This window comes from Mycolicibacterium sp. SMGY-1XX (assembly GCF_059132455.1).
The window spans coordinates 6,932,673-7,162,424 of sequence record NZ_CP101139.1 but is presented as its reverse complement, the minus strand read 5'-3'; the positions used below and the strand labels follow the sequence as shown (position 1 = coordinate 7,162,424).

The following is a 229,752-nucleotide window of genomic DNA, read 5'->3' as shown; positions in this document are numbered from 1 at the left end:
TGAGTTTGACTGGCGGGACGATAACGGGCTGTGTTACGACAAGAACGGGGTCCAGATTCGTCATTGGCGGCGTTCGCACATCAAGGATGGGGCGTCGGCCTACCGCTTGGACTGGAACGGGCTGTCGTTCGTGTGGACGGGGGACGGGCGTCCTGACGAACTGACAATCGAGTACTCCCGAGGCGTCGACGTCTTCGTCAGCGAGTTGCAGCAAGACCTGCCGAACCTGCAATTCCAAAAGATGGGCATACCCGAGACGATCTTCTCCTACACGATGGACACGTCGCATTCGCCGCATTACGCGGTGGGTTACATGATGAAGCAGATAAACCCGCGGGCCGGTGTGGTCACCCACCTGAGTTATGACGAGGACACGACCGCGGAGACGGTGGCCGGAGTACGCGCGCACTGGGATGGACTGTTCCTTTTCGGCGCACCGGACGTTGCGGTGCTCAACGTGACCAAGGACGCGATCTGGCAGCGGATGGCCGCGCTGCCCGACGCCGGGGGCTCGGCGTCGGCAACCGGCGAGCTGATGGAGAAGGCAGCGGCAGCGGGGGTTGCCCCGCCCACGAAGGTCGCCTTCCCGAACCCGCGGCTGCCGCGCGAGGAGCAGCAAGAGCAGGCGACGCGAGACCTCGAGATCGACCCGACTAAGTACTACCCACCCGACGTGGCCCGCGACCTGCTGACGCAATGGCCGAAGGACTTCACGATCGACCTCGAGCAGATGCGCGGCCCACAGGCGACGCCCTGAGACAGTGCGCCAATCAGACGGGGCGGCAACAGTATTCCGGAGCACGAGATGACGACGGATCAGCGGGTCATTCCGCTGACCGTGCTGACCGGGTTCCTCGGCTCGGGGAAGACGACGTTGCTCAACCGCATTCTCAGCGGCGGTCATGGTCTGCGGGTGGCCGTGCTGGTCAACGACTTCGGCTCGATCAACATCGACGCTGAACTGGTCGTCGGCGTGGACAGCGACATCATTAGTCTGTCCAACGGCTGCATCTGTTGCACGATCCGCGAGGACTTGGCCGCTACCGTGCTGGCGACGATCGAGCGACCTGAACGGCCCGAATACATGCTGCTCGAAGCCAGCGGCGCGGCCGAGCCGTCCGGCATCTGGTCGACCTTCACCGCGGACCGCTTCTGCGATCGCATCCGGATGGACAGCATCATGTGCGTCGTGGACGCCGAACAAGTGTTTGCGGTTCCTGAGTTGATGGAGTTGAAGATCCGCCAGATGGCCTTCGCCGACATGATCATCCTGAGCAAGGTGGACCTGGTGGACCGGGCCGGGATCGATCGGATCATCGAATGGTTGACCAGCCGCTTCCACCGTTTCCGGCTGGTCGAGGCTTACCGAGGCGACGTGCCGACGGAGGTCTTGCTGTCGGTCGGGCGTTTCGATCCGGACAACACCGAGGCCAACCTTCGTCGCCACGGTTTCGACGTGCACGACCACACGGCGGCCTTCCGCACGTGGACTTACGAGACCCGTCAGCCACTCCTGTTGGAATCACTACGGGAAACCGCCCGCAACCTTCCGGCGACCGTCCTACGCGCCAAGGGCATCGTCTATTCGTCGGACGTGCCCACGCGGAGGGCGGTGCTTCAGGTGGTCGGCAAACGCGTCGACATCTCCATCGGTGACGAATGGGGTAGGCGGATACCGCGCACACAGATCGTGGTCATCGGCTCTGCTGGCGGCGTCGACGAAGATATGCTCCGCGCTCGATTTGAGAAGGCACTCGCGCCCCCATCGCAACTGTCGCCGTTCCCCCTGTAGCCCACGAGTTGCAGGAAACAACATGTGGTATTCGCCGATGTCGGGGACGCCTCGCTCCTAGTCTGTGAACGGTCGGGAAACGGTTAAATGGAGGCGTTCGTGATGGTGGATGGCCCGGTTTCGCGCACGATCCTCCCGATCCCTGATGTGCCGCATGTCGGGTTGGCCACGTATGACGCGAAGGACCCGGACACCAGCTATCCGCCGATCCGCGATGTGCGCCCGCCCCAGGACGCGCCCAACGTACTGGTGGTCCTGATCGATGACGCTGGCTACGGCGCCAGCAGCGCCTTCGGCGGGCCGTGCCAAACCCCCAACTTCGAGAAGCTCGCCTCGGGTGGCCTGAAGTACACCCGGTTGCACACCACCGCACTGTGTTCGCCCACGCGGGCGGCTCTGCTCAGCGGCCGTAACCATCACTCGGCCGGCATGGGCGGTGTAACCGAAATCGCTACAGCTGCACCGGGATACAACTCGATGTTGTCAAACACCAAGGCGCCGCTGGCGGTCACGCTGAAGCTCAACGGGTATTCCACGGCGCAGTTCGGCAAGTGTCACGAGGTACCGGTGTGGCAGACGAGCCCGGCGGGTCCGTTCACCGCCTGGCCCACTGGCGGGGGTGGGTTCGAGTATTTCTACGGTTTCATCGGTGGGGAGAACAATCAGTTTCACCCCGCCTTGTATGAGGGCACCACGCCGATCGAACCGTCGAAGTCTCCTGCCGAGGGGTATCACCTCACCGAGGACCTGACGGACAAGGCGATCGCGTGGGTGCGCCAGCAGCAGGCGTTGGTGGGGGACAAGCCGTTCTTCATGTACTTCGCGCCGGGTGCCACGCACGCGCCCCATCACGTGCCGAAGGAGTGGATCGACAAGTACAAGGGCAAGTTCGCGCACGGCTGGGATAAGCAGCGCGAAATCACCTTTGAACGGCAGAAGGAACTGGGTGTCATCGGCCCCGATGCGGTGCTGACGCCGCGGCATCCGGAAATCCCGGCCTGGGACGACATGGACGCCGCTCTGAAGCCGGTGCTGGAGCGTGAGATGGAGGTCTACGCCGCGTTCATGGAGCACACCGACCACCATGTCGGCCGGCTGCTCGATGCGTTGGGACCCGCGCTGGACGACACGCTGGTCTACGTGATCGTCGGCGACAACGGTGCCTCGGCGGAGGGCACGCTGCAGGGCGCGTTCAACGAGATGGCCGGTTTCAACGGCGTTCCCGAGCTGGAGACTCCGGAGTTCCTATCGTCCAAGCTCGATGAGTTCGGCGGCGAAAACTCTTACGGCCACTATGCGGTGGGCTGGGCGTGGGCGATGGATACGCCCTATCAGTGGACCAAGCAGGTCGCCTCGCATTGGGGTGGCACCCGCAATGGCGCGATCGTGCACTGGCCCAACTGGATTGACGACAAGGGCGGCACGCGCAACCAGTTCACCCATGTCATCGATGTGGCGCCTACCGTGTTGGAGGCTGCGGGCATCCCGCAGCCGGTGATGGTCAACGGCGTGCTGCAGAGCCCGTATGAGGGTACGAGTCTGCTGTACAGCTTCAACGACGCCGACGCCCCGGAGCGGCACGAGACGCAGTACTTCGAGATGTTCTGCAATCGTGGCATTTACCACAAGGGGTGGAGCGCGGTGACCAAGCACCGCACGCCCTGGGCGAGCAGTAAGGAGCCCGTGCCGGCGTTCGACGACGATGTCTGGGAGCTGTACGACGGCAACGTCGACTGGACACAGTCCAAGGATCTTGCAAAGGAGAACCCGGAGAAGTTGCACGAGCTGCAGCGGCTTTGGCTGATTGAGGCGGTCAAGTACAACGTGCTGCCGCTCGATGACCGACAGCTTGAGCGCTTCATCCCTGAGAAAGCCGGGCGGCCGACGCTGATCAAGGGCAACACCCAGATGTTGTACGCCGGCATGGGCCGGCTCTCAGAGAACAGTGTGCTCGACGTGAAAAACAAGTCGTTCGCCGTCACCGCCGAGGTGGGGGTGCCAGCCGACGGCGCCGAGGGCGTCATCATCGCCCAGGGCGGTCGGTTCGGCGGCTGGAGCCTCTACGCCACGGAAGGCAAGGCCAAGTTCCACTACAACGTGCTGGGCATCAAGTCCTTCGATGTGCAAGCGGCCGAGCCAATCCCTAGCGGCACGATCCAGGTGCGCATGGAGTTCACCTATGACGGCGGCGGCATGGGCAAGGGTGGCGACGTCACGCTCTACTACGACGGCACCGAGGCCGGCAAAGGGCGCGTCGACGAGACCCAAGCCATCATCTTCTCCGGGGACGAAACCACCGACATCGGCAACGAAACAGGCACCACCGTCAGCCCCGACTACACCGCCCACACCAGCAGGTTCACCGGCACCATTAATTGGGTCCGCATCGACCTCGGCGAGGACGCAAAAGACGCCGACCACTACATCGACCCCGACGAACGCTTCCGGGTCGCAATGGCACGCCAATAGCGACTCCTGGATGTCATGAGGCACACCATCCCTAACACCGTCACCGCGAGCCAGCCACAGAAGGAGAGCAGATGAGTGTTCTACAGGCGAGGCACGCCGCCGCGGAGGCCCTGTTTCACGCGATCCGCGAGGAGGTTGGGCGCGCAGACCAGTACGCCGACCGTGCAGCAGTTCTCGAAACACTCGCACACGCGTACTCCATGGTGGTCGAACCTGGTCATCCAGAACCGGGTAAGGAAGCGGTGAAAGCAGTCCTCGGCTGATATCGAAGGAGCATGCCGTAGGGGTTGTGGCTGGCCGCCTATCGGCCTAGCTAGCTCAGATCTTCGATTCGTCCCAAGCCTCATCCGACAAGTCGGCGATCGCCGTCAGGCAAAGGCCAGCGGGTCCCATACCCGCGTGCCGATCGCCTGGATGTCAGCGGCGACGTCGCGCTGCAGCCGGATCAACGCAGCGAATGCAGCCAGCGACGTACTCGGGTGCCGACTGCTTTCTCGATCCGATTTCGCAACGCCACAAGCAGCTGACGGCGCCGGGATCACGCACACTGAGCGAGTCGCTCTTGACTAGTGCAGAGAAGCTGTCCGTCGTACTCCGCCTCCACGGCGAAGTCGGCGACCTGAGTGGGGGGCCGTCCGGGTGTCGCCAGCATGGGCGCGGTTTCGGGATGCTTCATCAGACTGGCACCAGTATTCGTCACGCACCCGGCCATGGTCGGGGGGTTTTATCGGCTGAACCAGCCGTGCGGGCGCGCCCTGGCTCTATATCCCCCAGCGCCACCTCCGGGCGCCGCTTCAGCCCCGCTAGCAGGCTCTTGCGGTTGCGTTTGCTGCAGGGACGGGACACCCGCGCAGTCCTAGGATGGCGACCGACCCATCCGGGACTGCTGGAGGACCTCGAGAACATTGAGCCCCACCAGCCCTGGGGTGCTAGCAGCCCAGGGCTCAAGGTCGCGCCGTTGTTGCAGTGGACAGGAAAGTGAGAATACGAAGGGTGGACATCGAGTGAGAACACCGCTGACGCCGCAGGTCAGCCAGCCAGGTGTGGACACGAAACTTGAGAAGCCACACTACTACTGCGTCGCGTCGATTGGCGCAAGACCTCCCCGAAGTGCTTACCGGTCATTGGGCGGCCACGGCCACTAGCACGCACAGGGGAGGCCCGAGCGGCACGGCGTCCTCGGTTACCGAAGTCAAGTGCGCCGCATGAACGGTTATGTGGGCGCGCTGGATCGATATGTGCACCAGTGAACTGGGGCTGGATTACCGGGAAAGGGGATGGGGTTCAGTTCTTTTGGAAAGCGTCCATGCCCGTGGCGCCGAGCAGCGGGTCCGTTGACGGGTTGTAAGCGGAGTCGAGCCGGGCCAGCGCCTCCTCGTCCAGCACGACGTCGCCTGCGCCGACATTCTCCTCGAGGTGGCCCACCGAACGGGTGCCCGCGATCAGCAAGGTATTCGGCGTGTGGGCGAGCAACCAGGCCAGGCCGACCTGGGATGGCGTGGCGCCGATCTCATCCGCGATGGCAAGCGCCACTGGGTCGGCGGACACCTTGGGGAAGCCAGGAAAGGACGACCCGAGCGGGAAGTACGGTACCCACGCGATGCCCTCGTTGACACAGACGTTCAGCAGATCTTCCTGTGATCGGTTGAGCAGGCCATAGGAGTTCTGCACGCAGACGATGCCCGCCGGGAGCGCGCGCCGAAGAACATCGAGGGGGATGTTGCTGATGCCGATCGCGCCGATCTTGCCCTCGTCGCGGAGGGTGACCATCTCGGCGAGTTGGTCGTCGAGGTCTACGATTTGGTCACCCTCGGCCTGCAAGCCTGGGCCCAGGTCGAGGCGTCGCAGGTTGACCACCGGGATCTGGTCGAGACCCAGTTGGGCGAGGTCGGCTTCGACAGCGGCGCGCAACTCAGCGGGTTTCTGTGCGGCGGCCAGCGGGATCGCGCCGCCGTCGGCGACGCTGCGGGCGCCGACCTTGCTGACGATGACGACTTCGTCGGGGTAGGGCGCGAGCGCCATGCGTATGCGGCGATTGACCTCGCCGTCGGCATAGAAGGATGCGGTGTCAATGTGGTTCACACCGAGTTCGATCGCGCGACGAAGGAGGGCCACTGCCACTTCGGTGGACGTCGACTGCGGCTCTAGTTGCATGGCTCCGTAGCCAATTCGGGCCACCTCGAATCGGCCAATCCGGCCTAGCCCACCCGGGTGGGATGCTTCCATCATGGCGCTCCTTGATGCGATACTGGAATCATACGGAGGGACCTCCGTTTAGTTGACCGTAGCAGAAACGGAGGGCCCTCCGCTATGGCGTCACTGCGTGCGGATGCGCACCGTAACCGCGAGCGGATTCTCGCCGCAGCGACCGCGGCGTTCGCTGCCGCGGATGGCGCCCCCGTTTCTCTCGAGGCAGTCGCCCGCGACGCCGGTGTCGGGATAGGAACGCTGTATCGACACTTCCCGAACCGAGAGGCACTCGTCGCGGCCGTGTACCAGGCCGAGTTGGCCGAGGTCTCTGCGTCAGCCGGCCTGCTGCTGCAGCGCCATCCCCCCCTGGTCGCATTGCGCCGATGGATGGATCGCTACGCGGCGTTCGTCGCCGCAAAGCAGGGGATGGCCGAGTCGCTCGGTGCCATCTTCGCCTCCGGTACGGTCGACGTCGGCGATACGAGGACGAGCATCGTCGGGGCGGTCGAGGCCCTGCTGCGTGCGGGCGCCCAGGACGGCAGCCTGCGCGCCGACGTCATCGCCGATGACGTCGTGGCGAGCCTCATCGGAATCGCCATCGCGAGCGGTTCCGCCGCGCAGGCGAACCGAATGCGGCACCTTCTGATCGACGGTCTGGTGGCAGCGCGGTAGCGACGGTACCGATCGCATGAATGTCGTCGTGCACAAGCGGCCAAACGCCGCCCGCACCGCGCGCGAGAAGTTCACGGTTTCAATCGGTTTCGGTCTCTAGGTTCATCCGCTCACGCAAGTAGGCGATTCATACTATGCCGTGAGTGCGCGAAGCAGGAGCGTGACTACGATGTCGACCTCTTCTTGAAGCGCAGTGTCGGGTTCCCGCACCCATCTGAAGACGGCGCCCTGCACGACATCACTGAGTGCGCGCGCCATCACGGCGGCGTCCACGGTTTGACCGATCCGCCCGTGGTCTTGACCGTTCTTGAGGACTGGAGACAGGTCATCCAACAGTTGTGACTCATAGAGGACCGGCCCGAGCGCGGCGGTCCAGCCCCGCATCATCTGTCGACTCAGCTCCGGTTCAGATTCCATCGCCTGGCTGATCACCCGGAAATAGTCTCGAATGATCTCTGAAACGTCCTCGATGCGAGCGTTCGTCACTTCCTCGACGGCGATATCGGCCATCTGCCTGACCCACAGCATCGGGATGTCGCCCTTGTTGGGAAAGTAGTTGAACGCCGTCCTGCGGGAGGTGCCGGCCTCCGCAGCGATGTCAGCCATGGTCGTGTTCTCATACCCCTGAGTTACGAAAAGCTTTGCAGCGGCCTCGAACAGGGCTCTTCTCGTATTCACAACTCGCCGGTTCGGCGGAGGCGACGGCGGTCCAGGATGCACGTCCTTGACCACCTCCCTCGGTCGCCTTGCCCCAAATTGCACTCGGGTGCATACTAGTCACGGAGTCGGTTGCACTCAAGTGCAAGGTGTCGGATAAGGGAGAGCTGGGATGAAGCCAATGTCCGCATCTGACGTTCACTGGCCCTGATCCGAATTCGCTTGGGCGACACACACCCTCACCACGAGTGGCGCCGCCAGTTCGGCGGCCTGATCGTCTAGCTCGGCACTGCTAGACGCCCAGCATCAATGGGCCCGGCACCTCGAGCGCGAGGACTCAAACGTATAGGAATACCCCGCATACGCAGTGCTGAGCTGGCCGACGACGTGCCGCTTCGTCGGTACTGGCTGCTCGGCAGCCACGTGACAGGAAAGGTGAACACCGCGTGAAACTTGAAGAATCCGCTCGCGCACTCATAGGCCGCGGGGCTGACGCGACACTCGTCACCCTCAATCCCGATGGCAGCCCACAGGTTTCAGTGGTCTGGGTGGCGCTGCGCTCGACACCTGAAGGTGACGAACTGGTCGCCGCCCATCTCAACGAGTACCGCAAGACGCGCAACATCCGCCGCGATGGGCGGGTCGCCGTCACCATCCTCGGTCCGAAAATTGACGGACAGGCGACGCCGTACCTGTCGATCACCGGTTCGGCGCGCGTTGTCGAGGGCGGGGCCCCTGAACTGTCCGTCGAGTTGGCTGAGGCGATGCTCGGGACGAGCGAGCACTTCCCTCCGCCGAATGCGCCAGCCAGATTCGTTACGCACATCCGGGTCGAGAAGGTCGGCGGCAGTCTCGTCTAATAACCTGTTGCACGGCGGCCTTCGACTTCAAGAAAGAGATGCGGAAGGCCTGCTCCAAGGCCGCAGAACAACGGGGCCACATGGGCGGGTTGCGCCTTCGCTGACCACTGGACATGAACGTGAGAATTCTCGGTGTGGACATCGGGTGAGAACGCCGCCGACGATGCAGGTCAGGGAAACGACTGTGGACATGAAACTTGAGAAGCCACAACTGCGAGATGCAGTGAAGATTGACAAGCGTGTAGCCGTTGTTAAACAACACGGTCAGTGGGCCTGACTATCAGAGGTGCAAAACAGCACGTAAGCTCGGTTTAGGCGCCTTCTACCGGCAGACTTTGTCAAAGTAGCTGCGCAAAATGGGAGTCAACCGTCGCAGGCTGCGGTTCAGGTGCAACCGCATGAGGGTGAATCGATAGATTCGTGGTTGGATGCCACCGCACTGGTCATGGGCGGACCATAGGGACCCTCGCAGCGGCCTGGATCACCGGAGTCGTTCTGCCCGTCGACCGAGGACTCACGATCCGCTAGCTGGATTGCCCTGAGGTCGTCGCCGACCGCGTGCAACAGTATTCGACACGACCGGAGCCAAGCGGCCGTCCCGTTCCGAACTCGCCGGATGGGTGTCGTGTCCGGAACCCGCGCCCACATGGAGGCGGCTGATGCTGTCTGATCGACTTTGAGTTGCGGAGCGCTTAAAAAGCGACGACCTTGCGGCGGAGGCGGTCGCTCCGGCAGTCCGCTGCGCACAAAACGCCCCATCTGTTCTGTCGAAGTTCGCACGGTACCACGTGCCGCAACGGTAAAGAACCGACGGGAAACGAGCGTCCCGTCGGCTATGCGCCGCGCCCCCGTGTCGGCGTTGCGAACGGCGGCCTATCCGCGCACGATGGACATGAGCGCCCTCGCGAACGGGGCGGGGTCCACGTCACCTCGAACTGCCAATTGCTGGCTGTATGCGGCGCAGACCGCCACGAACGCCTCGGCGATCTCCTCGGACTGATCGTCGGATCTTCCTGGAAGCAGATCGACGACAGCGTCGCGCATCGCGGAAATCTGTTGCGCGACAATCGTTGCCAACGCCGGAGACAACGCTGCCTCGGCGTAGATCTGGGCGACCAGCCGCGCATGACCCTGGTGGCGGGCCAACGCCCGGATGTGCTCGAGAAAGCCGTTCACCGCCTCGGCGGTGAGCGCGGTTGGGAAGGCGCCAGATGCTTGTTCGCACACGGCGCGGATGAGGTCGTCCTTGCCGCTGAAGTACCGATAGATCGCACCGGTCGAGAGCCCGGACTCGGCGACGATGTCGGCCAGCGATGCGCCGGCGAAGCCGTCGGCGGCGAATCGAATGCGGGCGGCGTCCACGATCTGCTGACGCCGCGCGTCGAGATGGGACTGCGTCACCTTCGGCATGAAAAAGAACAACCCCTCGTTTTATTTGGTACCGTCGCCAGCGTACCCCGCCCGGCGACCCTCAGGAGTGTGCATGCGCTACCAAACCTTTGGACGACGAACCGGGCTGCGAGTCTCGGAGTACGCCTTGGGCACCGCCAACTTCGGCACGTCTGACGCCAGTATCGGGAAAGTAGCCGCGCGCAACGTCTTCGAGACCTTCGTGGCGGCCGGCGGCACCACGTTCGACACCTCCAACATCTACCAGGACGGTCAAGCCGAGACCGTGCTCGGCGAACTGCTCGGCAGCGGCCGCGACGACTTCGTGGTGATCACGAAGTACAGCGGGACCAGGCAGGAGCGTGCCCTACCCGTCACCACCGGAAACGGCCGCAAGTCAATGATTCGATCCCTCGAGGGGAGCTTGCGCCGCCTGAACACCGACTACGTGGACGTGTTCATGCCGCACTTCCCCGACGAGGTCACCCCGATCGAGGAAATCCTGTTGGGGTTCGAAGACCTGACTCGGTCCGGCAAGATCCTGCACGGGGCGCTGTCCAACTTCCCGGCGTGGCGGGTGGCCGAGGCCGCGGTCTGGACGGATTTGCGCGGCCTGAGCCCGCTGGTCGGCATCGAGACCCAGTACAGCCTCGCCGAACGCAGCGCCGAGCGGGAACTTCTGCCGATGGCATCGGCGCACGGTCTCGGCGTGCTCCTCTATTCCCCGCTTGCCGGGGGACTGCTCAGCGGAAAGTATCGGCGTGGGGAGACGGGGCGGTTGAGCGGTCGGGGTGACGCCGTCGAGGACACCGCCCAGCAGACCGTCGTGGTGGACACGGTGCTGGCGATCGCTGCCGAGACCGACAGCACCGCGGTCCAGGTGTCGTTGGCATGGCTGCGTCGCCGGGCCACTGTCGCGCACACGGCTCTCGTCCCCATCGTCGGACCACGCTCCGTGGAGCACCTGCAGGAGTACCTGCGGTCACTGGAGCTGGAACTCGACGACGAGCACTACCGGCGCCTAGACGAGGTCAGCTTGCCACGGTTGGGCACTCCGCACGACGACGTCGCGAACGCCCTGCGCAACGGACTCGACGGCAACCGGACGCTATTCGCCAGTCCACCAGTCACCGTCGTCTGATCGAGGCACGTTGCCGAAGCCGGCTCGCACGAGCCGGTCTGACGGCTTGACACGACGGCTCCGTGCCGCACATCAGCCGTGAGTATCACGACCGGAGTTCGGGCTCGGCAGACCTGTGTGGCGTGACGGTTGGACCCCGGCCCGCCGCGCGGTTGCAGGCGCGCGAGAGTCCTCGGTCTCACGTGGCGATGATGGCTCGGATCGCCATCCTCGCGACGGTGTGCGCGGCCTCGCGCTGTAAGGGTGCCTCGCCGTTGAACAGTCGAAACACCATGGCCCCGAACAACACATCGATGGAGAGGTCGGGATCGAGGCCAGGTCGGAGCTGTCCGTTCGCCATACCCTCGCGCACCAGTTCAATGGCGGCGCGTCGCCGCTCGGCGAAGAACCTCTCCTTCAGCACGTCAGCCCCCGACGCTCCCCGGTGGCCGCCGCCATCAACTGAGCGATCACGCGACCACGGGGCGTGGCGTAGAAGTCGGCGAGCCGAACGATCTGGCTCGTCAGGTCCGCGACCACGTCACCGGTCAGAGGCGTCGGCACCGCGTCGCTCACCTTCTGGCCGTAGGCGTCGGCTGCCACGTCGAGACCGCCGGTTCAGTGCTTGTAGATGGTGGCTTTGCTAACCCCGGAGCGCCTGGCGACCTCGGCCCGTTTGTTGTCGGGTGAACGCCGATGGCGTAGTTGGCCGTCGCAGCCGCCCGGTATCTACGGCCTGGCCGACGAGAAGCTCAGCGGCCGAAGCTGACCGACTCAGCCACCGCGCGCTGATCCTCCAAGGCAGCCAGACGGCCAGTCAGTGCCGCGTGTACGGCGTCGTAAGAATCTTCGCCGAGGGTCAGACGCAGCGGCGGGTCGGTCTGACGGGTGGTCTGAAAGACCACGGCGGCGATCTTGTCCGGGTCGCCGGTCAAGGCGTTCGCGCCGGCGTCCTGAAGCTGGCGTCTGACCTGATCCACCGGAGTTCCGCGATAAACGCCCAACTCCGAAGCGAATGTCAAGTTATCTTTGAAACCCGTTCGCGTACCGCCAGGTTCGACCAACGTCAAGTGAACGTCGAATTCGGACACTTCCTGATTGACGCTCTCGGTGAATCCCTCCAGACCCCACTTCGCGGCGTGGTAGGAGCTGTGCGTGGGAATGGCGACCTGACCGCCCATGCTGGAGATCTGAATGATCCTGCCGCCACCTTGCTCGCGCATCGGCGCCAGAAGCGCGCGCGTGATGAGCAGCGGCGCCATCAGCATGACGTCCAGTTGCCCACGGATCTGCTCCACGCTCATCTCCTCCGCAGCGCCGACCACGGCAAAACCAGCGTTGTTGACCGCCACGTCCACCGGATCAGTGGCAATCAGCCGGTGGATCACATAGTCGACGTCGTCGAGCCGGGTGAGATCGAGAACCCGCTCACTCAGGCGACCGCCGAACTCCTCGGCCAGGTCGCTTAGCGCGCCGGCGCGACGCACGGTCGCGGTGACCCGATCTCCCTGCCGTAACACGTGTTCGACGAGACGACGGCCTAGACCCCCCGACCCTCCGGTGACTAACCAGTGGCGGACGTCCTTATCAGCGATTCCCGGCATCGATACTCCTCAGATTTCGTTCAAGCGGGGGTATGGCGCGTCGCGCGTCTACACCTCGAAGGTCTCAGCGCCTGGCACGGCGTCGATGGTCCAGGTGCCGGATGTGCGGAACGTGAGTGCCGTCGCGAATGTGTCCTCCATGTACTGGAAGTACCGGATCTTGCCGTCGCTGACCTTGGCCAGCACGGCGCAGGGTGAGGTCACCGCCTTGCCAAGTGTTACCGATCGCAGGGTGAAGCGTCCGAAGAGCGCCACCTTGTCACCGTCGACCAGGGTGTCCAACGGCGTGAAGTCTTCGAGCCGCCACTGCGTGCTGACACCGCGAAAGTTGTCGACGAAGGCCGACTTCCCGTGGTTGGTGCCGGCCCACGGCATGATCTCGTGCAGGCCCGGGTCGGGGTCGAAGGTCAGCGACACGTATGTGGCGTCGTCGGCCACCAATCGCTCGGTAACCTCCGCGATTTTGTCAGGATCGAAGGCGCCGTCGAGGAATTCGGTCAACACCGTCAAAGGGTCGGGAGTCATTGGAGTGGAAGGTCCTTCCTTAGCACAGCGTTGCGGGGGCGTGGTCGGAGTTGTGTCATTGCGGTCGGGGCGCCGTGGTCGCGACGATGACGCTGTTGATGACGATCGCGGTCATCGTGCGTGTCACCGCCTCACCGGCCGCCGCTGCGCCGAAGTTGCCGCGTCCGAGTTCCTCCGCGCGGGCGATGACAGCGGAGTTCCAGGGAATCGCCGGATGAAACTGCGGCAGTGCGCCACTTCCCCAGAGCAGGGCGGCAAGCGCGGCGACACGCGGTGTGGGCGTGGCGTGTTCGACGAGTACCGCACGGACATTGTTCATGAGATCGGCGCGTCGCTTGGTTCCGCCGTCGATCAGGGTGGTGATCGCGAACAGGCCCAGTGCCTTGCGCTTCTCCTCGCGGACATCGCCGCGAGCGATCAGACGCTCCAATACGGGCCGCCGCAGCGTCGGACCGACCGCGGCAAGGACGGCTTGAACTGCGCGCGGTCGTTCGGACACGTACTCCCAGGCCGAGTGGAACAGTTCGTCTGACGGTCGGTCCCGTTCTGCCGCGGCCACGGTCACGGTGCCATTGCGTTCCGTCGTGGCCGCGATGTCATCGCCGAGTGCCATGTCGGCGAGCACCGCTGCGCCGAGTACGTAATACAGGGTGGTCTCCCCGGCGATGGTTCCTGACTCCGGCTGGAACAGCAGGAGGAGTAGGTCCTCGGCCAGAGTGGGCGGGTTCGACTCTGCGGGCGGTTGCGCGGTGTCGGTCACTTGTCTGGCACTCCTTTCGGCGCTCAACGGGTCAGAACTGACTGACGCCACCGTCGACGTAGACCTCTGAGCCCGTCATGAAGGAGCTTCCGTCGGAGGCCAAAAAGGTGATGACATTGCCGATCTCCTCTGGGCGCGCACGGCGCTTCATGGGCACGGTGGAGGTCAAATCGGCCAGCGCGGCGTCGGCCCCGGTGAAGAGGCCGGCCAGGCCCGGTGTCTCGGTGAGACCCGGAGCGACGACGTTGACGCGGATCTTGCGGTCGACGAGTTCTGCGGCCCAGCTGCGCGCCAGGGACCGGATCGCGGCCTTGGACGCGGCATACACGCTCGCCCCGGGAGCCGCCTTCACGTCGCCGTTGGAGCCGCACAGGATGATCGACGCGCCCTCGCGCAGCAGCGGAAGGGCGGCCTGCACCGCGAAGATCACCCCGCCGACGTTGGTGTCGAAGATCTTCCTGTGGTGTTCCCACGTGAGACCGCCCAACGTCGCAAACTCGCTGATTCCCGCATTAGCGAAGACGATGTCAAGCCGCCGTCCGGTGGCATCGATGGTGGCCGCGACACGGTCGAGATCGGCCTGCTGGGTCACGTCGGCGCGAATGGCCTGGGCCTGAGCTGGGCCGATGCTGAAAACGGCGTCGTCGAGGGCGTCTTGGCGGCGCCCGACCAGGAAGACGTAGGCCCCCTGCTTCGCGAGCGCCCGTGCTGCGGCCAGGCCAATCCCGGATGTAGCTCCGGTGACGAGTGCGGTCTTTCCGGTCAGGTCCGACATGAAGCCCTCCAGTTTTGTACCAATCGGTTGCAGCACGACCATACCAGTTTTGTACCGATAGGTACGAGGGCGGGGATCCGGCGATAGAATGGCCCGCATGGGTGCAGAGCAACGGCACGCGGGAGGCCGGCCGCGCTCGTTCGACGAGGGCCGGGCGCTCGATGGGGCCATCGACGTTTTCTGGCGTCTCGGATACGAAGGCGCGTCCTTGGCCGAACTCACCGAGGCGATGGGCATCAACAAGCCGAGTATGTATGCCGTGTTCGGCAGCAAAGAGGAACTGTTCGTCCATGCCCTAAAGCGTTACGGCCAGCGCTACCATGAACATCTGCGTCAGGTGCTCTCGAAACCCCGTGCCTACGACATCCTCGATTCGTACTTGCGTGACACCGCCAAGGCTGTGCGTGCCGGGAATGCGCTGGGATGTCTGTCAATTCAAGGCGGCATTTCCTGCGGGCCGAATAACGCGCGCATACCGCAGCTGCTCGCCGAGTATCGCCACGGGATCGAAGAAGCCATCGCCAAAGCCCTTGCGGCGGCTGACGATGCGCCAAACAGCGACACTGAGGCGCTGGCCAGATTCGCCGTGACCATCGGACAAGGGCTTGCGGTGGATGCTGCCGCCGGAGTGCCGCAGGCCAAGCTCGACGCCGCTGTCGACGTGGCTCTTGCCGGCCTGGCGATGTTACTGGTCTCAAATCTGCCAATCGACGACGCGGACGGCCGCTCACGCCGACGACCTGCGACCAAGTCATGAATACGCCAACAGCAGTGGCATCGGCCCCGACGCAGAATCTCCGCGGTCACCCGCGCCGGTGACTCGGTTCCGTTGTGCAACAGCGGGTCACGTCTACCGTTGCAGGCTTGGGTCATCTGCGAATAGAAGGTCTGCCTGGGATTGGCTCTAGGGCGCTACGCCGTCGCCACGGAGCTAGAGGGCGCGGTGGTTGGAGCTGGGGCTCCACGCCGATGGTGGGGGGCCGTCTTGTCGCGCACTGGACTGCTGTCAACGACTTGATCGACGACGGCCGACTCAACCACAACCTGCGCATGATCGAGAAGACACACGTGGTGCCATCGACATCGGGCACGCACGCATACACGCGAACCACTCGCACTGCTGCCGACGGGTTTCCGTTCACCGAGTCGTACCGCGTCGAGGGCTTGGGTCATGCTTGGCCCGGTCCGTCCGGCGAGGGCCGATTCAACGACCACGCCGGCCCTGACGCCAGCACTATCGCGTGGGACTTTGCCAAACGTCATTCGATCTAGTGCGCCGGTGCAATAAAGCTAGGCCCGCCGGAAACGGCGCGTCCGAGGAAGATTGTCGCCAGCGGACGGGTACTCGGGCGCTCAGCGATTACTTTGTGGGCCAGAGAGTCTTAGTTCGGCTGAAGGCAGGTCGAGATCATCCGCGCCAGCAGGCGCATCGGCGCTCCTGGCGACTGGTAGTCGCCCAGGATGTTTGGTGATTGACTGTGCCCCTAGGTCCGGGTGTTGCATGGACGGCGTGAGACACGACACCAGGACGCTGACCGAGTCGGACTACGCACGCGCCGAGCAGATGCTTGCCCCCTACCGGGCAAGGAAGGTGCCCGGTAGTGCGCTGCAACCTCAGTGGCTTCCCGGCGGCGCGGACTTCTGGTATCAGGTGGGCGGGCGCTACGTCATCGTCGCCCCCGACGAAGGCAGCAGGCGGCCCGCATTCGACCACGACCGCCTGGCTGCCGCGCTGTCAGTGCAGACCAAACAGGCGGCGGTCGGCGCCGATCTTCCGATCGCGGGTGTGGAGGTCTGCGACGACGGCACGGCGAGGTTCACAGCGTTCGGAACCGCCTGGGAGTGGTCCGACGACACGGGCCTCCAGGCCGACCGCCGAACGCCCCGCGCCCCCGGCGAGGTGCCCTCCCCGGATGGGCAGTGGATCGCATTCCGCCGAGACGGCAACATCTGGGTTCGACGGACTGCAGGACAGCAGCAAGGGGATTCGTCGCGCACAGAGGACGGCGAGCAGGAGTTCGCGCTCACCGACGATGCCGAACCGCAGTTCGACTACGGCGGGCTGCCCGACACCACCGGAGCTACAGCCCTGACCCGACTCCTCGGACTGCCCCCCCTGTCCTTCTTTCACTGGTCACCAGACTCAACGCGGATCTTGGTGCAACGCATCGATCAACGCCATCTGCCGGAACTGGTGCTGGTGGAGTCGACACCCGCCGACGGCGGCAGGCCTGTCGAACACCGCACGCGCTACACGATGCCGGGCGAGGACGCGGCGGCGACGATGACGTGGAACGTGCTGGACGTGCACCAGCGCACTGTTGTCCGCCAGCAGGACCCGCCCAGCCCGATCATGCACAACACAGCGCTGGTCTACGCGTGGTGGACCCGAGAATCGGGGGACTCGGTGCACTTCCTGCAGCACTCCCGCGACGCCCGCACACTGCAATTGCGCCGCCTCGACCCGGCTACGGGAAAGACCACCACCCTGATCACCGAGACGGGCGAGACGAGGGTCGACCCTGCCGTGCAGCTCGGTGATCCGCCGCTGGCGCACGTGTGCGAGTCCGGCGAGATCGTCTGGTGGTCGCAGCGCGACGGATGGGGGCACCTCTACCTGTACTCGGCCGATGGCCTGCACGCCACCCAGATAACGCAGGGGCAGTGGCTGGTTCGCTCCCTGCTGTGGGTCGACGAGGATCGTAGGCAGGTCTTCTTCGTCGCAGGCGGTCTTGTCGCCGACGACCCGTACACCCGCCAGATCTGCCGCATCAACTTCGACGGAACCGGGTTCACCCGGCTCACCGAGGACGACCTCGACCACGACGCCGTCAGCCCGCCTCGGGGCGGCTACATCGTCGACCGGGCGTCTTCGCCGAGCCTGCCGCCGCAATCCGCCGTCCTCGATACCGAAGGCAATATCGTGGTCCAGCTGGAGACGCCAAACACCGCGGCCCTCGAAGCGCTGGGCTGGAACCCACCTGAGCGCTTCCGCACCACCGCCGCCGACGGCAAGACACCGATCTACGGTCTGCTTTGGCGCCCACACGACTTCGACCCGCAGGAGCGCTACCCGATTGTCGAGCACATCTATCCCGGTCCGCAGGTCCACCGCGCGGGCCCGTCGTTCGACCCGCCGCATCAGGGAGAGCCGGAGGCATTCGCGGCGCTCGGCTTCGCCGTCGTCGCGATCGATGGCCGCGGAACCGCTGCGCGCAGCAAAGCCTTCCATGATCACTCCTACGGCGACCTCGGCAACGCCGGCGCCCTTGACGATCACGTCGCCGCCATTCGTGAACTGGGACATCGGCATCGGTGGCTCGACACCAGCCGGGTAGGCATCACCGGTCAGTCCGCAGGCGGCTTCGCCGCCGCCCGCGCCGTGCTGGTACATCCTGCGGCCTACCACGTGGCCGTCGCGACGTCCGGGAACCACGACAACAACATCAACCTGGCGATGTGGGCCGAGCACTACCACGGCGACCTCACTGAGGACGGGCGCAAGGCGATTTCGAACGCAACCGTCGCCGACAACCTGACGGGCAAGCTGCTGCTGATCCACGGCGAACTCGACGACAATGCCCACCCCTACATGACGATGCGGCTGGTCGATGCGCTCATCAAAGCGGATAAGGACTTCGACCTCATCATGATCCCCGGCGCCGAGCACGCATTGATTGGCCGTCAGCATTACTTCCTGCGCCGCACTTGGGACTACTTCGTCCGGCACTTGCACGGCAGCGAGCCGCCGACCTACCGCCTCGCGCCCTTGCCGTTGCCGGCCGTTGGCGCGTGACCCCGCACGATCTCCCTCGCCCGGCGCAGCACGTCCAGCTGCGCCGGGTTGTACAGCTCGAGCATCGCCTGGTCGATCGCTCTGTCGGCGAATCGTTTTCCACGCGGGGCGTCGTCACGCGATTCGATGAGTGAGGGGTGCGCGTCCCTCACCGCCATGATGTAGGGGGCAAGCCGCTCGGCGAGACGCTGCCGGGTCGCGTCATCAGCGCCGGCGTGCAGGGTGTCCAATTCCTTCGCGGCGGGATCGTCGGGGGTTTCGCGGATCATGTCCGCATAGGCTTGCCGACCGCTTGGCCCCAGCACCCGGCTCAGCACGACCACGAGCTTGCGATCAGCGTCCGTCATACTCGCAGCGGTCTCCGGCGCCACGAAATCCGGCGGCAGGTCGGTCGGAGCCGAGTGCTTGAGAAGATCGGCCAGGTCGTCACGTGCCCGCTGCAGCCGCACCATCGTCGCCGCCAGTTCAGCGTCGAGTGCACGCAGGGCGTCCGCCGGATGATGGTCGCGTTCGCCCATCGCAGCGATCTGCGGTAGGGAGAACCCGAGATCGGTCAGCCGCCTAATACGTACCAGCCGCACGAGGTGCTCGACGCCGTACTGCTTGTAACCGTTGCTGCGACGCTTCGGCTCGGGCAGCAGGCCGACCTGATGGTAATGCCGGACCGAGCGAAGGCTGGTGCCCGCCAGCTCGGCCAGTTCGCGAGTGCTCCATGCCACGACTCCATCCTGGCGCACTCACCAAACGTGGCTTGTCTCTGATGACTCGTTTGGCGTGAAAGCTGCTGCACACCGCGATTGGCGTTCTGGGGCCGATGTCGGCGGATCACACGCTCGCGGGCGTTCTTGGCGCAATCGGCGACCTACCTACCCCAGACGAGACTCGGAAGGCATTGCACTGCAGGAGTTCATGGGGTGTGAAGCTGGGTGGCGCCACTACTGCTAACCCCCGCTGTACATGGCCCCTGGCGGCTGGGCCAGCAGCGTTTTCACTGCCCTGGTTTCAGCGTCGGCCAGTACTTCATCCAACCCGGACTCCAGGCCGTCAAGGGCTTGGCGGATCACGTCGGCTGGGTTGTTCTTGGGCATGTCGACGCCGTCCAGCATGTCGGTGTCGGTGGCTGACAGGTGCAACCCGAGAACTTGGGTACCTTGGCCTGCCAACTCGAGTCGAGTGCTGTTGGTCAGCTGCCACTGGGCGGCCTTGGCGGCGGCGTAAGCGCCGTTGCCGGGGAACACTTGGAAGGATCCGATCGACAGGACGTTGAGGATGGCGCCACCGCCATTGCGCGCCAAAACTGGTGTGAAGGCGCGTGTCATCGACAGTGTGCCCCAGAAATGGGTGTCGAGTTCGAGGCGGATGGCATCGAGGTCACCCGTGACGAGGTTTTGCATGGTGGCGACGCCAGCGTTATTGATCACCACGTCGACGTCGGTGGCAGTGGCGGCGACGTCGACTACGGTCGCGTCGTTGGTGATGTCGAGGTAGGTCGGCACGATGCGTGCGTTGCCTGCGGCAATGGTTTCCGGTCGTCGCGTTGCGGCGTAGACCTTGGCGGCGCCGCGCTCGATCAACTGGCGGACAAACTCCGCCCCTAATCCTCGGTTGGCACCGGTCACCAGGACTGTCCTGTTTTGTAGTTCCACTCTTGCATCCTAAAAATGTGAGATCAGTGGCAGGTTCAAACCGAGGCTCTCATCGGCTCGCGTGAAGTAGTCGGCTGGCACGCAATGCGGGAGCTTCTGCGCTGTCAGCAGATCGTAGATACTGATGACGTCCCGGCAGCGCGGTCGTCGACAGCTGCGCAAGCCGAGTTAGCAAACGACAGGCTACCGACGAGCTTTCAGACAGTCAGACTACTTTGCGAAGTAAGTGCGCAAAAACGGTTCTTTCGACGTTTGCTACACCGTTCGCGTGGAATCGCTGGATGTGTGGCCCTTGGGTGTGATGCTTGTTACGTAGCTCTTCGCTTGACCAGTGCTCCACGAATACGAATTTGCCTGGCTCGCCGATGTCCTCGTACAAGTCGTAGTCCAGATTGCCCTCCTCCTCACGCGAGGGCGCGACGAGTGCACCTAGGTCTCGCCGCAGCTCGTCCTCTTTGCCTTCCTTGGCTTCAAGGCCGACGACAATGAACAATTCAGTCACCTGAGATTCCCTTCGAATAACTAGCTAGGAGCTGGGCTGATCTAAAGGTCGGTAGTTTTCGCGACGCAGGATTGCTTACCCCTTGAAGTTCTTCTCCGGGTTGAACCCGTCATAACTGTCGAACACACCCATGAAACCAGTCAGCGTTTCGTCGCGATTCCAGTCACGCTGGAGTTCGCAATACATCTGCACTCGGCTGATCAACTTGGCGCCCGCCTGTTCGATACGGCGGAGCGCCGCCTCATGCGCCGCGAGTGAGGTGCCGCCCACCGCATCGACGGGTACGTAGACCTCATAGCCTTGATCGATTGCGTCGAGGGCAGGAAAGGTCAGACATGCCTCCGTCCAAAGCGCGGTCATGATCAGCTTCCTGCGGCCGGTGGCTTCGACAGCCTGCTTGAATTCCGCGTCTTCCCAACTGTTTATCGAGGTGCGGTCATAGGTGGGATGGTCGCCGAGGACGTCCAGGAGCGGCTGGATCGGCGGCTTGTTCCGACCGGTCTGGATATTGACGGTGGAATGAACGATTGGCAGTCCGTAATTCACGGCCGCCTTGGCGCAGCCAACGATGTTGAACACCAGTTCGTCCTGCGGGATCGAACGGATGGAGCTGACTTGGATGGGCTGGTAGTCGATGAGGACGAAGGCCGAATTCTGCGGTGTGAGCAGGTGGTCGAATTTCGGATCGCGGATAGCTTGGCTTGTCACGAAGATTCCCTTCCAAGTGGGTTTGGTACCGATGTTTGGAGGACCGGCTGCGAGGCATGCCCTGCCTGACTTGAGGCAGTCATCAGGTTCGCAGCGCCGACGCGGCCTTCGCGTCGGTGAAAGTCCCTTAGATGGTCAGCGGCTGCCGCCGTCGCGGCGCATCATTGGATCTGCGCACCAGGACTGATCGGACCGCCTGGTCCGCTCGCCAAGGGCAGCCTCTGAAATTGCACTCCTTGCAACGCGATTTGCAGAAGGCTCACGCCTGGGTGCAGATCCATGCCCCAGAATCCGTCGAGGCGCGCCCCGGTGCACCCGGGGGCCGAGGTGACGCAGGTGCATCACCTCAAATAGGCAGGCGCGACTGTGCCGGGGTGGGTGTGGCGTCGGTGAACACGTCTGGGCCACACGAACTAAGAGTCACCGCTAAAGCAAGTAAGGGACTCTCACCGACGCGAAGGTGGCGTTCGTGCTGCGAACCTGATGGCCGACAGAGATTCGCGCACCAATCTTCTGGCCGCCGAGAGTATCGAGCACTGCCCTGGTGGAACTGTGCCACCGAGGTGTCCCGCAGATCGATGGTCGCGCGACCGCGCTCCGGAGGCTTCTCGATGTGGAGTATTCCGCTGCCGGCGGTCATCCACTGGGTGTCACCGTTGGTGATCGTGCCGCCGCCGTGGGAGTCGGTGTGCTCGAACGCGCCATCGATGATGTAGGTGACGGTCTCGAACCCTCGATGGGGATGCCACGGAGTGCCTTTGGGCTCACCTGCAGCCCAGTCGATCTCGCCCATCTGGTCCATGTGGATGAACGGGTCCAAGTCGTCCTGCGGCACACCGGCGAAGGCGCGCCGCACGGGGAACCCGTCGCCCTAGAATCCGGCCGGTGCGGTGGTGACTGACCGGACCGGACGTTGCGTGTCGGTGGACGGATCGGGGACAGGGACGCGAGGCAAGGTGAGGGTGTCGGCAGTGATGGCGGGCATGGTCTACTCCTGTCAGTTGACGAAAATGGGCGGGGTTCGGAGACGAAGGCGGCGGCTGTGCCGGGTTCCGCTCAGCGGCTGCGTAGGTGGTCGACGACGAAATCAGCGGCTTGCCCGGCCATCCCGTTGACGCCGTACGCGCTGTGGGCGGCAGAATCGAGGCCGCCCGATTCGCAGACCGGGTCCCGCGGCGCGCACAGGTCGATAGTCTTGGCGACGAAGGCGGGGCCAATCTCGATGGGGGGCGCGTCTTGTTGCAGCAGTCTCAAAATTCCCGGTGAGGGTTTACCAAACAGGACCACCGCGGCGATGCTGTCGGCGACGTCGGGAGACAGAGCGGTCAAGGCGTATCCGGGGGGAACGGTCTCGCTGGTGACGTACCCGCTGACGGCAGCACCCTGGGAATAGCCGCCAACGACGATCTCGGTGGTGGGGCACCTGTCCTTCAGGTCGCGCAGATGGTTACTGGCATCCACGATGCCGTCGACGGCGCGATCGAATTGCAAGGACGCCGGGTAGTTGACGGCATAGACGCCAATGATGCGCCCGGGTAGTCGTTGGCTCAAGGCTTCGATGAAGGGCTCACCGACCTTGCCCACGCCGGGGCTCTCGAACGTGCCGCGAGCAAAGACGACCTCGACATCGGCGCAGTCGGCGATCGACGCCGCTACGGGCGCCCCGTAAGCCTGTCCCGGGTTAGGGTTGCTGACCAGCGCCGCGACCGCCGCGCCGACGGCCATCGCGTAGAGCGGCAGACGCGTGTTTGACTGCGTGGCAACTGAATTGGAAGCCGATGGCCTCTCCATGACGCGTGTGCCCTTTCTGCTCATAGGGGTCGCCTTGTCGCAGCTACGCCGCCTGTCGGTGCGTTCGGGAGTACTGCGAGGGAAGCCAACAGGACGCGCAGCAGGGATCGGCTGTCGAGTCATCCGCATGCCCCCCGGAAAAGCGTGTCCAGAAGCGGGATCACGTCACGTTCGAACGGCGCTGTCAGTTCGGCGTCGGTCTCGTCCGGAACCGAACCGGCGTGCCCCATGGTGTCGGGGTCGAGGGTGACCATGACGGGATCTCCTAGTGCTCTTCGGTCAGTGTGAGCACCGGCGTTCCGGTGGCAGGTGCAAGGCGGTTGTGAAGGGCGACGATGGCTCGCATCGGCCGCAGATGCATCGACAGTGAGGCCACCCTGCCTCCGGAATTGATGCCGATCAGATCGATGCCGTCGATCTCCGCGGTACCGCATCTGATATTCGTCACGACCGCGAAAAGGCCATCTCCTGAGATGATTTGGGTGACCGTGTACTCGTCTGCGACATCGAGGATCTGAGAGACCGCGTTCGCGACCTGTTCGCGGCCGACGATGGGCTCCGCGTCGATTGGGCTCTCGAGGATCACGTAATCGGCGAGTTGGGCCGCGGCGCTTATGGCGTCGCGTGCTTGCAGAGCCGTCAAGAATGCCGTTAGTCCTGCTGGAATCTCATCCACAGTCGTTGACTTCCGTTTGTGTGCGGGGTCTCGCTGGATGCGTCTGTGCTGCGGATCAGTCGGTAAGACCGGCTTCTCCGTGCCATCAGGTTCGCATCGTTGATGTCAGCTTCGCGTCGGTGAAAATCCCTTACGTCGTTCCCGGCGGCCACCGTCGCGACGCCTGAGGGGGGTATACGACGCGGTATCGGGCGGAATGATCCACGACAGCTGACCGGACTAGGTGGCCGGTCGTCGAGGGGATCCTCTGTTAACGCAGTCCCTGGAACACGATCTCCAGAACGCCGTCGATATATTCCGGTTCGAGCGGCATCGCATGAAATAGCCGGTACTCGACGACCCCGTACAGCAGGTCACGCATGGTCTGCCAATTGGCGTCGGCGCGCATCTCACCGCGCTGCCGCGCCAGGGTTGTGCGGGCGCGGAAGTCGTCGATATTCGGTGCGATGATCTGATCGAAGAGGGCGCGTAGGAGATCGGGGTCGGACTGGCCGGCGGCGATCAGACATCTATATGCCGGTCCGAAGCCGGTGGTGTTGATCAACTCCAGGATCGCTGTGAGCTGGGTTCGGATGTCGGCGACGATGTCGCCGGTGTCGGGAAGCGTGACGGCAGTGCTGAGGATTTCGGTCGCGGCTTCGAGTATCACCGCACCCTTGGATGGCCACCAGCGGTAGATGGTCTGCTTGCTGACGCCTGCTTGCCTGGCGATCGCTTCGATCGAGATCGTGTCGTAGCCAACTTCGCCGATCATCGACATGGACGCGTCGAGGATGGCGCGACGCGATTGTTCGTTGCGGACCGCAGGCATAAGGAGATCGTAGCCACCGCAGGTGCGCTTCGAAGCGGATTGCATACGGTGCGGTCCGTATTGACGTCAGGCTTACCCTTGCCTATCGTTTTGGTGGTCGGCGCGGCGCTCCCGACCAGGGCTTGGATCACACCGTTCAGCACGGGCAGGCGCCACCTCGGGAAAGAAGCCAGCTGTGTCCGTCGAGCCGATCGATCCAGACGAAGCGTTTCCACCCGATCAACACGCCGCACCCTGGCTGCTTGAGGTGAAGCTGTCGGCACCGCCACCACTACGGGAGGAAGACGGATTCGCCCGAGCCCGGGCTGAGAAGAAAGGTCTGGGCCTGCTGGGTCGACACGCAGAATGCGAAACGATCGGCCAACTCCTAGCCGAGGCATCAGAGGGGCGCAGCGGGGTGCTCGTCGTGCGCGGGGAAGCGGGCATCGGAAAGTCTGCGCTGTTAAAGCACGCCCGCGACACCGCGATCTCCATGGCGATGCGGGTGGAGTCCTCAGTCGGCGTGGAGTCCGAGACGCAGTTCGCCTTCGCTGGCTTGCACCAGTTGTGCGCGCCGCTACTGGAGGGCGCAGAGACGCTTCCTGAGCCGCAGAAGACCGCCCTCGGTGTCGCGCTGGGCCTGCAGGCCGGCGCCACGCCAGACCAATTCCTGGTCGGGCTCGCCGTCCTCAATCTCCTCACAGAGGCGGGGCCGATGCTGTGCCTCGTCGACGACGCACAGTGGCTGGATCAGGCGTCCGCGCAGGTTCTTGCGTTCGTGGCGCGGCGAGTGGCGGCTGATCGGTTGGTGCTGATGTTCGCGGTGCGCGACCCCTGCGAAAGCGGCGGGGACCGATTGACTGGGTTACCCGAGGTACGCCTGGACGGGCTGGGGTACGCCGACGCCCGGGCGTTGCTGACCACCACCGCACCGCGCGCGCCGCTTGATCGGGGGGTCCGCGACCGCATCATCGCCGAGGCGCGCGGTAACCCGTTGGCGCTGCTAGAGCTGCCCAGCAGCCTGCAGTTGGCTGGAGGGTTCGAACTCCCCAACGTCATGAGCGTCCCGCGCCGCATCGAGGACAACTTCCAGCGGCGCTCGAGCAACCTCCCGGCGCGGACGCAACAGCTGATGCTGGTGGCTGCTTCCGAGCCGACCGGTGACGCCGCCCTGCTCTGGCGTGCGGCCGACTATCTGGGGATAGACCACGATGCAGCCGAGCCCGCGGAAACTGCAGGACTGCTCGAAATCGACACCCGCGTCCGATTTCGCCATCCGCTGGTGCGTTCGGCGGTCTACCGTGCCGCCACGGCAGCAGAGCACCGTCGAGCCCACCACGCCCTGGCTTGCGCCACCGACCCGCAAACCGACCCGGATCGCCGCGCCTGGCACCGCGGGCAATCGGTACGGGGCACCGACGAAGAAGCCGCCGCAGACCTGGAGCGTTCGGCAGACCGCGCGTTGGCCCGCGGCGGGTTCGCTGCCGCCGCGGCGTTTCTTCGGCGCGCGACCGAGCTGACACCGGAGCCCGCTCACCGGGCGAGACGCGCACTGGATGCCGCCAACGCCCAACACTGCGCCGGTGCGCCAGAGACCGCCCTCGCACTGCTGGACAACGTGCACGCCGCCCAACTCGATGCGCTGCAACGCGCCCGCCGGGAACTGCTCCGCGCCCAAATCACATTCCACCTGACCCAAGGCAATCAGGTGCCTGGGATGTTGCTTGGCGCCGCTCGAATGTTGGCGCCCCTGGATCCCTCACTTGCTCGCGAAACCTACCTGCAGGCCTTCGACGCGGCGACCATCACCGGAAGTTTGGGCCTCGAACCCCATCTGGCGGAAATCGCCGAAGCGGTCCGTGCCGCACCGACGCCGCTCGGGCCGGCGGATTTGCTGCTCGGCGGGTTGGTAGCCGTCCACACGGATGGATTCGAAGCCGGTGCGCCCGCCCTCAGGCGGGCACTGGAGGCGTTCCGTGAACACGTCTTCCCCGTCGAGACCGTTCAGGCCGGCGACGCCGGCAACTGGCTATGGCTGGCCACACGGACCGCAATAGCGCTCTTCGAGGACGAACTGGCCATCACGTTGGCCGATCGCTACGTGAGACAAGCTCGCGACGCCGGCGCCCTCGCCACGCTGCCGGCAGCGCTCATCGTGTCGGCGTTCGCGCGGGTCTACACCGGTGAGCTCGCTCTTGCCGCCGAGTTGACAGACGAAGCTGCTGCCATAACACAAGCGTCGGGCGCAATGCCTCTGAGCTACACCCGAACGTACCTGGATGGGTGGTGCGGGATTGATTCCGAAGCCACCGATCGGCAAGACACCCGTGACGGCGAGGCGACAGAACGCGCGCGCGGCATCGAAGCCACAACGTCCATCCTCGCCACGGCGGTGCTCCACAACGGCCGGGGCAATTATCCGGCGGCGCAGCAGGCCGCGATTCAAGCATGTGACACCTACGAACCGTCGACCAAGGGGCATGCGCTGTACGAGCTGGTCGAGGCGGCCTCCCGCGCGGGCGATCCAGAATCCGCCTCTCGCGCAATGGAAGAACTCGACACCAGAACCCGCGCCAGCGGCACCCAATGGGCGCTCGGGGTTGCGGCGCACTCCCGAGCGCTGACCAGCACCGGAGCGGAAGCCGACAAGCACTACCGCGAAGCGATCGAGCGGCTACGAAAATGCCGTATGGGCATCTACCTCGCCCGCACCCACCTCGTCTACGGCGAGTGGCTACGCCGCGAAGGCCGCCGCCACGACGCCCGCGAACAACTCCGCACCGCTCACGCACTCCTGACCAAAATGGGCGCAGAGCCCTTCGCCGCACGCGCCGCCCGCGAGCTACGCGCCACCGGCGAGCATCCCCGCAAACGGACCGCCCAACCCACCGACGCGCTCACCGCCCAAGAACTGACCATCGCACGACTCGTCGCGACCGGAGCGACCTCCCGTGAGGTCGGTGCGCAACTGTTCCTGAGCCCGCGCACGATCGAAACCCACCTGCGAAACATTTTCCGCAAACTCGGCATCACCTCGCGCCGACAACTCAGGGAGCTGCCGCCACCCTGACCTGAGGCGGAACGCAAACTGCCCTCGCAGAGCACCTTTCAGGAGTGAGCGACAACCTACGTGAACATCCACCAACGCGCGCCGCGACGGCCGAGCCTCGGTCGGGCTTCGGGATCGGCTGCCAATCCCGTTGCCCCGCCCCGGGGCGTTGTCCCGTCTGAGACGAAGAGGTATGCGGATTCGTACCGTCTGGGCCGCGACCCATTCCAGCAGACGGTGTGGTCTGACATGAACGTCTGAATCCGCGCCGTCTCGGGAAATGGAAGCCATTGCCACGTAAGGGACTTCTACCGACGCGAAGGCGGCCCGTGCGCTGCGAACCTGATGGTGGAAGGTGTCGGGTTCAGCCGGTCCAATCCGCGGCACACACATCGAGCGAGAACAGCAGGAGACATTCAGTGAGTAGCATCAGCATCATCGGCGTGGGCCGCATGGCCAGCGCTCTGGCCGGTCGCGCCCTCGGTGGCGGCAACACCGTCGAGATCATCGGTCGCGATGAGGCCAAGGCGCACGAGCTGGCCAGCAGGCTAGGCGGTGCCACCCTCGGGACGATCGGCGAGCCCCCGGCTGGAGACATCGTCGTGCTTGCCGTTCCGTACGCAAGCGCCGCGGCGGCGGTCGGCGAGTTCAGCGAGGCACTGGCGGGCAAGATCCTCGTCGACATCACGAACCCCTTTGCCCCGGATCTCTCAGGCCTCGTCACTCCCGGCGACAGCTCCGGCGCCCAGGAGACCGCCAAGGCCGCTCCCGCGAGCACGCGAATCATCAAGGGATTCAACACCTTATTCGCCGAGATTCTTGCAACCCCCCCAGATGCGGATCGACCGCTGAACGTGTTCCTAGCTGGCGACGACGCCCAGGCGAAGGCCGAGGTGTCGGCGTTCGCCGCGAGCCTGGGACTGCGCCCGCTGGATGCCGGTCCGCTGTCAATGGCGCGGGCCCTGGAGTACGCCGGCCTGCTGGAACTCAATCTCAAGACCCACGGGCTGGAGCAAACCGACTTCGTTCTGGGCATCACCGTCGTCGGGTGATCCGCGCGGAAGGCGCTCACATGCGGGTCGCCCACCTGACCTGCCCGACGGGACCGCACGCGGGTGAACCACCGCTGATCGCAAGATGTTTGTCTGAAGCCGCGACGTGGTCGTCGATGATGTCGTCGACGTCACGCACGGGCATACCTGCGACCCCGGGGGAGAGACGCCGTGGCCGTGTTCATGGTGGTCGCGGCCGAATCGGGTCGGCCGTCGACTCCGGCGCCCGGCAACCAAAAGAATGTCTAGCCCGACCGCTGGGCAGATGCCGCGGCACCGAGTAGTGCACTGCGTCTTGTGGGGGTGACCAATGCAGGTTCAGATTCGCCTTCGGTCGAGAGTTAGGAGCGCGCTGGTGCGGCCGACGATCCTGAAATTTGTTCTCTCCGTCATCCATTGGAGTTCGCCGATGGCCCGTACTTTGCGTTTTGCCGAGTACGACGATACTGAAGAGCTTCATGTAGTTAGAGCCGCCGCGGTGCCTCCCGGGGGCGGGCAGGTGAAGATTGCCGTCCGCTCGGCAGGGGAAACGGTAGCGCCAACACGCGGCGGCGACCAGCGACACCGACCTCGGACGCCGGCGCCGCGTCGTCGTCAGCCTGTCACTCGTTCCGGCCAGATGAGCCGCATGCAGCGCACCGTCATCCTCACGATGTCGGCGAGAGCAGTATTCGCGGCAACGACCATTGGCCAGGCTCCGCTGGCCGTAGCCAACGGAAAGTCGCTGCCCACCGTCGTGTGTATGGGCCCTGAAATCTACCTGGGTCAATGCGATTCGAGGGTGCCGCTTGTCAATTCGGTCAAGATCCTCGTACCGAAATGGAGGGTCCGCACCTACCCAGACACCGCTTGCGTGCGGTCGGCAATTCCGCCCAAGCAACCGGAACTAGCCGAACGCCAATTATTTTGGCCTCGACTTCGGTTATCGCAGCCTTAAAGGTCGGTCGCTCCTTGGTTACCCGGAAAGTGAAATGCCGGACGTCTGTCGCGCTCACGGCGGGACAAGGGGGAGGAACGGAACGCCGGTAGTCGGTCCCGGCCGAGTTCGATGGTGGAACGCGCCACCGCATGGGCACCGGCTGATTGCCGGAGTTTAGAACTGACGAAAGGACCGAGCGGCGATGCACTCGCTCCACGTGGTCAACTGGGCCGCGTTCCTCGTGGTGGCCGCACTGGTCTCGGCGACACCTGGGGCCAACCAGTTGTTAGGTTTGCGCAACGCGATCCGATTCGGGTTTGCCTGGGCGGGTGTAGGCATCGTCGCTCGACTCGCCGGGCTTGCCATGCTCATCGCCCTAGTCGTCATCGGGCTCGCGGAGGTGTTCGCAACGTCGCCGGTGACGTTGGTGGTCTTCAAGTGGGTCGGGGTTCTCTATCTCCTCTTCATCGGCGTAGCCGCGATCCGCGCTCAGCCACTACCGTCGGAACCCGCTGACCTTGAGACAGCGGCACGGTTACGTGCAGACCGCCGCCGGATACCCTTTGACGAATTCGTGACCGCAACAACGAACCCCAAGGCAGTGTTGCTCTTTGCTGCACTGTTTCCGCAATTCGTCGCCACGGACACAAACAGCCACGTCCAGATGGCCGCTCTAGGTGTGGCCTATCTGGTCGTGGAGGCCGTCGTGGGTGGTATCTATGCCGCCGTGGGCTCCGTATTGCGAGTCAAGGGACCCTCTAGCAGCACTCTGCGTTGGGTCGATCGCGGCGCGGGCTGCTGCCTCATCCTGTTGGCCGCGGCGCTTGCCGCTGAGTCCCTGTAAGCGCTGCGGCTGCCGGTTACGCCTCCTAGGTATGTGGCCGCGAGCCTCGGCGGGCAGCTAGTGCAACCTGTCCCCCCTTAGGCCATCGCTCCACAGTCGCGGGTATGTTTACTCCTCGCGCTCCGTTACAGCCGTGCAGCACCCCGATGAAACGGTGGCGCGTTAACGTCGGCTGTCATAGTGACGAAAAGCTACACACCCAGTGCGGCCCTGCGCCTTTGATTTGGGGCGGGGTGAGGTAGTAGTGCGTCGCTGCCGGCAGAGCGTTATCGGACGCATGGAGCGAGGCGTTTGCAACGTAGATTAACAAGCCTCCGCGACACGCCGAAGTCTTGTCAAAGTACCCAGGCGAGTCGTGTCGATCTTCACTGCGTCTCGACAACCTGCTCCAGTTTCAAATGAAATGTCCATTTGATGTCCAATTGGACATTTGAATGAGATTCCGCCTATCGAGCCAGCGGTAGCACTGGTGGCCGGCCGCTGGTCAGCGCCCGGGGATTGGACCACTCCCGCGGAAGCTGCGTGCCGGGCGTTTCGGACCCACGCCGATCTGAGTGGGCGGCCGACGACACTGTCCGCGTGATCCACCCCAGCAGGGTGCGCCTATGCGTCACCCAAGCTCGGCCGGTAGTCCGCCACTTCGGCCTCAGCAGCGAGCAACGCACTTAATTCGCCCTCCTGCTGAGCGACAAACACACCGATAACCTGCCGGCACACCTCCGGCACGCCGACCCCGCGCATATCAGCAATACGTTTCAACCCGAGCAGCATCGACGTCGACACGTGAAACTGCACGGCGAACTGACCGCAAGAACCATCCTCGGGCGGTGACCCCGGACCAACGACCACGGGATGATCTGACCCGAATTCGTCAACATCAGCGCCGCGAGCCCTCTCAACGGCCCCACCACTAGCGCCGCCAGCAACGCCCTGGTCCGGGTCGCGGAACTCCTCATGACTGAACAAACCCATTGCGCCCACGCTAGACCTTGCAGAATGCCGAAGCCGCCAAGTGAACGGGTGTGGCCTGCAGGAGACCGAGGCGGCGGCGAGGTGCTGAGGGGGCCGGAGGGTTTGGTCGTGGTCCTTAGTGCGTCTGGAAGGGGTTTTCGTCAGGGAGTCGGCGTTTGCGCTCAACTCGATGATTGAGACGCCCGGATGGGAACTGCGTGTCGACGGTCAACGTGTTCTCCTCAGGTCGGAACGTCAGCGCGCATCACGGCGTCACGGATTGAAGAACAGGTTCTTGAAACGTAGCCCGAGCCACGGGCGGGGGCCGCGCGCCAGCATCCCGCCGCGCATAAGCGCTCGGCCGAGCCGCATCCGCCCGTAGACGACCAGTAGGTACGTCACCGGGTCCGCGGAGATCACACAATCGACCGGTCCGCCGACGGCCCGCACCTCCGCCGCGCCGTCCGCGACCCGGATGACGTAGCGCGGGCCGTTACCGCGCAACCGGACCTCGTATGTCACCGGCGCACCGCGTGCCGCCTCGGGCCGCACCACCAACGGCGACATCTCGGGGCACACCGTTCCCACGATGAGCTTCGCGTGCTCGGCGGGGATCGGCCATGGCCGGCCCGTCCCAGTCGCGATGTCGTGCCCGTGCACGGTCAATTCCCCGAGTGCCAGGGCGGTCAGACAGTCCAGGGTGCGGATCCGACCGGGGCCGTACCACGGCGTCTCGCATTGCACCTGCGGGTCGGCCGCCGCCAAGAGTTCCAGGAACCTTCGCGTCCCAGCGGTGATCAACTCCGCGAGATATCCCGCGTCGGTGTGGTCGACCATGGCAATGGTGGCGGCATTGGTGGCTGCCAGCCGAGTCGGGAAGTCTGCATCGAGGTACTGCTCCGGGGTCAGCGCTTGCGGCTCCCCGGTGATCGCCGTGCTGAACCCGGTGAGCACGACGGACACATGGGCCGCGGTTTCGGCGACCGTCCAGTCGGTGCCGGCCGCGGGGCGCTCGATGTCGTCGGTCTCCTGCAGCAGCGCGGTGAACCGCGCGGCTGCCGTGCTGATCGCGGCTCGCGCGGCTTCCCGGTCCAGTGTCACGACCGTCGCCGGCGTGTCGTCAACTCGTTCATTGCCGAGGCCGTTGAAGCGGCTGGTGTGGACGGTCTTGGTGTGGATGGTCATGTGGTCTCCTCGGGTTGGAATGAGTCGACTATCCGATGACGCCGACGCGAGATCGTCGGTCAGAACGCGTGAATGCGCGAGCGGGTTGGTCGTAGGTCCGCATTGCGGCGCGGCAAATCTACGCGGTTCCGCCGATGTTTTGGGGCGCGTGGTCGCCGCATGCTGGCTAGCATGAGCGGGATTGACCCACGCGCGGACACGAAGCCGTTGAACTGGAGCGACCTGGGCGTGAGCGAGCTTCCCACCGGAACTGTGACGTTGCTGCTGGCCGACGTCGAGGGCTCGACGCGGCTATGGCAGACCCAACCGGAGGAGATGACGGCCGCGATCGCGCGGCTTGATCGCACGGTGTGCGAGGTCATCTCCGCCCATCACGGTGTCCGGCCGGTCGAACAAGGCGAAGGCGATAGCTTCGTGGTCGCGTTCGCGCGGGCTAGCGATGCGGTGGCGTGCGCCCTGGAGTTGCAGCGCGCACCGCTGGCCCCGATCCGGCTGCGCATCGGCGTGCATACCGGGGAGGTGCAGCTGCGGGACGAGGGCAACTACATCGGTCCGACCATCAACCGGACCGCGCGGCTGCGCGAGCTGGGCCACGGTGGACAGACGGTGCTGTCGGGCACCACCGAAGATCTGGTGCTGGACCGGCTGCCTGCCGACGCCTGGCTGACCGGCCTTGGTTCGCATCGGTTGCGGGATCTCCCGCGCCTGGAACGAGTGGTGCAGCTGTGCCATCCCGACCTGCGCAACGAATTCCCTCCGCTGCGGGCATCTGAAACCGTTCCCGCTCAACACCTTCCAGCGCAGTTCACCAGTTTCGTGGGCCGCGCCGCCGAATTGAACGACGTGCGGCAGCTCCTGGCCGAGAATCGGTTCGTGACGCTCACCGGCGCGGGCGGTGTCGGCAAGACGCGCCTGGCGGTGCAGCTGGCGGGCGAGGTCGCCGGTGGATTCGACGGCGGGGTGTGGTTGGTCGATCTGTCGCCGATCACCGATCCCGAGCTGGTGCCGGTCGCGGTGATCCGCGCGCTGGACCTGCCTGACCAGCAGGGCAGCTCCACGATGGACATACTGCTCCGATTTGTCGGCGACCGTCGGCTGCTGCTGGTGCTGGACAATTGTGAGCATCTGCTGGACGCGTGCGCGGCGCTGGTTGTCCGCCTACAGGGCGGCTGCCCTGAGGTGACGATCGTGGCGACGAGTCGCGAGCCGATCGGGGTGGCCGGCGAGGTGAGTTGGCGGGTGCCGTCGCTGTCACTGGCCGACGAGGCCATCGAGTTATTCGCCGATCGCGCGCGACGGGTCCGGCCCGATTTCCGCCTCACCGACGACAACGCCACTGTGACGGCGGAGATCTGTCGCCGCCTCGATGGCGTGCCGCTGGCGATCGAGCTGGCGGCGGCGCGGGTGCGCGTCATGTCGTTGAGCGAGATCCGCGACAGCCTCAATGACCGCTTCCGGCTGCTAACCGGCGGTGCACGCACCGCGGTGCGGCGCCAGCAGACGCTGCGGGCCTCGGTGGATTGGTCGCACGCACTTCTGACCGAGCCCGAACGCATCTTGTTTGCCCGGCTCGCGGTGTTCATGGGCGGGTTCGACCTCGACGCCGCAGAGGTGGTCGCGGGCGATGGTGACGTGAAACGCTTCCAAGTCCTAGACCTGCTCACATTGCTGGTCGACAAGTCCCTGGTCGTGGCCGAAAGCGCAAGTGGCCGAACGCGATACCGGCTGCTGGAGACGGTGCGCCAGTACGCTCTGGAAAAGCTCGGCGAATCCGGTTTTGCCGACGCCATACGGGCCCGTCACCGCGACCATTACACGGCCCTGGCGGCGATGCTCGACACCCCGGCACCTACCGGCCACGAGCAGCTGCTCGAGCAGACCGCCACCGAGCTCGACAACCTGCGCGCCGCGTTCACGTGGAGCCGAGAGAATTCCGACATCGAGCTCGCGTCGCAGCTCGCGTCAACGCTGCAGCCACTGTGGCTCGGACGGGGCTGCATCCGGGAAGGGCTGTCCTGGTTCGACGCCGCGCTCACGAACCGACACGCGGACCCTTCAAAGGTGGCGGCGCCGGCGGTGCACGCACGGGCGCTTGCCGACAAGGCCACGCTCAACGCGCACATGGGCGCCACCGACAGCATGGAGCACGCCCTCCGCGCTCTGGCGATCGCGCGGGAACTCGAGGACCCCGCCCTGTTGCTCCGGACCCTGACGGCCTGCGGTTGCGTCGCGGTCTACGACCCCGACGTGGCCGAGCCGTACTTCGCCGAGGCGATCGGCCTGGCCCGCTCGTTAGGCGACGGATGGCGGCTCAGCCAGATTCTGGGTTGGCAGGCGTTCGGGCTGACCATGGAGGGTCATCCGATCGCGATACGTGCCGCTGCGCAAGAAGGACGCGACCTCGCCGCCACCATCGGTGACCGGTTTTCCTCACATGCGAGCCGCTGGTGTCTCGGTGTGGCACAGGGGATGACCGGTGATCTGGCGGGAGCCGTCGCCCAGTTGGGCGAGGTGATTGCCGAGGCCGACGCGGTCCACGACGTGTACTGGGTGTGCTGCGGCCTGTCCTTGCAGGCCGTCATGCTGGCGTGGCACGGGGACCCGAGTGCGGCGCGGGAGTCCGCCGACGCGGCCGTCGAGATCGCGACGGAGCTTGGTGGGATCTTCCCCGGCCTCGCCTACGTGGGGTTGACGGCCGCGAACCTCGCCGAGGGCGACGTTGCCGCTGCCGACAACGCGATCGCGGCGGGTTTGCCCCATCTGAGTCTGCAGCCCAAGCTGGCGGCGATCTGGATTGCTTACGCGGCTCAGGCGGCGCTGGCGCGCGGGGATCTGACCAGGGCCCGGCATCTCGCCGACGACGCCGTCGCGCGGACAAGCGGCTTTCACCTGGCGCTCGCGCTGGCCACGCGCGCAGGCGTGGCGATCACCGAGGGTGAGCCCGAGCAGGCCGGCCGAGACGCGCACGCCGCGCTCGTGACCGCCGCCAGCACTGGGACATTCGGCGCCACTCCGGAAGCTCTCGAATGCCTCGCGGTACTTGCCTTCGGTGTAGGCAGTCACCTTGAAGCGGCGCGGCTGTTCGGCGCCGCAGATGCTATCCGCCGACGTGGTGGGCTGATCCGATTCAAGATATTCGACGCCTTCTTCGAATTCCCGGTGGCGGCAATACGGGAAGCGTTGGGCGAGAATTACTTCGAATCCGCGTGGGCCGAGGGCGCCGCCCTGTCCACAGAAGAGGCGATCGCCTACGCCCAGCGCCGTCGCGGTCAACGCAAACGCCCCGCGAGCGGCTGGGCTTCGCTTACGCCCACCGAGCGCGATGTCGTACGGCTGGTCAGCGAAGGCCTTGCCAACAACGACATCGCCACCCGGCTTTTCGTGTCACCGCGTACCGTGCAAACCCACCTCACGCACGTGTACACCAAACTCGGACTCACCTCACGCGTGCAACTCGCGCAGGAAGCAGCCCGGCGCGGCTGACCCGGCCCGCATGTCGGACAGTCCGCGCATTTGTAGGAAATGAAGGGCTCCATGAGACAAGCCGGTTGGAATCGACGTGAGACAACGCAGAACGCGCACGTCAATGCATGGCGATATGTCACCAACCGCGAGAACCTACAAGCTGCTTGTGGCTTCTCAAGTTTGAGGTCCACTTGTCAACTCAAATGTCCAGTCGATATCCAATTGGACGTGTAAGTGGGATTTTCGAACGTTCCGGGTTGGTTTGGTAAGCGGCGCCCGATCGTGGGCGTGAAACAGGTTTTCTGAACGAGGTTCAATCCACTCGCCGCCAGCAAAGGAAGTAGAGCTCTGGAACATCTCTACTATGACCTCGGCCAGTGAAAAAGGGGGCCGTGGCGGTCGTGACGCAGCACCAGCGCGCTGAGATCTTGAGAGACCCGGCCGCAGCCCCATCGGAACTGGGGCGGCGTGCCAGGCCAGTACCTCACCGTAAATCTTGTTCTACGTGGTTCCTCTGAATACGTTTTTGCCGTTCAGTTTTTGTTGGACTGGGCAGCCGCTCGTGAATCACCGTGGAGCCAGCCGATTCAGTCGTCGTCTCCTACTGCGAGTTTGACTGAGCCCCGTGTCTCCTGGCCTTTGAGGCGTTTGATGATCCATGGCAGGTAAGGGACGAAGAAGGCGACGACTGCGAGTGCCAGGATGATCGCGGAGGTGGGGTGGGTGACGAACACGCTCCAGTCGCCGTTGGAGGCGGTGAGCGCGCGGCGGAACTGGTTTTCCAGGTTGGGTCCCAGAATGGCGCCGAGAATGACTGGTGCGATGGGGAAGTCGTAGAGCCGCATGAACAGTCCGACGATGCCGACGGCGTAGGCGATGAGGATGTCGACCGCGCTGCCGGATACGGAGTACACACCGAGTGTGGCGAAGACGAGGATTCCGGCGTAGAGCGCGGGGCGCGGAATCTGTAGGACTTTGACCCAGAGCCGGATCAGCGGGAGATTGAGCAGCAGCAGCATGACGTTGCCGATGTAGAGCGAGGCGATCAGTGCCCAGACGAGCCCGGACTGTTCTTCGAAGAGTTGCGGGCCGGGCTGGAGGTTGAAGATCTGGAAGGCGGCGATGAGCACGGCCGCGGTCGCGGAGGTGGGGAGGCCGAGGGTCAGCAGGGGTACCAGCACGCCGGAGAACGAGGCATTGTTGGCAGCTTCGGGTCCGGCGACGCCTTCGATGGCGCCTTTGCCGAACTGTGCCTTACCTTTTGAGCGCTTCTTTTCGTAGGTGTAGGACAGGAAGGTGGGGATTTCGGCGCCGCCGGCGGGCAGCACGCCGAAGGGGAATCCGACGGCGGTCCCGCGCAACCACGGTCGCCAGGACCTACTCCAGTCTGTGCGGCTCATCCAGAAGATGTCGCCCTTCTGCGGTGGGTCCAGGGGTGCGAGCACGCCGGGTTTGGTGCGGCCGCGGACCAGCACGTAAAGGGTTTCGCCGATGGCGAAGAGTCCGATGATGAGGATGACTTCACTGATGCCGTCGTAGAGCAGTGGTTGGCCGAAGGTGAGTCGCGCCTGCCCCGATAGTGAGTCCAGCCCGATCATGCCGAGGGTGACGCCGACCAGCAGCGCCAGCAGGCCGCGCACCAGGGAGCGTCCGACCAGCGCGGTGACCGAGACCAAGGCCAGAACCATCAGGGCGGTGTAGTCGGCCGCGGTGAAGGTGACGGCGAGCTTGCCGATGGGCTTGGCCACGAAGGTGAGCAGCACGGTGGCGATGGTGCCGGCGACGAATGAGCCGATGGCGGCGGTGGCCAGCGCCGCGCGTGCTCGTCCGGCCTTGGCCATCAGGTGGCCTTCCATGGCCGTTGCGACAGAGGCGGATTCGCCGGGAGTGTTCAGCAGGATCGATGTGGTCGACCCGCCGTACATGGCCCCGTAGTAGATGCCGGCGAACATGATGAACGCACCGGCGGGATCGTCGAACTGAAAGGTCACCGGCAGCAGTAGAGCGATGGTGACCGCGGGTCCGATACCCGGTAGCACGCCGACGAGGGTGCCGAGGGTGACACCGAGCGCGGCCAGCAGCAGGTTGGTCGGGGTGAAAACGGTGGCGAAGCCACCGAGAAGATCGGCGAAGACCGTCATAGCGGGAGGAGTCCTGGTGGTAGGTAGATGTTCAGTCCGTAGCTGAACAGGAAGTAGATTGCGACGGTGAGCGCTACGGCGATCACGGCGTCGCGAATGTGGCTGCGGCTGCCCAGGAGTGCGGCACACACTCCGAACAGCACCGCGGTCGAGATCAGATAGCCGATCGGGTCGATCGCGTAGGCGTAGGCGACGAGCACCCCGATGAGAACGATGACGCGCAACAAGTGGTCGAACCGTTCGGCGGCCGGCTGGTGGCGCCGGCCCGCCAGTGCGGCCAACGCGCCGGCCAGGTAGGCGACGCCGAGCAGGGTCCACGCGACCGCGATGATCACCGGCAGAAAGCGTGGCCCCTGTGGCGCCATTGATCCTGGTACTTCCCATGCCTGCCAAAGCAGTAGAGCGCCGATCGCGACGATGACCACCCCGAGTACAGCCGGAGCGCGGGGTGAGCTGGCCACGATAGTGGTGTCGCTCTCCATATCAATGCCCTCATCGGAACCATCGAGGGGAGCACCCTCGACGTCGTGATCGGACATGCCGTCCTTGGAAACGCTCACAGTCCGAGCTCTTCGAGAATCGAGCCGGTTTCGTCTTGCGCATCGGAGACAAACTTGGCTGCATCCTCACCGGTGCGGAAGTCGTCGGTCCAGCCACGCTCGTCGACCAGCGTCTTCCACTGTTCGGCATCGTGAATCCTGGTGACGAAGGCGGTGATGCCCTCGACCTGTTCGTCGGACAAGCCGGGGGGCGCGAAGATGGCGCGCCAGTTGACGAAGTCGACGTCGAGGCCGGCGCTCTTGAGGGTCGGTGCGGGCTTGCCGGCAACGGTGACCTCGTCGTCGGAGCTGATGGCGAGCAGGCGCATTTCGCCGCCCTCGATCTGTCCTTCGAACTCCGAGACGCCCGATACGCCGACCTTGACATCGCCGGAGAGGATTCCTGCCGTGGCTTCGCCGCCCCCGGAGTAGCCGACATAGTTCATATCGCTAGGTGCGAGGCCGGCCGCTTTGAGCATGAGGCCGACGAGGATCTGGTCAGAGCCACCGGCGGATCCTCCGCCGAAGACCACTGACTTCGGGTCGGTCTTGTAGGCGTTGATGACATCGGTAATGGTCTGGAAGGGCGAATCAGCGCGCACGACAAGTGCTTCGGCTTCAGAGGTCAGTGTGGCGATGGTGGTGGCGTCGGTGATCGACAGCGGTGACCCCGCCTGCTTGAGCGCGCCGATCATCACCAGCCCACCGATCATCAGGGTGTTCGGGTTTCCCTTGTCGTTGCTGGTGAGCTCGGCCAGGCCGGTGGCGCCGCCACCGCCTTCCCGATTGATGACCTCGATGCTCTGATCGGTGAGCTTGGCCTCCTGCACGACCTGCTGCATGCCGCGCGCGGTCTGGTCCCATCCGCCGCCAGGCTTGGCCGGTACCAGGAGTTCGATGGAGCGGCTGGGGTAGTTCGCCGCGTCGCCTCCGCCTCCGCCGTTCCCGCCGCCGCCGGGCGCGCACGCCGTGGTCAGCGCGATAGCCAGGGTGGTGCCGAGTAGGACGCCGTTCGACGTCAGCCGTCCGACAACCTTTGATCGAAGGTTCTTCATAGCGTGCTCCTCATCACTGCGGGTGTGTGGCGTACGCTACACGACGAACCATCTAATGGTCTAGAGAAACCGTAGAGTGGTCGATATTTGTTGCGGCGAAGGTGCCCATGACCGACGGCAGTCCGCGATCGAGGGCTTTGATCGGTGCTCGACCTCGATGCTTGAACAGTTGGCCAAGCTCGGCACAGCGTTGGTGATAGAGGCCATTGGGAAATTCGGCGCCGTGGACTCTGCGATCGGCGCCCGGTGGTCGGTGCGCACGATAAGCGGGAACGCCTTAACCGTGTGGACGCGTGGCGGGTGAAAACCTGGGCGTCCGCAAGGCCATCCAACTTGCGGGGACGCAAGCATCGCCAATGGAAGGAGATCCATGCCGGGCGCTGATCGGGGAGATGCTCGCAACCAACCGAAGGCGCGTTGTACTGCCGGCGTTGTGCTGGACGGCGCGGCCCTCGACATCGAGGCTCTGAGGGATCTCGACATGCGGGTTTTCGCTCGCGCTTTCGCGCTGGCAAGGCCCGTCAAGCATGGCCCGTTTCGACCGTTGGAGCCGACGGCCGTGGGTGACGTGTGTTTTCCCGGTGGTGCCGCCATCGCGGATCTCGATGGTGTCGCCAATGTGGCTCGGCGCACGATCGAACAGCTCTCACAGAGCGACTCGCTGCGTCGGAGAACGTTCAGCGCATCGCCAACGCGAAACCCATCCGACAGGCGACCCGGGTTCTCAGTCCAGGCCGGGCAGCCCGATCTCGGAGATGGTTTCGGCGGCCTTGCGGGTGAAGTCGATGTACCTCGGAACGCGGTCGTCGGTGAATCGCCCGGTGGGTCCGCCGAGTGTCAGTGCGGCTACCACTGTTCCGCGGGTGTCGAAGATGGGAAACGACAGCCCGGTGGAGCCGAGTTCGCGCTCCCCGTGCACCATCTGATAGCCCCGCACGCGACCTTCTTCGATCGCAGTACGCAGGGTCTCGGCGAATCCGGGACCGTGGGGGGAATCCGCGGCCACGTCGTCGACGAGGTCGGGTGCGGACATCAGCAGGATTTTCCCGGCTGCACCGGCCCAGAGCGGGTACGGCACCCCGACGGGGATCACGGAGCGCACTGTGGCGGTGCTCTCGCACTGGGCGACTACTACGCGGGACAGGCCCTGCCGAATGTAGAGGTTGACGGTCTCGCCTGTGTCTGCGGAAAGTTGCCGCATCACTGCGACCACTTCGTCGGGCGGGGTCCAGGTCTTGCCGGCGAGGCGAACCCACCGCAGCATCGCCGGACCCAGGCAGTAGGTGCCATCGGGTCGCGCGCTGAGCACGCTGCGGGCACACATGGTGGCAACCAGCCGGACAACAGTCGTCTTCGGAAGCGACGTGCCCTCGACCAGCTCCTTCAACGTCCTGACCGGGTGTGCGGTGTCGAAGAGTTCGAGCAGATCGATGACGCGCGTGACGCTACGGACGCCGGCGTCGGCGGACGCCGGCTTCTCGGTGGGATCCAACGCCTCTGCGCTCATGGCACCTCATCTCGCACGCTCGGGGGTGTCACCCACCCTACGGTTTTGTGGAACCAGTCGCTGACAGCAGGGGTCCAGTTGTAAACCATCAGATGGAACAAATAAACCATAGAACGGTTTTCCGTGTTACCGTAGAGGCGAAGCTGTCAATGCGCCGACGGAGGTCCGACCTATGCAACTACTCGACGGAATTCGGGTTCTGGACCTCACCAACGTCCTGGCCGGCCCGTACGCCAGTTACCAACTGGCCCTGATGGGTGCCGACGTCATCAAGGTCGAGGTCCCTAAAACAGGAGATCTTGCGCGCCAGTTGGGAGCCGAGCCGTCGCTGTCGGCGCAGCGGATGGGTGCGTCCTTCGTGGCGCAGAACGCCGGAAAGCGCTCCCTCACCGTCGATCTCAAGAGTGACGCAGGGCGTCGGGTATTCGAACGGCTTGTTGCCAAGGCCGATGTGCTGGTCGAGAACTTCCGGCCCGGCGTGATGGCCCGACTGGGGTACGGGTGGGAAGACCTTCGGACGACGAACCCGAAGTTGGTGTACTGCGCCATCTCTGGGTTCGGCCAAACCGGCCCGATGCGAACCCGACCGGCTTACGACCAGATCATCCAGGGTCTTTCGGGGATGAGTGCAGCGACTGGGACACCAGAGACCGCACCACTGCGCGTCGGCTTCCCGGTATGCGACACACTCGGCGGCATGACGGCCGCGATGGCCATCAACGGCGCGCTGGTCGCTCGCAGCCGCACGGGCGAAGGCGCCTACCTCGACGTCTCGATGCTCGAGAGTTCGCTGACCGCGCTGGGCTGGGTGGTCTCCGACTATTTGATCGCCGGGCGCACCCCGACGCCGAACGGTAATGAGAATCCAACTGGCGCTCCATCGGCCACCTTCGCCACCGGTGCAGGCGCACTGAACATCGCCGCTAACAAACAGGAGCAGTTCGAGACGCTGTGCAAGCTGATCGGCCGTGAAGACCTCATCGACGACCCTCGATTCGCTCAACGCGACGACCGCAAGGTGCGCAGAACCGAACTGCGTGCCGAACTGGAATCAGCGTTGGTGGCCAAATCGGCGCGTGACTGGGAACCGCTGTTCAATGAAGCCGGTGTGCCTGCCGGGCTGGTCCTCGACGTCACCGATTCCCTTGCACTTGATCAGATCGTCGAGCGATCGCTGGTGCACGAGGTTGTTCTTCCCGATCGGACGGTGAAGGTGTTGGGTAGTGGGTTTCACGTCAACGGCCAACCGTTGCAACCGAAATCACCACCACCAACGCTGGGCGCACACACCGGCGAACTGCTGGCCGAACTCGGATACTCCGACCAGGAGATCGCAGAACTGAACGCACAGGAGGCGGTATGACAACCAACCACACCGCGCGGACGCTCTCCGATACCACCATTGATGACGTCACCGCCTGGTGGCGAACCGACATCAGCGACATCTCGCCGGGCGTGATCCGCTACCACGGCTATGCCATCGAGGACATCATCCCGACCACCTCGTATGCCGCCATGGTATGGCTGATGATCCGCGGCGAACTGCCATCGCCATGGCAGGAACGCCTCCTCAACGCGGCGCTGGTCTCAGCAGTGGACCACGGCCCGCAGGCACCGTCGATCGCGGCGGCCCGTATGGCCGCCACATGCGGCGTCGGACTCAACAACGTCATCGCCACTGGCGTGGGCATGCTCGGTGACGTTCACGGCGGTGCGGGGGAGCAGTGCATGGAAGTGTTGGCCGGCCTCTGCGCCGAGGCCGAGGACGCGGCCCAGCTACGGCCCGCTGCGGACCGAACCGTCGCCGCATACCGCGCAAGTCGTCGATATGTCCCCGGGTTCGGCCACCGCTTCCATCCCCGTGATCCCCGCCGTGACCCACTCCTGAGCCTGGTGGCCGAGGCCGGGCGCGACGGTGCGGTGTCCGGCCGATACTTGCACGCGGCACTTGCTTTGGAAGCGGCACTGGCGGAAGGTCGGACCAAGCCCGTGCCGATGAACATCGACGGCGCCACCGCCGTCGTCTACGCCGAACTGGGGTTCCCGCCACCTCTGGGCCGAGGGCTATTTGTGCTCTCACGTTCGGTCGGCATCCTTGCCCACGGCTGGGAGCAGACCCAACAAGGCGGCCGCAACAAGGGACCGATCCCACGCACTCTGCTTCCGGACTACACCGGCCACCCAAACCGACCGCACACGGGCACAGACCGGTCTGCTAGCTGAGACGTTCACATGCCGCTGATCGCACCCGTCGAACGCCCCGCGGGTCTGTCGGAAAACGGTGGCTCTGTTCCTGGCAGCGGTCAGGTGCCAGTCGGAATGATCCGGCCGTGGAGGGTGATTGCGAACGCGTCGAGGGCGGGCTGGCCGTCTTCCCTGCCTTCCTCGTGTACTTCATGAGGCGCCACGTCCCTGAACCGCCGGAAGTCCGCAGCAATATCGACGCGCGCAAAGCCAGGCGCGCCGCCGGCCATAAAGCCCAGCCCGGTGACTCCGCCGGCGGCATCATCGGCTATGTGAGCTGGGGGTTCATCGCCGACGCAATCGGGCGCCGCAAAGCGTTCATGGTCAGCTTCGCCGTCTCCGCCACCGCTGTCGCCTTCCTTTTCCCGTTCTCTCACGAATGGTGGGTTTTCCTGGCAGGCATGCCCTTTGCCCACACCCGACCCGCTGGTCTCGGTCAACTGGCGCCGTGAGATCGGCGGGCCGGGTCGGGTATGTCTCGCTCGGGCGGCCTGTCAGGTGGGGAAATCGGCGCTGCGAGAGAGTGTTTCGTTCGCCCGGATGTCGGCCAGATTCTTCTCCAGCGTATCGATCACGGCGTCGTATCCGCTGTTGCCCAGGACCAGCCGGCGTGGAGGCGGATCTTGAGCCATCGCTGCGATCACCGCCCGGGCACCGCGGTGCGGATCGCCGGGTTGCACACCGTCCATCTCGACGAAGGCGGCGCGGACCTCTTCGAGCATGTCGTGGTATTGCGGAATCGTCTCCGTGACAGGCTCGTTGGCGAAACCGGCATAGGCATTGGTGCGGAACGCACCTGGTTCGACCGTCAAGACGGAGATGCCCTGAGCAGCCACCTCGTCGCGCAGGGCATCGGTGATGGCTTCGATGGCATACTTCGTCGCGCTGTAGTAGCCGAATCCGGGCGCCGCCAGAAGCCCGGCCACCGAGGACACGTTGACGATCCACCCGTTGCCGCGGGCGCGCATCCCCGGCAGCACCGCACGTGTCACCGACAGCACGGCGAAGAAGTTCAGCTCGAACATCGCCCGCAACGAGGACTCGTCCATCCCTTCGATCGATCCGTACCAACCGCGGCCGGCGTTGTTGACCAGCACGTCGATGCCGCCGAAGTGCTCCTCTGCGGCGTGCACCGCACGCTGTACCTGCGCCGCATCGGTGAGTTCCAGTGGGACCACGAGTACGCGGTCGCCGTACTGCTCGGCCCACGTCGCCAGCTCCTGCGGGCGCCGGGTCGTGAGTACCACGCGGTCGCCGGCCTCGAGTGCGGTCTCGGCGAACGCCATTCCGAAGTTGCCGGGGGTGCCTCCGGTGATGAACCAACGCCGCGTCATGGCTCGATCACCACCCGGCTGATCGCAGTGCCGTCGAGGGTGAAGCGGTAGTGCAGGTCGGCGACCCCGCCCGGGAAGTTGCCCTCCAGGTGCTGCCCGACGTCGACGCCCGCTTTGGTGGTGGTCGCGCCGGTGAATGCGGTGGTGTAGGTGTACTCGGCGGCCGCGGTGGCCACCCAGGCCCCGATCTCGTCGTGTCCCTTGTAGTCATGGCCTTCGTCGGTTATCACGGCATCGGTGGTGAGTGTGGCCAGCGCTTGGTCCACCTCACGGGCATCGAGGGCAGTCATGAACGTCTTTATGGTGTCCGGGAGTGCATCCCAGTCTGTGGTGTTGGTCATGACCCCACGATGAAACTTGCCCCAAGGGGAAGGTCAACCCCAGGTTCGACCCGCGACGTGATGTTGACCTTGCCCCAGGGGGAGGCTTGAGGATGGCCGTGTCCCATCACATAGGCGATGCAAACGCAGAGGAGGACGCCATGGGCGCACAGGTCTCGATCGGAGACTTCGCAGTGATGACCAGTCTGAGTAGGAAGGCGCTACGCCACTACCACGACATCGGCATTCTCGAACCCGCCCACATCGATCCCTACACCGGCTACCGCTTCTACGACACCAGCCAGGTCGATCACGCCCACATCATCCGCCGGTTCCGATCGCTGGGCATGTCCATTCCCGACATCAAGGCGTTACTGAGCACCGACGACGCCGGGGCCCGCACCGACATCATCACCACTCATCTCGAACAGATGGAGGCTCAGCTGCAGCGGACCCGTGACACCGTGGGTGCGCTGCGCGAACTGCTCTCCCCCGTGCGCACTCCCACGGACGTCACATCGCGCCACGAACCGGCGCTCGCCGTGTGGTCCGTCAGCGCCACCATCGACACCTCCGGGATCGACGACTGGTTTACGGCGTCACTGCGGACCCTGCACCGGGCCGTCGCCATGGCAGCAGGCGCGCCGACCGCGGTGGTGCCGGGCGGCCTCTACGACCGCGCGCTGTTCCTCGAACAGCGCGGCAGCGCAACCATGTTTGTCGAAGCACCACCATCCGCAGATCCCCCCGAGGGTGTCCACGCCGAGGTCTTACCCAGGGCCGAATTCGCGGTGCTCACCCACCCGGGCGGTCACGATGGCATCGACCGCAGTTACGCGGCCCTGGGCATCTACGTCAACGAGCATCTGATCAGCAGCCAGGGGCCCATCCGCGAGCACTATCTCGGCGGCACTCCCACAGATCCGGCCCGGTTCACCGCAACCGAGATCTGCTGGCCGATCTTCAGCACCACCGCGCCGCCGCGATGAACGACACACACGAGCGGTTCGGCACATACGGAGCATGGCTCAATCCCGCACTGGGTGATGCTCCCCGTATCGCCTACGCCTCTGAGCTCGAAGAGTTGGGTTATCAGACGATCTGGGTGGGAATCGGCGCAGACCCCGTCGGTGACATGGACCTGCTCGAGCAGATGGTCGCCGCGACCAAGAACGCGATCATCGCGACGGCGATCATCAACATGTGGCAAGACGACCCCCGCAGCATCGCCCGTCACCATCACCGGATCGTCGACCGCCACGGACCCCGCCTGCTGTTGGGCATCGGTCTCGGTCATCCCGAGACGCGAGCCACCTACGAACGGCCTTTCGAACGGATGGTCAACTACGTCGATTCGCTCCTGGATAATGCGGTGCCGGCCGGCGCGATCCTGATCGGCGCCCTGGGAACCAACACACTGTCCCTGGCCGGTGAGAAGACACTGGGGGCACACCCCTATCTCACCGTCCCCCCGCACACACAATATGCGCGAGAGACCCTGGGCAACAACGCCTTCCTGGCTCCCGAGCACAAGGTCGTGCTGAACCAGGACGTTGACCAGGCGCGAAGAATCGGCCGATCCGCGGTGCAGCATCCCTACCTGGGCCTGCGTAACTACACCAACAACCTGCTGCGGCACGGGTTCACCGAAGCCGATATCGCCGGAGCAGGCAGCGACGCACTCATCGACGCCCTGGTCGCGCACGGTTCCCCGGAGACCATCTACACCAAGATCGACGATCACCTCTCGGCCGGCGCCAACCATGTCGGCATCCAGGTTCTCGCCGAGGATCCCACCGCCTCACCGGTACAGGCCTTCCGCGCCCTGGCCGAACACCGACCCGCTTACTGAGACGCACTCGAAACGACTCCCTGCGACGGGCATGGGCGGACGGGTGGAAGACTTGTTTATTTCAGAATCTGGCGCATACGAGGCGAGGAGTGGGTGCGTCGGCTCAATCCCCCTTATAGATCGGGGTATTCGGCGTGGAGGTCGCCGTGGAACAGTCTCCCGTAGAAGGCGTTCATCTTCGCGGCGGCGGGTGCGTGCCGGGTCAAGATCGCGGCGACCGTCGGCGGCACGTCACCCGGTATACGCCCGGTAGCGCACTGGCGTAGGTACTCGTTGTGGGCGACTGGGTTGCTACTGGGCACTCCGCAGACATCGGTCACCAACCAGTTGACCAGTCGCATGGCGGCGTAGCCGGCGTCATGCGTGACGTGTTGCGCAGTGAAGTCGCGCTCCGCGGATGACAAGTCGAAGTGCGGCGATGTCGCCAGCCCGAAGTCGCTGAGATAGATCCGCTCCATGTCGGTGCGGAGGTTGCCGAAGTGTCCATCCATGTGCAACAACTCCCGGTCCCGCAGGAACGTCACGATCTCGAAGAGCTGCCGCTCGACGGCGACAGCTTTGTCAGCCGGGTTTTGTCGCAGAGAGTCGGTGATCGGGTGGGGGAGGTACTCGCAGAACAGTACGAGGCTCCACGTGGCTTCGGCCAGCGCTTCGAGGCGGGCCCGCACGGCGGGGGAACCGTCCTGGGCGGCGACGGCGGCGTCGATGTCAGCGTGTTCGGCGGCGACCGGCGACCGGCCAGGGAGTACCCGCCAGTGGTAGAGGATCGGGAACGATTGTGTCTCGCCGGCCAGTACGGCGTCGGTGACGATGATGTTGGCGGCCAGCTCGCGCCAGGCGTTGAAACCTGGTCCGCCGAGGCCGTATTGGCAGAACATCGGCAGGTTGAACAGGTTCGCTGTGGATCCTGGGTTGGCGCGCTCCCGGTCGGTCAGTGGGATCCGCTTGGTGAACACCGGCACGCTCTCGACGTCGACAAGCGCAGACCCACCACCTACACCCACGCTGATGATTCGACCGGTGCCCACCAACTCAGCGAGCTCACCATCGCCGCGGGCCGCCAGGAATGCCGAGAGTCTTTGGTAGCGCGCAGCTCTGGTAGCTGTCATCGCACGATTGTGTCACCGACCCGCTTCTGTGGCTTGCAGTGCCTCGGTGAGGTCGTTGAGGGATTCGAGGTGCATGTCGGCAAGTGCCGCCTCTGGCCTTCGGGCGTGGATGTGGCCCCACGGACCGCGCCGTAGGAAAGCTGTTCGCATGCCCCTGCTTCGCGCGGGCAGGACGTCATTGTCGAGACGGTCGCCGACGTAGAGTACTGCGGTGGCCGGCACTCCCGACTCATCGACCAGTCGCTCGAAGAACTGCGAATCAGGTTTAGCCACACCCCATTCAGCAGAGGACGCGATGAAATCCGCGCGGACCCCGGCGCCCTGAAGCAACGCCTGAGTGCTCTCGGGTTGATTCCCTGCAACACCCACCGAAAGGCCCGCCCCGCGCACCATCGACAGGCAGGGGAGCGCGTCGGGATAGAGGTCGATCCGATCAAACGGCACCGGGCTCTTCGGTCGATTGATCCCGAGCGTTGCCCACAGGTCGTCATGGCCAGCGCCGCGTTCGATCAACGCACCGAGAACCCCCATCAGCGTGAAAGCCGGAACACCCGTCTGTGCGGCGTACCCCGTCCAGAGCTGAGTCTCGTCGACTAGCGTCTCACCGACATCGAACACCACGCACCGGATTCCCACCGGCAAGGTCCCCACCATGACAACCAGGCTAGTAGCGACGAACTAGAAGTTTTCGAGCTCGAGACCGTTTGACCCGCCAACGGCGTAGACCGGTGTCCACTCCGGGCGGCGTCACTGTGCCGGGACAACCGAGGTGGGAGTCGACCTCGCAAGGCTTCACACCGGACATTCGAAGACGAGACACAGTGAGGTCAAGGGGATGTCATCAACTCCGCGCACGCCCGGCTGGCCGATGATGAACAAGGAACCACGTTGCAGACAGTGGCGGATGCGTCGATGGACGCCGTGACCACAGCTTGCTCGTTGGTGGCTCTACCAGAGATCTCCGGGCCGCCAGTCGCAGATCAGAGCGGCGCCGGTGTCCAGTGAGTGGTTTCCTTCGGTGGGGTTGAGAAGGTAAATCCGATCAGCGGCGTCGTAAGTGTCGATTACGCCTTCTGGACTCGTTGCTTGGGTGTGTCCGGTCCATGGTTGCCAACCGCGAGCAGCGTAGAAGCCGGCTGCAGTCTCGACGGCATTGAGGGCACCGAGTTGATGGCGTGTGTGGATGATCGTCTCGGCGTGATCCATCACGACACGACCAAGTCCGCGGCCCTGTTGGTCGGCGCGGACCGCGACCCCCTCGACGTAGCCGGTGTCGAAAGCGACACCGCTGTGGTGCAGAGTTCGGGCCACGACGGCGGCGAACGCGACGAGGGTCTCACCGTCGATGAGGGACACGTGCATGCCCTGCACGGCATGCAGCCAATCGTGAGGCCGAAAGCTGGGCCCGAACGCGCTGCGCACCAATGTCTCCGCGGCATCGAGTTGCGCCTCGCTGAGTTCACCCGGTTCGGCGATCAACACCTCGACCATGCCTACCAGCGTGGCACAGCGGGGTCGCCGTCACGTCCTGCCACGCTGAGGACTCCCTGCGGTATCGACCAAGGCATCGACCACTTCGGACAGCGGACGCGTCGTGGCGATCTCGTGGGTGGCTGCCTGTCGTAGCAGAGGTTCGACCTCGGCGAGGTCGTTGGCGCTGTGCTCACGGTCGGCTAGTGTCTTGCCGAACGGGTTGTTGCTGCGTCAAGCAACACGGCCAAACACAACAGCTGCAGGCGCACTGAGGAGCATGATCGCGTCGAACCGCCCCGACCGAATGCAACGGCTTTTGGGCGGAGTTCCAGTCTAAAATCAAAAGATTCGAGGTCGATCAGTTCTTGTCTCGGGTTCTCCGGTTCGCTGACTGTGTGAGTGTCTGACTGCGACCGCTTTCGAACCCTTCTCGAACATCAGAAGTCGTGGCCAGGTGGATCCCAATCAGCTGGAGATCGCTTAATCGCTGTGGCGTCACCTGTGAGGTGGCGTCGGTGACGAGAACTGCTCGGTAGTCGCGTTCAGAGGCGTCGAACAGGGTGGCGCGTGGGCAATTGGGGAGGTTACACCCGGCGAGAACGATCGTGGTGACGCCCATCTGGCGTAGGTGATCGTCGAGTCTCGTGCGGTAAAACGCCGACCAGCGCGGCTTGAACATGACGACTTCATTGACCCCAAGGTGCTGGGCGCTCCCGGCGAGTAGTAATTCGAAGTCCAGGACGCCCTCTGTGTTCGGGAGGAGCGGTTCGGGGATGTTGGCCCCGTGGGTGTTTGGGGCAGCGACCTGGCTACCCGCCTCAATCGCTGCGCGTCGGGGCAAGTCGACATCACTTCCCCCTGGCAGGTATAGCCGCACGATATGGACGATCGGCCGGCCAGCTGCACGGAAGATGGCAGCTAGCTGAGCCATGGTGTCGATGCGGTCAGCTGTCCCTTCGACCGGGGATGCTCCGTCGACGAAATCGTTCTGTACGTCGATGAGCACCAACGCCGAACGATCGAATTCAGGTGCGGTGTAGTCCTGCTTGGTGAGCACAGACCGATCCTCCCAGAACGACAGCGACGACTCCCCTTCAACGGTAAGCCCGTCTTGTATCTAGACGTTTGAGGCCGATCAAGTCATGTCCTCGCATCCGCTCGAATTCAACCCCCGTCAAGGTCCGCCTAGGGCTGGCACCATCAGGTTGATGAGAACGCTAGATGACGCCGAGATCAACCAGCTGCTGTCGGCTGATCTGGTCTCCAGACTGGCCACCATCGACGAAGCGGGTTACCCCCACATCACCCCGGTCTGGTTCCTCTGGGTAGACAACGCTTTCTACGTCACCAGCTATTTGGATCGCCCGCACCTCAGTCGCATCCGGTCTAACCCCCGAGTGGGTTTGGTCATCGACACGGAATACGAGCAACATGGTGATGGCGAACGGCCGAACCGTCAGGTACGGGTGGTCGGTGATGCTGCGGTCTCGGCAGACCCCACAGGCACCTGGACGCGACGGATACGCCGTAAGTACATCGACGAGACGCTGAGCCCTGTTGCAGTCGAACGAGGCTTGCATTGTGGCCGCGCTCTCATCACCATCGCACCGAGGCAGATCCGCGCTGTCGCGAGCGTCTGACACCTACGGCTCGCGCAGTTGCCATTCTCATTTCTAAAGATTCGAGGCTGATCGGACCCCGCCTCGAATCTCCCACCACCCGGTGGTGGGTCGACTAGATGGTGCCGACGAAGGCCTCCAGCTGCTCGACCGCGGCTGGGGCGCTTCTATATCAAGCGGGCTTAGGTGGCCTCGGCCTGAGAGTCAACGTATGAGATCTGCTGCGCTACCTGAACTCGTTGTCCCGCAACAGGATCCGAGGCACCCCACCGATCTGGGTGTTGATCAACTGCCACATTCCGGCCAACAGATCCCCGGTGACTCGTGACGGGATCATCACCGCAGCCAGGAAACGTGAATAGGCGGCCCCCATCACCAGCACCGGAAACGACCGCAACACCCCAGCATGATCAGGGACGAGGTGACCGGGGAACCACAGATCGCCGTGCACCTGCTCGCCGGGCAGATGCACCAGGCGGTCGCTGGGATCGACCGGGGCGTACTCCGGCCGGATCCTGGCGACATTCTCAGCGAACCAGAAATGCCCACCAGACCACGCGACCCGCTCGGCGATCACCGTCGCCGGCATCAGCGGAAACTCCGTGAGCAGGGCCCGCACCGCCAACTCGACCTGCGCCCAGGTGGTTGTAGCCATCGTGGGGGCCAATCGATCGGGATGGCCATATGTGCCTCTTGTGCCGTGCGAACGTCGAGACGGCATACTCCGGTCACCCCCTCGCCTCGACGGTGATCTCTTGCTCGGGGCGCACGGTCACGATGTCTGCGGCAAGGCGATGACTTCGGTGGCCGGGCCCGTTCTCTGCCGAAGTCGAGCCAACGCGACGGCGTACAGGGCCGCGACCATCGCGATTCCCGCTGCCGCGTAGCCGAGATTCTCGATTCCCCAGTGATCGATCACCACGCCGCCTACCACCGCGCCGAGTCCTGCCCCGGCGTTGGCCGCCGACACGTTCACCGTGGCCGCAAGGGCTTGATCATTGCTGGCCTGTTTCATCACGCGGATCTGGCTGACCGGGAAGAGTCCTGTGTAGGCCATACCCCAGATGCCGAGGCAGATCACCACACCTACCTCCACGGAAGACAGAGGTGTCACAGCAGCCATACCTGCGGCCAGCAGCGTGGTGAAGACAACGGTTGATCCGATCGGCAGTCGGTCGGCGACCCAACCGCCGAGCCAGTTGCCCAGCAGTCCCACCGCGCCGAACGCCATGAGCCACCACCCCACCTGCGCCGTATCCACCCCGATGACCACGTTGACCGTCTCGGAAAGAAAGGTGTAGGCCGTGAACATTGCGGTGAATATGAGGACAGACAGCGTGACGTGGTGGAGGAACGTCCGTTCCTTGAGCAGCGTATAACCAACGGAATCTGCTTGTCGGCGTGGGCTCGGCGGTGTCGGCGGCATACCGGCTTTGATGCACACCGCCATGATCGTCGCCGCTACGGCCAGTGAGGCAAACGAGCCGCGCCAGCCGATCGATGCCGTTGCGATCGTGCCCAGAGGCACGCCGAAGACCATTGCTGCAGAGATGCCCAGATACACGCCGGCCACGGAACGCGCCTCCCGGCCGGGCCCGGCGATCGTGGCCGCTGTGTCGCTGGCGGTTCCCCAGAAAACTGGAAGTACAACAGCTGGGAGGAAGCGCGCCGCGGCGAACACCCAGATGTTCGGGGCCAGGGCTGCAACGGTATTCGCGGCCGCGAACACAAGCAGTATCGCCGCGAACAGGTTTCGTCGGTCAAGGTGAGCCAGGCGAGGGGTCAGGACCGGCCCGGCGATCACCACGGTGAAGGCGAACAACGAGACCAGCAGGCCTGCCTGCTCGACCGAGACGCCGAAATCGGCGGCCAGCTGGGGAAGGAAACCGATGATGATGAATTCGGTTGTGACAACGACAAGTCCGGCCATCGCCAGGATCGTGATCGGGATAGCTCTCCGGCGGGAGTCCATGCAGTCTCCATTCGTAGTCGCACGCCCCAAGTGTCTGGACTGGCCTGTCACCGACGTTAGGGTCGGCGCTCTGCATCGAGGAGGCAGGAGTATTCATGGGTGCGCCACACCTCCCCCAGCCGGCGGTCAAGGCGGTTACGGTGCAAAGAGAGGAGGTGCTGACATGAGCGGGAACAATGAGCTGGGTGCACTCCTCGGATTCGCCGGGAGTCGCTGAATCAGTTCGCGCAATGGCTCGTTCCCTGGGCATTCTCGCGGTCGCGTGGTGGCTGCTGCCGGAGTCCTGTCATTTCCGGGCCACGACCGACACTGCGACGCATCTGATGAAGGATCTGTTCGCCAGGCAGTTCGTCCTTCTCACCGGATTGTTCACGTGCGTAACATTTCTCAACATCCTGACCACCTACGGCCTCAACACCTGGTTGACCGCGCTGATGCACGAGTTGAACTATCCGCTGAGCTCGGCGCTGCAGTTCTCGATGACCTTCAACATCGGCGCCGTATTCGGGTCGTTCCTGTTCGCCTACTTGGGTGACCGTTTCGGCACCCGCCTGATCGCGCTGGTCGCCACTGTCGTCACGGCAGCGGCAATCGCGTTCACCGCAACGGGCCCCACTCAGACAGCGGCATTGCTCGTCGCGATCGCAGTCATGGGAATGGGGGTCACTCGTCGTTGATCCAGATCAACTCATCGATGGCCAACGCCTACCCGGTGGAGATCCGCGCGACGGCGCTGGGGTGGACCACCGGCACCGGTCGGCTCGGCGCCATCGTCTCACCCTGGCTGGGCGGCACGGTACTTGCGTCCGGGGTAGATCCCCGCACACTGTTCTGGACGTTCTGCGTGTCATCGTGCTTGGCCGCCGTGTTGTTGGTCGTGCTGTTCATGATGGGACGTGCCCGTGAGGTGGGGCCGACAGTGGACGGCCGGAGCCTGGTTTCGCTGCCCGATTCCGGCAATGAGCGGGCGACGGTCAGTAGACGAGTGCGGTCCCGCTGGCGATGTGTCACATGACGAAACCGACTGAGCGACCCCGATTAACTGCGAACAGTACCTGTTGGACCTCATTCGTCACATTCGTGCAGTGGCCACGAAAGTGAGAATTCCGGTTGTGGCCACCGTAACTGGGAGCACGAGTCCGCGGCGACTGCATCGGCTCCTGCTGGCTCAGTATCTCCGCAATGCGCCGCATCGAAAAGCCTCTTTTGGTTGGGCGGTGCGTCGTATTGGCCACTGCGGTCAGGCCGTTTCGAACACGGGTCGGTTGTCAGACGACGATCATCGCGGCCAGCGTAACGGTCAACAACGCAATGTAAGCGATGGCGTGAACGCGGTCAGGCACACGGTGAACGAGCCTTCGAGCGAGTGCGATTGTGGGTAGCGAGGCTGCGAGGAGGCTGCCCCCGGCAATGAGATCGACAAACCCCACTGCTCCCACAGAGTTCAGGGGGTGACCGGGGGGCAGGGAATACAGGACAGTGCCGGCCACTGCGATCGGGATGCTGAGCGGGTTTGCCATTGCTGTCGCCGCAGCCATGGGCAGCTGTCGGCGTCGTAGGAGGGGAACCGTCATAACGCTGCCGCCTACTCCAAGGAAGGCCGCCACTGCTCCGATGGCGAGGCCCCCGACTGTCGAAGCGCGCTTGCTGAGGGGTTTGGGATCGCCGGAGCGCATGAGGAAGCCGCTGCGGGCCACACTGTCGATGATGGTCACCGATAGGTAAGGATGAATAGTGCATGGACGACCGAATCCGGTGCGTGGGTCGCGGCCAAAGCGCCGATCGCAGCCCCGCCCGCTACGAACACGGCGAGAGGCAGTAGGTAATCGCGGCTGATTAGTCCGCTGGCGCGACTGGTGAAGGTGGCGATGGAGGCGTTGGCAACCATGACGGCGGTCGAGGTCGCGACTGCAATGTGCATCGCGTTGGGGTGTCCGGCGTTGAGTCCGTAGAGCACGGGCACGCGACGAAACCGCCGAGTACGCGCCAAAGTCCGGTACCTGTTGGTTTCCGACGAGTGGTGATCCTGGGCCGTCGAACCGTAACGTGGGCACGATGATCGATAAGCCCTGCCCCGGCGGCGGCAAGAGTTGGACCGTCGACATCGAAGGCAAGCCGATCTGCCCCCGCTGCCGTCGGGCCCTGAGCACCGTCGCGGGCAAGGGCCGGTCGCTGAAGGACGCGCCGAAGGTGCCGCCGCACGAGCGTCCCGGCCGAGGGACCCGCCGGACCGGATATCCGTCGCCTAGGCCGAGGATCGACTAGGGCTCGACCTAACCTTTCACCCCAACCAGAGTCAGCAACAGAGAAGAAAGAAGAAAGTTGCGGAAACTCACCACCGACGCCCCAACGCTGTTCGCCAGACTCGGCACCGCCCCAACCACCTCCGCCTCTGTCGCGGACCGCACACCTCAAGCACATCGGCAGCCGCACGGTCATGCGCGGCATCACGTAACTGATCAACACCACGTAATCGGTTGGGCTGCTCGGCATTCGACCAGACATTCCGCGAGGCGGCCTCAAGAAGATCAGGCTCTCTTCGCTCTTTCCACGCCTAAGCACCTGGCAGACCATCACGCAGACCACCCGATCCACCGGTCCTGGCCGGCGCACTCGGCGGCAATCCGCAGACCGCGATCCGCCACGCCCGCCGCGGATCCGGTCAGTAGGCGCTTACGTATCCGATCGCTTTCCCGGCTCAACTCGCCGTCCCGGTCGGCATTCCGACCGACCATTGGTGGCACCTGGGCTAAGGGGCGAGGTTGTCGATGAGCAGCCCGAGGGTGAAGTCGAAGCGTTCGTGTCCGGTTCCGGAGGTGAGTTCGTGCGCATACCGTCGGGTGATCGGGAAGTCGGCCTCGGGCAGCGCGTCGAAGCGGCGCACTAGTTCTTCCTGGCTCAGGACCCAGGTGGCGTTCCGGTCCTTCTGCCGCCGGCGCATCATGGAGCTCTCCAGCGCATAACTGGCGACGTAGAGCGAGAGGGCATCGACGGCCCAGGCCGCAGTCTGAGGCTCGACGCCCCCGGCAATGACGATGGCAAGCATTCCCTCGCTCACCCGCAGGGTGTCGATGTTGGTCGGAACCATGGCGAGCGCAGCCCGGGAGATGCCCGGGTATTTCAAGTATTGGTCGCGGATCTGGACGCATACGTCACGGATCTGCTTGCGCCACTGGGCTGGATCGGGCGGAGGCAGCACCAGCTTCGAGCACAGGTGCCCGATCAGCAGGTCGTCGAGGTCGGCCTTGGTGACGATGTGGGCGTACAGCGACGACGGGCCGGTGTCGAGCGCGTTAGTCACGCTGCGGATCGTTAACGCGTCGTACCCCTGCGTGGCCACGACCTGCAACGCGGCGGCGGTTATGCGCTCGATGGTGATGGGCGGCTTGCGCGCCACGGACGACGAATCGTCAGCCTCGCGTCGGGCGGTACTGCGGTGCTTGGAGTTTGAAGCCACACGGGTCACCTTAACTTGACACGAACAAAGTTCGACGCGTAGAACTTCATTCGAGACGAACTAAGTTCGTTCATTCGCTCGTGAGGAGCACACCGCCATCACCACCAAGACCGCCCTAATCACCGGGACCAGCCGTCCCGTCGGCCTCGGCTTCGCCGTGGCCACCCAACTCGCCGAACTCGGCTACCACGTCATCCTGACCGCCCGCGACGTCACCCGCGCGGAACCGCTGGCCGAGCAGCTCCGCCAGGACGGGTACGCGGCGACTGCCCTGCGCCTGGATCTGACCGATCAGGCCAGCATGAGCGAGGCAACCGACTACCTCACCCAGACCTTCGGCCAGCTCGACGCCCTGATCAACAACGCGAGCGACATGCCTGACTTTCGGACCCTGTCCGCGCTCGACGCCGACCTCGACGCAGTGCGCTCAGCGATGGAAGTTGACGTACTAGGCCCCTGGGCCCTGGTCCAGTCGATGACGCCACTGCTCATCCATGCGCCCGCCGCGCGGATCGTGAATGTCTCCAGCGTGTCCGCACTCCAGCTCGCCACCGGCCTCGATCTCGGGGCGAGCCTGCGCGCGCCGGCCTATTCGATGGCCAAGCACATGCTCAATGCCCTTACCACTGCGCTCGCCCGTGCTTTCACCGCTACCGCGATCCTCGTCAATGCTGTCGACCCCGGTGAAACCGCCACCCACCCAGAACGCGAGGACGACGACACCGACCGACCTGCCGCCGAAAGCGCCCGCGGGGTCGTCTGGGCCGCCACCCTCGGGGCCGATGGTCCCACCGGAGGGCTGTTCCGCGACGGCCAGCCACTCATCTGACACACCCCTCTCACTCGCACCACTGTCTGCCGCGTTCAAAGACGTGCATGGCCGGCGTGCCGTCACACGCCGGCCAACTCGTCGGGAAAGGACACCGTTATGGCCACCCCGATGGCGAACACCGGCAGCCAGCCTCGACAGCGCCACGTCCGACGCTGGTGGATCCTGGCCGTCATTTGTCTGGCTCAGCTCACGGACGTCCTCGATGTCACGATCGTGAACATCGCGTTGCCCGACGCTCAGAAAGACCTCGGCTTCTCACTCGGCGACCGGCAGTGGATCGTCACGGCGTATTCGCTCGCCTTCGGCAGCCTGCTACTGCTGTTCGGTCGCGTCTCCGATCTGCTCGGAGGCCGGGCGATATTGCTGATCGGCCTGCTCGCATTCGGCGGCGCCTCCGCACTCGGGGGTGCCGCAAAAAACTTCGAGGTCCTCGTCACCGCGCGGGCCCTGCAAGGCGTCGCCGCCGCGATGCTCGCCCCCGCCGCGCTCTCCCTATTGTCAACGACCTTCACCCACGCCAAAGAACGCGCCGCCGCGTTCGCGGTGTTCGGCGCGATCTCGGGATCCGGAGCGGCCATCGGGATGCTGCTCGGCGGCGTACTCACCGAGTACCTCACCTGGCGCTGGACGTTGTTCGTCAACGTCGGCATCAGCCTGCTCGCCTTCATTGGCGCCGTTACCCTCATCCCGCGCCAGGCCAAGACTCGCGACCGGCCCACACTGGACCTGCCCGGCACCCTCTTCGTCTCCGCCGGCCTGGTCGGCATCGTCTATGGCTTCTCCAACGTCGAATCCCACCCCTGGAGCGCCCCGCAGACCTGGGCATTCCTCACCGGGGGCACACTGCTGGTCGCGTTGTTCGTCTGGTGGCAGACCCGCACCGCCCACCCACTGCTGCCGCTGCGCGTGCTCCTTGACCGAAACCGCGGCGGCTCCATCCTCGCGATCTTCATCGCCGGCATCGGCTTGTTCGGCGCGTTCCTGTTCTTGAATTACTACATGCAAGACATCCTGCGGTACTCACCAGTCGCCACGGGTGTCGCGTTCCTGCCGATGGTCGCCACCCTGGCCGTGACCGGAGGGGTGTGCACCACACAGCTCTACCCCCGCGTCGGCGTGCGACCCCTGGTGTTCGCGGGCATGCTCGCCGCGGCCGGCGCGATGGCCTGGCTGAGCGGTATCGGTACGGAAAGTACCTATGCCGCAAACCTTCTGGGCCCGCTCATGCTTTTCGGGATCGGCATCGGCGCAATCGTCGCACCGGCGATGAATGCCGGAACTTCGGGCGTCGCGCCGCACGATGCGGGTATCGCCTCCGCCAGTGTCAACGTCGCCCAGCAGCTCGGCGGATCGATCGGTATCGCGCTGTTGAACTCACTAGCCGCCTCCGCGCTCACCCGCTACTTGGCCGGTAGGGACGCCACCAGTCCAGCCATCCAGATCGACGGTGCGATCCACAGCTACGCCGTCGCCTTCTGGTGCTCCAGTGCAATCTTCGTAGCGGGCGCATTCGCCTGCGCCCTCATCCTGCGGAGCGGCAAACCCGAGCCCGACGGCAAAATGGCCGAATCCTGCCCGTGACAAAGTGATACGTCGCCGGCCTCGTGCGACTGGCGTCCCCCCGCGGCAGCTGCCTAAGCCGGGGCCGCGTCGGGCCATTGTCCACGCGGTTCACCAGGCGTTGTTGCAAGGTTGCGAGTCCGGCGTCTATCGGTGGCGACTCGATCTGGCGACGGGCGCGGCGGCCTGACCACTCGAAGCGGCCTGACTGCTCGGGGAACACCATCAGGGTGGACACTATGGCGTGGCTCTTTCTGCAACAGTGTTCAAAGTCGAACTCGGCGTCTCTGATGTCGATCACGGTTACTACGCCGATCACGCGCTGACCGTGGCCCGTCATCCCAGTGAGACCGATGAGCGGATGGTGGTGCGGTTGTTGGCGTTTGGGCTGCGCGCACACCGGCTCAGCGACGTCGACGGTGAGTTGGCGTTCGGGGCCGGCCTGTCCACCCCGGGGATCCCGGACCTGCGGCTCGCCGACTATACGGGCCGGATCCTGGAGTGGATCAACGTCGGCCAGCCTGATGAACGCGTCTTGGGCAAGGCGGCCAGCCAGGCCGATCAGGTGCTGCTATTCCCGTTCGCGGCCGGCGCGGCTACCTGGTGGCGCACCGTCGGCCCCAAAGTGTCGACATGGAAGAACCTGTCGGTGGTGCAGATACCGCATGCACCGGTGCAGCAGCTGGCCCAGACCGTTGACCGACGGTTTGCGGCGCAGGTGATGGTGATTGAAGGTCAGGTGACGATGACCGTGGGCGGTGTCGACGTCACATTTACGCCCGAGCCAATGGAGTGAACGACCGAGCTGACGTACATAGGGTCCGTCTGGCCGCCATTTGGGGGTTTTGAGCCAAACCACGAGACGGTTCCAGCCTTGCCAGCGGGTCCGCCTCTATCCGCGGGGGCATCAGGTGGCACGCCGACTTCGTATCGCTCTGACGCACAGCAGAACCGGGTCAGTGTTACAACGCTTGGTTCGGATTTGCTGCACGAATTGGTGACATCGTGACCTGACCTGCCCGTCGGGTTCCAGCCTTGGTGGCTGACTGGCCGCGACTGGGTGTTGTTGGTGACGGGTAGTTCGCACTCGATCGGGTGATCGGAAGTACGCAGGCACGGAGCCCCGGCACTCGTCGCGGCGGGCTCGATCGCCGCTGATCCGGTGATTTCGCATGGGCCCCCGCGTCGATCGTCGCCATCGTTAGACAGCGGTCGCCTTCGAGGCGCCGAATCGCACACTGCGGGTCGCTACCGCTCATACCCCTCGACCGGTACGTCTTTGGTCGCGAATCGACGTAACGGGGGCAGTGCGATTCGGTGAGCCGGCGCCGACGACCAGTTCCGGCGGGCGCGCACCCACCGTGCGCTGCGGTTGAACATGAGCCGATTACATTGAGGAAGGCAGTGCCGGTAAAGGGTCGCTGGCGACTCTGGTTCCATCGCGGATAGATTGCACGCGGTAGTTCCTGCTCTGGCATCAAACATCATGCGCCACAGATAGTTTTGATGGAGCCGGGATGCCAAGCGGCAGGCGCGTCACATGACGAGAAGTGATACGCGTTATCAGATCCTGACGGTTTAGGCGGTGAACGGCCAAACCTTTGTGCCGAGTGGACATAACCTTGAGAAGCCACAGTCGGCGGGGGTGTGGCTTCTCAAGTTTGATGTCCAATTCTCATTCTGAATGTCCACTCGATGGGCCATTTAAGTGAGAATCGCATCCCTCTCCGGTCGCCGGGTCCTAGATCCGGAAGGTCAGACCAGTGGACTCAGATGCATTGCACTGCAGAGAATTAGAGCGATAAACCATAGTTCGGTACGCGCACGACAGCGACGAGACCAAGCGGAGAGCGCACAGGGGTGCTAGATCCGGCGCGGTCGGGGCCCAATGCCTCGCGAGCCGTTGCGGTGAGGTAGTGCACACCGCGCGTCGGCGGCTTCGTTAGGCGGTTCGAGAGGGTGCTGTGCGGCCTGGCACCTCGCAGCGATCAGCATCTCGCGCTGGAACCAGAACGGGGGCGCCTGCCTGACGTGGCTTCTGCGAATGGTCGTCAGTCTTGTTCGGGCTCACAAAGTCGGGAGGTCACAGGCACTGCAGTTACGCGGTTGCGGATTGGCGTGTCTGCAATTCGTCTTCGAGCGCGTCGATCGCCGATGCGGTCAGGCTGTTCTCGATGTGAAGGCGCGCCAGGTCGTGGGCGGCGGCGATGTCGCGGTCGACGACGAGTTCGAGCATCTGATGGTGCTGGTTGAAGTCGATGGTGCGCGGTTCTTCTCCGGCGGGCAGCATCAGACCGAGTCGGCGGTAGCGGTCGGATTTCGCCCATAGGTCGTCGAGGGTTTTGATCATGACGTCGTTGTGTGAGGCCGCGTACAGCGTGCGATGAAAGGCGCTGTGGGCGCAGAGGCCCTCTTCGCCCCATTCTCGGGTGACCGGAACCAGCTGCGACAGTGCGGCTTTCATGAGGACTACGTCGTCGTCGGTGCGGCGTTCGGCGGCGAGAGCCACCGCGGCGGGCTCCAAGGCCAGTCGTACTTCGAACAGTTGACGCGCTTCATTGGCGCCGATCGCCGAGACGCGGGCGTCTTTGTGGTTGTCGATTTCGATGAGGCCTTCGCCGCTGAGTCGGCGGATCGCTTCGCGGAGTGGGGTGATGCTCATGCGCCACTGCTCGGCGAGTTCGTATTGCGCCAGGCGGGATCCGGCGGGCAGGCCGCCGTTGAGGATGAGGCGGCGCAGTTCGGCGTAGGCCACGTCGGCCTTGCTGGAGAACACATTGGTGGTTCCGGGCGCCGTCATATGTGCCTCATCTCTCTGACCTCGATGTATGACCGCGATCACGAGCTGGGCTTGTGCTGGCGGTCACAGGGAGTCTAGCATCGCTCATCAGTTACAACTCACATCTTATAAATTACAAGGGAGGTGCACCGATGAAGATCATGTCAATCCACGAGGGCGTCGTCCCGATCAGCTCATCGATCCGCAACGCCTGGATCGACTTCAGCTCGATGGACTGCTCCATCGTGGCCATCGTCAGCGACGTGGTGCGCAACGGCGAGCCGGTGGTCGGCTACGGCTTCAACTCCAACGGCCGCTACTCCGCCGGCGAGATCCTGCGCCGCCGGATGATCCCCCGGCTGCTCGACGCCGACGCGGACAGCCTGGTCGACGAGACCGGCAACATCGACCCGACCAAGGCGTGGCCGTTCATGATGAACAACGAGAAGCCCGGCGGCCACGGCGAGCGTTCGGTCGCGGTGGGTGTGCTGGACATGGCGCTGTTCGACCTGGCCGCCAAGATCGCCGAGAAGCCGCTGTACCGCTACCTGTCGGACCGCTTCGGTGACGGCCAGCCCGACGACTCGGTATTCGTCTACGCCGCCGGCGGCTACTACGCACCCGGCAAGACGCTCTCCGACCTGCAGGACGAGATGCGCCGGTTCCTCGACATGGGCTACTCGGTGGTCAAGATGAAGATCGGCGGCGCCGACCTGACCGAAGACCTCAAGCGCATCGAAGCCGTCATCGACGTCCTCGACGGCGACGGATCCCGCCTCGCCGTCGATGTCAACGGCCGCTTCGACCTGCAGACCGCCCTCGAGTACGCCAAGGCCATCGAGCCCTACGGCCTGTTCTGGTACGAGGAGATCGGCGACCCGCTGGACTACCGCCTCAATGCCATTGTCTCCGAGCAGTACCGAGGCCCCATCGCCACCGGCGAAAACCTGTTCTCCGTCCAGGACGCCCGCAACCTGATCCGCTACGGCGGCATGCGCCCGGACCGCGACTACATCCAGGTCGACCCCGCCTTGAGCTACGGCCTGACCGAGTACATGCGTGTCCAGGACATGCTCAAGGAACACGGCTGGTCCTCGCGCCGCTGCATCCCCCACGGCGGGCATCAGTTCTCGCTGCATATCGCCGCAGCCCTGAAACTGGGCGGCAACGAGTCCTACCCCGGCGAATTCCAGCCCACCGGTGGCTTCGCCGACGGCGCCGTCGTCAGCGACAGCCGGGTCGGGCTCACCGAGGTGCCCGGCATCGGCTTCGAAGCCAAGAGCGCCTTCTACAAGGTGCTGCGCGAACTCCACTGATCGCGTAAATCGGTGCCCCCGGTGTCGTGGCCGGGCGGCGCGTTAGTTCATCGCTACCCGGCCACCGGCCGCCACCCAGCCCACCCGCATCACGGCCGCAAACACCAAACTGCATCGAAGGAGTCTTGCCATGTCCGCCACCACTGCAGCGCCACCCAAAAAGCGCTCCCGATTCGGATCGCTGATCCGCCAACTGTGGTTCCAAGTCATTCTCGGCGCCGTCCTGGGCATCGCCGTCGGCCTGCTGGCCCCCGAGGTCGGCAAGGCGCTCACCCCGCTCAACGACTGGTTCATCGGCCTGGTCAAGATGATCGTCGTTCCCGTGGTCTTCTGCGTGGTCACTTTGGGCATCGCCACCATGGACAGCCTGCGCCGCGCCGGCCGCATCGGCGTCAAGGCCCTGGGCTACTTCTTTGTCCTGTCGCTGGTGTCGATGCTGATCGGCCTCGCGGTCGCCAACATCTTCCAGCCCGGCAAGGGCATGAACATCGACGTCAACAGCCTCGATGCCAGCACCATTCCCGGTGTCGATTCCGGTGAGAAGGTCGGATTCGTCGAGTTCGTGTCAAACGTGATCCCCGAATCGCTGTTCGGCGCCATCACCGGCCACGCCATCCTGTCGGCACTGGTGGTGTCCCTGCTGATCGGGTGCGCACTCAACGTCACCCGCGAATCCAGCGCGCCAATCACCAAGGCAATCCAGGCACTCTCGCACGTGGTGTTCAAGATCGTCGGCTGGGTGATGTGGCTGGCCCCGATCGGCACCTTCGGTGCGCTGGCCTCCGTTGTCGCCAAATACGGCGCTTCCAGTCTGCAGCAACTCGGCTTCCTCATCCTGCTGTTCACCGGCACCTGCATCGTCTACGTGGTCGTACTGCTGGGCCTGATCTCCCGGGCCTGCGGCCTGGGTCTGATCCCGCTGATGCGCTACCTCAAGACCGAACTGCTGATCGCGCTGAGCACCTGCTCCAGCGAAGCGATCCTGCCGCAACTGGTGCGCAAACTTGAACACCTCGGTGTCGGTAAACCGGTTGTCGGGCTGGTCATTCCGGCTGGCTTCTCGTTCAACCTGGATGGCTCGGCGGTGTATCTGACGATGGCGTCGCTGTTCCTGGCGCAAGCCGTCGGTATCGATCTGTCGTGGCAGGAACAGCTCATCATGGTCGGGGTGATGATGCTGACCAGCAAGGGCACGGCTGGCATCGCGGGTGGTGCCTTCATCGTGTTGGCCTCCACCATTACCGCGGTCGGTCACGTTCCACTGGCCGCGCTCGCGCTGATCGTCGGCATCGACCGGCTGCTGAACGAGGGCCGGGTGTTCATCAATGTTCTCGGCAATGCCATCGGTACCATCGTGATCGCGAAGTGGGAGAACGACTTCGACGCCGACCGGGCACGCGACGTGCTCGCCGGGAAAATCGAGTTCAACATCGAGGACGAAGAACTCGATGTACTGGCCGCGGGGACTGAGCACCAAGCCACTGCCGGAGACGACGTAGCCGAGTCGGCGTCACCCTCCCGCGCTAACGCGCACGTGTCGCACTGATCGCCGCAACAGTCTTTCTCGATCCGTGAGGACAGGGCCGCCGCGGCCGCACAGGCGGCGGCCCTGCCGCAACTGTCCGAACGAATCTCTCGTCTGACCAAACCAGAAGGAAAAGCCTGATGGCCCGCATCCTGGTCACCACTGACTACCTGCGTCCCGGGGACGAGGTGGACGCCGTGCTGCGACGTCACGGACATCAGGTCACCTACCGCCCGGCGGCCGGCAAGCGAGCTGCCGACGAAGCGCTCACCCTGTTCGACGGTATTGACGCCGCCATCATGGCCAGTGAGCCCGTCACCGCCGAGATGCTCTACACGGCAGGTGAACTGAAAGTCATCGCCCGCAGCGGCGTGGGTTACGACTCGATCGACGTCGCGGCCGCCGCGGCGCGCGGTATCCGGGTATGCAACACCCCCGGCGTCAACCACCATGCCGTCGCCGAAATGACCCTCGCGTTGATGCTCACCGCCGCGCGCCGCTTGCGTGCCGTGATTGATGGAGTCCGCGCGGGAGGCTGGCCGCGAGAAGCCGGGCACGAACTGCGCGGCGCCACGCTCGCCGTCCTTGGTTACGGGCCCAGCGGACGCGCCGTCGCGTACCTCGGAGCTGCGTTCGGTATGACCGTGCTGGTCCACACCGCACATCCCGACCCGGACGACACATCCGTTCAATTCGTGGACCGTGACACCGCGATCACCGCGGCCGACTACCTGAGCCTGCACGCCCGCGCCGACCCCACCAACCACCACCTCATCAACAGCGCCACCCTGCGCGCCATGAAACCCACCGCCGTACTCATCAACACCGCCCGCGGTGCCCTCGTCGACGAGACTGCACTTGTCACAGCGCTGACAACAGGCCAGATCGCCGGCGCAGCACTCGATGTCGTCGACGTCGAACCACTGCCTGCCGACAGCCCTCTGCGTCATCTAGACAACGTGGTTGTCAGCTCGCACCTGGCCGGCCAAACCGTCGAGGCGCGCAACCGCGCCGGACTGGCCGCCGCGCACGAGGTTCTTGCCGTACTCGACGGCCGCGAACCAAAACACCCCGTCGACCGAGCCTAGAAACACCGCTCCACCGAAAGGCATCCCCAACATGACCACGCATCGCAGCAAGACCCACCGGATCGCCGTCATTCCCGGCGACGGGATCGGCACCGAAGTCGTGCCCGAAGGCCTGCGCGTACTCGACGCCGCGGCGGCCGCGTACGACGTGAAACTGGACTTCACCCACTTCGAGCACTCCAGCGCCGACTACTATTCCAAGCACGGCAAGATGTTGCCCGACAACTGGTTCGACGAACTACGCGACTTCGACGCGCTGTTCTTCGGCGCCGTCGGCTGGCCAGAGGTGGTGCCCGACCACATCTCACTGTGGGGCAGCCTGCTGCAATTCCGCCGCGCCTTCGATCAGTACGTCAACTTGCGGCCGGTCCGATTGATGCCGGGTGTCCCGAGCCCACTGGTCGGCCGTCAACCCGGTGACGTCGACTTTTACGTGGTGCGGGAGAACACCGAAGGCGAGTACTCCAGCGTCGGTGGCAAGATCTTCGAAGGCACCGACCGCGAGACGGTGCTGCAAGAAACGATCATGACCCGCACCGGGGTCGACCGAATCCTCAAGTTCGCATTCGATCTCGCCCAGACCCGATCCAAGAAACACCTCACCTCGGCGACCAAGAGCAACGGAATCTCCATCTCCATGCCGTACTGGGACGAACGCGTCGCGGCGATGGCCCCCAACTATCCCGATGTCGAGGTCGACAAGTACCACATTGACATTCTGACGGCGAACTTCGTCATGCACCCCGACTGGTTCGACGTCGTGGTCGCCTCAAACCTGTTCGGAGACATCCTGTCTGACCTCGGCCCGGCCTGCACCGGCACCATCGGCATCGCCCCCAGCGCCAACATCAACCCGGAGCGGAAATACCCGAGCCTGTTCGAACCCGTACACGGCTCAGCCCCCGACATCGCCGGCCGCGGCATCGCCAATCCGATCGGACAGATCTGGTGCGCCTCCATGATGTTGGAACACCTCGGCGAACCCCAGGCCGCCGGCGCCGTACTCGCCGCAATCGAAACCGTGCTGGCCCGCGGTGGAGACACCTTGACCCCTGACATGGGTGGGAGCGCCACCACCGAAACCCTCGGCAAGGCCGTCGCCGACGCCATCACCGCATCATGAGTGGCGCCACCCAGCGACCGCCGCACATGATCACCATTGATCTTGACGAGCTGCGGACATGGTTTGGGATCGGTGTCGCCGGCAACTTCGCAGGCCACCTGGAGCAGGCCGGCGAAGCAGCGGACTTCCTGAACGTCACCTCCAAGGGAGCCGCACCCAAGGGGATTTTCCCCTGGTACGCACCCAACAACGACACCTTCCTGGGTGAATTCCCGCTGTCGCACAACACCATCGAGCTACCACCCCCAGGCCCCACCGACGGGCCACTGAACCTGCAAATCGAACCGGAGGTCGGCCTGGCGTGCCGGGTCACGTGGCAAGGAGACACCGTAACGAGCCTGCAGCCCTTTGCCCTCGGCGCGTTCAACGACTGCTCGATCCGACGGCCCAATGCGCCGAAGATCAGCCACAAGAAAAACTGGGGGAAGGCGTCCAAAGGCGTTGCCGCGCAATTCTTCGAGATCTCTGACTTGACACCAAACGGCCCCACCGCCACCCTCCGCCTGGCATGCGCGCTACTCACCGCCGACGGCCAGGAACACGCGTACGGCGTCGACAGTCCGCTGCAGGGCTACTCTTACTACGGCGCAACGCTGCTCGACTGGATCATCGAACGGCTCGCCAATCAGAAGGGGTCCGAGGACACCCCACTTGAAGATGTCGGCGCAGCGATGGCGGCCAGCGGTCACCCCCACAACGTTCTCATCGGGATCGGGGCAACGAAGTACACCCCGTTCGGTGCAACCACCTTCCTGCAGCCCGGCGACCAATCCATCGTCCGGATCTACGACACCGACTCCGAGGCGTTCTCCGAGGTGCGACAGAAGGTGTCGCACTGATCCCGCCGGTAGCTGCTCCGCACGACCTGAGCTACACGGGCTGAATGACCGGGCTTTCAACCATTATCCGTTCTTGTCCCGCGTGCGGTCGAGTAATGACGATGCGTATGTCGAGAAGTTGTCCTTGGTAACCGGGCAGCAGCGTGGGCGCCGATGAAGAACTGACGTCGCTCTTGGCTCGATGGCTAGCGGCCTGGCTCGGGGCATTGTTTGTCGGGAGGGTCCGCCAGCGAGGTGCAGCTTTGATGCACGGTGCTGCTCGTTCCGTAGCCAGGGGGGCTTATCGGGTCGTACATCCAGAATTCACTGCGGACTCGCGCGCTGTGGGCCCAGCTGCCACCGGCGAACTTCACAACGTAGTGCCCGTCCGGGTCGGGGGTAGCCGGCGCGAATATCGCTGTGACGACACAGTAGAGGCCGTCGTCCTCCACCCAGCGGCCCCTGACGCCGTTATAGATCCTCGGCGGGTACTGCCTAGTCCGTGCTGTGGCGGTGGCTGTGGCGCTGCCGCCCTGAGACTGACTGCGCAACTGCACCGTTGCGCCATCGCGCATCCCAGCGTTGGTGAATCGTCCGGCGCAGTGACCGCCGGAGAAGGTGTCGAAGGAATCGGCCAATGCCCATACCGCGGTGACGGTGTCGTCTACTGCTGCGCGGGCCGGTGGCGGCGCTGACGGCTCCACAGGTATTGGCGACCCGCCCGTCATGTGGTGCGAACACGACGGTCCGACCAGTACGCCCACCACCGCTATGGACGCGCCGATTCCCGCGCGTACCCGACCTGGGGTCCGCTGGCCGCTCACGGCGTAAACACTAACGGCGTCTCGTCAAGGCCACCAGGTTGATCGGGGATAGCCGTTCTCCCAAACCGTTCGGTCTGTCAGATCACCACCAGGCGGCGTCCAATGTCGTGTCCGATCCAGGTGAGAACCTCGGCACTGTGGTGCGGGTCGTCAACGGAGGAGCGGGCGGTGAATTCGCTGAGCGTTCTCACCTCGGTGAAGCCGGCGGCACGCCATTCGGTCTGGGGCAAGGTGCATCTGCCGGCGACGGCGATGACGGGTGTGCGGTGAGCGCGCCGGGCGACGGCGCTGAGGAGCTTCCCGCTCTGGGTCTGTTCGTCGATGGTGCCTTCGCCGGTGAGGACAATGTCGCTGTCAGTGACCCGGGAGTCGAAGTGCAACAGGTCGAGGAAATGGTCCGCTCCGGAGGTCATCGACGCACCGAGCAAGGTGGCGGCGAAACCGGCGCCTCCGGCGGCCCCGCCACCCGGGGTCAGGGCGAGGGTGAAGCCGTGCGGAACCGTTTGCCTCGCAATGACTCTGGCGACGTTGGTGAGGCCCTGTTCCAGGTAGGCGATGTCGTCGGGGCCGGCACCTTTCTGCGGGCCGTAGATGGCCGCGGCGCCGTCGGGTCCGAGCAACGGGTTGGTGACATCGCCGGCGACGACAATGCGCACCCCGTCGAGGTTGACCGCCCGGGAAGTGTCGACGTATCCGATCGCCGACAAGGTGCGCCCGCGGGCCCGAAGGGGCCGGCCTGCGTGGTCACAGAATTCGACCCCAGGGCTTCCAGCATGCCGGCGCCGCCGTCAGTGCTCGCTGACCCGCCCAGGGCCAGCACCACGGTCTGCGGTTTGAACCGCAGGGCGTGCTTGATCGCCTGCCCCAAGCCCAGGGTGGAGGAGTCCAGGGCAGCGGTGGTGCGGCGCCGCAGCGTCGACAATTGCTTCAACGCCTTCCGATCGGACTTCCTGCCCCCGCTTCTGCTCGTTTGGTTGGTGGCCGCAGTCCTGCACATCGCGTTGGGGTCGATCTCGGTTTCCGCCATCACCGCAGCCGGGATCCTCGCCCCGATCGCGGGCACCCTGGAAGTGCCCGTGGTCCTCGTCGCCCTCGCGGCAGGATCGGGCGCACTGTTCCTGCCGCACGTCAGCAGCAACTTCTTCTGGATGTTTCAATCCCTGCTCGGCTTCTCCACCCGTGGAACCCTCAAAACCCACAGCGGCGCAATGACACTCGCGTCAGTCAACTCCCTGCCCATCATCCTGGGGCTCAGCACCGTGATGTGAAGCGCGGCCACCGCCAGCTTGCGTCGTCACGCAATGTCGCCCCACGAAGGCACCCTTCGTGGGCGACACTCGCTGCGCTACCAACGGCGCCATCGGACTGGTGTCAGCGGTAGTCGGCGCCCCCGGCCCGCGGCCAGGTCGCGCCCGCCCCGGTGATTCCGCACGGAGCCCGTGTCCGAGGGCATCGGCTTGCTCAAGAACGGAGACGTGGAGGTGGCAGCATGGCGCGGAGACCATCTGAAGTAATTCTGTGCAGCGAAAGTGGTCCTCGAAAACGGAAAGGCCTGCCCTAGGGTTTCCTACGACGATGCTTGCTGGCGACGCCGTCACCACGTGTCCGTGCGGTTGCGCGGCCTTCAAGTTTGCAGCGCGTACCACTAGTCAGTTGCTCTGTTGCGTGACCTATTTCGATCCCTAACTACGGCTGTCGGCGGACAAGTCAACGCGCGTGTCACGTGTCGAAACACTATGTCGGTTTTGCCCGGCCAGCAGCGCGTTGCCCGTGAGTTCCTGTGCGGCCGTCGGCCGTTCCTCTCAGCGATGGGATGAGTACAGGAGTTGCTCAATGGCGGTGACGGCTGCGGTGGTGCCGTCCTCGCCGGCGAGGCAGTCCGCGAGACGTCGGCTGTTCTGCGGCAGGTCGGTGGAATTGAGTGTGGTGCGGATGGCTGCGGCGAGGCGCTGCGCGGTCAGCCGGCGCTGGGGCAGGGGTGTGGCGGCCGCGCCGAGCATGTGCAGACGCTGCGCCCAGAAGGGTTGATCGCCTGCGGGCCCGGGCAGGGCGATGCTGGGGATGCCGGCACGCAGGGCCGCGGCGGTGGTTCCGGCGCCGCAGTGATGTGCGACGGCGGCCATCTGCGGGAACAACCACTCGTGCGGTGTGTCACCGATGGTGAGAATGTTCTCGCCGGCGACGTCGAGTCCGGCCCACCCGGACTGGACGATGCCGCGCACGCCGGCCTGCGGCAGCGCTGTGGCGATGATGTCGGCGAGCTGCTCAGCGCGCGCCGCGGTGACCACGGTGCTGCCCAGCCCGATGAACACCGGCGCGGGGCCCGCGGCCAGGAACTCACTGAGGATTTGTGGGGGCTGCCATGGGAAAGGAGTTGGTGGCCACCAGTACCCGGTGACCTGCAAACCAGGCCGCCAGTCCGCGGGGCGAGACACGATGGTGGGTGAGTAGCCGTGCAGGACTGGCCAGTCGGCGTCCGTGCGGCGACGCCGAAGCGCACGTGCAGAGGCTTTCGGGAGTCCGAGTTCACGTCGAAAGTGCGCGACAACCTCGCCGTAGACATGATCGATGGCCCACACCGCGGCCCCGGCGGCCATCCGGTTGCCGACTCCGCCGAGTGACCAGGCACCCAGCACGCTCGGGGGATGGTCCGCGGTCGGCGACAGCGGTTGCATCCGGACCCCGACCGAGGGGATGGCGCGGGCTTCGGCCAGGGGGTGTCCGGCAAGTTCGGCCAGCGGTGGTAGCAGCAGGATGTCGGCGGGTGCTTCGCCGAGGGCACCAAGGATGAGCTGGCCAGTCTCGCGCTGGCCGCGCGGGGTGAACATCGCGGCGAACGCCTCTTTGATGGTGGCACCGGCGTGGTCGGTGCCTGGCGTGAAATCGGCAGACAGTTCCCGGAACTCGCACCCGGCTTCGGTGATCAGGTCGGCGAACGGTGTGTAGGCGGCGATGACGACCCGGTGCCCGGCCTGTTGGAGTGCGGCGCCGAGCCCGGCCAGCGGGGCGACGTCACCGTGGCTGCCGACTGCCGCAATCGCGACGGTGCTCATCGCGACCTGCCCACGATGCGATCGAAGATCTCGATCAAGTCGCCGGCGTAGCTGCCTACGTCGTAGCCGGGGTCGCCGAGCACCTTATCGACGACACCGTTGACAGCTCCGCGCAGTGCGATCGCGGTGGACTGCAGCGGGAAGTCCCCGAACTCGCCGTCGTGTTGGCCGGCGGCCAGGATCGAGGTGGGGTCGAGTATCGCGAGCTGTTCGGCGATGTCGGGCCTGAGCCCGAGCTCTTCGAAACGGCGCCCATCGGTGGGTACGTAGGTGGTGCCGAGTGAGGCCAGCGCTTTCAGGGCGGTGCGGTGTGTGCCGAAATAGCTGGTGCTGCAACGGATGTAAGCGTGTAGCTTGCCGGTGGCGCTGCGCTCGGCGTCGATTGCGGGGGCGAGCTGGGTGAGCATCGTGCGGTACATGTGCTCGACGATGGCGTCGACGAGATTGTCTTTGGTGCCGAAGTGATAAAGGACTGCGCTCATCGCGATTCCCACCCGGTCGGCGATTTTGCGGATCGACGCGTGGGCGAACCCGACCTCGGCGATCACGTCGATCGCAGCGGCCACGATTTGGGCCTTGCGTGCCGATCGGGTGAAGGACTCTTGCGAAGCCTGAGTTGACGGCATGCCCTGACCGTAAGCGGATCCGGCGATGTTTAGAAGGGGTGATCTAAGATCAGATCAACTGATCAGTTGACGTGGGCGTGGGGCGTCCTGTGGTGTGAGCAGCACCGTTGCCATTCCAGTCAGTCGGCCCCGGTCTTAAACCGACCTATCACGGTGGTCCGCCGACGACATCGCAGCGATCGCACACAGGTCCTGAGAACTGTTGCAGCCGAATCAAATTTGAAGAGATTCGACCATCGAGTTCACGTCGCGCGACCAATCGAGAGCCGTGGGCCTGGAAGGGGATGACAGGGGTCCCGTGAAGACAACCAGCGTCTCCCAACTGGTGGACACGAAAGTGAGAATTCGAGGTGTGGACATCTGATGAGAACGCTGCCGTCCGCGCAGCCGAGGGGATTGGTAGTGGACATGAAGTATGAGAAGCCACAGGGGGAAGGGGGCGTCGCTGCTGATTCGAGGCGGCCCGTCAAGACCTACGCGCAACTCGCTACCGCAGGGCCGCGTAGATTCTTTGAGGCTCAATCCGAGCACCTGACGCAGCACTCAACGAAAGCCATCATGCCCGAGGATCAGAACACAGACAGCCCACCGAATCACCTCTCCATCGATCCGCGCAGCGCTTTCTACAGCGAAGAGGCTCTCCGCCGCGGCGTGGGTATCCGCTTCAACGGCACCGAGAAAACCAACGTTCACGAATACAACGTGGCCGAAGGTTGGGTGCGTGTTGAAGTCCCTACCGCAAAGGATCGCCGCGGAAATCCCATGGTCATCAAGCTCAGTGGCACGGTCGAACCATATTTCCGCCAGGCAGAGTAGCGGACGCCCCTGGATTTCTGGCGCGGCAGTCAAGCGGCCCCGGCGGTCAGCCTGTGCTCGAGATCAATCAGCTCCACCGCCGGAGCGCCACGACCGTCTCCAGCGCGTTGAGTTGGTAGCGCAACGCCCCCAGCAGAACCTGCCCGACGTGGGAGACTCCCGCAGAAGAAGCGAGGGGCCGTAAGGCCATGTCGAGTAGGGCCCGCAGTACCGCGAGGTCTTCGGGCGAGGACTCCTGTACTGCTCGGTCGGGTGGAAGGGCACGATCTAGCCTGTCGTGCTGCGTGGCGCAGGTACCGGGTTGCCGGCAGCCTCGACAGCGCGATCAGGTTCGCACCGGCCTACGCCAGGGCAGGACCAACGGCGTGGAAAAATGCCTCCCCGAGAGTGATCACAGCGCGGTGCTCTTGCAGGTGCACGTTCCCAGCTGATGCATCTCGGAGGCTGAGAGCTGTCCACGCTATCCGCACTGAGCCCATCGATTCCGACGCGGTGCACAGGTGTTCGTTTCTGCGCGGACATGTCCCGATACCGAAAAGGGAGAATCGCAATCGTGGCACCACCAAGGAGGGCCAACACCGCTCGCCCCGACAGGCTTTCGGAATCATCGGACGTGTGCGATGCCCAGGCGGCCCAGGATGTGAATCAGTAGAGGTTATGCCGTGACACCTAGTGCGAACCAGTACGCGCCGGTGGCCCACCTCGGGTTGGACGGCCGGGTGGCCTGGGGTGGTCCGGACGCGATCGGCCTCAAGTCGTAGTCTGGGGTCCAGCAGCCGCGTCGAGATCTGGCAGTGGGCGGGCGCACACCTCGGCGGCGTCACTGTCCGACATTCCGAACAGTCGGAGTACGTCTGCGGTGACAGAGTCAGCGGCCCGGGCGTCATCGCGTCCAGGATCCTTCCGCAGCAGGGCACCTAGACCCAGAATGGCGCCACCGGCGATGGCAAGTGCCAGCTGCGGATCCTCGACGGTGAACCGACCGGCGTGGATGGCCGCTTCGATGTCGCGCAGCGCGCGGGGCGCCAGCCCACGGTCCGCGGACAACAAATCCACCCCATTGGCCAGCAGGATCTGGCTTTCCTGGGGGCGGCGCCGAAATAGACGCCCGGTCAGTCGGAACCGGCACGCAAATGTCTCTGCGGGATCTTCGACGCCAGCGGTGAGTACATCCAGCAGCGCGCCGTGCGCATCGAGCGCGTCGGCAACCGCAGCGGCGAACAGTTGTTCCTTGCTGTCGAAGTGGTTGTAGAACGAGCCCATGCCGACGTCGGCGGCCTGGGTGATGTCCAGGACTGCCACATTCAGCTTGCCGTCGGCGATGAAACCTTGCGCCGCGTTGATCAACGCGGCCCGGGTGCGCTGCTTGCGTCGCTGCACCCGGTTGACCACCGCGCCGGCCGGCTCACTCATGACCACCTCACCTTCGAATGTGAGGTCAATGTAGCAGTTCTGTCATTGATGACGATTTCGTCAGGATGCTTGACTGAGCATAACGTCGTATGTGACGATTTCCTCAACTTCGGGCGCGGGAGGTGGCGCACAAATGATGAGTACTCACAGCGAGCTGCACAGCGAGCAGGGTTCGCTGCAGGGCGAACATCCGGGACGCGCACAGAACCCCATCATCAAAGTGCGCGATATCGCGTGGCTGGAATTCGAGAAGCCTGATCTGGTGCGCGCCGAGGCCTTTGCGCGGGCCTTCGGATTCCAAGTGGCGCTGCGCACTCCCGGCGAACTGCAGTTACGCGGGACGGACCCGGGAGCCCCGTGCGTGATCTTGCATCGCGGCGAGAAGTCCCGTTTTACCGGCGTCGCGTTCCGTGCCGCAGACGAAGCCGATGTGCGGCGGTTGGCCGAGAAGACCGGCGCACGGGTGCAGCGGCTGCCGGAGACGCTCGGCGGATCGGCCGTCCATCTCACCGACCCCAGCGGGTTTCGGGTCCGAGTCGTCGCAGGCACCCACAGTCATCCCCCATTGCCCGGACAGCAACCCATGCTCATCAACGCCGGCGGCTACGTCGTTCGAACGAACACCACCCAGCGGCCCCGCCGGGTCCCGGCCCGGGTACAGCGCCTGGGCCATGTGGTGTTGCAGTCCACCACGTACCTGGCGGCACTGAACTGGTACCTGGACAACCTCGGCATGATCGTCAGTGACTTCCTCTTTTTCCCGGGTCAACGGGAGCGCGGCCCGACCATGAGCTTCATTCGCTGCGACCGTGGGTCGGAGCCCGCCGATCACCACACACTGGCCGTGGCACTGGGGCCGGCCAACCGCTATGTCCACTCCGCCTACCAGGTCAGCGATCTGGATGCGCTCGCCGCCGGCGGTGAGTACCTCCGCGAACGCGGCTACTTCCGCTCATGGGGCATCGGAAGACATATCCAGGGCAGCCAGCTCTTCGACTACTGGCGCGACCCCGACGGTTTTCTCGTAGAGCACTTCGCCGACGGCGACATGTTCGACCACACCCTCGAACCGGGATGGGCGCCCTTCACCGCCAGCGGTCTGTCTCAATGGGGACCGCCGGTCACCAGCGACTTCCTCGGGACGAGTCCCCGGGCGGCACGCCATGAGGCCCTGTCCATATTGACCGCACTGCCACGCACCAACGAATTCGACCTCCACCGCCTCCTCGGCCTACTGAAAGTGGCACGCTCATGAGCATTTCCATCCTCCGCACCACCGACAGCTGGTGGGTCAAGACCAACGACCGTGCCGTCAAGATCCGCACCACAGCCCTCACCACCGCAGCGCTGCTGGCCGACCGCACGGCCATCACGACCGCCGCGAACGGCGCCGACACCGGTACCACCGTCGACGTCGGCTCCCTTGACCTGATCTCGCCGGTGACCCGGCCGTGCCGAGTTGTTGCGCAGATGACCAACTTCGAATCCCACGTCAAGGATTCCGGCATGGACCCCAAGACTGTGCCGCTGACCTTCTTCCGGAAGGCCTCGGCATCGATCAGCGGTCCGTTCGACGACATCATCAAGCCCGAACACGTCCGGTTCCTCGACTACGAAGTCGAGATCGGCCTTGTCATCGGGCGCGACATGCCAGTCGGCACCACCGTGACCGAGTCGAACCTCAGCGACTACGTCGCGGGGCTTGTTGTCACCAACGACGTGTCGGCCCGTGACATCCAACTGCCGCAAACCCAGTTCTACGAAGCCAAGTCCTACCCCACGTTCACCCCGGTCGGTCCTGAACTCGTGTTGCTCGATGCCCAGGAACTCACGCGGTTCGGCGATCTGCGGCTGCAGCTCAGTGTCAGCGGCGAGGTGCGACAGGACGCACTGGTTGAGGGCGACATGCTTTACCGCCCCCTACAGGCGTTGCAGTCGCTGAGCCGGTTCCAGGATCTCGCGGCCGGCGACCTGGTGCTCACCGGAACGCCGGCCGGCACCGCATTGAGTGCCCCGCCCAAGCCCATCGAGGTGATCGGTGCCGTGCTCCCGCCGGCGGTGAAATGGAAGGCGTTCTTCAAACGACAGGCCGGAAACAAGAAGTACCTGCAGCACGACGATGTGGTTGAGGCGACGATCGGCACCGACGATGGTGCACTCGACCTCGGTACTCAGCGCATGAAGGTCATCTACGCATGACCGGAGATCTGTTGTGGCCCCGCTACACCGGCCCCGGGGATCTTGCCGCTGTGGAAAGTGTGCCGTTGAGCCAACGCGGCCTGCCGGGTACGACCTTTGAAATCCTGGAACGCGCGGCCACTTTGTGGCCGGATTCTGCCGCGGTCACCATCCTCCCGGACGCGACCCGCTGGAAGGACGGGGTGTCGCGGACGTTTGCTCAGCTGGCTGCCGACGTTCGCCGCACCGCCAACCTGTTGCACGCCAACGGAGTTGACCGTGACAGTGTCGTCGCACTACTCTCCCCGAACTGCCACGAATTGATCAGTGCGACGCTGGGCGCGCAACTCGCCGGGATCGCCGCGCCCATCAACAGCGGCCTGAGCGTTGAGCATGTCAGCGAGCTGGTCAAGCGCACCGGCGCTCGAACCCTGATCACTGCAGCTCCCCAACTCGATGGCACCAGTTGGGCCTTGGCCGAGGAGCTGGCCACAGGCGGGCTGATCGATACCGTGCTGTTACTTGCGCCCACCGGGACAGCCGTCCGTGAACCTGCGCCGGCATTGAGGGGCGCCACTGTCGGGTACTTGACCACTCTGGCAGCCGGTCACGACGGGGAAGCGTTTCACGGTGTCGACCCTCAACCGGGTGACCTTGCGGCCGTGTTCCACACCGGCGGCACCACCGGCACGCCCAAGCTGGCCGCACACACCCACGCAAACGAAGTCGCCGATGCCTGGATGGTCGCCGCCGCCGACACCCTCAGCGATCAGCACTTCGTGACTTTGGCGGCGCTGCCCCTGTTTCACGTCAATGCCCTGATGGTGACCCTGCTCGCACCGCTGCTGCGCGGCCAGCAGGTGGTGTGGGCGGGACCATTGGGATACCGGGACCCCGCCCTGTATGCAGATTTGTGGAAGATCGTCCAGCACTACCAGATCACCGCCATGAGCGCAGTCCCCACCGTGTACGCCGCCCTGTCCCACTGCCCGGTTGACGCCGACATCTCGAGCATGAAGATGGCGATCGTCGGCGCGTCGGCACTGCCGCCGGCCGTGCGCAAGGATTTCGAATCTCACACCGGGATAACACTTGTCGAAGGTTACGGGCTCACCGAGGCCACCTGCGCCAGCGCGCGTAACTTCCCAGATCATCCGCGTTCAGGCTCGGTGGGCCAACGTCTGCCCTACCAACGAATCGCCGCCGCCAACTGCAACGGTCAGGGGCACCTGGAGGAGTTGCCGGCTGGTGAAACCGGGACCCTGGTCATCGATGGGCCGACGGTGTTCGCAGGTTACGTCGTGGGCCGTGACGAACGAGGTCTGCAGGTCGACGGGCTGGGCAGTCTGGTCTCGGGGCGCCTGAACACCGGTGACCTGGGCTGGGTCGACGACGACGGATTCGTCTACCTCACCGGGCGCGCCAAGGACCTCATCATCCGGGGCGGTCACAACATCGACCCCGCACAGATCGAGGACGCCCTGCTCTCGCACTCCGCAGTGGCATCTGCGGCAGCAGTCGGCGCGCCCGACGCGCATGCCGGCGAAGTCCCGGTCGCTTACGTCACGCTGCACCCCGGGTGCGATACCAGCGGTGATGCGCTGCAACAGTGGGCGTCTGCGCACGTCGGCGAGCGCGCCGCCGCACCCAGGACGGTCACCGTCCTGGATGCGCTCCCGGTCACCGCGATCGGCAAGCCCTATAAACCACCGCTGCGCATGGATGCCGCCCGCCGCGCCATCACCGCTGCTCTCGCCGGGCACCGCGGCGTCAGCGTCGATGCTGATATCGACAACGGTGAGCCCGTCCTCACCGTCACCCTCAACGCTCCGTCACAACGTTTGGACGTCGACCGCGAGCTCTCTCGATACGCGGTGACCTACCGGATCACCACCGCAGAGTAACCGGGCACCCGATGACACACTCGCCTACGTCAGCATCGAAGCCACAGCAAAACAATGCTATTCGTTCTGCACCGGTCGTCATCGTCGGTGCGGGACCCACCGGCGCCTGTGCCGCTACACTCCTGGCTCAGTACGGCATCGACAACCTGGTCCTCGACCGCTGGGATGGGGTGTACCCACAACCGCGTGCGGTGCACCTGGATGACGAGGTTTTTCGCGTGCTCGCCCGGATGGGCGTCGCCGAGCAGTTTGCAGCCATCTCCCGTCCGGCGCTGGGACTGCAGTTCCGCGACCGCAGCCACCGCGTCCTGGCTGAGTTCCGTCGCGACATCGCCCCGAGCGTTCACGGCTTCCCGCAGGCGAGCATGTTTGACCAGCCAGAACTGGAAACCCTACTGCGCGACAATCTCTCACGCTATCCGGAGATTGAACTGCGCGGCAATACCGAAGTGACCGGCCTCGAGCAACTCGGTGACGGCCGTCTCCGACTCACGTGCCGCGACCGTATCGACGGCACGAAGATATACATCGACACCGACTACGTCCTCGGCTGCGATGGCGCCAACAGCCTTGTGCGATCAGCGATCGGGTCGACTATGACGGATCTGCACTTCCAACAGCGCTGGGTGGTGGTCGACGTCCATACCACCGCAGACCTGGGTCAGTGGGACGGCGTACATCAGGTTTGCGATCCCGCGCGAGCAGCGACGTACATGCGAATCGGGGACACCCGCTACCGCTGGGAGTTTCAACTCCTCAGTGACGAGACGGCAAGTGATTTCTCCGACGCGGCCACTCTCAAGCCCTTGATCGCTCCCTGGACTGGAACAGTGCGTGACGACCAACTGGAACTCATCCGCGTCGCCGAGTACACCTTCCGCGCCCAGATTGCCGACCGGTGGCGGCAGGGGAATGTGTTTCTGCTCGGTGACGCCGCCCACCTCTCGCCGCCGTTCATCGGTCAGGGGATGGGCGCCGGGTTGCGCGACGCGATGAACCTGGCCTGGAAACTGGCTGGCGTGCTGTCCGGCGATCTACCCGGTGGCGCTCTCGACACCTACGAGCAGGAACGAAAACCGCACGTGCGGGCGATGATTCGGCTGGCGAAGATGGTCGGGCAGTTCATGACCGCAGGCGGTGAAATCGGAAATCTTCTGCGCCGCTTCGTGCTACCGCGCCTGAGCGTGATCCCCGGCGTGCGTGACAGGGTCGTCGACTCCACAACGCCCACTCTGCGCAAATCGGCGTTCGTGCAAGCTGCCGGCCGGCCACGGCGCCTCGCGGGCACGTTGTGCCCGAACACTATAGAGCCGTCCGGTCGTCGGCTTGACGATGTCCTCGGGATTGGCTTTGCCGTCGTCACTACCGCCCACCTGGACCCTGCCCACCGCGCAACGATCGAGCTGCGTGGTGCGTCCGTGTACGTCGCCGAGCCCGGCACCGTACTTGCTCGGTGGCTCAACCGAGGTCGATGCGCGGCCGCGGTGATCAGACCCGACCGCACCGTCATGCAGACCGCTCGCCGGCCAGAGGATCTCATCCCGGGCTTGCCCACATATCTGACCGCTCGTACCCATTCAACATGAGTTGAGAAAACGATGGCGTTGTTGCTTCGGGCGGCCGACGAGGCCGTGACCGCCGGTCACGGCATCTGGGCAGACCCCCGACACGCTGCTGGCCTACGAATACCGCATGGCCGTGAAGCTCTACCAGAACACCAAAGGCCATCATCGTCGACAAGAAACGGCCGCACGACCCCCTGGGACTGGCGGGAACGGTACTGCGTGGACATGACCACCCGAATTCTCTACGGGCCCGAGGACTACGTCGAGATCGAGCCCAACTACCGGTTGTGGCTCTGGCATGCCGACGTCCACGCCGCGGTCAGCCAGCTGAACCCCACGCCGTCGCCGCGCCTGGCCGGTGCCGACTAACCTCCGTCGCGGGTGAACACGACTTAGGGACGGGCCCAGGCCCACGCTGTCCCTCATCGGAGGTCACTACGTCCCGAGCAGACATGAGGCAGAAGACAGAGCGGAGCGCTTGCATCTCATAGCGGGGACGGGCGTACGCCCTCCCGCCTGGTCCCAGGTTGAGCCGACCGCCCGTGGGGGTCTCCCTGGTCTGCTCGGGCGCGTCTGGCACCGGGTAGTTGGCAGGCTTGGGGAGTGGCTGTACAACCTCGAGAATCGGCAATGACGTCTGCGCATGTGCTCCGCAGCCGCGCGGTTGCCTTGGAGGTGAAGGCCTTCGAGACGAGTTGACGTTGCCGGTGGTGTTCTTGGCCGTCGAGGCTCAACAGGCCCTTCGCGGCGATGTCCCACACTTCGCCGGACGTGATGTCCGAGCTTGACAGCCAGGGATTCCTGCGGCTCACCGAGACGGCACCCTCGACCACGATGCGGTCAGTCCCGACGGCGGCGGCTACTTCGTCGAACGGCGACCGCGTGCGGTGACACGAACTCCGTCGCCAGGTCGGTCGGCGCCGTCTGGTCCAGGATCTGACGCAGTTCGGTGCGTGCCTGCTGCAGCCGTTCGATGATCGCCGCCAGCTCATCGTCAAGGGCCACAGTTCGGCCGCCGGGTGGTCGTCGGCATCACCCATCGCGGCGATCTGGGGAAGCGAGAAGCCCACGTCGACGAGACGGTGCGATCATTTGGCTACGGCAACAACGCAGTGGGCATGTCGATATGACATCGCTAATGCGGCAGGCAGTTTCGGCATCGCGAAAGGGCTGATCCAACCAAGTTGATTCAGTGAACGACCGGAATGACGATGTGCGATGGATGGGCCTCATCGTGGTGGACGATCTGATGCGCTACAAGTAATTTCGTGGGATCGTCGTTATTGGTGTTGCGGTCCCATCGCGGGAAGTTCGACGATGTGACCTGTACGCGGATCCGGTGGCCGGCTCTGACGACGATACTGGTCGACCACAGATCGACAGCATGCGATGTGATCTTGCCGGGCTGGGTGCGGGCTCGAGTGACGCCGTCGACAACGTTGTAGGACCGTCCATCCTCATCGACGTCACAGAGCCGAACCACCCAGTCGGTGGTTGTTACATCAGTCGTGGCGTGGATGACAGCCTCCACCCGGCCGGTGATCTCGAGGTCCTTTTCGAGCACTGCAGTAGTGAAGACCAGCACGTCTCCGCGATCTTCGACTGCGGCTTGATCCTTCGGCCCCGGGGGGAACTCATTGCTCATAACTAGGCCGCCACCGCAGGTCAACACCGGATCGGAGGGGTCGTAGACAAAGGCGGTCTGTGAGCCATTCCTTGCCGGCGGGTCAAAGGACAATGACCCTGCCGGATGGAGGTAAAGCGGTGTGGGAACCGCCCGTTCGAGTGGCCAGTCTTTCTCATCGCGCCATTCGTTGAGGCCCATGACGAAGATGCGGACGGGGAGATCCTCGGTTGCCGTGTCAGCCGTCTCGCGAAGATACTGATCGAAGAAGTCCAGCTGCAGATCGGTCAAACTCGCGACACCGGGTGCCGGCGGCACCACGGATGCCGACCGAAAGTTGCGCTCACCGATGTGGCCAGCCTGAAGAGCCGGCATGTGCATGTGGTTCCAGGGCCCCATAACCAGTCTCGTCGCCACCCCACGCTCGCGCATCGCCATGTAGTTGTCCAGGGTTCCCTGGTGGAAGATGTCGTACCAGCCGCCGACGTTCAAGCTCGGCACAGTCACCTGGTCATGGTGGCCCTTGACACGTAGTTCGTCGGCGGTGTCCGGATTGTCGAGCGCACGTCGAATCCCGATGTCTGGCAGTCCTGTTCGAATGACGGCGGGCAGGTACCCGGCAGGCAATTCCCAATACGTTCTGGACGCCAAGTCGTCAAAGTCGCGGGTGGTGGTGCGGATTGCCGCCTCGAGATCTTCCGGCGCGGTTACCTTCGGTAGCTGCCCTAGAGACTGACCCAAAGCCCAGTACCCGTTGTTTCCGAGTTCTATGGCACCGCCTCGGAAGAAGATGCCGTCGTCGGGGTCGCTCCAAGTCACCTGTGGTGCGATGGCCGCCAGGGCCGGCGGCTGTTCCATCGCGGCGGCCCATTGGGTTTGTCCGGAGTAACTCTTGCCGAACATCCCGACCTTGCCGTTGCTTCCGGGCAACACGGCGGCCCACTGGACGGTGTCGTAGCCGTCGGTGTGTTCGTAAGCGAAGGGGAGCCATTCGCCGTCCGAGGCGAATCTGCCCCGAGTGTCCTGCTGCACCACGATGAACCCTCGCTTGACTGCAGTCGTCACGTCGAGTGCCAACACTGTTGCGGCCAGGCCGAGCTTGTCATACGGAATCCGTTGCAGTAGAACAGGATATGTGCCAGCGTCGGCGGGACGGTAGATATCGGCCCGTAGGACGGTGCCGTCGCGCATCGGTACTTCTACATCCAACTCGATAATGATTGACTTCATGGTTGACTTCCTGGTCTTGAGATTTGGTCGAGAACGATGGAGCGCCACCGGAGCCGCGACAAGTGCGATGGCACCGATGGACCAGCCCCACACTGCAAAGCACGACTGATGCGAAGACCGAACCCCGCGTCCGGATCAGCGCCCTCGCCCATCCGCTCAGCAAACGCCGCTACCGCCAAGTCGCGCCGCTTGGACAAACGTCCCTTTTCGGCTGCTACAAGTGCGGCCGACAGCTCGATGCGGGTCAGATCCGTGCCGTAGCAGGGTGCGACCGATTGCTGACGCCATGATTCCATCAGCGGTCCCGCGTCAAATCCGGTGCCCTCCGGCAGCGCGATGCCGGCGGAGCGCTGACCGTCGTTGTCGGTGGCTCACGGCGGCGCAACTCGGCCAGCAGTACCAGGCGGAACACCGTTCTTGGCCAGCGAGTCGGCGCCAATGGTGTTCCACGTCATGACAACCGGACGCCTGAGCGTTTCTCTCACCCCAGAGGCTTTCTACTTGAGCGGCTTCGATAGTGGAAGCCGGCGTGTGATCCGCCGACGCAGGCAGGGTGTTTTTGAGCACGGTCATCGTGCCGCGTTCAGACGGCGGCTGTGCCGGAGAGCAAAGTCTGTTCACCATGTTGTTCGGCGGTGTCGGCGAGCCAGTCGAGAATGGCCGCAGAGTGCTCCCCGAGCACAGGTGGGGCGGCATGGGTGGTGCGTAGCTGCGCGTGGCCGCTTGCCGACTCGAAGCGCAGGGACGGGCCCGGGAGTTCGATATCGCCCACCTTGCTGTGGTGCACGTTGATCAGGAGACCTTGACTGCGGGTCTGCTCCCAGTCGTACACCTCGTCGATGGTTCGGATGGCTCCGGCCGGCACGCCGACAGTGGCAAGTTCGGCCAGGATGTCGGTCCGGTCCCGGGCGATGAAGTTGTCTTCGATAGCAGAGATGAGCTCGGCTCGATGGGCTACCCGTGAACTGTTCACCGCGAAGCGGGAGTCGCCGCTGTCAAGAGCGGCGACGGGAGCGAATCGTTTCCAGATCGCCTCGCTGCCCACGGCTATCTGGACGTAGCCGTCGCGACACCGAAAGCTGCCGTATGGGGCGATCTGAGGGTGATGATTACCGGTCGGTGCGGCCACCTCGCCACCAACGGTCCACTTGGTTCCCTGAAAGGTGTGCGCGCTGATTGCGGCGGCCAGAAGTGAGGTCCGAACGACGCCGCCGTGACCGGTTTTCTCCCGCCCGGCTAGTGCCGCCGAGACGCCGGCAGCGCCGTGAACGCCGGCCAACACGTCGGCCATCGGAACCCCGATGCGAGTCGGGCCGGATTCGGTGCTGCCGGTCACCGACATCAGACCCGCCTCGCCTTGGGCGATCTGGTCGTAACCGGGACGCGAGCCTTCTGGCCCGTCATGGCCAAAGCCACTGATTGACAGGACAATCAGTCTCGGGTTGAGGGCAGCCATGATCTCTGCAGAAAAGCCCAGCCGGTCCATCGTGCCGGGTCTGAAGTTTTCGATCAGCACGTCGGCGCGGCGGATGAGTCGGCGCAGCACGTCTTTGCCCGGGTCTGATTTGAGGTCGAGCTCGATCGACTCTTTGTTGCGGTTGGCGGACATGAAATACGTGGAATAGGCGGCATCGTCACTGGGGCCGACGAACGGAGGTCCCCAGTTTCGGGAATCGTCACCGTGTCTGGGCTTTTCGACCTTGATCACCCGGGCGCCCAGATCGCCCAGCATCATCGCAGCGATGGGGCCGGCCAAGGCTTGCGCGAGATCGAGCACCAGTACGTCGCGCAGAGGGCCTTCGGACATGGTGGGTCCTCCTTCGGAGTTGACTGTAGAAATTGAGCTTCAGGGTCAAAGACGGGCAGCGAACGACGGCGGGCGGCAATCAGCACTTGTTGACGGGGTTCTGTTCCTCAGGCAGACGACCACTGATCGACGGAAACAGTGCGCTGCAGTCATAGTCGCCGCCACCGCGTTCCACCAGTGACGACAACAGGGTGTGCACCGTGTGCGCGGTATTGAGATCAGTGTCGGTGGTCATGCCGGCTTGCAGCGCCAGCGACAGATCCTTCAACAACAATGCACCGGTGAATCCTGGCGCGTATTCATGCGAACTCGGTGCTGTCGCAACGATACCCGGCACCGGGTACCACTCACGCAAGGGAAAGTTGTCTGCTGTGGAGCGCGTCGCGATGTCGTAGAACACTGTGGCGTCCAAACCCAGCCGCTCGGCGAGAAGTACACCCTCGCTGGTACCTGCCAGACATACGGCAGCGATCATGTTGTTGACGATCTTGGCGGCCTGGCCCATCCCGGGCCCGCCGGTGTGGAAAGTCCGGGACGACAACGGCTCGATGAAACCCGAGGCGAGGGCGTAGTCCTCGTCGCGTCCGCCGACCATGAACACCAGCGTGCCTGCCGCTGCTTTGAGCACGCCGCCCGACACCGGCGCATCGACAAAACGGCGGTCGCTAGCGACGGCGAGATCGTGCAACTCTTTCGCCGACTCGACGCCAATGGTCGACGAGTCGATGAAGAGGGTGTCTACCGCCGACCGGGCGAACAACCCATCAGGTCCCGACAACAATCCGCGCACGTGGTCTCCGGTGGGGAGCATGGTGAACACGGCATTGGCATCGGCGACGGCCTCCGCGGCCGAGGTGACCATGGCAACCCCTTCGGCGGCGGCGCTTGCGGCCAAGGCGGGATTGATCTCGACTCCGCGGACTTCGTGGCCAGCATTGACCAACAGCGAGGCCATCGGCAACCCCATGCGTCCCAGACCGACCCACGTGATGACAGACAAGTCGTCTCCTGATGTGCGATCGCCGATACCGAAGAGTGAGCGGACCGGTGTTTGTTAGTCGCCAATGACTTTGCGGTGCACGCGATGCATGGTCAATGGCCATAACGGCCTCACGGGTGTGCAAAAGTGCGCCGGCTGTCGCTGGTGCGTTTCTGCACATAGCCGACGCGGAGGTGTGTGTTGCGGAGCACATCCCGTGTTCCGAATACTGCGTTTACCGGCACGCTGCGTCACTTTCGCGGTGCGGAGTAACCCACGTCATGGAGGATCAACGGTGAAACATTCAGACGAGCTGGCGCCCGCCGGCTCAGATCAAGGCAATACTCGGCTCAAGCGAGTGGTCGCAGCGGCCATGGCGGGCACCATTGTCGAATGGTACGAGTTCTTCATCTACGGAACTGCGGCCACTCTGGTGTTCAGCAAGATCTTTTTCGCCCCAGGCACCAGCGAACTCACGGCCATTCTGGCCGCTTTCGTCACCTACGCAGTAGGATTCGTCGCGCGTCCGGTTGGCGGTGTCGTCTTCGGATACTTCGGAGATCGCTACGGACGCAAGCACCTTCTGCAGATCAGCCTCGCCATCGTCGGCACGTCGACATTTCTGATGGGCTGCCTCCCGGAGTACGCGTCCATCGGCATTTGGGCCCCCCTGCTTCTTGTCATCCTGCGGTTCCTGCAAGGTTTCGCTCTGGGCGGGGAGTGGGGTGGGGCAGTACTGCTGGTCGCTGAGCACAGCCCCAACAACCGCCGTGGCTTCTGGACCAGTTGGCCTCAAGCCGGCGTGCCGGGTGGCAACTTGCTCGCCACCATTGTGCTTCTCGTCCTGACGTCTACCTTGTCAGACGCTGACTTCCTCGCCTGGGGCTGGCGCATCGCGTTCTGGCTGTCCGCTGTGATCGTGTTCGTCGGCTTCTACATCCGCACCAAAGTGTCCGACGCCCCCGTCTTCGAGGCTGCCCGGCAGGAGATCGCTCACACCGAGGCCGCTGAGCACCACGGTGTCTTCGAGGTCGTAAAGCGTTACCCGCGTGCAATCTTGACTGCAATGGGTGTCCGGTTCGGCGAAAACGTCATGTACTACCTGGTGGCCACCTTCTCCGTCACCTACCTCGCGGTGGTTGCCGACGTAGGCACTGAGCGCATTCTGTGGTACATGCTCATCTCGCACACCGTGCACTTCGCCCTGGTTCCTCTGGCCGGGCGGCTATCTGATCGAGTGGGTCGCAGGCCGGTGTACCTGGCAGGCGCAGTGCTGGGCGCACTGTGGGGTTTCGTCGCCTACCCTCTGATGGCCAGCGGGAATGCGGTGCTGATCGTGCTTGCGATTTCGGCTGGGCTAGGCATCCACGCCCTGATGTACGCACCGCAGCCGTCGATGATGGCCGAGATGTTCCCCACCCGGATGCGCTATCTGGGCCTGTCCCTCGGGTCACAGGTGACGTCCATCTTCGCGGGTTCCCTGGCTCCCATCATCGCCGTGAGTCTGCTGAAAGAATTCGACAGCGGCGTGCCCATCGCGATCTACCTCGCCGCGACCTGCGTTGTCACCGCCGGCGCGGTGCTCTATGCCAAAGAGACAAAAGGCGTTTCCCTGCAGGCTCTCGATCGCGAGGACCTAGCTGGCGATCGCGCCGGCGTGTAGGCCCGCGCTTGCCCTCACGCGGCGACCAGTAGCGTCGCACTCTGACGAAGATTGCTGATCGACCGCAGGGAGCGGGCGCACCAAGTGCACCCGCTCCCTTTTGGCGTGAGGATTCCAATGAACGCCCTGTGCTCGAGAAGCCGGCGAAACATATCACACTGCCCAAATACATTGCAGGAAGCAATCATCACCCGAGTGCAGACCGGCAAACAGCTCAGCGAACTGTGGTCTCGGATACCCGGCGGGTGGCCTGTCGTGTCCTTCCGACGGCCTGCACGTGCCCGCGATGACGCGATGTGGAGCAACCGGTGGGGCGGTGTCGGTGCAGCCAGGCCCGGGCGGAGACGGCAGCGGAGATCGGCGTACCGGGAGATGCCGTCCAAGCCTAATCCACACGGCGGCGATGCCGGAGTTCCCGTGCAACAGGTTAGGACAGACCGGAGCAGCCTGGCTGGCCGCCACGACGAGGTGCCGCCCACCGGCTCGCTCCGTACCGCAGAGCCTCATTGCCGTGGGGGTCGCGCTGAGCGTAGTGCCTGACCCGGTCACCACGGTTGTGTTGAGCTGGAGACGGGCTGTGTGGCAGGGAAAGTCGTCCGGCCACACAGCCCGCGGGTAGTTGAGCGTCAGGAGATGTCTATGAGGAGCTTGCCGGCCAGCGAGCGGGAGGACAGATCTTCTTGTGCTCGCGCTACTTCGGCTAATGGATAACGGCCCGCGATGACGGTGGTGAGGACACCCAACCGCGCCCACTCGAACACCTCGTGGGCGCGTCTGGCCAATTCAGCAGGGTCTGCGGTGAAATGGGCAATCGACGGACGAGTCACCGATAGGGATTTCGCAGCCAGTGTGGGGAACTCGATGGCCGGGGGCGGGCCACTGGCGGCGCCGATCACCACCAGTGTGCCGCGCACTGCCAAGCACGTGAGCCCTGCTGCCACCGTATCGCGGCCAACGCCGTCGTAGATGACATCGACTCCGCGTCCTTGGGTGATCTCGTTGACCACTTCGGCGAAACCGTCATATTCGACAGCGTGATCGGCGCCGGCGTCGACGGCGAGGCGACGCTTCTTCGACGTCGAGGCCGTGGCGATCACTGTGGCGCCGAGATGGTGAGCGACCTGAACCAGTAGGCGCCCGACTCCTCCCGCTGCCGAGTGCACCAACACCGTGGTGTCCTTACAGACCCTGTAGGCGCTGGTGACCAGATAGTGGGCGGTGAGACCTTGCATAAGCAGAGCGACGGCATCATCAGTAGCGATGTCCGCGGGAATCTCGACGACGCTGCTGGCGTCGACTATGACTGCTTCTGCGAAACGTCCTGGCCCGCTGAGCCATCCGACCCGACGTCCAATCAGATCCTGGTCGACGCCCAGGCCTGCGGCCGTGACAGTACCGACTCCTTCGACACCTGCTACGAACGGGGCGGCCACCGCGCCGTTGCGTTGGTAGATGTCGAGATAGTTCACGCCCGCGGTTTCGACTGCGACCGCAATTTGGTCCGCACCCGGATGGGCTGCTTGGGTCTCGGTCAGCTGGATATTCTCCGGCCCACCGTTGGCGTTCACGACAGCCGCTTTCATCAAGACCCTTCCGATGTGCCAGTAAGAGGTCGATACCTCTTTGCTTTGAAGTTTCCGTAGTGGCGAAAAGCGTGGGTGTTACGGCGTTTTCAGGCGGATATTGACCTGCTTGGTCTGCGTGAAGCCAGCCAGCATGCCCTCCAGTGACGCCTCTCGGCCGATACCGCTCTGCTTGTAGCCTCCATAGGATTGTCCGACCATCTGTCCGCCACCCTGGTTGACCTGAACCCAACCCGTCTCCAACGCGTTTGCTGTGCGGACGGCCCGCGATAGGTCGTTGGTCCACACGTAGGCCGCCAGACCGTAATGGGAATCGTTGGCCATCTTGATGACTTCATCTTCGTCGCGCCACGGGATCGCGACCAGGACGGGGCCGAAGATCTCCTCGCGTGAGAGGCGCCAGTTGTTATCCGCGCCGCCGAACACCGTCGGCCCCATGAAGAATCCGTCGCTGCGGCCCAGCCGTTCGGGGGAACCGTCCAGGGCCACCGTGATACCCGGTGTCGCCAAACCGTCTTGGAGGAAGCCGTTGACGGAGGCGAACTGCTTGTCGTTGATGATCGCGCCGATATCGGTCGCTTCATCAAGGGGGTTGCCCACGACCTGCGTTTCCAAGGTAGTGACCAACCGCGACAGGACATCGTCGTAGACGTCAGCGTGCAGGAACAACCGCGATCCGGCGGTGCAGCTCTGTCCCTGCCGGTGGACACGGGACGACAGCAGTAAGTTGGGGATCAGGTCGTCATCGTCGGCGGCGTCCGGAAACACGATGGAGGGATTCTTTCCGCCGAGTTCCAGCGAGACGTGCGCAAGCCGAGCGCCGGCCTCCCGGGCCACGTGCCTGCCGACCTCTGTCGAGCCGGTGAAGGACACTTTGTCCACACCGGGATGCTGAACCAGGCGCTCGCCGGCCACAGAACCGCGACCGGTGATGATGTTCAGCACGCCCGCCGGAAGATGCTCCGCGCAGATCTCCGCCAGCAGCAGCAGGCTGAGGGGTGCAGCCTCGGCGGCCTTGACCACCACCGTGTTGCCGACCGCCAAAGCGGCAGGAATTTTGAAACCGGCAATCATCAAAGGTGAATTCCACGGCAGAATCGCTCCGACAACGCCGAGCGGCTCGATCTTGCTGTATTGCAGCTGATCGTCGCCGGCTGGCAGAACGACACCCTTGGCTTCACCCGCGATGCCGGAGAAGTAGCGGAAAAGGTTGGCCAGAGTTGCTGCTTCCGGCCGAGCTTGGGTGCGAATCGCGTTGCCCGTGTCGAGGGCGGTCAGCCGGGCCAAATCCTCGTTGCGCGCCTCGATCGCGTCTGCAATGCGGCCCAACGCCCGCGCCCGCGCGGTGAAGTGCTGCGCACGCCAGGCAGGGAACGCGGCGCGCGCCGCGGCGACCGCAATATCCACGTCGGCGCCGCCCGCTTCGGGTACTCGGCCGATGACACGCCCACGCTCGATGGGCGTGGTCACCTCGGTCCATGCCCCGTCAAGCGCGGCGGTCCACTCTCCGTCGACAAACATGAAATAGTCGCGTGCCTCAGGTAGCGCAATCGAACCCGATGAGGGCAATGTGGACGTCATCACGAAACTCCTCGCAGTTTTTGGAAAAGCCCTGCTCTACATCAGCACGGTCGTGGCATCACCCGGCCCGGGTCGGTAGTTGCAACCGGCGCACTGTGGTGATGCCGAACTCCACGATGCGGCGCGTGGAACTGCGCCGTCAACCACCAGGTTCGCGCCTGGCATGTGCAGATTTGCACTTGATCGGCGACCAGAGGACTAAAGTGCGCGTCCATGGGTGGCAATCAGTCTTCTGACGGCGCCGCAGCCCGCGAAGCCAGCCAGATCAAGCGAACGATCGATCTCCGACAGATCAGGGCAGACGACTTCCGGTACCTCAGTGCCATCGCTCGGACGGGCACCCGGCGGTCGGCGGCGTTGGATCTGGGAGTCGACCACACCACGGTGTCGCGTCGAATCCATGCCCTCGAAAAAGCGCTGGACGTGCGACTGATTGAACGCGGCGCAGTGGGATGGGAGTTGACCGACATCGGTAAGGCGGTTGCCGACCGCGCCAGGGCGATCGAGGAGTCACTGCAAGAGGCCGTGGACGCAGCGATCGGCAATCAGAGCAGCACGCTTCGAGGCAGGGTCCGCGTAACCGCACCTGACGGATTCGGGACGGTCATCGTCGCTCCGGCGTTGGCGCGACTTCGCATCGAGCATCCGGATCTGTCTGTTGAACTACTTACGGCGACAAGACAAATGAATCTGCAGCAGTCGGGATTCGATGTTGCCATTGCCGTCGGCGCGACCGTCAACAGCCGCCTGGTCTCCGAGACCGTCAGCGCCTATACCATGGGCATTTACGCCACCGGGGAGTATCTCCAGCGTTTTGGGACGCCAGAAGCCGTTGAGGACGTCCGCCGGCACCCCATCATCTTCTTCGTGGACTCTTTACTCCAAGTGGGGGACTTGGATCTTGACCGTCACTTACCCGGTGCGACCGCAAGTTTCATGTCCACCAACATCTTTGCGCACGTCGAAGCGACCCGGGCGGGCGGCGGGATCGGGCTCCTCCCCGCCTTTCTCGCCAAGCCGCATCCTGAACTCATCAGACTGCTGCCCGCCGAGGTCGACATTCGCCTGAGCTTCTCGCTCGCGGTTCGGCGGGAGAATCTCACCAACCCCACCGTGCGAGCAGTACGTGACGCCATTCACGCCGAGGCAGCCAGACGCCGCGCGGATTTACTGCCGCCGACATGACCAGTCCGACGGTGTGTAGCTCTGGCTCACCCAGCAACTCAGCGCGTTGAGCAAAGGGAGAAGTCCCCCAGCGTAGTGTCGCCGGGGGACGATTCTCGTGGTCTCGAACTCATTTAGCAGACTGTCGCTGTCAGGTGAGCCTTCGAGTCGGTATTAGGGTGCGATCCCGGTGTCGGGTGCGAGCAGCTCCTCGCCGATTGACAGGGACCAAGGCCGAATTAGCCTCTCCTGCACTATGTCCCGAAGATGGAAGGGGTCGTTGTCGGCGAGGTCCTCGACGCGCGCGACATTCTCGACATCGAAGATGAGTAGACCGCCGGGAGGACCGGGCTCACCCAGGGGACCTGCCAGGACAAGCTGGCCGCCGTCGGCGAGGTCGCGCAGATAGGCACGGTGCTCTGGCCGGTGCTCAGACACCAGGTCTGCGTCGTCGATGTATCGGTAGGTGAGGGCGAAAAACGGCATTCGTGGGATCTCTTTCGGGACGTCGGTTCTGGGCGGCACCACCCGTCCTCCGGCGAGAAGGACGGGTAGGCAGCAGCAAGGTCACACGGTGGTGGTCTTGTCCACCTGGGCGCCGAGAGTGACTGCCAGCGCGGTGCAGTCAAGCTCGCCGGCTCCAGCGGCGGAGGCGTCAGCGAACAGGTTGGCAGCCGCGGTCGCGGTATCCAATCGAACATCGAAGTGCTCGGCCGTAGCGGTGGCCAAACGCAGATCCTTATGAATCAGGTCGATCATGAAACCCGGCTCATAACCGTGGGAGCTCCGAGACGTCTCGACGACACCCGGGAGCGGGAACCAGTTGCGGAACACCCAGCTGTCGCCTGAGGAACGGGTGACAATGTTGAAGAAGACCTGCGGGTCGAGACCGAGTCGTTGCGCCAGCACGGAAACCTCACATGCAGTCGCCATGCCGACTGCCATCATTGCGTTGTTGACGACCTTCATTGCCTGGCCATCGCCGCTGGGACCAACGTGCACGATGTACTCGCCGACCGACTTCAGCAGCGGCTCTGCGGCCGCTACGTGGTCGATGTCACCGCCCAGCATCAGGGTCAGACTCCCGTCCTCAGCGCCCTCTACACCGCCGGACACGGGGGCGTCGACGAAGCCGACCCCGAGGTCCTTGGCCGCCTGGGCTAGTGTGCGAGCCGAGTCGATTCCGATCGTTGAGCAATCGACAACAACAGTGCCTTTGGGCATGTTGGCGAAAGCGCCATCGGGCCCGGTCACCACCTGTTCGACAACCCTTGCGGACTGCAGCATCGTGAAGACCGCGTCGACGTCGCGCACGGCATCGGCGATGGAGTCCGCGATTTCGACGCCGTTGGCCTGGGCGGCTTCGCATGCAGTCGCTGAGATGTCGTAGCCCCGCACAGTGTGTCCTGCCAGAACCATGTTGCGTGACATCGGAACACCCATGTGGCCGAGGCCGATCCAGGCAATCTTGCTCATTGGAACTCCTTCTACAGCCCGGTGCGGCGGGCACATCCGGACTCATCGTGATGTGGACAACACTCAGTGTTGTGACGGTTCCTCGGAGGGTCAACGGCCACAATCGCACCGCCCTGATGCAGAAATGCATCACTGATGACCATTAGTGGGACAGTCTCTGCGCGTTCAACAGGCATCGGGTGCTGATTTCCGCGCAGCCCCTATAGGCCACGTCACCGCCCGCCGTTTCCAAAACCGCCCCAATGTGGGCGCGGTCGGAGGGCACCGTGAATCGGTCGGCGACCCACCGTAGTGGGCGGGTCGAGCTCCCAGTTCAGCCGGCGGAGTCATCCGACGACGAGCTGATCCGATGCGTCGGCACGGTGATGGGCAACCGGCAACCGACGACAGATCTGCGCAATGCTGTAATCGTGGCGAAGCGACCTGACAGGCGGACTGGCCAAGGCCGTTCTCTTAGGCCGGTGCCAGCGGCATCGGCCTCGGCCCGTGGGAGTTATCGCTTTCCGATCCAACTAACCCACCGAAAGATCGCAGCGTCCACCACGGTCAAAGTGCTGGCCAGTGCGCGTCAAGCGCTCGTTCGGTTCCAGGGGAGGGGGTGTTGTCGGCGCTATTCTGTCGGGCCGGTGTGATGCAGTGGCGAAAGCGATTGCGGCGCAACGTGTGCTGAGTAGCCGCGCGGTCAACGCGCATCGGTTCTTCAGCCGGGGCCCGCGTGGTTGCCGGACCACCGACGACGTCACGCTGATGCGGGGCCCTAGCGTCGCTGTCGGGTCGGGGTTACCGGTGGTCGCATCCGTTGGCGGTGGTCGGCATAAGAGAGCGGCATGTCATGGTGGCGCCGTCGGATCGTGGTTGGCCCTAGCGGTGAGTCGGGCGTGCCGGGGGGCCGACTTGTTCCCCCCCTTCGCGGGGACGCCGGGGCGACACTGGCCGCCGATAGGGCATGCACAAAGAGAGGCGAAAGAACATGACCACAGGGCACGATGTCGATGTCCACCACGGTCGGGCCTGGGTCGACCCGGATAGGACGGTTCGTATCGGCTATACGGTTGCCACTCCACCTGAACCCACCAAGACCGTCGTGCTTCTCCACGGCGCGCCCCAAACGCGATACGAGTGGCGCAAGGTCATGATTCCGCTGGCCGCCGCCGGCTATCGGGTGATCATGCCCGACTATCGCGGCGCAGGCGCGTCTGACAAACCTCGTGACGGGTACGACAAGTGGACCATGGCCGGTGATATTCACAGTCTTGTACGCGAGACCCTGAACGTGGCGGAGCCCATCTCGCTTGTCGGCCATGATCTCGGGTCGACACTGGCTCTGGGTTTCGCGCTGCGGTACCGCGACGATGTCGTGAGCGCCACCTTCATGGAGGCTCCGCTGCCGGGCACTGCCTACTACGAATGGCGAGTGGCTCAGAAGTCAGCGTGGCAGTTCTCCTTTCATGCCAACCCGGACATTGCGGTCTACCTCACGCACGGACGTGAACGTTGGTACATCAACCGATTCTTCGACGAACTGACCTACCAACCGGATGCGATCTCCAATGATGACCTTGACGTGTACACCCGCGCGTTCGAAGCCCCGGGAGCCATGCGCGCAATGTGTGAGATCTACCGGGAACTCGACCGCGACGCCGACGACAATCGCACCGCGCTGCAACGACGCGGCAAGCTCACCATCCCGGTGTTGGCTTCGGGAGGTGCTTCCGGGCCTCTCGCCATCAACTTCCGGGCAATGTGTGAAGAGGTCGCTGATTCGGTGACAGATCAGCTTGTCCCGGACTGCGGCCACTGGGTGGCCGAGGAGCAGCCCGAGTACTTCACCAGGATGTTCTGTGAATTCGACGCGGCCGCTCGGGGCGTGACTGAATAGCGAAAGCGGCGGGGCCACCGGGTGTCGTTTCGCGACCTGATCGCGCGCGGCAGTCAGCTTATTCCTGAAGTGGGGGGGTGTATCACTACCCCCTCAAGCCCACGGGAGGGCACCTACCGTGGTCGCGGTGGGGCTGGTCGTACCGGCAGTACGAGGGCCCGAGAACCACAATGGAAACGCAGTGAAGTGGAGGTAAAACATGAATCCGCAGACGATCACTATTGCTGGTAAGACAGTGTCGCGCTTGGGTTTCGGTTCAATGAGATTCACGGGCCGCGGGATCTGGGGTGAGCCCCAGGACCGGGCCGAATGTATCGCCGTGGCCCGTCGGGCGGTCGACCTCGGCGTGCAGTTCATCGACACCGCCGACTCCTACGGCCCGCATGTCGCCGAACAGATTTTGTATGAGGCGCTGCACCCGTACCCCGATGACGTGATAATCGCGACGAAGGCGGGCTTGACCCGAAACGGACCTGATGTCATCGACACTGACAGTGGGCCGAAACGCCTCGGGCCGGCGGCGTGGCCGCCGGTCGGACGACCCGAATACCTGCGGCAGCAGGTATTGATGAGCATGCGCCGCTTGGGGGTCGATCAGATCGATCTGTTGCAGCTGCACCGGGTGGACCCCAAAGTGCCGCTGGCAGACCAGATTGGTGAGCTCAAGGCGCTCCAGGATGAAGGCAAGATCCGCGAGATCGGCATGTCGCAATGCACGGTGGAGCAGCTCGACGAGGCGCGGCAGATCGCCGATATCGTCAGTGTCCAAAGTCGATTCAACGTCATCGACCGGAGCGCCAAGGACATTCTGGAGGTGTGCGAACGCGATGGGCTCGCGTTCATTCCCTGGGCGCCGGTGGCGCAGGGCGGGCTCGCCGCGGCCCACCAAGCGCTCACCGACATCGCGCGGGCACACCAGTGCACTGTGGGCCAGGTGGCGATCGCCTGGTTGTTGCACGTCTCACCGGCGATGCTTCCCATCCCTGGCACATCGCGCCGCACGCATCTGGAAGAGAATGTGGCTGCCGCTGAAGTGCAGTTGACACCGGAACAGATCGACGAGCTCAGCGCGGCTACGCCGGCGCGGTCACCGTCGTAAGCGATTCCAGCAAAGCGACGGCGTCTGGAGACGGCCCGTTCTCGCGCGGACAGTAAACGAACAGCCGCTGGTCGGGCGCGTCCGCTACCTCGAGCGCCTCGAAGTGTAGGTGTAGCTCGCCGACTTGCGGGTGATGGAACACTTTGTCCTCGCTGGCGCGCGGACGTACGTCGTGGGTCGCCCACAGTTCCGCGAACAATGAACTGCGAGCGGAGATCTCATCGACCACCTCGGCGACGCGGTCGTCATTCGGGAATCGGGTCAGGCCTGAACGGAGGTTGCCGACGACCTGGGTGGCCACCTGGTGCCAATCCGTGTAGAAATCTCTGGCGGCAGGGTCGAGGAACACCATGCGGGCAAGGTTGTCAGTGTCGCCAAAGCCGCTGTACATCGCACGACCAGCCGCGTTGATCGCAAGGATGTTGAGGCCCAGATCGACGACGATTGCCGGTACGCGCAAGCCGGAATCGAGGAGAAGTCGGACTCCCGCGGAGACCGTGGTGGCATGAGCCGGCATCGCGAGGGGGAGGGGATGGACAAGCGAGATGAGGTAGGCAGTCGCGTGCGCATCGAGCCGCAGCGCGCGTGCGAGCGCACGAAGCACTTGCAGCGACGGTCGGTGCTCCCGACCCTGTTCAAGCCGTCGGTAGTAGTCGGTGCTCAACCCGGCAAGCAGAGCCAGCTCTTCTCGACGAAGGCCACGAACCCGCCGACCGTCGCCAGGCACGAGGCCGGCGTCCCGCGGCGTCACCGCTTGACGCCTCGCTCGTAAGAACGAGCCGAGCTCCGCCGATTGATCTGCCATAGCTCTATCCATAACGGACATCCCTGCAGCTGGCAAGGCCGCACCCTGCTCAGTGGCTCTTCGTCCGACCGTGGCGGGTTGCGCAGATCCTCGCCGGCCGGTCGAGCGCTCTGCATTCGTGCCGCCTCCGCCACGCTCAGGCGAGCCAACGCCCATTGACACGGACAACGATGCGGTTACACGGGCCGCTCAACATTGCTGCGGGACAATCCACTTACCTGGCGCAGTGATTCAACGTAGACCACGACGGGTGCCCGGCTCGGGTCGTCGACGTCTCGAGGGCTAGCGGTGGCACTCAGCTGGGCAGCTTGATGACCGATGTGTACATCTCCACGATCGGCCGGTACAGGTCCACCCCGTCTAGCACGCTGCCCAAGACGACGGAGTCGCTGGTGGCCACCAGCGTCTGCGCGAAAGTCAGCGGCGGGATGAGCAGCGTTGCGCCCAGCCGCTCCATACCCTCGACGATGAACTTCGCGAGTGCTTCGACGACTTCGGATCTCTTGGCCGCGACCCGGTCCCGTGCTTCCGGATTGCGCAGCAGATAGAGCGTGAACTCCAGCCCCAAGGCGGCATGTTCGGCGCCGCGGTCGCGGCTCAGCTGGCACCAGCGCTGGGCAATCTCGTCGAGTTCGCGCTCACCGACGACGGTCGATGCCGACATCACCTCGGCGAAGTTGTCGAAGTACCGGCGCCAGTAGCGATCGCTGACCGCCAGGAAGAGATCCTCCTTGGCTGCGAAGTGCTTGTAGATCGCACCCTTCGTATATCCGGCAGCCTTCGCGATGTCATCGAGAGTGGCTGAGGTGAAACCCTTTTCGGCGAAGACCTCTTCGGCGGCGTCCAGCAGTACCGAGCGTGTGTGCTCGAGTCTGCGCTCTCGCGTCCAGCGCTCCGCCATGACGATATTCTGCCACAGAATCTGAGTAACCTATTGGACTCTGAGATACCGACGAGTATATTCGCATCAGTTGGATGGCCTCGCGCCGCCGACCACCGCCACGATCGCCAAGGGGAAACCGATCATGAGTGAACTATCCAAGAGGTCTGCGATCACCGAATCCGTCGGCGCGACCGCCGACCTGGGGAGGCCGCGGCCGTCGTCCTCGGCCGCCTTCAAGTTCTGGGCGACGGTCGGCACCGTGTTCTTGGCGTACACGGTCTATGTGTTCATCCGGTGGGTCACCGGCCCCTTCTTCGAGCCAGTGGAGGGAGGTCCGAGCGAACCACCGATGTACATGCAAATACCGCTGATGGCCAACGCCATCGTGCTCTGGATCGGCCTGCCGTTCGCCTTGTGGTTCTTCCTCATCCGGCCCTGGATGCGGGAGAAACGCATCACCCTCGACGGCATGCTGCTGGTGTCGATGGGCCTGATGATGTTCCAGGATCCGATGCTCAACTACTACAGCACCTGGTGCACCTACAACGCTTGGCTCTGGAACCAGGGCTCGTGGGCACCACACATTCCGGGCTGGGTGGCACACGAGGAACCGGGCCATACCGTGCCCGAGCCGCTGCTGACCAACATCCCCGGCTACATGTACGGCGTACTGCTGATCACCATCGTGGGGTGTTGGCTCATGCGAAAGATCAAGAACCGTTGGCCCGCAATCAGCAATCTGAGGCTGATCCTGGTCACCTATGCGATCGCCTTTGTCTTCGACTTCGTCATGGAGGCCTTGGTCATGCTGCCGATCGGCTTCTATTCCTACCCCGGCGCCATCCAGTCGTTGTCGTTCAACGCGGGCACGTACTACCAATGGCCGATTTACGAGGGCTTGATGTGGGGCGGCGTCCAGGCGGCGCTGTGCTGCCTGCGTTTCTTCACCGATGACCGGGGCCGGACGGTGGTCGAACGCGGGCTCGACAGCCTTCGTGGCGGGGTGGTCAAACAACAGTTCATCCGCTTCCTGGCCATTTTCGGAGGGGTCAGCGCCTGCTTCTTTCTCTTCTACAACGTCCCCGCGACGTGGCTCGGCATGCAGGGCGATCCGTGGCCGGAGGATGTGCAGAAGCGCTCGTACTTCAACCCGGGGATCTGCGGCGAGGGCACCGATCGACCGTGCCCCAATCCTGATCTGCCGCTACCGACCAAGCATTCGGGATACATCAATCACGACGGGGAGCTCGTGCTGCCGGAAGGGGTGCAGATGCCGCCCGTCGTACCGATTCAGCGCCCGAACAGCGATGACGGCCAGTAAGTTTCGGTCGACCGCCGAGACGGGTTCGCAGTCCCCGTTCTACCGCGCCGCCGGTATGGAGGTCGACATCTTCCGGGCGGCGGCGCGCCGGGGTTCCCCGGTGCTGCTCAAAGGACCCACCGGGTGCGGAAAAACTCGTTTCGTCGAGGCGATGGCCCACGAACTCGGCCGTGAGCTCATCACCGTCGCCGGCCACGAGGACATGACCTCGGCGGATCTGGTCGGTCGCTTCCTGCTCAAGGGCGGCGAAACCGTCTGGGTGGACGGGCCGTTGACCAGAGCGGTGCGCGACGGCGCCATCTGTTACCTCGACGAGATCGTGGAGGCGCGCCAAGACACGACGGTGGTGATCCATCCGCTCGCCGACCACCGTCGCGAGCTAGCCATCGACCGGCTCGGCACCACCTTGTCCGCGGCGCCCGGCTTTCAGCTCGTGATCTCCTACAACCCCGGTTACCAAAGCATCCTGAAAAGCCTGAAAGACTCGACCCGCCAGCGTTTCGTCGCGATCAGCCTCGATTTCCCGGCTGCCGAGATCGAAACCGAGGTGGTGGCCCGCGAAGCAGGAATCGATGCGTCTACCGCCGCGTCGCTGGTCGTCCTCGGAAACGCCATCCGGAACCTGGACAGCTCGGCGCTGAGCGAGGTGGCGTCGACCCGCATGCTGATTCTTGCGGGCGGCCTCGTCGCCGAAGGACTCGGTTTGCGCGACGCCGTCCAGTCCGCCGTGGTCGAGGTGCTCTCCGACGATCCCGACGTGATCCGGGCCCTGGGCGAACTCGTCGAAGCGGTCCTGCCGCGGCGGTGAAGACCAAACACAGTGCACTGCAACACTTCGGGCTCCTCGCCGCATTTCTCGCAGGGCGGCCCATCAACATCGCCGTGGTCCCCGGTGGTGAGTTCGCGTACACCGACGGGCAGGTCATTTTCGTATCTACAAGCGCTGACGTGGATCGGCAGAGGCGCGAAGTGCTGCTCCAGAGCGCTCTTCTCGGTGCCGGCAGCCTCGACGACCGGTACGTCAGGCGACTGCGCGTGCGCCCGGCGCTCGCACGCCGCTACCTGGCGCTCGAAGGCCACCGTGTTCTCGCCGAACTCGGCAGGAGTGTTCCGCTGGCGGCAGCCGTCGGGCCGGGATACCCGCCGTGGTCGGCCAGTTCCGAAGAATCGCTCGAAATCGCTTCTAGCAGAGCAAAACTCGACGTCGCGCCGGACTGGTACGGCACAATCAAGGCGTCGAAACTGATCCGCGCCCGGATCGAAGCGGGGTCGCAAGCGGCAGAAGCCGACGTCCGGATGACTGTCGAGCACGCCCACCTGTCCGAGACGGAGGAAGGCGACGACGAGGCACCGCCCGAGAAGAGCTGGATCCTGAAGCTGTTCGAGGTTCCGCTCGGCGCGCAGGCGCCCGCGAACTTTCTGCACACACTGTTTGGCACCTCTCGCTCTTCCGGGAGCGAGGGCGCCGGCGGCGAGTTGGGGGTGGGTTCGATCAAGCGGACGTCGCGCGCCGGAGTGAACGCTCGGCCCTTGCCCACCCCGATACGCTTCACCGGCGACGAAACCCCGGGTGCCGCAATGGGAGTAGGTGGCGCCCGGTATCCGGAATGGGACGTCTTCGGTAACCGCTATCGGGAGGATTGGTGCCGCGTCATCGACTTCCCGGTCACGGCGACGAAAGGGTCAGGCATGGCCGGTCCCGCGCGTGACGCCGTGCTGCGGCGCAGGCTGGCCCGAGTCGGCTTGGGTCCGAAAGTGCTGCGTGCCCGCGCCGACGGTGACGACGTAGACGTCGAGGCCCTGATCGACCTGTTCGTCGACCTGCGCTCTGGACATTCACCCCCAGAACATGTCTACACCGCGCGTCGCAAACTCGACCGCAACCTCGGTGTGCTCATACTCGTCGATGTCTCGGGGTCGGCAATCGACGCCGACGGCGACGGGCGGGCCGTCCACGAACATCAACGCTGTGCAGCAGCCACGCTCACCGTGACGCTCGAAGACCTCGGCGATCGCGTCGCGGTGTACGGCTTCCGCTCACACGGGCGAAGCGCGGTGCATCTGCCCGTGATCAAGAGTTTCGGGCAGCGGTTCGGCGCAGGCGGTCCGGCCCGCCTCAACCAGCTGCAGCCGTCGGGTTATACCCGACTAGGCGCCGGTATCCGCGGCGCCGGTGAAATATTGAAGACGCAGGCGGGCACACCGCATCGGTTGCTGCTCGTGCTGTCGGACGGCTTCCCTTACGACGACGGTTACGAAGGACGTTATGCCGAAGCCGATTCCCGCAAGGCGCTCGAGGAGTTGCGCGCCGACGGCGTAGGGTGCCTGTGCCTGTCGATCGGCGCCGCAACCGAGGCGGACGTACTGGAGCGGGTGTTCGGCTCGGCGAGTTATGCCAGCGCCGCGACCTTGGCTGAACTGAGTCCCCGGATGGACGAATTGTTCTTGTCGTCACTGCGAGAGCTCGCGGCGCCCCGACCAAGGTCGTAGTGAGCCCGCACCCCCAGCCATGGCCGACGAACGGTATGAAAGTGGCGGCGGTGAACCAGGGTTCAGCGTGCTGGAGTGCGACGCCCACGCCGGCCAGGTGGCGACGTCGCCTCGGCTGCCGACTGCTACGACAGCACGCTGATGTGAACCGCCAGTGGACATGAGTTTGAGAAGCCACAGAGATGGGGCCGCCGCAGCAGCGGGTCAGGCCGAGATCATCTGTACGCCACGGCCGAATACCTGCTGGCCGTTGCGCCACAGGGCCGTCCCGAGGTGCGCGCCGCCAGGTTGCAAGCGCCGCAGTGACGCCGTGAGAGGACGGCCGACCTCGATGGTGGTGGCGGGTGCGCCCAAAACCGCAGCCGGTTTCGATGACACCAGGTCCACTGCGTCGGACAGCCCCACCACGCCGCGCTGGGCCAGCACCTGGGGCGCGGCCTGCAGTGACGACGGCAGGTAGTCCGAGCACAGCACGTCGCACACTCCCGCGGCAATGGCGTCGGCGGCCAGCACGTTGCCGGTGGACGTCGAGCGGCTCCGCATCGCGTTCGGCGCGCCCAGGACCACAGTCATCCCAAGCTCCTTGGCCCGCGCGGCGGCGGCAAGGGTCAGCGGGAACTCCGCCACTGACGCACCGGCGGCGTGTCCCTCTTCGATGTGTTCGGGAGTGCGATCGTCGTGGCTGGCGAGCACGATCTGATGTGCGCGGGCCAGCGCGCTGACCTCCTGACGCCGGTCGGCGATGGCGGCCAGTCGGCCGGCATCGACGGTGAAGACCGCTTCGACCTCGGCTTCACTGACGCCCCAGTCCTTGGCGTAGAACGCGCGCGTCTCGGCCAGCGAGGAGAACCGGCTGCGCTGCACCGAGGTCTCGATCATCGACATCAGCGCCACCCGCGACGACGCTGCCAGTACCGCCTGCAGTGCGTCGATCGCTCGGTCGTCGGTGAGCTCCACCCGCGCGTGAATACGCCAGTCGCAGCTCAGATGTGGGCCCAGGTCCTCCAGTACGGCCGCGAGCGCGGCCGCATCGGCAATCGCGATGCCCTTGCGTGGCGAGTCCTCACAGCGCGCGGCCACGCACACCGTCGCGATCCCGGCCGCCGCGCACTCGGCGTCCAGGACGGTGAGCACCGCCGCGGGATCCAGGGACACCGTGGCGCGCGGGTGTCGCCGCTCGTTGAGGTTGTCCAGGTGTAGGTCCACGGCGGCGGGCACGAGAACCAGATTGGTGGCGGTGGCTGCACCCGCGGCGATCTCGGTGACGTGACCGTTGTCGATCACCACCACCGCGTCGTCCACCACGGGTCGTCCACCGCCTGGGACCACGGTGACCCCTTCGAGCACGGTTTCTGTCATGTCAACCTTCCTTCCCGCAACTCACCGACGGTGGTCGCGATCGATGTGAGTGCACTCTCGGGTGCAGCCGTGACGACAACGGTGGCTCCGGCGTCGCGCAGACGTGGTAGCCAATCCACCAAAACCTCTGGTGCTACGTGGTTCTCAGGCTCGTCGAGAACCACGAACTGGCGTTCGGCCACCAGTGCCGCGGCCAGCGCCACAGTGTGGCGATCGCGCAACCGCAGCCGTCCCACGGCCACCGGGGCGACTGCGCCGGCGCCGAGGCGGTCCAGTGCCCCGGCCGCCGCCGCACGGGTGCAACCGGTCACGCGCGCCACCGTGACCGCGGCAGGCAGTTGCGGCGGCGCGGCCAACGCGCCGTCGAACGTCGCGATGTGATGCATCCGCACCCATGCGGCCGTTCGGGGGTCGGCGGTGGACAGATCCACAGTGTCGCCGGCGAGCCGGTAGGTGACCGCACCGGCGTCGGGGCGATAGACCCCGGTGAGGCAACGAAGCAGCGTCGAGCGGCCGGAACCGCGCTGACCGATGACGACAGTCAGTGTGCCTGCCGCACAGTCGAAATGAACTGAGTCCAGGACAGCGGCACCGTCGAACTTCTTGGTGAGGCCGCGCGCGGTGATCCCGGTGGTCATCGCAGCGGTCATATTAGCCTCGACGAGACCAGCAGCTGGGTATAAGGGTGTTGTGGATCCTCGAGCACCTGTTCGGTCAGCCCGTGTTCGACGATCCGGCCGTGATGCAACACCAGCACCCGCGAGGCCAGCACTCGGACCGCGCCCAGGTCGTGGGACACCACGATGGTGGCCGAGCCGAGGGCCCGGGCCACCCGCTGTACCACCTCCAGCAGGTCGGCCTGCACGGACGGGTCCAGCCCGGTGGTCGGCTCGTCGAGCAGCAGTAGCTGCGGCGGCGCCACCAACGCCCGCGCCAACTGCACCCGCTGCTGCATACCACCGGAGAAGGTACGCAGCGCGTCGGTGTGGCGTTCGGGCCGCAGGCCCAGCTCGACCAGCAGGGCAGTCGCCTTGGCGTGCACGTCGGCGAACACCCGGCCGTGACCAGCCAGAAGGCGTTCGGCCACATTGGATTCCGCGGCCAGACCCGGATACAACCCGGCGGCCAGTGCGTTCTGGTGCACCATCACCACCGCAGAACGCCGGATCTCGGTTCGGTTGACGGCTGTGGTGTAGAGATCGCCGTAACCCGTCAACGTCATCGTGCCGGAATCCGGTGTCAGGTCCAGGTTCAGGCAGCGCAGCAATGTCGTCTTGCCTGAACCGGATTCGCCGACGATACCCAGCACTTCCTGGGGTCCGACGTCCAGGTTCGCGTCGTGCACGGCAGTCACCGATCCGCATGCCGAGCACCGGTTGGTGCCGGCCAGTTCCCCGGTGAGTTCGACACAACGGGGGCAGCCCGGACCGAAGCGGTGCGAGATTCCGCGAACCGACAGAACCGGCTCGGGCGGAAGCAGCGTGGTCTGCTGTGGCCACGTGGTGGCGGCGCCGGCGGTCACGGCCGGCCTGCTGCGCGCCGGACCTGACAGGCATCGATGTCGGTGCACTGCCATGCCCCGTCGCTGGGCACCCGGTAGGAGGTCGTGCTGGCACACCGCGCGCACGCTTCTCCGGCCTGCTCGGCGTGCAAGGGGATGTCGTCGAACGCCAACGCCTGGACGCTGGTGTAGGGCGGCAGGGCAGTCAGTCTGGCACGGCGCCCGGCGCCCAACAGGATCGGGTGGGGACGCCGGTCCAGGCGCAGGACGTCGTGGCGGGGGATCGGGCTCGGGCTCATCAGCCTGCCGCCGTCGACCAGCACCGGGTGGTCGGCGCCCGTCCGGGGCCCGCCGAGGCGGGCCTGGCCGTCATAGAGGTCCAGCCATGCGGGGGTGTAGTCCTGTTGGGCATGGTGCTCGACGGCAGCCGCCTCGTCGGGCACCACCCGCCGTAGCGGTTCAGGGTGAGGCACCTGCAGCACGAGCACCTGGTCTGGCCGGAGCTCCAATTCGGGTATCCGGTGTCGACTTTGGATGATGGTCGCCTCCGTGGTGTGCGTCGTGGCGCGGCACTGTGCCGACGCGCTGATTAGATTGCGCATGCCGGTGGCGTTCACCGACTGGTCGTCACCCTGGTCGATGACCTTGACGACGTCGGTGGGCCCGACCAGTGACAGCGTCAGCTGCAGGCCGCCGCTGCCCCAGCCGCGAGCCACCGGCATCTCGCGTGACGCGAACGGCACTTGCCAGCCTGGGATCGCCAGCGCTTTCAGGATCGCCCGGCGCACATTGCGTTTGGAGTTCTCATCGAGGTAGGCATACGCCTCCGGGTGGGCATGGGCAGCGGCCAGTGCTGCCACGGTCTGCGGAGCAGTGTCGGTCACGTCGCCTCGTTCGTTGCCACGGCGGACAGGTATGCGGTGAAGCTGGCGTAGTGGGGCAGCCGCAGGTGTTCGACGAACCCGTTGGTGGCCGGGCCGTCGATGGCGCCGATGACGGTCTGGTCGTCCAGCAGCAGTGGTTGGTGCAGATCCCCATCGGCTTGCATGGCGCCGTCGAGCAGCGCCATGGAGATGGCCCGCCGCTCGACGGTGCCCAATGACGCTCCGAATCCCATCGCCAGCCCTGGGATACCGTCGACGTCAGCGTCCAGCACCACCTCCACCTCGGTGATGGGCACCTCGGCCGCCGCACACGGTACCCCGGTGCGGGGGTGAGGAATTCGGATCGCCACCACCGAGACGGTGAGCTCCACCAGAACGGCTTCCTGCCGGCGCCCGAGCATCAGCGCGGCCAGGGCCACCATGGCACCGGTTTCTCCCCGGGCCAGCAATGCCAGCCGGTCGGCGCGGCACAGCGGCGGCACCAGCACGCTGTCGGCTGGGTCCTGCCCGGGTCCCTCCTCGGGGCCTGTGGGTTGGCGTACACCGCTGATGAGGTCCCGCACCCGCGGCGTCGCCGAGCGTGTCGGTGCGTCGTCGTCGGTGACCGTCGGGCGCTCCGCCTGCTCGGTGGTGTCTACGGCGGGCCCATCGTTCCAGTCGAGCCTGCGCGGAATCAGATCGGGCGCCAGACCCAGCCACTGACCGCCCGGGACGGCCGGATATGCCGACGACAACCGCCGGACCACGGCGGTGTCGCCGGGCTGGACAGTCACCGAGGGGATGTGCGGCTGCGTGGCCGCCCACACGCGCAGCATCGACACGGCGTGCGCGGGATCACCGCCGGCCTGGTTGAGCGCGCGACGGGCTGCGGCGGTCTCCCAGATGCCGGCCTCGGCGCACACCTGTTGTTCGAGTACCGCGGTGTTGGTGGCGCCCTGCGCCGACGACTGCTCCCGCGCGATCTCCCGGGCGGCGGCAAGCGCGCCGTTCTCCTGCATACTCGCGTACATCAGTTGTCTCCCAACCTGATCGACACGCTACGCGGCAGGCCGATCAAGTACTGCGGCGTCACGATCAGCACATCCACCCCGCAGGGCGGCGACGTGTTCGCGGTGGTGAAGGCGTGCGTCGAGAGAGCGTCCAGCGGCACGTGGGCGGTGGTGCTGCCGTCGATACCCGGTCCTGACAGCACCATCGGCACTGCCGGGCCCGCGGTTGCCACGATCACCGTGGCGCCCTGCTCGGGGGTCAGCCGTTCACCGCGGCGAGCGCGGGTGAGGGTGTCGGCTACCGGGCCGTGCACCAGAACCCAATCTGCGCACTCGATGTCAGACTCCGCAGCGCCAGTCTGTTCAGCAGCCCTGGTGGCCACCCGCCGCGCTTCGGAGTTCCCTGCCACGGCCAGGGCGAGGCCCGGATCCAGCAGCGCGAGCAGAACGGCTGCGGCGCCGTCGAGTTCACGGCAGGCGCTGAACTGCGGGACCGGAGGGAGTTCGATCGCGGCGCCCGGTGTGCAGAAGGCTCGCATACACGCCATGAAGGTGCTGCGCCCGTCATGGACCACATGCCACGTCACGCCTGCTCCAACCGGGTTGCCGCCACCAGAGTCGCGCGTGCCCGCGCCCGATCAGCCTTCTGGTCGAAGGCGCCGGCGCACAGGGCTTCCACCCGCGCCGACATCGGCCCCCCGCGTTCGCATTCGGCATCACAGATGGCCGCAGCCACCGCACCAACCATGTCGTAGCCGCCGCGGATACCGTCGCCGCGGGTGCCCGCCATGTCTACGGTGCAGCGAGTCAACGCGACATGGCCGAGAACAGTGGTGGTGGACACCGAACCGGGCAGCGGAACCCGCACCGGCGTGGTGACCGATTCGGGGCCCGTGGTCACCGACACCACCGCGCCGGCAGCCAGGATGTCGTCGGCAAGCAGTTCGAGGGCCATTGGGTCGGCGACGGCCAGGGCCTCCATACGTGCATCCGGGGTCATCCGAGGTCCACCGTGAACTGGACGCGGTCCCCGCGATAACGATGCTTCACCACAGCCACTGGGCGGCCATCCTGGTCGATGTTGAGACCGCCCATCTCCAACAACGCACCGCCGATGCGCAGCCGCAGGTACTCGGCTTCGGCGGGTTCGGCCAGCGTGGCGGCGAAGGTGCGGTTGGCGCGGTGCATCCGGACGCCGTAGGTGTCCAGCAGGAAGTCGAACAGCGATGCTTCTCCTGCCCACTGCTGTGCGATCTGCGGGAACCGTTCGATTCCGAGTGCGGTCACCGACAGCGAATACGGTTCGTCGTCGACGAGGCGCAGGGTGGTTGTCACCAGTACAGGGCCGGTGGTCTGCAGCTCGGTCTGCGTGGGGTGTTCGGCGACGGTCTCGCTGGACAGCACCACGATGGCCACCCGGTGGCCCAGCTCGCTCATGCTGCGGGTGAAGCTGGCGTCGCGGCCGGCCGAGACGTCATAACGAACCGGCGGCGAAGCGACGAAAGATCCTTTGCCGTGCACGGTTTCGATCAGCCCGAGCTGGTTCAGTTCCTCCAGTGCGCGCCGTACTGTCAACCGGTTGACATCGAACTCCTGCGACAGCACCGCCTCGCTGGGCAGCCGATCACCGGGGCGGAACTCTTCGGCCAACCTCGCTGCCAGCAGGTCACTGAGCTGACGATAGACAGGGCGATCTGCGTGCCGGTTGATCATTTCCAGACTATTGCTCATCGCTACTCCTATCCACCCAGGACGCGCCGACGGATCACGGCGGAAACCCGTTCGAACACAACAACAACCACGAGGATTGAGCCGATGATGGTGGCCGCCTCGTCGTACCGCAGCAGAGTCATCGAAGTGGCCAGTTCGATCCCGATACCACCTGCGCCCACCAGGCCGAGCACCACCGATGACCGGGCTGACGATTCGAGTGCGAACATCGATGTGGTGACGAAGGAGGGCAGGCAGCCCGGTAGTACACCGCCGATGAGCACGCCGAAGCGTGGAGCCGCCAATGCGCGCAGGCTCTCCAGCTGTCCGGGATCCAGATCCTCGATGCTCTCGGCGAAGAACCGGCCGCAGAAGCCCATCACGTCGACCGTGATTGCCAGGACGCCGGCCTCTGGTCCCAGGCCGACTGCGATCACGAAGATCAATCCCCAGACCAGGTCGGGAATGGTGCGACTGACGGTGATGATGCCGCGGCTGACTGCGTACAGCGACCAGTGCGGGGTGGTGTTGCGCGCGGCGAGCACGGCCAGCGGCAAGCTGAGCACAACACCCACAATCGTTCCGAGCAGGGCCATTTCGACCGTGACGAGCAGTGCGGCCAGGATGGGACGGATCCGGCTGACGTCCGGCGGGATGGCGTCGTCGACGAACTCACCGAGCCGGAACACCCCGGTGGCCAGGGAATCCGGACGGATCGCGGCGCCCTGGGACCAGCCGTGCACCAGCAGGCCGCCGACCACCAGGATGATGACCAGCGACAGCAGGCTGGGCCGGCGGAACCGGCCCGGCGGTTCCTGGTGTTTGGGGAGGGTAGCGGGGCTCACGAGATGGGCTCGGCGAAGATCGGATTGAGTTGTGCCGCATCGCAATCGCGGGCGGGTCGATCGAACTCGAGCGTGCCGTTGCGCAGGCCGATGATCCGGTCGGTGTGGCTCAGCGCCAGCTCGACCTGGTGCAGGGCCATGACGACGGTGACCTTGCGCTCCTGCGCTATCGAATCCATCAGGTCCAGCACCGCGGTGGCCGACCGGGGGTCCAGACTTGCGACGGGTTCGTCGGCCAGAATGATCCGCGGCCGCTGCATCAGCATCCGGGCGATGGCCACCCGCTGCTGCTGTCCACCGCTGAGCATGTCGACCCTCCGGTCGGCGAAGGCGGCCAGGCCCACGCGGTCCAGGCTCTGCATCGCCTCGTCGCGGACCTCGCGGGGGCTGGTCGACGGCCATGCGCACCATGACCCGTGCTGGCCCATCCCACCCTGGATCACGTTGTGGAATGCGGTCAGTCGCGGCTGTAGATGGAAGCGCTGGAACACGAAGCCGACGTCGCGGCGCACGGCGGCCAGCGTACGGCGCGGCGCCCCGGTGACCTCGGTGCCGCCGATCGTGATGCGACCTGCCACGGGCTCGATGAGCCGCAGCAGGCAGCGCAACAACGTCGACTTGCCGGCGCCGCTGGTCCCGATCAGTGCGACCTTCTCGCCGGGACTGATGTGCAGGTCGAGCCCGTTCAGCGCGTCTGTGGCACTGCGCCGGTGCCGCACCCGCAGTCCCGTCACGTCGATGGCGGCGGCGCCGCAGGCCTGCGCCTCCGCCGGCCCGGAGTGGGAGGTAGCGAATGCCATGTCAGTCGCCGAGGAACTCGGTGAAGTCGTTGACGCCCACCGACTGGTACATCGAACGCACCCGGTCGTAGTCCTGGTCGGTCACCTGAACCAGCGTGGCGCCGTCGTACTTGGCGTTGTCCTTGCCTTCCAGCATGGCCGCCAGCAGGGCGTCGAAGTTGTTGTTGAAGGCGTCCTGGATGGCGGTCACGGTCTCGGGATCCAGTCCCGCACGGCCCATCAGGAGATCCGGTGGTAGGACGGGTCCTTCGGCGATGACGCGGTAGGCGCCGGGGTCGGCGTCCTCCGCCATGGACGCCTCGTAGTCGTGGCAGCCGATTCCGGCAGCGTCCACGTCGCCGCGCTTGAGCGACTGGTGCACCAGGTCGCCGACGGTGAGGATCTCCACGTCGTTCATGGGGTCGAGTCCGCCGTCGGCCAGCATCTGCGACGGGCCGAGGTGGCCACTGGTGGAGCCGACGTCGGACATGGCGATCTTCTTGTCGCGCAGGTCCTGGATGTCAGTGATCCCGCTGGCGGTGGTGGTGTAGAGGCAGGACCGGTAGCGGTCGCGTTCGATCGCGATGATCGGCTCGGCGCCGGTCTGTTCGTGGATCACGACATACTCGGCGGGACCGGTGAACACGACGTCTACCCGGTTGGCCTGCAACGCTGCCGCAGCGGCGGTGCGATCGTTGACAGCGAAGAACTCGACATTCAGGCCGGAGGTCTCCTCCAGTTTTGCCTGGAACGCGCCGAACTCCCGCTGCAGCTCCTCGAGACCCTGCAGATCGGTGACCGCCAGCCGTACGGTGCCGGGCTGCGCGGAGTCGGTGGACTGGCCGCTGCTGCAGCCCACGGTCACCGCTGCCGCAGACAACACGGCGACGATTCCTGTGACAATTCGTCCGGACATCGATGGTTCCCTTTCCCAAGGCTCCTGTGGTGTCTACATGTCTAGATGAGTGCTTCGAACTGCGGGTTAACGGAATGCATCCAGCGTCGCAATGTCTGGTGGTCAGGATTCGGGGCCTTTCGCCGATGCTCGGCGTCGTGGTGTTCGGCGCTGAAATCGCGCCGGGTCTGTCGCCGCCGTAATGGAGTGGTTGGGTCCACTTCTGAGCTACGTCCGCGAGAGGACCGACTTGGTCATCACGCTCACGAGGCGTTCAACATCCGCAGAAGCGCTCGGCGCTATCGGATTGGCCGCATTCGCGACACCTCGGGCCGCGACCGGCAGGATGTCGAGGAGCGATTGAACTTGCACCTAGCGACCCGAATTGTCCGCATCACAAGGGCGCCGCTGCTACCGGAAGAGAAAGGGGTCTAGGCCCAACAGCGACGTCAGGCCCCAGGACCCTGACCGGCGTCACGACAGGGGTTGTGGAACAGGATGATTGGGACCGCCAGACCCTGATTCGTGTCCAAGGTCATCGCCCAGATAGGCGCCGGCATGCTGCTCACCGATGTGGAGCGCGCATGCGAAAAGTGCATCGGTTCTGCTGGCACACTGTGCGACCTGAGCCGGGACCCTGCAGAGCGCAACAACGCCAACCAGGCGGACCATTCGGGACGAGCATCGGCGTGCGAGTCCGCCGTAGAAGTACACATTGTTCAGCCCGAGTTCTGTAACGCCTCACTGACCGACCAGACGAGCTCGAACAGATCGGTTTACCTGTTTCGCGGCGAGAGCAGTGCGGACGCGGCCTGCTTCCCCGTCTACCAAGCAGAAGGCGTGGTCCGCCTCGCCAGCGACCGCGGCGGCGCAGCTAAGCTATCGACGCCCACCGGCGTCGATACCGCTGACCTCCGACAGGTTCACTATCAATCGTGTTGGTGCCACTGCCAGTTGGTCGACGAGGGTTTATTGCATCACAACAGCAGCGTCACCGATCACTGGGCTCGCCTACTTTGGCCCTTCTGGCTAACTTCGTCTCCTCCGGCTGTAATCGGAAGTCAGTCAAGTCCAGCGCAGGAGCCTGCGACATCCACCGAGTGCCCGATGTCATCCGTTTCGCGTCCGGCGGTGGGCTCCGAGGAAGACTTGGGTAACGGCGACGTCGCGGAACAGGCCGCTCAAACCCTCTCGGTGCCGACGACTTTCACACTGGCCATGCCGGATTCGTTCACAGAACTTCGAGTGGGCGCGAACGGGTAGGCGGCGGGAACGCTCGATCGAGCTCGTGGAGGTCCCTGCGGGTCAGCTCAATGTCTCGCGCAGCGGCGTTCTGCCGAACGTGGGATAGGGTTCGGGCGCGTGGGATAGCGGCGACCCCGTCGTGTTGAAGCACCCACGCAAGGGCGATCTGTGCCGGAGTGGCGTCATACCGTTGCGCAATCGGCCGCAGCGCCGGGTTGTCGAGCAGCCGCCCCTGCTCGATTGGCGAATAGGCCATGGCCGGTATCCCATGTTGGGACAGCCACGGTAGCAACGCGTACTCCGGCCCGCGGCGAGTCAAGTTATAGAGGACCTGGTTCGTCTGGACCTCGTCACCGCCTGGGAGGGCGGACAATTCGATCATGTCGTCGATATCGAAGTTACTTACACCCGAATGGCGAATCATCCCGTGTCGCTTCAATTCGGCGAAGCCTGCAATTGTCTCGGCCAACGGGATGCGACCCCGCCAGTGCAGAAGGTAGAGATCAATGTAGTCAACACCCAGCCTGCCTAGGCTTGCCTCGCACGCACGGAGCGTACCCTCTCGGGTTGCGTGGTCCGGGAGCACTTTGTCGACAAGGAACACCTCGTCGCGCCGTCCTGCGATCGCCTCGCCGACAAGGACTTCCGCCGCGCCGTTGCCGTACATCTCGGCCGTGTCCATCACGGTCAATCCCAAGTCGATACCGAGCTGGATCGAGGCGATTTCATCCGCCCGCCGGCCAGGGGCTTCGGCAAGGTGCCACGTGCCCTGGCCGAGTGCGGCGATTTTCTCACCGGAGGGCAACTGTATAGACCGAGCTGGGTTCATTCTCCGGCCGCCTTTCGTAGTTCCCGGTTGAACGGGCAGATCACCCCTGTCCACCGGATCGAACTGATTCTGCAGGCGGCACCGCGCAGAGCACTTCGGCCCGAGAGTGCACAACTGTGCGACGCATTAGGTTATTGCGGGCCCAAGGGGCCGGCCCGGCAGCGGTCTGATCGTGCCTCCTGGCTCCCGACACAACTCGAACCCGATGCCCTCGCCGACTGGCTGGTGCGGGCGGCTCCGAGACCGGCTACCCGGCCCGTGGATGCCGGCCTCCGGCAAACCTCGCGCGGGTTCTCAATGACCTGCGAGGCTGAATCGGCCCAACGGTATTGCATCTGCTGGTCCGGTTCGGGATCGTCGACAGAGTGCCAGCATTTGACATCAGTGCGGGTCGAACCAGTTTGATCCTGTGGACCGGAGGTAGCGCGTGACCCATCCGTCGGGAATTCCCGTGTTCCAACGTTTCTTCCGCTCCGCCGCCAGCATCAAGATCGACAAAAACGACGTAAAGCGCTTTCGGGCGTTCATCGACGAGGAGATCGATGACATCGCCATCTCCGGACGCAACTCGGCCAGGTGGAATGGACGAGACATCATTGTGGCACAGGACCTTCCGATTACCAGGGGCATACAGGAACGAATGCGGGAATTCGACGAGCTCGAAGAGGCACAAGAGATTAGAGAGTTGCTGCGGCAGGCGGTGCGGCAACCGCCGGCAGACGTGACCTTCGCCGACGAGATCGAGGAGCTGCTACCAGAGTTGTTCGGCGGGTTGAGTATTGCGCTGGCCAAGTCGATCCGCCTAGTGGACCCGACTGTCTCCAACCCCTCGCCCGAACACTGGGACCGGGCGTTCAATCTGTTCCGTCTGGTGTTCTGAGTCCCGGCAGCGCGGGTGCGCTCTACGTGCCGAAGGCCGACGACACCACGGCGAACCGGATCACCGTCAGTCGAGCCGAGCGACAGCGCACCCTAGCCACCGCACTCCAGGTAATCGCTCAGGGTCATCACCAGGCCGGAGTTCTTGTTTTCGTAGTAATCCAGGAGTGTGCCCAGCCATTCGCGCACAAAGCTCTCGACCTCGCCATCACCGTGGGCGGCGTCGATGAGGCGATAGAAACTGAGTTCGTCGAACGCCGCTGCGCCGTGCGGGCTGACTGAGCGCAGGCGGATGCTCATGGCCCGACGGGCGTCCACGAAGGACTGCGGAGCGTGTTGTCGGTGCGACCGACTTGGCATGACCACCACGTAGTGGGGGCACCGCAGCCAGGATGGTCAGCAGCTGGGTTTGATCCTTCGTCGGTGACGCAGCGGGAACGCCCACCCCACCGGCTATCATCGACATCGACCTGGCCGTCCCAGTCGGACCGGCGATGCCGTTCGATCTCGGGATGCACTGGCTGCGATGATGGATACCGAATGAATCCCCATTCGCTCCCGTCTCACGACCTCACAACGGAGGAGTATTTCACGACGTCGATGCGGATTATCCTGCCTTACCGCAACGTTCCCGCTCTACCGGTGCCAATCTGAGGTCGCCGCCACAGCTCCCATGCGAGACGCCAGACTCCGATCGCGGTGAGAACGGCCAGCGATGACACGGCCGGAACAGTTATCGCCACCGGAAATACCAGGAGAGACGCGGCGGCAGCGAGGAGCCGATCGACGGTGAGCTGATGGTGGTCACGCCATCTGTAGGCCACCTCCCCGGCGTAGAACAGTGCCACCCCACCGGTGAGGGCGAGGGCGGCCAGCGGCGCCAACGGCTCGCTGATGTGTTCCACCGAAACCCTCGCCCCGAGGGCGAAAAAGACAAGGCCGGCAACGAGCGGCAGGTGCAGGTAGCTGTAGGCGTCGCGCGCCAACCGTGCCCGATCGGCAGCGGGTGTTAGCCGCAGACGCTCTTCGGCGCCGGTGGTGAGGCCGAAGTAGGTCCACCATAGGGTGCCCGTGATCAGCACCCCGAGAACCACAGCGGCGACGACGCCTGGATGGTGCAGGCTTTCGGACGCGCCCGCTCCCAGCGAGATGATCGTCTCGCCCAGCGCGATGATGATGACCAAACCGTGGCGGTGGATGAAATACGAAGGCACGACCTGAAGTCCGTTGATGCCCGCTATCAAGGGACTGCCGAAGTCGGCCGCCGCCGCGGCGACCCAGAGCAACTCACGGTAGGGGGAGGCGACAAATGCACCGGCAACGATCAGGCCCGGCCCGACGAGCAGGCCGGGCACCAGTCGGCGGATCGTCGACGCCACTTCAGCCTCGCCTCGGGATGCCGAGGCGATGAACATGCCGGCGTTGATGAGGCGTACGGCGAACAATGCGAGCGCGAAAACGACGGCCCCGGTGGTGAATGCGGTCGGCAGTGCAATCACCGCGATGAGCATCGCCGCCATCGCGAGGATCATCAGAGTCGTTGGGATCACGTGCGCGATTTCGAACATGTTGGTCAGCCAGGCGTAGCACACCCAGGCCCACCAGAGGGCGAGTAGGGCGAGTACACCGTGGCCGAAGCCCTGCCAGGAGATGTCGTGGAGCATCAGATGGGTGACCTGTGACATCGCGAACACGAACGTGAGGTCGAAGAACAGCTCCAGAAAGCCCACCGGCCGCTCATCCGGTTCCTGCGACTCCGAGCCGCCGGCGACGGGTTTGCGGCCGCGCGATCCTCCGGCGCTGTCGTCGACACTCATGGTTGCCCGGTCATGATCATCGCCGACTGCCGTCTGCACACGATGTCGTTCTGCGACAACGCCTTGCCGGCGGCTACTAACGGTTCGTCGCGGTGGGTGATGGTCCAGTTGGCGGTCTGGGTCCCGGCGGGGACGAAATCACGAAACTCGGTAACCCACATTGGTGACAAGACAACCTCCGGGTCGCATCACGAGTTTGTGCTGGTCCCCTCGGCGCGTCGCAGGGGGTCCGGTTGGCGAAATCACTTCTGGGTGGGAAAACGCCTGGCCCATCCGTCGTCGCGGGCACCGAAGTGTTGACTAGCTTGAACCGCGACGGGCCCTACGTCATCGTCCTCGGAGGTCCACTCCGTGGAGAGAACTTTGAACTGCCGGCACGACGCTGCGGCTCCGCTCAGTGGGCACAGCGTTTACCGAGAACCGACGAGACACACCCTGCCCCGGAAAGTGACGTCAACATCAACCAGCTCCTCTCTTCGGGTCGTTGCCGGTTCGCGAGCAGGAACACGGCAGCACGCCCACCGAAAGGCTCTCGGGGAAAGGGCTAATCATGGCTCCAGCGGCCGATTTCATCTACGGCGGCAATTCGCGCCAACAAGCAGTTCGGGGCTCTTCGGCCTGGGGAGCTAGGTACAGGCGTCGGGTTTGGGACCCACAGGACCGTGTCGGAAGCGGCAGTAGGGTGCAACGTTTGTCTCGTGATGTGACCACCATGGCGCACAGATCAGAATTGATTGGGGTGCAGTGCGATCACTGGAGTAGTGGCACATGGTGACCGGCACTGAAGTCAGCAGCGATAGGGAGGCTCTGAGCTGATGCATCTAACGTCGACCGTACGACCCGCGGTTTGGATACTGCGGCTGCTCGTTGGCACGGTCATTTTCCTCACCGCATGCAGTGGCTCGACCGACTCCGGCTCGACGGACTCCGGGTCGACCACCCCCTCCGCGGCACACCCCGTATCGACGGCGCCGTTGGCTGCGGCCGGCCCTGATCTACCGGCACTGGTCCGGCGGGTCGAACCCTCGGTCGTCACAGTGCTCACCGAGAAGGGCGTGGGCAGCGGCATTGTCTATAGGGCCGACGGCACGATCGTCACCAACGCCCACGTAGTCGACGGCGTGCGGGAGGTCACCGTAGCCCTCGCCGACGGGCGGCGGATCGCGGGAACTGTCCGTGGCGTCGACGAGGTTTCCGACCTCGCCGTCATCCAAGTCGACCGCACAGGCCTGCCTGCAGCGACGTTTCAGGAGCCGCTGCCCCACGTCGGTGAGCTCGCCGTAGTCATAGGCAGCCCGCTGGGATTCGCGGCCACCGTCACATCCGGCATCATCTCAGGACTACACCGCCAGATCCCCGGGTCGGCTTCGACCGGCGCACCGCTGGTAGATCTCATTCAGACCGACGCCGCCATCTCGCCGGGTAATTCTGGGGGCGCGGTACTCGATGCGCAAGGAGAAGTTGTAGGTATGAGCGTGGCCTACATTCCACCGACGGAGGGCGCGGTAGCCCTGGGTTTCGCCATTCCCGCCGCGACTGTCGTCGACGTCACGGACCAGCTGCTGACCACCGGGACCGCCCGCCACTCCTTCATCGGTATCCAGCCCGCTACCCTGACGCCGGAAATTGCGCGGACACTGGGAATCGGCCGCACCAGTGGTGTGGTCGCCATGCAGGTTTTGACACCAAGTCCCGCTGCGGAGGCCGGCATTCGACCTGGCGACATCATCATCGCTTTGAACGGTGAGGAAACCGCGACGGCAGAGGAGCTCATAGCGGAGCTTCGTAGCACCAGACCGGGCGACCGGGTCCAGTTGTCCGTGCTCCGCGGAGCCAAGACCGAAGACATCGCGGTCCTGGTTGCAGAGCGCGCCCCTAGTTAGAGCCGCCTTTCGAAGATCACGGTTTACGCAGCAACACATTGAGATTCAGCTCCGGCTTCGCAAAGCAGCGCGTTCCGTCGAGGTGGTCCCTGGCGGGACCAACCACTTCGACGCTGACACCGAACGGCTGCTGCCAGAGTTGTACGGCGGGTTGAGTATCGCGCTGGCACGCTCATGTCGATTGGTGGATCCGACTGTGTCCACCCCTTCGATGGAGCATTGGAATCGAGTGCTCACCATGTTTCGACTGGTGTTTTGATGTCCGGCGGTCCCGCACCTGTCGTGACTGACCCGGGAGAGTGAGACGACGCACCCAAAATCGTCCCGGCAGCGCGAAGCGTCGGGCCGCACCGTTGGGGCATTCTTCGGCTACCACAGACGAACGTAGAGGGACAACAACATGACTCAGTCACTGCAGCGTTCCGCTGCCCAGGCGGAGAGATGGCGACCGTTGCGCGAATTCGAGAATCTCTACGCGGAGATGGATCGGCTTGCACAGTCGGTGTTCGGCGGAGTCAAGGGTGAGGGCGCCTGGTTACCCGAGGCGGATATCATCGAGGCCGATAGCGCCTACATCGTCGAGGTCGAGCTTCCGGGAGTATGGCACAAAGACGTCGATGTCTCGCTGAACGGCAATGAGTTGGTGGTGACCGGCGAGGTGAAGGAGCGCAAACGCGAGGGTTTGTTCCGCCGCCGTACACGAAAGGTCGGTGAGTTCGAGTTCCGCGCCACGTTGCCAGGCCCCCTTCGGGACGACGAGGTCGAGGCGTCGTTGGCGTACGGCGTGCTCAGAGTTTACGTGCCGAAAGCGGAAAGCTCCAAGACACGCAAGATCCCGGTGAGTGAGTCGAGCGATGCCCCAACCAGAACGCCGGGCTGACTGTCACCCTCACTGAGGAATCGCCACTCCCGAGTCGCGGCGTGGAGGTTGAACCGGGTGTCAACATTGCGAAGGTCGTAGCCAGTGAGTCAGCTGTGCACGCCAACCGGTAGCGCAACGTGCTGCGATGAATGAATATTGCGGCTGAGGATTCGTCATAGTTTCCACCACATTCCAGGTGGCGATGATGATGGCTCTAATTCGTTGTGGTGGCGCGGCAGCGTCGACACTATTCCAGTACTCCAGGTAACGGGATTCCGGCTCTGTCAACGTAATTCACAACTCCGTCCTAGACAGGGGTCGAGGACTTCTTGGTGTGGATGCGGCTGCTTGCCGAGAATGTGCCCCGCACAACGTGGATGGCTGTTCGCTGCGACGCATCACAACTCGGAAGCCTTGGAGCCTTCGTCGACGGCGCAGCGCTACCGGCCCATTTGGCGGGACCGATCGGCAAGGACCTCAATGAGACGGGTGGTGTCGAGGTAGCCGGTGTCGACGATGCGGTCTTCCATTCTGATCGCCGCGGGGTCGCGGCCGGCATCGAGGGCGGCCTGAGCGACGACGGCGCGCGCGTCGTCGAGTTTGGGTCCCGGCTCTATCAGCGGTGGTCGTAGGCCAGGATGTGGCTATACCCGAGTTCCTCGACTCGCTGTCCGTAGGCGCGTACCGCCCCGGGGTCTCCGCCCAGTTCGGTGTGTGGGTAGGTCACTCCAACGCGCATCACAAACTCAATGCTGTGGCGAGTGCCCGCAGATTGGGCAGCGGGTCATCGGTTGGTGCCTCGACGGCGACCTGCACAACCACGTGGTCGGCGCCCGCGTCCAGATGTGCGGTGACCGACGCGGCAGCCTCCTCGGCGGATCCCACACCGACCAGCGCGCGAGCCAGCCGTTCCGACCCACCGATCACCAGGTCCGTCTCGTCGAATCCCTGTCGCAGCCAAGAGTTCCGGTAATTGTCCAGCTGTGAGTAGAGCTCCAAGTGCTTGTGGGCGCGCCGCAGTTGGTCGTCGGTGCTCCCGCCGATGGCGATCGCTTGCTCGGTGACGATCCAGGGTGCTTCGCCGAGGATCGCGCGGGTGGTGCGCGTCTGTTCCGGCAGCACCAGATAGGGATGTGCGCCGTCGGCGAGCTCGCCGGAGAGTTCGATCATCTTGGGTCCCAGCGCAGCCAGCAGACGCGTTGGCCGAGCGCCGGCCTCGAGCTCTGCCGGCACCGTGTTCATGGCGTCGAGGTAGTTGCGCATCATGGCCAGCGGCTTGCGGTAAGCACCGCCGAGGGAGCCTTCGACGAAGGGGGCGTGGCTGACGCCCAGGCCGAGGACGAACCGTCCCGGGTACAGAGCGGTGAGCATCCGGGCGCCACTTTCTGCCATCATGGGCAACCGCACGTGGATGTTGGCGATGCCGGTACCGACCACCAGGCGCTCGGTGGCACCCAGGAAGGCCGCGGACTCCACGAGGGCGTCCTTGCCGCCGCCCTCGGGCATGAACACCGACCCGTAGCCGAGCGCCTCGATCTCGCGGACCATGTTCTGCGCATCGCGAATCGGCCAGGGCTCGCTGTTCCAGAACACCCCGACCTTGGACGAAAATTCAACGTTGCCAGGCTTATCAGTCATTGTCGGTACCTCTGTTCGTGGTTTACGTGCACGCTCACAGGAAGATCGCGCGCGTCAGTCGGACGGCGTACTCCGAATCAGGATTGGTCGTGCCGTCGCCAACGCGTTCGGCGATGGCCGCGATGGAGATGTCGCGGCGCTTGGGCAGCCGATCCTTCTCGGCCCTGGCGAGCGCATCTCCCATTTCGCTGCTGGTGAGGTCTGTGCAGTAGCACGGGGCGCCCGGTTGTTGGCGCCACGACTCCGACAGTGTGCCGGCGTCGAAGCCGTCGAACCCGGTCTGATCGACCAACATCATTCCCAGCTTGCGTGCCTCAGCGTCGTCGGCGGCGACCGGAATGGCGATGCGGCCGGAGGTTCCCGCGGGCGCGCCCTTCTCGGCCAGTGACGCTGACCCAATGGCGTTCCATGCTTTGACGATTGGCCGTCCGATCTGCTCGGTCAACCACACGCTCTCGACCTGGCCGTCCTCGAGGGCCTCGATCCGCCCGTCGCGAAGGGGGTAGTAGTTCGAGGTGTCGATGACGACGGCGTCCGGCGGCGCCGCGGCCAGCGTAGATGCGAACGCCGACATCCGATTCAGGGGTATCGACAAGATGACGACCTCGACGTCGCGCACTGCGTCGGCCGCTTCGACCGCGCGGGCGCCGGTGGACAGCGCTTCGGGGTCGATCGTCTCCGGGCCGCGGGAGTTGGCGATCTTGACCTCATGACCCGCCGCGCTCAGCTGGCGGCTCAACGTCCTGCCGATGTTGCCGGCGCCAACAATGCCGATTTTCATACTTGCTCCTTTGTCTTGGGTGTTTGTCAGTCGACAGCCGGGTGTGCGAGGCCTTCGAGCGTGCGGCGAAGGTCCTGGAGGCCGGCGTCGTCGAGCTGGCACGCTGTCTTGATTTTGTCGGTGACGCCGCGTACCGCTGACTCGAGCTCACGGCCCGCAGCGGTCAAGTCGACCAGGACCCGCCGCTCGTCGGTGCGATCGCGCTCACGCGACACCAACCCGGCGGCTTCCAGGCGCTTGACCAGCGGCGTGATCATGCCCGCGTCCATGTCCAAGCGAGCGCCGAGGGAGCCGACAGTTCGGGGTGCGCCGTCGAGTAGGGCCAAGATGACCAGGTACTGAGGGAAAGTCAGCCCCAGCGGCTCCAGGAACGGCTTGTGCAGGCGAACCATCCGGTTCGCCGCACCGTAGAGCGCAAACGACAGTTGCTCACCCAGGGCGTTTCTTGAGCCTGATGGCGAAGACGCATCGGGATCTTTGGCGCGCAAATTCATGATGCGTCAAACAATAGCACTAGATATGAACTGGCAGGATCGAATGCCGCGGCGGGGCTGTGGGTCAACCTGGCAACGCGTGTGCGGTTGGGGATTGCCCTTGCAGCAGGGCCGCTAGACGGGAGTGGGCAGGGCGACTGTGCCGCCGGCCACGTCGATCGCGACCTTGCCGTGAAGTGCATACGACCGTCTGTTCTCCAAGAGCTCATGAGCCTCACCCATTCGCGCGAGCGGCAGGGTCGCGCCGATGACCGGTTTCACCAGACCGCGCTCGATCAGATTGGTGAGCGCGTCCAGCTTTCCTCGGTTCTGCCGGGTGAAGACGAAGTGATAGGCGGCGTTCTTGCCCCAAGCCTCGATGAGGTTCTGCGGCTGCGCGATGTCGACGATGCTGACAACGCGCCCGGAGTCCGCGAGCGTCAGCGGGCTGCGGGCGAGCGCGTCGCCACCGATGGTGTCGAAGACGACGTCGACTCCCTTGCCCCCCGTCAGCTCGGCCACGGCATCGACGTAGTCCGTCGACGCGTGATCGACCACCGCGTCCGCTCCGAGAGACCGCACGAACCCATGGTCGCCTGCCTTCGCGGTCGTGATCGCCTGTGCGCCCATCGCTTTCGCGACCTGGATAGCGATCGTGCCGACACCGCCCGCGCCGCCATGGATGAGGATCGTCTCACCCACGGTGAGCTGAGCTCGCGTTACCAGGGATTCCCAGACCGTTCCGCCGACGAGGGTCAGGCTCGCCGCCTCGAGGTGGCTGAGATTCTGCGGCTTCCGGCCGACGAGATCGACGTCAGCGACGTGCTGCTCGGCGTACGAGCCGGGGCCGCCGAAGATCCGGGGTGTGTAGTAGACCTCGTCACCTGCGCGGAACTCGGTCACGTGGGATCCGACTTCCTCGATCACGCCGGAGATGTCGTGTCCGATGATCGCAGGGAGAGGGACGTAGTCTGCGTAGTCTCCGCGACGGATCTGAAAGTCGAGCGGGTTGACGGCGGTCGCATGGACGCGCACCCGCACCTGGCGGGGTTGGACCTTCGGGACGGGGACGGCGCGCAATTCAAAAGCGTCGGCACCGCCGAAACGGGCAAGGACGACAGCCTTCATGGTGTCAGTAATGGCGGGATTCCTCATCTGGAGTGTCCGGCGCGACCGCGCCCGAACGGGTGTCATCTCACTGTTCGATAGTGGCTCTGTAAGAGCGCCGCCTTCATGGTTTCGGTACGAACCCAGTGCGAGTCCGAACAGCGGCCGAACCCGCCTCGTCTCATCGACAATGACGACTAATGACCGTCACCGTCAGGGTGTTTCACCGTCGGCTGAGGCGCCTTGACCGGAGGAGTGAAAGGATCATCCGGCGCGTTGGGGTTGGGCGCCTTCTCGGTGGGAGAAAGCGGCGGAGACGTCGTCGTAGTGGTGGTAGTAGTAGTGGTCGACTCTTGGGGGGTGTCACTGTCACTGCTACACGACGCGGTGAAGCCGATCATCACAATGACGGCGCCACCGCCAATCGCTACGGAGATGCGACGCCCCAAACGATTTGATGCCATATGCGGTCCTCTGTTCTCTAGGTGAAAACCCCTCGGGGGTTCGCTTCGGGTCTGAACGTTTGGTTGCCGATCGGTGTCTCGTGCATGACGTGCTTGCGCTCCGCGAGGTCGTGGTGGTGCCGCGTTCGCGGAGTGCCCATCCGCTGTGACCATTACCCGGTGTGGGGTACGTGTTCGGTGGGGATGACGCCGAATCGGCCGGCCTGGTAGTCCTCATAGGCTCGGACGATCTCTTCGCGGGTGTTCATCACGAAGGGCCCGGACTGAACCACGGGTTCTCGGATCGGCCGGCCACCGAGTAGCAGGACCTCCAGGTTCGGCTCGGCGGCGGGTTGGCTCTGCTGTGCGGCCAGGGTCAGCGCGTTGCCGGCGCCGAACACGGTCAGTTGGCCCTTGTGGATGGGTTGTGCCGCAGTACCGACGGTTCCGATGCCGGCGAGCACGTAGGCCAGCGCGTTGAAGTCGGCCGGCCACGGCATTTCCAACCGCGCACCGGCGCTTATGGTCGCGTGCACGACGGTGATCGGCGTGTAGGTCGACCCCGGCCCGTTGTAACCGGCGATGTCGCCTGCGATGACTCGCAACAGTGCGCCGCCATCTGCGGAGGACAGCAGCCGGGCTTGCTTGGCGCGGATGTCCTGGTAACGCGGTGTGACGAACTTGCTGGCGCGCGGCAGGTTCACCCACAGCTGGACACCGTGGAACATCCCGCCGGAGACGACCAGGTGCTCCGGCGGCTTCTCGATGTGCAGGATTCCGCTGCCGGCGGTCATCCACTGGGTGTCGCCATTGGTGATCGTTCCGCCGCCGCCGTGGGAGTCAGTGTGCTCGAACGTGCCGTCGATGATGTAGGTGACGGTCTCGAAGCCCCGGTGTGGATGCCATGGGGTTCCCATGGGTTCGCCTGGTGCCCAATCGATCTCGCCTATCTGGTCCATGTGGATGAATGGGTCCAGGTCGGTGTGCGACACCCCGGCGAATGCGCGTCGCACGGGGAACCCGTCTCCCTCGAATCCGACCGGTGCGGTGGTGACCGATCGCACCGGCCGCAGCGTGCCGGTGGCGGGACCAGGGACGGGGACGCGGGGCAAGGTGAGCGTGTCCGCAGTGATGGCTGGCATAGCTTGTTCTCCTATCGGTGTGCGAAAGGCGTGGGAATCGAAAACGCAGGCGGCGGGCGTGGTGGGTTTCCGTCAGGGGCCTCGCAGGCGGTCGACGACGAATTCGGCGGCCTGGGCGGCCATGCCGTTGACGGCATACGCGCTGTGGGCGCCGCGGTCAAGGCCGCCCGAATCGCAGACCGGATCCCCTGGGGCGCAGAGGTCGATGGTCCTGTCCTTGAAGGAGGGGCCGATCTCGATGGGGGGCGCGTCATGCTGCAGCAGTCTCAGGATTTCCGGTGCGGGTTTACCGAAAAGGACAACCGCCGTGATGTTCTCGGCGACGTTCAGAGGTAGAGGGGTCAGGGCGTATCCGGCGGGAACGGACTCGCTGATGACGTAACCGCTGACAGCCGCGCCCTGAGAGTAGCCGCCGACGATGATCTCGGTGGAGGGGCAGTTGGCCGTGACATCGCTCAGGCGGTTGCCGGCATCCAGGATGCCTTCGACGGCGCGATTGAACTGTAAGGATGCCGGATAGTTCACGGCATGGACGCCGACGGTGCGGTCGAGTAGCCGTTGGCGCAGTGCTTCGATGAAAGGCTCACCGACCTCGCCCACGCCCGGGCCCTCGAAAGTACCGCGAGCAAACACGACCTCGACATCGGCACAGCCGGCGATCGAGAAAGCCGTCTGCTCCCCGTTGGCCTGTCCCGGGGCGGTGCCCATGAACAGTGCGGCTACCACCGCGCCGATGGCCATCGCGTAGAGCGGTAGACGCGTCAGGCGATTATTCAATTGCACTGCAGGCGATTTCGACGGTGTCCTTCTCTTCATGCTGACTGTGTCCCCGATTGCTGGTGAACTCGGGCGTATCCGCGGTCGGCGGCCAGGGCAGCCAGCAGGACGCGCAGCTGGGATCGGCCGCGGTGGATTCGTGACATGACGGTTCCCAGCGGCGTGCACATGATCGCGCTGATCTCCCTGTAAGCAAGGCCCTCGACGTCGGCGTAGTACACCGCCAGCCGAAACTCGACGGGCAAGGCATCCAGTGCATTCCTGACGTCGTCGTCGGGCAACAACTCCAATACCTCCACCTCCGTGGAGCGAAGTGCTTTCGGCGAACGCTCGGCGCCGGCCACCAGCTGCCAGTCGTAGATCGTGTCGACGGGCAGCTCGGTGGGCCGGCGCATCCGCTTGCGGTGACCACTGATGTGGGCGTTGGCTTGGATGCGAAGGAGCCACCCCTTGAGATTCGTTCCTTGCTGAAAGGTCCTGAAACCCGCGAACGCCAGCACCAGGGTCTCCTGCACCAGGTCTTCGGCGTCAGCGCGCTGCAGGGTCATTCGCATGGCCCCACCAAAGAGCGTGCCCAAGAGCGGGATCACGTCACGCGCGAACCGCGCCGCCAGTTGGGCGTCGGTCTCGTCCGGGGCGGGGGCAAGGTGGCCTTCGATGTCCGGAGGTACGGCCGGTTCGAAGTCGGTCATGACGATCTCCTACTGCTCTTCGGTCAGTGTGAGCATCGGCATTCCGATGGCAGGTGCGAGGCGATTCTGAAGTGCGACAATGGCTCGCAACGGTCGTAGGTGGATTGACAGCGAGGCGACCCTGCCCTCGGCGTTGATGCCGATCAGATCGACACCGTCGATCTCCGTGGTGCCGGTCTTGATATTGGTCACGACCGCGAAATATCCGTCACCCGAGATGATCTCGGTGACAGTGAACTCATCGATGGCATCGAGGATCTGAGACACCACCTTCGCGACCTGTTCGCGACCGACGAAAGGCTCGACGTCGAACGGGTTCTCGAATATCACGTACTCAGCGAGTTGAGCCGTTGCGCTTGTGGCATCGCGTGTTTGCAGAGCCGCCAAGAATGCCGATAGTCCTGCTGGAATCTCATCCATGGTGATTGGCTTCCGTTGTCTCCAGCGTCTCGCTGCATGTATGTGTGCTGGGGATCGAGTCGGCAGCGCCGACCTTTTCCGTGCCATCAGGTAAGCAGCGCCGGCGCCCCCTTCGCGTCGGTGACAATCCCTTAGATAGTCGCCGGACCGTCGCGGAGGTCCCATCGGTGTGCTCATGAAGCGGCGTCGGCGGAACGGATCACGTTGTCCGCTCGCCGAGCGGACTATCCGTCAGCGCATTCCCGCGAACACGATCTCCAGAACGCCGTCGATATATGCGGGTTCGAGTGGCATCGCATGAATCAGCCGGTACTCGACGACCCCGTACAGCAGGTCGCGCAGGGTCTGCCAGTCGGCATCGGCGCGTATCTCGCCGCGCTGCTGTGCCAGGGTGGCGCGGGCGCGGAAGTCCTCGATGTTGGGTGCGATGATCTGGTCGAAGAGGGCGCGCAGGAGGTTGGGGTCGGATTGGCCGGCGGCGATCAGACACCGATATGCGGGTCCGAAGCCGGTCGTCGTGATCAACTCCAGGATTGCGGTCAGTTGGCTCCGGATGTCGGCGACGACGTCGCCGGTGTCGTTGAGCGCAACAACCGTGCTCAGGCTCTCGGTTGCAGCCTCGAGTATCACCGCACCTTTGGATGGCCACCAACGGTAGATCGTCTGCTTGCTCACGCCTGCCTGCCTGGCGATGGCTTCGATCGAGATGTTGTCGTAGCCGAGCTCGCCGATCATCGAGATGGTCGCGTCGAGGATGGCACGACGAGATTGCTCGTTGCGGTTCGCAGGCATACCGCAAACCGTAAGCGAAAGGAGGCGACTTTTGATGCGATACGGTTCGGTCCGTATTGACGGCAAGCAGACCGTCTCGTATCGTTTCGGTAACCGGCGCGGCGCTGCCGGCCAAAGGCCTAAATCCCACTGATCAGCACGGATAGGCGCCACTGCAAGAAGGAAGCCAGCCGTGTCCGTCGAACTGATCGATTCACGCGCAGAGACACCGCCCGAGCGGCAGATCTTCATCGGGCTCGGCGCGTCGCCGGGCCTGACCCGGACGCTCCTCGAGATTCGCCCCTCTACACAGAGTGCACTGCGGTGACGATGGTGGAGCAACCGCCGGTGCGCGGGGAGGACCGACTGGGCCGAGCCCGGACCGAGCGGAGAGGCGGAGGCCTGCTGGGTCGACGCGCAGAACGTGACGCGATCGGCCAGCTCCTGGCCGCGGCGCCGGCGGGTCGCAGCGGGGTCCTCGTGGTGCGCGGGGAAGCGGGCATCGGAAAATCTGCGCTGCTGCAGGACGCCCGCGACACCGCGGTCGCCTCGGGGATGCGGGTGGCACTGTCGGTCGGCGTCGAGTCAGAGACGCAGTTCGCGTTTGCCGGCTTGCATCAGCTGTGCGCGCCGCTATTCGACCGCATAGCGACACTGCCGGAACCGCAGCAGACCGCCCTCGGCATCGCGTTGGGCCGCCAGGCCGGCGCTGCGCCCGACCGGTTCCTGGTTGGGCTCGCCGTTCTCAACCTCCTTGAAGAGGCGGGGCCGATGCTGTGCCTGTTCGACGATGCACAGTGGCTGGACCTGGCGTCAGTCCAGGTTCTTGCGTTTGTTGCGCGGCGGGTGGTGGCCGAACGGCTGGTGCTGGTGTTCGCGGTGCGCGACCCCTGCGAAAGCGACGCAGACCCGTTGGCCGGGTTGCCCGAACTGCGCCTGGACGGGCTGGGGGAGCCCGATGCTCGGGCGTTGCTGACCACGGCGGTTTGCGCACCGCTCGATGGAAGGGTCCGCGACCGCATCGTCGCCGAGGCGCGCGGTAACCCATTGGCGCTGCTGGAGCTGCCCAGCAGCCTGCAGTTGGCTGGTGGCTTCGGACTCCCCGACGCCATGAGCGTCCCGCGCCGAATCGAGGCCAACTTCCAGCGGCGCTCGAACAGCCTCCCGGCGCAGACGCAGCAGCTGTTGTTGGTGGCTGCTTCCGAGCCCACCGGCAACGCGGCGCTGTTGTGGCGCGCGGCTGATCACCTGGGGATCGACCGCGAGGCAGCCGCGCCTGCGGAAACCGCAGGGCTACTGGAGATCGACACCCGAGTCCGGTTTCGTCATCCGCTGGTGCGCTCCGCGGTTTACCGAGCTGCCACGGCACCGGAGCACCGTCGGGCCCACTCCGCACTGGCAGCCGCCACCGACCCGCAGGCCGACCCGGACCGCCGCGCGTGGCACCTCGCGCAGTCGGTGCTGGGCACCGACGAAAGAGCCGCCGCGGACCTGGAGCGCTCGGCCGACCGCGCGCTGGCCCGGGGTGGGTTCTGCGCCGCGGCTGCCTTTCTTCAGCGGGCGACCGATTTGACGCCGGATCCTGCTCACCGGGCGAGACGCGCACTGGATGCTGCCAACGCCAAACACTGTGCCGGTGCGCCCGAATCCGCCTTGAAATTGCTCGAGAGTGTGGACGCCGGGCACCTGGACGCGCTGCAACGCGCCCGTCTGGAACTGCTTCGCGCCCAAATCACATTTCACCTCACCCAAGGCAGCGAGGTGCCGGGGATGCTGCTGAGCGCCGCACGGATGTTGGCCCCCCTGGATCCCTCGCTCGCTCGGGAGACCTACCTGCAGGCCTTCGACGCGGCGACCATCACCGGGAGCCCGGGTGTCGAACCCGGCCTACGTGAGGTTGCCGAAGCCGCCAGGGCCGCGTTGGCGCCGCCTGGGGCGCCAGGACCGGCGGATCTGCTGCTCAGCGGGCTGGTGGCCGTACACACCAGTGGATTCGAATCCGGTGCGCCCATCCTCAGGCAGGCGGTGGAGGCGTTCCGCGAACATATGTTCCCGGTCGCGACCGTCCGGGCCGGCGATGCCGGCAACTGGCTGTGGCTCGCTACGCGAACCGCATCAGCACTGTTCGAGGACGAGCTGCTCATCGTATTGGCCGACCGCTACGTGCAACTCGCACGCGAAGCCGGTGCCCTCGCCACACTGCCCGGGGCGCTGGTCACTGCGACGTGTACACGGATCTACGCTGGAGAGCTGTCCCGCGCCGCCGAGTTTGCGGACGAGGCTGCCGCGATAGCGTCCGTGTCCGGCGCGATGCCGCTGAGCTACGCGAACACCTTGCTGGATGCCTGGCGTGGCACTGATTCGGAGACCACCGAGGCATGCGCCACCAGTGTCGCCGACGCGACGCAACGCTCGGGGGGTGCCGACGCCACGATAGCAATGCTGGCGAGGGCGGTGCTCCACAATGGCCGCGGTGACTACCCGGGAGCGCAGAAGGCCGCTGCCTACGCCAGTGATTCGTACGAACTGGCGGTGAGGTGGCAGGCGCTGCACGAGCTCGTCGAGGCGGCCGTCCGCGCCGGCGATCCTGAATCCGCCTCTCTCGCAATGGAAGAGCTCAGCACCAGAGCCCGCGCCTGTGGCACCGAATGGGCGCTTGGTGTTGCTGCACGCTCCCAAGCGTTGACCTGCACCGGATCTGAAGCAGAAGAGCGCTACCGCGAAGCGATAGAGCGACTGCAGAATTGCCGAATGGGTGCCTTCCTCGCCCGTACCCACCTCGTCTTCGGCGAGTGGCTACGACGCGAAGGTCGCCGCAGCGACGCACGCGAACAACTGCGCACCGCGCACGCGCTCCTGTCCGATATGGGTGCAGAGCCCTTCGCCGCACGCGCCGCCCGCGAGCTACGTGCCACCGGCGAGCATCCACGCAAACGGAACGCCCAACCCAACGGCGCGCTCACCGCCCAAGAACTGACCATCGCGCGACTCGTCGCGACCGGAGCGACCTCCCGTGAGGTCGGCGCGCAACTCTTCCTGAGCCCGCGCACGATCGAGACCCACCTACGAAACATCTTCCGCAAACTCGGCATAACTTCGCGCCGACAACTCAAACAGCTGCCACCGCTCTGACGTGAGCGGGTCGAAAACTGCTCTTGCAGAGCGGTTCCGAGAAAGGTGAGTGACCATCTACAAGAACGTCCAAGTGATGCTCGGTACCGTGGGCGGCGACCTGACCATGCACAGACGCGAGCACAGACACCCGAGCAGCCTCGCTGGGGTTTCGGGACCGGCTGCCAATCCCGTTGCCCAGCCCCGGCGAGGAGTGTTGTGAAGATCGGTACAGCGAATGCACTACGGGTGGCGTCCTTGGACGACCTGGCACCCGACCGACCGCATCCCGTCTCGGTTGGTGGTGTGGACATCGTCCTCATCCGCCGAGGCGAGAGCGTGTCTGCGCTCACCGGACGGTGCCCACATCGCGGTGCACTGCTGGGTGACGGGCGTGTCGACGGTGACCTGATTGTGTGCGGGGTGCACGGTTGGCGTTACGACTCCGAGACGGGCGTGTCGCCCGTGAACCCGGCGGTGGCACTCACCAAGTTTCCCGCCTGGGTGTCCGACGGCGCCGTGTACCTGGACGAGTCGTCGGTGGCGGAATTCAAGCGCGCCAATCCGGTGGCATACGAGGATGACGGCTACCAGGGCCGCTGGATCAAGCCGGCCGACTCCGCCGACGAGCCGTTCGTCACACACATCCACGAGCTGGCCGAGCACGGTCTGGACAGGGTTGGGCACCACGGACCGATGGCGGCCATGGGCGTGCCCAGGGATGAGTTGCCGAAGTGGGACTCGATCCAGCTGGTGACCGGGCAACTGGCGCGGTTGCCGCTGCTGGAGGACGAGCCGGTCGTTACCGAGACCGTGATCGGGCCGGCAGCCAAACGTCCGCTGGTGCTGGATATTCCGCTTTTCGTCAGCGATATGAGCTTTGGAGCGCTCTCGGAGGAGGCCAAGGTCGCCTTGTCCGCGGGGGCGCAGCTGGCCGGTACCGGAATCTGTTCCGGTGAAGGCGGCATGCTACCCGAAGAGCAACAGCACAACTCGCGATACTTCTATGAGCTCGCCTCCGCCCGTTTCGGGTGGGATGTCGAGCATCTGCAGAAGGTGCAGGCGTTTCACTTCAAGGGCGGTCAGGGCGCCAAGACCGGAACCGGGGGCCATCTACCCGGAAGCAAGGTGACCGGCAAGATCGCCGAGGTGCGGGGCCTGCCGGAGGGCGCCGCTGCGATCTCTCCCGCCCGGTTTCCCGATTGGACCTCGCTCGATCAGCTCCGCGATTTCGCCGCGCAGGTGCGAGAGGTGTCCGGGGGGATTCCCGTCGGGTACAAGATGAGTGCGCAGCAGATCGAACGTGATATCGACGCGGCTCTGGCGATCGGTGTCGATTACATCATCCTCGATGGGCGCGGCGGTGGAACAGGCGCGGCACCAACTCTGTTCCGCGACAACATCTCCGTGCCGACGATTCCGGCACTGGCCAGGGCGCGGCGGCACCTGACAGCGTGTGCAGCCCACGACATCACGCTGGCCGTCACCGGCGGAATTCGTACTGCGGCGGATATGGTCAAGGCACTGGCACTGGGCGCAGATGCCATCGGATTATCCAATTCGGCGCTTCAGGCCATCGGATGCGTCGGCATGCGCGCGTGCAATAGCAACGCCTGTCCGGTGGGGATCGCCACTCAGCAGCCTCATCTGCGCGACCGGTTGCCCGTGCAACTGGCCGCGCAGCGCCTGCATCGCTTTCTGCAATCCACCGTCGAGCTGATGGTGATTCTCGCCAGGGCATGTGGTCACCGACGCCTCGCCGACTTCGAACTCGACGACCTCGTCACGTTCGATCGCGACTTCGCCTATCTCAGCGGAGTCCCCTACGCGGGAGTGGTGCCGCTGTGAGTTCCGACGGCTACAGCCCGAACGTCCAGTGGCACAGAGCGATCAATTCCGACTCGCTCGACGAGGGCGAGGTGACGGTGTGCACCGTTGGCCTGAAGTCCGTCGCGCTGACCAAACTGCGCGGCGAGTTCGGCGCCATTGACAACCGGTGCCCTCATCAAGGCGGGCCGCTGGGGCAGGGCACCGTGGAGAACGGAAAGATCCGGTGCCCCTGGCACGGCTTCGATTTCGACCCGTTCACCGGTGAAGCTGCGGGAGGGCCCGATTTCGATGTCCCGACTTACCCTGTCGAGGTTCGCACGGACGGGGTCTACATAGGCACGCCCGCGCCTGCAGCACACGTGCGTACGGTCAGCGACGTGCTGGTCGAGACGATGACCAACTGGGGAGTCGACACGGTATTCGGGATGGTCGGGCACTCGAATCTGGGCATGGCGGAGGCGATGCACCGCGCGGAGGCCGAGGGCAAGCTCCGCTACTTCGGCATTCGTCACGAGGGGGCGGCCGCCTTCGCGGCATCGGCCTACGGCAAGCTGACCGGCAGACCCGCCGCCTGTTTCGGCATCGCGGGGCCCGGTTCGACGAACCTGCTGACCGGTCTGTACGACGCGAAGGCCGACCGCGCACCGGTACTGGCACTCTCGGGCAACGTGGACTCGTCCGTTGCCGGCAAAGGCGCCTTCCAGGACATCGACCTACTCGCCGCGTTAGGGGACGTTTCCACCTATTCGGCCATGGTCCGTTCGGGATCCGACCACGCCGAACTGATGACGATGGCACTCAAGCACGCCGTACTCGGGCGCGGAGTCGGACACCTCGTGCTGCCCGACGAGGTGCAGGTGCTCGCGGCACCGCAACAGCCCGCCTCCGGCCCCACTGGGCGGATGCCCGACCTGCGGGTGGGCCCGCCCGCACAGGCGCTCGCCGAGGCACTCGCTGTCATCGAGACTGCCGCCCGGCCAGTCATCGTGGTGGGTGCGGGTGCGAAACAAGATATGGCACAGGTTATCTCACTCGCCGAACGGCTGAACGCCCCGGTTCTGACCACCTTCAAGGCCAAGGGGCAGATCTCGGACCGGCATCCACTGGCCTGCGGTGTCCTCGGCCGTTCCGGAACACCGGTGGCGTCCTGGATGATGAACAAGGCCGACCTGTTGCTGGTGTTCGGCGCATCGTTCTCCAATCACAGCGGTATCTCCCCCTACAAGCCGACGGTTCAGGTCGACACCGATCCTCTGATGCTCGGCCGGTTCCGGCCCGTAACAGTGCCGGTACTCGGGGATGTGGGTGTCACCGCCCACGCGTTGGCGGAGTATCTGCGCGTTCACCCGGCGATCGTCGACCAACGCCCGGAGATCGCCGAACGCTGGGCAGTGTGGCGCACAGAGAAGGCCCGACGTGCGGCTGTAGCACCGGGCAGCGGGCGGGTGTCCGCCGCGACGGTCTTCCACGAGCTGAATGGGCTGGCACCCGAAAACGCCGTCATGACAGTCGACGTGGGCAACCACGCCTACTCCTTCGGGCGGTATTTCGAACCTACGTCACAGGCGGTTCTCATGTCGGGCTATCTCGGTTCGATCGGCTTCGGCTTCCCGGCTGCCTTGGGAGCGTGGGCGGCTGCCCCGGACCGTCCGGTCGTCGCCGTCACCGGCGACGGTGGGTTTGGCCAGTACCTCGCCGAGTTCACCACAGCTGTCAAGTACGGCATGAACATCACCCACATTTTGCTCAACAACGGCGAACTCGCCAAGATCAGCGAAGAACAGCGCAGCGCCGAGTATGCGGTCTGGCAGACGTCGCTGCTGAATCCCAACTTTGCGGCGCTGGCCCGTGACTGCGGCGCCTACGGCAAGCGTGTCACCGATCCGGTCGACCTTGGGTCCGTCATCGCAGAGGCACTCGGTCACCCCGGACCGGCCATGGTGGAGATCATGACCGACCCCGGATCGCACTAGCCGTCGAGAGCGTCTCGCATCGCGTGTTGCCGATCGAATCGAGGATGTCGACGACCAGCCGGCGGACGACTCGCACATGGCAGGGGCCGCCGCCTGCAGGTGTGTCAGTCCTTCAATATGCTTGACGACAACATACTTCGATGTCGAAACGATGCCCGCATCACCAGGAGCGAATGTCGTCAGAAGTGACTCGGGTGATCGGTCAACGCGACGTCGGCGGTGGTGGATAGCGCCCGGATGGCGAACTCGTGTCCGCGCTGCAACCGGTTCCGCCCGTTGGGTCCGTCGAGATTGAAGACGACGCCATCCCCGGTGTACTCGGTCGCGCCCACGTCCGAATCCTTGACAATTAGGTGGCACCGGTGGCTCGGTACTGGCCTGAATTCGACGCTCGGGGAAAACAGCACGTCGAGGTTCGACACCTGTTGTCCCACACCTCGGGAGTCTCGGGCTGGAATCCGCCGGTGCGACTCGAGGATCTCTACGACGTGCGCGAGGCTGCCGCCAGGTTGGCCAACCAAGCGCCCTGGTGGACCCCGGGTCTGTGTCGGGCTATCACCTGCTCACCTATGGTCACCTGATCGGCGAACTCGTCTACAGGGTGACCGGTTCGTCGCTGCGCGACTTCGTCCGCGACAACCTGACCGGTCCGGTTGGCGCCGACTTCCAGTTGGGTGTGCGCGAGGAGGGCCTCGGCCGGGTTGCTGACGTCATCGCACCCCCTGGGCGCGTCGATCTGACTGCCCTGAATCCTGACAGCGTTGCCTACAAGACGTTGTCTACGCCCGCCTTGGTCGCAGATGTCGCCAACACACCGCGTTGGCGCGCAGCCGAATTGGGGGCGGCCAACGGACACGGCAACGCGCGCTCGGTGACTGAGGTCTTGGCCCCCTGTCTCGTGGAGGTGTGGCGCTGTCCGGGAGAAGTCTGTTGAAGTCCAGCACGGTTGACCTCGTCTTCGACGAACAATCCAGCGGCACCGATCTGGTCAACGGGCTTCATCTTCGCTGGGGGATCGGGTACGCCCTGCCCGACTCCCACACGCTTGCGTGGATCCCCAACGGCCGCATCGCATTCTAGGGAGGCTGGGGCGGTTCCATGGCGATCATCGACCTCGACCGCCGCCTGACCATCAGCTCCGTCATGAACAACATTGGCCGCAACATCCGCGGCTCACCGCGGGCAGCGGCGTACACGACGGCCATCTACCGGGCCCTCGGAATCGACCACTGACCCTGGAGAAGCGCGCGACGGGAAAATGGAGCGCAGCGCCAGATGATCGTGCGGCCTTTGCTCATACAGCTCTGTTCTCCCTGAAATCGTTGTGGGACAGAGTGGGTGGCAAATACCCGGGCCGGGCACCGCGGACCTCGCCGCCAAAGCCTTGATCAAGGCGACGTGAATGCCGATCGAGGTCGACGACGTTTGAGCTCTTTGATTTGGAGGCCAGGACTTCATCACAGGAGCGGCGCTCTTCGTCACTTGGGCCTCAGGCTGTGGCGTCGATTGCGCTGACAGTGATTTCGAAGGGGCCCTGCTGTTTGTCGAGAATGTAGATCGCCACCTGGCTGATGCTCGAAGGGTCCAGGGTCTGTGGCGCGTCGGGCGCGGGATCGAGGCGCATACCAACCGGCTCGAAGCCCTCGATGGGCAGTTCGTAGGTCCGCTGGACGGCGGCCTCGGTGGGGAAACGCTGGATGTAGGACCAGGGCTGTCCTGCTGCGCCCACCTTCAACAGGTAGGTCTTACCGTCGCCCAGGGCGTGCACGCGGAGCGATTTCGCGCCGGCTGCTCGTCGCCCGATACCGGGGTTCTGCGGACTGCGGGCCGAAGCGAACCCGCCCTTGTTCTCCAGCGAGATGGTGCCGGAGAACACGAGGCCACCATCGCCGAACGTGATCTTCGAGGTGGACATACCGCCCATGACGGGGTCGTTGACCGTGGTCCAGGTGGTCACCTCTTGGGCATCGTCGAGGTTGACGAGAACGACGTTTGAACTGGCGGCGCCTGACTCTGCGGTGGGGGATGGCTCGGGGCTTCCGCATGACGCCGCGAGAAGCGCCGAGCATGCGAGTGAGATGCCGACAAGGCCCCGCCGGAACCGATGGCCTCTGAACGTGTGGGGCCGGCACCTGCCCATCAGGTCAAGGTATTGGCTTCGGCACGTCACCGTACCGTCGCCGACATCAACAGCGATTCGGGTCGGCATCCATCTCACGGCTTCGCATGGGCATGCCATCGATCACGGCATAAATTGTTCGCAGGTCTGGTACCCCGTTGATGCGCAGTTTCTCGCCGCCGTCTTTTCCGATCAGCAGCACGGTGAACGCATTGCCATCAATCGCATATTGGTTCACCAGCCGTCGGGACTCATCGGCGTCGATGAGCTGACCATCGAGAGTGCTGGTGCCGTCGGCCACCACCGAGCCGAGCACCATGTCACGACCATCGAAGTCGCACCGGGTGGCCTCGATGCGGCTCAGCGTTTCGCCGAGCCTCGGATCGCTGTCCGAAGGCGCGAACAGAACTAATGGACGACGCTCCCAGCGGTAGGCGCTGAGCTCGGAGGCCATGGCCGTAGCTGATCCGAGGACAGAGCTCGTCACCAAAACAACGAGCATCAGCGCGAATCGCTGAACACTGTGCTTGTTCACCATGGTTGTTCTCGACTTTACCGACCCATGATCGGTTGTCGAGAGCATCACATCAGAATCCGAAATAGACCGCGGCCATGTCATCGTCGCCGTGGCCGGCCTCGCTGGCAGCGTCGAAAGCTGCGCGGACGCCGTCGACCAGTACTGTCGAAAGTCCGGATGCAGCAAGTGCGTCCATTATCAGTCCCGTGTCCTTGCGGACCCCGTCGACGCTGAACTGCGGGGCGTAGGACGACTCCAAGATGGCCTTGCCCTTCGCCTGCAGGAACGGCGAGTCCGCCGCAGCTCCGTCCAACGCGTCGAGCATCAGCTGCTGGTCCACGCCAAGGCTCTCGGCGAGAGCAAAAGACTGGCCGACGGCCGCGGCCAGAGCGCTGATCCACGCGTTGCAGACCAGCTTCAGCCTCGACCCGAGACCGGGCTGATCGCCCACCCATATCGTCTTGGCCCCAATCGCGTCGAATGCCGGCATCACCCGGTCATGCAAGGCGGGGTCGCCCGAGGCCAGTATCACGAGCTTGCCCTGCTCCGCGGGCGCCTTGGTGCCGAGCACCGGGCTGTCCAGGAAGGCGACGCCTTGCTCGGCAGCAAGCGACGCAGTCCGTGAAGCACCTTCGACACCGACCGTCGCGCACTGGACGAATACCGCGTTGTCCTCCATTGTCGGCAACACCGACGCCATCACCTCCAGCGTCGCTGTCGTGTCGAAGAGCATCGACACCACGACGTCGGCGCCGGTGACGGCCTCAACCGGATCGAGCGCGACAACGGCACCATCGTCTGACAACGGCGCCGACCGCTCTGCCGTACGGTTCCACACCGTGACCGCGATCCCCTCGCGCAGGAGTGATCGCGCCATACCCGCGCCCATGGCGCCCGTACCCAGAACGGTTACTCGCATCACCTTATTGTGCCGCGACGACGCAGCAGACGCGCTCGGCCCGTGACTTTGCGCTGTTCCTGATGCACGGTTGGCACAGCCAATTGCATTGTGAGGCAGGCGGTGTGACGACACACCCGATGCTTGTCGGCACCTCGCGGCTACGGAGCGAACCCTTCCGGTAGTTCGATGTCGTCGACGGCGAGGTTCTCCTCGAGGTGTGCCACCGACGACGTGCCGGGGATCAGCAGCACGTTGGGAGCCACCGACAGCGTCCACGCCAGAGCGATCTGTGCAGGAGTGCGGCCGACGTCGGCTGCGGCTCGCTTCACAGCGGGGTTACCCAGCACCGGGTTGTCTGCGGTGAAGCCCGAACCCAGTGGAAAGAAGGGGACGAATGAGATGTCGTGTTCGGCGGCGAGGTCGAGCACCGGTTGCGACGACCTGTCGACAAGGTTGTACGCGTTCTGCACAGTGACGATGTCGGTGCGGTCGAGTGCGATCCGCAGGTGGTCCACGGAGACGCCGGACAGACCGATGCCTCCGATGAGGCCTTCGTCGCGGGCGGCGATCATGGCGGTCAGCTGCCGGTCGAACAGTTCGCGGTCGACGGGTCCGACCGCGTTGGGATCCCCGGAATGGATGCGCAGGTTGACCGCGGCGAGGCGGTCGGTCTGCAGGGTGTGCAGGTTCTCCTCGATATCGGCTCGCAGCTCATCGGGTTCTTGCGCGGCGATCCAGTTGCCGTCGCCATCGCGCCGGGCGCCCACTTTGGACACCAGCGCGAGGCCCTCGGGGTAGGGGTACAGCGCCTCGCGGATCAGCTCGTTGGAGACGTTGGGGCCGTAGAACTGCGCGGTGTCGATGTGGTCGACGCCCAGTTCCACCGCCCGCTTGAGCACCGCGATCGCCTGGTCGTGATCGCGCGGCGGCCCGAACACACCGGGGCCGGGAAGCTGCATTGCACCGAAGCCAACGCGCTTGACGGTGTAGGAGCCGATGTGAAAGGTCGTCATGTTAGGTATCTACGCGGTCGGTGCGCGATTTCTTCCACGTCCGCGAAAAAGGTGGCGCTCTGACCGGCCTCGGCGGTCACCTCACGTATGCAGATTCCACTGGCCGCAATCCTGGGCCAGGACGTCGTTGACGTCGACTTCGTAGCCCCCGACCAGCGGGCCCGGATTCGACTTGGTGGCCACGATGCGTTGGTAAAGAACGGCGTTGGGGTGAACCCGATTGCCCGACCAGGCCTTGGTCTGCCAAGCCCACACGCGTCCGGGGGTGCGGGAGTTCCCGATGACGCCGGAGACTGCCGCCCAGTGGCACACATCGATGCCCCCGTACACTCCGGTGCGCTGCACGCCCAGCACGGAGTTGATCCCGTAGAACCATTGCAGTGCAACGCTGTTCCATGTATCGAGGCTGATGTCCTCGTCGACGGAGAAGAAGATCGGGGCGTTGCGGGCGCCACCGGCCGCGGTGTGCAGCTGCCAGGCTGCCCGGGCGTCGGCGACACCGCCGGCGTACCCGCGGGTGAAGTCCGACGGTGCGCTGCCGCCCGGCTTTCCGTACTGGTAGTTGCTGATGATCACCAGCCCGGCTCTGGCCAGTGATTCGGCGTAGGGCCGGGTGATCGGCTTGGCGCCGAAGTTGGTGCCGGGACGCGACAGTGAAACATAGTTGACCACTCCGGCGTACCCGGCGGCTTTGATGTGTTCGGCCGGAATCTGGTGCGCGGCGTAATCGATCAGCATCGGAGCGGCGGCTGCCGCCGTGGGACTGCCGAGGCCAGCGGACGCCGCGCTCAGCCCCGCCAGCGTCGACGCAGCGGCGGCGTATCGCAGCGCGTCGCGCCTCGATACCGGGCGTGGCGGACGAAGGCCACGATTCTCCGGTGAGTCCTGCACGGGCCGATGTTAACGATGAGGCGGGTGTTGATCGGGAAGCCGCGCCGAGCGGGACTCCGCTGTTGCCCCTAGTGGGCTGAAATTGACGACTCACAGGTGGGCCCGGAGGGTGTCATGACACCCTCCGGGCCAGTACTGACAACTGCATCAAACGCGGTCGCCGAGTGTGGAGTTGAGCTGCGCGTAGCGTTGTGGCGACCGGGCTTTGATGATGTATGCGCCGACAACGCCGATAGCCAATGAGGCGAACAGCATTGCGGTGAAGGTGATCTGCAGCCAGCCGCCGCCGCCGAGCAGCACGTCCATCCCTGTGACCGCGTACCAGAGGAACGGCAGCAGACCGGCGATACCGAGCAGTGGTGCAATGAAAGTGTTCCAGGGCCGCTTGTCGACATCGGAGCGGCGGAAGAAGACGAAGATCGCGATGCTGGCGATGGTCTGTAACAGGATGATCGCCGCTGCGCCGACGCCTGTCCACCAGGTGAACAATGTGGTGTAGGGATCCAAGCCGAGGACTGCGAAGATCGCGACTACGACCGCGACCATGCCGATCTGGACGTAACACGCCAACGCGGGAGACTGCCGGGTGGCATGTGTAGTGCCGAGCTTGGACCAGATGACCCCTTGGCGGCCCAGCGAATACAGGTACCGGGCCACGTTGTTGTGGAAGGTGAGGATGGCAGCGAACAAGCTGGTGATGACCAACAGCTGGAAGGCTTCGGTGCCGACGCGCCCAAGCACGCTGTCGCTGACTGCGAAAACCAGGTTGCCGCCCTCGGTTCCGGCCAGGTCGACAACGTTGCTCACCCCGACGGCGTTGACGATCAGGAACGCGGTAACCGCGTAGAACACGCCCATGAAGATCACGGAAGCATAGGTGGCGCGGGGCACGGTGCGCTTGGGGTCCTTGGCTTCCTCGCCGTAGATCGCGGTACCTTCGAACCCGATGAAGGACGCGTGGGCGAACATCAGCGCGACCCCTATGGCGCCGGCGAACACCGCCGACGGTGCAAATGGTTCGAACGAGTAGTCGCTGATCGGTGTCGGTGAGTTGAAGAGGATACCGATGTTGAGGATCAGGATGATCGCGGTCTCCAAGGTCAGTAGTACGGCGAGTACGCGCGCACCGGCGTGGATCTGGCGGACACCCAGGAACAGCGACGCCCCCATGGCAATGAACGAGAACACCCACCACGGAACCGGTACGCCGCTGTGTTTCGAAACGAATTCTGCTGCGTAGTAACCGAAGCCGCCGATAACGCCAAGCTGGATGGCGTTGTAAGCGAAGATCGCCAGCGAGGCTGACCCGAGTCCGAGTGGTCGGCCGAGGCCTCGGGTGATAAAGGCGTAGAACGCGCCCGCGTTGGTGATGTGTTTGCTCATTGCGACGTAACCGACGGCGAAGATTGTCAGCACCACGGCCACCAGCACGAAGGCGCCAGCGATGCCGACACCGTTGCCGGCGCCGATGATGACCGGGAACAGCGCCACCACCACGGTCAACGGCGCTGCGGCGGCGACGACGAAGAATACGATGCCGAGCACGCCGATCTGGTTGCGTGCCAAGCCTGCTGGGCCGTCTGGCGCGTCTTTCACGGTGGCCAGCGGTTGAGGGTCATCCTGATGCAGCATCGCAGGTCCTTTGCGGTGAGGTTAGCGGGTGGTCTTGCTTCGAGCGGCAAACTTGACGACCTTGCGCAGCGCTGGGCTGGTCGCGACGGTGTAGCCGAGCTTCTTGCCGGCTTTGGTGTCCATCACGGTCTCCATGGCCCGGTCGATGACGCCGGCCTTGGGGGCTGGGCCGACGCGTCGGGCGCTGGGGGCGGGGGTGCCGTTGAGATCGGCGATGACGACCTGGGCCGCGTTGTGGCCGTTGGCGCCCATCACCCCGCCGCCGGGGTGGGTTCCCGAGCCGCACAGGTAGTAGTTGCCGACGGTGGTGCGGTAGTCGGCCAGCTCCGGCGTGGGGCGGTTGTTGAACAGCTGGTCGAAGAACATCGCGCCGTGGAAGATGTTGCCGCCGGTCAGGCCATAGTCACGTTCGAGGTCCTTCGGCGTGATGATGACCCGCTCGAGGATGTGTCCGCGTAGGTTGGGGGCATAGCGGAACAGCACCTCGAGCACGCGGTCGACCCATTCGTCGCGGAACGAGTCCCAGTCGGTGCCGGTCAATTCAAACGGAAGTTGTTGCACGCCAAGGGTCATGGTGTGTTTTCCCTTGGGCGCCAGCGTATCGTCGTGGGTGGATTGGATGACGGCTTCGATCACGAAATCGTCGGGTATCTCTCCGCGGCGTTCGGCCTCCCAGGCCCGCTCGAAGTTCTCGATGGAGGCGCCGAGGATCGCTTGGGCCTGGTGCTGCGGACCGAATTCGCCTGCAGGGAAACCAATGTAATCGGGCAACTCGTCGATCAGAAGGTGGATACGGGCCATCGAGCCGCGGGTGTCGTATTCCTGGAGTTTTGCGGTGAGCTTGGCATCGATGGCGCCGGCCGGCAGCAGTTGCAGCATGGAGCGCTGGGGATCGGCGTTGGAGACGACTGTGCGTGCCGAGATGGTTTCACCGTTGGTGAGCTTGACACCGGTGGCCTGACCCTTGGTGACCACGACCTGCTTCACCGGCGACTTCAGCCGGATCTCGGCGCCGTGCGCCTCGGCGCTGCGGGCCATCGCCTGGGTGATGCCACCCATGCCGCCCTTGACGAAGCCCCACTGGCCGAGCGTGCCCTTGAACTCGCCAACAGAGTGGTGTCCGTAGACGTAGCCGGTACCCGGGGTGGACGGTCCACCCCAGACTGAGATCATTCCGAAGAAGGTGAAAAGCCCCTTGATGTGTTCGTTTTCGAAGTATCGGTCCAACAAGTCCTTTGTCGAAAGCAGAACCATTTCATTGAACAGATCTTCGGCGCCGGCAGCTTCGAACGCGGCCAGCACCTGGGAGCGACTGGGGGCAGGCGACATCAGGAACGGCGTCAGGATGGACGCGAACTTCTTGACCCGCAGGCCGAAGTCCAGGAAAGCGCCGGCATCGCGCTTGGAGAACTTCTCGATCTCCTTAAGGGTCTTGTCCATGTCTTTCCACATGAACAGGTGGCTGCCATCGGGGAAGATGCTGACCTCATTGGCCTCGGTCTGGTACATCTCGAGGCCGTAGCGCTCGAGTTCGAGATCGGCAATGATCTCGGGCCGCAGCAGACTTGCGATGAACGCGCATGAGGACCAGGTGGCGCCGGAAATCAGTTCCTCACTGGTACACGCGCCGCCAACGACGTCGCGGGCCTCGAGGACAAGAACCTTCTTGCCTGCCCGGGCGAGGTATCCGGCGGTGATCAGCCCGTTGTGTCCGGCGCCGATGATGATCGCATCGTAGGTGGTGGTGTCGCTCATTGAAGTTCTCCAGAGATGGCGTGGGTGAAGTAGGTGCGTACGGTGGCCGGGTCGACGAGTTTGTCGAAGCCGTCGATGACCGGTTTCAACGTGGGGTGGGTGTCTCGCAGCTGCTCCCACGCCGCCCAGTCGCTGACCTCCATGACCTCCAGGATGTCCGCTGGCGCCCCATCAGGCGCTTCGTCGACGCGGAACGCTTCAAACCGCAGCACGATGTCGCTGTGGGCCAGGCATGTAGGCCGGTCCACCTCGGTGGAGAACCGCTCGAAGTCCGCCGGGTCCACCCCGGGCAGCATCGAGAACAGATTGACCGCTATTACGGAACGGCTGGGGACAGTCATCGCGGGGACTCCATCTTTGTGCTGAGAGGCGGTTCTGATCAGGATGCGAGGTTGATCATGATGTGCTTGATCTCGGTGTATTCCTCGACGGAATAGATCGACATGTCGTTGCCATGACCGGACTGCTTGAAGCCGCCGTGGGGCATTTCGGACACGATCGGCAGGTGATCGTTGATCCACACTGTGCCGAACTGGAGCTTGCGGGCCGCCCGCATCGCACGACCTACGTCCCTGGTGAACACCGAGGCTGCCAGGCCGTATTCGACGTCGTTGGCCCAGGCGAAGGCCTGCTCCTCGCTGGTGAAGCGAGTGGTCGTGACCACCGGACCGAAGACTTCTTTCTGCACGATCTCGGAGTCCTGCACGGCATCGATCACCAGAGTCGGCCTGTACCAGAAGCCAGGGCCGCTGCCCAGCCCGCCGACGGCCAGTGCCGCGGGCCCGGAGCTGATCGCCCGGTCCACGAAGCCCGCGATGCGGTCGCGCTGTCGTTCGGAGATGACGGGGCCCATCTCAGTGGATTCGAGCTCGGGCTGACCCATGGCCACCTTGGAAACCGCTCGGGTGAGCTCGGCGACGAATTCGTCGTAGATCCCGTCGGCGATGTATACCCTTGAGGCCGCCATACAGTCCTGCCCCGAGTTGCCGTAGCCGCCCTCGCAGATCTTGGTGATAGCCAGATCGGCATCGCAGTCGTCGAACACCAAAACCGGTGCTTTGCCGCCTAATTCGAGGTGAAGACGCTTGAGATTGTCGGCGCCGGCGCGGGCGACGACCTTGCCGGTGGCGGTGTCACCGGTCAGCGAGCTCATTCTCACCCGAGGATGGGAGGTCAGCGCCGCGCCCACGGTGTCGCCGTGGCCGGTGACGACGTTGAAGACGCCGGGCGGGAACAGGTCGGCAGCGAGTTCGGCCAGCCGTAGCGTGCTCAGCGGGGTTTGCTCACTGGGCTTGAGTACCAACGTATTTCCGGTCATCAGGGCAGGGCAGATCTTCCAGATTGCCATGACCAGAGGGAAGTTCCACGGTGCGACACTGCCCACAACCCCCAGCGGATCGCGGCGGATGATGCTCGTGTGGGTGGGGGAGTACTCACCGGCGGCCCGGCCTTCCAGCACGCGGGCTGCGCCCGCGAAAAAGCGCATGTTGTCGACGCCGAATGGAATCTCATCACGGGCTACCGCAATGGGTTTACCGACGTTCTGGGACTCCAGCTGTGCGAATTCTTCAGCGTGCGAATCCAGCCGGTCGGCCAGCTTCAGTAACAGCTCAGCCCGCTGGCCCGGGGTGGTGGCTGCCCAGCCGTCGAAGGCCTGTTCTGCGGCGGCCACTGCACGATCCACGTCAGACGAATCGCCGACGGGGACCGTGGCGATCTGTTCGCCGTTGGCAGGATTGATCACCGCTTCGGTCGCGCCGCTGGCGGCGGAAACATGCTCGCCTGCGACGAACATGAGCTGGCCGTCTGCCATGTGAGGTTTCTCCAAACTGGGGCCCACGACCGGAGAGCGGCTCGTGCCCTATTGTTGAACAGTTGACATGGAGAACTTAAGCACAGGTGACCGGTGTCCGCAAGACAAACAAAGTGAAAATGGGCGACGGCCACGGCCGTTACCGCACTCGTGAGAACAGTTGATGCCCGCGATTCCGCGCCCAAGCGCGGCGCAGGCACCAGGAAACCCGCGGAGGGCGTCGAACCAAAGGTGGATAGCGGGCGGGCCGCGAACCCGGGTTGGCGTGTCAGCCGGCCGTACGCTTGGCCAATATCTTGCGTACCTCATCGCGGTTTTCCGTGATGATATCGGCGATTGTGCTGCGAGCCAGCTCTGGATCGCGGGAGGCGAACGCCGTGACGATCCGCTGATGCTCCTCTTCCAGGGCTGAATCACTCTCGTACTCATGGTGATCCAACGACAAGACAAGAAGGAAGTACCGGAGATCGCCGAGAAGCTCGCCATAGAACTTGTCCAAGCGCGGGCTGTTCATCAACCCGACAATTGCGCGGTGGATATCGAGATCCTTCTCGACGATGGTGCGCGGATCCTCCGTCGACATCGCAGCCTTCAGCGCATCCATCGCGGCAGTCAAGGGGGTGAGGTCGGTGTCGGGCCCTATTGACGCCGCGGCCGCAGTCTCCAGATGAAGTCTCGCGCGGTAAATATCGAGAACCTCTTCGTCGGAAGGGTCCCAGACCGCGAGGCCACGGTTGAAAACGTAGCGAACCAGGCCCGTCCCCTGCAGGAGTCGCACGGCTTCGCGAACCGTGTTACGCGAAATTCCCAGGTCATCGGCGATCACACTTTCCCTGATGCGCTCGCCGGGCTTGAGCTCACCTTCGAGAATCATGTCCATCAGGCCGTCGGCAATCTGTTGTGCGCTGCTGCGTCCGACGATTTGGATGCGATCTGCCACAGACATAGCGTCAGCGTACAACTGTTCAACAACGCAGATGGCTCAGCGCTCGCGGAGTCAGCGGTGTCCTTGGCCTGGACACGCCTGCCCTAATGTTCTACAGTTGACACGGCCGCGCCGAGTGTCGGTGCAGATCGATCGAACACAGCTCGACACACACGTCGATCGCGATTGACGTATCCCCCCGATCGCAAAGGAACAGATCTCGGATGCCGAACGCCGTCGACAGCTGTCCAACACTGATGCGTTATTCCACACAGTCCGGACTGACGCAGGAAGCGACGCCGTGATCGCCGGTTCGGATGAACTCGCGCAGATCGCCCGGGAGAGCGCGCTGGAGTCCAGCGCCGAGAAGTTCCCCGAAGAGCAGGTCGCAGCCGAACTCCGCCGTCTGTACAAGCTGACGGGCCAGCTGAACCGCATTCCCACCGAGAAGGATGACACGTTCCGCCTCGCCACCGCACGCGGGCAATTTCTGGTCAAGATCGCTCCGGCTACGGAGGCCGCCCATATCGTCGATCTCCAGTCTGCCGTCATGCAGCACCTCGAGGATTCCGCGCCAGCCATCCCGGCCCAGCGGCTTGTTCGCGGCATTTACAGCCAACGCGAGTCCACGGTCGTCGATCCGAACGGCCAGGACCGCATCCTACGAGTATTGAGCTACCTCGAAGGCGATCTTCTTGCCACGGCGAAACCCACTCCTACCCAGTTCGCAAGCGTCGGTGCGATGTTGGCCCGGCTGGATTCCGCACTGACCGACTTTCGCCACCCGGAAGACAGCCGGCTACTGATCTGGGATCTGAAGAACTTCGTGCACATGCGTCCGCTGCTGGAAATGGTCACCGACCACGACGATGTGGCCATGGCGACGTGGATCTTCGACCAGTTCGAGGCCGTCGTCGCGCCCAGGCTGCGAACCTTGGAAACGCAGGTCATTCACGGCGATTTCAGTCCCTTCAATGTCGTAGTCGACCCGGCATCCAGTCAATTTGTCACGGGGATAATCGATTTCGGTGACGTGGTGCGCAGCCCCTTGATCTTCGAGCTCAGCGTCGCGGTGGCCAACCAGATCGGGGTAGACCAGAAACGGCCCTGGGACAGCGCTCTCGACATCGTGCGCGGATACCGCTCTGTGCGGCAACTGGCAGACCATGACGTTGCCTTGTTGGCGATTGCCGGTCCAGCGCGGCTTCTTCTGCGCGCGTTGATCTTCAGTTGGCGCGCAGCCGTTCATCCCGACAGTCGTGACTACGGACTGTCGCATTCGGCACTCGACTGGACCAGGCTCCGTTGCGCGCTCTCGGTAGCCACACCCACCGTCGAGACACTGCTGACATCTACAGGTGCAGCAGCTGCTCCGACAGGAAAGGAATGACGATGACCAAGGCCTTCACCCCCAAAGCGTCCGAGCCGATGGTGAACGGGTTCGACAGGTCACGCATCGACGAGCTGCCACCGCACACCCGCGAACAGGTTGATGCCCGCGACCGTCTTCTCGGACCCGGCTACCGACTCTTCTACGAAGATCCGGTCGAAATCGTGCGCGGCGCGGGTACGTTGCTCTATGACGCCGACGGCAATGACTACCTCGACGTCTACAACAACGTGGCAAGCGTCGGCCACTGCCACCCTTACGTCGTCGATGCCGTGCACCGGCAGCTGTCCACGCTGAACACCAACACGCGGTACATCCAGCAGTCCATTCTCAGTTTCAGCAAGCAGTTCCTGGACACCATGCCTGCCGAACTGGCTCACGTCATGTACACCTGCACCGGATCCGAGGCCAACGATCTCGCCATGCGCGTGGCCCGGTACTACACCGGAAACCAGGGCATCATCGTCACCTCCGGCGCCTACCACGGGCTCACCGCCGACGTGTCGGCCTTCTCGCCATCGCTGGGCGTCGGCGTCCCGCTGGGGCCCCACGTGCGCACCATCAGCGCACCCGACCGACTCCGCGCCGGCGGAGACGGCAACCTGATCGCCGCCATGCACCGTGAAATCACCGAAGCCATCGCCGATCTGGAACGCCATGGTTTCGGCGTTGCGGCATTCATAGCCGACATGATCTTCTCATCCGACGGCATCTACGCAGACCCCGCGGGCTTCTTGCAGCCCGTTGTCGACGAGATCCACAATGCCGGCGGCCTGTTCATTGCCGACGAAGTACAACCCGGTTTCGGGCGTACCGGTCAGCACTGGTGGGGATTCCAGCGGCATGGTTTGGTACCTGACATCATGACCACCGGCAAGCCGATGGGCAACGGGATCCCTATCGCCGCCGCCGCCTTCCGCCCCGAGCTTCTCGTGGAGTTCGGCCGCAATATCCGCTATTTCAACACTTTCGGCGGCAACTCGGTGTCCATCGCAGCTGCCCAGGCGGTGTTGGACGTGATCAACGACGAAGGCCTCATTAGCAACGCGGAGAAAGTCGGCGCCTATATCCAGACCGAGATCGCCAGGCTGGCAAACGACTACGAACAGATCGCCGAGGTGCGCGGAGCCGGGCTGTTCATCGGTGTGGACATCGTGGCCGACCGTGAGTCCAACACCCCAGACGGAGAAGCGACCTTGCGCGTGGTCAATCACATGCGCCGGCGCCGTATTCTGATCTCTGCATCGGGCCCACGCGGCAGTGTCCTCAAAGTGCGTCCGCCGCTGCCGTTCTCGATCAGTGATGCTGACCGCATGCTGGAGAATCTCGCGTTCGTTCTCGCCGAGGAGCTTCATTGAGCGAAGAACGCCGGGCGCAGCGCTGCTCGCTTGGATGGCGTCGCTGATGACAGCGCTACAAGACCACGCCGAGATCGTCGAATTGTTGGCTACCAGTGGCGTCGAAATAGACACCGCCAGCAGGCGTCTCGCCGAGTACAGTTACGACGCATCGAACTACCGCGTCGCGCCACTGGCGGTTGCGTTTCCCCGCGACCCCAGTGAGGTCAGCCGTCTTGTCGCGGTGTGCCATCGTGCCGGTGTTCCCATCATCGCGCGAGGTGGTGGCACGTCGATGGCCGGTAACGCCATCGGCAGGGGAGTCGTAGTCGATTTCTCGCGGCACATGAACCGAATCGTCTCCGTCGACGACACGAGCCGAACCACGGTCGTCGAGCCGGGAGTCATCCTTGCTGATCTCACCGAAGCTGTTCAGCGCAGGACGGCGAACCAACTGACCTTCGCTCCGGATCCATCTAGCAAGAATCGCGCCACCGTAGGCGGCTCGATCGGCAATGACGCCTGCGGCAATCACTCAGTTCGCCACGGCCGCACCAGCGACCACGTAGTGTCCCTGGACCTGGTGCTCGCTGATGGAACACGACTCACCGCGACCCGAACTGGACTGCAGGCCACCGACCCCGATGATGCAGGCGCCGTTGAGCGGGCCAGTGAGTTGTCTGCCGACCTGAGATCGCTTGCCGCTGGGTACATGCCGCAGTTCCGCCTCGAGTTGGCGCGCATCCCACGGCAGGTGTCGGGCTATCAACTGGCGAACTTGCTGCCGGAGAACGGTTTCGATGTCGCCCGCGCACTCGTAGGCAGCGAAGGAAGCTGCGCGATCGTGGTGGGTGCCACCATGCGGCTGGTGGATATGCCGCCGTCGGCGTTGCTGCTGATCGTGGCTTATGACGACATCGTGGATGCCGCGCGCGACGTCACGACGATCCTGCAGTATTCGCCGGCTGCGATCGAGGGTATCGACGAGCAGATCGTGGCGACGATGAAAGCGCGGCGCGGACAGAATGCGGTCTCCGCGCTGCCCACCGGACGCGCCTGGCTCTACATCGACCTCGACGGGGACGATGAAGCGACGGTCTGGGCCCAGGCAGAGAACCTCCGAGCTGACCTGCGCGCGAATGCGCGAGCTCTCGATTGCCGCGAAGTCCGCGACCCCACGGAGCGGCAGAAGCTGTGGCGCGTTCGCGAGGACGGGGCCGGCCTGTCATCGCGCCTGGAGTTGCCCGACGGATCCAGCGTCACCTCGTGGCCGGGATGGGAGGACTCTGCGGTCGCTCCGGAGAACCTGGCCGATTACCTTGCCGACTTCCGGCTCCTGCTCGCCCAGCACCACCTGATCGGTGTGATGTACGGACACTTCGGGGCCGGCTGCATGCATATCCGCATCACGTTTGACCCCCGCACATCCGAGGGGCGGGAGGTGATGTCCACCTTCCTCACCGCGGCTGCACGCCTGGTGGTCAAGCACGGCGGAACCCTGTCGGGTGAACACGGTGACGGCAGGGCACGGTCGGGCCTTCTGCCGGAGATGTATTCCCCGGCCATCATGGAGGCCTTCGCCAGGTTCAAGCATCTCTTCGACCCCACGAACATCCTGAATCCCGGGATGATTGTCGATCCGGAGCCGGTCACCGAGCACCTGGCGTTGGCGCAAATTCCTGACCTGCCATGGCAGACATCGTTCGCCCTGCACGACGTGAATGGTTCTGGCGCAGGAGCATTCGCCGAAGCGGTCCAGCGCTGCATCGGCGTGGGACGGTGTCGTTCCCATGGCAGTGGCGTCATGTGCCCGAGCTACCGCGCTACCGGCGACGAAAAAGACTCCACCCGTGGACGCGCCAGGGTGCTGCAGGACATGGTTCGCGGCGCGCGCAGTGTCGAGCAGGGATGGGCGTCTGAGGACGTACGCGAGGCACTGGACCTGTGTTTGTCCTGTAAAGCCTGTTCGTCGGACTGCCCGACCGGCGTGGACATGGCGACGTACAAGGCGGAGTTCTTCGACCATTATTACCGGGGGCGGTTACGCCCTCTGGCGCACTACTCGTTGGGTTGGCTGCCTCGCTGGCTGGCTCTGACATCACGGGCGGCGCCGTTCGTCAACGGTGTTCTGGCCAGTCCGCTGCGCTCGATCGGACTGCGCCTCGGCGGGCTGACCTCCGAACGGCCTCTTCCGCGCTTCACATCCAAGCGTCAGCTCCAAGACGAGCTCAAGTCCTACCGCACGGAGAACGGCGATGTGGTGCTGGTGGTGGATTCCTTCACCAAGGGATTCCGGCCCGAGGTTGCCGGAGCGGCGCTTCGGGTCGTCGAGGACGCCGGACATTGTGCCGAGGTTCGCACGGATGTCTGTTGCGGTTTGACCTGGATCTCGACCGGACAGCTGCGGCAGGCGCGAAAACTCCTCCTGCACACTGCCACTGCTCTCGATGACGGGACAGACCGTCCGATCGTTGTCACCGAGCCGAGCTGTGCAGCGGCGCTGCGTAAAGACCTACCCGAGCTGGTCGACACGCCTGCCGCGCGCCGGGTCGCGCGGCGCGTGCGCAGCTTCGCCGAACAAGTCACCACGCAAAGTCACCGAGGCTGGATACCGAGTGTGGCGTTGCCGTCCACGGTCACCGTCCAAACTCACTGCCACGAGTACGCCGTATTCGGTGCCACAACGCAACACCGGGCGCTGGAAGCCGTAGGCATCACGCGCATCCGTGAGGCAACCGGATGCTGCGGCGTCGCCGGTAACTTCGGTTTCGAGCGCCAACACTTCGACGTCAGCATGGCCGTTGCCGAACAGGCGCTTGCGCCGGCACTGAGGGCTGACCCGAACGCCGCGGTGCTGACCGACGGATTCAGCTGCCACATGCAAGTCCGGCAACTCACCAACAATTTCTCGCCGAGCGCCTCGTCCCACCTTGCGCAGATCCTTGACCCCCGTCGCCGACAGGAGCCCCACCCATGACCGCACCGACGACAATGAACACCGTCTCTTCCATCCCCACCGGACTGCTGATTGGGGGCCACTGGCGAGAAGCCGCCGGCGGAAATGTCTTCGACGTGGAGAACCCGGCCACCGGCGAAGTGCTCGCAGCTGTGTCCGACGCCGGCCCGGCCGATGGTGACGACGCGCTGTCAGCCGCAGTCGCTGCGCAAGCATCCTGGGCGCGTACTGCACCGCGGTACCGCAGCGAAATCTTGCGCCGAGCCTACGATCTGGTGATGGCCCGGCAGGACTGGCTTGCGCAAGTGATGACGTCGGAAATGGGCAAACCGTTTGTTGAGGCCAAAGGCGAAGTGGCCTACGCCGCCGAGTTCCTGCGATGGTTCTCCGAGGAAGCAGTCCGCATCTCCGGTGACCACACCACCACCGGGGACGGGGCGAACCGAATCATCGTCACCCGGGAGCCTGTCGGACCTTGCGTCCTCATCACGCCATGGAACTTCCCACTGGCCATGGGAACACGCAAGATCGCACCTGCAGTCGCCGCCGGATGCACCATGGTGCTCAAACCGGCGCCCCAGACTCCCTTGACCTCACTGGCTTTGGCCGCAATCCTCCAGGAAAGCGGGCTTCCGGCGGGCGTTCTCAACGTCGTCAACACCACCGATGCGGCAACCGTCGTGCAACGCTGGATGGCCAGTGGCAAAGCCCGCAAGGTGAGTTTCACCGGCTCCACCGAGGTGGGCAAGCTGCTGCTGCGGCAAGCGGCCGACACGGTGATGCGATCGTCGATGGAACTCGGAGGAAACGCGCCCTTCATTGTCTGCGCCGACGCTGACATCGATACCGCCGTCGATGGTGCGATGGCCGCCAAAATGCGCAACATGGGTGAAGCCTGCACGGCGGCAAACCGCATGTACGTGCACCGCGACATCGCCGCGGCATTCTCCGAGCGCCTCGCAGCACGGATGGCGGCACTGAAGGTGGGCAATGGACTCGACGAGGGTGTCGAGGTGGGACCGTTGATCGACTCGGCCGGCCGCGCCAAAGTGCAACGACTCGTTGATGATGCGCTCGGGCGTGGCGCCACGGCGCTGACCGGCGGTCAGCTGCCGCAGGGCCCGGGTTACTTCTACCCGCCCACCGTCCTTGCGGACGTGTCCGCCGACTCCGACCTGATGACGACAGAGGTGTTTGGCCCGGTGGCTCCGGTCATTCCGTTCGACGATGAAGATGAAGTGGTCAACCACGCCAACGACACCGACTGGGGTTTGGTCGGATACGTGTTCACCCAGGACATCGATCGTGCATTCGACCTGAGTGAGCGCCTCGAAGTCGGCATGGTGGGTGTGAACACCGGAGTCGTTTCCAATCCTGCTGCGCCCTTCGGCGGGGTGAAGCAGTCTGGTCTGGGGCGTGAAGGCGGCAAGATCGGTATCGACGAGTTCCTCGAGTACAAGTATCTTTCGGTGCCGCGGCGCAAGGGCAGCTGAGCATTTGCAGCCTGGAGAGTCTTGTGGCGGCGCTGTCGAATTGAATGCTTGTCTGTTGTGTAGCTTTCTGACCGAGCTCACGACTGCGGCGTCGCCTCGAGCAGCTCCGCGACGCGCTTGGCGCCTGTATGTCCCGGGGCCACGCCCTGCACCAAGGCGGTGATCGACTCGGCGTTCTCCGTCCGCAGTGGAAGGATGCGTTGGTACTCCTCGGAGTCGTACCACCGCGCTGCGGACTCCATGTCGGGGAAGCGGAGCACGACCAGGGTGCCGTCACCCCAGTTGCCTTCTCGTACGTCGGCATCGCCGCCGTGGATGATGAACTCGCCACCGAAAGGGGCCATCGTGGAATCGATTTCGCGCATATAGCGGATGATGTCGTCACCGAAGTTGACGGCGCGCAGGCAGGCCACGGCGTAGGCGGGTACGGATTCGGTCATGTGGCCAGCGTCCGTCGATCGCGCCGTTCCCGCAATTACCCATGGGGTAAGCGCCCCGGCGCACGGCAAACCACGACACCGCGGCATTCCTCAACGCGGCGCACCAAGCGGGGCGTGGGCGCTGACGGTCGAGGGCCGGTCGAACGATGACAGATCCCCTCCGCGCATCTCGCGCTCCACGAAGTGGTGTGCTCGGACGCCGAGGTGCGGCACCTCTGGATCGGGATCAGCAACCAGCGCGGCATGAGATAAGGACCTACAACTACAGCAGTGATCGGAGCGCCGGTGCGGATGCCGATTCTCCGGCATCGGCGGAAAGGCGCAGCGTGATTCTTTTGATGGCCAAGTTCGGCGTCGCCGCTGAAGATCTGCAGTCGTGGCTGACAGCGACGAAGGACCCCGAGCATGATTTGGGTGAGTGCGTTCCTCGGTTTCGACGACACCGACCACGACGCCGGAGTGGCGTTGTGGCGTGAACTGACCGGATACTCGTTGTCGCCGAACGGCGGCTTCTTGAGCGCGGGACGAGTGGACTCCGGACCGAGCGGTCTGCGGCTGGACGTGCATGTCCCGGACGTCCGTGCCGCCACCGAACAAATCCGAGAGTTGGGCGCCACCGTCGCCGAGGGCGGTGAGCCGGTCGTGGGCCGCTCTCCCGGCGGCCTGGCGTTCCGGCTCATCGGTGATTCAACCCTGAACCCCACCTTGCCGAGTCAATGGCCGGGCGGGCACACCAGCCTGGTCGATCAGGTCTCGATCGACATCCCGCAGGAGCATTGGGTGGCCGAGTCGGCGTTCTGGACCGCTCTGACCGGGTGGGAATCGGTGACACTGCCCGGTTTGTCCGAGTACGCCTTCCTGACCCGCCCGTCCGGTGCCCCACTGCGGATCATCTTGCAGCGCCTCGGCGAGCCCACGGGTACGGTGCGCGCCCACCTCGACTGGGCCGTGTCGGATTCGGATCGCGCGGTGGAAACCGAGCGGCATGTCGCCGCCGGGGCGCGGGTGGTCCAGGTGAACCCGATCTGGACCGTACTCGATGGTGTTGTCCCGTATTGCGTCACCGATCGCGATCCGGCGACGGGACTGCACCACACGAAGTGAGCTGAGCAGTCTCGTCCACGGTGACAATGGGGCATTGGCCTGACGGCCGGCGGCTACCCCAGGGCCTCAGAACTGACTGCCGCCACGACGTAGATCTCCGACCCGGCGATGGGGATCAACAAACCGAGCCCGTACCACGTCGTCGGCAGCAAAGAGGAACTCTTCATCCGTGCGCTGGAGCGGTACGTGCGCTCGTACCACGAGCATTTGGATGCAGTGCTGGCGTATCCCATCGTCTACGAGGTGCTCGAGTCGTATCTGCGCTCGACCGTGAAGGCCGTCCGTGCAGGGAACGAGCCGGGGTGTCTGTCCATCCATGGCGGGCTTGCCTGCGGGCCGAGCAACGCGCGCATACCGCAAACTGCTTGCCGATTATCGCCATGGCATCGGAGACGCTGTGGCGAACGCACTGGCCAAGACAGTGGATGCATCCCGGTCGGTGGAAGGCATCGACACCGCGGCCTTGGCGGGCTACGCCGTGACGATTGGGCAGGGGCTTGCCGTGGATGCCGCGGGGGGAGTGCCGCAAGCGAGGCTGGACGCCGTGGTCGACGTGGCGCTGGCGGGGCCCGGGAGCTTCCTTGCCCCTCGAAGTATTGCGGAGCGGGCCGACCGCGAGCCCGAAGCGAGGTAGCAGCCGCTGCCGCAGAGGCGCGCTGGCCTGATGGCTGACTCGCGCTACCTTTCGGCTAGGCCACGGGTCACATCGGCGCCCTGGATAGTCGCGAGTCGGCGGCAAAGTCGGTGGGGTGCGGACGCTGCCGGCGTCTGCTTCGGCCACTACCGCACCAGACGGGTCAGGGCCAGACATGGAGTGGACATCGTCGGTGTCAGTTCGTAGCCTTGCCCGGGACATCAACAGCCGGGCCAGGGTCGGTCCTCAAACGAAGGATCGTGACAATCCGCGTGACCGGGGTGCGCCACTTCCTTGAGCGAACGTTGTGCGTTTTGGCGACCGCAGTGTTGGTGGTCGCCGTGGCGATGGGCGACGTCAAGGCGGATCCCGCGGCCGACGCACTGTCCAAGCTCAACGAGTTGTCCCAGCAGGCGTTGGAGAGCCGGGAGGCCGTCACAGCCGCTCAGGGCGATGCCGACGCCAAACTGGCTGAGCAGGAGGCGGCCGCGGACCGCCACCGCGCCGACCTGGCTGCCCTGGACGTCGCCAACTCACAGCTGGAGCCCTATCAGGCCGCTGTCGACCGGGTGGCGGCGATGAACTACACGAGTGGGCGCGACGGTCAGTTCGCCGCCGTGCTGACCGCAGCCTCGCCGCAACAGTTGATCGATCAGCTATCGCTGCAGCGGGCGGTAGCCGCTGAGGCCGCCGCGCAGTTGGAGGGCTTTCGATCAGCACATGCGCGCGCGGCCGCTGCCGCCCGGGCGTCGGAGAAATCGGCCGCCGACGCCCGCGCCGCTGCCGAGCGGGCCGCCGGGGTGCGCGCCGAACTGCAAGCCAAGCTGAATGAACTACTGCGTCAGATCGCCGCCGCGGAGGCGCAGTACGCGGCGTTGACACCGCAGCAGCAAGCGCTGATCGACAATGCACCTCCGCCGCCAATCGCCGCCAGACCCGGCGTGCCGCCCGGCGACGTCGCCCCACCGCTCGCGGAGAACCCGGAGGCCTTGCCTGTCGGCGTCGCGTCAGAGGCGGGATTGCAGCCCAACACCGTCCTCGCCGCCCGAGCCGTCAGCGCACGGTTTCCCCAGATCTCCGCCATCGATGGGGTCCGGCCGGACTCGAAACCGTGGCATCCCAGCGGCCTGGCGATCGACATCATGATTCCCAACCCCGAAAGCCCCGAGGGCATCGCGCTCGGAAACGAGATCCTTGCTTTCGCGATGAGCAATGCCGCCCGGTTCGGGCTGCAGGATGTGATCTGGCGGGGCACCTATTACACGCCGGCCGGTCCGCAAGCATCGGGTTACGGCCACTTCGATCACGTGCACATCACCACGACGCCGCGCCGCTGAGCAGCTCAGCGCGGTTCGCAGTCAGGGATGGAAATTCCACTGGCCGCAATCCTGGGCCAGCACATCATTGACGTCGACTTCGATCCCACCGACCACCGGCCCCGGATTCGACGCAGTGGCAACGATGCGCTGGTAGAGGACTGCGGCGGGGTATATCTGATCACCGGACCAGGACCGGGTCTGCCAGGCCCACACGTGGCCGGGCGAACGCGATCTGCCGATGACACCGTCGGCCGCCGCCCACTGGCACGCCTTGATGCCCCCGTAGATCCCGGTGCGCTGCACTCCGAGCACCGAATTGATTCCGCGGAACCATTGCAACGCAACGTTGTTCCATGTCTCGCGGTCGATGTCGTCGTCGACGCTGAAGAAGATCGGTGCACTCCGGCCGCCACCGGCGGCGGTGTGCAGTTGCCAAGCGGTGTTGGCGTCGACGACGCCGCCGGGGTACCCGCGGGTGAAGTCCGACGGCGCCGTCCCGCCCGGTTTGCCGTATTGGTAGTTGCTGACAATCACCAAACCGGCGGCGGTCAGCGACTGCGCGTAGGGCAGGGTGATCGGCTTGGCGCCGAAGGACGAGCCCGGTCGCGAGGTGGAGACGTAGTTGATCACCCCGGCGTGCCCGGCTGCTCGGATGTCCTGTGCCGGGATCTGGCGCATCGCGTAATCGATCAGCGTGGGAGCGGCGGCCGCCGCTGGCGGCGTGCGGGCACCCGTTGCCGCACCGAGCCCGGCCAGCGCCGACACTGCGGTGGCGCAGCGCAGGGCGTCACGTCGGGAGATCGACACGAAGCGATGTTAACAATGTGGCAGATGTGATCGAAGTGACTCACCAGCCACCATCGGTTCGATGCCGTACCGTTACCCGCCGGAGTCCCGACCAGTCACGGGCGATCGCCGGCAGCGACGTGGTTGGTCAGCGTGCCGATGCCCTCGATCTCGATGTCGATCTGGTCGCCGGGGTGCAGCGGTTCGGTGCCGCCCGGCGACCCGGTGAGAATGAGGTCACCTGGGTGCAATGTGGCGAAACCGCTGAGGTATTCGATGAGGAACGGGATGTCGTAGGTCATCTGCGCGGTGGTCCCGTCCTGGCGCAGGACACCGTTGACCGTGCAGCGCAACCGAAGTGTCGACGTGGGGGACAAGTCGGTCTCGATCCAGGGGCCGACGGGGCAGAACGTGTCGAACCCTTTCGCGCGGGTCGGATGAGGATCGCTGCGTTGCAGATCGCGGGCGCTGACATCGTTGGCGCAGGTGTACCCGAGGATGTGCTCGGCGGCATCGGCCGCGCTGACGAATCGCGCGGTCTTGCCGATGATCACGGCGAGTTCGGCTTCGTGTTCCACGTGGGTGCTCACGCTGCGGGGCGGAAGCACGACGCTGGCGCCAGGCCCGATGATCGTCGACGGGCCCTTCATGAACACCGACGGAGAACCGTCGTGCCGGTAGCCCATCTCCGAGCGGTGGTCGGCGTAGTTGCGGCCCAGGCAGTAGATCTTCGACGGCGTGACCGGCGGCAGGAACTCGACGGCCTTGGTGTCGAGTTCGACTCCGGTGGCGACGGCCCCGTCGTAGGGCGCGCGGTCGAGGAGCGTTACGGTGTTGTCCTGCAACGTCGCCCACCATGGTGCGCCCGCGTGGTGCACCCGGACGTATCTCATCAGGTCTCCTGAGTGGCGGCGCCGAGGACCTTGCGAATGACGTAGGGAAGCGTCCCGCCGTGGCGCAGGTACTCGATTTCGTTGTCGGTGTCGATGCGTAGTTGCAGCGGTATGGTGCGGCGGCCGTCGATGTCGAGTGTCACCGCCGTCGTCCCCACCTGCAGCCGGTCCAGGCCGTGGATTCGCAGCGTCTCCGAACCGTCCAGCTCAGGAGCCTGCTGACCGGGAGTGAACTGCAGCGGGAAGATGCCCATCCCGATGAGGTTGCTGCGGTGGATCCGTTCGAAGCCGCCAGCGATCACCGCTCGAACCCCGAGCAGCGCAGGGGCTTTCGCTGCCCAGTCGCGGCTGGAGCCGGCGCCGTAGTTGTTGCCCGCCACGATGACGACCGGTGTTCCGGCCGTCAGATAGGTCTTGGCCGCGTCGTACACGGGCAGGATCTCGGTACGGTCTTCGGTGTACGCCCACGCTCCGCTACCCCCGGTGCCGGCGGGCAGCAGCCGGTTGTGCACTGCTGCGTTGGTGTAGGCGCCGCGCACCATCACCTCGTAGTTGCTTCTCCGCGTGGAGTATTGGTTGAAGTCGCCCGGTGCGGTGCCCGCCGCACGCAGGTAGTCGGCCGCAGCACTGACACGGGGAATGGCTCCGGCGGGGGAGATGTGGTCGGTGGTGACGTCATCGCCGAGCTGAAGCAGCGCCCGGGTCTCCAGCACCGGGGGGATGGGCGCGGGGTCCGGGGTGATCGCGTCCAGGTAACTCGGCCGGCGAATGTAGGTGCTGGCGGGGTCCCAGTGATAGCGCAACTGGTCCTGCCCGGTGAGCTCCCGCCACGCCTCGGTGCCATGGCGGATGGCTGCAGTGTTGCGCGCGAACGCTTCTGGGTCCAGCGATCGAGTGATCAGCTCGGCGATCTCGGTGTCGCCGGGCCAGATGTCGCGCAGATACACCGGCTGGCCCCCGCCGTCGAATCCCAGCGGGTCGCGGGCGAAATCGTGCAGCACCGTGCCGGCTAGTGCATAGGCCACCACCAGCGGTGGGGAGGCCAGGTATCCGTGCTGCAGCCGGGGATGGACCCGGCCGGGGAAGTTGCGGTTGCCCGAGAGTACCGCCACGGGGGTGACGCCCACGTCCAGCAGTTCCTCCATGCGGGGCAACAACGGACCGGAGTTGCCGATGCACGTCATGCAGCCGTAGCCGACGGTGTTGAACCCCAGCTTCTCCAGCGCGTCCAGGAGCCCTGCTTCGGTCAGGTATTCGGTGACCACCCGCGAACCCGGGGACAGGGTGCCCTTCACCCAGGGTTTGGCGCGAAGACCGCGCGATATCGCGTTGCGCGCCATCACTCCCGCGGCAAGCATCAGCGCGGGGTTGGCGGTGTTGGTGCAACTGGTGATCGCCGCGACGGCCACCGGACCCGGCGGCACCGGCTCTCCGAAAACGGGATCGGCGATGTCAGAGATCTCCGCGGAAGTGTCGACGGCCGACCGGAAGGAGTCGGGCACGGCGGCGAGGGTGACGCGCTCATGCGGCATCCGGGGACCGGCCAGGGTGGTTTCCACGGTGTCCAGGTCGAGAGCCAGGTGCTCGTCGTACTCCGGTTCGGGTGAATCAGGCTCGCAGAACAGGTGATTGGCGCTCAGGTAGCGGCGTACCAGTTCGCAGTGCTCGGCGGTGCGGCCCGTCGCGGCCAGGAAGGTCAGCGTCTCCTCGTCGGAGGGAAACAGGGCGACGGTGGCGCCGTACTCGGGTGCCATGTTCGACACGGCGGCGCGTTCGGCCCATGTCAGGGCCTGCACCCCCGGTCCGTAGAACTCGACGAACTTGTCGATGACTCCGTGTGCGCGCAGCATCTGGGTGAGCGTCAGCGCCAGATCGGTGCCGGTGACCCCCGCGGAGAGTCGGCCCGTCAAGCGCACCCCGACCACGTTGGGGTAGCCGATGGTGACCGGTTCTCCCAGCATGGCGGCCTGGCCCTGCAGGCCGCCCACACCCCAGCCGACGATCCCGATCGAGTTGATCATCGGGGTGTGACTGTCGGTGGCCACCATGGTGTCCGGGTGCAGGGTCGGGATCTCGGTGCTGTCGTCGATCCAGACGGCAGTGGCCAGCGATTCCATGTTGACCTGGTGGATGATGCCGGTGCCCGGGGGAATCACACCGAAGTGGTCGAGGGTGTTCTGCGCCCACTTGATGAAGCGGTACCGCTCTTCGTTGCGGCGGAAGTCGATGGCGAGGTTCAGCTCCACGGCGTCGTTGCTGCCGTGGTGTTCGGCGATCACCGAGTGGTCCACGGTCAGGTCCACCGGAATCGCGGGCTGCAGCGCTGCGGGGTCGCCGCCCAGTTCGGCCACCGCGTCCCGCATCCCGGCGAAGTCGGCCAGGGCAGGCAGACACGTGGTGTCGTGCAACATGATTCGGTTCGGTTGCAGGGGAACTTCGCACGCCCGGGTGCGGTCGCGGAGCCGTTCGAGCATCGCGGGGAGCGAGGCGGGTGACCGTCGCGCCACATTCTCCAGCAGCACCCGGATGGCATAGGGCGTGCTGGTCAACTCGGCAGGATCGAGGACCCGGTTCAAGGGGACGTAGCGATACCGCTGGCCACCGAGAACCAATTCCGCGATACCGGGGTGTAGTGCGGCGACCGAGCTCATGCAGCCCAGTTTGTACTAATAGGCGTAAAAGTACAACCACTCACGTGTGTGGCCGAGGTGTGAGTGTGGACTTAAGACACGCAGATGGCGGCGGACCGTGGCGGACGTCCACACTCGCGCTCAGTGCTGGTGGGGAATCCCGGTCTTGAGTTCGCGAACCACGTCGAGGTGGGTGTACATGAACTCGGCGGCCTTGTCCTGATCGCCGGCTTCGAGCAGGTCCAGCAGCTGTAGGTGTTCCCGCGCCTGGTTGACCAGGCGGCTGCGGTCAGCCTGGTGGTTGTACTCGATCATTCGGCGCATCCGATTGACGCGCTTGACCGCATCGGCCAGGTAGGCGTTGCCCGAGCATTCCGCCACCATCTCGTGAAAGCTCGCGTTGTAGCGGAAGAGTTCACTGCGGGACAGCAGCACGATATTGCCGTGCAGCAGCGACTCCTGTTGTCGGCGATGCAGGGCGAACGCCTCGGGATCCACCCTGAAACTCGGTTCTCGGATCCCGGCCGGTTCGATGATCAGCCGGAACCGGTAGCTCTGGTCGTGGGCCTCGGTGGTCGACAGGGTTCGCACGAACTCCCAGCCGCGCCCGGCACGGCGCCGGATCAGATCTTCTGACTCCATGCGGGCCAGCACCAGATTGGCCTGGCGGGTGGTCAGCCCGTAGCGCTGACACAGTTCCGTGGTGGTGAAGTCCTCGGTGAACCGGCCGCCGAGATGGTCATCGATGATGCGGAAGTAGAGCTGCTCATCGCTGTCGGCGTCACCCGACAGATTGACGTTGGCCAGATCGGCCGCCGACATGGCCAGATGGAAACCTCGGCGAGGCGTGCGTTCGACCAGCCCGATGTCGGTCAGAAAGGTCAGCGCGCGGCGCGCGGGGGTACGGGAAATGTCCAGCGCGTCGGCCACCCACTGCTCGGTGAGGTGGGCGCCCTGCTCCAGCTCCTGGCGGCGGATCAGGTCGATCACCCGCATCGCCAGCGCGGTGGGGGACACGCGGGTCGACAGCAGACCGCCGGATGAATGTGCCGGTTGGGCCACGCCACCTCCCTGTTCGACGGCCGGAGTGATCTGTTTGCGCTGATCGTACAAGCGCGCGGAGCCCAGCCGCGGCACGTCGGATCCGGGCCCCACGTCGCATCTTGACGGATGCTGTGACGTGAGCCATATTGTACTGATTCGCAAAACAGTACAGACGCTGCTCCATGTCATGTTTTGGTCAACAGGTTGACAGGGCGACCAATTTTGGCGCAGACTTCACTCACACCCGGATTCGTGAGCCAGTTCACAGCGATGTGAGCCAGAGCAGGGAGGCAGTTTCAATCGTGTCCATCAACCTCAGAGCGCGTCGCCAGCGTTCGCGGACCGGCCGGATCACCGCGCTGGTCGCGGCCGCCGCAACCGCGTGCCTGGTGACGTCGTGCGGCGTCGCAGCGGACTACTCCGACGTCCAACCGGAGCTGCCGGACTACTACCCCGCCGGCTACTCCGAACTGGTCGAGGCCTCCAAACAGGAGGGCGGCTCTCTGACCATCTACTCCAACACCGACCAGCAGAGCTGGGCGCCGATCATCGACGCGTTCCAGGAGAAGTTCCCGTGGGTGGGCAGTATCAACGCCACCAACCTCGACTCCGATGAGGTGTTCCAGCGGGTGCTTTCCGAGCAGGCCACCGGACAGGATTCCGCCGACATCGTGGTGAGCAACGCCGCCGACGCCTGGGCCGACTTCGCAGACCGCCCAGGCACATTGGTGCCCTATGTGTCACCGGAGCTGAGCTCGCTGCCGGACTTCGCGCAGCCGATGCCCAACGTGTACTCGCTGTCGGTGGACCCGATCTCGCTGGTCTACAACTCCGCGCTGATCTCCGAAGAAGATGCGCCGACGAGCATCGCGGACCTCGCCAGCAAGATCGAGGCCGACCCCGACGAGTTCAACGGCATGATCGCGGTGCGAAACCCGTCCGGCGCCTTCGGTTTCACCGTCACCCGTGCGTTCGTCGAGAACGATCCCGAGGCGGCGTGGGCGGACTTCGCGAAGATCCTGCCCTACGCCAAGAACGAGACCTCGACCGGCGGCATGGTCGAAAAGGTCACCTCCGGCGAGTACTCCGTCGGATTCTTCATGGGCTCACCGGCGTTGACCGCCGAGAAGCGCACCGCCGGCCTGATCAAGGTGGTGTTTCCCACCGACGGCACCCCGCTGCTGCGGCGCGGCATCGGTATCGCCGCGGGCGCCCCGCACGAGGCGACGTCCAAGCTGTTCCTCGACTTCGTGCTCTCGGAGGAAGGGCAAACCGCCGTGTCCCGGGGCGGACTCACGTCCTACCGCGAGGGCGTTGAGCGTGCCGAGGACGGCGTGGCGACGTATTACGACGTGCTCGAGTCCGCAGGCGCGGACCGGATGATCTTCGTTCCCTACACCAAGGCCAGTGACGAGGAGATCGACGATTTCTCCGCTCGCTGGGACTCCCTGCAAGCCGGCTGAGCCGAGATAGCGACTTACCATGACACTCACCACATCTCGGGACACCGGGTTCGTCCGTCCCACCCCAGGAGAGCTCGGTAGCCCACGCTACCGGCGGTTCCGGAACATCGGCCGCGACAATTTCATCCAGTATGCGGTGCTGATCATCCTCGCGGTGTTCGTGCTGGCGCCGGTGATCCCGACGGTCTACCAGTCGGTGGTGGACCGCCCGCTCTACGAGGTCGGCGGCCTGCTTACCCTCGAGAACTACGTGCGGCTGTTCACCGAAGCCGACTTCGGCACGGTAATTTTGGACACCATCCTGTTCGCCGGCCTGACGGTGATCCTGGCGCAGCTTTTCGCCGTGCCGATGGCCATCGTGGTAACCAGGACCAAGCTACCGTTGGGCCGTCTGGTCGGCGGTTCGATGCGCTGGCCGTTCTATATCTCGTCGTTGCTGCTCGGTTTCGGCTGGATCATGCTCTACGGCCCGGCCGGCTTCGCAAGCGTGCAGATGCGCGAGCTGCTCGGCTTCGTCCCGTGGAACCTGTACTCGATTCCCGGTATGGCGCTCACCGAGGCAGTTGCTTTGGCGCCCATCGCCTTCACGTTCTGCGTCGGGGCGCTCAACCAGTCCGACAACTCGCTGGAGTCCGCCGCCCGGGTCTGCGGTGCCGGACCGCTGCGCATCCTGTGGTCGGTGGTGGTGCCGATGCTGCGCCCGCCGATCGTCTACAGCTCCGTGCTGATCGTCAGCATGTCCATCGAAACCCTCTCGGTCCCACTGCTCTACGGTCAGCCCGCCGACATCACCGTGTTCTCCACCTTCCTCTACACCAACGGTCTGCAGTCCATCGATCCGGACTACGGCGTACTCGGCGCGGCCTCGGTGTTGATCCTGCTCGTCACGGTGCTGCTGGTGGCGGTGCAGTCCAAGCTGCTGAAGAACTCGCAGCGGTTCGTCTCGGTGCGCGGTAAAGCCACCCGGCCACGGACGTTCGACCTGGGCTGGATCAAGTGGGTCGCGTTCGTGTTTATCTCGGTCTACCTGTTCTTCGGGGCCCTGCTGCCCATCGCGGTGCTGATCTTCCGGTCGTTCACGCTGGTGCTCACCCCGCTGAAGTCGCCGTTCTCCACGCTGACGTTCGACAACTACAAGCCGATCTTCAGCTACACCTCCTACTACATGTCGATCGTCAACAGTGTGGTCATCGCCCTGGTGGGCGCGGTGGTCATCAGCCTCCTGGGCACCCTGGCGGTACTGGTTGCCCGGCGCTCGAAGATGAAGGCGGGCAAGCTCGTCGAATACTTTGCCCTGGCTCCGCAGGCCATGCCCGGCCTGATCGTCGGTATCGGCTTCTTCTGGGCCCTGGCGTACTCACCCGGCTGGCTCTCGGGCCTGCTGAGCGGCACCATCTGGATCCTCGTCATCGCCTTCGGTTTGCGTGCTCTGCCCACGGCCTACGGCAACATCTCCCCGCTGCTCATGCAGATCGGCGAGGAACTGGACAACGCCGCCCGGGTCAGCGGGGCCGACTGGTTTCGCACCTTCACCCGGGTGCTGGGCAAGCTGATCCTGCCGGCCTTCGCCGGCGCCCTGATCCTCGTGTTCGTCACGATGATCAAGGAGTATTCACCGGCCGTCTTCCTGGCGAATTCGCAGACCAGCGTCATCGGAACGACGGCACTTCAACTCTGGGCGGAAGGCAACGCGGGGTCCGTCGCGGCTCTGGCCACCATCCAGATCGCCATCACCCTCGTGTTCGTCGCCATTGCCACCCGCCTCCTGAAAGGTCACACCTCCAATGCCTGATCTGCGCGTGAAGAACGTCAACAAGACGTTCAACGGAAACAAAGTCCTGCAGGACATCAACTTCGAGGTCCACGACGGGGAGTTCTTCACCCTGCTCGGACCAAGCGGTTGTGGAAAATCCACCACCTTGGCCTGCATCGCCGGCCTGGAGTCCCCGGACGAGGGCAGCATCGAACTGGATGACACGGTGTTCTTCAGCTCCAAGAACAACACGTTCGTCGCGCCGGAGGGCCGCAATCTGGGCATGGTGTTCCAGTCGTACGCTCTGTGGCCGCACATGACCATCGCCGACAACCTGGCTCTGCCACTGAAATTGCGCAAGGTCACCAAGGAGCGCCGCAACGAGCTCATCGACGATGCGCTGGAGAAGGTGGACCTGCTGCATCTGCGCAACCGGTACCCGCACGAGATGTCCGGCGGCCAGCAGCAGCGTGTCGCGCTGGCCCGGGCGCTGGTCTACTCGCCGCGGCTGCTGCTGCTCGACGAGCCGCTGTCCAACCTCGATGCCAAACTGCGTGAGCAGGCCCGCGCCTGGCTCAAGGCGTTGCAGTCCGAGGTCGGCATCACCACCATCTACGTCACTCACGACCAGGAGGAAGCCCTGGCCATGAGTGACCGGATCGCAGTGATGGCCAAGGGCCGGATGGTCCAGATCGCCACGCCCACAGAGATCTACGAGCAGCCCGCCGCCCAGGAGGTGGCCGCGTTCGTCGGCAACTGCAACTTCCTCGACGCACACGTCATCGAGGTCAGCCCGGGCGACGCCAAGGTGAAACTCGATGCCACCGGGCAGTTGGTCCACGCCACCGGGCGGATGGACGTGCGCTCCGGTGACGCCGTGACCGTCGCGGTGCGCCCGGAACGGGTCAACATCGCCGCCGCCGGCCATATCCCGGGTGACGGCCTCAACGTGGTGCGCGCCAACGTCAACAGCGTGCAGTACGTCGGGTCCAAATACGAGTACCTGCTCTCGGTGGGCGAATCGACCATCGCCGCCGATTGCCTCAAGCCCGGACACCAGGGTGAGGTGGACCTGCTCATCGATCCCGAGAACATCTTCCTGTACCCCCAGAAGCAGTTGGCACCGGCATGATCGAAACCGTCAACCCGGCCACCGGGGCGCCGCTGGCCAGCTACCCGGTGATGTCGGATACCGACATCGACACCGCGCTCGATACTGCCGCGGCAGCTCAAGTCGCGTGGGCAGCTGAAGATTTCAAAGCCCGAGGTGAGGTGCTGCGCGCGGCGGCGACAGTGCTGCGCGAGCGTGCCGACGAGCTGGCGTTGCTGGTCACCCGCGAGATGGGCAAACCATTGGTGGAGTCGGTCGCCGAGGTGCACAAGTGCGCCACCGGGTTGGAGTTCTACGCCGACAACGCCGCGACCTTCCTGGCCGACGAGGTGTACGAGACCTCCGCCGACCGGTCCTGGGTGTCCTACGAACCGGTGGGCGTGGTGCTGGCGGTGATGCCGTGGAACTTCCCGCTGTGGCAGGTGTTCCGCTTCGCCGCACCGGCTCTGATGGCCGGTAACGCCGCGCTGCTCAAACACTCCCCGAACACCACCGGTGCCGCGCTGGCCTGCCAGGAGATCCTGATCGCCGCCGGGCTACCGGAGGGCCTGTTCACCGCCCTGCTGGTCGCCGAAGCCGACGTGCCCGCCACCACGGAGCGCCTGATCGCCGATCCGCGGGTGGGTGCGGTCACCATCACCGGCAGTGAAAGGGCGGGCAGCGCAGTCGGTTCCATCGCCGGACGTGAGATCAAGAAGTCGGTGCTCGAACTGGGTGGATCCGATCCGTTTGTGGTGCTCGCCGACGCCGACCTGGAGAAAGTGGCCCACCTGGCCGTGAAGGGCCGGTTCCTCAACGCCGGGCAGAGCTGCATCTCCCCGAAACGGTTCATCGTCGAACAGGCCGTCGCCGCGGAGTTCACCCGCCTGGTGGTCGAGAAGACCGAGAGCCTGGTGCTCGGTGATCCCGAGGCGCCGGGCACCGATGTGGGACCGATGGCCCGGCGCGATCTACGCGACGGGGTGGCGGCGCAGGTCGAGGCGGCGCTCGACGCGGGCGCCGAATTGCTCTGCGGTGGTGGGCCGGTCGAGGACAGCAACGGGTTCTATTACCGGCCAACGGTTCTCGCCGGGGTGCGGCCGGGCATGTCGGTGTATGCCCAGGAGGTGTTCGGACCGGTGGCGACCATCATCGCGGTCGCCGACGCCGACGAGGCCGTCACGGTGGCCAACGACACCCCGTTCGGGCTCGGCGCCAGCGTGTGGAGCCGCGATGTCGATGCGGCCATCGAGGTGGGGCGGCGGATCACGTCCGGGGCGTGTTTCATCAACTCCATCGTGGCCTCCGATGCGCGAATGCCGTTCGGCGGAACCAAACGCAGCGGATACGGTCGTGAACTCGCGGCACCGGGTATCCGGGAGTTCGTCAACGTCCGCACCTGGTGGGCGTGCAACGCCCCAGCTGCCCAGGCGCCGGCCTCCGAGTGAAAGAAGGACAGTTCATGACCGACGCTTCCGTACGTACCGCCGCCATCCTGCGGCCCTCCGAGATCACCCCGCGCCAGCGCGTAGGCGGTGCCCGCACCCTGCCCATGGTGACCCGGAGCGTGGGCGCCAGGGATTTCCTCAACGGCATCACCATGTTCCCGCCCGGCGCGGCCATCCCGGAACACTTCCACAACTGCGACGAGTCGGTGCTGATCCTGCGGGGCAGCGCCGTGGCCCACATCGACGGGGAGCTGTACCCGGTCGGCACCGGCGACACCTCGTTCATCCCCGCGGGCATCCCGCACTTCTTCCAGAACGACTCGGACACCGAGGAATTGCACATCTTCTGGACATATGCCTCCATCGACGCCGACCGCACCATCGTCGCGACCGGCGTCACCACACGTATCGACGAAGAACACGGAACCAACGTCGGCTGACGCCGACCGACACGAGGAGATCGACATGACCGACAAGACACTGCGCCTGGGCCTGCTCGAGGGTGACGGCATCGGCCCGGAGATCGTGCCCGCCTCTGTCGAGGTGATCGACGCGGCGCTGGCCGCCGCTGGTGCGCCGCGGGCGGAATGGGTGACCCTGCCCTTGGGTCGCAGCGCCATCGACACCCACAACAGCCACACCCCGGCCGAGACGCTCGATGCGCTGGCCAAGATGGACGCCTGGCTGCTGGGCCCGCATGACAGCGCCGCCTACCCCGAGCCGTTCAAGTCGCAGCTCAACCCCAGCGGCACCATCCGCAAGCACTTCGCCCTGTTCGCCAACATCCGCCCGGCGAAGTCCTTCGAGGGCGCCAAGGCCGTGGTGCCCGGTACCGATCTGGTGATCGTGCGCGAGAACACCCAGGGCTTCTACGCCGACCGCAACACCTTCGCCGGCACCGGCGAGTTCATGCCCGACGAGAACACCGCGATCGCGATGGGCATCATCACCCGCTCCGCGGTGGAGAACATCGCCAAGGTGGCCTTCGATCTGGCGCAAGCGCGCCGGCACAAACTGACCATCGTGCACAAGGCCAACGTGCTGCGCCTGACCACCGGCCTGTTCCGCGACGTGTGCCGCGAGATCGCCGTGGACTACCCCGACGTCGAGGTCGACGACTACCACATCGATGCCATGACAGTGCATCTGGTGCGCCGCGCCAACGAGTTCGACGTGATCGCCACCGAGAACATGTTCGGCGACATCCTGTCCGACCTCGCCGGTGAACTGGCCGGATCACTGGGTCTGGCGCCGTCGATCAACGCGTCGCTGGACCAGGCGATGGCCCAGGCCGCGCACGGTTCGGCACCGGACATCGCCGGGCGCAACATCGCCAACCCGGTCGCGATGATCCTGTCGTCGGGAATGCTGTTGCAGTGGTTGGGCGCCCGGCACAACGACGCCACGCTGCTCAAAGCCGCCGAACTGGTCGAAGGTGGCGTCGAAGCCACCATCAAGGCCGGCACCATGACCCCCGACATGGGCGGTGACACCGGCACCAAGGAGTTCGGAGCCGCCGTCGCACGCACCATCGGCGAACGCTGACGTGCAGCCCCCGTTGATCGCGGTCGTACACACCACGCCCGCATCCATCACCCCGACCGCGTCGGCGTTGCAGACCGAGATCCCCGGCGCCCGCGTCTGGAACCTGCTGGACGACCGTCTCGGTTCCGACGCCGACGAACTCGGATCGATGAGCGCAGCCCTGCGGGACCGGATGCTGAACCTGGTCCGCCATGGTGTCGACGGTGGGGCAGACGCGGTGCTGATGGTCTGCTCGATGTACGGCGACACCCAGCCGGTTGCGGAAAAGCTCTTCACCACACCGGTGTTCACCTCCGATGCTGACATGATGGCCGAGATCGCCGCCCGCGCCCCGCGCCGGGTGGCGGTACTGGCCTCGCTGCGGGCCGCCGCCACCGACACCACCACCCGGCTGGGTGACGCGGTGCACGGCGCGGACGTCGAGGTGGTTCCAGTGTTCTGTGACGGCGCCGCGCAGGCGGCCTCGGCCGGTGACCTGGCGGGGTTGGTCAACGCGCTGAGTGAAGGTGTGGACGCCGCGGAGGGGTCTTTCGACATGCTCTGTATCGCGCAGTATTCACTGAGCCCGGCCGCCGAGGAACTCGCCGCCAAGACGGGTCTGCCGGTGGTGAGCCCGCCGCAGTACGCGGCCCGGGCCATTGCCCGACGATTGGCACAGTCATGACCACGCCCAAGATCGGCTGCATCGCCGACGATTACACCGGCGGCACCGACGTGGCCGCGGCGCTGAGGCGGCAGGGTCTGCGGACAGTGCTGCTGTTCGGACCGCCGGCCGACGACATGGCCATCGAGCGCTGCGACGCGGTGGTGGTGGCGCTCAAGACCCGGGCCCTGGACGCCGAGGCCGCGGTGAAGATGTCGCTAGCCGCCCGGGAGTGGCTGATCGCCGAGGCGGGTGTCGACACCGTGTATTTCAAGTACTGCTCCACCTTCGACTCCACACCGGCCGGCAACATCGGACCCGTCACCGACGCGCTGCTGGATGCCGCGGGGGAGTCCACCACCGTGCTGTGCCCGGCCACCCCGGAGCACGGCCGCACGGTGTATCAAGGCAACCTGTTCGTCGGCGACGTCCCGCTGGCGGAATCGTCGATGCGCCATCACCCGCTGACCCCGATGACCGACTCCAATGTGGTCCGGTTGATGGCGGCCCAGACCCCGCATTCGGTGGGATCAATTGAGTGGCAACAGCTCCGACGGGGCGTCGATGCGGTGCAGTCCGCGTTGGCGCAAGCCGGGCGGCGCCATGTCGTCGTCGACGCCCTCGACGACGCCGACCTCGATGTCGTTGCCCATGCCGTGTCGGGTTTCGCGGTGGTCACCGGTGGCGCCGGTCTGGCAGGTGCTCTGGGCCGGGTGCTCGTGGAGAACGACGGCGCACACGCCCCGACCGCCCCGGTGCGTGCACCTGACGCGCCCACTGTGGTGTTCGCGGGCAGTTGCTCGAAAGCCACGCTCGGCCAGGTCGCCCACGCCCGCCGACATTTCGCGTCGTACCGGTTGGACCCCCGCACGGTGGCCTCGCCCGGCGAGTTGCTGGCGCCGGCGCTGGACTGGCTGCGCGGCAACCTCGGTGAGCAACCGGTGTTGATCTACTCCTCGGCGCCGGCGGAGGAACGCGGCCCGGCCGACCCCGCGGTCGCCGATCAACTGGAGTCGACCATGGGCGCGCTGGCCAGAGCGGCCGTCGATGCCGGGGCGCGGCGCATCGTCGTCGCCGGCGGCGAGACCTCCGGTGCAGTGGTGGACGCCCTGGGCCTGCGCTCCGTCGTGGTGGACGCCGAAGCCGACCGCGGTGTGCCCTGGTGCAGCACCGCCGATCACGGGGTGTCACTGTTGCTCAAGTCGGGTAACTTCGGAGCCACCGATCTGTTGGTCCGCGCTGCCACCAGCGAGGTGTTGGCATGAGCGCCGTCGACGTCGAAATCGTCGCACTGGGTGCGTCGTTCTTCCAGCGCGGACTGACCTTCGGCCGGACCGGCAACCTCAGCGCTGCCGATTCCGACGGCACCATCCTGATGACCCCCACGGGAGTGGCGTTGGACAAGCTGCGGGCCGGTGAACTGTCGCGGGTCGACCGCGACGGCAACCACCTCGGCGGACCGAAGCCCACCAAGGAGGCGTTCCTGCATCTGGCGCTCTACCGCGCCAGGCCGGATGCCGGCGCGGTGGTGCACACCCACAGCACCCACTCGGTGGCCGTGTCGTGTCTGGCCGAGGTGGACCGGGACAACGTATTGCCGCCGCTGACAGCGTATTACGCCATGCGGGTGGGCCGGCTGCCGCTGTTGCCCTACCACGCACCCGGCGACCAGCGCCTCGGTGAGGTCGCCGAGTTGGCCGCGACCAGAAGCCACGCGCTGCTGCTGGCCAACCACGGCCCGATCGTGGCGGGGGCCGACCTGGCCTCGGCGGCCGACGCGCTGGAGGAGATCGAGGAAACCGCGAAGCTGCAGCTGCTGCTGCGCGGGCAAGCCGTGGTCCCCGTCGTGGACCGCGAAGTACAACGACTGGAGGAGCTCTACCGGTGAACGTTCAACTCGCGGCGCGTCAATTCAACGCCGAGCATGTGATGAACCACGGCGCGGACATCCTGGAGGCGCACGGTGTACCCCGGGGTGACGCGGAGCTGGTTGCCGAATCGCTGGTGACCTCCGACATCTGGGGTCACCCGTCGCACGGCATGCTGCGCCTGCCCTGGTACGTCGCCCGGGTGCGCTCGGGTGCGATGAAGGCGCTCACCCAGCCCAGGATGCTCAACACGTTCGCGGCTGTCACGGTGCTCGACGGCGCCGACGGAATCGGGCAGGTGGTCACCAACCACGCCATCGGGCTGGCCGCCGACGCGGCCACCGAATTCGGCGTCGGAGTGGTTGCGGTGCGCAACAGCAACCACTTCGGGACCGCGGCCTACTGGACGCGGCTGCTCGCCGAGCGGGGCTGCGTGGCCATCCTGACCACCAACGGCAGCCCGGCGATGGCGCCGTGGGGCGGCACCCAGAAGATGATCGGCGCCAATCCGTGGTCCATCGCGGTGCCGTCGGGCCGGCACGGCACCGTCGTCCTGGACATCGCCAACACCGGGGTGGCCCGCGGAAAGATCTACGCGGCCAAGGAACGTGGCCAGCGGCTGCCCGAGGGTTGGGCCATCGACGCCTCCGGCATCCCCACCACCGACCCCCAGGCGGCTATCGACGGTGTCATCCTGCCGATGGCCGGCCACAAGGGGTATGCGATCTCGTTCATGATGGATGTGCTGTCCGGAGTCCTCACCGGCAGCTCGTCTGCCACCGATGTCGTCGGCCCCTATGTTCCCGACAAGCGCAGTGGCTGCGGCCATCTGGTGATGGCCATCGACATCAAGGCGATCATGCCGCGCGAGCAGTTCGAGTCCCGGATGGACGAGTTGATCGACACGGTCAAGGCGTGCCCGACGGCGCCCGGCGCGGAGATCCTGGTGCCCGGCGAACTGGAGAACCGGGCGGTGCAGCGCGCCGCGGGTAGCATCACGCTGCCCGATGCCACCATCGCCGAACTCAGCGCCCTGGCCGCCGAAGCCGGTGTCGCACCCCTGATCGAGGAGTGATCGATGTACACCCTGTTCGTGACCGTGGACGTGAAACCAGACAAGGTCGACGAATTCCTGGCGGCCATCACCGTCAACGCCGAGGCGTCGTTGCGGGACGAACCCGGTTGCCTGGCGTTCGACGTGCACCGCGACATCGAGACCCCGACGCGGTTCTACTTCTACGAGATCTACACCGACGAGGACGCGTTTACGGTCGGTCACCGTGGTGCGCCTCACTACGCTGCATGGCAAGCGGTGGCCAAGGACGTGCTGGTCGCCGGAAGCCATCGGAACACCTTCGCCACGCCGCTGCACCTCGGCTCGTCGGCCGCGGCCGACGTCCCCTGAGCTGCAGAGAATGGGCGGAGGCAACTCGGGAGGCCGACGGCGTCAGATCGTCCCGCCGGGAAACATCGTCCGGACGGCCTGAGTGATGTTCTGGCGGGCAGTGGCGGCGTCGGTGGGATCGAGGGAGCTGATCGCCATCACGTAGCGCCGTTCGGGTCCGATCGCGCCGGTCGACACGTGCAACTGGTTGCCGCCGTTCCAGCAGCAGAACCAGCCCTGCTTGACCGCAACCGGCTCGGCATAGAGCCCCTCGGGGATGCCGAACCGCTGCGGGTAACCGTCGGTCCCCGTCGGGGTGGATTGCCCGAGGTTGCTGACGATGACGTCGGCCTGTTCGGGGGGCAGCCCACCGGTTCCGTCCAGCAGCATGTCGTAGTAGCGGACGAGATCACTTGCAGTGCTTTGGGTGACGTCCCAGTGCCCGTTGTAGGGTGCCGTGGTGCCGGCCAACCCGTACCGGGCCTTGATGCGCGCGATGACGGCGTTCTGACCGCTGCGGTCCCAGAAGTTCTGCGCTGCGCTGTCGTCGGAGGAGCGCAGCATGATGTCGAGTGACTTACGGTCGGCATCGGACAGCTTCGTCTTGCCCTCCGACTCCTGCAGCAGCAGGTCATCGGCGATGAAGAGCTTCACCACGGACGCGATGGGGAACGGCTGATCAGCTCCGTTGGAGACCATCTGGCCGGTGTCGCGGTCCAACACCACGATCTCGATATCGGCACCGGACCGGGCTGCGTCGGCGGTGGCTTGACGGACGCGGGCGTCGAGTCCGTCAAAGGACGCCGTCGGTTGGGCGGGTGGGGCTGCCGGCAGCGCTGAAAGGGAAGCCTGGGGGGTGACTGGTGCCTGCGGGGTGTTGCCCGCGGTGGGCGGCGTACCCCAGACCTGAGCCTCACAGCCACTCAACAGCAGCGCCACACAGACGATCGCCGTGCTTGTCCTGGCCCGATTCGGCAACCGCAGGCGCATAAGTCTCCTCGAGTCGGATTTGAACCGGGCGAGCGGGGTCAACGCTGAGCCCACCGGTTACCCCAGAGTATCGGTGGCTCAAACGAGACCGGCAAAGCTGCGCTGCCCTCCCGCAGCTGTGTGGATCGGCCGCTTCGACGCCGCCGGCGCCGATGTCATCCGGGCGCAGCCCGACGGGTTCGACGTGACCATCGAGGTCCAGCGATAGTCAGTCGGCCCTGACAGGGATCACGTGGCGGTGACGCCGGGGATCCGGCCTTCCCGGAACGCCTCCACGAAGTGACGATGATCATCCCGCACCACAGCGGCGTACGTCAGTCCGAATTCGACCATGTCGGCGATGAATCCGGCTTCGTCGTCGCCGATCACCGAGATGATCGCGTTCTCGGTCTGGAAGTCGACCAGCGATTGGTCGCTGTCGGTATCGCTCACGCAGTGCACCTTGGCCACGGCCTGGCCGAGTTGGCCGATGACTTCGGCCAATTCGTCGGGTTCGGTCAGCTCACTCCAATCCAGATCGGCCTCATACGGTGAGAGTTCGCTGACCACGAAGCCCACTCCGTCGATGTCGGTGTACCCGAGCAGCGGATCGGCGTGTGCCTGCAGCGCGCGCTGGGAGACCGCGGTGCGGTGGCCCTGGTGCTCGAAGTAGTCGTGCACCTCCGCGTCGTCGACGACGCGGCTCGGGGCGGCCACGTTGCCCTGTTTCATCGACAGCACGACGTCATTGTCGAGCGCCTGGTTGAATCCCTCGATCAGCACGGTGTAGGCCGGCAAGCCGGCGCTGCCGATGCCGAACCCGGTCTTGGCGATGACATCTTTGATGTCGTAGGCGATTCCACGGAACCGGTGGGCCTCCGGGATGGTCTCGAGGTAGCGGGTGAATGCCGCCTCCACCTTCGCCCGCTCGTCGTCGACGAGTCGGACCACACCCGGCAGCTCGCGGAAACGGCGGTCGAACTCGTCGACCACGGTCAGGTAGTTGAGCATCTCGGCGCGCGTGGAGAGCCGGGCGGTTTGCAGAGCCGACAGCACGGCGCCACGGGCGGTGAGGAGGTTGAGCGAAAAGGTGGAGTCATCCTCGACGTCGACGAACCACCGCACCTGGCGCACATAGGAACGCACGAACGTCTCGATCAACATGGTGATCGACTGATCGGAAAGTGCCTTCTGCCAACATATCAGCGCGATACTCGCGGCGAATCGCATCAGGTCCCAGGTGAAGTGCCCGACGTAGGCCTCATCGAAGTCGTTCACATCGAAGATCAACACCCCGGAGCCGTCCATGTAGGTGCCGAAGTTCTGCGCGTGCAGATCCCCTTGGATCCAGACCCGGCTGGTGTGCTCGTCTGCCCACCTGTCCTCGCGCACCGACACGTCGGCGTAGAACAGGCAGGCGCTGCCGCGGTAGAAGGCGAACGGGTCGGCCGCCATCTTGCGGAACTTGGTCCGAAACGCGTCGGGGTCGGCGGCCATCAGATCGGAGAAGGCCTCGACCAGGGTATCGACGATGAACAACTCCCGATCGTCGGGACCGGGGTTGCGTTCCGTATCAGTCATGCGAACTAAGTGCCCAGCGTGACGCCTGATCAACCGCCGCCTGGCCGCCCGACGGCTCAGCCGCCGTCGAGCCGCCAGAACTGCCAACCCCCGAGATGACACCGAGACGCGTTTGAATTCGAACTGCTCACATCCGGGTGACGCCGCTGGGAAAGCGCAATTTTGTGTTCGCTCAATCGCATTCGTTTCCTCCCGCATCGCGGGGGTAGTCCTGCCAACAGTTCAGGTGTGCCACGGGCGTCGAGCTCAGGCCGCAGCACGCCGAACTCAAGCGGCGGTGCCCGGACGGGCACCCCCGATCTGCATCTGAACATGAAGGAAGTGTTATGTCTTACCCCAGTGATCGACCCGCATCGAGCGGGGCTGACCCGCTGGCCGGCAGGTACCCGACGGGCAATCCTCAGCACAGGGCCCCGGCCGCCGAGCCGTCCACCGCGGAGGTGGCCCAGGATCAGGCAGGCAAGGTCGCCAACACCGCTCGCGACGCGGGACAACATGTCGCCGCTGTAGCGGGCGAGCAGGCCACCCAAGTAGCCTCCGAAGCGACGCAACAGGTCAAGCAGCTGGTGCACCAGACCCGCAGCGAACTCACTCAGCAAGCCTCCGAGCAGCAGAAACGGGTGGCGAGCGGGCTCCGCGGGCTCAGCGAGGAACTCACTGCCATGGTCCGGGGTTCCGACCAATCGGGCATGGCAGCCGAGATCGTGCAGCAGGCCGGCCAGCGCACGGAGGCGGTGGCGTCCTGGCTGGAGGATCGCGAACCAGGACATGTCCTGGACGAGGTCACCCGTTTTGCCCGCCAACGGCCCGGGGCGTTCCTGGCCGCGGCGGCAGCCGCCGGCTTCCTGGTGGGCCGGCTGGGCCGAGGTTTGAAAGCAGCCAACGACGCGCCGTCTTCACAAAGCCGCGAATTGACCTCGAGCCCGGCGGAGTACACCACCCGCCCTCAGCCGTATGACCTCAACCGTCAGGCACCCGTCGCCCCCACCGCGGTCCCCCCGGCTCCGGCCTATCCGCCGGCACCGGCTTACGACACGAGCGGGTATCGGCGGCCTGATCCGACGCCCCGCGTGGCGCCGCCGACGAACTATCCGCCGCCGGCACCGGGATATCGCGAAGAATCCAGCGGCCGGAACCTGGCACCATGAGTGCGCCCTACCGCGATCCGCACGACCCCAACGCGCCCGCGCCGTCACTGGGGGAACTACTGGGTGAGGTGAGCAGCGACCTCTCGGAGTTGGTGCGCCAAGAGCTGGCGCTGGCCAAAGCCGAAGCGACGCAGACCGCCTCCCGTGCCGGGAAAGGCGTCGGCATGTACGCCGGTGCCGCCCTTGGCGGTTACTTCGCCCTGCTGTTCCTGTCGGTCGCCGCATGGTGGAGTCTCGGCAATCTCATCGGACACGGCTGGTCAGCGTTGGTGGTCATGCTCGTGTGGGCTGTGATCGCCGCCGTCCTGGCCGTCATGGGACGGTCTGCCCTGGCTGCCGCCAAGGGACTGCCGCAGACCACCGACACCGTCAAACGCATCCCCGATGCACTCACCCCCCGACCTGAGGAGACCCGATGACCACCAGCAATGACCCCGACCAGATCCGCGCTGAAATCGAGCGCACGCGTTCACGATTGAGCGCCGACGTGGACACCCTGGCGTACGAAGCGAAGCCGAGCACGATGGCCAAACGCAAGGTGGGCAAGGTCACCGGCGCGGTCGGCGGCCTGCGGGAGAGGGTGATGGGTTCCGTTCAGGACAACACGTCGTCGATGACCGATTCTGCGCAGTCGGCGCTGGCGTCGGCCGGCGAAACCGCACAGTCGGCGCCCAGCGCCGTGCGCCGGCAAGCGCAGGGCAACCCCATGGCGGCGGGGCTGGTGGCGTTCGGCGCCGGACTCCTGGTGGCCGCGCTCTTCCCGGCCAGTGAGAAGGAGCAGCAGGCCGCGGTGGCCGTCAAGGAAAAGGCCCAGCCCCTGCAGCAGGAGATCACCGACGTCGCCAAAGAGGCGGTCGACCACTTGAAAGAGCCCGCCCAGCAAGCGGCGCAAGCCGTGAAGGAAACCGCCACCGAGGCTGCGGGCACCGTCAAAGAGGAGGGCACGTCCGCGGCGCAGGACGTCCAAGGTCATGCCCAGCACGCCACGCAGAACGTGCGCGACCGCCAGAGCTGACCACTGCTGGCCGCACGTCACGAGAAATCAGGATATACAACGGCTTTGACCCAGGAAGCGCGATGACGACGGCTTCCGGACCGGCGCCGTGAGAAGGGACGGGCGGAGGAGACCATCGTGGGGTTGGCACTGCTGTACGGGTTGGCTGCATCCAGCGCGTTGATCATCGGTGCTGTGGTCGGGGTGCGGTGGGACGCGCCGAAGAGGGTCACAGCGGTGTTGTTGGCATTCGCCAGCGGGGCGCTGATCTCGGCACTGGCGTTCGAGCTGTTCGAAGAGGCTTTCACGTTGGGTGGTGCTGTCCCCTCGGGGCTCGGTCTACTTGCCGGGGCTGCGACATTCGTCGTGGTGGACACCGCGCTGGACCGTTACATCAGTGGTCAATCCGGCCCCGACGAGCGGGAGGTCGCTGCATCCGGGGCGCGCAACGGGGTCGGGCTGGCGTTGCTGGCTGCGGTGACACTGGATGGTGTGCCGGAGAACGTGGCGCTGGGTGTGTCGCTGGTCGGCGGTGCATCGCTGTCGCTGCTGGCCGCCATCTTCTTCTCCAACCTGCCCGAGGCATTGGTCAGTGCCGTCGCGATGCGGGAGGCCGGGACCCGCACGCGCACAATCGTATTGACCTGGGTGGCGTGTGCGGTATTGCTGGCCGGTGCTGTGGTCGCCGGGCGCGCGACCGCGGGCGCTTTGAGCGAGCACGTCCTGGCCGTTGCGCTCGCCTTTGCCGGCGGCGCAGTGCTCGCTTCGCTGGCTGACACCCTGATGCCGGAGGCGTTCGAGCATGGGCGGCCGTTGAACGCGTTCGCCACCGCCGGAGGCTTCTTTCTCTCGTTCGTCCTCGCGGCGTGAGCACCCCCAAGGCCCAGCCGGCAAGCGGTCACAGGTTCTGCACGGGTACGGGTTCGATGCGCTCGGAGTCGGGGAGCGTGAAGCCGAATATCTGCGCGTAGAAGGACAACTCGGAGTCAAGAGCTCGGCGGATGTTGGCCGCCTGGCGAAACCCGTGCTGTTCGCCCTCGAACGCGACGTACGCCACGGGCACACCTTTGGTGCGCAGAGCGTCGACGATCATCTCGGCCTGGTTGGGCGGCACCACCTCGTCCTCGAGGCCCTGCAGCACGATCAGCGGCCGGTCGAAGCCGTCGACGTGGTGGATAGGTGAACGCTCGACGTAGAGATCGCGTTGTGCAGGGTACGGTCCGATCAAGCCGTCGAGATAGCGGCTCTCGAACTTGTGGGTCTCGGTGGCCAGCGCTTCGAGATCGGCGACGCCGTAATGGCTTGCGCCCGCCGCGAAAGTGTCGCGGAAGGCAAGGGCTGCCAGCGTCGTGTACCCACCCGCCGAGCCGCCTCGAATACAGAGCCTGGCCGGATCGACGCGGCCCTGCTCGCCCAGCCACCGGGCCGCCGCCTCGCAATCGTCGAGATCGACGACTCCCCACTGGCCGCGGAGCTGATCACGATAGGCACGGCCGTACCCGGTGGACCCGCCATAGTTGACGTCGACCACCGCGAAACCCCGGCTGGTCCAGTACTGCGCCCCCAGCTGCAGCATCGGCCGGGCCGCGCTGGTCGGACCACCGTGGATCAGCACGAGCAGCGGCGGAAGCTCCCCAGCTTCGGCCTCGACGTCGGGATTTGTCGGTGGGTAGAAAAGAGCATGGGCGGTGCGGCCGCCACTGGTCGGGAACGAGATCGATTCCGGCACCGAGAACCAATCCTGGCTGAGCCCCAGATCGCGTGGTGGACGCAGGATCTCGCCGGCCGTGGCCTCGCCCGTGGGGTCGACGACCACCGACATCACAGCCGGTTCGGTGACGGCCGACGCCCCGACGAAGACAACCCGGTCACCCTCGGCCTGGACGGAGGCAATCGAGGTGCAGGGCACGTCGAGGTCCACCACGGCACCGTCGGCAAGGCGAATCGCCAGGTGCTCGAGCCCGTTGCGCGAGAAGGCGAAGACGGTGCGCCCCTCTGAGAGGAAGGCGTAGCGGGACTGACCGAAAACCCATTGAGGTGCGCCGATCTCGGCGTCCATCGTCACCATGGCCTCGACCCGGTCCGCGTTGGGCACCCACCGGTAGAGGTTCCACCAATCGGACCGGTCGGAGATGAACCAGAGCGAACCGTCGTCGGCCCAGCGGGGCTGGCTCACCGATTCGCCGGCCGGGCGCCCCGCCACCACCCGAGGGGGACTCAGCAGCGGACCGGTGTCACTGTCGCGCAGCTCCGCCACGCACAGCTCGGTGCCGTCCCAGGGCATGTCGGGGTGTGACCACTGCAACCAGCACAGTCGGCCGGCATCGGCGGAAATCCGGGGGTCGGACACGAAGTCGGGACCGGTCACCAGGACCCTCGGGGCGAGCCGGCCCGAGGCATCGACTACGACGATCTCATTGACCACCTCGGCTGGGCCGCCACCGGCGGGATGATGCTCGCGCACCACCAGCGCCCAGCGCCCGTCCGCAGTGACGCACCCGTCGGCCCAGCGCTCACCGCGGGGCACCTCGGGCTCGGGGGTCACCGGCACCGGATCCGCCGCCCCGGTGATCGTGTACAGGCGCTGGTCGGCCCAGTCGGTGTACCACAACGTGTCACCTCCGACCCACCACGCGCCACCGCCGTACTCGTGGACGGCAGTGCGGGCGTTGGCTCCCGCAGGCAGCAAGTCGACTGGCGCTGCGTCGCGCGTCCGCTGGACCAGCTGCGTGCGGCCACCCTCTTCGGGCCGTTGCTCGGACCAGATGACGGTGTCACCGCGCAGGCTCACGCCGCCGAGCCCGGCCGCGGCGCGCACCACGAGCTCAGAGGTGATGGGTGTGGGCCATGAGCCGAAGGTCGCCATGGCGATCCAGGGTACTGTTCTGGCGGCTACCGCATCTGGCCGACGCTGAACCCCAGCAGGCTCTGCAGAATCAGTACCTGGCTCTTCAAATCCGGCCCCTCGATTTGTTCGGTGGTCTCACTGGGCCTGATCCTGGCCTTCTCGCTGCTGTGAGACCGGGACGCCGCTCGGCGGTCGATCAGTGCTGCGAAAACCGATCTCCGACACCGATCGTGCCCTCGGTGACCACCTCGAGGTACGCGCCGGCGCAGGGCAGCCGTCCCAAGCCGAAGGAGTCGACGAGGTTCTCCGCCGCCGGGGTGCGAAGCGCATGTGTCGCACGGTCGAGCTCGCCGTGTTCGAGGGTGGGTATCACGCATCGAGGGGTGGGCCCCATACCTTTGAGCTCCACGGAACCGACGGCGAAAGTGCGCTCAGTCCAATCGTTTTCGGTGTACGGGGGAAAGCCCGGGGGTGTCGCGATCACGATGTTGGGCCGGTAGCGCGCTGCCTCGGTGCCGATCCGGTCCAGCGTTGCGGTGGTGATGACGTGCAGTGGCGCGAGGTCGACGAATGAATCGCCCGGTGTGCCCTCGGCCAGCTCCAGTAGCGGAGCGTCCACCACCGCGTCCAGTCCCTGATCGAGAACCTGCTCGGGGTCGGCGCGTTCCAGGCTCACACCCGGGGGGCGGCTGGTGGCCACCCTCACCGGCCGCGACACCAGCTCGGAGACCGCCTCGGCGAAACCGTCCTCGTCGGGCGCCACGACGGTCCCGTCGGGCAGCCGGACTCGCACGCGTCCGCCGTCGATGCTGGCGGTGCACTTGAGAAGCTGGCGCCAGAGGCGAGCCTGTTTGGCGCTGGCCACCCGCCCGGTCTCCTGGTCGATCAACGCCAGGCGCCGATCTCCTTCGGCTCCGCCGAAGCCGACGTTCAACGCGGCGACCGTCTCACCGAGCATCGACTTCACCGGGTAGCGGTGCAGGCTTGCGACGCGCAGCTGCTGTCCGTCGGTCATCGTCAAACCATACGAGGGCAGTTCTCGTGAACATAATGTGCACAACCTGGCGATCCCACTGCCGCGACCGGACGATCGACACCACGAATGTCGAGCGAGAGGTCGTGAGCGTGGTTTCACCGCAGGTAGCGGAGCGCATCCGTAAGCCGCACTGGTCGCTGGCCCGGACGTGGCTGCTGCAACCGGGTGTCCCAGATGGCGCCGACGCGTTCGACGCCGCAGCCGCGGGCAACACCGACGCCCTGGTCCTCGACATCGAAGACGGCCTGCCTGATTCCCAGAAGACGGCGGGTCGCGCCTCGGTGACCGAATGGCTGCACGCCGGCGGGCGCGGGTGGGTGCGCATCAACAGCGTGAGTACGCCCGCTTGGGCCGCGGATCTGGACGCCGTGGCAGACGCACCTGGGCTCGCCGGTGTGATGCTGGCCAAGACCGAATCGGTCGACGACATCGCCGCAACCACCGCCCGGTTACCTGTCGGCACGCCGGTGGTCGCCCTCATCGAATCGGCACTCGGCATCGAGTCGGCATTCGATATCGCACGGACTCAGGCATGCTGCCGGATCGCCTTCGGGGTCGGTGATTTCCGCCGCGATACCGGGATGAGCGGTGACCCGGCGGTGCTGGCCTACGCGCGGGCCAGGCTGGTGATCGCCAGCCGCGCTGCCCGGCTGCCCGCCCCGATCGACGGACCGACCCTGCGTACCGCCGCCAACCACCTGGCCCGTGATACGGCTGTCGCCAAAGCCGCCGGGATGACCGCACGGCTGTGCCTGGATCCCGCGCACGCCGAGACGGTCAACAATCTGTTGAGTCCCTCGCCGCTGGAAATCGACGAGGCGCGCCGCACTCTGGCGCGGCTGGACGCACCCGCCGGCGCGTACGACGGCAGCGTCGGTCCCACCCGGGCCCGGGCCGAAGCGGTCCTGGACCTGGCCGCCAAACTCGGTCTGGCCTGACCGGTCAGCCGCCGAGTTCGGACACTGCCGCATCGAGAACAGCGGCCTGCTCACTGAGCTCGTGCTCGGTGAGGTCCGTTCCGCCGGTGCGGTCGAGCAGTGCACTCCGGGAGATGACCTCGAGCGCACCCAGGTAGTCGCTGGTGTCGAGTTCGTCGCTGCCGATCACCTCGGCTCGCCCCTCGATGAGCACCAGGACCGCGCTGGGTCCTGCGTCGAGCAGCTGAGCAACGTCGTCGCCCGAAATCATCATCGTGCGCGTATACCCGTGTCGGCGGCGCTCTCACAATGTCAGCTTGACTCTCCCCCTGCGGGAGACCTCACCGTGGGGTCATGACACCGCACAACAGAGTGGACGTGCCCACCGAATGGGATGCACTCCCGCAGACGATCACGACGTATCCGGCTGCGCACGCCGCCGGCGAGGATGACAGGGCGCTCGCCACATTCGCCCCCGACGCTGTGGTGACCGACGAGGGACACGACCATGTCGGACGCGACGAGATCAAGTCGTGGCTGACCGACTCGGCCACCGAGTACACCTACACCACCGAATTCACCAGTGCCACAACCTCCGATGCGGCGTCGGTCGATGTCGTACAGCACCTCGAGGGGAACTTTCCCGGCGGCACCGCCGACCTGCACTTCCGGTTCTCCCTGGAAGGGGCGCTGATCAGTCGGCTGGTGATCGAGCCATGACCAGACGGTGGTTCATCACCGGTGGCACACCGGGTGGGTTCGGGATGGCCTTCGCCGATGCGGCGCTCGAAGCCGGGGACCGGGTGGTGCTCACCGCCCGGCGTCCGGAGGAGCTGGACACGTGGGCAGGCGCGTATGGCGATCGCGTGCTGGTCTTGAAGCTGGATGTCACCGGCCCTGCAGAAGTGCAGGACGCGGTGCGCATCGCCGAGGAACACTTCGGTGGCATCGATGTGCTGGTCAACAACGCCGGGCGCGGTCGGTACGGATCGATCGAGGGCATGAACGAGGCGTCGGTGCGTGCGATGTTCGAACTGAACTTCTTTGCCGTGCTCTCGGTGACACGCGCCGTGCTGCCAGGTATGCGTGCCCGTGGGAGTGGATGGATCATCAACGTGTCCTCGGTCGCCGGGCTGACCGCGGTGACCGGATTCGGTTACTACAGCGCCACCAAGTTCGCCGTCGAGGCCGTCACCGAGTCGCTGCGCGCCGAGGTGGCCGCACAGGGAATACACGTCATGGCGGTCGAACCGGGAGCGTTTCGGACCCGGGCCTACGCCGGCTTCGCGCAGGAGCCGATCGAGGAGACGATCCCCGACTACCACCCCATGCTCAGGCAGGTCCGCGATGCGATGATCCGGCAGGACGGTGCGCAACCGGGAGACCCGCGGCGCGGTGTCCGCGCGGTGATCGCGGCCATGTCCCAGGAGTCGCCGCCACCTCCGCACTCGAGCAGACCCTCGGCGACATCCGGGCAAACGAAACGCTCTCGCGCGGAACGGATTTCCCCGAGGAGTCACTGGACACCCAGAGATCGGCGTGAGAGTCGCACTCGATGCGTCGCCGGAGCGGTGCGACCCGGCTCTTCAGGACCCTTACGGCGTGAGCGCGGCTTCGAGCAGCGTCTCGGCCGCCGCCCGCGCGAAGTCGCCGCGACCCGGGTCGTTGAACACCATGGCCCTGCCTGCCACGCCGTCGGCCAGGATGGCCAGTTGTTCGGCCAGCTGCGCGGGATCGCGCGCGCCCAGTTCCACCAGGAGGTCGGCAATCCGTGAGGTGAAGTCACGTTTGCGATCACGCGTGTAAGCGTGCGCTGGACTCGCTGGGTCGGGAAACTCGGTTGCGGCTGCCGTGAAGGGGCAACCGCGCACCGGGCCGTCGGACGGCGGAATCCGGAACAGCGCCAGGATGCGCTCACGGGGCGGGACGTCCGCACGGTCGAGTAGGCCCTCCATGGTGAGTCCGGCGTCGGCCAGGTGCCGGAGGTAGGCAACCACGAGGTCGTCCTTGACCGGGAAGTGCGCATAGAGCGTGCGCTTGGAGACCGGCGCTGTCGCGGCGATCTGCTCCATGGTCGTCGCGTTGATGCCCTGCGCCTCGAACAGTCGCGTGGCCGCGGCCACGATGCGCTCGCGCCCGCCACGGCCCCTGGTCTCGGTCATACAGACAAAGTACACGCCGACGTTTACTTTCTCGGGCACACCCGATAGTGTGGCTCAGAAGTAAACGGAAACGTCTACATAAGAAAGGCTGGAGATGGTCGACACCCCCACCCTGGGCCAGTCCGTCGGTCAGGTGATCCGCAGCCGCCGCGCCACCCGGGCATTCCGGCCCGACGAGGTTCCTGCCGACACCATCCGGACGGTCTTCGAGCTGGCGAGCCATGCGCCGTCGAACTCGAATACCCAACCGTGGCACGTCGAGGTGGTCAGCGGCGCCGCCCGAGAGCGCCTCGCCGACGCCATCGTGGCTGCCGACAAGGCGAACAAGGCCTCGTTGGATTTCCCGTACAACGACCAGATGTACCAGGGGGAGCACCAGAGTCGTCGCAAGGAATTCGGCGCCAAACTCTACGAAACCTTGGGTATCGCGCGAGAAGACACCGAGCTACTGGACTTCTACAACAAGAAGAGCCTGCGGTTCTACGACGCGCCGCACGTCGCGATGATCTTCGCACCGGATACCGCGGAGGTCCGCATCGCCGCCGATGTGGGTATCTACACCCAGACGCTGCTGTTGGCGATGACAGCGCACGGGATCGCGTCGTGCCCTCAGGGTCTGCTGTCTTTCTACGCCGATACCGTCCGGGCCGAACTCGGTGTCGAGGAGAACCGGAAGTTGTTGCTGGGCATATCCTTCGGCTACGCCGACGACAGCGCGCCCGTGAACGGTCTTGTTGTTCCCCGGGCCGAGTTGTCGGCGACCACCCGCTTCCATCGCTGAGCCCGGACCTTCATCCGTCATTGCTGCGCACCGGGCGGCGCACGGCCGAGGTGACGAGGTGGCGACGTAATCGGCCGCTCGATGAACGGAAGAGCGAGTTCATGGCCGCGGCGGTGCCGCGGACGTCGTCGCGGGCGGTGAGGTAGGTCCACCGGTCCGAGTCGGGCAGGGCGAAGAACTGTTCGAAGAATCCAGGGACATCGGCCGGAGGCATCCGCAGGAGTGCTTCCAAGCCGATCCGGCGGAAGCGGTGGATGACCTGCGCGGCGGGCGGCCAGACGGATGCCTGGGCCGCGGCCAGCGCCCGGTCCGGCTCGCCCGGCAGGTGTGCGGCGAGCGCATCCGCAACCTGCGGGGCGAGCCGCAGGGACGCGGCCAGGCTGAAGCCGGTCGCCGGGTGGATCAACGGGGCGGCCGCACCGAACCCGAGAACCCCGCGACCATGGTGCCGTGGGTGATCAACCCGGAACGAAACCCGCTCGGTTCGTGCGTCTTTCGGGACCGGAACACCGTGGTGGGCCAGCCGGGCGTGCAAGCGTTGGCGCAGCGCCGGCAGTGGCAGCCCCGGCCGTCGAGCCAGTGACGTCTCTTCCACCAGCACGTGGCCTCCGCCCAGCGGAACCACATAGAGGAACGTCGGCCACCCCGTCTCCCCGTGATCGGCGCGCCAGTCCATGAACAGTGCCTCGCCGGCGGATATCAGTGGTGCGGCGGCGTGTTCGTCGAGAATCAAACCGTAGGCAGTTTGTTCAGCGGGTATTCGGCGCGACGGCGTCGGGTCCAGCGGGCGCGCCCGGCCTCCGGCGTCCACGACGACCGAGGCCCTCAGATGCGACCCGTCGGCCAACGCAACCACGCCACGCTCCGGTGACCCGACCGCGCGGCCCGCGTGGAGGTGCACGCCGGTGAGCTGACCGGCGAGGTGCGCCTGGAGAGCGGGCACATCCAGGACGGCGTACTCCCAACCCAAGTGGTGCTCCGTCAGCGCGATCGCCCGGCCTGCGGCTCGGGCCGCGACCACCGCAGCCGGCAGATCGGTCGGCAGCTCCCGGCTCCACATCCCGTAGGTGGCCAGCCAGGGACGTTCCGGGGAAGGGTCGACCAATCCGGTGACCAATCCGAGCCGCCCACACGCCCCCGCCAACGCCATGCCCGCGGGGCCGGCTCCGACCACCAGAACGTCCATTCGTCCAATCGTGCCCTGTACCGCGAGAATCGCCCGCACGACCAGCCGCTGCTGCCGATGGTGTTCCTCAGGAGACCGTCCGTACGACACCGCCGTCGACGCGGATATCGGCGCCGCTGATGTAGTCGGCATGCGTGCCGGCAAGGAAGGTCACGGCGGCGGCCACCTCCTCGGGTCGGCCGAACCGGCCGATGTCGTTGGGAAACCATGCGGCGGAGGCGGCCGCCTCGATGTCGTCCCAGCTCGGGCCCCAGCCATGGTCAGCGGCGACCCGCATCGTCATCTCGCGGGTTGGCTCGGTGAGGATCGCCCCCGGGGCGACGATGTTGGCGGTGACGCCTGTGCCGGCCAGTTCCCGCGCCAGGGACACCGTCAGGTTGTGCCGGGCGGCCAGTGTGGCGTTGTAGTGCGGTTGCATTGCGGCGGGTTGTAGCGCCAGCCCGCCGCCGATCTGGATGATGCGGCCCCACCCGCGTCTGCGCATGCCGGGCGCCAGGTGGCGGATCAGGCGGATTGCCGACATGACGTTGGCCTGATAGATGCCCGCCCACTGTTCATCGGACAACTCCGACCACGAAAGTCCGTCGTAATAGCCGGCGTTGTTGACCAGGATGTCGACATCGCCGGCGGCTTCGCAGACCGCGGCGGCCTCAGTGGGCGAGGCCAGATCGCCGAGAACCGGAACGGCGCTGCCACCGCGCGCTCGAATCCGGTCGGCAACAGCGTGTGTTCGCGCCTCGTCTCGTCCGTGAACAACAACGGAAGCGCCTTCTGCTGCCAGCATTTCGGCTATCGCCTGACCGAGCCCTGTGCTGGAACCACTGATCAGCGCGCGCTTGCCGGTCAAACCCATGTCCATGGCGAAACTCCTTGTATACGCTTGTAGACTTCGGATACGTCTACAGACGTAGACTTCGCACGCGATATTCCCCTAGCCTCGAGGAATGGCTGCCGGCCCGTATCGACCACGTAACGCTGCCGCCACCCGGGAGGCGATCCTGGACTCGGCTGTCCGTAATTTCGCCCGGGCGGGCTTCGACGGCGTCGGTGTACGCGAAATCGCCGGCGATGCCGGTGTCACCGCCATGCTGGTGAACAGGTACTTCGGGTCCAAGGAGAAGTTGTTCGCCGAGGCTGTGGAGACCGCCTTCGCGCCGCCGACGATCATCCCCGAAGGCGGTCAGTCGCCAGGCCGGGCGGCCGCCAGTGCGCTGGTCAGCCGTTCCGACCCCGGAACCGATGACCTCGCACCGTTCCTGATCATGCTGAGATCGGCATCGAATCCACGCGCGGCGGAGATCGTCCGCGACGCCATCGAGCGGCACGTCGGGCGGCGATTGGCGCGCCAGCTTCCCACCCCGGGGCGCCATGTTCGCACCGATCTGGTGCTGTCGGTGATCAGTGGGGTGCTCCTGATGCGGCGGGTGGTAGGCACTCGCGCGCTCAACGCGAAGAACACCCAGCACCTCGAGAGGCTGCTCGAGGCGGTCTTCGACACGATCAACGACACTTCCCTGAGCTGACGGCCCTGCCCAGGTTCCGTTTGTCGTTCGCCGCGGCGGGTATCTGCGAGGGGTGCTGAGGTGCTCATGGAGCAACTGACGCTTCTTCTGGCGCTCTTCGTCGCGACGGTGTTCCTGGCACCGCTGGCGACGCGCTTGAAGTTGCCGTATCCAGTTGTGTTGCTGGTCGCGGGACTGGCGGTGGCGTTCGTCCCGGGTATGCCGGCGCCGTCGATCAGTCCGGATCTGATTCTCCCGCTGGTGCTGCCGCCGTTGCTGTTCGCGGCCGCACGGCGCACGTCGTGGCGTGAATTCCTCGACAACCGCCGGGCGATCGGCCTGCTTGCTGTCGCCCTGGTCTTGGTGACGGCCTTCGCCGTCGGTGTCCTGGTGCATGCGTTGGTTCCCGGCGCCTCGCTGATGGCGGCGGTGGCGTTGGGCGCGGCGGCGGCGCCGCCGGATCCGGTGGCCGCCACGTCGGCGGTCCGCGAACTGCGTCTGCCACGTCGTTTGCGGACCACATTGGAAGGCGAGGGTCTGTCCAATGATGCGACGGCGCTGGTGCTGTACGAGGTGGCGGTCACCGGAGTGGTCACGGGTGCGTTGTCACCATGGGGCGCGGCGGGCAGCCTGACACTTTCGGTGGCGGTGGGCGTCGCCACAGGGCTGATTCTCGCTGTGGGTGTGCGCTGGTTGCTCGGAAAACTGCCCGCTCATCCGGTCGGCACCTCCCTGGTGCTGCTGATGCCGTTCGCGGCGTACGGGATTGCTGATGTGGCGCACGGCAGTGGGGTGTTGGCTGTGGTGACGCTGGCGTTGGCACTGAGTAGGCACCCTGATGCCGAGTCCGCGCAGACCCGGCTGGTCTCGGAAACCGCCTGGGACATCCTCGAATTACTGGTGACTGGGGCGGCGTTCGCGTTCGTGGGTCTCGAGTTGCGAGCGGTGGCGGCTGCCGTTCCGGGCGATCTCAGCGATCTGGTCAAACAAGCCCTGCTGGTCACCGCTGTCGTCATCGTCATCAGGTTCGTCTGGATCTTCGTCGTCGGCACCATCGATCAACGGTTACACGCGCGGTCGAACCCGGAAGCCGAGCCGGCCGGGTGGCAGGAACGCCTGATCGCCTCCTGGGCCGGGATGCGCGGCGTTGTCACCTTGGCAGCGGTGCTGGCCCTTCCGATGGACTTCCCCGAGCGGGACCGGCTGATCTTCATCGCGTTCGTGGTGATCGTGGTGACGTTGGCATTGCAGGGCACGACCTTGCCGTGGATCGTCCGCCGCCTCGGCGTTCAGGTGCCGCCCGAGGAAACGGCCGACGTGCAGCGCGAGCTGACGGCTCGGGCCCGCCGGGCCGGAATGCAGCGACTGGACGACCTCACGCGTCGCGGCGATGTCGACCAGCGGGTCGCCCGGGAAGCCGCGGACAACATGAACAAGGTGTGGCGGCGGATGGGTTTCGAGGAACCCGACGCCGCGCACAGCGACGAAGACGCCGGGTGCCGGGCACAAGCCGCCGAACTGGAAGCCGAAGTCCTGACCGCCGCCCGCGATGTCATCCTCTCGGCGCGCACCGAGCACGGGATGGACCCCACCATCGCCGACAATGTGCTGCGCAAGCTCGACGGCCATGGCACCACGCCGGAGTGACCAGAGCTCGAATTCGTCGAGATCCTGGGTGCTTGCACTGGCCAGAACATAGTCCGAAATACCCATTGACGCGTCGAGCGTCCGGCAGTGTCATGGATCAGAAGCCAGTGGGGGCGAAGTGACCAGTGCATTGAAGAAGAACCGGACCGGCCACCGGAAGGTCTTGGGGGAGTCGGCTCAGAAGGTGTTACACGTCGGCCGCGTGGGTGCCCTCGCGGTGTTCTTGGGCATCGGTACTGCCGTAGTGGGCGGTTACACCGCGACCGCCGTTTCCTGGGCGGACTCCGATTCCTCGACCAAAGAATCTGCATCTGAACGCGAAACGTCTTCGCGTTCAGATGAATCCAAGCCGCGCAACGGTGCGGGACCGGCGAAGCGCTCTTCTGCAGAAGACGACGGTGGTGAGCACTCCGGGAAGACGGTGCGTTCGGGTGCGAACCGCCCGGACGACGATACGTCGACGTCGTCCGAGAGCGCCAAGCGCCCAACGGCCTCGGAGAACCGTCGCTCAGACCGTGAGAGCAGCCGTGACCTGCCGTCGCCGAAACCGGGCACGGAGGTTGTTCTCGAGCAGGTGGATGAGGTGCCAGTTGCGCTGACCGACCCAGCTCCAGACCCCGCACCTCTGCGCGAGGTGGTCGAATTGAGCATGCTGGCTCATGCCCGCCGCGAGGCTGTTGACCGCAATGCGCCTGCTGCGCAGCGGATCTCCGCATCGGAGGTGGCCAGTGGTGCCGTTGACGCCGCAACCATTCCACGGACGCCCACCCCGGGTTACGACATTGCCCCCGACTGGGAAGACGCCTATACAGGGCAGCCCTCGTTTGCTCATCAGGTTCTGGTCACAGGCTTGCGGGTCGTGACTGCGGTGACGGAGGCGCTGGGCATTCCCTTCAATCTCGCATCCCCGTCCTTCGAGATTCCCTTCCTCACCGACGGAACGCCGCCGACGTTCTTGATGCCGGGCACGGATGTCACGAAACGGCAGTATGTCGATGAGCCGAGCGGGGCCACGTGGGACGAGTGGGTCATCACACCGGAGGCGCCGACAGGCGAGCGGGTGATCGCCGTACACGGCGGTGGCTTCACCTCGGAGGCAAACATTTTCACCTACCTCACCTATCACCAGTTGGCGCGGGACACCGGCGCCACCGTCGTCGTGCCGGTGTATCCCGTCATCGGCAAGGGCGGCACCGCCGCGACCGTCGTCCCGGTGATGGCCAACCGCATCGCCTCGGAAGTTCGCGCGTACGGCGCCCCGAATGTGAGTGTGCTGGGTGACTCCGCCGGGGGCAGCATCTCGCTGGCGGCCCTGCAACTCCAGGCCGCGCGAATCAGGAAGGGGGAGGCGGAGTCCGACTCGATGCCCAGTCGGCTCGTGCTCCTGTCGCCGTCACTGGACAGCAACGACCCGTACACCGAGTTGCCGTTCGACGACCCGCTCCTGGACCCGGAGGTCAGCAAAAAGAACCGCGTCGCCTGGCTCGCCGGCCTCGATCCCACCGATCCGCTGGCAAGCCCGGTCTTCGGCTCCCTCGACGGTCTTCCGCCCACCACGGTGTATTCGAGTTCGTTGGACCAGATCACGTTCCAGACCCTGAGGTTGCAGCAGAAGGCCGCCGGTGACAGCAATGTCACGTTTGTCCTGCGCAAGGGCCTGATCCACGATTGGGTGGTCTTCTACTTCCTGCCGGAGGCGCAGGCCGAACTACCCGGGATCTACGACGCCCTGGGAGTGCACCCGCAATCCGTGTGACCGGGGCCAGGAAGCGCGACCGGCGGTGTGCCTGCGTTCAGGTCTTGGTGAGTGCCAGCACCGGGATGGTGCGTACCCCGGCGGTCTTCTTCTCGTACTCGGCGAAGCCCGGGTAGCGGCGGGCCTGTTCACCGTAGATGCGGTCACGGTCGCTACCGGTGATCTCGGTGACGGCCATGGTGTGGGTGCTGGTACCGAGTTCGATCTCACCGCTGCCCGTCGCTGTGAGGTTGTGGTACCAGGCGGGGTGGGTGGGCGCCCCGGCCTTGGAAGCGAACACGTAGATCACGTCCGGGTTGTCGTCATCCGGCAGGTACATCATCGGCGTGACGGTCTGTTTACCCGTCTTGCGGCCCGTGTGGTGCACCAGGACCATCGGGGCACCCTCGAAGTTCCCGCCGACGCGTCCGCCATTGGCCCGGAACTCGTTGATTATCTGCGTGTTCCAGTCGTCCGGTGCGCTCATGGTGGTGACACTCCCGTCTGCGTGGTGGTGGTACGGCCATGCTGACCCTACGACGGCGCGCCCTCCTTCGAGGCGAAGTGCGGGCGGCTCGTGGGCAGGGGTTGTTCTGCGGCATCACCGGAGCAAGTGCCACGATGCGTTGATGGCTGTGACATCGGAGAGCGGTCGCCGGGGCCGCCCCCGCGACCCGGAGATCGAGAACCGCGTCTATGACGCGGCGGCTGCGCTGTATTCGCAGGCAGGCTGGAATGGCTTCCGGGTCGATGCGCTGGCCCGTCAGTCCGGGGTCGGCAAGGCCGCCATCTACCGGCGCTGGCCGACCCGGGTGCAGTTGCTGGCGCAGGTCCTGGTGGCACGCTCGCTGTACTTCGAGGACATCAACACCGGTGACACGCGGCGAGACCTCGAGGCGATGGCGGACCTGTACATCGCGCACTTGACCGGCCCGTACGGCAATCTGCTGCATCAGGTGCTCATCGACCGGTTGCATCACCCCGAGGTCCGCGATGCCTCGGATGACTACTACCGCACCCTCGTCCTGGCAGGCCGGCGGATCGGCCGGCGCGCGCTGAAACGCGGTGACGTTCCGTCCACCGCCGCCGCGACGTTGATGATCGACATGGTGATCGGCGGTATCCAGAACCACATCGTCACGACGCCGCGGGAGCTACGGGCCCAGATGCGTTCGCGGCTACCACAATTCCGCGACCACCTGGTCCGCGCGGCAATGGCCGGTGCCGCCACCCCGCTGCAGTGACGACCGGCTTCCGCGGATATCAGCCGGAATCCGTCTGTTAATCTCGTGTCGAGCCATCCGAGGAGAAGATCATGACGGCTGCTCTGGACGCAGAACTGCATGCACTGCGGGTGACGACGCGCGAGCTGCTGGCCAAGCACTGCTCAGAGGCGCAGGTCCGCGCCGCCATGGCCACCGACACCGGACACGACCGCGAGCTGTGGCGGCATCTGGCCGAGATGGGACTACCGGGCCTGCTGATCGATGAGCAGTTCGGCGGTGCCGGCGCGGGGCACGTCGCCATGGGTGTGGTCATGGAGGAGATGGGTGCTGCCCTGATGGGCGGCCCCTTCCTGGCCACCGCCGTGCTGAGTACCCACGTGCTGAACTGCAGCACCGACGACCGGGAGCGGCAGTCCGTGTTGCCCGGCATCGCCTCAGGGGAGGTGATCGCGACCGTTGCGTTCGCCGAGACCGTCCTACCGGCATCCGCCCGGCCCAACTGCATCGGCACCAGAGCGGTCCGCACCGGTGACCCCGGCTGGCAGCTGACGGGTCAGAAGTCCTATGTGCTGGACGCAGGTAGTGCCGACGTCATCTACGTGCTGGCGCAAAGCCCGGACGGGCCAGGGGTTTTCCGGGTGAACCCCGACGCACCCGGACTGACGGTGACGCCGCTGCAGACAGTCGACCAAACCCGGCGACAGTACTCGATCGTTCTCGAAGACACTCCCGCTCGGTCGGTGGGGGCGCCGGGAACAGGGACCTCGGTCCTGGCTGCCGCCCTGGATCTGACAGCGGTGGCGCTGATCAGCGAACAGGCCGGCGGCACGCGCCGGGCCATGCAATTGGCCGTCGACCACGCCAGGACCCGCTTCCAGTTCGGCCGGGCGATCGGCAGTTTCCAAGCCGTCAAGCACATGTGTGCGGACATGCTGTTGGAAGCCGAATCGGCGATATCCGCAGCCCGGCACGTCGCCGAGTCGTTCGACCGGCAGCGCCCCGGCGCAGGTGCGGATCTTGCTCTGGCACAGGCGTACTGCGCCGAGGCATACCTCAGCGTTGCCGCCACGGGCATTCAGGTGCACGGCGGGATCGGGTTCACCTGGGAGCATCCCGCACATCTGTACCTGCGCCGCGCGCGCACCGACGCCCAACTGCTGGGCGATCCGGTGCTGCACCGTGAAACCTATCTGCAGCGAAGCAGCACAGGAGGCCCGCATGTCCGACCCTGATACCTCTGGCGTGATCGCCGAGGTACGTGCCTGGCTGCAGCAGAACTGGGACCCCGCGCTCGACAGGGCCGACTGGCTGGACCGGGTGGTCACGGCGGGCTGGGCTGCTCCGAGCTGGGAACCGAGGTGGTTCGGCCGCGGACTCGGTCAGGACGAATCACGCGCCGTACGAGCCGAGTTCGAGAGAGTGGGCGCACCGGGATCGGGACAGGACCGGATGAACCTGTGGGCGGCCACCGTGCACGCGGCGGGATCCGAGGATCTGAAAGCCCGGCTGTTGGGTGGTTTCCTACGTGGACAGCTGCGCGGGTGCCTGCTCTACAGCGAGCCCGGCGCGGGTTCGGACCTGGCCGGGTTGCGCACCCGCGCTGTGCGTGACGGCGACCAGTGGATAGTCAACGGCCAGAAGGTCTGGACCTCATTTGCGCAGAAGGCCGACTACGGCATGCTGGTTGCCCGAACCGATGTCGATGTACCCAAACATCGCGGACTGACCTTCTTCCTGTTGCCGATGAAACAACCCGGTGTGACCGTGCGTCCGATACACCAGATCACCGGTGAGTCCGAGTTCAACGAAGTTTTCCTCGACAACGCCAGAGTCGCCGACAGCGACCGCATCGGCGATGTCAATGCGGGGTGGGCGACGCTGCAGCTCGCCTTGGGCCTGGAGCGCGCGATCATGGGCGGCTCGGCCCGCACCGACCGCGGCAGGGCGACCACCGAAGACGACGTACGCAAGGTGAGCCTTCGCGATCTGGCAATCCGGTTGGGCCGCTTCGACGATCCGGTTCTGCGCCAGGCGATCGCCCGTATCGAAGCGCTGCAGGCGGTCAATCGCTGGAACCTCGCCCGGTCGAAGTCGACCGCCAGCCAAGCCGAGCGCCTGTCGGTGCTGTCACTCAGCAAGATCGCGATGTCACGCATCCTGCATGAATCAGCACGGGTGTACACCGACCTGGCAGGTCCGGAATCCATGCTGGAAGGCCCCGAGCACCCACTGGGCGACGCCACCACCTTCCGCGCTCTCAACGCCTACTTCACCTCGATCGGCGGGGGCACCGACCAGATCCAGCGCAACATCATCGGCGAGAAGGTGCTCGGTCTGCCCAGGGAGCCCGATCCCTACCATGACCGGCCGTTCCGGGAACTGCCGCACGATCAAGGCTGACGGAGGGCCCGAAGGAGGGTTGTCACCTCTACACCACCCGCGACGCCTGGTACTGGGCCACCTGCCACCGGCCGCCAACCCGGGTGAGCACCACGCCGATGGCCAGCTCCACTGCGGGCCGGTCCGGGTAGCTGAACGTCGCGGCCAGATAACCGAATACGACATCATCTGCCGGACTACGGCTTTCGAGGACCCGGTAGGCGACCGTCATCCCTTCGGGTTGAGAACCGTAGTACTGGGCGACCGCGTGTCTGCCCACGCCGTAGGGGCGCAGGCCTTGGAACACCACGTCCTCGGTGAACGCGGCGGCCACCCGGCCGGGATCGTGGGTGTCGATCCCGGCCTTCCACTCGTCCAGGACGCTGACGAGGATCTCCGCGGCGGACATGTCAATGCCCCGCGCTCTGGCCGCCGTCGACGTGCAGGATCTCGCCGGTCACGAACGGCGCGTTCTCCAGGTAGAGCACCGCGTCGACGACATCGGCTACCTCGCCGAGGTGGCCCACCGGGTGCAGTGCCGCCAGGGCCTGGTATTCCGACGGCTGGTGCATCGGTGTCTTGATGACTCCGAGAGCCACTGCGTTGGAACGGATTCCGCGCGTGGCGTATTCGACGGCCAGCGCACGGGTCGCCGCGTTCAGACCACCCTTGGTCAACGAGGCCAGCGCCGACGGCACCGCTGAGTTGGCATGTTCGACCAGAGTGGTCGAAATGGTGACCAGGTGGCCACCCCGGGGATCGGGTCCCTGCTCGAGCATCCGGGCCACAGCGGCACGGGAGAGCTCGAAGAACCCACGGAGGTTCACTCCGGTGATGGCGTCATAGTCGTCGTCGCTGTAGTCGACAAACGGTTTGGCGATGAAGATGCCCGCATTGTTGACCAGGGTGTCGATCCGCCCGAAGCGTTCGATCGCCGCGTCGACGATCCGCCCGCCGACACCGGGTTGCCCGATGTCACCCGGTACGGCCAGGACCATCGGGTCGTCAGCGGCCGCGATGGTGCGGGAGTTCGCCACGACGGCGTAGCCGAGCTTGCGGTAGCCGGCCACCAGACCGGCGCCGATTCCTTGTGAGGCGCCGGTGATGAGTGCGACGCGGGGTGCAGATGTCATGTCCGTGTTCCTTTCAGTTGGTGTTGCACCGCAGAACGCGCCGTCAGCCGGCCGGCAATCCCCGGCCCAGGGACCAATCACCTCGCTACTGGTAGGCACAAGCTCCTACTGCACTACGCTGACCGGTGTGGAGCTGCGACAGCTGCGCTACTTCGTCACGGTGGCCGACGAGCTGAACTTCGGGCGCGCGGCCGAACGGCTGCGCATCGCGGGACCGTCACTCTCACAACAGATCAAGGCGCTCGAGCGCGACCTCAAGGTGCAGCTGTTCGACCGCGACCGGCGCTCGGTGGCGCTGACGGCCGCCGGCTCGGCGCTGCTGCCGCGGGCGCGGGCCCTCATCGGCCAGGCCGACGAGCTGCGGCGCCAGGCCCAGGGTCTGGCGACGTCGGAGCCCGTCCGCATCGGGTGCGTACAGTGGTGCCCCACGGACTGGGCCGAGCGGGCCGCGGGTGTGGCGCAGTTGCGGGTGGACACCTGGGTCATGCCTTCGCATGCCCAAGCCGCCCGCGTCGCGGACGGCAGCCTGGACCTCGCGATCTGCTGGGTCGAGCATGCGGACCTGCAGGCCTTGGCACTCGAGGCGCGACTGGCCGGCGCCGACCGGCTCTACGCGCTGAGTGCCGGGCCGGATTCTTCACCCGTTGACGCACGGGATCTGACGGTGTTGGTGGATTCCGACCAGTCGAGCTGGTCGTCGTGGAACAGATTCGCCGAGCAGTTCGCCGCGGCATCGGGTGCGCAGGTGGTTCGGGTCGAGGACGGGGGAGTGACGGGCTCGACCTTCTTCGACCACGTCCGGCGCCTCCGGCGTCCGCTACTCAACAACCCCAAGGGCCAGAACGACGCAACGCCGCCGGACCTGACCCGGCGGCCGGTGCAGCACCCGAGCCCGATGTGGACGTGGTCCCTGGTGTGGCGCCAAGATGAGCCGAACCCCTTGGTACATGCCGTGATCGAGGCCTTCACGGCGGGTGTCGACGTACCGGGACTGACCGAACCCGGAGTGTGGCTGCCTGCGGGCGACCCGCACCGCTGAGTTGCGGGCACGATGAGGCCGCGCCATCGTGAGCATGGCGACCAGCATCATCACGGTTTGCCTGCAGCGCAACCACTTCGATTCATCTGCAGTCATTCGCGCGCCGGTGATGACATTTCCCTAAGAGTCTGGCGGGATGGTGGACCTGGTGCGCCTCGAGGGGGATGCTCGGCGTGGACGCAGACTGCGAGAAGGGTGCAGTTGTGGATGATCTCAGCTTCGACAGTACCGATCTGTCCGAGACCCAGGACTTCCTCGTCAAGGCATACACCCGGCTGAAGATCGGCGGGCACCACCCGGCGCCGCAAACGCGGATACGACGGCACTGGATGGGACCGGTGAATGTCGACGAACTCGATTTCAACTTCGACATGGATTTCTACGTCGAGCCGCTGGGGCGGATCTGCGTGTGCCGAATCCATTCCGGAAGCCTCGACACCCGCTTCGACCGGGTCGAGGACGTCTTGACCCCGGGTGACATCGCCTTGCTGGCCCCGCCGGACAGCCCCTACAGCGGACAACTGCACCACACCCGCTACGACGCCACCATGCTCGAGCCCGGGCAACTCGACCGCATCGCAGCTCCGTCGGCGGGGCCGGTCGAGCGCTCGGTGCGACTGACCAGCCACCGACCCCTCTCACCCGAAGCGGGGACGCGCCTGAGCGCCTTCATCGACTATCTCCGCAAGCACGCCCTCGCCGGCGCCGGCGTCGACGAGTTCGGGCTGGTCGCCGACACGGGCGCGCAGATGCTGGCGAGCCTGGTCCTGGCGGCATTCCCCAGCACCGCTCAGCCCGAACCAAGCCACTGCGACCGCCACGACGCCTCCACCGCCGCCCTGCGCCGGGCCATCACCTTCGTCGACGACAACGCCCACCTGCCGATGTCGTTGGCCGATATCGCTGCTCATGTGCACATGACCCCACGCGGTGTGCAGTACCTGTTCCGGCGCCACCTCGACTGCACCCCCATGCAGTACCTGCGCAAAGTGCGCCTCGATCACGCCCACCGGGATCTGCAGCGGGCCAGCCCCGAGGGGTGCACCGTCGCCGAGATAGCCAACCGGTGGGGTTTTGCGCACCAGAGTCGCTTTGCCCACTACTACCGGCTGACCTACGGCATGTCGCCACGCCGCACCTTGAACGGCGGCGCGCTCAGGACGTGAGCCTGCGGGTCCGACGGAAGCGACGATGCCGGTCTGTAATGCTGATGAGGTGCGGCCGGATGGGGGAGAACCGATCGGCGGCGCTGCAGCACGAGGAGCCGACGCCCTACTGATCGGGGTCTTCGCGTTCGTCGTGAGTGTGGTGGGGGTGGGGCGCCCGTCGCTGTGGGTCGACGAGGCGGCAACCGTGACCGCCTCCAGCCGCCCGCTGGCCGAACTCTGGGCGCTGGTGCAGCACGTCGATGCCGTGCACGCCCTGTACTACCTGACGATGCACGGCTGGTTGTTGCTGACGCCGCCGGGTGAGGCGTGGTTGCGGTTGCCCAGCGCGGTGATGGTGGGCGCGGCAGCCGCCGGGGTGGTGGTGCTGGGAAGGCAACTCTCCGGTCGGTCCGTAAGTATCTGCGCCGGTGTGGTTTTCGTGTTGTTGCCGCGCACCACCTGGGCGGGCGTCGAAGCCCGGCCCTATGCCCTCACCATGGCATGTGCGGTGTGGTTGACGGTGCTGCTCGTCGCCGCGGTCCGCGGCCGCGCCAGAGGGCTCTGGGTTGCTTACGGTCTGGCACTCGCGTTGTCCATCATCGCCAATGTGGTGGTGGTGCTGTTGCTGGCGGCGCACGCCGTCGCGGTGGCGGGAATGGCGCCGCCGCGCCGGACGCTGCTCGCGTGGGTGGCCTCCACGGCCGCGGCGGTGCTGGCCGTCGTGCCCCTGATGATCGCGCTGCTACCTCAGCAGTCGCAGGTCAGCTGGATCTGGCCGATCAGCGCAGCGACGGCCGGGCAGATCTTCGCCGAGCAGTACTTCCCCTCGGTGTACTCGGACAGAGTGCGCGCGGTGGGCCCTGACCAGCGTGCGTTCACCGCCGAGCAGCTGGCGGTGGCCATGCAGGCGTGGGCGCGGGTGGTTCCCTTGATCAGCGTCATCGTCATCCTCGCCGCCCTGGCGGTGTGGAAGCGACGCCGTGCGGCGGATATCGGCCCGGATCCGCGGCTTCTGGTGAAGGTGTCAGCGGCCTGGATTGTGCTGCCCACTGCGGTGCTCGTCGGATACTCGGTGGTGGTGCGGCCGATCTATCAGCCCCACTATCTGGCGTTCACCACCCCGGCCGCGGCACTGCTGATCGGGCTCTGTGTCGTGGTGGTGGGCCGCGACGGTTGGCGCGTCGGTGCGCTTCTCGTGCTGATCGGGGTGGCGGCGGTGCCGAACTACCTTGCCCAGCGCTCACCGTTCGCCAAGTACGGATCGGACTACAGCCAGGTTGCCGACCTGCTGGCGGAGCGTGCCGCCCCCGGCGACTGCCTGCTGCTCGACGGCGCCATGAGTGCGTCGGCGGCCGATGGCATCGACGGCACCCGGCTGCAGCACCGCGATGGCCTGGTCGACGTCGGGTCGAAAAAGGAGGCCACAGACAATGATTCGCTGTTCAGCTCGAGACTTCCGGCCGATGATCAGGTGAACGCGCTGCGCAGCTGCTCGGTGGTGTGGATTGTCACCGACTACCACAGGGAGCCGCCGCAACTCGGTCTTCGAGTCGTCCACGAATGGCGGTTCAACCAGAGCCAGGTGGTTCAGGCGGTCCGCGCGCAGTGAGGGTGCAGGACTTCGCGCGGTGGGCTCTCCATGTGCCCCGACGCGTGTTGGTCGTCGCCGCCCTGGCGGCGGTGGCCGCCGCAGTCCTCGGTGTGCCCGTCGTCGCGCATCTGACCGCAGGTGGTTTCCAGGACCCGGCGGCGGAATCCGCGCGCGCCAATCACCTCCTGTCGGAGGTCTTCGGCAAAGGCGATGTGCAGCTGGTACTGGTCGTCAGCCATCGCGACGGACCTCGAAGCGTCGACGCCCAATCCGCGGGGCGACGGATGGTGGAACTGATCGAGGACAGCCAGAACGTCATCGGCGTGATCTCCCCGTGGACCTCGCCGCCACCCGTGGCCGACGCTCTCTACAGCGCCGACGGCCGGACCGGACTGATCGTCGCCGACCTGCGCGGGGGTGAGAGCCGAGCGCCCGGATACGGGCAGGGTCTCGTCGAGGCCGTCAACGCCGACGTGCTGCCCGACTTTCCCGAGGTGACGGTTCAGGCCGGGGGATCGGCAATGGTGTTCGCCCAGATCACCGACCAGACGTTGCACGACGTGCTGATCATGGAATCCATCGCCGTGCCGCTCAGCCTGCTGGTGCTGGTCTGGGTATTCGGCGGATTGCTCGCGGCGACGTTGCCGGTGGTGGTGGCCGCCGCCGCGATAGCGGGTTCGTTGGCGGTACTGCGTGGCATCACCGTGTTTGCCGATGTGTCCATCTTCGCGCTGAATCTGACCACCGCATTGGGATTCGCGTTGGCGGTCGACTACACCCTGCTGATCCTCAGTCGCTATCGCGACGAAATCGCCGGCGGCGCCGATCGTGACCAGGCGGTGCGGACCACGATGGGTACGGCGGGACGCACCATCGTGTTCTCGGCGCTGATCGTCACCCTGTCGATGGCAACGATGGTGGTGTTCCCCATACCGTTTCTGCGGTCGTTCGCCTACGCCGGCGTCGCGACGGTGATGTTGTGCGCGCTGGCGGCATTGGTGCTGACCCCGGCGCTGATCGTTGTCCTGGGCGCCCGCATCGGCACCCCGCGGGGCCGCCACCGCGGCCGGCGCCCCGAGCAGAATTTCTGGCACCGGAGCACCGCGTTCGTCATCCGCCATGCGGGGGTCCTGGGCCTGGCGGGCGCCGCGCTTCTCGTTGTTGCAGGCCTGCCGTTCCTGAGCGCCAACTGGGGCAATCCCGACGACCGTGTGCTGCCTGCCTCGGCGTCCGCACACCAGGTGGGTGACGTGCTGCGGGCGCAGTTCCCCGGCCAGTCGGGGACCGAGAGCGTCGCCGTCGTGGCGGATGCGCGGGGACTGACTCCGGCGGAGTGGGAGCGCTACGCGGCCGCGGCGTCGCGGGTGCCCGGGGTCGTGGCGGTGTATGCGCCCACCGGGACGTTCGCGCAAGGGCGCCAGGTCGGTCCTCGGGCCGGTGGCACCGACGTCCGGGACGGCAGTGCCTACCTGACGGTGGCCGGTTCGGCGCCGCTGTTCTCGGAGGCGTCGGAGACGCAATTGGACACTCTGCGCGCGCTGACCGGCCCCGGGGGGCGTGACGTCGTCATCACGGGTGCGGCCGCGACCAACCGTGACAGCGTGCAGGCCATCGCCTCACGGTTGCCCTTGGTGCTGGCCCTCATGGCGGTGGTGATCTTCGTGGTGCTGTTCGTGCTCACGGGCAGCGTTGTCCTGCCCCTGAAAGCGCTTGTCTTGAACACCCTTTCGCTGACCGCGGCTTTCGGTGCCCTGGTCTGGATCTTCCAGGAGGGCCACCTCGGCGCGTTCGGGACGACACCCACCGGCACATTGGTGGCCACCATTCCGGTCTTGTTGTTCGGCATCGCGTTCGGGCTGTCCATGGATTACGAGGTGTTCCTGTTGGCCCGTATCCGCGAGTTCTGGTCGAAAAGTGCCGGCGCGGTCGCCGATCAAGACCGCAGCGTGATCCTCGGTCTGGCCTACACGGGACGGGTTGTCACCGCGGCGGCGCTGATCATGGCGATCTCCTTCGCCGGCCTGATCGCCGCCCAGGTGTCGTTCATGCGGATGTTCGGGGTGGGCCTGGTGTTGGCGGTCCTGGTCGACGCCACGTTGGTGCGGATGGTGCTGCTGCCGGCATTCATGCATCTGCTGGGCAGGTGGAACTGGTGGTCACCGAGGCCGTTGCGGCGGTTTGCCCGCCCGGAATGAGTTTGGGCCGCCCGTCGCGGAGAACTCTGTAGAGCCCTGAACCGATCCGATCCGGCACGGGTTCCGAATGCTCATTGACGGAGTCGACAAAGACGAGGAGTCGGGGTGTGAGGATCAGTGAGCAGGTCGACGTGCAGCCGGGTGAGCCGAGGCTGCGCCCATGATGAGCTCCGAACTGGACGCGGCGGGTATCCGGGCACCCGACCTGCGTGAGGCCTATCAGTACTGCCGCACCCTCAACGCCCAGCACGGCAAGACGTTCTTCCTGGCCACCCGGCTGCTGGCACCGGAACAGCGTCCTGCGGTGCACGCCCTGTACGGGTTCGCCCGAAGCGCCGACGACATCCTCGACGATTTCGACAGCGATCTCGACACGGCCCAACGCGGCCAGCAGCTGCAACACCTGTCCAACCGGCTGGGCGCTGTCCTGGCGGGCGGAGCCCTCGGCGCCGACGATCTGGCGCTGGCCGCCGTCGCACATACCGCGCATACCTACGACATCGGCTGGGAGCTGTTCGACGACTTCCTGACGTCGATGCGGATGGATCTGACGGTGACCGACTATCCGGACCGGGCCGCGCTGGAGCGGTACATGTACGGATCGGCAGAGGTGATCGGCTTGCAGCTGTTGCCGGTGCTGGGCAGCGTGGGTCCCCGCGAAGACGCCGCGCCGTACGCCGCGGCGCTCGGCAAGGCCTTCCAGCTGACCAACTTCCTGCGCGACGTCGACGAAGACCTGCGCCGGGGGCGGGTGTACCTGCCCGCCGACGAGTTGGCTGCCCACGGCGTCGACCGGGAACTCCTGACGTGGTGTCAGCGGCACCAGCGCACCGACCGCCGCGTCCGCGCCGCGCTGGCCGACCAGCACGCGATCACCCGGGCGGTTTACGCCCAGGCCCGTCCCGGCATCAACACCCTGGCGCCGCGTTCACGCGCCTGTGTCTCGGCGGCGTTGACCCTGTACTCCGACATCCTGGCCCGGATCGAAGCGATCGACTTCGAGATCTTCGGTCGCCGGGCGCGGGTGGGACGGCGCCGGCGTGTGGCGGTGGCCGCCGTGGGTTTCGGTAAGGCGTGGGCAGCCCGGCTCCGGCGCGAGGCGGGGTGACTCGATGACGCTTGTCGGCCTCGGGCGCTCACCGGCGGCGCCCCGCTCCTGCCTTGTCGAGCAGCGGAACCTGCAGAGCCGCCCACGGGCTGATGGCCCAGCCCAGGGCGGCCGCGGTGCACAGCTCGTCCCACGGCACCCAGGCGTGGTCCATCACCTCGGCGGCCGCCGGGCGAACCGGCCCCACCGCCAGCGCAGTGAACACCGGGCAGACCTCGTTCTCCACCACGCCATCGGCTGCCACCGCGTAGTACCTGAAGTCGGGCAGCACACAGCGCAACCGGTCGACGCCGACGCCCAGCTCCTCGCGCACCCGCCGGTGCACGGCGTCGGGCAGGGACTCGCCCGGGCCGGGGTGCCCGCAGCAGGAGTTCGTCCAGACCCCGGCGAACGCGCGCTTGTGCAGTGCCCGCCGGGTCAGCAGCACCCGCCCGGAGTCGTCGAACAGATAGCAGGAGAACGCCAGATGCAGCGGGGTCGAGCTGTGGTGCACCTCGGACTTGGGAGCCGAACCGATGTCCTGACCCTCGTCATCGAGGAGTACCACCAATTCCGGGCTGTCGGCCACGCGCATGTCCACCACCGCTCATCGAAATCCGGACGCCCCTGTGGGCAGGTATCACTGCCGTATTCGGGGCCGGCGCCCGCCCGGATTGGTACAGCCACCGAACCAAGCACGAATGAAGTGGGTGCGCAGTGTCGGTGATCCTGGCCTACACCTCGCCCGCACTGGGCCACCTGTACCCGTTCTGTGCTCTGCTCGCCGAGCTGTCGGACCGAGGCCACGACATCCACCTGCGCACCCTGGCCGGCGGTGTAGACCTGTGCCGCCAGCAAGGGTTCACCGCCGAGCCGGTCGATCCGCGGATCGAAGCGCTGCACAACGACGCCACCGAGGGTGGTGTGCTCCGGGCGGCCACCGAGACCGTCCGGGTTCTCGCCCGGCGCGCCGCTTTCGAGGTCGGCGATCTCGCACGGGCGATGGCCGATGTCTCCCCGGACCTGGTGATGGTGGATTCGAACTGCTGGGGGGCGATGTCCTTCACCGAGGCCAAAGGGATTCCATCGGTGGTCCTTTCGCCGTTCATGCCGTACCTGCGCTCACCGGGCTCGCCGCCGTTCGGCGCCGGGGCCAGGCCGTGGCCGGGTCCGCTGGGACGGATTCGCGACTGGGGTGTCGGGCTGGTCACCCGCAGGGTGTTCGACAAGCCCTTCCGTGACGGAATGGACCCGGTCCGGGCCGCCCTCGGTGTGCCGGCGGTGCGGTCCGCCGACGCGCTGCTGCGCCGGGCACCCGCTGTGCTGGTTGCCACCGGCAAGCCGTTCGAGTACCCGCACACCGACTGGGGTCCGTCGGTGGAACTGATCGGTCCGGCGTCCTTCGATCCGGTGGGGGCCGAAGCGCCGGCGTGGCTCGACGAGATCGACGACCCGATCGTATTGGTCACCACGTCGTCGGTGCCGCAAGCCGACGAGAGGCTGGTCAACACCGCCCTCGAAGCGCTCGACGGCGAGCCGCTACACCTGGTGGCCACGTCCCCGACGCGGCCGGTCGGCGCCGCCTGGCGCCGGCCCGGGGCCACCCTGACGCAGTTCGTGCCGCACTCGTTGCTGCTGGAACGCGCGGTCTGTGTCGTCACCCACGGCGGTATGGGAATCACTCAGAAAGCCCTGAGCCGCGGAATCCCGGTCTGCGTGGTTCCTTTCGGACGCGACCAGTTCGAGGTCGCGCGGCGGGTGGAGGTCGCGGGCTGCGGTATTCGGCTACCGGCGCGCCGGCTAACGACGCCGCGGCTGCGCGCCGCGATCAACGACGCGATGACGATGACCGACGGGGCGTCCGCGGTGGCGGAAGGTTTCGCCGCGACCGGCGGAGTACGCCGCGGCGCCGACATCGTGGAACAACACCTGCTCAGGAGAACATCGGCGCGGGGGCTCGGCGGGTGAGGTCGTCGGCCACCTGTTCGGCCGCCCGGAGCACGCGCAGGATATTGTCGCCGGCCAGCTTGTCCAGGTCGGCGCGCGACCATCCCCGGTCGGTGAGGGCAGCGAACAGCCTCGGATACCCCGACACGTCCTCCAGCCCTTCGGGCATGGCCTCGCCGCCCATGTAGTCGCCGCCGACACCCACGTGGTCGATGCCGGCGACCTCGCGAACGTGCTCGATGTGCGTGACGACGTCGGCCACCGTGGCGACCGGCGGTGGCGACTGTCTGGCCAGCTGTGTCATCAGGGCGTCGTAGGCGGGGTCGTGTTTGTGCAGCCCGCGGCGCCGGGCCTCGGCGTTGGCTTCGACATGCCACTGCGCGACCGCCGGAGAGAGGAAGGCGGGCAGGAATGTCACCATGCAGACGCCGGCGTTCGCGGCCAGGGCCGTGAGCACATCGTCGGGCACGTTGCGCGGGTGGTCGCAGACCGCACGGGCGCAGGAGTGGCTGAAGATCGCCGGCGCCGCGGTCACGCGCAGTGCGTGCCGCATCACGTCGGCAGACACGTGCGACAGGTCGACGAGCATCCCGAGCCGGTTCATCTCGCGTACCACGGCCTCCCCGAAGGGCGAGAGTCCGTGCAGCACAGGATAATCGGTCGCAGAGTCGGCCCACGGCACGTTCTTGTTGTGGGTCAGCGTCAGGTACCGCACGCCCAAGGCGCGCATCGCGCGCAGCACCCCTAGTGACCCGTCGATGCAATGGCCGCCTTCCATCCCCAACAGCGAAGCGATGCGGTCTCCGGAAGCCTGCACCTCGTCCGCGGTGGTCGCCAGCACCAGTCGGCCCGGGTAGCGGGTCACGAGGCGCCGCACGAAGTCGATCTGTTCGAGTGTTGCGGTCACCGCCGCCGGCCCGTCGAAGAGCTCCGGTGAGACGTAGACCGACCAGAACTGCCCGCCGACCCCGCCGGCCCGGAGCCGCTCGAGGTCGGTGTGCAGATCGGGCACCAACGACGTCAGGTCAACGGCATCGAGGTTGTTGCCGTACAACTGGCGCATCGCCCAGGCCAGATCGTTGTGACCGTCGATCAGCATCGGAATCGAGTGTGCGCCGGCGGGCTCGGCACGCACAACCGTTGCGAGTGCACCGGGAATCCCCTCGCCGGCAGGGAAGTGGCGTGCGTGGCCCGACGCCCGCGTTGTGCAAACGCATGGCACCCCCCCGAGCGGGCAGTGCGGAGAGGAACGGCAGGGGCGTGAGGCAACCGCTAACCGTGCCGGTGACGGTCTGCCGGGCAGAGGCGTTCGCCGAAGCCATCGCCTGGTGCACAACTGCCCATCGATGGCGCGGTCCGGGCGCTTGGAGAAGTTGCCCGCCGGCGGCCGTCGCTGTCTGCGGCAACAACGCGTGCGCGCGTGAGCATATTCTCCAGCGCGCGAGCCGAATTCGCGGCAAAGGTGTCACGCCGCCGTCACGGTTCAGGCCTGGCGGCGTGCGGCACCTCCGGTGCCGAGGCAGCTCACCGAAAAGCCTTGGAGTGCGCAAAGATATGTGAAGATCGAGGCGAACGTGACGAGTGGTCGGTGAGGTGCCCCCGCAGTGTCCAGCCGGCCGAAGGCGGTTCTCCATGACAGGTGTGCAACGACTCGAACCGGTGTCCCGCAGTGCGGACGCGGCTGCGATCTACGGTGCGTGGGAACGCTTTGTGCAAGGGGAAGACGATATCCGCGGCGTGCGGCCCGAAGTCGCGATCTCCTGGCATCGCTGCCGCGATCTGTATCGCGTGGACCCGTATCTGTCCGAAGCACCGGCGGCGGTTGCGGAAGTCGCCCACTCGATCGAGCATGATGTCATCTTCACCGAGCTCGGTTTCCGTGCCGCCGCCATGGTCCACGAGGTGGCCAGTTTCGGTGGCATCGTGACCGTCGCCGACGCGACCGGCAGGATCCTGGCCGAGTGGGGTGACAAGACCACCTGCTCCATCGCCGCCGAGGCCAGCCTGGCGCCGTGGTTCTGTTGGTCCGAGAGCGCGGTGGGCACCAACGCCATGGGCACCGCGCTCGGAACGCAGCACCCCGTGGTGATCCGGCGGGAAGAACACTGGTGCCGGGCTTTTCACGACTGGACGTGCGTCGCCGTCGCTGTGCGCGACGTGGTGAACAAGGAACCGATCGCGGTCTTGAACATCTCCTGCTGGCGCAGTGAGCTGCCGGCGTCGGCGCGGGGGTGGCTGTCCAATGCCGCCGCTCACACCCAGAGCGGTCTGCGCATGCGCGCCCGCGACAGTGGAACGCAACTGCTCGCCGCGTACAACCACGCCCGGATGCGGTCCACGGAGCCGCTGGCCGTGGTCGACACCGCGGGCAAGGTGGTGATCGCCGACGACACGGCGAGTGTGCTCCTGGGCGTGCCCGGCAACGCCGCGGCGGTGAATCCGGCGGTGCGGTGGAATCCACGGTTACCCGCGTTCGTCGACGCCGCCCGGTATGCCAGCAAGCAGGCCGGCCAGCACCCGGATTGGGTCGGCAGCACCCAGATCTTCACTCACCTCGCCGACGAGCCGTCGCCGATCCGAATCCGGCCGGTCTTCCAGTACGGCAACCTGATCGGACACCTGATCACCTTCGGAGCTGCCGACGGCGAGGCACTACCGGATACCGAGGTGGGCCCGCATGTTCAAGGCCCGCCGCGCCGAGTGGTGGGCATCCGCGACAGCCGGATGGTGTTGCTGCGGCTGGCGGAGGTCACCCTGGCCGAATCGGACGGCAACGAGGTGTGGCTGTCCACGGATCAGGGCCGGCTGCGGGCAGCCGCGTCGGGCCTGGACAAACTCGACGATGAACTGGCCAACTCGGGATTCATGCGGGTACACCGCCAGTACGTCGTGAACCTCAGCCGTGTCCGGGAGGTCGAACGCCGGGACCGGGGTGAGTTGGTCCTGGTCATGGACGACAGTGCCAACACGGTGGTGCCGGTGTCGCGGCGCAACGCTCGCGGGGTACGGCACGTGCTGGGCGTGTGAGATTCGGAAAGGAGTCCCATGCCTGGGAACCCTGACAGTTACGTCGACAGGACCTACGACCAGACCGTCGTCGCGCTGCGGCGGCGCGGCACTCCGGCCGGTCAGCCCGGCCGGTGGCCCGGCCGCGTAGACCTGAGCATCCTGACCCGCGCCCCTGATCCGTGGGGCGAGGACTTCGACTACGCCAAGGCTTTCGCGGCACTGGATCTCGATGAACTGGCCCGTGACGTGGACCGGGTGCTGACCACCACACAGGACTGGTGGCCCGCCGACTTCGGTCACTACGGACCGCTGGTGCTGCGGATGGCCTGGCATTGCGCCGGCACCTACCGCGTGGGTGACGGACGTGGCGGATCGAGTGCCGGAATGCAGCGGTTTGCGCCGCTGAACAGCTGGCCGGACAACCGGAACCTGGACAAGGCGCGGCGACTCCTTTGGCCGGTCAAGCAGAAACACGGCCGGAAGATCTCCTGGGCCGACCTGATGGTCTTCGCGGGCAACCGCGCACTGGAATCGATGGGGTTCAAGACATTCGGCTTCGCCGGTGGCCGGGTGGACGTCTGGGCGGCCGACGAGACCTACTGGGGTCCCGAGGACACCTGGTGCGCCGACGAACGGCACAGTGGCGTCCGGGATCTCGAGGAACCGCTGGCGGCCGCGGAGATGGGACTGATCTACGTCAATCCCCAGGGCCCGGGCACGTCGCCGGACCCGAGGGCCGCCGCCCGTGACATGCGGCAGACGTTCCGGCGGATGGGACTCGACGACGAGGAGACCGTCGCACTGATCGCGGGTGGCCACACGTTCGGCAAATCGCACGGGGTGGCCGATGCGGGCACCTGGCTCGGTCCCGAGCCCGAGGACGCACCGCTGGAGGCACAAGGCCTGGGCTGGGTGAACCGTTTCGGTACCGGCAACGCCGCCGACACCATCACCAGTGGGCTCGAAGGGATCTGGACACCCACCCCGACGTCGTGGGACAACAGCTTCCTCGAGACCCTGTTCCGCTACCAGTGGGAGGTGGCACTGAGCCCCGCCGGGCTCTGGCAGTGGGTGCCGCGCAACGGTGCCGGGGCCGGGACCGTGCCGGACCCCCACGACCCGGCCAAGACCCATGCCCCGACGATGCTCACCACCGACCTGGCGCTGCAGGAGGACCCGCGCTACGAGGCGATCGCGCGGCGCTTCCTGGAGAACCCGGACCAGCTCGCGGACGCCTTCGCACGCGTCTGGTTCAAGCTAACCCACATCGACATGGGGCCCATCCAGCGCTACCTGGGGCCGCTGGTCCCGTCAGAGCGGCTGATCTGGCAGGACCCGGTGCCGGAGGTCGATCACGAACTCGTCGACGCCCACGACATCGACGTGCTCAAGACGGAGCTCCTCGATTCCGGGCTGTCGGTATCGCAGCTCGTCGGCACGGCGTGGGCGTCGGCCTCGACCTACCGCAACAGCGACAAACGCGGTGGCGCCAACGGCGCCCGCATCCGCCTGGAACCGCAACGCAGCTGGGCGGTCAACGATCCCGACAGCCTGGGCCCCGTGCTCGCCACGCTGGAGGGAATCCAACAGCGCTTCAACAACTCTCAACAGGGTGACCGGAGGGTCTCGCTGGCGGATCTGATCGTCCTCGGCGGCTGCGCAGCGGTCGAGGCGGCCGCCGCCAGAGCCGGTCACCACATCGAGGTCCCGTTCCGGCCGGGACGTACCGACGCCACACAGGAGTGGACCGATGTCGAGTGGTTCGCGGCGCTCGAACCGACCGCGGACGCCTTCCGCAACTACGTCGACGCCCACACCCGGCTGCCGGCAGAACATCTACTCATCGATCGTGCGAGCCAGCTGACCTTGACCGCACGCGAGATGACAGTGCTGATCGGTGGCCTGCGGGTGCTCGGCGCCAACCACGGCCGATCGCCGTTGGGTGTGTTGACCTCGACACCGGGTGAGCTGAACAGTGACTTCTTCGTCAATCTCCTCGACATGAATACCGAATGGGTTCCCCGCACCACCGGCGATTACGACGGTCGCGACCGCCACACCGGCGAGCTCAGGTGGACAGCCAGTCGTGTCGACCTCGTGTTCGGCGCCGACTCCGAGTTGCGCGCGCTGTCGGAGGTCTACGCCTTCCAAGACGCGCGGGAGAAGTTCGTCCGCGACTTCGTGTCCGCGTGGGACAAGGTGATGACTCTCGACCTGTTCGGCCCGGCCTGACCACGAACGGCACGATCCGCCGTGCGAACGGCGCGGTGTGACGCCTCGGCGGTCATGCCTGTACGCCGGGTACGAACCGGAATACAGTACCGGGTGTTGCAGGCCCCACCACGTGCGCGGGCGGCAATCCTGCGCTGCGCCAATAAAATTCGCAGCCCAACCGACAGCGTGACCACAAGGAGGTCAGATCCGATGACGATCGCTCAAGAACACCCTGACCTGTTGCATGAGCTCGGCTTGGACAGGCAGAATCACGCCGCTCTGGGCCGGGTCCTGGGTACCGGTTCCATAGGCCAAGCCACCGAACGTGCCGACGGCATCATGGAAGCCACCATCCGGATCAAAGAGGACGAACTCGTCTGGGATCCAATGATTCTGGTCATGCCCCACGGTGGTGACATCGAGCTCACGGTCATCAACGATGACAAGAACACCCACGCGGCGTTGTTCCCGTGCAACGGTGACAGGAAGTTCATCTGGCTGCTGAATCACTCGAAGGGCAAGGCGAAGCTGAACCTCGATGGTCCTGGTTACTACTGGTACAGCTCACCGGGAGGCAACGACGAGGGACGGGGACTGACCGCCGCCATCGTCGTTCTCGGCGAGGTGCCGCCCGAGGCCCGTCTCGACCGTCCCGATCAGCCGCGTCCCTAGGAAGGAACAACCATGACCGTCGACTACGTGGACGCCGGAGAGGCGATCCAGCAGTCAGCGCTGAGCCCCATCCCCGGATCCGCTCCCGCGGTGGCGACCAGCGTCAACTATGAGCGGCTACTCAACGCTCGTTCGGAGTCGCACAACTGGCTCACCTACTACGGCGCCTATGACGGCCAGCGGTACAGCCTGCTGGACCAGATCAACACCGACAACGTCAAGCGCATCGGGCCCGTCTGGATGTTCCAGGCCGGCGCCTCCGGTCACATGGCAGGCGCTTCGACCTATGCGTTCGAGACGTGCCCGCTTGTCGTGGATGGAGTCATGTACGTCACCGGCTGGGACGGGTGGTTCTGGGCGCTCGACGCGACCTCGGGCCAACAGCTATGGCGCTACAAGCACGCCACACCTTTTGACGTCTCACTCTGTTGCGGGAACGTCAACCGCGGCTGCGCGGTGGCCGACGGCAAGGTGTTCTTCGTGACCCCGAACGCCCACCTGATCGCCTTGGACGCCACGAATGGACACACCATCTGGCAGAAGACGATCGGCGATGTCCGTGCCGGTGAAAGCGCCACGCTCGCACCGCTGGTGGTCAAGAACACCGTCATCACCGGCAGCTCGGGCGGTGAATTCGGGGTGCGTGGGCACATCGACTGCTGGGACCTCAAGACCGGCGAGCACCTTTGGCGCACCTATACCGTGCCGAAGCCGGGTGAGCCGGGCTCGGAGACCTGGCCGGCCGACGGCGAGGCGTGGGCGCGCGGCGGGGCGAACCACTGGGTCACCGGCAGCTTCGACCCCGAGACCAATCTGTACTACGCGGGCACCGGCAATCCGGCTCCTGATTTCGACGGTGCCGTGCGTGAGGGCGACAACCTCTTCACCGACAGCGTGGTCGCACTCGATGTCGACAGCGGTGAGATCAAGTGGCACTACCAGTTCACCCCGCACGACCTGTGGGACTACGACTCCACGATGGAGATGATCCTCTTCGAGCGCGACGGTAAGAAGCTGCTCGCCCACTTCGACAAGAACGGCTACTTCTTCGTGCTGGACCGCACCAACGGCGAGTTGCAGCACGTCACTCCGTTCGTAGACCGGATCGACTGGGGTGTGATCACCCGCGACGGCAAGGTGACCCCGCGTAGGTACCCGGACAAGGAGGGCGAGCCCGTTCATTTCTATCCCGGTCCGGCCGGGGCGAAGGAGTGGACGCACGCGGCATACAGCCCGAGGACCGAAATGTTCTACGTCCCAGTCGCCGACGTCGGCGCCACGGCCACCCGTCGGCGGCGTGAGTTCAAAGAGAGCATCCCGTACTGGGGCGCGGCCGTACAGGTCGACATCGACGACATGGCGGGTTCGGTCAGTGCCTTCGACACACACGGAGAGGAGAAGTGGCGTTGGCGGCTGAAGCACCCGATGGCCGCGTCGGTGCTGGCCACTGCGGGCAACCTGGTGTTCGCGGGCACCCCGACCGGTGAGTTCGCCGCGCTGGATGCGAACACCGGGGAGAAGCTGTGGGAATTCAACTGTGGCAGCGGACATCATGGAAGCTGCTCCACCTACAGCGTCAACGGAAAGCAGTATGTCGTGGTGCCGGTGGGCTGGGGTGGCTGGCTCGAGGGCATCCTCCCCGGAATGCTCGGCGCAGGCCACGGCAGCGCGTTGATCGCCTTCGCCCTCCCCGACTGATCCCACCAACACGAAAGAGAGAGAACAGCAATGGAGCAAGACAGCACTCTGCAGAAGTGGGAGCCGCCCACGGTCACCGAGATCAGGGTGTCCGCCGAGGTGACCGCATACGCGGGCATCTGGCGCGGCGCCGACTAGTCGCTGCGGGCGCGGGGCGGCAGGCCCAGTCGTGTGGGTGCGCGTGTTGGGATCGGCGGCCGGCGGCGGATTTCCACAGTGGAACTGCACCTGCCCTCCGTGTCGTGCGGTGCGGGCCGGCTCCGGGCCGGCCCGACGCCGTTCCCAATCGTCGATCGCGGTCACGTCGGATCGACTGCGTTGGTACCTGTTCAACGCGTCACCGGACATCCAGTCCCAGATCGAGAACTTCGCCGAGCTACATCCCGACGACGGCCGGGTGGTCCGGCTGCAGGCAGTGCTGCTCACCGATGCCGAGTTGGACCACACCCTGGGCCTTCTCCTGATGCGCGAGGGTCGAGGACTGGAGGTGCACGCCACCGAGTCGGTGCACGAGACGCTGATGTCGGGCACCCGAGTGCTCAAGACGCTCGAGGCGTACTGTCCGGTCAAGTGGCAACCGGTACTGCCCGGCGCCGAGGTGTCACTGGGAAACGGGTTGTCCTACCGCGCATTCGACGTTCCCACCGACAAGCCGGTGCGGTTCCCAGGTGCCGCGACGTACGGCCGCGTGGTCGGTTACCGCATCACCGACACCCACACCGGCCGGAGCCTGGTCTACCTGCCGTGCGTACAGCAGCTCACCCCGGCGATCCTCGGGGAACTGACCGGCTGTCACGGCCTCCTGATCGACGGGACCTGCTGGCGTGATGACGAGATGCCCCGGCTCGGGCTGGCCCGCAAGACTTCTCGCGCGATGGGCCACGTGCCGATCGACGGTGTGGGTGGCAGCCTGGAACTGCTGTCGCCGTTGCCCATCCGCCGGAAGGTCTACCTCCACATCAACAACACCAACCCGATCCTGCTCGAGGACTCGCCACAACGACGGATCCTCGACCGGCACGGCATGGAGGTCGCCGTGGACGGCCTCGAGCTGGACATCTGAGGAGCGATGATGACGGCAGTGGCGGCACCCGAGGACTTCGAGGAGGCGCTGCGCGCCCGCGCCGAGCACTACCACCACCAGCATCCCTTCCATCGCCGGATGAACGACGGACAGTCGAGCCGCGAGGAGATCCGCGGCTGGGTGGCCAACCGCTTCTACTACCAGGTGAACATTCCTCGCAAGGATGCGGCGATCCTCAGCAATTGCCCTGACCGCGAGGTCCGACGCCGTTGGGTCCAGCGCATCATCGATCACGACGGGGCGGGCGAGGGGTCGGGTGGGATCGAAGCCTGGCTACACCTCGGCGAGGCCGTCGGCCTGACCCGGGAGGAGATCGAAGACCAGCGACACCTGCTCCCCGGCGTGCGATTCGCCGTCGACGCCTACGTCACCTTCGCGCGGACCCGGCCGTGGGTCGAGGCGGTGGCCTCGTCCTTGACCGAGCTGTTCGCCCCCGACCTGATGGCGGAGCGGCTCGCCGCGTTCGAGCGCCATTACACCTGGATCGATCCCCGCGGGCTCGCTTACTTCCGGTCCCGGCTCGTGCAGGCGCCCCGCGATTCCGAACACGGTCTGCAGGTGGTGCGCACGCACTGCCGCACCCCGCAGACGCAGGCGGCGGCGCTCGAGGCACTGTCGTTCAAGTGCGACGTGCTGTGGAGCATGCTCGACGCGATCGATCAGGCCTATGGCAAGCATTGACGACGCCGCGCGGCCCCGGCTGGCGCCGCACGTCCGGCTGAGGTTCGACGGCACACGCGGACAACACGCGCTGCTCTCGCCCGAGACCGTCTGGGTCATCAACGACACCGGCGCCGCGATCGTCGAGTTGTGCGACGGCCGGCGAACCGTCGGCGAGATCCGGGCCGAGCTGCAGAGCCGGTACGCCGACGTCACCGAGGCGCACATCCACGGGTTCCTGGCCGATCTCATCGCCAAACACGGGTTGGAGGTTTCCTGTGGATAGACCGTTCGCCCTGCTCGCCGAGCTGACCTACGCCTGCCCGCTGCACTGCCCCTACTGCTCGAATCCCCTTGCGCTCGACGAGTTCCGGCAGGAGTTGACCACCGAGGAGTGGCGACGGGTGTTCGCCGAGGCCGCGGCGCTGGGAGTGCTGCAGGTGCACCTCTCCGGCGGCGAGCCCATGCAGCGCCACGACATCGTGGAGTTGGTGCGGTGCGCCAATCAGCTTGGCCTGTACACGAATCTGATCACCAGTGGGCTCGGCTTCTCCGAGCGCCGGGCGGGGCAGTTGCGTGACGCGGGCCTGGAGCACGTCCAGATCAGTATCCAGGCCGACGAGCAGGCGCTGTCCGACCGGATCGCCGGCACCACGTCCTTTCACCGCAAGCTCGCCGCCGCGCGGCTGGTGAAACAACTGGGCTGGCCGCTGACGCTGAACGTGGTGCTGCACCGCCACAACATCGACCGCATCGGGCGAATCCTCGACCTGGCAGAAGAGTTGGGGGCCAACCGGATCGAGCTCGCCAACACGCAGTACTACGGCTGGGCGGGACGCAATCGTACTGCACTGCTGCCGAGCTGGGACCAGCTGGAACGTGCGCGCGCGGTCGTCGGGGCAGCGCGGGAACGGGTGGGCGACCGGATGGAGGTCATCTACGTCATCCCGGATTACTACAGCCGGTACCCCAAACCGTGTATGGACGGCTGGGCCCGCCGTCAGCTCACGGTGGTGCCCAATGGGGATGCGCTGCCGTGCCCGGCCGCCCAGGAACTCACCCGAAGCCGCCACCTGCCTCGCGCCAGCGTGCGCGAGCATCCGCTCGACTGGATCTGGACCGAATCACCGTTGTTCACCCGGTTCCGCGGTGACGGGTGGATGCCGGAGCCGTGCCGCAGTTGCGACCGCAAGGGCATCGACTTCGGTGGATGTCGTTGTCAGGCTTTTGCGCTCACCGGCGATGCCGCGCGCACCGATCCGGTCTGTCACCTCTCCACCGACCACGGGCTCATCACCGCGGCGGTGGCTGCGGCCAACGACGCGACGGGGCACCCCGGTGAACTTATTCCGCGGCCGCACCCGCACCGTATTAGGTCTTTGGAGGTGGGAGCGTGAATTCACTTCTCGCGCTGATCCCGGTTGCGTTCGTCCTGAGCCTGGACAACTTCCAGTCCTCCCTCGGACTGGGTACCACGAAGCCGCCATGGCGACGAATCATCCAGGCCGCCTTGGTGTTCAGTGCGTGCGATGCACTGGCACCGTTGATCGGTGTCTGGGTCGGCAACGTCGTGGGCGACTACATCGGGGAGGTGGCGGAGTACGCCGGGGCCGCCGCCCTGGGTGCTTACGCCCTCTACCTGGTGGTGCACGCCATGCGCACGGAGGAGTCCGGTGAACTGGACCACCCGCTGGCCATTCTGGGGCTGCCCCTGCCGTTGAGCCTCGACAACCTGTTCGCGGGCGCGAGCCTGGGTGTGGTGGGTGCCTCGCCGGTGACGGTGGCCGTGGTCTGCGGGTGCGCCACGTTGATCATGTCGATGGTGGGACTGGCCGCGGGCCGGGTGATGGCCAGCACCGTGCGGATCCGCACGGACCTGTTCGGCGGCCTGGTGCTGTTGGGGATGGCAGTGCTGATGGTGGTCCGCGCATGACCGAGGGCTCGGACCTCGACGACGCCCGGCCGCCGTGTTATCACTGCGGCGAGTCTTACCCGGCGGTCGACACCGCGCGCCACACCGAACCGGTCAGCTGCGACTGCCCGCGCTGCAGCGCGATGCCCGCGTGCTTCACGTGCCGAAACATGTACTGCGCCTGCGGAGTGCACCAATACTGAGACAGAGACCACCCAGACCTCGGCTTCCCCTCCGTGGGCGCCATCACCGCCACACGTCACCGACATGAGCCGGTTCGGCGGTTCCGGAGGTGAGCTGACACAGCGCCGCTTCGAGTTTCGACCCCTCGGCACAGACAACGGTGATCTCCGCCTGACCCCCGTACCGGACATCGGCCACTTCGAATCCGCGTCCTCGAAGTTCCGCTTCCACCAGGCCGGCTGTTGCGTGGTCAACAGCGATGCGGAATACCTGCGACCGCACCCGCGGCCGCAGGACCGCGCCTTCCAGCGCCGAGTTGACAGCCCCGGAGTATGCCCGCGCCAGCCCGCCGGTACCGAGTTTGATTCCCCCGTAGTACCGCGACACCACGGCGACGACGTTGAGAAGGTCCCGGCCCTTCAAGGCATTCAGAATCGGCGGACCCGCTGTCCCGCCCGGCTCGCCGTCGTCGCTGTACCGCTCGACCCGACTCTCGGGCTCGTCGCCGATGATGTAGGCGAAACAGTGATGCCCGGCGTCGCGATCTGTCTCCCGGGCGAGAGCCAGGAACTCGTCAGCCGCCGTCGTGTCATCGACGTAGCGCAGCCGAGCGACGAAGCGCGACTTCTTGATGATCTCCTCCGCGTGCGGCCTGGCCCCAGGGTCCAGCGCGACTGGCATGCCCGAGAGTGTAAGAGCCGCCGATGTCGAGCGGCACGCTGCGCATAACCACGCCGCCGGACCCCGGCCCGCGTAGCTTCGGGGGTATGGCCCTCTCACCGGACATCGTCGGCCTGACCTACACGTACCCCGACTACTACGAGGTGGGCCGCGACCAGGTCCGTGAGTACGCAAAAGCCGTCAAGAACGACGACGCCGCCTACTTCGACGCCGACGCCGCTCGCGCGCTGGGGCACGACGCGATCCTGGCGCCTCTCACGTTCATCGCGATCTTCGGGTTGAAGGCGCAGATGGCCTTCTTCGAACACGCCAACATTCCGATCACGGAGGAGAAGCTGGTCCAGGTCGAGCAGGGCCTGACGATTCACCGGCCGATCAAGGCCGGTGACAGGTTGTACTGCCACATCCGGCTCGACTCGCTTCGGCAGGCCTTCGGGGCGGATGTGCTGACCATCCGAAGCCGGATCACGAACCAGCAAGGCGAAACGGTGCAGGAGGACTACACCATGATGGCCGGGCGCACCGAGGAGGCCGACGCGCAGGCCTGACGCGGATCGGCGAGGCGTCTGTCGGACGTCACTGCGCCGTGTCGCTGGTGCGCAGCGACTGCAAGAACTCGCGGGCCAACGCATGCACCTTGATGTTGCGGTGCTGAGACTGGGTGACCAGCTGCTGAAAGGCCTCGTCCTCGGAGTAGCCGTGGATGGCGCGCAACGCGCCTTTGGCCTGATCGATGTCCGCACGAGAGATCAGGGCGCGGGAGAGTTGGTCGACTTCGGCGCGCAGCGCCTGCCAGCGGCGCGCTTGGGTGATGGCCTGACCCGCAGTCGTGGTGTAGAGCCCGACGAGCCGCTCGTCGAACGGGTCGAATGCGGTGGCGGAATGGCTGTAGATGTTCAGCGATCCGACCAGCTCGGGTTGCCGGCCGACTTGTTCCACGATCAACGGCACGCTGAGACTGGCGTTGATCCCGGCGGCGCTGGCGGCCGCGTGGAAGTCGGGGTAACGATCGGGCTCCAGGGTGTCGAGGCGAAGCCGCACCGGCTGCTGGGTCTCGGCAGCATCCAGACACGGTCCGTAGCCGCTGCCGTACTGGGCGCGGTCGAGATGCAGGCTGTCCTCGGTGGTGAACGCCGCGGTGCGCGGCGCCGGGTCGTCGAGCACGCTGATGGACACGGCGTCGGCATCGGGTATGGCCTCGGCAGCGAGTCGGGCGACTTGATCGAGCGCTACGTCGAGGGGTTCGGCGGCGTCGAGCACGGAGTTCAGCGAGGCGATGGCCTCGGAGATGCTGTCCAACCGGTCCAACTCGTCGGGGCGACCCTCCCGAAGGTCCATTTCTGCCTCCTGACCTGGCTCGATGTCTGCACGTACCCGCGTAACGGAGATCGTAGCCTCCGCCGGAACGCCGAGACGCGGGAAGTCGGTTGTGTACAGGTCTGGGGCGTCCCCGGCAGCCGCCGTCCTGACTGCCGGGGACTGAGCAGTGTGAGCGGTCCGGACCGCCACAGTGCCTGCACGTTTGCTACCCGCCACGGCCCGCTTTACACGGGCCTGGGGCGGGTTGGCATCTGATGCCGAGAGCAACTCCTCGTGCTGCCGGCCGTGCTGTCGCGGATCACGTTGTCACAGAGCAGGTTTGCGCTGCTGGTGCCACCTTTCCAAGGTGCCTGACGGACGCGTTTCGCCCGCGTCAAATCGATCGGCCATGCGGGGTACTATCCATCAAGCGCAAAAATCGTTCGGGTTCAGCTCCAGCCTCACACGTCGCGTCTACATCTGGGTTGCGGGGATTAGTGGGGTTTGAGTGGCTTCGGACAGTTCGTTCACGCTGCACCGTGCCGACGGTGCGACTGTGGTGGCATGCACCGGTGACGTCGACATCCTGACCGCCCCAGGATTGCAACGCCGAGTCGATGAGGCGCTGGCTCAACGACCCGCCGCCCTGATCATCGACCTGACCGAGGTGACGTTCTTCGCCTCGAACGGCATGCAGATCCTGGTCGAAACCCAGCTGGCTCTCGGTTCGGCGGGGCGGTTCGTGGTGGTCGCCGACGGACCGGTGACCCGTCGACCCATGGAGATCGTGGGTTTGGGTGAGGTGCTGGATTTCGCGCCGACGGTGACGGCGGCGTTGGAACGCCTGGGTTGACGCTCTGCGCTGCGAGGTCTACCTCCGCAGTGGCGGGGGCACGTCGAACGCCATGGATACCGTCGTTCCGCTCGGGCCGGTGCTCAGCTCGAATCGCGTGCTCATCGCCCGCATCAGCGGCATACCGCGCCCGCGGTTGCGTTCTTGGATCAGCTCGGCTTTCCAGTGGCCGTGGTCGTCGATGGTGATGCAGACGGCGTTGCCCTCGCGTTGGGCTGACACCCGCACGATTCCGGGGTCCTGGTTGCGGTAGGCGTGTTCGATGCTGTTGCTGCACGCCTCGACGACCACCAGGAGGATGTCAGCGGCCAGTTGTTCGCTGACTCCGATACCGTCGAGCCACTCGGTCACGGTGTGCCGCACGTATGCCAGATGCTGTGCCTGCGCCGGGAATTCGAACTCCAGGGGCAGTGTCGCCGGCGGAGACGGCGATAGCGCGAACAGTCCGCCGGCGTCTCGCTCGGGGGCGGTCATCGGCGACAGCGGACGTGAGGCACAGCGGGCAGATACCCACTTCGCACCGAAAGTATGCAGAGCGCGCAACCATCAGGTCGAGGACGCTGGGTGGAGGGTCGGCCGGTAGATCAGCTCCTGGATGTGATCGTCGAGTGTGCGGTGTTCGAGGAGTTCGAGGTCGAAGTCCGCCGCACCCGCGAAGATGGGGCTGTCCCCGGTCTGGCCGGTGATGACGGGGAAGATCGTCACCTGTAGCTGATCTACCAGGCCGGCGGCCATCAAGGCCCGGTTCATCGCCAGGCTTCCATGCGAGCGCAACGGCACGTCGGACTCGGCTTTGAGGCGGGCCACGACGTCTGCCGCGTCGCCACCGATCACCGTGGCCTCCGGCCAGTCCAGCGGCCCTTGCAAGGTCGTCGAGACCACCGTCGCGGGCATGTTCCGCATGCGGGAGACCCATGGGTCGTGCACCTCGGACTCCTCGGTGCTCGACGCCAGCATGTCGATGAACTCACGAATGGTGTTCGCTCCGAACACCATTCGCTGCTCGGTGCTGTACAGCTCGAGACGGCGGGCGAGTAGCTCGGGACCCTGCTTGCCCCAGTAACCGCCCCAGTCGCCTCCGCTGATGCTGCCGTAGCCGTCGAGGCTGGAGAAGACGTCGAAGGTATAGCTGGCCGTCATGTTCTTTCCTCCCGTCGAGGTGACGCTGTCGGAAGTACAGACCCGGGCACATCGGCGAACTCATCGCCGCAGGCGGCCTCGGGGCGCGGGATGCGCTGGATCACCATGGCAGGTGGAATCAACCCGTCCGGCCTCCTGTTTCACCAAGTATTGCGGGACTTTTGCCCGTGACTGAGGTGAAGAGGGAAGAGGCGAGATCGATGAAGAAGATCGGATTGATGGGAGTCATCGCCGGCGCGTTCTCCGCAGCCGTGATCGGCTTCGCGGGACCGGCGCAGGCCGACGATCACGACAACGGATACAGCGGGCGGGACCGTGATTCCAGCTACTACGACGGAGACGGCAACAACCCCTGGCGGGACCTTCTGGTTCCGAATGTCAAGGTGCCGCACGTCGACACGAGTGTGCGCAACTGAGCGGTGTGAAGCCGACCTCTCAGCGGAAACGGACGTTCATCGTCGCGAGGCCGAAGATCTTGCGGCCGGCGGACTTCGCGGCCACGATCACCACCCCGGACCGGGTCTGTGGGTCCAATGACTTGATCCGACCGCTGAACTCGATGTCACAGCCTTCCTTGGCCGACACGATTGCGGGCTGCGACAGCCGCACCGCATAGCGGGTGACCGCACCAGGATCCCCGGACCACGCGGAGGCGAAGCCGGCGCCCAGCCCCATGGTGAGCATTCCGTGAGCGATCACATCGGGCAGACCCGCCAGCTTGGCGATGTCCTCATCCCAGTGGATCGGGTTGGCATCACCGGCGACGCCGGCATAGTTCACCAGGTCACCGCGGGACAGGCGGGTGTGATGCACCGGTAGCTCGTCGCCGACCTTGACATCCTCGAACGAGGGTGTCCCCGGGGTACGGGTCATGCCTCCCTCGGCGATGCGGACCTCGCCCGCCGGGCGCACCGTCTTGTGGTAGGCGGCATCGGAATCGGCCACGGCCATGATGTCCACGTCATGCATCATCGCGTTGTGCACGGCGGTCATGGTCGCCGGATTGATGTCGTCGGCCGTGACGCCCACGACGGTGGTGTGCAGCGTGTGCACCACCTCGCCGGCTGCGTCGGTGAACGTGTTGGTGACAGTGATGAGGTCCCGGCCGGCCACCCTGCGGACCGACGTCAGCTCGACGTCGATGTGCAGTTCATCGCCGTCCACGATGGGACGGTGCTGTTCGAAGACCTCTTCGGTCTGCAGGTAGGTGTCGTAACCGACGACCACCGATTCGAACATGCGGCGATTGCAGGCCATACCCGGCGTCGAGGTGAACGTCAGCGGCGCCACCAGGCCCGAATACCCCAGCTCAGCAGCTGCGGCGAGGTCCCAGTGCGCGGGGTGGTAGTCCTGCACCGCACGGGCATACTCGCGCACCTTCTCGCGGCCGACCAGGTAGGTGCCGTCCATCTGGTAGTAGTGGCCGACCCGCGCTTCGAGCGGTGACGATTCTGGTGGTGCAGTCATGGTTGTGCTCATCTTTTCTATCGGCTTGTTCGCTGCGGCCGACCCCAGCACCCTAACGCGAGGTTCCCAGGGCCTCGGAATCGACGAGGGTTGCGCCGATCGAGATCGAGGCCGCGGCCGGCGACGTAGCATCCCGAAATGAGCTTCCTCGTCCCGCCGGAGGCCTATGGGCGTTTCATGGGCCGGTATGCAGAACCACTGGCGGAAGTCTTCGGGGCGTTCGCCGGTGTCGGCGAGGGCGACGACGTGCTCGATGTGGGCTGCGGGCCCGGCGCGCTGACGGCGTATCTGCTCTCGGTGGGCGCCCGGGTATCGGCGATCGACCCTTCTCCGCCGTTTGTCGACGCGATCCGGGCGCGTTTCGCCGACCTCGACGTGCGACGAGGCACCGCCGAGGAATTGCCTTACGACACTGCGGCTTTTGATGCTTCCCTCGCGCAGCTGGTGGTGCATTTCATGACCGATCCGCTACAAGGCATCCGGCAGATGGCCCGCGTGACGCGACCCGGCGGCGTCGTTGCCGCCTGCTTATGGGATGGGCCGACCGGCGCGCTGGCGCCGTTCTGGACCGCGGTGCACACGCTGGACCCGGAAGCCGAGGACGAGGCGCTGCTGGCCGGGGCACGGATGGGTCATCTGGGGCAACTGTTCGACGCGGCCGGCCTGCACACTGTGCGAGAAGAACTCATCACGGTCGAGGTCGTGCATCCGACCTTCGAGCAGTGGTGGGAACCGTATACCTACGGTGTGGGCCCGGCAGGTGAATACGTTGCGCGACTCGATGACAACGGGCGCGCCCGCCTGAAGGCTGCGGCGCACCGGCACCTGGGTCCTGGGCCGTTCACCGTGACCGCGGCGGCATGGGCCGCTCGAGGAACCGTGTGACGCGGCTTTTGAACAGCGCCTCAGCGGGCTATCCGTGCCACAGCCCGAATGCGGAGGAGCCGTCATGATCCATCAACTACTGCGCCTGAGCAGGTCTTTCTTCGTCGGTGCGGTCGCCGCGGTGCTCATGCTGGCGTTGGTCAGCCCGCCGGCAGCGATTGCTGACGATCGCCTCGACTTCGCCGGGACGACGCTGTCCGGTGCCCCGTTCGACGGAGCGTCGCTGCAGGGTAAACCGGCCGTGCTGTGGTTCTGGACGCCGTGGTGCCCGTTCTGCAACGCCGAGGCGCCGTCGGTGAGCAGCGTTGCTGCCGCCAACCCCGACGTGACCTTTATTGGCGTGGCCGCGCGCTCCGATGTCGGGGCCATGCAGGACTTCGTGTCGAAATACAACCTGAACTTCACGAACCTCAACGACGCCAACGGATCGATCTGGGCCCGTTACAACGTGCCGTGGCAGCCGGCGTATGTGTTCTACCGGCCCGATGGTTCCTCGACCTTCGTCAACAACCCGACCGCAGCGATGCCACAGCAGGAACTGCAGCAGCGGGTGGCCGCGCTCACCGCGTAGCAGCGGCGCCGAGTGCAGCAGGATCTGATCGGGCTGGCGTTCGCCGCCGGACTGGTGGCCGCGCTCAATCCGTGCGGTTTCGCCATGCTGCCCGCCTACCTCACCCTTGTCGTGCGGGGTACCGGACGCAACGTCCCCGGCGCGCTTGCCCGCGCCCTGGCGGCAACGGCGGCGATGACGCTCGGATTTCTCGCGGTGTTCGGAGTCTTCGGGTTGCTGACCGTCTCCCTGGCTTCGACGGTGCAGCGGTACGTGCCGTTCGTCACCGTCGGTATCGGCATCGTCCTTGTGGCACTGGGCATCTGGCTGGTCAGCGGACGTGAGTTGGCCTTGCTGATACCGAGCCGGGTGACCGGGCGGGCGTCAGGGGCGCCGACGTCGCGGCTGGGCTCGATGTTCGGTTACGGCATCGGCTACGCGCTGGCGTCGCTGTCGTGCACCGTGGGGCCCTTTCTCGCGGTGACAGGAGCCGCAGTGGGCGGAGCGTCGGTGCTGTCCAGAGTCGGGATCTATGCGGTGTACGCCGCCGGCTTCGCGCTGGTGGTCGGCACGCTGGCCGTCGCCGTCGCCCTCGCAGGCACGGCACTGACGGACCGCATCAAGACCATCCTGCCGTTCGTCAACCGCGTCGGCGGAGTGGTGCTGATCCTGGTCGGCCTCTATGTCGCCTACTACGGCTATTACGAGGTGCAGTTGTTCACCGCCGGTGGTGATCCCCTGGATCCGGTGATCGCTGCCGCCGGGCGGCTGCAGGGTGCCATCGCCGGATGGGTCTATCGGCACGGGTGGTGGCCGTGGGTGCTCATGCTCGCCGTGTCGATCGCGGGGGCGTCGGTGTGGACGTGGCGCAGGGCCAGGCGGTAGCGCAGACCCGGCAGTTGGCGCTCGATGCAAAGCGCCGCTAAGTTTCGATGGCGTGATGCCTTCAACTGTCAGCGCAGTGGCCCGATGGGTGGCCCCCTTCCTGACCGCCGCGGCGGTTGCCGGCCTCGGCTTCGTTCCCGAAAGTGTCGCCCCCGAATCCGCGGACGTCGGCCCGGGTCCGGCCATCCGCCTGGTCAGCGACGCGAACCCGCTGATCGGGCGTCCTTTCTACGTCAACCCCAACTCGAAGGGCATCCGCGCCGCACAGGGTAATCCGAGCCCGCAGCTGGCCGCGGTGGTCAACACTCCGACGGCGTACTGGATGGACCACCTCTCCACACCGTCGGTGGACGCGAAGTACATCGCCGACGCGCAAGCCGCCGGCACCATGCCCATCCTTGCGCTCTATGGAATCCCCAACCGTGACTGCGGGAGCTATGCCGCAGGCGGCTTCGGATCAGCCGACGCCTACCGAGGGTGGATCGACGGCGTCGCGGGCGCGATCGGCGGCGGGCCGGCCGCGGTCATCCTCGAACCCGATGCGCTGGCCATGGCCGACTGCCTGTCGCCCGCTCAGCAGCAGGAGCGCTACGACCTGATCCGCTATGCCGTCGACAGCTTGACCCGCAACCCAGGCACCGCCGTGTACATCGACGCCGGTCACTCCCGCTGGGTGGCCGCCGACGTCATGGCCGGCCGACTCAACCAGGTGGGCATCCAGAAGGCACGCGGTTTCAGCCTCAACACCGCGAACTTCTTCACCACCGAGGAATCGGCCGGCTACGGTGCGGCCATCTCCGGAATGACGGGCGGAAAGCCCTTCGTGATCGACACCTCGCGAAACGGCGTCGGCCCCGTGGAGGGCGACCCCCTGTACTGGTGCAACCCGAGTGGCCGTGCTCTCGGCGTCGCGCCGACGACGGCCACCGGGAATCCTCAGATCGATGCCTTCCTGTGGGTCAAACGTCCCGGTGAATCGGACGGCTCGTGCCGCGGCGCCCCAGGTGCGGGCACCTTCGTCAACCAGTACGCCATCGATCTGGCGCAGAACGCGGGCTGGTAGCGGCCGGCGGCGCAGCTATCCCTCGATGATGTTGGTCACAGCTTCCTGGATCAACGCCGTCACCGCAGTGACCAGGTTGTCGAACTGCGTGCCGCGGGAATAGCTGCGGAGCACGATCCGCCGGGTGCCCAAGCCGGGGACGTCCAGGGTCTCGACCCCCTGCAACGGCATGCCGTGCAGGGCGAGCAGGGGCACCAGTGCCATGCCTTCGCCGGCGGCCGCCAGCGCCAGCGCCGTCTGTATGGAGAAGTACCGATGTACCACCGCCTGGTCCATGCCGACGGCGCGGCGCAGCCGCCTGACAGCGCGGGCACTGGCGCCGGACGCATCCACTCCCAACCACGGCAAGGTCAGCCGGCCGAGTTCGGCGACATCGGATGCGAGGGTGCCGGCGGGCACCACCAACTTCCAGGGTTCGTCCAGCAACGGCACTTCCGTCATCCCCGCCGGAAGCCGGATGGGGGAGTCGCCCGCGTCCAATTCGATGATGGCAGCGTCCAGTTCGCCGTCCTTCATCGCCCGCATCAAAGGGTCACGTTCGGACTCGAAGACCTCGATCCGGACACCCGGAAGCGCACTCCTCCATTCCGCCAAGGCCGGTGCGACCACCACCGAGAGGAAACTCTGGAACCCGCCGAGACGCAGAGAACCGTGGATCTCGGCATCTCCTTGTTCCAGCCGAAGCTGGACCGACGCCAGCGTCCGCTCGACCTCGAGGGCGGCCTCGGCAAGCAGATGGCCCTCCCGGGTCAGAGCTGAACCGTCGGCCATTCTCGTCACCAGAACCCGATCGGTTTCCTTCTCGAGGCGGGTGATCTGTTGGGATACCGCCGAAGGGGTCATGTGCAGCTCGTCGGCCGCCGCGAGAACGCCTCCTGTCCGGGCGACGGCCAGGAGGTAACGAAGTCGGCGCGGATCGATCTCCATTCACAAAGGCTAAACTGCCACTGCAGAAGTATTCAATTGTGTTTAACCCAGTTGCTAGCGATACTTTCGTCGAACGGGAACGGCTCGAAGGCGGACGGATGATTGCGGCAGCTCTGGGATGGGTTGGGACGGTAGGCACTTTCGTTGCATACCTGGCGGTGAGCCGTGGCTGGCTGGCCGGACATTCCTGGCGTTATGCGACCTTGAACGCAGTCGGCGGCATGCTCGGTGGCATCGCCGCAACGCTGTACGGCGCGTGGCCGAGTGCGGCCTCCAACTTCATCTGGGCGGCCATCGGTGTCGGCACGTTGACCGATATCGTCCGGCGCCGGCGAGACCGCCGGGTCTGCGCCACGCAAGCCCCGTCCGGACCCCCGGCGCTGGAATCCTGCGCGGGTCTGGCGTCGTAGCAGTACCTGTCCGACGGTGGTAGTTTCGGCCCCTGTTCACCGCGACAGTCAAGAGGTGTGATGGCCGGCTCCGATGCCCATTTCTATCGAACCGCCGACGGGCCGGGGCTGCCCCACGATCCGTTCAACGCGATCGTCGGGCCCCGTCCGATCGGCTGGATCTCCACGCACGATACCGACGGTGTGCGAAACCTGGCTCCTTACAGCTTCTTCAACGGGTTCAACTACCGCCCGCCCATCGTGGGCTTCGCCTCGGTGGGGTGGAAGGACAGTGTGGCCAACATCGATGCCACGGGTGAGTTCGTCTGGAACCTGGCCACTCGAGAGCTGGCGGTGGCCATGAACGAGACGTCGGCCACACTCGCGCCCGGCGACGACGAGTTCCTCCGCGGTGGGCTGACGCCGGTGGCGTCGACACTGATCGGCGCTCCGCGCGTGCTGGAAAGCCCGGTCAACTTCGAATGCCGACTCACGCAACTCATCCAGCTCCAGGACACCGAGGGCGCGGCCATCGATACCTGGATGGTGTTCGGCCAGGTGGTCGCCGTGCACATCGACCGGGAGTGGATCGTCGACGGGATCTATGACACCGCGGGACCCCGGCCGATCCTGCGGGGTGGCGGCCCCGCCAACTACTCCGAGATCGCGCCGGAATCGGTGTTCAGGATGACGCGGCCGCAATAGGGTAGTCGGGCAACGGAATTCCGTCGCCGCCGAGGTTCGCCAACCCGGTGCCGGTCAGCGCGGCGACAGCCTTGCCGAAGCGGCTGGCTGCCAGCCAGGCGCCGCCGTGCAGCAACCCGATGCCGGTGTGGGTGCGTGGGTTGGCAAGTCGCAGCAGCCGGGGACTGACGAATCGGGTGGTATCGACAAAGGGCGTCATTGCGCGTTGATACCGCCCGAGTGCGTCGTGAATGTTGTTGTCGGCACTGAGTTCCCCCGCCAGGACGTACGCGCCGATGAGGGCCAAGCTGGTGCCGGCGCCGCCGAACGTCGCGTTGCAGAAGGCGGCATCGCCCAAGAGGGTGATCCGGCCCTTGCTCCAGGACGTCGTGCGTACCTGGCCGACTGCGGAGAAGTACATCGGCGCGCCGGCCTCGAGTTCGGCCAGCACACGTGGCGCGGCACCGCCGACTCCGGCGAAAGTGCGTTGCAGAAGCGTGATCAGGTCGGTGCGCTGCAGGTCCTCCAACCCGCGGACGTCGGAGAAGAACGTCAGGATCGCACGGGTGGTGCCCAGGTTGTCTGGCCGGAGGTGGACAGAGCGAGACCGGTCGGCGTGCTGCCAGTTCCACCAGCGGTCGTCGGTGTGGCGCCGCGGAATGGTGACATACGCGAAGTACATGCCCAGGTCGTTGACGTCCACGGAGTCGACGAATCGGCGTGAGCGCGAGTGCAGGCCCTCGGCGATCACCAGCAGATCAGCGTCCAGGGCGGTGCCGTCCCGCAAGGCGACGGTCACGCGGTCGCCGTGATCGGTGACGTCGGCGATCTGGCTGTCGAACAGATAGTCGGCGGCGCCGGTGGTCTGCTGGATCAGGATCCGCGACAGCTCGCCGCGCAGGATCTCCAGATCTGCTGTCGGACCGTCGTTCCCGCCGGGCTCGGAGACGGGAAACGAGGCCGCCGCCGTGCCGTCGGATCTGACGAACCGGGTGCCGATCTCACCGGTGTTGGCGGCGCGGATGTCATCGAGGACGCCCATCCGGCGGGCCACCTCGCGGGCAGCGCCCCGGATGTCGACGTTCTGGCCCTCGTCGCGACGCTCCGGGAAGCGCTCGATGACGGTGCATCGCCAACCGCGAGCGGTGAGTTGGTGAGCCAGTGCGGGTCCGGCGATCCCGGCGCCGGAGATGACAGCGTGTGCAGACTCCATGCAGTTCCTGTACCCGCTCAGGCTCACCGCGCGCCACGGCGGGCACCGCGGTCAGGGTTCCGTCACACATGGATTTCCGCCCGGCCCGGCGATGAGACCATTGGTCCATGACTGCAACGCTCGTCGCGAAGAACGTGGCCGGCGGATTCGCCCACCGCACCCTGTTCGAAGGGCTCGACGTGACCGTGTCCCCGGGCGACGTGATCGGCGTCGTCGGCGCCAACGGTGCAGGCAAGAGCACCCTGCTGAAGATCCTGGCCGGCGCGTTGGAGCCGCTGGACGGCTCGGTCAGCATCGCCCCGGCCGACGCGTTCGTCGGGTGGTTACCGCAGGAGCACGAACGGGTGGCCGGGGAGACCGTCGCCGCCTACATCGCACGCCGCTCGGGATGCGCCGCAGCGACGCAGGCGATGGAGGAGGCAGCCGCGGCACTGGCGGACGACGATGCCGCGGCAACGGACGCCTACGCCGCTGCCCTGGATCACTGGCTGGCCGCCGGGGCCGCCGACCTCGACGAACGGATGCCCGCGGTGCTGGCCGACCTGGGCTTGGACGTTGCGATGGCGTCCACTCCGATGACCGCCTTGTCGGGCGGGCAGGCGGCGCGGGTGGGACTGGCGGCGCTGATCCTGTCGCGGTTCGACGTCGTACTGCTCGATGAGCCCACCAACGATCTCGACCTCGACGGACTGGATCGCCTGGAGCGTCTGGTCCGGGAACTCCGGGGTGGGGTGGTGTTGGTGAGCCACGATCGGGAGTTCTTGGCGCGCAGCGTCACTCGAGTCCTGGAACTCGATCTGGCGCAGAACACCACCACCGTGTTCGGCGGCGGTTACGACAGCTACCTGGAGGAGCGCGAGGTCGGCCGGCGCCACCGCCGCGAGCAGTACGAGGAGTTCGCCGAGAAGAAGGCCGACCTGGTGGCGCGCGCCAGGAAACAGCGGGAATGGTCCAGCCACGGTGTACGCAACGCCATCCGCAAGGCTCCCGACAACGACAAGATCCGGCGGCGCGCCGCCACCGAGTCCAGCGAGAAACAGGCGCAGAAGGTGCGTCAGATGGAGAGTCGCATCGCGCGCCTGGAGGAGGTCGACGAGCCCCGCAAAGAATGGACACTGCAGTTCACCATCGGGGCCGCGGACCGGTCGAGTGCGGTGGTGGCGACGCTGGACAATGCGGTGGTACGCCACGGCGATTTCACGTTGGGTCCGGTGTCGGTGCAGGTCGATGCCGGTGCGAGGATCGGTATCACGGGCCCGAACGGAGCGGGCAAGTCGACGCTGCTGCGTCTGCTGCTCGGGCGCGAGCGCCCCGACGAGGGTCGCGCCAGTGTGGGTGCCAACGTCGCGATCGGTGAGATCGACCAGGCGCGAAGCGCTTTCACCGGCAACGCGCGGCTGGTCGACACCTTCGAGAAGCGGGTTCCGACGTGGACGACCGCCGACGTACGCACTCTGCTGGCCAAGTTCGGGTTGCGTGCCGACCATGTGGAACGCCCGGTCGGCGAGCTCTCACCCGGTGAGCGCACCCGCGCGGGCCTGGCACTGCTGCAGGCGTGTGGAACCAATGCCCTGGTGCTCGATGAACCGACCAACCACCTCGACCTGCCGGCCATCGAACAACTGGAGCAAGCGCTGGAGACCTACGACGGTGCGCTGCTGCTGGTGACCCATGACCGCCGGATGCTGCAGAACGTCCGGCTGGATCGCCGGTGGCTGGTCGAGAGCGGGCGCGTCGTCGAACTGTAGGGCGACGGCGCCAAGTCGGTGCGAGACGGTAGGGACCGCCCTACCCTGAAG

Annotated in this window: 222 protein-coding genes and 7 pseudogenes (1 of these 229 cut by a window edge); 115 read left to right on the top strand and 114 right to left on the bottom strand. The window is 65.5% G+C overall.

The genetic code is table 11. From position 1 onward, the window contains the following. The 4 genes from gntH to NL241_RS34215 all read left to right on the top strand — a co-directional run. A protein-coding gene (gene gntH / locus NL241_RS34230; RefSeq protein ID WP_494396361.1) for a guanitoxin biosynthesis MBL fold metallo-hydrolase GntH crosses the window boundary here: on the top strand, positions 1-757 show its 3' portion. It extends 593 nt beyond the left edge of the window; the window shows 757 of its 1,350 coding nt (coding positions 594-1,350); its start codon lies off the left edge, out of view; the stop codon is at positions 755-757. 48 nt (positions 758-805) lie between these two features. Continuing rightward, positions 806-1,792 carry a CobW family GTP-binding protein gene (locus NL241_RS34225; protein WP_494396360.1) on the top strand — a complete coding sequence of 329 codons (987 nt, stop codon included), beginning with the start codon at positions 806-808 and terminating at the stop codon, positions 1,790-1,792. 87 nt (positions 1,793-1,879) lie between these two features. Next, positions 1,880-4,261: an arylsulfatase gene (locus NL241_RS34220; protein ID WP_494396359.1), complete on the top strand. Its 2,382-nt coding sequence runs from the start codon at positions 1,880-1,882 to the stop codon at positions 4,259-4,261. Positions 4,262-4,332: 71 nt separating this feature from the next. Further along, on the top strand, positions 4,333-4,524 hold the full coding sequence (locus tag NL241_RS34215) for a hypothetical protein (RefSeq protein WP_494396358.1): 192 nt from the start codon (positions 4,333-4,335) through the stop codon (positions 4,522-4,524). A 1,021-nt stretch (positions 4,525-5,545) separates the two neighbouring features. Here the strand turns inward: NL241_RS34215 and NL241_RS34210 are convergent. Further along, complete coding sequence (locus NL241_RS34210) at positions 5,546-6,490, bottom strand: aldo/keto reductase (RefSeq protein WP_494396357.1); 945 nt, start codon at positions 6,488-6,490, stop codon at positions 5,546-5,548. Between the two features lie 81 nt (positions 6,491-6,571). Here NL241_RS34210 and NL241_RS34205 point away from each other — a divergent pair, with 81 nt between their 5' ends. Next, positions 6,572-7,123 carry a TetR/AcrR family transcriptional regulator gene (locus NL241_RS34205; RefSeq protein ID WP_494396356.1) on the top strand — a complete coding sequence of 184 codons (552 nt, stop codon included), beginning with the start codon at positions 6,572-6,574 and terminating at the stop codon, positions 7,121-7,123. Between the two features lie 132 nt (positions 7,124-7,255). Here the strand turns inward: NL241_RS34205 and NL241_RS34200 are convergent, their stop codons facing one another. Then, positions 7,256-7,801 carry a TetR/AcrR family transcriptional regulator gene (locus tag NL241_RS34200; protein WP_494398446.1) on the bottom strand — a complete coding sequence of 182 codons (546 nt, stop codon included), beginning with the start codon at positions 7,799-7,801 and terminating at the stop codon, positions 7,256-7,258. A gap of 425 nt (positions 7,802-8,226) precedes the next feature. On the opposite strand from NL241_RS34200, the gene NL241_RS34195 reads away from it, so the two are divergent. Beyond that, a complete protein-coding gene (locus NL241_RS34195; protein WP_494396355.1) occupies positions 8,227-8,640 on the top strand; it encodes a PPOX class F420-dependent oxidoreductase in 414 nt (137 codons plus the stop codon). Positions 8,641-9,513: 873 nt separating this feature from the next. Here NL241_RS34195 and NL241_RS34190 read toward each other — a convergent pair. Further along, a complete protein-coding gene (locus NL241_RS34190; RefSeq protein ID WP_494396354.1) occupies positions 9,514-10,041 on the bottom strand; it encodes a TetR/AcrR family transcriptional regulator in 528 nt (175 codons plus the stop codon). An 82-nt stretch (positions 10,042-10,123) separates the two neighbouring features. Between NL241_RS34190 and NL241_RS34185 the strand changes: the two genes are divergently transcribed. Further along, positions 10,124-11,170 carry an aldo/keto reductase gene (locus NL241_RS34185; RefSeq protein ID WP_494396353.1) on the top strand — a complete coding sequence of 349 codons (1,047 nt, stop codon included), beginning with the start codon at positions 10,124-10,126 and terminating at the stop codon, positions 11,168-11,170. A gap of 178 nt (positions 11,171-11,348) precedes the next feature. Here the strand turns inward: NL241_RS34185 and NL241_RS34180 are convergent, their stop codons facing one another. The 6 genes from NL241_RS34180 to NL241_RS34155 all read right to left on the bottom strand — a co-directional run bounded on the left by NL241_RS34180 (position 11,349) and on the right by NL241_RS34155 (position 14,813). Continuing rightward, a complete protein-coding gene (locus tag NL241_RS34180; protein WP_494396352.1) occupies positions 11,349-11,573 on the bottom strand; it encodes a TetR-like C-terminal domain-containing protein in 225 nt (74 codons plus the stop codon). Then, a complete protein-coding gene (locus NL241_RS34175; protein WP_487689484.1) occupies positions 11,567-11,752 on the bottom strand; it encodes a hypothetical protein in 186 nt (61 codons plus the stop codon). The genes NL241_RS34180 and NL241_RS34175 overlap by 7 nt, the downstream gene beginning before the upstream one ends. A gap of 149 nt (positions 11,753-11,901) precedes the next feature. Then, the gene (locus tag NL241_RS34170; protein WP_494396351.1) at positions 11,902-12,753 is read right to left on the bottom strand and encodes an SDR family oxidoreductase; all 852 of its coding nucleotides are present in this window, start codon (positions 12,751-12,753) and stop codon (positions 11,902-11,904) included. A gap of 48 nt (positions 12,754-12,801) precedes the next feature. Beyond that, a complete protein-coding gene (locus NL241_RS34165; RefSeq protein WP_487689490.1) occupies positions 12,802-13,278 on the bottom strand; it encodes a nuclear transport factor 2 family protein in 477 nt (158 codons plus the stop codon). 55 nt (positions 13,279-13,333) lie between these two features. Next, on the bottom strand, positions 13,334-14,038 hold the full coding sequence (locus NL241_RS34160) for a GOLPH3/VPS74 family protein (protein WP_494396350.1): 705 nt from the start codon (positions 14,036-14,038) through the stop codon (positions 13,334-13,336). A 31-nt stretch (positions 14,039-14,069) separates the two neighbouring features. Beyond that, on the bottom strand, positions 14,070-14,813 hold the full coding sequence (locus NL241_RS34155; protein ID WP_494396349.1) for an SDR family NAD(P)-dependent oxidoreductase: 744 nt from the start codon (positions 14,811-14,813) through the stop codon (positions 14,070-14,072). Between the two features lie 97 nt (positions 14,814-14,910). On the opposite strand from NL241_RS34155, the gene NL241_RS34150 reads away from it, so the two are divergent. After that, positions 14,911-15,570 carry a TetR/AcrR family transcriptional regulator gene (locus NL241_RS34150; RefSeq protein ID WP_494396348.1) on the top strand — a complete coding sequence of 220 codons (660 nt, stop codon included), beginning with the start codon at positions 14,911-14,913 and terminating at the stop codon, positions 15,568-15,570. A 744-nt stretch (positions 15,571-16,314) separates the two neighbouring features. Further along, a complete protein-coding gene (locus NL241_RS34145) occupies positions 16,315-18,609 on the top strand; it encodes a S9 family peptidase (protein WP_494396347.1) in 2,295 nt (764 codons plus the stop codon). On the opposite strand, the gene NL241_RS34140 is transcribed toward NL241_RS34145, so the two are convergent. From NL241_RS34140 to NL241_RS34100, 9 genes and pseudogenes are all read right to left on the bottom strand, one after another. After that, a complete protein-coding gene (locus tag NL241_RS34140) occupies positions 18,567-19,328 on the bottom strand; it encodes a helix-turn-helix domain-containing protein (protein WP_494396346.1) in 762 nt (253 codons plus the stop codon). The two genes, NL241_RS34145 and NL241_RS34140, sit on opposite strands and share 43 nt — an antisense overlap. A 222-nt stretch (positions 19,329-19,550) precedes the next feature. Beyond that, a complete protein-coding gene (locus NL241_RS34135; protein ID WP_487689505.1) occupies positions 19,551-20,255 on the bottom strand; it encodes an SDR family oxidoreductase in 705 nt (234 codons plus the stop codon). 205 nt (positions 20,256-20,460) lie between these two features. Then, positions 20,461-20,757, bottom strand: coding sequence for a putative quinol monooxygenase (locus NL241_RS34130; protein WP_487689508.1), 297 nt, complete (start codon positions 20,755-20,757; stop codon positions 20,461-20,463). 75 nt (positions 20,758-20,832) lie between these two features. After that, the gene (locus NL241_RS34125) at positions 20,833-21,465 is read right to left on the bottom strand and encodes a hydrolase (RefSeq protein ID WP_494396345.1); all 633 of its coding nucleotides are present in this window, start codon (positions 21,463-21,465) and stop codon (positions 20,833-20,835) included. A 595-nt stretch (positions 21,466-22,060) separates the two neighbouring features. After that, a pseudogene (locus tag NL241_RS34120) lies at positions 22,061-22,450 on the bottom strand (pirin family protein); the annotation flags it as partial. Between the two features lie 71 nt (positions 22,451-22,521). Continuing rightward, positions 22,522-23,190, bottom strand: coding sequence for a cutinase family protein (locus NL241_RS34115; protein ID WP_487690576.1), 669 nt, complete (start codon positions 23,188-23,190; stop codon positions 22,522-22,524). Positions 23,191-23,355: 165 nt separating this feature from the next. After that, a pseudogene (locus NL241_RS34110) lies at positions 23,356-23,510 on the bottom strand (RNA polymerase subunit sigma); the annotation flags it as partial. A gap of 11 nt (positions 23,511-23,521) precedes the next feature. After that, positions 23,522-23,932 (bottom strand): nuclear transport factor 2 family protein, encoded by a 411-nt coding sequence (locus NL241_RS34105; RefSeq protein WP_487689514.1) that lies wholly within the window; start codon positions 23,930-23,932, stop codon positions 23,522-23,524. Positions 23,933-24,182: 250 nt separating this feature from the next. Further along, a complete protein-coding gene (locus NL241_RS34100) occupies positions 24,183-24,743 on the bottom strand; it encodes a TetR/AcrR family transcriptional regulator (protein WP_487689516.1) in 561 nt (186 codons plus the stop codon). 175 nt (positions 24,744-24,918) lie between these two features. On the opposite strand from NL241_RS34100, the gene NL241_RS34095 reads away from it, so the two are divergent. The 3 genes from NL241_RS34095 (at position 24,919) to NL241_RS34085 (ending at position 30,586) form a co-directional block, all read left to right on the top strand. Beyond that, entirely contained in the window at positions 24,919-27,792 is a 2,874-nt protein-coding gene (locus tag NL241_RS34095; protein WP_494396344.1) for an ATP-binding protein, read from the top strand. Positions 27,793-28,190: 398 nt separating this feature from the next. After that, positions 28,191-28,823: an NADPH-dependent F420 reductase gene (locus tag NL241_RS34090; protein WP_487689522.1), complete on the top strand. Its 633-nt coding sequence runs from the start codon at positions 28,191-28,193 to the stop codon at positions 28,821-28,823. A gap of 1,121 nt (positions 28,824-29,944) precedes the next feature. Then, positions 29,945-30,586 (top strand): LysE family translocator, encoded by a 642-nt coding sequence (locus tag NL241_RS34085; RefSeq protein WP_494396343.1) that lies wholly within the window; start codon positions 29,945-29,947, stop codon positions 30,584-30,586. 603 nt (positions 30,587-31,189) lie between these two features. Here the strand turns inward: NL241_RS34085 and NL241_RS34080 are convergent. Further along, on the bottom strand, positions 31,190-31,558 hold the full coding sequence (locus NL241_RS34080; RefSeq protein WP_494396342.1) for a hypothetical protein: 369 nt from the start codon (positions 31,556-31,558) through the stop codon (positions 31,190-31,192). A gap of 252 nt (positions 31,559-31,810) precedes the next feature. Then, positions 31,811-32,722 carry a maleylpyruvate isomerase N-terminal domain-containing protein gene (locus tag NL241_RS34075; protein ID WP_494396341.1) on the bottom strand — a complete coding sequence of 304 codons (912 nt, stop codon included), beginning with the start codon at positions 32,720-32,722 and terminating at the stop codon, positions 31,811-31,813. Between the two features lie 159 nt (positions 32,723-32,881). On the opposite strand from NL241_RS34075, the gene NL241_RS34070 reads away from it, so the two are divergent. After that, entirely contained in the window at positions 32,882-36,205 is a 3,324-nt protein-coding gene (locus tag NL241_RS34070; protein ID WP_494398445.1) for a helix-turn-helix transcriptional regulator, read from the top strand. Positions 36,206-36,774: 569 nt separating this feature from the next. Here the strand turns inward: NL241_RS34070 and NL241_RS34065 are convergent. The 4 genes from NL241_RS34065 to NL241_RS34050 form a co-directional block, all read right to left on the bottom strand. Next, on the bottom strand, positions 36,775-38,328 hold the full coding sequence (locus NL241_RS34065; RefSeq protein ID WP_487689535.1) for a tripartite tricarboxylate transporter permease: 1,554 nt from the start codon (positions 38,326-38,328) through the stop codon (positions 36,775-36,777). Next, the gene (locus NL241_RS34060; RefSeq protein WP_487689538.1) at positions 38,325-38,888 is read right to left on the bottom strand and encodes a tripartite tricarboxylate transporter TctB family protein; all 564 of its coding nucleotides are present in this window, start codon (positions 38,886-38,888) and stop codon (positions 38,325-38,327) included. The genes NL241_RS34065 and NL241_RS34060 overlap by 4 nt, the downstream gene beginning before the upstream one ends. Then, complete coding sequence (locus tag NL241_RS34055) at positions 38,885-39,922, bottom strand: Bug family tripartite tricarboxylate transporter substrate binding protein (RefSeq protein WP_487689541.1); 1,038 nt, start codon at positions 39,920-39,922, stop codon at positions 38,885-38,887. The genes NL241_RS34060 and NL241_RS34055 overlap by 4 nt, the downstream gene beginning before the upstream one ends. Before the next feature lie 724 nt (positions 39,923-40,646). Next, a complete protein-coding gene (locus tag NL241_RS34050) occupies positions 40,647-41,429 on the bottom strand; it encodes an IclR family transcriptional regulator (RefSeq protein ID WP_487689544.1) in 783 nt (260 codons plus the stop codon). Between the two features lie 172 nt (positions 41,430-41,601). Here NL241_RS34050 and NL241_RS34045 point away from each other — a divergent pair, with 172 nt between their 5' ends. From NL241_RS34045 to NL241_RS34035, 3 genes are all read left to right on the top strand, one after another. Next, positions 41,602-42,792, top strand: a complete 1,191-nt coding sequence (locus tag NL241_RS34045) for a CaiB/BaiF CoA transferase family protein (RefSeq protein ID WP_494396340.1) — start codon at positions 41,602-41,604, stop codon at positions 42,790-42,792. Then, the gene (locus tag NL241_RS34040; protein ID WP_494396339.1) at positions 42,789-43,652 is read left to right on the top strand and encodes a citryl-CoA lyase; all 864 of its coding nucleotides are present in this window, start codon (positions 42,789-42,791) and stop codon (positions 43,650-43,652) included. The genes NL241_RS34045 and NL241_RS34040 overlap by 4 nt, the downstream gene beginning before the upstream one ends. 107 nt (positions 43,653-43,759) lie before the next feature. Then, the gene (locus NL241_RS34035) at positions 43,760-44,125 is read left to right on the top strand and encodes an MFS transporter (protein ID WP_494396338.1); all 366 of its coding nucleotides are present in this window, start codon (positions 43,760-43,762) and stop codon (positions 44,123-44,125) included. A 42-nt stretch (positions 44,126-44,167) separates the two neighbouring features. Here NL241_RS34035 and NL241_RS34030 read toward each other — a convergent pair whose 3' ends face one another. Together NL241_RS34030 and NL241_RS34025 are read right to left on the bottom strand one after the other, a co-directional pair. Further along, a complete protein-coding gene (locus tag NL241_RS34030) occupies positions 44,168-45,007 on the bottom strand; it encodes an SDR family NAD(P)-dependent oxidoreductase (RefSeq protein WP_487689556.1) in 840 nt (279 codons plus the stop codon). Further along, complete coding sequence (locus tag NL241_RS34025; RefSeq protein WP_487689558.1) at positions 45,004-45,348, bottom strand: nuclear transport factor 2-like protein; 345 nt, start codon at positions 45,346-45,348, stop codon at positions 45,004-45,006. The genes NL241_RS34030 and NL241_RS34025 overlap by 4 nt, the downstream gene beginning before the upstream one ends. 140 nt (positions 45,349-45,488) lie before the next feature. Between NL241_RS34025 and NL241_RS34020 the strand changes: the two genes are divergently transcribed. Both NL241_RS34020 and NL241_RS34015 read left to right on the top strand, forming a co-directional pair. Continuing rightward, positions 45,489-46,316 (top strand): MerR family transcriptional regulator, encoded by an 828-nt coding sequence (locus tag NL241_RS34020; protein ID WP_487689561.1) that lies wholly within the window; start codon positions 45,489-45,491, stop codon positions 46,314-46,316. Continuing rightward, a complete protein-coding gene (locus tag NL241_RS34015) occupies positions 46,313-47,179 on the top strand; it encodes a TIGR03620 family F420-dependent LLM class oxidoreductase (RefSeq protein WP_487689564.1) in 867 nt (288 codons plus the stop codon). Before NL241_RS34020 ends, NL241_RS34015 begins: the two co-directional genes overlap by 4 nt. A 113-nt stretch (positions 47,180-47,292) precedes the next feature. Here NL241_RS34015 and NL241_RS34010 read toward each other — a convergent pair whose 3' ends face one another. From NL241_RS34010 to NL241_RS33995, 4 genes are all read right to left on the bottom strand, one after another. Next, positions 47,293-48,288, bottom strand: coding sequence for a protein kinase family protein (locus NL241_RS34010; RefSeq protein WP_487689568.1), 996 nt, complete (start codon positions 48,286-48,288; stop codon positions 47,293-47,295). 12 nt (positions 48,289-48,300) lie between these two features. Then, positions 48,301-48,942: an HAD family hydrolase gene (locus NL241_RS34005; protein WP_494396337.1), complete on the bottom strand. Its 642-nt coding sequence runs from the start codon at positions 48,940-48,942 to the stop codon at positions 48,301-48,303. A gap of 294 nt (positions 48,943-49,236) precedes the next feature. Beyond that, on the bottom strand, positions 49,237-49,779 hold the full coding sequence (locus NL241_RS34000) for a GNAT family N-acetyltransferase (RefSeq protein WP_487689575.1): 543 nt from the start codon (positions 49,777-49,779) through the stop codon (positions 49,237-49,239). Between the two features lie 340 nt (positions 49,780-50,119). Beyond that, entirely contained in the window at positions 50,120-50,818 is a 699-nt protein-coding gene (locus NL241_RS33995; protein WP_487689578.1) for a cysteine hydrolase family protein, read from the bottom strand. A 151-nt stretch (positions 50,819-50,969) separates the two neighbouring features. Here NL241_RS33995 and NL241_RS33990 point away from each other — a divergent pair, with 151 nt between their 5' ends. Continuing rightward, the gene (locus NL241_RS33990) at positions 50,970-51,401 is read left to right on the top strand and encodes a pyridoxamine 5'-phosphate oxidase family protein (RefSeq protein WP_494396336.1); all 432 of its coding nucleotides are present in this window, start codon (positions 50,970-50,972) and stop codon (positions 51,399-51,401) included. Positions 51,402-51,615: 214 nt separating this feature from the next. On the opposite strand, the pseudogene NL241_RS33985 reads toward NL241_RS33990, so the two are convergent. After that, positions 51,616-52,029 (bottom strand): annotated as a pseudogene (locus NL241_RS33985) (IS21-like element ISMyma9 family transposase); the annotation flags it as partial. A gap of 123 nt (positions 52,030-52,152) precedes the next feature. Beyond that, positions 52,153-53,310: an MFS transporter gene (locus NL241_RS33980; RefSeq protein ID WP_494398444.1), complete on the bottom strand. Its 1,158-nt coding sequence runs from the start codon at positions 53,308-53,310 to the stop codon at positions 52,153-52,155. Positions 53,311-53,582: 272 nt separating this feature from the next. On the opposite strand from NL241_RS33980, the gene NL241_RS33975 reads away from it, so the two are divergent. Then, positions 53,583-54,029 carry an MFS transporter gene (locus NL241_RS33975; RefSeq protein WP_487689588.1) on the top strand — a complete coding sequence of 149 codons (447 nt, stop codon included), beginning with the start codon at positions 53,583-53,585 and terminating at the stop codon, positions 54,027-54,029. A gap of 17 nt (positions 54,030-54,046) precedes the next feature. Beyond that, positions 54,047-54,367, top strand: a complete 321-nt coding sequence (locus NL241_RS33970) for an MFS transporter (RefSeq protein ID WP_494396335.1) — start codon at positions 54,047-54,049, stop codon at positions 54,365-54,367. Between the two features lie 253 nt (positions 54,368-54,620). Here NL241_RS33970 and NL241_RS33965 read toward each other — a convergent pair whose 3' ends face one another. Further along, the gene (locus NL241_RS33965) at positions 54,621-55,067 is read right to left on the bottom strand and encodes a TSUP family transporter (RefSeq protein WP_494396334.1); all 447 of its coding nucleotides are present in this window, start codon (positions 55,065-55,067) and stop codon (positions 54,621-54,623) included. Next, entirely contained in the window at positions 55,064-55,315 is a 252-nt protein-coding gene (locus NL241_RS33960) for a TSUP family transporter (protein WP_494396333.1), read from the bottom strand. The genes NL241_RS33965 and NL241_RS33960 overlap by 4 nt, the downstream gene beginning before the upstream one ends. Before the next feature lie 92 nt (positions 55,316-55,407). On the opposite strand from NL241_RS33960, the gene NL241_RS33955 reads away from it, so the two are divergent. After that, positions 55,408-55,617, top strand: a complete 210-nt coding sequence (locus tag NL241_RS33955; RefSeq protein ID WP_487689593.1) for a hypothetical protein — start codon at positions 55,408-55,410, stop codon at positions 55,615-55,617. Between the two features lie 308 nt (positions 55,618-55,925). Here the strand turns inward: NL241_RS33955 and NL241_RS33950 are convergent, their stop codons facing one another. Together NL241_RS33950 and NL241_RS33945 are read right to left on the bottom strand one after the other, a co-directional pair. Next, positions 55,926-56,087 (bottom strand): hypothetical protein, encoded by a 162-nt coding sequence (locus NL241_RS33950; protein ID WP_494396332.1) that lies wholly within the window; start codon positions 56,085-56,087, stop codon positions 55,926-55,928. A 14-nt stretch (positions 56,088-56,101) separates the two neighbouring features. Beyond that, the gene (locus tag NL241_RS33945) at positions 56,102-56,749 is read right to left on the bottom strand and encodes a TetR/AcrR family transcriptional regulator (protein ID WP_487689598.1); all 648 of its coding nucleotides are present in this window, start codon (positions 56,747-56,749) and stop codon (positions 56,102-56,104) included. A 157-nt stretch (positions 56,750-56,906) separates the two neighbouring features. On the opposite strand from NL241_RS33945, the gene NL241_RS33940 reads away from it, so the two are divergent. The 3 genes from NL241_RS33940 (at position 56,907) to NL241_RS33930 (ending at position 59,997) form a co-directional block, all read left to right on the top strand. Beyond that, on the top strand, positions 56,907-57,638 hold the full coding sequence (locus NL241_RS33940; protein ID WP_494398443.1) for an SDR family NAD(P)-dependent oxidoreductase: 732 nt from the start codon (positions 56,907-56,909) through the stop codon (positions 57,636-57,638). Between the two features lie 99 nt (positions 57,639-57,737). Next, entirely contained in the window at positions 57,738-59,222 is a 1,485-nt protein-coding gene (locus tag NL241_RS33935) for an MFS transporter (RefSeq protein ID WP_494396331.1), read from the top strand. 223 nt (positions 59,223-59,445) lie between these two features. After that, positions 59,446-59,997 carry a YaeQ family protein gene (locus NL241_RS33930; protein WP_487689603.1) on the top strand — a complete coding sequence of 184 codons (552 nt, stop codon included), beginning with the start codon at positions 59,446-59,448 and terminating at the stop codon, positions 59,995-59,997. A 1,302-nt stretch (positions 59,998-61,299) separates the two neighbouring features. Here the strand turns inward: NL241_RS33930 and NL241_RS33925 are convergent. Then, positions 61,300-62,001 carry a GntR family transcriptional regulator gene (locus tag NL241_RS33925; RefSeq protein WP_487689606.1) on the bottom strand — a complete coding sequence of 234 codons (702 nt, stop codon included), beginning with the start codon at positions 61,999-62,001 and terminating at the stop codon, positions 61,300-61,302. A 131-nt stretch (positions 62,002-62,132) separates the two neighbouring features. Here NL241_RS33925 and NL241_RS33920 point away from each other — a divergent pair, with 131 nt between their 5' ends. From NL241_RS33920 to NL241_RS33900, 5 genes are all read left to right on the top strand, one after another. Then, the gene (locus NL241_RS33920) at positions 62,133-63,296 is read left to right on the top strand and encodes a mandelate racemase/muconate lactonizing enzyme family protein (RefSeq protein ID WP_487689608.1); all 1,164 of its coding nucleotides are present in this window, start codon (positions 62,133-62,135) and stop codon (positions 63,294-63,296) included. Positions 63,297-63,426: 130 nt separating this feature from the next. Then, positions 63,427-64,842, top strand: a complete 1,416-nt coding sequence (locus NL241_RS33915) for a cation:dicarboxylate symporter family transporter (protein ID WP_487689611.1) — start codon at positions 63,427-63,429, stop codon at positions 64,840-64,842. A gap of 119 nt (positions 64,843-64,961) precedes the next feature. After that, a complete protein-coding gene (locus tag NL241_RS33910; protein ID WP_494396330.1) occupies positions 64,962-65,909 on the top strand; it encodes a phosphoglycerate dehydrogenase in 948 nt (315 codons plus the stop codon). A 31-nt stretch (positions 65,910-65,940) separates the two neighbouring features. Then, positions 65,941-67,032, top strand: coding sequence for a tartrate dehydrogenase (locus tag NL241_RS33905; protein WP_494396329.1), 1,092 nt, complete (start codon positions 65,941-65,943; stop codon positions 67,030-67,032). 26 nt (positions 67,033-67,058) lie between these two features. After that, a complete protein-coding gene (locus tag NL241_RS33900; protein WP_494396328.1) occupies positions 67,059-67,871 on the top strand; it encodes a DUF5718 family protein in 813 nt (270 codons plus the stop codon). Positions 67,872-68,751: 880 nt separating this feature from the next. Here the strand turns inward: NL241_RS33900 and NL241_RS33895 are convergent. Beyond that, a pseudogene (locus NL241_RS33895) lies at positions 68,752-69,671 on the bottom strand (glycerate kinase). Between NL241_RS33895 and NL241_RS33890 the strand changes: the two are divergent. After that, positions 69,571-69,942 carry a GntT/GntP/DsdX family permease gene (locus NL241_RS33890; protein WP_494396327.1) on the top strand — a complete coding sequence of 124 codons (372 nt, stop codon included), beginning with the start codon at positions 69,571-69,573 and terminating at the stop codon, positions 69,940-69,942. The pseudogene NL241_RS33895 and the gene NL241_RS33890 overlap by 101 nt on opposite strands. Positions 69,943-70,476: 534 nt before the next feature. On the opposite strand, the gene NL241_RS33885 is transcribed toward NL241_RS33890, so the two are convergent. Then, positions 70,477-71,727: a glycosyltransferase gene (locus tag NL241_RS33885; protein WP_494396326.1), complete on the bottom strand. Its 1,251-nt coding sequence runs from the start codon at positions 71,725-71,727 to the stop codon at positions 70,477-70,479. Next, a complete protein-coding gene (locus NL241_RS33880; protein ID WP_494396325.1) occupies positions 71,724-72,353 on the bottom strand; it encodes a TetR/AcrR family transcriptional regulator in 630 nt (209 codons plus the stop codon). Before NL241_RS33880 ends, NL241_RS33885 begins: the two co-directional genes overlap by 4 nt. Positions 72,354-72,911: 558 nt before the next feature. Between NL241_RS33880 and NL241_RS33875 the strand changes: the two genes are divergently transcribed. Then, complete coding sequence (locus NL241_RS33875; RefSeq protein WP_487690582.1) at positions 72,912-73,169, top strand: DUF3297 family protein; 258 nt, start codon at positions 72,912-72,914, stop codon at positions 73,167-73,169. Positions 73,170-73,236: 67 nt separating this feature from the next. On the opposite strand, the gene NL241_RS33870 is transcribed toward NL241_RS33875, so the two are convergent. Both NL241_RS33870 and NL241_RS33865 read right to left on the bottom strand, forming a co-directional pair. Continuing rightward, the gene (locus tag NL241_RS33870) at positions 73,237-73,359 is read right to left on the bottom strand and encodes a hypothetical protein (protein ID WP_494396324.1); all 123 of its coding nucleotides are present in this window, start codon (positions 73,357-73,359) and stop codon (positions 73,237-73,239) included. A gap of 560 nt (positions 73,360-73,919) precedes the next feature. Further along, complete coding sequence (locus tag NL241_RS33865) at positions 73,920-74,582, bottom strand: TetR/AcrR family transcriptional regulator (protein WP_494396323.1); 663 nt, start codon at positions 74,580-74,582, stop codon at positions 73,920-73,922. Positions 74,583-74,718: 136 nt separating this feature from the next. On the opposite strand from NL241_RS33865, the gene NL241_RS33860 reads away from it, so the two are divergent. The 5 genes from NL241_RS33860 (at position 74,719) to NL241_RS33840 (ending at position 80,598) form a co-directional block, all read left to right on the top strand. Then, a complete protein-coding gene (locus NL241_RS33860) occupies positions 74,719-75,837 on the top strand; it encodes a VOC family protein (RefSeq protein WP_487689669.1) in 1,119 nt (372 codons plus the stop codon). Further along, complete coding sequence (locus tag NL241_RS33855) at positions 75,834-76,781, top strand: fumarylacetoacetate hydrolase family protein (RefSeq protein WP_487689672.1); 948 nt, start codon at positions 75,834-75,836, stop codon at positions 76,779-76,781. The genes NL241_RS33860 and NL241_RS33855 overlap by 4 nt, the downstream gene beginning before the upstream one ends. Further along, positions 76,778-78,664, top strand: coding sequence for an acyl-CoA synthetase (locus NL241_RS33850; RefSeq protein ID WP_494396322.1), 1,887 nt, complete (start codon positions 76,778-76,780; stop codon positions 78,662-78,664). The genes NL241_RS33855 and NL241_RS33850 overlap by 4 nt, the downstream gene beginning before the upstream one ends. An 11-nt stretch (positions 78,665-78,675) precedes the next feature. Continuing rightward, positions 78,676-80,250 (top strand): bifunctional 3-(3-hydroxy-phenyl)propionate/3-hydroxycinnamic acid hydroxylase MhpA, encoded by a 1,575-nt coding sequence (gene mhpA, locus NL241_RS33845; RefSeq protein WP_494396321.1) that lies wholly within the window; start codon positions 78,676-78,678, stop codon positions 80,248-80,250. Between the two features lie 204 nt (positions 80,251-80,454). After that, positions 80,455-80,598, top strand: coding sequence for a hypothetical protein (locus tag NL241_RS33840; protein ID WP_494396320.1), 144 nt, complete (start codon positions 80,455-80,457; stop codon positions 80,596-80,598). Positions 80,599-81,069: 471 nt separating this feature from the next. On the opposite strand, the gene NL241_RS33835 is transcribed toward NL241_RS33840, so the two are convergent. From NL241_RS33835 to NL241_RS33820, 4 genes are all read right to left on the bottom strand, one after another. Beyond that, complete coding sequence (locus tag NL241_RS33835; protein WP_494396319.1) at positions 81,070-81,234, bottom strand: hypothetical protein; 165 nt, start codon at positions 81,232-81,234, stop codon at positions 81,070-81,072. A gap of 184 nt (positions 81,235-81,418) precedes the next feature. Then, positions 81,419-83,083 (bottom strand): CocE/NonD family hydrolase, encoded by a 1,665-nt coding sequence (locus NL241_RS33830; protein WP_494396318.1) that lies wholly within the window; start codon positions 83,081-83,083, stop codon positions 81,419-81,421. A gap of 583 nt (positions 83,084-83,666) precedes the next feature. After that, positions 83,667-84,890: a CaiB/BaiF CoA transferase family protein gene (locus tag NL241_RS33825; protein WP_494396317.1), complete on the bottom strand. Its 1,224-nt coding sequence runs from the start codon at positions 84,888-84,890 to the stop codon at positions 83,667-83,669. 79 nt (positions 84,891-84,969) lie between these two features. After that, complete coding sequence (locus tag NL241_RS33820) at positions 84,970-85,890, bottom strand: NAD(P)-dependent oxidoreductase (RefSeq protein WP_494396316.1); 921 nt, start codon at positions 85,888-85,890, stop codon at positions 84,970-84,972. A 274-nt stretch (positions 85,891-86,164) separates the two neighbouring features. Between NL241_RS33820 and NL241_RS33815 the strand changes: the two genes are divergently transcribed. After that, positions 86,165-87,532, top strand: a complete 1,368-nt coding sequence (locus NL241_RS33815; RefSeq protein ID WP_494396315.1) for an MFS transporter — start codon at positions 86,165-86,167, stop codon at positions 87,530-87,532. Between the two features lie 626 nt (positions 87,533-88,158). Here the strand turns inward: NL241_RS33815 and NL241_RS33810 are convergent. Continuing rightward, positions 88,159-89,115: a quinone oxidoreductase family protein gene (locus NL241_RS33810; protein ID WP_494396314.1), complete on the bottom strand. Its 957-nt coding sequence runs from the start codon at positions 89,113-89,115 to the stop codon at positions 88,159-88,161. A 78-nt stretch (positions 89,116-89,193) separates the two neighbouring features. Beyond that, a complete protein-coding gene (locus NL241_RS33805) occupies positions 89,194-90,696 on the bottom strand; it encodes an aldehyde dehydrogenase family protein (RefSeq protein ID WP_494396313.1) in 1,503 nt (500 codons plus the stop codon). A gap of 213 nt (positions 90,697-90,909) precedes the next feature. Here NL241_RS33805 and NL241_RS33800 point away from each other — a divergent pair, with 213 nt between their 5' ends. Beyond that, positions 90,910-91,881: a LysR family transcriptional regulator gene (locus tag NL241_RS33800; RefSeq protein ID WP_494396312.1), complete on the top strand. Its 972-nt coding sequence runs from the start codon at positions 90,910-90,912 to the stop codon at positions 91,879-91,881. Positions 91,882-92,034: 153 nt separating this feature from the next. Here the strand turns inward: NL241_RS33800 and NL241_RS33795 are convergent, their stop codons facing one another. Both NL241_RS33795 and NL241_RS33790 read right to left on the bottom strand, forming a co-directional pair. Continuing rightward, positions 92,035-92,385: a YciI family protein gene (locus NL241_RS33795; RefSeq protein WP_494396311.1), complete on the bottom strand. Its 351-nt coding sequence runs from the start codon at positions 92,383-92,385 to the stop codon at positions 92,035-92,037. Between the two features lie 42 nt (positions 92,386-92,427). After that, positions 92,428-93,336 (bottom strand): NAD(P)-dependent oxidoreductase, encoded by a 909-nt coding sequence (locus NL241_RS33790; protein WP_494396310.1) that lies wholly within the window; start codon positions 93,334-93,336, stop codon positions 92,428-92,430. 970 nt (positions 93,337-94,306) lie between these two features. Between NL241_RS33790 and NL241_RS33785 the strand changes: the two genes are divergently transcribed. Further along, entirely contained in the window at positions 94,307-95,215 is a 909-nt protein-coding gene (locus NL241_RS33785) for an alpha/beta fold hydrolase (protein ID WP_494396309.1), read from the top strand. A 199-nt stretch (positions 95,216-95,414) separates the two neighbouring features. Then, positions 95,415-96,314 carry an aldo/keto reductase gene (locus NL241_RS33780; protein ID WP_494396308.1) on the top strand — a complete coding sequence of 300 codons (900 nt, stop codon included), beginning with the start codon at positions 95,415-95,417 and terminating at the stop codon, positions 96,312-96,314. On the opposite strand, the gene NL241_RS33775 is transcribed toward NL241_RS33780, so the two are convergent. Together NL241_RS33775 and NL241_RS33770 are read right to left on the bottom strand one after the other, a co-directional pair. Then, positions 96,289-97,119 carry a helix-turn-helix domain-containing protein gene (locus tag NL241_RS33775; RefSeq protein WP_494396307.1) on the bottom strand — a complete coding sequence of 277 codons (831 nt, stop codon included), beginning with the start codon at positions 97,117-97,119 and terminating at the stop codon, positions 96,289-96,291. The genes NL241_RS33780 and NL241_RS33775 overlap by 26 nt on opposite strands. A 295-nt stretch (positions 97,120-97,414) precedes the next feature. Further along, positions 97,415-98,020, bottom strand: a complete 606-nt coding sequence (locus NL241_RS33770) for a TetR/AcrR family transcriptional regulator (protein ID WP_487689689.1) — start codon at positions 98,018-98,020, stop codon at positions 97,415-97,417. A gap of 124 nt (positions 98,021-98,144) precedes the next feature. On the opposite strand from NL241_RS33770, the gene NL241_RS33765 reads away from it, so the two are divergent. The 3 genes from NL241_RS33765 to NL241_RS33755 are packed head-to-tail and all read left to right on the top strand — an operon-like array spanning position 98,145 to position 101,813. Then, entirely contained in the window at positions 98,145-99,323 is a 1,179-nt protein-coding gene (locus NL241_RS33765) for a spirocyclase AveC family protein (protein ID WP_494396306.1), read from the top strand. After that, positions 99,310-100,131 (top strand): CbbQ/NirQ/NorQ/GpvN family protein, encoded by an 822-nt coding sequence (locus NL241_RS33760; protein ID WP_494396305.1) that lies wholly within the window; start codon positions 99,310-99,312, stop codon positions 100,129-100,131. Before NL241_RS33765 ends, NL241_RS33760 begins: the two co-directional genes overlap by 14 nt. Further along, the gene (locus NL241_RS33755; RefSeq protein WP_494396304.1) at positions 100,128-101,813 is read left to right on the top strand and encodes a nitric oxide reductase activation protein NorD; all 1,686 of its coding nucleotides are present in this window, start codon (positions 100,128-100,130) and stop codon (positions 101,811-101,813) included. The genes NL241_RS33760 and NL241_RS33755 overlap by 4 nt, the downstream gene beginning before the upstream one ends. 204 nt (positions 101,814-102,017) lie before the next feature. Here NL241_RS33755 and NL241_RS33750 read toward each other — a convergent pair whose 3' ends face one another. From NL241_RS33750 to NL241_RS33700, 11 genes are read right to left on the bottom strand one after another with little or no spacing between them, the layout of a single operon-like run. Then, complete coding sequence (locus NL241_RS33750; protein ID WP_494396303.1) at positions 102,018-103,172, bottom strand: alpha-D-ribose 1-methylphosphonate 5-triphosphate diphosphatase; 1,155 nt, start codon at positions 103,170-103,172, stop codon at positions 102,018-102,020. Continuing rightward, the gene (locus NL241_RS33745) at positions 103,169-103,822 is read right to left on the bottom strand and encodes an ATP-binding cassette domain-containing protein (RefSeq protein WP_487689703.1); all 654 of its coding nucleotides are present in this window, start codon (positions 103,820-103,822) and stop codon (positions 103,169-103,171) included. The genes NL241_RS33750 and NL241_RS33745 overlap by 4 nt, the downstream gene beginning before the upstream one ends. Continuing rightward, a complete protein-coding gene (locus tag NL241_RS33740; RefSeq protein ID WP_487689705.1) occupies positions 103,819-104,694 on the bottom strand; it encodes an ATP-binding cassette domain-containing protein in 876 nt (291 codons plus the stop codon). The genes NL241_RS33745 and NL241_RS33740 overlap by 4 nt, the downstream gene beginning before the upstream one ends. After that, a complete protein-coding gene (locus NL241_RS33735) occupies positions 104,691-105,557 on the bottom strand; it encodes an alpha-D-ribose 1-methylphosphonate 5-phosphate C-P-lyase PhnJ (protein WP_487689708.1) in 867 nt (288 codons plus the stop codon). The genes NL241_RS33740 and NL241_RS33735 overlap by 4 nt, the downstream gene beginning before the upstream one ends. Beyond that, positions 105,554-106,567 (bottom strand): carbon-phosphorus lyase complex subunit PhnI, encoded by a 1,014-nt coding sequence (locus NL241_RS33730; RefSeq protein WP_494396302.1) that lies wholly within the window; start codon positions 106,565-106,567, stop codon positions 105,554-105,556. The genes NL241_RS33735 and NL241_RS33730 overlap by 4 nt, the downstream gene beginning before the upstream one ends. Further along, the gene (locus tag NL241_RS33725; protein ID WP_487689712.1) at positions 106,567-107,133 is read right to left on the bottom strand and encodes a phosphonate C-P lyase system protein PhnH; all 567 of its coding nucleotides are present in this window, start codon (positions 107,131-107,133) and stop codon (positions 106,567-106,569) included. Before NL241_RS33725 ends, NL241_RS33730 begins: the two co-directional genes overlap by 1 nt. Further along, positions 107,130-107,546 (bottom strand): phosphonate C-P lyase system protein PhnG, encoded by a 417-nt coding sequence (locus tag NL241_RS33720; RefSeq protein WP_487689714.1) that lies wholly within the window; start codon positions 107,544-107,546, stop codon positions 107,130-107,132. Before NL241_RS33720 ends, NL241_RS33725 begins: the two co-directional genes overlap by 4 nt. Then, a complete protein-coding gene (locus tag NL241_RS33715) occupies positions 107,543-108,277 on the bottom strand; it encodes a GntR family transcriptional regulator (RefSeq protein ID WP_487689717.1) in 735 nt (244 codons plus the stop codon). The genes NL241_RS33720 and NL241_RS33715 overlap by 4 nt, the downstream gene beginning before the upstream one ends. A gap of 8 nt (positions 108,278-108,285) precedes the next feature. Then, the gene (gene phnE, locus NL241_RS33710) at positions 108,286-109,101 is read right to left on the bottom strand and encodes a phosphonate ABC transporter, permease protein PhnE (RefSeq protein WP_487689719.1); all 816 of its coding nucleotides are present in this window, start codon (positions 109,099-109,101) and stop codon (positions 108,286-108,288) included. Further along, the gene (locus NL241_RS33705) at positions 109,098-109,901 is read right to left on the bottom strand and encodes a phosphonate ABC transporter ATP-binding protein (protein WP_487689722.1); all 804 of its coding nucleotides are present in this window, start codon (positions 109,899-109,901) and stop codon (positions 109,098-109,100) included. The genes phnE and NL241_RS33705 overlap by 4 nt, the downstream gene beginning before the upstream one ends. Position 109,902: 1 nt before the next feature. Then, a complete protein-coding gene (locus NL241_RS33700; RefSeq protein ID WP_494396301.1) occupies positions 109,903-110,796 on the bottom strand; it encodes a phosphate/phosphite/phosphonate ABC transporter substrate-binding protein in 894 nt (297 codons plus the stop codon). A gap of 504 nt (positions 110,797-111,300) precedes the next feature. Between NL241_RS33700 and NL241_RS33695 the strand changes: the two genes are divergently transcribed. Further along, positions 111,301-112,038 carry a hypothetical protein gene (locus NL241_RS33695; protein ID WP_494396300.1) on the top strand — a complete coding sequence of 246 codons (738 nt, stop codon included), beginning with the start codon at positions 111,301-111,303 and terminating at the stop codon, positions 112,036-112,038. Here NL241_RS33695 and NL241_RS33690 read toward each other — a convergent pair. Beyond that, positions 112,007-112,825, bottom strand: coding sequence for an aldo/keto reductase (locus NL241_RS33690; protein WP_487689726.1), 819 nt, complete (start codon positions 112,823-112,825; stop codon positions 112,007-112,009). The two genes, NL241_RS33695 and NL241_RS33690, sit on opposite strands and share 32 nt — an antisense overlap. 451 nt (positions 112,826-113,276) lie before the next feature. Between NL241_RS33690 and NL241_RS33685 the strand changes: the two genes are divergently transcribed. Beyond that, positions 113,277-113,729: a DUF1931 family protein gene (locus tag NL241_RS33685; protein ID WP_487689729.1), complete on the top strand. Its 453-nt coding sequence runs from the start codon at positions 113,277-113,279 to the stop codon at positions 113,727-113,729. A 92-nt stretch (positions 113,730-113,821) separates the two neighbouring features. Here the strand turns inward: NL241_RS33685 and NL241_RS33680 are convergent, their stop codons facing one another. The 3 genes from NL241_RS33680 to NL241_RS33670 form a co-directional block, all read right to left on the bottom strand. After that, positions 113,822-114,028 (bottom strand): hypothetical protein, encoded by a 207-nt coding sequence (locus tag NL241_RS33680; protein WP_494396299.1) that lies wholly within the window; start codon positions 114,026-114,028, stop codon positions 113,822-113,824. A 317-nt stretch (positions 114,029-114,345) separates the two neighbouring features. Next, positions 114,346-115,545 carry a low temperature requirement protein A gene (locus NL241_RS33675; protein ID WP_494396298.1) on the bottom strand — a complete coding sequence of 400 codons (1,200 nt, stop codon included), beginning with the start codon at positions 115,543-115,545 and terminating at the stop codon, positions 114,346-114,348. Continuing rightward, on the bottom strand, positions 115,542-115,706 hold the full coding sequence (locus NL241_RS33670) for a hypothetical protein (protein ID WP_494396297.1): 165 nt from the start codon (positions 115,704-115,706) through the stop codon (positions 115,542-115,544). The genes NL241_RS33675 and NL241_RS33670 overlap by 4 nt, the downstream gene beginning before the upstream one ends. A gap of 876 nt (positions 115,707-116,582) precedes the next feature. On the opposite strand from NL241_RS33670, the gene NL241_RS33665 reads away from it, so the two are divergent. The 3 genes from NL241_RS33665 (at position 116,583) to NL241_RS33655 (ending at position 118,308) form a co-directional block, all read left to right on the top strand. Next, positions 116,583-117,428, top strand: coding sequence for a S1C family serine protease (locus tag NL241_RS33665; protein WP_494396296.1), 846 nt, complete (start codon positions 116,583-116,585; stop codon positions 117,426-117,428). Next, the gene (locus NL241_RS33660; protein WP_494396295.1) at positions 117,406-117,687 is read left to right on the top strand and encodes a DUF1931 family protein; all 282 of its coding nucleotides are present in this window, start codon (positions 117,406-117,408) and stop codon (positions 117,685-117,687) included. Before NL241_RS33665 ends, NL241_RS33660 begins: the two co-directional genes overlap by 23 nt. 141 nt (positions 117,688-117,828) lie before the next feature. Then, entirely contained in the window at positions 117,829-118,308 is a 480-nt protein-coding gene (locus tag NL241_RS33655; protein ID WP_494396294.1) for an Hsp20/alpha crystallin family protein, read from the top strand. Here the strand turns inward: NL241_RS33655 and NL241_RS33650 are convergent. Then, the gene (locus NL241_RS33650) at positions 118,217-118,486 is read right to left on the bottom strand and encodes a helix-turn-helix domain-containing protein (protein ID WP_494398442.1); all 270 of its coding nucleotides are present in this window, start codon (positions 118,484-118,486) and stop codon (positions 118,217-118,219) included. The two genes, NL241_RS33655 and NL241_RS33650, sit on opposite strands and share 92 nt — an antisense overlap. Positions 118,487-118,622: 136 nt before the next feature. Here NL241_RS33650 and NL241_RS33645 point away from each other — a divergent pair, with 136 nt between their 5' ends. Beyond that, positions 118,623-118,922 carry a hypothetical protein gene (locus tag NL241_RS33645; protein WP_494396293.1) on the top strand — a complete coding sequence of 100 codons (300 nt, stop codon included), beginning with the start codon at positions 118,623-118,625 and terminating at the stop codon, positions 118,920-118,922. Here the strand turns inward: NL241_RS33645 and NL241_RS33640 are convergent. The 10 genes and pseudogenes from NL241_RS33640 to NL241_RS33595 form a co-directional block, all read right to left on the bottom strand. Then, positions 118,913-119,029, bottom strand: a pseudogene (locus NL241_RS33640) (LLM class F420-dependent oxidoreductase); the annotation flags it as partial. The gene NL241_RS33645 and the pseudogene NL241_RS33640 overlap by 10 nt on opposite strands. Next, positions 119,029-119,928: a TIGR03620 family F420-dependent LLM class oxidoreductase gene (locus NL241_RS33635; protein ID WP_487689745.1), complete on the bottom strand. Its 900-nt coding sequence runs from the start codon at positions 119,926-119,928 to the stop codon at positions 119,029-119,031. The pseudogene NL241_RS33640 and the gene NL241_RS33635, both read right to left, overlap by 1 nt. A 34-nt stretch (positions 119,929-119,962) precedes the next feature. Continuing rightward, positions 119,963-120,811, bottom strand: coding sequence for an NADPH-dependent F420 reductase (locus tag NL241_RS33630; RefSeq protein WP_494396292.1), 849 nt, complete (start codon positions 120,809-120,811; stop codon positions 119,963-119,965). Beyond that, the gene (locus NL241_RS33625; protein WP_494396291.1) at positions 120,736-121,101 is read right to left on the bottom strand and encodes a MarR family winged helix-turn-helix transcriptional regulator; all 366 of its coding nucleotides are present in this window, start codon (positions 121,099-121,101) and stop codon (positions 120,736-120,738) included. Before NL241_RS33625 ends, NL241_RS33630 begins: the two co-directional genes overlap by 76 nt. Positions 121,102-121,317: 216 nt before the next feature. Next, entirely contained in the window at positions 121,318-122,310 is a 993-nt protein-coding gene (locus tag NL241_RS33620; RefSeq protein ID WP_494396290.1) for a zinc-dependent alcohol dehydrogenase family protein, read from the bottom strand. Positions 122,311-122,905: 595 nt separating this feature from the next. Then, a complete protein-coding gene (locus NL241_RS33615) occupies positions 122,906-123,874 on the bottom strand; it encodes a pirin family protein (protein ID WP_494396289.1) in 969 nt (322 codons plus the stop codon). Between the two features lie 72 nt (positions 123,875-123,946). Then, complete coding sequence (locus NL241_RS33610; protein WP_494396288.1) at positions 123,947-124,690, bottom strand: cutinase family protein; 744 nt, start codon at positions 124,688-124,690, stop codon at positions 123,947-123,949. Next, entirely contained in the window at positions 124,687-125,343 is a 657-nt protein-coding gene (locus NL241_RS33605; RefSeq protein WP_487689759.1) for a sigma-70 family RNA polymerase sigma factor, read from the bottom strand. The genes NL241_RS33610 and NL241_RS33605 overlap by 4 nt, the downstream gene beginning before the upstream one ends. 9 nt (positions 125,344-125,352) lie before the next feature. Next, positions 125,353-125,763 (bottom strand): nuclear transport factor 2 family protein, encoded by a 411-nt coding sequence (locus tag NL241_RS33600; protein ID WP_494396287.1) that lies wholly within the window; start codon positions 125,761-125,763, stop codon positions 125,353-125,355. Between the two features lie 231 nt (positions 125,764-125,994). Continuing rightward, on the bottom strand, positions 125,995-126,555 hold the full coding sequence (locus NL241_RS33595) for a TetR/AcrR family transcriptional regulator (protein WP_487689764.1): 561 nt from the start codon (positions 126,553-126,555) through the stop codon (positions 125,995-125,997). Between the two features lie 172 nt (positions 126,556-126,727). On the opposite strand from NL241_RS33595, the gene NL241_RS33590 reads away from it, so the two are divergent. The 4 genes from NL241_RS33590 to NL241_RS33575 all read left to right on the top strand — a co-directional run bounded on the left by NL241_RS33590 (position 126,728) and on the right by NL241_RS33575 (position 133,448). Then, entirely contained in the window at positions 126,728-126,862 is a 135-nt protein-coding gene (locus NL241_RS33590) for a hypothetical protein (protein WP_487689767.1), read from the top strand. A gap of 2 nt (positions 126,863-126,864) precedes the next feature. Beyond that, positions 126,865-129,666: an ATP-binding protein gene (locus NL241_RS33585; protein ID WP_494398441.1), complete on the top strand. Its 2,802-nt coding sequence runs from the start codon at positions 126,865-126,867 to the stop codon at positions 129,664-129,666. 198 nt (positions 129,667-129,864) lie between these two features. Beyond that, a complete protein-coding gene (locus tag NL241_RS33580; RefSeq protein WP_494396286.1) occupies positions 129,865-131,493 on the top strand; it encodes a glutamate synthase-related protein in 1,629 nt (542 codons plus the stop codon). Continuing rightward, positions 131,490-133,448 carry a thiamine pyrophosphate-dependent enzyme gene (locus NL241_RS33575; protein ID WP_494396285.1) on the top strand — a complete coding sequence of 653 codons (1,959 nt, stop codon included), beginning with the start codon at positions 131,490-131,492 and terminating at the stop codon, positions 133,446-133,448. Before NL241_RS33580 ends, NL241_RS33575 begins: the two co-directional genes overlap by 4 nt. Before the next feature lie 179 nt (positions 133,449-133,627). Here NL241_RS33575 and NL241_RS33570 read toward each other — a convergent pair whose 3' ends face one another. Continuing rightward, entirely contained in the window at positions 133,628-133,780 is a 153-nt protein-coding gene (locus NL241_RS33570; protein ID WP_487689775.1) for a hypothetical protein, read from the bottom strand. A 21-nt stretch (positions 133,781-133,801) separates the two neighbouring features. Between NL241_RS33570 and NL241_RS33565 the strand changes: the two are divergent. From NL241_RS33565 to NL241_RS33555, 3 genes and pseudogenes are all read left to right on the top strand, one after another. After that, a pseudogene (locus NL241_RS33565) lies at positions 133,802-134,382 on the top strand (serine hydrolase domain-containing protein). Beyond that, entirely contained in the window at positions 134,379-134,528 is a 150-nt protein-coding gene (locus NL241_RS33560) for a hypothetical protein (protein ID WP_494396284.1), read from the top strand. Before NL241_RS33565 ends, NL241_RS33560 begins: the two are co-directional and overlap by 4 nt. A gap of 18 nt (positions 134,529-134,546) precedes the next feature. After that, positions 134,547-134,681, top strand: coding sequence for a hypothetical protein (locus NL241_RS33555; protein WP_487689782.1), 135 nt, complete (start codon positions 134,547-134,549; stop codon positions 134,679-134,681). A gap of 256 nt (positions 134,682-134,937) precedes the next feature. Here NL241_RS33555 and NL241_RS33550 read toward each other — a convergent pair whose 3' ends face one another. From NL241_RS33550 to NL241_RS33505, 10 genes are all read right to left on the bottom strand, one after another. Next, positions 134,938-135,588 (bottom strand): CIA30 family protein, encoded by a 651-nt coding sequence (locus tag NL241_RS33550; protein WP_494396283.1) that lies wholly within the window; start codon positions 135,586-135,588, stop codon positions 134,938-134,940. A 46-nt stretch (positions 135,589-135,634) separates the two neighbouring features. After that, positions 135,635-136,021 (bottom strand): DUF4174 domain-containing protein, encoded by a 387-nt coding sequence (locus NL241_RS33545; protein ID WP_494396282.1) that lies wholly within the window; start codon positions 136,019-136,021, stop codon positions 135,635-135,637. Between the two features lie 133 nt (positions 136,022-136,154). Beyond that, on the bottom strand, positions 136,155-137,117 hold the full coding sequence (locus NL241_RS33540) for an NAD(P)-dependent oxidoreductase (protein ID WP_494396281.1): 963 nt from the start codon (positions 137,115-137,117) through the stop codon (positions 136,155-136,157). 26 nt (positions 137,118-137,143) lie between these two features. Beyond that, positions 137,144-137,998, bottom strand: coding sequence for an oxidoreductase (locus tag NL241_RS33535; protein ID WP_494396280.1), 855 nt, complete (start codon positions 137,996-137,998; stop codon positions 137,144-137,146). An 81-nt stretch (positions 137,999-138,079) separates the two neighbouring features. Continuing rightward, entirely contained in the window at positions 138,080-138,889 is an 810-nt protein-coding gene (locus NL241_RS33530; protein ID WP_487689795.1) for a DUF1906 domain-containing protein, read from the bottom strand. 147 nt (positions 138,890-139,036) lie between these two features. Continuing rightward, a complete protein-coding gene (locus NL241_RS33525) occupies positions 139,037-140,521 on the bottom strand; it encodes an APC family permease (protein WP_494396279.1) in 1,485 nt (494 codons plus the stop codon). A gap of 21 nt (positions 140,522-140,542) precedes the next feature. Beyond that, positions 140,543-142,276, bottom strand: a complete 1,734-nt coding sequence (locus tag NL241_RS33520) for a phytoene desaturase family protein (RefSeq protein ID WP_494396278.1) — start codon at positions 142,274-142,276, stop codon at positions 140,543-140,545. After that, positions 142,273-142,617, bottom strand: a complete 345-nt coding sequence (locus NL241_RS33515) for a RedY/HapK family protein (protein WP_487689829.1) — start codon at positions 142,615-142,617, stop codon at positions 142,273-142,275. The genes NL241_RS33520 and NL241_RS33515 overlap by 4 nt, the downstream gene beginning before the upstream one ends. A 38-nt stretch (positions 142,618-142,655) precedes the next feature. Further along, a complete protein-coding gene (locus NL241_RS33510; protein ID WP_487689831.1) occupies positions 142,656-144,089 on the bottom strand; it encodes a gamma-aminobutyraldehyde dehydrogenase in 1,434 nt (477 codons plus the stop codon). Between the two features lie 268 nt (positions 144,090-144,357). Continuing rightward, positions 144,358-145,035: a GntR family transcriptional regulator gene (locus NL241_RS33505; RefSeq protein WP_487689834.1), complete on the bottom strand. Its 678-nt coding sequence runs from the start codon at positions 145,033-145,035 to the stop codon at positions 144,358-144,360. Between the two features lie 280 nt (positions 145,036-145,315). On the opposite strand from NL241_RS33505, the gene NL241_RS33500 reads away from it, so the two are divergent. The 4 genes from NL241_RS33500 to NL241_RS33485 are packed head-to-tail and all read left to right on the top strand — an operon-like array spanning position 145,316 to position 152,190. Beyond that, entirely contained in the window at positions 145,316-146,404 is a 1,089-nt protein-coding gene (locus NL241_RS33500) for a phosphotransferase (RefSeq protein WP_487689837.1), read from the top strand. A gap of 38 nt (positions 146,405-146,442) precedes the next feature. Beyond that, on the top strand, positions 146,443-147,762 hold the full coding sequence (locus tag NL241_RS33495; RefSeq protein WP_487690586.1) for an aspartate aminotransferase family protein: 1,320 nt from the start codon (positions 146,443-146,445) through the stop codon (positions 147,760-147,762). 34 nt (positions 147,763-147,796) lie between these two features. Then, positions 147,797-150,718: an FAD-binding and (Fe-S)-binding domain-containing protein gene (locus tag NL241_RS33490; protein WP_487690587.1), complete on the top strand. Its 2,922-nt coding sequence runs from the start codon at positions 147,797-147,799 to the stop codon at positions 150,716-150,718. Beyond that, positions 150,715-152,190 (top strand): NAD-dependent succinate-semialdehyde dehydrogenase, encoded by a 1,476-nt coding sequence (locus NL241_RS33485; RefSeq protein ID WP_487689839.1) that lies wholly within the window; start codon positions 150,715-150,717, stop codon positions 152,188-152,190. The genes NL241_RS33490 and NL241_RS33485 overlap by 4 nt, the downstream gene beginning before the upstream one ends. Before the next feature lie 77 nt (positions 152,191-152,267). Here the strand turns inward: NL241_RS33485 and NL241_RS33480 are convergent, their stop codons facing one another. Beyond that, a complete protein-coding gene (locus tag NL241_RS33480; RefSeq protein WP_487689841.1) occupies positions 152,268-152,630 on the bottom strand; it encodes a DUF1330 domain-containing protein in 363 nt (120 codons plus the stop codon). Positions 152,631-153,035: 405 nt separating this feature from the next. Between NL241_RS33480 and NL241_RS33475 the strand changes: the two genes are divergently transcribed. The 3 genes from NL241_RS33475 to NL241_RS33465 all read left to right on the top strand — a co-directional run bounded on the left by NL241_RS33475 (position 153,036) and on the right by NL241_RS33465 (position 155,705). Further along, positions 153,036-153,734 (top strand): VOC family protein, encoded by a 699-nt coding sequence (locus NL241_RS33475; RefSeq protein WP_494396277.1) that lies wholly within the window; start codon positions 153,036-153,038, stop codon positions 153,732-153,734. 316 nt (positions 153,735-154,050) lie between these two features. Then, on the top strand, positions 154,051-154,368 hold the full coding sequence (locus NL241_RS33470; protein ID WP_494396276.1) for a hypothetical protein: 318 nt from the start codon (positions 154,051-154,053) through the stop codon (positions 154,366-154,368). Positions 154,369-154,640: 272 nt separating this feature from the next. Continuing rightward, positions 154,641-155,705, top strand: a complete 1,065-nt coding sequence (locus NL241_RS33465) for a coiled-coil domain-containing protein (protein WP_487690589.1) — start codon at positions 154,641-154,643, stop codon at positions 155,703-155,705. 21 nt (positions 155,706-155,726) lie between these two features. On the opposite strand, the gene NL241_RS33460 is transcribed toward NL241_RS33465, so the two are convergent. The 4 genes from NL241_RS33460 to NL241_RS33445 all read right to left on the bottom strand — a co-directional run bounded on the left by NL241_RS33460 (position 155,727) and on the right by NL241_RS33445 (position 161,058). Continuing rightward, on the bottom strand, positions 155,727-156,488 hold the full coding sequence (locus NL241_RS33460) for a DUF1906 domain-containing protein (protein ID WP_494398440.1): 762 nt from the start codon (positions 156,486-156,488) through the stop codon (positions 155,727-155,729). A 101-nt stretch (positions 156,489-156,589) separates the two neighbouring features. Beyond that, positions 156,590-157,366 carry a fumarylacetoacetate hydrolase family protein gene (locus NL241_RS33455; RefSeq protein ID WP_487689850.1) on the bottom strand — a complete coding sequence of 259 codons (777 nt, stop codon included), beginning with the start codon at positions 157,364-157,366 and terminating at the stop codon, positions 156,590-156,592. Then, a complete protein-coding gene (gene acnA, locus NL241_RS33450; protein WP_487689852.1) occupies positions 157,366-160,017 on the bottom strand; it encodes an aconitate hydratase AcnA in 2,652 nt (883 codons plus the stop codon). Before acnA ends, NL241_RS33455 begins: the two co-directional genes overlap by 1 nt. A gap of 120 nt (positions 160,018-160,137) precedes the next feature. Continuing rightward, the gene (locus NL241_RS33445) at positions 160,138-161,058 is read right to left on the bottom strand and encodes an FCD domain-containing protein (protein WP_494396275.1); all 921 of its coding nucleotides are present in this window, start codon (positions 161,056-161,058) and stop codon (positions 160,138-160,140) included. Positions 161,059-161,342: 284 nt separating this feature from the next. Between NL241_RS33445 and NL241_RS33440 the strand changes: the two genes are divergently transcribed. From NL241_RS33440 to NL241_RS33390, 11 genes are read left to right on the top strand one after another with little or no spacing between them, the layout of a single operon-like run. Continuing rightward, positions 161,343-162,503, top strand: a complete 1,161-nt coding sequence (locus NL241_RS33440; RefSeq protein WP_494396274.1) for an ABC transporter substrate-binding protein — start codon at positions 161,343-161,345, stop codon at positions 162,501-162,503. Between the two features lie 19 nt (positions 162,504-162,522). Beyond that, entirely contained in the window at positions 162,523-164,295 is a 1,773-nt protein-coding gene (locus tag NL241_RS33435; RefSeq protein ID WP_487689859.1) for an ABC transporter permease, read from the top strand. Next, the gene (locus NL241_RS33430) at positions 164,288-165,388 is read left to right on the top strand and encodes an ABC transporter ATP-binding protein (protein ID WP_487689862.1); all 1,101 of its coding nucleotides are present in this window, start codon (positions 164,288-164,290) and stop codon (positions 165,386-165,388) included. The genes NL241_RS33435 and NL241_RS33430 overlap by 8 nt, the downstream gene beginning before the upstream one ends. After that, the gene (locus NL241_RS33425; RefSeq protein ID WP_494396273.1) at positions 165,385-166,794 is read left to right on the top strand and encodes an NAD-dependent succinate-semialdehyde dehydrogenase; all 1,410 of its coding nucleotides are present in this window, start codon (positions 165,385-165,387) and stop codon (positions 166,792-166,794) included. The genes NL241_RS33430 and NL241_RS33425 overlap by 4 nt, the downstream gene beginning before the upstream one ends. Before the next feature lie 14 nt (positions 166,795-166,808). Further along, entirely contained in the window at positions 166,809-167,234 is a 426-nt protein-coding gene (locus NL241_RS33420; protein ID WP_494396272.1) for a cupin domain-containing protein, read from the top strand. 25 nt (positions 167,235-167,259) lie between these two features. Continuing rightward, the gene (locus NL241_RS33415; RefSeq protein WP_494396271.1) at positions 167,260-168,339 is read left to right on the top strand and encodes an isocitrate/isopropylmalate dehydrogenase family protein; all 1,080 of its coding nucleotides are present in this window, start codon (positions 167,260-167,262) and stop codon (positions 168,337-168,339) included. 13 nt (positions 168,340-168,352) lie between these two features. Next, positions 168,353-169,003: an aspartate/glutamate racemase family protein gene (locus NL241_RS33410; protein ID WP_487689872.1), complete on the top strand. Its 651-nt coding sequence runs from the start codon at positions 168,353-168,355 to the stop codon at positions 169,001-169,003. Further along, positions 169,000-170,247 (top strand): 3-oxo-tetronate kinase, encoded by a 1,248-nt coding sequence (gene otnK, locus NL241_RS33405; protein ID WP_494396270.1) that lies wholly within the window; start codon positions 169,000-169,002, stop codon positions 170,245-170,247. The genes NL241_RS33410 and otnK overlap by 4 nt, the downstream gene beginning before the upstream one ends. Beyond that, positions 170,244-170,870: a 3-oxo-tetronate 4-phosphate decarboxylase gene (gene otnC, locus NL241_RS33400; RefSeq protein ID WP_494396269.1), complete on the top strand. Its 627-nt coding sequence runs from the start codon at positions 170,244-170,246 to the stop codon at positions 170,868-170,870. Before otnK ends, otnC begins: the two co-directional genes overlap by 4 nt. Beyond that, positions 170,867-171,925 (top strand): Ldh family oxidoreductase, encoded by a 1,059-nt coding sequence (locus NL241_RS33395; RefSeq protein WP_487689881.1) that lies wholly within the window; start codon positions 170,867-170,869, stop codon positions 171,923-171,925. Before otnC ends, NL241_RS33395 begins: the two co-directional genes overlap by 4 nt. Before the next feature lie 3 nt (positions 171,926-171,928). Further along, positions 171,929-172,255, top strand: coding sequence for a putative quinol monooxygenase (locus tag NL241_RS33390; RefSeq protein WP_494396268.1), 327 nt, complete (start codon positions 171,929-171,931; stop codon positions 172,253-172,255). 42 nt (positions 172,256-172,297) lie between these two features. On the opposite strand, the gene NL241_RS33385 is transcribed toward NL241_RS33390, so the two are convergent. Then, the gene (locus NL241_RS33385) at positions 172,298-173,224 is read right to left on the bottom strand and encodes a serine hydrolase (RefSeq protein WP_487689886.1); all 927 of its coding nucleotides are present in this window, start codon (positions 173,222-173,224) and stop codon (positions 172,298-172,300) included. 228 nt (positions 173,225-173,452) lie between these two features. Beyond that, entirely contained in the window at positions 173,453-174,784 is a 1,332-nt protein-coding gene (locus NL241_RS33380; protein WP_494396267.1) for a DUF2252 domain-containing protein, read from the bottom strand. Positions 174,785-175,110: 326 nt separating this feature from the next. On the opposite strand from NL241_RS33380, the gene NL241_RS33375 reads away from it, so the two are divergent. The 4 genes from NL241_RS33375 (at position 175,111) to NL241_RS33360 (ending at position 177,796) form a co-directional block, all read left to right on the top strand. Next, positions 175,111-175,932 (top strand): hypothetical protein, encoded by an 822-nt coding sequence (locus tag NL241_RS33375; RefSeq protein WP_494396266.1) that lies wholly within the window; start codon positions 175,111-175,113, stop codon positions 175,930-175,932. Then, positions 175,929-176,351, top strand: coding sequence for a phage holin family protein (locus NL241_RS33370; RefSeq protein ID WP_487689896.1), 423 nt, complete (start codon positions 175,929-175,931; stop codon positions 176,349-176,351). The genes NL241_RS33375 and NL241_RS33370 overlap by 4 nt, the downstream gene beginning before the upstream one ends. Continuing rightward, positions 176,348-176,947, top strand: coding sequence for a DUF3618 domain-containing protein (locus tag NL241_RS33365; protein WP_487689898.1), 600 nt, complete (start codon positions 176,348-176,350; stop codon positions 176,945-176,947). The genes NL241_RS33370 and NL241_RS33365 overlap by 4 nt, the downstream gene beginning before the upstream one ends. A gap of 117 nt (positions 176,948-177,064) precedes the next feature. Further along, positions 177,065-177,796: a ZIP family metal transporter gene (locus NL241_RS33360; protein WP_487689901.1), complete on the top strand. Its 732-nt coding sequence runs from the start codon at positions 177,065-177,067 to the stop codon at positions 177,794-177,796. Between the two features lie 28 nt (positions 177,797-177,824). On the opposite strand, the gene NL241_RS33355 is transcribed toward NL241_RS33360, so the two are convergent. Continuing rightward, complete coding sequence (locus NL241_RS33355; RefSeq protein ID WP_494396265.1) at positions 177,825-179,792, bottom strand: S9 family peptidase; 1,968 nt, start codon at positions 179,790-179,792, stop codon at positions 177,825-177,827. Positions 179,793-179,970: 178 nt separating this feature from the next. Then, entirely contained in the window at positions 179,971-180,789 is an 819-nt protein-coding gene (locus NL241_RS33350) for an MOSC domain-containing protein (RefSeq protein WP_494396264.1), read from the bottom strand. 104 nt (positions 180,790-180,893) lie between these two features. Here NL241_RS33350 and NL241_RS33345 point away from each other — a divergent pair, with 104 nt between their 5' ends. After that, the gene (locus tag NL241_RS33345; protein WP_487689910.1) at positions 180,894-181,748 is read left to right on the top strand and encodes an HpcH/HpaI aldolase/citrate lyase family protein; all 855 of its coding nucleotides are present in this window, start codon (positions 180,894-180,896) and stop codon (positions 181,746-181,748) included. A gap of 4 nt (positions 181,749-181,752) precedes the next feature. Here the strand turns inward: NL241_RS33345 and NL241_RS33340 are convergent, their stop codons facing one another. Next, a complete protein-coding gene (locus NL241_RS33340; RefSeq protein ID WP_487689912.1) occupies positions 181,753-182,001 on the bottom strand; it encodes a hypothetical protein in 249 nt (82 codons plus the stop codon). Between the two features lie 80 nt (positions 182,002-182,081). Between NL241_RS33340 and NL241_RS33335 the strand changes: the two genes are divergently transcribed. Together NL241_RS33335 and NL241_RS33330 are read left to right on the top strand one after the other, a co-directional pair. Further along, positions 182,082-182,447, top strand: a complete 366-nt coding sequence (locus NL241_RS33335; protein WP_494396263.1) for a nuclear transport factor 2 family protein — start codon at positions 182,082-182,084, stop codon at positions 182,445-182,447. After that, positions 182,444-183,270: pseudogene (locus NL241_RS33330) on the top strand (SDR family NAD(P)-dependent oxidoreductase). Before NL241_RS33335 ends, NL241_RS33330 begins: the two are co-directional and overlap by 4 nt. 52 nt (positions 183,271-183,322) lie before the next feature. Here NL241_RS33330 and NL241_RS33325 read toward each other — a convergent pair. After that, positions 183,323-183,889 (bottom strand): TetR/AcrR family transcriptional regulator, encoded by a 567-nt coding sequence (locus tag NL241_RS33325; protein ID WP_487689913.1) that lies wholly within the window; start codon positions 183,887-183,889, stop codon positions 183,323-183,325. A gap of 94 nt (positions 183,890-183,983) precedes the next feature. Here NL241_RS33325 and NL241_RS33320 point away from each other — a divergent pair, with 94 nt between their 5' ends. Further along, on the top strand, positions 183,984-184,670 hold the full coding sequence (locus tag NL241_RS33320) for a nitroreductase (RefSeq protein WP_487689916.1): 687 nt from the start codon (positions 183,984-183,986) through the stop codon (positions 184,668-184,670). A 10-nt stretch (positions 184,671-184,680) separates the two neighbouring features. Here NL241_RS33320 and NL241_RS33315 read toward each other — a convergent pair whose 3' ends face one another. Together NL241_RS33315 and NL241_RS33310 are read right to left on the bottom strand one after the other, a co-directional pair. Beyond that, positions 184,681-185,856, bottom strand: a complete 1,176-nt coding sequence (locus NL241_RS33315) for a lycopene cyclase family protein (RefSeq protein WP_494396262.1) — start codon at positions 185,854-185,856, stop codon at positions 184,681-184,683. 67 nt (positions 185,857-185,923) lie between these two features. Continuing rightward, a complete protein-coding gene (locus NL241_RS33310; protein WP_494396261.1) occupies positions 185,924-186,715 on the bottom strand; it encodes an SDR family NAD(P)-dependent oxidoreductase in 792 nt (263 codons plus the stop codon). An 85-nt stretch (positions 186,716-186,800) separates the two neighbouring features. Here NL241_RS33310 and NL241_RS33305 point away from each other — a divergent pair, with 85 nt between their 5' ends. The 3 genes from NL241_RS33305 (at position 186,801) to NL241_RS33295 (ending at position 190,761) form a co-directional block, all read left to right on the top strand. After that, entirely contained in the window at positions 186,801-187,379 is a 579-nt protein-coding gene (locus NL241_RS33305; protein ID WP_494396260.1) for a TetR/AcrR family transcriptional regulator, read from the top strand. A 66-nt stretch (positions 187,380-187,445) separates the two neighbouring features. Continuing rightward, positions 187,446-189,005: a cation:proton antiporter gene (locus NL241_RS33300; RefSeq protein WP_487689927.1), complete on the top strand. Its 1,560-nt coding sequence runs from the start codon at positions 187,446-187,448 to the stop codon at positions 189,003-189,005. 583 nt (positions 189,006-189,588) lie between these two features. Continuing rightward, positions 189,589-190,761, top strand: coding sequence for an alpha/beta hydrolase (locus tag NL241_RS33295; RefSeq protein WP_494396259.1), 1,173 nt, complete (start codon positions 189,589-189,591; stop codon positions 190,759-190,761). A gap of 37 nt (positions 190,762-190,798) precedes the next feature. Here the strand turns inward: NL241_RS33295 and NL241_RS33290 are convergent, their stop codons facing one another. After that, complete coding sequence (locus tag NL241_RS33290; protein WP_494396258.1) at positions 190,799-191,227, bottom strand: nitroreductase/quinone reductase family protein; 429 nt, start codon at positions 191,225-191,227, stop codon at positions 190,799-190,801. Between the two features lie 142 nt (positions 191,228-191,369). On the opposite strand from NL241_RS33290, the gene NL241_RS33285 reads away from it, so the two are divergent. The 3 genes from NL241_RS33285 (at position 191,370) to NL241_RS33275 (ending at position 194,366) form a co-directional block, all read left to right on the top strand. Next, positions 191,370-191,984 carry a TetR/AcrR family transcriptional regulator gene (locus NL241_RS33285; RefSeq protein ID WP_494396257.1) on the top strand — a complete coding sequence of 205 codons (615 nt, stop codon included), beginning with the start codon at positions 191,370-191,372 and terminating at the stop codon, positions 191,982-191,984. 71 nt (positions 191,985-192,055) lie between these two features. Further along, on the top strand, positions 192,056-193,198 hold the full coding sequence (locus tag NL241_RS33280) for an acyl-CoA dehydrogenase family protein (protein ID WP_494396256.1): 1,143 nt from the start codon (positions 192,056-192,058) through the stop codon (positions 193,196-193,198). Beyond that, complete coding sequence (locus NL241_RS33275) at positions 193,185-194,366, top strand: acyl-CoA dehydrogenase family protein (RefSeq protein ID WP_494396255.1); 1,182 nt, start codon at positions 193,185-193,187, stop codon at positions 194,364-194,366. The genes NL241_RS33280 and NL241_RS33275 overlap by 14 nt, the downstream gene beginning before the upstream one ends. 28 nt (positions 194,367-194,394) lie before the next feature. Here NL241_RS33275 and NL241_RS33270 read toward each other — a convergent pair whose 3' ends face one another. Beyond that, positions 194,395-194,754 (bottom strand): nuclear transport factor 2 family protein, encoded by a 360-nt coding sequence (locus NL241_RS33270; RefSeq protein ID WP_494396254.1) that lies wholly within the window; start codon positions 194,752-194,754, stop codon positions 194,395-194,397. A gap of 1 nt (position 194,755) precedes the next feature. Beyond that, positions 194,756-195,478 carry an SDR family NAD(P)-dependent oxidoreductase gene (locus NL241_RS33265; RefSeq protein ID WP_487689942.1) on the bottom strand — a complete coding sequence of 241 codons (723 nt, stop codon included), beginning with the start codon at positions 195,476-195,478 and terminating at the stop codon, positions 194,756-194,758. 127 nt (positions 195,479-195,605) lie between these two features. Here NL241_RS33265 and NL241_RS33260 point away from each other — a divergent pair, with 127 nt between their 5' ends. The 5 genes from NL241_RS33260 to NL241_RS33240 all read left to right on the top strand — a co-directional run bounded on the left by NL241_RS33260 (position 195,606) and on the right by NL241_RS33240 (position 202,559). Further along, positions 195,606-196,517: a LysR family transcriptional regulator gene (locus NL241_RS33260; RefSeq protein ID WP_494396253.1), complete on the top strand. Its 912-nt coding sequence runs from the start codon at positions 195,606-195,608 to the stop codon at positions 196,515-196,517. A gap of 203 nt (positions 196,518-196,720) precedes the next feature. Next, entirely contained in the window at positions 196,721-197,683 is a 963-nt protein-coding gene (locus NL241_RS33255) for a helix-turn-helix transcriptional regulator (RefSeq protein ID WP_494396252.1), read from the top strand. A 25-nt stretch (positions 197,684-197,708) separates the two neighbouring features. Further along, positions 197,709-199,274 carry a glycosyltransferase family 39 protein gene (locus tag NL241_RS33250; protein WP_494396251.1) on the top strand — a complete coding sequence of 522 codons (1,566 nt, stop codon included), beginning with the start codon at positions 197,709-197,711 and terminating at the stop codon, positions 199,272-199,274. Further along, on the top strand, positions 199,226-201,451 hold the full coding sequence (locus NL241_RS33245) for an MMPL family transporter (RefSeq protein ID WP_494396250.1): 2,226 nt from the start codon (positions 199,226-199,228) through the stop codon (positions 201,449-201,451). The genes NL241_RS33250 and NL241_RS33245 overlap by 49 nt, the downstream gene beginning before the upstream one ends. 160 nt (positions 201,452-201,611) lie before the next feature. After that, a complete protein-coding gene (locus NL241_RS33240) occupies positions 201,612-202,559 on the top strand; it encodes a phytoene/squalene synthase family protein (RefSeq protein ID WP_487689957.1) in 948 nt (315 codons plus the stop codon). A gap of 28 nt (positions 202,560-202,587) precedes the next feature. Here the strand turns inward: NL241_RS33240 and idi are convergent, their stop codons facing one another. Then, positions 202,588-203,133 carry an isopentenyl-diphosphate Delta-isomerase gene (idi, locus tag NL241_RS33235; RefSeq protein WP_494396249.1) on the bottom strand — a complete coding sequence of 182 codons (546 nt, stop codon included), beginning with the start codon at positions 203,131-203,133 and terminating at the stop codon, positions 202,588-202,590. 122 nt (positions 203,134-203,255) lie between these two features. Here idi and NL241_RS33230 point away from each other — a divergent pair, with 122 nt between their 5' ends. Then, positions 203,256-204,506, top strand: a complete 1,251-nt coding sequence (locus NL241_RS33230; protein WP_494396248.1) for a glycosyltransferase — start codon at positions 203,256-203,258, stop codon at positions 204,504-204,506. Here the strand turns inward: NL241_RS33230 and NL241_RS33225 are convergent. Further along, positions 204,472-205,584 (bottom strand): dipeptidase, encoded by a 1,113-nt coding sequence (locus NL241_RS33225; RefSeq protein WP_494396247.1) that lies wholly within the window; start codon positions 205,582-205,584, stop codon positions 204,472-204,474. The two genes, NL241_RS33230 and NL241_RS33225, sit on opposite strands and share 35 nt — an antisense overlap. A gap of 533 nt (positions 205,585-206,117) precedes the next feature. Here NL241_RS33225 and NL241_RS33220 point away from each other — a divergent pair. From NL241_RS33220 to NL241_RS33175, 10 genes are all read left to right on the top strand, one after another. Beyond that, positions 206,118-207,512, top strand: a complete 1,395-nt coding sequence (locus tag NL241_RS33220) for a DNA-binding protein (protein ID WP_487689968.1) — start codon at positions 206,118-206,120, stop codon at positions 207,510-207,512. An 18-nt stretch (positions 207,513-207,530) separates the two neighbouring features. Next, positions 207,531-209,726 (top strand): catalase/peroxidase HPI, encoded by a 2,196-nt coding sequence (gene katG, locus NL241_RS33215; RefSeq protein WP_494396246.1) that lies wholly within the window; start codon positions 207,531-207,533, stop codon positions 209,724-209,726. Between the two features lie 192 nt (positions 209,727-209,918). Next, entirely contained in the window at positions 209,919-210,380 is a 462-nt protein-coding gene (locus NL241_RS33210) for an MSMEG_3727 family PQQ-associated protein (protein WP_487689973.1), read from the top strand. Between the two features lie 12 nt (positions 210,381-210,392). Beyond that, positions 210,393-212,078 (top strand): PQQ-dependent dehydrogenase, methanol/ethanol family, encoded by a 1,686-nt coding sequence (locus tag NL241_RS33205; RefSeq protein ID WP_487689975.1) that lies wholly within the window; start codon positions 210,393-210,395, stop codon positions 212,076-212,078. A 30-nt stretch (positions 212,079-212,108) separates the two neighbouring features. Further along, a complete protein-coding gene (pqqA, locus tag NL241_RS33200; protein ID WP_487689978.1) occupies positions 212,109-212,216 on the top strand; it encodes a pyrroloquinoline quinone precursor peptide PqqA in 108 nt (35 codons plus the stop codon). A gap of 31 nt (positions 212,217-212,247) precedes the next feature. Beyond that, the gene (gene pqqB, locus NL241_RS33195) at positions 212,248-213,141 is read left to right on the top strand and encodes a pyrroloquinoline quinone biosynthesis protein PqqB (protein ID WP_494396245.1); all 894 of its coding nucleotides are present in this window, start codon (positions 212,248-212,250) and stop codon (positions 213,139-213,141) included. Between the two features lie 9 nt (positions 213,142-213,150). Beyond that, entirely contained in the window at positions 213,151-213,843 is a 693-nt protein-coding gene (gene pqqC, locus NL241_RS33190; protein WP_494396244.1) for a pyrroloquinoline-quinone synthase PqqC, read from the top strand. Continuing rightward, positions 213,830-214,108, top strand: coding sequence for a pyrroloquinoline quinone biosynthesis peptide chaperone PqqD (gene pqqD, locus NL241_RS33185; protein ID WP_487689984.1), 279 nt, complete (start codon positions 213,830-213,832; stop codon positions 214,106-214,108). The genes pqqC and pqqD overlap by 14 nt, the downstream gene beginning before the upstream one ends. Continuing rightward, positions 214,101-215,219: a pyrroloquinoline quinone biosynthesis protein PqqE gene (gene pqqE / locus NL241_RS33180; RefSeq protein ID WP_494396243.1), complete on the top strand. Its 1,119-nt coding sequence runs from the start codon at positions 214,101-214,103 to the stop codon at positions 215,217-215,219. The genes pqqD and pqqE overlap by 8 nt, the downstream gene beginning before the upstream one ends. Beyond that, entirely contained in the window at positions 215,216-215,755 is a 540-nt protein-coding gene (locus tag NL241_RS33175; RefSeq protein WP_487689990.1) for a manganese efflux pump MntP, read from the top strand. The genes pqqE and NL241_RS33175 overlap by 4 nt, the downstream gene beginning before the upstream one ends. A 225-nt stretch (positions 215,756-215,980) precedes the next feature. Here NL241_RS33175 and NL241_RS33170 read toward each other — a convergent pair whose 3' ends face one another. Beyond that, positions 215,981-216,598: an IMPACT family protein gene (locus NL241_RS33170; RefSeq protein ID WP_494396242.1), complete on the bottom strand. Its 618-nt coding sequence runs from the start codon at positions 216,596-216,598 to the stop codon at positions 215,981-215,983. A gap of 86 nt (positions 216,599-216,684) precedes the next feature. On the opposite strand from NL241_RS33170, the gene hadA reads away from it, so the two are divergent. Continuing rightward, on the top strand, positions 216,685-217,146 hold the full coding sequence (gene hadA, locus NL241_RS33165) for a (3R)-hydroxyacyl-ACP dehydratase subunit HadA (protein WP_494396241.1): 462 nt from the start codon (positions 216,685-216,687) through the stop codon (positions 217,144-217,146). Between the two features lie 28 nt (positions 217,147-217,174). On the opposite strand, the gene NL241_RS33160 is transcribed toward hadA, so the two are convergent. Continuing rightward, positions 217,175-217,936 carry an ANTAR domain-containing response regulator gene (locus NL241_RS33160; RefSeq protein ID WP_487689997.1) on the bottom strand — a complete coding sequence of 254 codons (762 nt, stop codon included), beginning with the start codon at positions 217,934-217,936 and terminating at the stop codon, positions 217,175-217,177. A 469-nt stretch (positions 217,937-218,405) separates the two neighbouring features. Between NL241_RS33160 and NL241_RS33155 the strand changes: the two genes are divergently transcribed. Next, the gene (locus NL241_RS33155; RefSeq protein WP_487690000.1) at positions 218,406-218,750 is read left to right on the top strand and encodes an STAS domain-containing protein; all 345 of its coding nucleotides are present in this window, start codon (positions 218,406-218,408) and stop codon (positions 218,748-218,750) included. Positions 218,751-218,768: 18 nt separating this feature from the next. Here NL241_RS33155 and NL241_RS33150 read toward each other — a convergent pair whose 3' ends face one another. Both NL241_RS33150 and NL241_RS33145 read right to left on the bottom strand, forming a co-directional pair. Next, positions 218,769-219,224, bottom strand: coding sequence for an ATP-binding protein (locus NL241_RS33150; RefSeq protein ID WP_487690003.1), 456 nt, complete (start codon positions 219,222-219,224; stop codon positions 218,769-218,771). 72 nt (positions 219,225-219,296) lie between these two features. Then, a complete protein-coding gene (locus NL241_RS33145; RefSeq protein WP_487690006.1) occupies positions 219,297-219,890 on the bottom strand; it encodes a dihydrofolate reductase family protein in 594 nt (197 codons plus the stop codon). A gap of 200 nt (positions 219,891-220,090) precedes the next feature. On the opposite strand from NL241_RS33145, the gene NL241_RS33140 reads away from it, so the two are divergent. Further along, on the top strand, positions 220,091-220,306 hold the full coding sequence (locus NL241_RS33140; protein WP_494396240.1) for a hypothetical protein: 216 nt from the start codon (positions 220,091-220,093) through the stop codon (positions 220,304-220,306). Between the two features lie 19 nt (positions 220,307-220,325). Here the strand turns inward: NL241_RS33140 and NL241_RS33135 are convergent, their stop codons facing one another. After that, positions 220,326-221,357: a fused (3R)-hydroxyacyl-ACP dehydratase subunits HadA/HadB gene (locus NL241_RS33135; protein ID WP_494396239.1), complete on the bottom strand. Its 1,032-nt coding sequence runs from the start codon at positions 221,355-221,357 to the stop codon at positions 220,326-220,328. Positions 221,358-221,495: 138 nt separating this feature from the next. On the opposite strand from NL241_RS33135, the gene NL241_RS33130 reads away from it, so the two are divergent. The 4 genes from NL241_RS33130 to NL241_RS33115 all read left to right on the top strand — a co-directional run bounded on the left by NL241_RS33130 (position 221,496) and on the right by NL241_RS33115 (position 224,740). Continuing rightward, positions 221,496-222,242: a class I SAM-dependent methyltransferase gene (locus NL241_RS33130; protein WP_494396238.1), complete on the top strand. Its 747-nt coding sequence runs from the start codon at positions 221,496-221,498 to the stop codon at positions 222,240-222,242. A 64-nt stretch (positions 222,243-222,306) separates the two neighbouring features. Continuing rightward, positions 222,307-222,813, top strand: a complete 507-nt coding sequence (locus NL241_RS33125; protein WP_487690018.1) for a protein disulfide oxidoreductase — start codon at positions 222,307-222,309, stop codon at positions 222,811-222,813. Between the two features lie 12 nt (positions 222,814-222,825). Continuing rightward, the gene (locus NL241_RS33120; RefSeq protein ID WP_494396237.1) at positions 222,826-223,677 is read left to right on the top strand and encodes a cytochrome c biogenesis CcdA family protein; all 852 of its coding nucleotides are present in this window, start codon (positions 222,826-222,828) and stop codon (positions 223,675-223,677) included. A gap of 55 nt (positions 223,678-223,732) precedes the next feature. Continuing rightward, a complete protein-coding gene (locus NL241_RS33115) occupies positions 223,733-224,740 on the top strand; it encodes a glycoside hydrolase family 6 protein (RefSeq protein WP_494396236.1) in 1,008 nt (335 codons plus the stop codon). 15 nt (positions 224,741-224,755) lie between these two features. Here the strand turns inward: NL241_RS33115 and NL241_RS33110 are convergent, their stop codons facing one another. Next, on the bottom strand, positions 224,756-225,667 hold the full coding sequence (locus tag NL241_RS33110; RefSeq protein WP_494396235.1) for a LysR family transcriptional regulator: 912 nt from the start codon (positions 225,665-225,667) through the stop codon (positions 224,756-224,758). Between the two features lie 98 nt (positions 225,668-225,765). Between NL241_RS33110 and NL241_RS33105 the strand changes: the two genes are divergently transcribed. Further along, complete coding sequence (locus tag NL241_RS33105) at positions 225,766-226,077, top strand: CBU_0592 family membrane protein (RefSeq protein ID WP_494396234.1); 312 nt, start codon at positions 225,766-225,768, stop codon at positions 226,075-226,077. Positions 226,078-226,137: 60 nt separating this feature from the next. Then, positions 226,138-226,761, top strand: a complete 624-nt coding sequence (locus NL241_RS33100; RefSeq protein WP_487690033.1) for a flavin reductase family protein — start codon at positions 226,138-226,140, stop codon at positions 226,759-226,761. On the opposite strand, the gene NL241_RS33095 is transcribed toward NL241_RS33100, so the two are convergent. Then, on the bottom strand, positions 226,739-227,953 hold the full coding sequence (locus tag NL241_RS33095; protein WP_494396233.1) for an FAD-dependent monooxygenase: 1,215 nt from the start codon (positions 227,951-227,953) through the stop codon (positions 226,739-226,741). The genes NL241_RS33100 and NL241_RS33095 overlap by 23 nt on opposite strands. 107 nt (positions 227,954-228,060) lie before the next feature. On the opposite strand from NL241_RS33095, the gene abc-f reads away from it, so the two are divergent. Further along, a complete protein-coding gene (gene abc-f, locus NL241_RS33090) occupies positions 228,061-229,701 on the top strand; it encodes a ribosomal protection-like ABC-F family protein (protein WP_494396232.1) in 1,641 nt (546 codons plus the stop codon). Positions 229,702-229,752 lie beyond the last annotated feature (51 nt).

Coding starts and splice junctions, on each gene's coding strand:
- NL241_RS34225 (WP_494396360.1), top strand. CDS start 806: ATGACGACGGATCAGCGGGTCATTCCGCTGACCGTGCTGACCGGGTTC.
- NL241_RS34220 (WP_494396359.1), top strand. CDS start 1,880: ATGGAGGCGTTCGTGATGGTGGATGGCCCGGTTTCGCGCACGATCCTC.
- NL241_RS34215 (WP_494396358.1), top strand. CDS start 4,333: ATGAGTGTTCTACAGGCGAGGCACGCCGCCGCGGAGGCCCTGTTTCAC.
- NL241_RS34210 (WP_494396357.1), bottom strand. CDS start 6,490: ATGATGGAAGCATCCCACCCGGGTGGGCTAGGCCGGATTGGCCGATTC.
- NL241_RS34205 (WP_494396356.1), top strand. CDS start 6,572: ATGGCGTCACTGCGTGCGGATGCGCACCGTAACCGCGAGCGGATTCTC.
- NL241_RS34185 (WP_494396353.1), top strand. CDS start 10,124: ATGCGCTACCAAACCTTTGGACGACGAACCGGGCTGCGAGTCTCGGAG.
- NL241_RS34170 (WP_494396351.1), bottom strand. CDS start 12,753: ATGCCGGGAATCGCTGATAAGGACGTCCGCCACTGGTTAGTCACCGGA.
- NL241_RS34165 (WP_487689490.1), bottom strand. CDS start 13,278: ATGACTCCCGACCCTTTGACGGTGTTGACCGAATTCCTCGACGGCGCC.
- NL241_RS34155 (WP_494396349.1), bottom strand. CDS start 14,813: ATGTCGGACCTGACCGGAAAGACCGCACTCGTCACCGGAGCTACATCC.
- NL241_RS34150 (WP_494396348.1), top strand. CDS start 14,911: ATGGGTGCAGAGCAACGGCACGCGGGAGGCCGGCCGCGCTCGTTCGAC.
- NL241_RS34145 (WP_494396347.1), top strand. CDS start 16,315: ATGGACGGCGTGAGACACGACACCAGGACGCTGACCGAGTCGGACTAC.
- NL241_RS34115 (WP_487690576.1), bottom strand. CDS start 23,190: ATGGCCGTCGGCGCGGCGGTCGCGGCGCTGGTCAGCAACCCTAACCCG.
- NL241_RS34100 (WP_487689516.1), bottom strand. CDS start 24,743: ATGCCTGCGGTCCGCAACGAACAATCGCGTCGCGCCATCCTCGACGCG.
- NL241_RS34085 (WP_494396343.1), top strand. CDS start 29,945: ATGCACTCGCTCCACGTGGTCAACTGGGCCGCGTTCCTCGTGGTGGCC.
- NL241_RS34080 (WP_494396342.1), bottom strand. CDS start 31,558: ATGGGTTTGTTCAGTCATGAGGAGTTCCGCGACCCGGACCAGGGCGTT.
- NL241_RS34075 (WP_494396341.1), bottom strand. CDS start 32,722: ATGACCATCCACACCAAGACCGTCCACACCAGCCGCTTCAACGGCCTC.
- NL241_RS34070 (WP_494398445.1), top strand. CDS start 32,882: ATGCTGGCTAGCATGAGCGGGATTGACCCACGCGCGGACACGAAGCCG.
- NL241_RS34065 (WP_487689535.1), bottom strand. CDS start 38,328: ATGACGGTCTTCGCCGATCTTCTCGGTGGCTTCGCCACCGTTTTCACC.
- NL241_RS34055 (WP_487689541.1), bottom strand. CDS start 39,922: ATGAAGAACCTTCGATCAAAGGTTGTCGGACGGCTGACGTCGAACGGC.
- NL241_RS34050 (WP_487689544.1), bottom strand. CDS start 41,429: ATGAGCGCAGAGGCGTTGGATCCCACCGAGAAGCCGGCGTCCGCCGAC.
- NL241_RS34045 (WP_494396340.1), top strand. CDS start 41,602: ATGCAACTACTCGACGGAATTCGGGTTCTGGACCTCACCAACGTCCTG.
- NL241_RS34040 (WP_494396339.1), top strand. CDS start 42,789: ATGACAACCAACCACACCGCGCGGACGCTCTCCGATACCACCATTGAT.
- NL241_RS34030 (WP_487689556.1), bottom strand. CDS start 45,007: ATGACGCGGCGTTGGTTCATCACCGGAGGCACCCCCGGCAACTTCGGA.
- NL241_RS34025 (WP_487689558.1), bottom strand. CDS start 45,348: ATGACCAACACCACAGACTGGGATGCACTCCCGGACACCATAAAGACG.
- NL241_RS34020 (WP_487689561.1), top strand. CDS start 45,489: ATGGGCGCACAGGTCTCGATCGGAGACTTCGCAGTGATGACCAGTCTG.
- NL241_RS34015 (WP_487689564.1), top strand. CDS start 46,313: ATGAACGACACACACGAGCGGTTCGGCACATACGGAGCATGGCTCAAT.
- NL241_RS34010 (WP_487689568.1), bottom strand. CDS start 48,288: ATGACAGCTACCAGAGCTGCGCGCTACCAAAGACTCTCGGCATTCCTG.
- NL241_RS34005 (WP_494396337.1), bottom strand. CDS start 48,942: ATGGTGGGGACCTTGCCGGTGGGAATCCGGTGCGTGGTGTTCGATGTC.
- NL241_RS34000 (WP_487689575.1), bottom strand. CDS start 49,779: ATGGTCGAGGTGTTGATCGCCGAACCGGGTGAACTCAGCGAGGCGCAA.
- NL241_RS33990 (WP_494396336.1), top strand. CDS start 50,970: ATGAGAACGCTAGATGACGCCGAGATCAACCAGCTGCTGTCGGCTGAT.
- NL241_RS33980 (WP_494398444.1), bottom strand. CDS start 53,310: ATGGCCGGACTTGTCGTTGTCACAACCGAATTCATCATCATCGGTTTC.
- NL241_RS33975 (WP_487689588.1), top strand. CDS start 53,583: ATGGCTCGTTCCCTGGGCATTCTCGCGGTCGCGTGGTGGCTGCTGCCG.
- NL241_RS33970 (WP_494396335.1), top strand. CDS start 54,047: ATGGCCAACGCCTACCCGGTGGAGATCCGCGCGACGGCGCTGGGGTGG.
- NL241_RS33955 (WP_487689593.1), top strand. CDS start 55,408: ATGATCGATAAGCCCTGCCCCGGCGGCGGCAAGAGTTGGACCGTCGAC.
- NL241_RS33950 (WP_494396332.1), bottom strand. CDS start 56,087: ATGGTCGGTCGGAATGCCGACCGGGACGGCGAGTTGAGCCGGGAAAGC.
- NL241_RS33935 (WP_494396331.1), top strand. CDS start 57,738: ATGGCCACCCCGATGGCGAACACCGGCAGCCAGCCTCGACAGCGCCAC.
- NL241_RS33925 (WP_487689606.1), bottom strand. CDS start 62,001: ATGACGGCGCCCGGAACCACCAATGTGTTCTCCAGCAAGGCCGACGTG.
- NL241_RS33920 (WP_487689608.1), top strand. CDS start 62,133: ATGAAGATCATGTCAATCCACGAGGGCGTCGTCCCGATCAGCTCATCG.
- NL241_RS33915 (WP_487689611.1), top strand. CDS start 63,427: ATGTCCGCCACCACTGCAGCGCCACCCAAAAAGCGCTCCCGATTCGGA.
- NL241_RS33910 (WP_494396330.1), top strand. CDS start 64,962: ATGGCCCGCATCCTGGTCACCACTGACTACCTGCGTCCCGGGGACGAG.
- NL241_RS33905 (WP_494396329.1), top strand. CDS start 65,941: ATGACCACGCATCGCAGCAAGACCCACCGGATCGCCGTCATTCCCGGC.
- NL241_RS33900 (WP_494396328.1), top strand. CDS start 67,059: ATGATCACCATTGATCTTGACGAGCTGCGGACATGGTTTGGGATCGGT.
- NL241_RS33885 (WP_494396326.1), bottom strand. CDS start 71,727: ATGAGCACCGTCGCGATTGCGGCAGTCGGCAGCCACGGTGACGTCGCC.
- NL241_RS33880 (WP_494396325.1), bottom strand. CDS start 72,353: ATGCCGTCAACTCAGGCTTCGCAAGAGTCCTTCACCCGATCGGCACGC.
- NL241_RS33875 (WP_487690582.1), top strand. CDS start 72,912: ATGCCCGAGGATCAGAACACAGACAGCCCACCGAATCACCTCTCCATC.
- NL241_RS33870 (WP_494396324.1), bottom strand. CDS start 73,359: ATGGCCTTACGGCCCCTCGCTTCTTCTGCGGGAGTCTCCCACGTCGGG.
- NL241_RS33865 (WP_494396323.1), bottom strand. CDS start 74,582: ATGAGTGAGCCGGCCGGCGCGGTGGTCAACCGGGTGCAGCGACGCAAG.
- NL241_RS33860 (WP_487689669.1), top strand. CDS start 74,719: ATGAGTACTCACAGCGAGCTGCACAGCGAGCAGGGTTCGCTGCAGGGC.
- NL241_RS33855 (WP_487689672.1), top strand. CDS start 75,834: ATGAGCATTTCCATCCTCCGCACCACCGACAGCTGGTGGGTCAAGACC.
- NL241_RS33850 (WP_494396322.1), top strand. CDS start 76,778: ATGACCGGAGATCTGTTGTGGCCCCGCTACACCGGCCCCGGGGATCTT.
- mhpA (WP_494396321.1), top strand. CDS start 78,676: ATGACACACTCGCCTACGTCAGCATCGAAGCCACAGCAAAACAATGCT.
- NL241_RS33840 (WP_494396320.1), top strand. CDS start 80,455: ATGACCACCCGAATTCTCTACGGGCCCGAGGACTACGTCGAGATCGAG.
- NL241_RS33830 (WP_494396318.1), bottom strand. CDS start 83,083: ATGAAGTCAATCATTATCGAGTTGGATGTAGAAGTACCGATGCGCGAC.
- NL241_RS33825 (WP_494396317.1), bottom strand. CDS start 84,890: ATGTCCGAAGGCCCTCTGCGCGACGTACTGGTGCTCGATCTCGCGCAA.
- NL241_RS33810 (WP_494396314.1), bottom strand. CDS start 89,115: ATGAAAGCGGCTGTCGTGAACGCCAACGGTGGGCCGGAGAATATCCAG.
- NL241_RS33805 (WP_494396313.1), bottom strand. CDS start 90,696: ATGACGTCCACATTGCCCTCATCGGGTTCGATTGCGCTACCTGAGGCA.
- NL241_RS33800 (WP_494396312.1), top strand. CDS start 90,910: ATGGGTGGCAATCAGTCTTCTGACGGCGCCGCAGCCCGCGAAGCCAGC.
- NL241_RS33790 (WP_494396310.1), bottom strand. CDS start 93,336: ATGAGCAAGATTGCCTGGATCGGCCTCGGCCACATGGGTGTTCCGATG.
- NL241_RS33785 (WP_494396309.1), top strand. CDS start 94,307: ATGACCACAGGGCACGATGTCGATGTCCACCACGGTCGGGCCTGGGTC.
- NL241_RS33780 (WP_494396308.1), top strand. CDS start 95,415: ATGAATCCGCAGACGATCACTATTGCTGGTAAGACAGTGTCGCGCTTG.
- NL241_RS33775 (WP_494396307.1), bottom strand. CDS start 97,119: ATGGCAGATCAATCGGCGGAGCTCGGCTCGTTCTTACGAGCGAGGCGT.
- NL241_RS33770 (WP_487689689.1), bottom strand. CDS start 98,020: ATGGCGGAGCGCTGGACGCGAGAGCGCAGACTCGAGCACACACGCTCG.
- NL241_RS33765 (WP_494396306.1), top strand. CDS start 98,145: ATGAGTGAACTATCCAAGAGGTCTGCGATCACCGAATCCGTCGGCGCG.
- NL241_RS33760 (WP_494396305.1), top strand. CDS start 99,310: ATGACGGCCAGTAAGTTTCGGTCGACCGCCGAGACGGGTTCGCAGTCC.
- NL241_RS33750 (WP_494396303.1), bottom strand. CDS start 103,172: ATGACAGAAACCGTGCTCGAAGGGGTCACCGTGGTCCCAGGCGGTGGA.
- NL241_RS33745 (WP_487689703.1), bottom strand. CDS start 103,822: ATGACCGCTGCGATGACCACCGGGATCACCGCGCGCGGCCTCACCAAG.
- NL241_RS33730 (WP_494396302.1), bottom strand. CDS start 106,567: ATGTACGCGAGTATGCAGGAGAACGGCGCGCTTGCCGCCGCCCGGGAG.
- NL241_RS33720 (WP_487689714.1), bottom strand. CDS start 107,546: ATGACCCCGGATGCACGTATGGAGGCCCTGGCCGTCGCCGACCCAATG.
- NL241_RS33715 (WP_487689717.1), bottom strand. CDS start 108,277: ATGAGCAATAGTCTGGAAATGATCAACCGGCACGCAGATCGCCCTGTC.
- NL241_RS33705 (WP_487689722.1), bottom strand. CDS start 109,901: ATGGCATTCGCTACCTCCCACTCCGGGCCGGCGGAGGCGCAGGCCTGC.
- NL241_RS33700 (WP_494396301.1), bottom strand. CDS start 110,796: ATGTCCGGACGAATTGTCACAGGAATCGTCGCCGTGTTGTCTGCGGCA.
- NL241_RS33680 (WP_494396299.1), bottom strand. CDS start 114,028: ATGAGCATCCGCCTGCGCTCAGTCAGCCCGCACGGCGCAGCGGCGTTC.
- NL241_RS33675 (WP_494396298.1), bottom strand. CDS start 115,545: ATGAGTGTCGACGACAGCGCCGGAGGATCGCGCGGCCGCAAACCCGTC.
- NL241_RS33670 (WP_494396297.1), bottom strand. CDS start 115,706: ATGTGGGTTACCGAGTTTCGTGATTTCGTCCCCGCCGGGACCCAGACC.
- NL241_RS33655 (WP_494396294.1), top strand. CDS start 117,829: ATGACTCAGTCACTGCAGCGTTCCGCTGCCCAGGCGGAGAGATGGCGA.
- NL241_RS33635 (WP_487689745.1), bottom strand. CDS start 119,928: ATGACTGATAAGCCTGGCAACGTTGAATTTTCGTCCAAGGTCGGGGTG.
- NL241_RS33625 (WP_494396291.1), bottom strand. CDS start 121,101: ATGGTTCGCCTGCACAAGCCGTTCCTGGAGCCGCTGGGGCTGACTTTC.
- NL241_RS33620 (WP_494396290.1), bottom strand. CDS start 122,310: ATGAAGGCTGTCGTCCTTGCCCGTTTCGGCGGTGCCGACGCTTTTGAA.
- NL241_RS33615 (WP_494396289.1), bottom strand. CDS start 123,874: ATGCCAGCCATCACTGCGGACACGCTCACCTTGCCCCGCGTCCCCGTC.
- NL241_RS33610 (WP_494396288.1), bottom strand. CDS start 124,690: ATGAAGAGAAGGACACCGTCGAAATCGCCTGCAGTGCAATTGAATAAT.
- NL241_RS33605 (WP_487689759.1), bottom strand. CDS start 125,343: ATGACCGACTTCGAACCGGCCGTACCTCCGGACATCGAAGGCCACCTT.
- NL241_RS33600 (WP_494396287.1), bottom strand. CDS start 125,763: ATGGATGAGATTCCAGCAGGACTATCGGCATTCTTGGCGGCTCTGCAA.
- NL241_RS33595 (WP_487689764.1), bottom strand. CDS start 126,555: ATGCCTGCGAACCGCAACGAGCAATCTCGTCGTGCCATCCTCGACGCG.
- NL241_RS33585 (WP_494398441.1), top strand. CDS start 126,865: ATGGTGGAGCAACCGCCGGTGCGCGGGGAGGACCGACTGGGCCGAGCC.
- NL241_RS33555 (WP_487689782.1), top strand. CDS start 134,547: ATGGCGATCATCGACCTCGACCGCCGCCTGACCATCAGCTCCGTCATG.
- NL241_RS33550 (WP_494396283.1), bottom strand. CDS start 135,588: ATGGGCAGGTGCCGGCCCCACACGTTCAGAGGCCATCGGTTCCGGCGG.
- NL241_RS33545 (WP_494396282.1), bottom strand. CDS start 136,021: ATGGCCTCCGAGCTCAGCGCCTACCGCTGGGAGCGTCGTCCATTAGTT.
- NL241_RS33535 (WP_494396280.1), bottom strand. CDS start 137,998: ATGACGACCTTTCACATCGGCTCCTACACCGTCAAGCGCGTTGGCTTC.
- NL241_RS33525 (WP_494396279.1), bottom strand. CDS start 140,521: ATGCTGCATCAGGATGACCCTCAACCGCTGGCCACCGTGAAAGACGCG.
- NL241_RS33520 (WP_494396278.1), bottom strand. CDS start 142,276: ATGAGCGACACCACCACCTACGATGCGATCATCATCGGCGCCGGACAC.
- NL241_RS33515 (WP_487689829.1), bottom strand. CDS start 142,617: ATGACTGTCCCCAGCCGTTCCGTAATAGCGGTCAATCTGTTCTCGATG.
- NL241_RS33510 (WP_487689831.1), bottom strand. CDS start 144,089: ATGGCAGACGGCCAGCTCATGTTCGTCGCAGGCGAGCATGTTTCCGCC.
- NL241_RS33505 (WP_487689834.1), bottom strand. CDS start 145,035: ATGTCTGTGGCAGATCGCATCCAAATCGTCGGACGCAGCAGCGCACAA.
- NL241_RS33495 (WP_487690586.1), top strand. CDS start 146,443: ATGGTGAACGGGTTCGACAGGTCACGCATCGACGAGCTGCCACCGCAC.
- NL241_RS33490 (WP_487690587.1), top strand. CDS start 147,797: ATGGCGTCGCTGATGACAGCGCTACAAGACCACGCCGAGATCGTCGAA.
- NL241_RS33485 (WP_487689839.1), top strand. CDS start 150,715: ATGACCGCACCGACGACAATGAACACCGTCTCTTCCATCCCCACCGGA.
- NL241_RS33480 (WP_487689841.1), bottom strand. CDS start 152,630: ATGACCGAATCCGTACCCGCCTACGCCGTGGCCTGCCTGCGCGCCGTC.
- NL241_RS33475 (WP_494396277.1), top strand. CDS start 153,036: ATGATTTGGGTGAGTGCGTTCCTCGGTTTCGACGACACCGACCACGAC.
- NL241_RS33470 (WP_494396276.1), top strand. CDS start 154,051: ATGGCGGGCTTGCCTGCGGGCCGAGCAACGCGCGCATACCGCAAACTG.
- NL241_RS33455 (WP_487689850.1), bottom strand. CDS start 157,366: ATGAGATACGTCCGGGTGCACCACGCGGGCGCACCATGGTGGGCGACG.
- acnA (WP_487689852.1), bottom strand. CDS start 160,017: ATGAGCTCGGTCGCCGCACTACACCCCGGTATCGCGGAATTGGTTCTC.
- NL241_RS33435 (WP_487689859.1), top strand. CDS start 162,523: ATGACACTCACCACATCTCGGGACACCGGGTTCGTCCGTCCCACCCCA.
- NL241_RS33430 (WP_487689862.1), top strand. CDS start 164,288: ATGCCTGATCTGCGCGTGAAGAACGTCAACAAGACGTTCAACGGAAAC.
- NL241_RS33425 (WP_494396273.1), top strand. CDS start 165,385: ATGATCGAAACCGTCAACCCGGCCACCGGGGCGCCGCTGGCCAGCTAC.
- NL241_RS33420 (WP_494396272.1), top strand. CDS start 166,809: ATGACCGACGCTTCCGTACGTACCGCCGCCATCCTGCGGCCCTCCGAG.
- NL241_RS33415 (WP_494396271.1), top strand. CDS start 167,260: ATGACCGACAAGACACTGCGCCTGGGCCTGCTCGAGGGTGACGGCATC.
- otnK (WP_494396270.1), top strand. CDS start 169,000: ATGACCACGCCCAAGATCGGCTGCATCGCCGACGATTACACCGGCGGC.
- otnC (WP_494396269.1), top strand. CDS start 170,244: ATGAGCGCCGTCGACGTCGAAATCGTCGCACTGGGTGCGTCGTTCTTC.
- NL241_RS33390 (WP_494396268.1), top strand. CDS start 171,929: ATGTACACCCTGTTCGTGACCGTGGACGTGAAACCAGACAAGGTCGAC.
- NL241_RS33385 (WP_487689886.1), bottom strand. CDS start 173,224: ATGCGCCTGCGGTTGCCGAATCGGGCCAGGACAAGCACGGCGATCGTC.
- NL241_RS33380 (WP_494396267.1), bottom strand. CDS start 174,784: ATGACTGATACGGAACGCAACCCCGGTCCCGACGATCGGGAGTTGTTC.
- NL241_RS33375 (WP_494396266.1), top strand. CDS start 175,111: ATGTCTTACCCCAGTGATCGACCCGCATCGAGCGGGGCTGACCCGCTG.
- NL241_RS33370 (WP_487689896.1), top strand. CDS start 175,929: ATGAGTGCGCCCTACCGCGATCCGCACGACCCCAACGCGCCCGCGCCG.
- NL241_RS33365 (WP_487689898.1), top strand. CDS start 176,348: ATGACCACCAGCAATGACCCCGACCAGATCCGCGCTGAAATCGAGCGC.
- NL241_RS33355 (WP_494396265.1), bottom strand. CDS start 179,792: ATGGCGACCTTCGGCTCATGGCCCACACCCATCACCTCTGAGCTCGTG.
- NL241_RS33350 (WP_494396264.1), bottom strand. CDS start 180,789: ATGACCGACGGACAGCAGCTGCGCGTCGCAAGCCTGCACCGCTACCCG.
- NL241_RS33340 (WP_487689912.1), bottom strand. CDS start 182,001: ATGATGATTTCGGGCGACGACGTTGCTCAGCTGCTCGACGCAGGACCC.
- NL241_RS33335 (WP_494396263.1), top strand. CDS start 182,082: ATGACACCGCACAACAGAGTGGACGTGCCCACCGAATGGGATGCACTC.
- NL241_RS33325 (WP_487689913.1), bottom strand. CDS start 183,889: ATGACCGAGACCAGGGGCCGTGGCGGGCGCGAGCGCATCGTGGCCGCG.
- NL241_RS33320 (WP_487689916.1), top strand. CDS start 183,984: ATGGTCGACACCCCCACCCTGGGCCAGTCCGTCGGTCAGGTGATCCGC.
- NL241_RS33315 (WP_494396262.1), bottom strand. CDS start 185,856: ATGGACGTTCTGGTGGTCGGAGCCGGCCCCGCGGGCATGGCGTTGGCG.
- NL241_RS33310 (WP_494396261.1), bottom strand. CDS start 186,715: ATGGACATGGGTTTGACCGGCAAGCGCGCGCTGATCAGTGGTTCCAGC.
- NL241_RS33305 (WP_494396260.1), top strand. CDS start 186,801: ATGGCTGCCGGCCCGTATCGACCACGTAACGCTGCCGCCACCCGGGAG.
- NL241_RS33300 (WP_487689927.1), top strand. CDS start 187,446: ATGGAGCAACTGACGCTTCTTCTGGCGCTCTTCGTCGCGACGGTGTTC.
- NL241_RS33290 (WP_494396258.1), bottom strand. CDS start 191,227: ATGAGCGCACCGGACGACTGGAACACGCAGATAATCAACGAGTTCCGG.
- NL241_RS33285 (WP_494396257.1), top strand. CDS start 191,370: ATGGCTGTGACATCGGAGAGCGGTCGCCGGGGCCGCCCCCGCGACCCG.
- NL241_RS33280 (WP_494396256.1), top strand. CDS start 192,056: ATGACGGCTGCTCTGGACGCAGAACTGCATGCACTGCGGGTGACGACG.
- NL241_RS33275 (WP_494396255.1), top strand. CDS start 193,185: ATGTCCGACCCTGATACCTCTGGCGTGATCGCCGAGGTACGTGCCTGG.
- NL241_RS33270 (WP_494396254.1), bottom strand. CDS start 194,754: ATGTCCGCCGCGGAGATCCTCGTCAGCGTCCTGGACGAGTGGAAGGCC.
- NL241_RS33265 (WP_487689942.1), bottom strand. CDS start 195,478: ATGACATCTGCACCCCGCGTCGCACTCATCACCGGCGCCTCACAAGGA.
- NL241_RS33250 (WP_494396251.1), top strand. CDS start 197,709: ATGCCGGTCTGTAATGCTGATGAGGTGCGGCCGGATGGGGGAGAACCG.
- NL241_RS33245 (WP_494396250.1), top strand. CDS start 199,226: ATGGCGGTTCAACCAGAGCCAGGTGGTTCAGGCGGTCCGCGCGCAGTG.
- NL241_RS33240 (WP_487689957.1), top strand. CDS start 201,612: ATGATGAGCTCCGAACTGGACGCGGCGGGTATCCGGGCACCCGACCTG.
- idi (WP_494396249.1), bottom strand. CDS start 203,133: ATGCGCGTGGCCGACAGCCCGGAATTGGTGGTACTCCTCGATGACGAG.
- NL241_RS33225 (WP_494396247.1), bottom strand. CDS start 205,584: ATGCTGATCGACGGTCACAACGATCTGGCCTGGGCGATGCGCCAGTTG.
- NL241_RS33220 (WP_487689968.1), top strand. CDS start 206,118: ATGACAGGTGTGCAACGACTCGAACCGGTGTCCCGCAGTGCGGACGCG.
- katG (WP_494396246.1), top strand. CDS start 207,531: ATGCCTGGGAACCCTGACAGTTACGTCGACAGGACCTACGACCAGACC.
- NL241_RS33210 (WP_487689973.1), top strand. CDS start 209,919: ATGACGATCGCTCAAGAACACCCTGACCTGTTGCATGAGCTCGGCTTG.
- NL241_RS33205 (WP_487689975.1), top strand. CDS start 210,393: ATGACCGTCGACTACGTGGACGCCGGAGAGGCGATCCAGCAGTCAGCG.
- pqqA (WP_487689978.1), top strand. CDS start 212,109: ATGGAGCAAGACAGCACTCTGCAGAAGTGGGAGCCGCCCACGGTCACC.
- pqqC (WP_494396244.1), top strand. CDS start 213,151: ATGACGGCAGTGGCGGCACCCGAGGACTTCGAGGAGGCGCTGCGCGCC.
- pqqD (WP_487689984.1), top strand. CDS start 213,830: ATGGCAAGCATTGACGACGCCGCGCGGCCCCGGCTGGCGCCGCACGTC.
- NL241_RS33170 (WP_494396242.1), bottom strand. CDS start 216,598: ATGCCAGTCGCGCTGGACCCTGGGGCCAGGCCGCACGCGGAGGAGATC.
- hadA (WP_494396241.1), top strand. CDS start 216,685: ATGGCCCTCTCACCGGACATCGTCGGCCTGACCTACACGTACCCCGAC.
- NL241_RS33160 (WP_487689997.1), bottom strand. CDS start 217,936: ATGGACCTTCGGGAGGGTCGCCCCGACGAGTTGGACCGGTTGGACAGC.
- NL241_RS33150 (WP_487690003.1), bottom strand. CDS start 219,224: ATGACCGCCCCCGAGCGAGACGCCGGCGGACTGTTCGCGCTATCGCCG.
- NL241_RS33145 (WP_487690006.1), bottom strand. CDS start 219,890: ATGACGGCCAGCTATACCTTCGACGTCTTCTCCAGCCTCGACGGCTAC.
- NL241_RS33140 (WP_494396240.1), top strand. CDS start 220,091: ATGAAGAAGATCGGATTGATGGGAGTCATCGCCGGCGCGTTCTCCGCA.
- NL241_RS33135 (WP_494396239.1), bottom strand. CDS start 221,357: ATGACTGCACCACCAGAATCGTCACCGCTCGAAGCGCGGGTCGGCCAC.
- NL241_RS33130 (WP_494396238.1), top strand. CDS start 221,496: ATGAGCTTCCTCGTCCCGCCGGAGGCCTATGGGCGTTTCATGGGCCGG.
- NL241_RS33125 (WP_487690018.1), top strand. CDS start 222,307: ATGATCCATCAACTACTGCGCCTGAGCAGGTCTTTCTTCGTCGGTGCG.
- NL241_RS33115 (WP_494396236.1), top strand. CDS start 223,733: ATGCCTTCAACTGTCAGCGCAGTGGCCCGATGGGTGGCCCCCTTCCTG.
- NL241_RS33110 (WP_494396235.1), bottom strand. CDS start 225,667: ATGGAGATCGATCCGCGCCGACTTCGTTACCTCCTGGCCGTCGCCCGG.
- NL241_RS33105 (WP_494396234.1), top strand. CDS start 225,766: ATGATTGCGGCAGCTCTGGGATGGGTTGGGACGGTAGGCACTTTCGTT.
- NL241_RS33100 (WP_487690033.1), top strand. CDS start 226,138: ATGGCCGGCTCCGATGCCCATTTCTATCGAACCGCCGACGGGCCGGGG.
- NL241_RS33095 (WP_494396233.1), bottom strand. CDS start 227,953: ATGGAGTCTGCACACGCTGTCATCTCCGGCGCCGGGATCGCCGGACCC.
- abc-f (WP_494396232.1), top strand. CDS start 228,061: ATGACTGCAACGCTCGTCGCGAAGAACGTGGCCGGCGGATTCGCCCAC.